At 45.7% G+C, this 230686-nt stretch carries 214 protein-coding genes, 1 riboswitch and 2 other annotated features; of the genes, 184 read left to right on the top strand and 30 right to left on the bottom strand.

Annotated features, from left to right (window positions below):
• The first annotated feature begins 37 nt into the window (after window positions 1-37).
• From MHI48_RS19715 to MHI48_RS19665, 11 genes are all read left to right on the top strand, one after another.
• On the top strand, window positions 38-1327 hold the full coding sequence (locus MHI48_RS19715; RefSeq protein WP_405141525.1) for a hypothetical protein: 1290 nt from the start codon (window positions 38-40) through the stop codon (window positions 1325-1327).
• Between the two features lie 167 nt (window positions 1328-1494).
• Window positions 1495-1663: riboswitch (FMN riboswitch) on the top strand.
• Window positions 1664-1986: 323 nt separating this feature from the next.
• Window positions 1987-3090: a bifunctional diaminohydroxyphosphoribosylaminopyrimidine deaminase/5-amino-6-(5-phosphoribosylamino)uracil reductase RibD gene (gene ribD / locus MHI48_RS19710; protein WP_036672313.1), complete on the top strand. Its 1104-nt coding sequence runs from the start codon at window positions 1987-1989 to the stop codon at window positions 3088-3090.
• Between the two features lie 61 nt (window positions 3091-3151).
• Complete coding sequence (gene ribE, locus MHI48_RS19705) at window positions 3152-3820, top strand: riboflavin synthase (RefSeq protein ID WP_036607839.1); 669 nt, start codon at window positions 3152-3154, stop codon at window positions 3818-3820.
• Between the two features lie 32 nt (window positions 3821-3852).
• Complete coding sequence (locus MHI48_RS19700) at window positions 3853-5085, top strand: bifunctional 3,4-dihydroxy-2-butanone-4-phosphate synthase/GTP cyclohydrolase II (protein WP_076318983.1); 1233 nt, start codon at window positions 3853-3855, stop codon at window positions 5083-5085.
• Window positions 5086-5187: 102 nt separating this feature from the next.
• Window positions 5188-5655, top strand: a complete 468-nt coding sequence (gene ribE, locus MHI48_RS19695; RefSeq protein ID WP_017687651.1) for a 6,7-dimethyl-8-ribityllumazine synthase — start codon at window positions 5188-5190, stop codon at window positions 5653-5655.
• Window positions 5656-5759: 104 nt separating this feature from the next.
• Window positions 5760-6560 (top strand): ScpA family protein, encoded by an 801-nt coding sequence (locus MHI48_RS19690; protein ID WP_127551006.1) that lies wholly within the window; start codon window positions 5760-5762, stop codon window positions 6558-6560.
• The gene (gene scpB / locus MHI48_RS19685; protein ID WP_036607834.1) at window positions 6529-7185 is read left to right on the top strand and encodes an SMC-Scp complex subunit ScpB; all 657 of its coding nucleotides are present in this window, start codon (window positions 6529-6531) and stop codon (window positions 7183-7185) included. The genes MHI48_RS19690 and scpB overlap by 32 nt, the downstream gene beginning before the upstream one ends.
• A gap of 188 nt (window positions 7186-7373) precedes the next feature.
• Window positions 7374-8105: a DUF2953 domain-containing protein gene (locus MHI48_RS19680; protein ID WP_036672305.1), complete on the top strand. Its 732-nt coding sequence runs from the start codon at window positions 7374-7376 to the stop codon at window positions 8103-8105.
• Between the two features lie 147 nt (window positions 8106-8252).
• Window positions 8253-8735: a GerW family sporulation protein gene (gene ytfJ / locus MHI48_RS19675; RefSeq protein ID WP_036607830.1), complete on the top strand. Its 483-nt coding sequence runs from the start codon at window positions 8253-8255 to the stop codon at window positions 8733-8735.
• A gap of 161 nt (window positions 8736-8896) precedes the next feature.
• Window positions 8897-9322, top strand: a complete 426-nt coding sequence (locus MHI48_RS19670; protein ID WP_036607828.1) for a holin family protein — start codon at window positions 8897-8899, stop codon at window positions 9320-9322.
• Window positions 9319-10086 (top strand): N-acetylmuramoyl-L-alanine amidase family protein, encoded by a 768-nt coding sequence (locus MHI48_RS19665; protein ID WP_051449831.1) that lies wholly within the window; start codon window positions 9319-9321, stop codon window positions 10084-10086. The genes MHI48_RS19670 and MHI48_RS19665 overlap by 4 nt, the downstream gene beginning before the upstream one ends.
• Before the next feature lie 24 nt (window positions 10087-10110).
• On the opposite strand, the gene MHI48_RS19660 is transcribed toward MHI48_RS19665, so the two are convergent.
• The 4 genes from MHI48_RS19660 to MHI48_RS19645 form a co-directional block, all read right to left on the bottom strand.
• A complete protein-coding gene (locus MHI48_RS19660) occupies window positions 10111-10299 on the bottom strand; it encodes a hypothetical protein (RefSeq protein ID WP_036607825.1) in 189 nt (62 codons plus the stop codon).
• A 181-nt stretch (window positions 10300-10480) separates the two neighbouring features.
• The gene (locus MHI48_RS19655) at window positions 10481-10708 is read right to left on the bottom strand and encodes a hypothetical protein (protein ID WP_036607823.1); all 228 of its coding nucleotides are present in this window, start codon (window positions 10706-10708) and stop codon (window positions 10481-10483) included.
• Between the two features lie 174 nt (window positions 10709-10882).
• A complete protein-coding gene (locus MHI48_RS19650; protein ID WP_036607821.1) occupies window positions 10883-11152 on the bottom strand; it encodes a hypothetical protein in 270 nt (89 codons plus the stop codon).
• Between the two features lie 184 nt (window positions 11153-11336).
• Complete coding sequence (locus tag MHI48_RS19645) at window positions 11337-12077, bottom strand: GT-D fold domain-containing glycosyltransferase (RefSeq protein ID WP_405141519.1); 741 nt, start codon at window positions 12075-12077, stop codon at window positions 11337-11339.
• Window positions 12078-12267: 190 nt separating this feature from the next.
• Between MHI48_RS19645 and MHI48_RS19640 the strand changes: the two genes are divergently transcribed.
• From MHI48_RS19640 to MHI48_RS19420, 45 genes are all read left to right on the top strand, one after another.
• Entirely contained in the window at window positions 12268-12927 is a 660-nt protein-coding gene (locus tag MHI48_RS19640; RefSeq protein WP_405141517.1) for a glycosyltransferase family 2 protein, read from the top strand.
• A gap of 37 nt (window positions 12928-12964) precedes the next feature.
• Window positions 12965-13996, top strand: a complete 1032-nt coding sequence (locus MHI48_RS19635; protein WP_338706470.1) for a glycosyltransferase — start codon at window positions 12965-12967, stop codon at window positions 13994-13996.
• A complete protein-coding gene (locus MHI48_RS19630) occupies window positions 13980-14618 on the top strand; it encodes a hypothetical protein (protein ID WP_036607811.1) in 639 nt (212 codons plus the stop codon). Before MHI48_RS19635 ends, MHI48_RS19630 begins: the two co-directional genes overlap by 17 nt.
• Before the next feature lie 254 nt (window positions 14619-14872).
• A complete protein-coding gene (locus tag MHI48_RS19625; RefSeq protein ID WP_076251153.1) occupies window positions 14873-15694 on the top strand; it encodes a hypothetical protein in 822 nt (273 codons plus the stop codon).
• 128 nt (window positions 15695-15822) lie between these two features.
• A complete protein-coding gene (locus MHI48_RS19620) occupies window positions 15823-16302 on the top strand; it encodes a hypothetical protein (protein ID WP_076251155.1) in 480 nt (159 codons plus the stop codon).
• A 20-nt stretch (window positions 16303-16322) separates the two neighbouring features.
• Window positions 16323-16655, top strand: coding sequence for a hypothetical protein (locus MHI48_RS19615; RefSeq protein WP_235200726.1), 333 nt, complete (start codon window positions 16323-16325; stop codon window positions 16653-16655).
• 67 nt (window positions 16656-16722) lie between these two features.
• The gene (locus MHI48_RS19610; RefSeq protein WP_405141513.1) at window positions 16723-20574 is read left to right on the top strand and encodes a hypothetical protein; all 3852 of its coding nucleotides are present in this window, start codon (window positions 16723-16725) and stop codon (window positions 20572-20574) included.
• A gap of 14 nt (window positions 20575-20588) precedes the next feature.
• Window positions 20589-21239, top strand: a complete 651-nt coding sequence (locus tag MHI48_RS19605) for an S-layer homology domain-containing protein (RefSeq protein ID WP_405141511.1) — start codon at window positions 20589-20591, stop codon at window positions 21237-21239.
• Window positions 21240-21279: 40 nt separating this feature from the next.
• Window positions 21280-22692 (top strand): hypothetical protein, encoded by a 1413-nt coding sequence (locus tag MHI48_RS19600; protein ID WP_405141509.1) that lies wholly within the window; start codon window positions 21280-21282, stop codon window positions 22690-22692.
• 15 nt (window positions 22693-22707) lie between these two features.
• The gene (locus MHI48_RS19595) at window positions 22708-25848 is read left to right on the top strand and encodes a M23 family metallopeptidase (RefSeq protein WP_076328281.1); all 3141 of its coding nucleotides are present in this window, start codon (window positions 22708-22710) and stop codon (window positions 25846-25848) included.
• On the top strand, window positions 25848-26264 hold the full coding sequence (locus MHI48_RS19590) for a hypothetical protein (protein WP_036607798.1): 417 nt from the start codon (window positions 25848-25850) through the stop codon (window positions 26262-26264). The genes MHI48_RS19595 and MHI48_RS19590 overlap by 1 nt, the downstream gene beginning before the upstream one ends.
• An 18-nt stretch (window positions 26265-26282) precedes the next feature.
• Window positions 26283-26693: a hypothetical protein gene (locus MHI48_RS19585; protein ID WP_133385376.1), complete on the top strand. Its 411-nt coding sequence runs from the start codon at window positions 26283-26285 to the stop codon at window positions 26691-26693.
• Between the two features lie 11 nt (window positions 26694-26704).
• The gene (locus MHI48_RS19580) at window positions 26705-28624 is read left to right on the top strand and encodes a hypothetical protein (RefSeq protein ID WP_340984762.1); all 1920 of its coding nucleotides are present in this window, start codon (window positions 26705-26707) and stop codon (window positions 28622-28624) included.
• 13 nt (window positions 28625-28637) lie between these two features.
• Entirely contained in the window at window positions 28638-29774 is a 1137-nt protein-coding gene (locus MHI48_RS19575) for a hypothetical protein (RefSeq protein ID WP_036607790.1), read from the top strand.
• 101 nt (window positions 29775-29875) lie between these two features.
• A complete protein-coding gene (locus tag MHI48_RS19570; protein ID WP_405141506.1) occupies window positions 29876-35674 on the top strand; it encodes a hypothetical protein in 5799 nt (1932 codons plus the stop codon).
• A 270-nt stretch (window positions 35675-35944) separates the two neighbouring features.
• Window positions 35945-40408 (top strand): hypothetical protein, encoded by a 4464-nt coding sequence (locus MHI48_RS19565; RefSeq protein WP_405141504.1) that lies wholly within the window; start codon window positions 35945-35947, stop codon window positions 40406-40408.
• A 16-nt stretch (window positions 40409-40424) separates the two neighbouring features.
• On the top strand, window positions 40425-41558 hold the full coding sequence (locus MHI48_RS19560; RefSeq protein WP_051449829.1) for a hypothetical protein: 1134 nt from the start codon (window positions 40425-40427) through the stop codon (window positions 41556-41558).
• Window positions 41559-41617: 59 nt separating this feature from the next.
• Window positions 41618-43384 (top strand): hypothetical protein, encoded by a 1767-nt coding sequence (locus MHI48_RS19555; RefSeq protein WP_036672288.1) that lies wholly within the window; start codon window positions 41618-41620, stop codon window positions 43382-43384.
• A 46-nt stretch (window positions 43385-43430) separates the two neighbouring features.
• Complete coding sequence (locus MHI48_RS19550) at window positions 43431-43736, top strand: hypothetical protein (protein ID WP_179087859.1); 306 nt, start codon at window positions 43431-43433, stop codon at window positions 43734-43736.
• Window positions 43737-43749: 13 nt separating this feature from the next.
• A complete protein-coding gene (locus tag MHI48_RS19545) occupies window positions 43750-44814 on the top strand; it encodes a hypothetical protein (protein WP_143781244.1) in 1065 nt (354 codons plus the stop codon).
• A gap of 3 nt (window positions 44815-44817) precedes the next feature.
• Entirely contained in the window at window positions 44818-45771 is a 954-nt protein-coding gene (locus MHI48_RS19540) for a hypothetical protein (protein ID WP_036672284.1), read from the top strand.
• 16 nt (window positions 45772-45787) lie between these two features.
• A complete protein-coding gene (locus MHI48_RS19535) occupies window positions 45788-46579 on the top strand; it encodes a hypothetical protein (protein ID WP_036672283.1) in 792 nt (263 codons plus the stop codon).
• Between the two features lie 13 nt (window positions 46580-46592).
• On the top strand, window positions 46593-47153 hold the full coding sequence (locus MHI48_RS19530) for a hypothetical protein (protein WP_036672281.1): 561 nt from the start codon (window positions 46593-46595) through the stop codon (window positions 47151-47153).
• Window positions 47150-47545: a hypothetical protein gene (locus tag MHI48_RS19525; protein WP_036672279.1), complete on the top strand. Its 396-nt coding sequence runs from the start codon at window positions 47150-47152 to the stop codon at window positions 47543-47545. The genes MHI48_RS19530 and MHI48_RS19525 overlap by 4 nt, the downstream gene beginning before the upstream one ends.
• A 15-nt stretch (window positions 47546-47560) precedes the next feature.
• Window positions 47561-48475, top strand: a complete 915-nt coding sequence (locus tag MHI48_RS19520) for a hypothetical protein (protein ID WP_036672277.1) — start codon at window positions 47561-47563, stop codon at window positions 48473-48475.
• A 156-nt stretch (window positions 48476-48631) separates the two neighbouring features.
• A complete protein-coding gene (locus MHI48_RS19515) occupies window positions 48632-48955 on the top strand; it encodes a hypothetical protein (protein WP_036672275.1) in 324 nt (107 codons plus the stop codon).
• On the top strand, window positions 48924-49121 hold the full coding sequence (locus tag MHI48_RS19510) for a hypothetical protein (RefSeq protein ID WP_036607761.1): 198 nt from the start codon (window positions 48924-48926) through the stop codon (window positions 49119-49121). The genes MHI48_RS19515 and MHI48_RS19510 overlap by 32 nt, the downstream gene beginning before the upstream one ends.
• 234 nt (window positions 49122-49355) lie before the next feature.
• On the top strand, window positions 49356-49772 hold the full coding sequence (locus MHI48_RS19505) for a Na-translocating system protein MpsC family protein (protein ID WP_036607758.1): 417 nt from the start codon (window positions 49356-49358) through the stop codon (window positions 49770-49772).
• A 596-nt stretch (window positions 49773-50368) separates the two neighbouring features.
• Entirely contained in the window at window positions 50369-50935 is a 567-nt protein-coding gene (locus MHI48_RS19500; protein WP_051447053.1) for a sigma-70 family RNA polymerase sigma factor, read from the top strand.
• Between the two features lie 136 nt (window positions 50936-51071).
• On the top strand, window positions 51072-51458 hold the full coding sequence (locus MHI48_RS19495) for a hypothetical protein (protein ID WP_405141499.1): 387 nt from the start codon (window positions 51072-51074) through the stop codon (window positions 51456-51458).
• Window positions 51459-51536: 78 nt separating this feature from the next.
• The gene (locus MHI48_RS19490; RefSeq protein ID WP_051449827.1) at window positions 51537-51911 is read left to right on the top strand and encodes a hypothetical protein; all 375 of its coding nucleotides are present in this window, start codon (window positions 51537-51539) and stop codon (window positions 51909-51911) included.
• Window positions 51908-52123: a hypothetical protein gene (locus MHI48_RS19485; RefSeq protein ID WP_076328297.1), complete on the top strand. Its 216-nt coding sequence runs from the start codon at window positions 51908-51910 to the stop codon at window positions 52121-52123. Before MHI48_RS19490 ends, MHI48_RS19485 begins: the two co-directional genes overlap by 4 nt.
• Before the next feature lie 62 nt (window positions 52124-52185).
• A complete protein-coding gene (locus MHI48_RS19480) occupies window positions 52186-52800 on the top strand; it encodes a lytic transglycosylase domain-containing protein (protein WP_076328298.1) in 615 nt (204 codons plus the stop codon).
• Between the two features lie 66 nt (window positions 52801-52866).
• Window positions 52867-53670, top strand: a complete 804-nt coding sequence (locus MHI48_RS19475; protein ID WP_076251194.1) for a sigma-70 family RNA polymerase sigma factor — start codon at window positions 52867-52869, stop codon at window positions 53668-53670.
• A 162-nt stretch (window positions 53671-53832) separates the two neighbouring features.
• Window positions 53833-55020 (top strand): D-alanyl-D-alanine carboxypeptidase family protein, encoded by a 1188-nt coding sequence (locus MHI48_RS19470; RefSeq protein ID WP_076328299.1) that lies wholly within the window; start codon window positions 53833-53835, stop codon window positions 55018-55020.
• Between the two features lie 31 nt (window positions 55021-55051).
• Window positions 55052-55678 (top strand): nucleoside recognition domain-containing protein, encoded by a 627-nt coding sequence (locus tag MHI48_RS19465; RefSeq protein WP_036607746.1) that lies wholly within the window; start codon window positions 55052-55054, stop codon window positions 55676-55678.
• 6 nt (window positions 55679-55684) lie between these two features.
• Window positions 55685-56218, top strand: coding sequence for a spore maturation protein (locus MHI48_RS19460; RefSeq protein WP_017687658.1), 534 nt, complete (start codon window positions 55685-55687; stop codon window positions 56216-56218).
• 63 nt (window positions 56219-56281) lie between these two features.
• Window positions 56282-57100, top strand: a complete 819-nt coding sequence (locus tag MHI48_RS19455) for a serine protease (RefSeq protein WP_036607743.1) — start codon at window positions 56282-56284, stop codon at window positions 57098-57100.
• Window positions 57101-57297: 197 nt separating this feature from the next.
• Window positions 57298-58047 carry a pseudouridine synthase gene (locus tag MHI48_RS19450; RefSeq protein WP_036607741.1) on the top strand — a complete coding sequence of 250 codons (750 nt, stop codon included), beginning with the start codon at window positions 57298-57300 and terminating at the stop codon, window positions 58045-58047.
• 134 nt (window positions 58048-58181) lie between these two features.
• Entirely contained in the window at window positions 58182-58709 is a 528-nt protein-coding gene (locus tag MHI48_RS19445; RefSeq protein ID WP_036607739.1) for a redoxin family protein, read from the top strand.
• Window positions 58710-58723: 14 nt separating this feature from the next.
• Complete coding sequence (locus MHI48_RS19440) at window positions 58724-60397, top strand: cytochrome c biogenesis protein ResB (protein ID WP_036607737.1); 1674 nt, start codon at window positions 58724-58726, stop codon at window positions 60395-60397.
• On the top strand, window positions 60394-61656 hold the full coding sequence (ccsA, locus tag MHI48_RS19435; protein WP_017687663.1) for a cytochrome c biogenesis protein CcsA: 1263 nt from the start codon (window positions 60394-60396) through the stop codon (window positions 61654-61656). The genes MHI48_RS19440 and ccsA overlap by 4 nt, the downstream gene beginning before the upstream one ends.
• A 139-nt stretch (window positions 61657-61795) precedes the next feature.
• A complete protein-coding gene (locus tag MHI48_RS19430) occupies window positions 61796-62512 on the top strand; it encodes a response regulator transcription factor (RefSeq protein ID WP_036607918.1) in 717 nt (238 codons plus the stop codon).
• Between the two features lie 55 nt (window positions 62513-62567).
• Window positions 62568-63965: a HAMP domain-containing histidine kinase gene (locus tag MHI48_RS19425; protein WP_017687665.1), complete on the top strand. Its 1398-nt coding sequence runs from the start codon at window positions 62568-62570 to the stop codon at window positions 63963-63965.
• Window positions 63966-64159: 194 nt separating this feature from the next.
• A complete protein-coding gene (locus MHI48_RS19420) occupies window positions 64160-68692 on the top strand; it encodes a BclA C-terminal domain-containing protein (protein WP_339194357.1) in 4533 nt (1510 codons plus the stop codon).
• Between the two features lie 211 nt (window positions 68693-68903).
• Here the strand turns inward: MHI48_RS19420 and serA are convergent, their stop codons facing one another.
• The gene (gene serA, locus MHI48_RS19415; protein ID WP_017687669.1) at window positions 68904-70499 is read right to left on the bottom strand and encodes a phosphoglycerate dehydrogenase; all 1596 of its coding nucleotides are present in this window, start codon (window positions 70497-70499) and stop codon (window positions 68904-68906) included.
• Between the two features lie 199 nt (window positions 70500-70698).
• Window positions 70699-70929, bottom strand: a binding site (T-box leader).
• A gap of 334 nt (window positions 70930-71263) precedes the next feature.
• Here serA and MHI48_RS19410 point away from each other — a divergent pair.
• Genes MHI48_RS19410 through MHI48_RS19400 form a run of 3 tightly spaced genes read left to right on the top strand, consistent with a single transcriptional unit; the run spans window position 71264 to window position 73121 of the window.
• A complete protein-coding gene (locus tag MHI48_RS19410; RefSeq protein WP_036607728.1) occupies window positions 71264-71857 on the top strand; it encodes a CPBP family intramembrane glutamic endopeptidase in 594 nt (197 codons plus the stop codon).
• A complete protein-coding gene (locus tag MHI48_RS19405; protein WP_076317422.1) occupies window positions 71854-72306 on the top strand; it encodes a hypothetical protein in 453 nt (150 codons plus the stop codon). Before MHI48_RS19410 ends, MHI48_RS19405 begins: the two co-directional genes overlap by 4 nt.
• A gap of 53 nt (window positions 72307-72359) precedes the next feature.
• The gene (locus MHI48_RS19400; RefSeq protein WP_405141493.1) at window positions 72360-73121 is read left to right on the top strand and encodes a metallophosphoesterase; all 762 of its coding nucleotides are present in this window, start codon (window positions 72360-72362) and stop codon (window positions 73119-73121) included.
• Window positions 73122-73177: 56 nt separating this feature from the next.
• On the opposite strand, the gene MHI48_RS19395 is transcribed toward MHI48_RS19400, so the two are convergent.
• Complete coding sequence (locus MHI48_RS19395; RefSeq protein ID WP_076317425.1) at window positions 73178-74074, bottom strand: polysaccharide deacetylase family protein; 897 nt, start codon at window positions 74072-74074, stop codon at window positions 73178-73180.
• A 94-nt stretch (window positions 74075-74168) separates the two neighbouring features.
• Between MHI48_RS19395 and MHI48_RS19390 the strand changes: the two genes are divergently transcribed.
• From MHI48_RS19390 to MHI48_RS19120, 55 genes are all read left to right on the top strand, one after another.
• Window positions 74169-74522, top strand: coding sequence for a hypothetical protein (locus MHI48_RS19390; protein ID WP_036607724.1), 354 nt, complete (start codon window positions 74169-74171; stop codon window positions 74520-74522).
• Between the two features lie 187 nt (window positions 74523-74709).
• Window positions 74710-75324: a genetic competence negative regulator gene (locus MHI48_RS19385; RefSeq protein ID WP_017687675.1), complete on the top strand. Its 615-nt coding sequence runs from the start codon at window positions 74710-74712 to the stop codon at window positions 75322-75324.
• 43 nt (window positions 75325-75367) lie between these two features.
• On the top strand, window positions 75368-76063 hold the full coding sequence (gene prsW / locus MHI48_RS19380; protein ID WP_017687676.1) for a glutamic-type intramembrane protease PrsW: 696 nt from the start codon (window positions 75368-75370) through the stop codon (window positions 76061-76063).
• A gap of 114 nt (window positions 76064-76177) precedes the next feature.
• Window positions 76178-76348 (top strand): hypothetical protein, encoded by a 171-nt coding sequence (locus tag MHI48_RS19375; RefSeq protein ID WP_164783335.1) that lies wholly within the window; start codon window positions 76178-76180, stop codon window positions 76346-76348.
• A gap of 121 nt (window positions 76349-76469) precedes the next feature.
• Window positions 76470-77816, top strand: coding sequence for a germination protein YpeB (gene ypeB, locus MHI48_RS19370; protein ID WP_036607717.1), 1347 nt, complete (start codon window positions 76470-76472; stop codon window positions 77814-77816).
• Window positions 77817-77964: 148 nt separating this feature from the next.
• Window positions 77965-78618, top strand: a complete 654-nt coding sequence (locus MHI48_RS19365; protein ID WP_405141489.1) for a flagellar brake protein — start codon at window positions 77965-77967, stop codon at window positions 78616-78618.
• 63 nt (window positions 78619-78681) lie between these two features.
• Entirely contained in the window at window positions 78682-78906 is a 225-nt protein-coding gene (locus MHI48_RS19360) for a hypothetical protein (RefSeq protein WP_076317426.1), read from the top strand.
• A gap of 103 nt (window positions 78907-79009) precedes the next feature.
• Complete coding sequence (gene cmk / locus MHI48_RS19355) at window positions 79010-79714, top strand: (d)CMP kinase (protein WP_036607714.1); 705 nt, start codon at window positions 79010-79012, stop codon at window positions 79712-79714.
• Window positions 79711-80298 (top strand): 1-acyl-sn-glycerol-3-phosphate acyltransferase, encoded by a 588-nt coding sequence (locus MHI48_RS19350; protein ID WP_036607713.1) that lies wholly within the window; start codon window positions 79711-79713, stop codon window positions 80296-80298. The genes cmk and MHI48_RS19350 overlap by 4 nt, the downstream gene beginning before the upstream one ends.
• A 142-nt stretch (window positions 80299-80440) precedes the next feature.
• Entirely contained in the window at window positions 80441-81655 is a 1215-nt protein-coding gene (rpsA, locus tag MHI48_RS19345) for a 30S ribosomal protein S1 (RefSeq protein ID WP_036607712.1), read from the top strand.
• Between the two features lie 185 nt (window positions 81656-81840).
• Window positions 81841-83163: a ribosome biogenesis GTPase Der gene (der, locus tag MHI48_RS19340; protein ID WP_017687684.1), complete on the top strand. Its 1323-nt coding sequence runs from the start codon at window positions 81841-81843 to the stop codon at window positions 83161-83163.
• Between the two features lie 11 nt (window positions 83164-83174).
• Window positions 83175-83798, top strand: a complete 624-nt coding sequence (gene plsY, locus MHI48_RS19335) for a glycerol-3-phosphate 1-O-acyltransferase PlsY (RefSeq protein WP_074095653.1) — start codon at window positions 83175-83177, stop codon at window positions 83796-83798.
• Entirely contained in the window at window positions 83791-84831 is a 1041-nt protein-coding gene (locus MHI48_RS19330) for an NAD(P)H-dependent glycerol-3-phosphate dehydrogenase (protein ID WP_036607707.1), read from the top strand. Before plsY ends, MHI48_RS19330 begins: the two co-directional genes overlap by 8 nt.
• 103 nt (window positions 84832-84934) lie before the next feature.
• Window positions 84935-85210, top strand: coding sequence for a stage VI sporulation protein F (locus MHI48_RS19325; protein WP_076317428.1), 276 nt, complete (start codon window positions 84935-84937; stop codon window positions 85208-85210).
• 173 nt (window positions 85211-85383) lie between these two features.
• Window positions 85384-85563 carry a DUF2768 family protein gene (locus MHI48_RS19320; RefSeq protein ID WP_017687688.1) on the top strand — a complete coding sequence of 60 codons (180 nt, stop codon included), beginning with the start codon at window positions 85384-85386 and terminating at the stop codon, window positions 85561-85563.
• Between the two features lie 83 nt (window positions 85564-85646).
• A complete protein-coding gene (locus tag MHI48_RS19315) occupies window positions 85647-86264 on the top strand; it encodes a hypothetical protein (RefSeq protein ID WP_076249997.1) in 618 nt (205 codons plus the stop codon).
• Window positions 86265-86281: 17 nt separating this feature from the next.
• The gene (locus MHI48_RS19310; protein ID WP_036607701.1) at window positions 86282-86632 is read left to right on the top strand and encodes a 2Fe-2S iron-sulfur cluster-binding protein; all 351 of its coding nucleotides are present in this window, start codon (window positions 86282-86284) and stop codon (window positions 86630-86632) included.
• A 46-nt stretch (window positions 86633-86678) separates the two neighbouring features.
• On the top strand, window positions 86679-87458 hold the full coding sequence (locus MHI48_RS19305; RefSeq protein WP_076317430.1) for a hypothetical protein: 780 nt from the start codon (window positions 86679-86681) through the stop codon (window positions 87456-87458).
• Window positions 87459-87912: 454 nt separating this feature from the next.
• The gene (gene spoIVA, locus MHI48_RS19300; RefSeq protein ID WP_017687692.1) at window positions 87913-89391 is read left to right on the top strand and encodes a stage IV sporulation protein A; all 1479 of its coding nucleotides are present in this window, start codon (window positions 87913-87915) and stop codon (window positions 89389-89391) included.
• A gap of 217 nt (window positions 89392-89608) precedes the next feature.
• Window positions 89609-90706, top strand: a complete 1098-nt coding sequence (locus MHI48_RS19295; protein WP_036672016.1) for a sugar ABC transporter substrate-binding protein — start codon at window positions 89609-89611, stop codon at window positions 90704-90706.
• A 112-nt stretch (window positions 90707-90818) separates the two neighbouring features.
• On the top strand, window positions 90819-92336 hold the full coding sequence (locus tag MHI48_RS19290; RefSeq protein WP_405141483.1) for a sugar ABC transporter ATP-binding protein: 1518 nt from the start codon (window positions 90819-90821) through the stop codon (window positions 92334-92336).
• The gene (locus MHI48_RS19285) at window positions 92333-93319 is read left to right on the top strand and encodes an ABC transporter permease (protein ID WP_017687695.1); all 987 of its coding nucleotides are present in this window, start codon (window positions 92333-92335) and stop codon (window positions 93317-93319) included. The genes MHI48_RS19290 and MHI48_RS19285 overlap by 4 nt, the downstream gene beginning before the upstream one ends.
• 217 nt (window positions 93320-93536) lie before the next feature.
• Window positions 93537-93809 carry an HU family DNA-binding protein gene (locus MHI48_RS19280; protein ID WP_024630670.1) on the top strand — a complete coding sequence of 91 codons (273 nt, stop codon included), beginning with the start codon at window positions 93537-93539 and terminating at the stop codon, window positions 93807-93809.
• A 169-nt stretch (window positions 93810-93978) separates the two neighbouring features.
• The gene (gene mtrB, locus MHI48_RS19275; RefSeq protein ID WP_017687697.1) at window positions 93979-94200 is read left to right on the top strand and encodes a trp RNA-binding attenuation protein MtrB; all 222 of its coding nucleotides are present in this window, start codon (window positions 93979-93981) and stop codon (window positions 94198-94200) included.
• Between the two features lie 121 nt (window positions 94201-94321).
• The gene (locus MHI48_RS19270) at window positions 94322-94873 is read left to right on the top strand and encodes a hypothetical protein (protein ID WP_076209915.1); all 552 of its coding nucleotides are present in this window, start codon (window positions 94322-94324) and stop codon (window positions 94871-94873) included.
• A gap of 101 nt (window positions 94874-94974) precedes the next feature.
• Window positions 94975-95838, top strand: coding sequence for a heptaprenyl diphosphate synthase component 1 (locus tag MHI48_RS19265; protein WP_076328305.1), 864 nt, complete (start codon window positions 94975-94977; stop codon window positions 95836-95838).
• A gap of 15 nt (window positions 95839-95853) precedes the next feature.
• Window positions 95854-96582, top strand: a complete 729-nt coding sequence (locus MHI48_RS19260) for a demethylmenaquinone methyltransferase (RefSeq protein ID WP_017687700.1) — start codon at window positions 95854-95856, stop codon at window positions 96580-96582.
• On the top strand, window positions 96575-97441 hold the full coding sequence (locus tag MHI48_RS19255; protein ID WP_047843561.1) for a UbiA-like polyprenyltransferase: 867 nt from the start codon (window positions 96575-96577) through the stop codon (window positions 97439-97441). The genes MHI48_RS19260 and MHI48_RS19255 overlap by 8 nt, the downstream gene beginning before the upstream one ends.
• On the top strand, window positions 97442-98062 hold the full coding sequence (locus MHI48_RS19250) for a UbiX family flavin prenyltransferase (RefSeq protein WP_017687702.1): 621 nt from the start codon (window positions 97442-97444) through the stop codon (window positions 98060-98062).
• A gap of 343 nt (window positions 98063-98405) precedes the next feature.
• Window positions 98406-99380: a polyprenyl synthetase family protein gene (locus MHI48_RS19245; RefSeq protein ID WP_017687703.1), complete on the top strand. Its 975-nt coding sequence runs from the start codon at window positions 98406-98408 to the stop codon at window positions 99378-99380.
• A gap of 154 nt (window positions 99381-99534) precedes the next feature.
• Window positions 99535-99978, top strand: a complete 444-nt coding sequence (gene ndk, locus MHI48_RS19240) for a nucleoside-diphosphate kinase (protein WP_017687704.1) — start codon at window positions 99535-99537, stop codon at window positions 99976-99978.
• Between the two features lie 25 nt (window positions 99979-100003).
• The gene (locus MHI48_RS19235; protein WP_047843560.1) at window positions 100004-100798 is read left to right on the top strand and encodes a protein-glutamate O-methyltransferase CheR; all 795 of its coding nucleotides are present in this window, start codon (window positions 100004-100006) and stop codon (window positions 100796-100798) included.
• A gap of 178 nt (window positions 100799-100976) precedes the next feature.
• Window positions 100977-102146, top strand: a complete 1170-nt coding sequence (gene aroC, locus MHI48_RS19230; protein ID WP_017687707.1) for a chorismate synthase — start codon at window positions 100977-100979, stop codon at window positions 102144-102146.
• A 1-nt stretch (window position 102147) separates the two neighbouring features.
• Window positions 102148-103242 carry a 3-dehydroquinate synthase gene (gene aroB, locus MHI48_RS19225; RefSeq protein WP_076317435.1) on the top strand — a complete coding sequence of 365 codons (1095 nt, stop codon included), beginning with the start codon at window positions 102148-102150 and terminating at the stop codon, window positions 103240-103242.
• A gap of 5 nt (window positions 103243-103247) precedes the next feature.
• On the top strand, window positions 103248-103625 hold the full coding sequence (gene aroH, locus MHI48_RS19220; protein ID WP_047843558.1) for a chorismate mutase: 378 nt from the start codon (window positions 103248-103250) through the stop codon (window positions 103623-103625).
• A 502-nt stretch (window positions 103626-104127) separates the two neighbouring features.
• Window positions 104128-105696, top strand: a complete 1569-nt coding sequence (gene trpE, locus MHI48_RS19215) for an anthranilate synthase component I (protein WP_036607674.1) — start codon at window positions 104128-104130, stop codon at window positions 105694-105696.
• A 68-nt stretch (window positions 105697-105764) separates the two neighbouring features.
• Window positions 105765-106805: an anthranilate phosphoribosyltransferase gene (gene trpD / locus MHI48_RS19210; RefSeq protein WP_091034830.1), complete on the top strand. Its 1041-nt coding sequence runs from the start codon at window positions 105765-105767 to the stop codon at window positions 106803-106805.
• Window positions 106795-107583, top strand: a complete 789-nt coding sequence (gene trpC, locus MHI48_RS19205; protein ID WP_340935425.1) for an indole-3-glycerol phosphate synthase TrpC — start codon at window positions 106795-106797, stop codon at window positions 107581-107583. Before trpD ends, trpC begins: the two co-directional genes overlap by 11 nt.
• A gap of 35 nt (window positions 107584-107618) precedes the next feature.
• Window positions 107619-108320 carry a phosphoribosylanthranilate isomerase gene (locus MHI48_RS19200; RefSeq protein WP_405141478.1) on the top strand — a complete coding sequence of 234 codons (702 nt, stop codon included), beginning with the start codon at window positions 107619-107621 and terminating at the stop codon, window positions 108318-108320.
• Window positions 108317-109516, top strand: a complete 1200-nt coding sequence (gene trpB, locus MHI48_RS19195) for a tryptophan synthase subunit beta (RefSeq protein ID WP_017687714.1) — start codon at window positions 108317-108319, stop codon at window positions 109514-109516. Before MHI48_RS19200 ends, trpB begins: the two co-directional genes overlap by 4 nt.
• Window positions 109513-110319, top strand: coding sequence for a tryptophan synthase subunit alpha (gene trpA / locus MHI48_RS19190; protein WP_405141476.1), 807 nt, complete (start codon window positions 109513-109515; stop codon window positions 110317-110319). The genes trpB and trpA overlap by 4 nt, the downstream gene beginning before the upstream one ends.
• An 86-nt stretch (window positions 110320-110405) precedes the next feature.
• Window positions 110406-111506, top strand: a complete 1101-nt coding sequence (gene hisC, locus MHI48_RS19185) for a histidinol-phosphate transaminase (RefSeq protein WP_405141474.1) — start codon at window positions 110406-110408, stop codon at window positions 111504-111506.
• 26 nt (window positions 111507-111532) lie between these two features.
• Window positions 111533-112627 (top strand): prephenate dehydrogenase, encoded by a 1095-nt coding sequence (locus tag MHI48_RS19180; RefSeq protein ID WP_074095636.1) that lies wholly within the window; start codon window positions 111533-111535, stop codon window positions 112625-112627.
• 726 nt (window positions 112628-113353) lie between these two features.
• Window positions 113354-113947, top strand: a complete 594-nt coding sequence (locus MHI48_RS19175) for an RNA polymerase sigma factor (RefSeq protein ID WP_036607662.1) — start codon at window positions 113354-113356, stop codon at window positions 113945-113947.
• Window positions 113944-114579, top strand: a complete 636-nt coding sequence (locus MHI48_RS19170) for an anti-sigma factor (RefSeq protein WP_036607660.1) — start codon at window positions 113944-113946, stop codon at window positions 114577-114579. Before MHI48_RS19175 ends, MHI48_RS19170 begins: the two co-directional genes overlap by 4 nt.
• Window positions 114580-114622: 43 nt before the next feature.
• On the top strand, window positions 114623-115222 hold the full coding sequence (locus tag MHI48_RS19165) for a histidine phosphatase family protein (protein ID WP_036607658.1): 600 nt from the start codon (window positions 114623-114625) through the stop codon (window positions 115220-115222).
• Window positions 115223-115456: 234 nt separating this feature from the next.
• Window positions 115457-116575, top strand: coding sequence for a hypothetical protein (locus MHI48_RS19160; protein ID WP_076328399.1), 1119 nt, complete (start codon window positions 115457-115459; stop codon window positions 116573-116575).
• Between the two features lie 44 nt (window positions 116576-116619).
• A complete protein-coding gene (locus MHI48_RS19155) occupies window positions 116620-117126 on the top strand; it encodes a gamma carbonic anhydrase family protein (protein ID WP_076328400.1) in 507 nt (168 codons plus the stop codon).
• 23 nt (window positions 117127-117149) lie between these two features.
• Window positions 117150-117329: an IDEAL domain-containing protein gene (locus MHI48_RS19150; RefSeq protein WP_017687723.1), complete on the top strand. Its 180-nt coding sequence runs from the start codon at window positions 117150-117152 to the stop codon at window positions 117327-117329.
• Between the two features lie 152 nt (window positions 117330-117481).
• The gene (locus MHI48_RS19145; RefSeq protein ID WP_076328401.1) at window positions 117482-117904 is read left to right on the top strand and encodes a DUF2487 family protein; all 423 of its coding nucleotides are present in this window, start codon (window positions 117482-117484) and stop codon (window positions 117902-117904) included.
• A gap of 192 nt (window positions 117905-118096) precedes the next feature.
• Window positions 118097-118636, top strand: coding sequence for a ubiquinol-cytochrome c reductase iron-sulfur subunit (locus tag MHI48_RS19140; RefSeq protein ID WP_036607648.1), 540 nt, complete (start codon window positions 118097-118099; stop codon window positions 118634-118636).
• 15 nt (window positions 118637-118651) lie between these two features.
• Entirely contained in the window at window positions 118652-119323 is a 672-nt protein-coding gene (qcrB, locus tag MHI48_RS19135) for a menaquinol-cytochrome c reductase cytochrome b subunit (RefSeq protein ID WP_017687726.1), read from the top strand.
• Window positions 119324-119344: 21 nt separating this feature from the next.
• A complete protein-coding gene (locus tag MHI48_RS19130; protein WP_036607643.1) occupies window positions 119345-120229 on the top strand; it encodes a menaquinol-cytochrome c reductase cytochrome b/c subunit in 885 nt (294 codons plus the stop codon).
• Between the two features lie 110 nt (window positions 120230-120339).
• Window positions 120340-120966 (top strand): DUF1405 domain-containing protein, encoded by a 627-nt coding sequence (locus tag MHI48_RS19125; protein WP_036607641.1) that lies wholly within the window; start codon window positions 120340-120342, stop codon window positions 120964-120966.
• Between the two features lie 66 nt (window positions 120967-121032).
• A complete protein-coding gene (locus MHI48_RS19120) occupies window positions 121033-121902 on the top strand; it encodes a sporulation protein YpjB (protein ID WP_076328402.1) in 870 nt (289 codons plus the stop codon).
• A gap of 121 nt (window positions 121903-122023) precedes the next feature.
• Here the strand turns inward: MHI48_RS19120 and MHI48_RS19115 are convergent, their stop codons facing one another.
• A complete protein-coding gene (locus tag MHI48_RS19115; RefSeq protein ID WP_036607636.1) occupies window positions 122024-122893 on the bottom strand; it encodes a YitT family protein in 870 nt (289 codons plus the stop codon).
• A gap of 171 nt (window positions 122894-123064) precedes the next feature.
• Between MHI48_RS19115 and MHI48_RS19110 the strand changes: the two genes are divergently transcribed.
• The 25 genes from MHI48_RS19110 to MHI48_RS18990 all read left to right on the top strand — a co-directional run bounded on the left by MHI48_RS19110 (window position 123065) and on the right by MHI48_RS18990 (window position 147734).
• Window positions 123065-123394, top strand: coding sequence for a nucleotide pyrophosphohydrolase (locus MHI48_RS19110; protein WP_017687732.1), 330 nt, complete (start codon window positions 123065-123067; stop codon window positions 123392-123394).
• A gap of 50 nt (window positions 123395-123444) precedes the next feature.
• Window positions 123445-123969, top strand: a complete 525-nt coding sequence (locus MHI48_RS19105; protein ID WP_082219127.1) for a tetratricopeptide repeat protein — start codon at window positions 123445-123447, stop codon at window positions 123967-123969.
• 80 nt (window positions 123970-124049) lie between these two features.
• Window positions 124050-124853 (top strand): 4-hydroxy-tetrahydrodipicolinate reductase, encoded by an 804-nt coding sequence (dapB, locus tag MHI48_RS19100; protein WP_076328403.1) that lies wholly within the window; start codon window positions 124050-124052, stop codon window positions 124851-124853.
• 11 nt (window positions 124854-124864) lie between these two features.
• The gene (gene mgsA, locus MHI48_RS19095; RefSeq protein WP_017687735.1) at window positions 124865-125305 is read left to right on the top strand and encodes a methylglyoxal synthase; all 441 of its coding nucleotides are present in this window, start codon (window positions 124865-124867) and stop codon (window positions 125303-125305) included.
• The gene (gene bshB1 / locus MHI48_RS19090; protein ID WP_076328404.1) at window positions 125302-126000 is read left to right on the top strand and encodes a bacillithiol biosynthesis deacetylase BshB1; all 699 of its coding nucleotides are present in this window, start codon (window positions 125302-125304) and stop codon (window positions 125998-126000) included. Before mgsA ends, bshB1 begins: the two co-directional genes overlap by 4 nt.
• Before the next feature lie 99 nt (window positions 126001-126099).
• Window positions 126100-127260 carry an N-acetyl-alpha-D-glucosaminyl L-malate synthase BshA gene (gene bshA, locus MHI48_RS19085; RefSeq protein ID WP_036672009.1) on the top strand — a complete coding sequence of 387 codons (1161 nt, stop codon included), beginning with the start codon at window positions 126100-126102 and terminating at the stop codon, window positions 127258-127260.
• Between the two features lie 61 nt (window positions 127261-127321).
• On the top strand, window positions 127322-128620 hold the full coding sequence (locus tag MHI48_RS19080; protein WP_245838207.1) for a CCA tRNA nucleotidyltransferase: 1299 nt from the start codon (window positions 127322-127324) through the stop codon (window positions 128618-128620).
• A complete protein-coding gene (locus tag MHI48_RS19075) occupies window positions 128607-129584 on the top strand; it encodes a biotin--[acetyl-CoA-carboxylase] ligase (protein WP_076328405.1) in 978 nt (325 codons plus the stop codon). Before MHI48_RS19080 ends, MHI48_RS19075 begins: the two co-directional genes overlap by 14 nt.
• A 344-nt stretch (window positions 129585-129928) precedes the next feature.
• Complete coding sequence (panB, locus tag MHI48_RS19070) at window positions 129929-130807, top strand: 3-methyl-2-oxobutanoate hydroxymethyltransferase (protein ID WP_036672039.1); 879 nt, start codon at window positions 129929-129931, stop codon at window positions 130805-130807.
• Window positions 130804-131700, top strand: coding sequence for a pantoate--beta-alanine ligase (gene panC, locus MHI48_RS19065; protein WP_076328406.1), 897 nt, complete (start codon window positions 130804-130806; stop codon window positions 131698-131700). The genes panB and panC overlap by 4 nt, the downstream gene beginning before the upstream one ends.
• A complete protein-coding gene (gene panD / locus MHI48_RS19060) occupies window positions 131693-132076 on the top strand; it encodes an aspartate 1-decarboxylase (protein ID WP_017687742.1) in 384 nt (127 codons plus the stop codon). Before panC ends, panD begins: the two co-directional genes overlap by 8 nt.
• A gap of 117 nt (window positions 132077-132193) precedes the next feature.
• The gene (locus MHI48_RS19055) at window positions 132194-132817 is read left to right on the top strand and encodes a tetratricopeptide repeat protein (RefSeq protein ID WP_306068488.1); all 624 of its coding nucleotides are present in this window, start codon (window positions 132194-132196) and stop codon (window positions 132815-132817) included.
• Window positions 132818-132959: 142 nt separating this feature from the next.
• Entirely contained in the window at window positions 132960-135821 is a 2862-nt protein-coding gene (gene dinG / locus MHI48_RS19050) for an ATP-dependent DNA helicase DinG (protein ID WP_076250015.1), read from the top strand.
• Between the two features lie 222 nt (window positions 135822-136043).
• Complete coding sequence (locus tag MHI48_RS19045; RefSeq protein WP_036671997.1) at window positions 136044-136697, top strand: redox-sensing transcriptional repressor Rex; 654 nt, start codon at window positions 136044-136046, stop codon at window positions 136695-136697.
• On the top strand, window positions 136684-137991 hold the full coding sequence (locus tag MHI48_RS19040; protein ID WP_076328407.1) for an amidohydrolase: 1308 nt from the start codon (window positions 136684-136686) through the stop codon (window positions 137989-137991). The genes MHI48_RS19045 and MHI48_RS19040 overlap by 14 nt, the downstream gene beginning before the upstream one ends.
• A gap of 37 nt (window positions 137992-138028) precedes the next feature.
• Window positions 138029-138559: a hypothetical protein gene (locus tag MHI48_RS19035; protein ID WP_076328408.1), complete on the top strand. Its 531-nt coding sequence runs from the start codon at window positions 138029-138031 to the stop codon at window positions 138557-138559.
• 302 nt (window positions 138560-138861) lie between these two features.
• Window positions 138862-139389, top strand: a complete 528-nt coding sequence (locus tag MHI48_RS19030) for a hypothetical protein (RefSeq protein ID WP_076328409.1) — start codon at window positions 138862-138864, stop codon at window positions 139387-139389.
• Window positions 139382-140884: an AAA family ATPase gene (locus MHI48_RS19025; protein ID WP_076328410.1), complete on the top strand. Its 1503-nt coding sequence runs from the start codon at window positions 139382-139384 to the stop codon at window positions 140882-140884. The genes MHI48_RS19030 and MHI48_RS19025 overlap by 8 nt, the downstream gene beginning before the upstream one ends.
• Before the next feature lie 133 nt (window positions 140885-141017).
• Window positions 141018-141890, top strand: a complete 873-nt coding sequence (locus MHI48_RS19020; RefSeq protein ID WP_017687750.1) for a 3-hydroxyacyl-CoA dehydrogenase family protein — start codon at window positions 141018-141020, stop codon at window positions 141888-141890.
• Complete coding sequence (locus tag MHI48_RS19015; RefSeq protein ID WP_076328411.1) at window positions 141887-143092, top strand: acetate/propionate family kinase; 1206 nt, start codon at window positions 141887-141889, stop codon at window positions 143090-143092. Before MHI48_RS19020 ends, MHI48_RS19015 begins: the two co-directional genes overlap by 4 nt.
• A gap of 101 nt (window positions 143093-143193) precedes the next feature.
• Complete coding sequence (gene asnS / locus MHI48_RS19010; RefSeq protein ID WP_017687752.1) at window positions 143194-144489, top strand: asparagine--tRNA ligase; 1296 nt, start codon at window positions 143194-143196, stop codon at window positions 144487-144489.
• Window positions 144490-144509: 20 nt separating this feature from the next.
• The gene (locus MHI48_RS19005; RefSeq protein ID WP_083677430.1) at window positions 144510-145214 is read left to right on the top strand and encodes a DnaD domain protein; all 705 of its coding nucleotides are present in this window, start codon (window positions 144510-144512) and stop codon (window positions 145212-145214) included.
• Between the two features lie 130 nt (window positions 145215-145344).
• Window positions 145345-145962, top strand: coding sequence for an RNA polymerase sigma factor (locus MHI48_RS19000; protein WP_245838210.1), 618 nt, complete (start codon window positions 145345-145347; stop codon window positions 145960-145962).
• A complete protein-coding gene (locus MHI48_RS18995) occupies window positions 145955-146407 on the top strand; it encodes a hypothetical protein (protein ID WP_076328413.1) in 453 nt (150 codons plus the stop codon). Before MHI48_RS19000 ends, MHI48_RS18995 begins: the two co-directional genes overlap by 8 nt.
• A gap of 28 nt (window positions 146408-146435) precedes the next feature.
• Complete coding sequence (locus MHI48_RS18990; protein WP_179086514.1) at window positions 146436-147734, top strand: multi-tm2 domain protein; 1299 nt, start codon at window positions 146436-146438, stop codon at window positions 147732-147734.
• 151 nt (window positions 147735-147885) lie between these two features.
• On the opposite strand, the gene MHI48_RS18985 is transcribed toward MHI48_RS18990, so the two are convergent.
• From MHI48_RS18985 to MHI48_RS18955, 7 genes are all read right to left on the bottom strand, one after another.
• A complete protein-coding gene (locus MHI48_RS18985; RefSeq protein ID WP_076328415.1) occupies window positions 147886-148539 on the bottom strand; it encodes a methylthioribulose 1-phosphate dehydratase in 654 nt (217 codons plus the stop codon).
• Window positions 148540-148542: 3 nt separating this feature from the next.
• Window positions 148543-149220, bottom strand: coding sequence for a 2-hydroxy-3-keto-5-methylthiopentenyl-1-phosphate phosphatase (locus MHI48_RS18980; RefSeq protein ID WP_076328416.1), 678 nt, complete (start codon window positions 149218-149220; stop codon window positions 148543-148545).
• On the bottom strand, window positions 149217-150440 hold the full coding sequence (locus MHI48_RS18975; RefSeq protein ID WP_047843536.1) for a 2,3-diketo-5-methylthiopentyl-1-phosphate enolase: 1224 nt from the start codon (window positions 150438-150440) through the stop codon (window positions 149217-149219). Before MHI48_RS18975 ends, MHI48_RS18980 begins: the two co-directional genes overlap by 4 nt.
• Window positions 150437-151297 carry a pyrroline-5-carboxylate reductase gene (proC, locus tag MHI48_RS18970; protein ID WP_036671976.1) on the bottom strand — a complete coding sequence of 287 codons (861 nt, stop codon included), beginning with the start codon at window positions 151295-151297 and terminating at the stop codon, window positions 150437-150439. Before proC ends, MHI48_RS18975 begins: the two co-directional genes overlap by 4 nt.
• Before the next feature lie 36 nt (window positions 151298-151333).
• Entirely contained in the window at window positions 151334-152581 is a 1248-nt protein-coding gene (locus MHI48_RS18965) for a glutamate-5-semialdehyde dehydrogenase (protein ID WP_076328417.1), read from the bottom strand.
• Between the two features lie 56 nt (window positions 152582-152637).
• Window positions 152638-153741, bottom strand: a complete 1104-nt coding sequence (gene proB / locus MHI48_RS18960; RefSeq protein ID WP_076317457.1) for a glutamate 5-kinase — start codon at window positions 153739-153741, stop codon at window positions 152638-152640.
• An 82-nt stretch (window positions 153742-153823) separates the two neighbouring features.
• Window positions 153824-154038: a binding site (T-box leader), on the bottom strand.
• A gap of 64 nt (window positions 154039-154102) precedes the next feature.
• Window positions 154103-155311: a pyridoxal phosphate-dependent aminotransferase gene (locus tag MHI48_RS18955; RefSeq protein ID WP_076328418.1), complete on the bottom strand. Its 1209-nt coding sequence runs from the start codon at window positions 155309-155311 to the stop codon at window positions 154103-154105.
• A 261-nt stretch (window positions 155312-155572) separates the two neighbouring features.
• Here MHI48_RS18955 and MHI48_RS18950 point away from each other — a divergent pair, with 261 nt between their 5' ends.
• From MHI48_RS18950 to MHI48_RS18940, 3 genes are all read left to right on the top strand, one after another.
• Window positions 155573-156568, top strand: a complete 996-nt coding sequence (locus tag MHI48_RS18950) for an ABC transporter substrate-binding protein (protein ID WP_076328419.1) — start codon at window positions 155573-155575, stop codon at window positions 156566-156568.
• Window positions 156569-156770: 202 nt separating this feature from the next.
• Window positions 156771-158393, top strand: coding sequence for an ABC transporter substrate-binding protein (locus tag MHI48_RS18945; protein ID WP_405141458.1), 1623 nt, complete (start codon window positions 156771-156773; stop codon window positions 158391-158393).
• Window positions 158394-158466: 73 nt separating this feature from the next.
• Entirely contained in the window at window positions 158467-159288 is an 822-nt protein-coding gene (locus tag MHI48_RS18940) for a carbon-nitrogen family hydrolase (RefSeq protein ID WP_405141456.1), read from the top strand.
• 510 nt (window positions 159289-159798) lie between these two features.
• On the opposite strand, the gene MHI48_RS18935 is transcribed toward MHI48_RS18940, so the two are convergent.
• Window positions 159799-160719: a LysR family transcriptional regulator gene (locus MHI48_RS18935; protein WP_076318119.1), complete on the bottom strand. Its 921-nt coding sequence runs from the start codon at window positions 160717-160719 to the stop codon at window positions 159799-159801.
• A gap of 361 nt (window positions 160720-161080) precedes the next feature.
• On the opposite strand from MHI48_RS18935, the gene MHI48_RS18930 reads away from it, so the two are divergent.
• The 5 genes from MHI48_RS18930 (at window position 161081) to leuD (ending at window position 167786) form a co-directional block, all read left to right on the top strand.
• Window positions 161081-162979 (top strand): beta-glucoside-specific PTS transporter subunit IIABC, encoded by a 1899-nt coding sequence (locus tag MHI48_RS18930; protein ID WP_405141454.1) that lies wholly within the window; start codon window positions 161081-161083, stop codon window positions 162977-162979.
• A 36-nt stretch (window positions 162980-163015) separates the two neighbouring features.
• Window positions 163016-163855, top strand: a complete 840-nt coding sequence (licT, locus tag MHI48_RS18925) for a BglG family transcription antiterminator LicT (protein WP_074095604.1) — start codon at window positions 163016-163018, stop codon at window positions 163853-163855.
• A gap of 45 nt (window positions 163856-163900) precedes the next feature.
• On the top strand, window positions 163901-165358 hold the full coding sequence (locus MHI48_RS18920; RefSeq protein ID WP_405141451.1) for a glycoside hydrolase family 1 protein: 1458 nt from the start codon (window positions 163901-163903) through the stop codon (window positions 165356-165358).
• Between the two features lie 372 nt (window positions 165359-165730).
• Complete coding sequence (gene leuC, locus MHI48_RS18915; RefSeq protein ID WP_076328425.1) at window positions 165731-167152, top strand: 3-isopropylmalate dehydratase large subunit; 1422 nt, start codon at window positions 165731-165733, stop codon at window positions 167150-167152.
• A gap of 31 nt (window positions 167153-167183) precedes the next feature.
• Window positions 167184-167786 carry a 3-isopropylmalate dehydratase small subunit gene (gene leuD / locus MHI48_RS18910; protein ID WP_036607574.1) on the top strand — a complete coding sequence of 201 codons (603 nt, stop codon included), beginning with the start codon at window positions 167184-167186 and terminating at the stop codon, window positions 167784-167786.
• A 197-nt stretch (window positions 167787-167983) separates the two neighbouring features.
• Here the strand turns inward: leuD and MHI48_RS18905 are convergent, their stop codons facing one another.
• From MHI48_RS18905 to MHI48_RS18895, 3 genes are read right to left on the bottom strand one after another with little or no spacing between them, the layout of a single operon-like run.
• Window positions 167984-169456, bottom strand: a complete 1473-nt coding sequence (locus MHI48_RS18905) for a serine hydrolase (protein ID WP_076328426.1) — start codon at window positions 169454-169456, stop codon at window positions 167984-167986.
• Window positions 169457-169507: 51 nt separating this feature from the next.
• A complete protein-coding gene (locus tag MHI48_RS18900; RefSeq protein WP_405141449.1) occupies window positions 169508-170593 on the bottom strand; it encodes an ATP-binding protein in 1086 nt (361 codons plus the stop codon).
• On the bottom strand, window positions 170590-171264 hold the full coding sequence (locus MHI48_RS18895; protein ID WP_036607568.1) for a response regulator transcription factor: 675 nt from the start codon (window positions 171262-171264) through the stop codon (window positions 170590-170592). Before MHI48_RS18895 ends, MHI48_RS18900 begins: the two co-directional genes overlap by 4 nt.
• A 276-nt stretch (window positions 171265-171540) precedes the next feature.
• Here MHI48_RS18895 and MHI48_RS18890 point away from each other — a divergent pair, with 276 nt between their 5' ends.
• The 24 genes from MHI48_RS18890 to MHI48_RS18775 all read left to right on the top strand — a co-directional run bounded on the left by MHI48_RS18890 (window position 171541) and on the right by MHI48_RS18775 (window position 204803).
• Window positions 171541-172947 carry an N-acetylmuramoyl-L-alanine amidase family protein gene (locus MHI48_RS18890; RefSeq protein ID WP_076328428.1) on the top strand — a complete coding sequence of 469 codons (1407 nt, stop codon included), beginning with the start codon at window positions 171541-171543 and terminating at the stop codon, window positions 172945-172947.
• 258 nt (window positions 172948-173205) lie between these two features.
• Window positions 173206-174615 carry an N-acetylmuramoyl-L-alanine amidase family protein gene (locus MHI48_RS18885; RefSeq protein ID WP_076250034.1) on the top strand — a complete coding sequence of 470 codons (1410 nt, stop codon included), beginning with the start codon at window positions 173206-173208 and terminating at the stop codon, window positions 174613-174615.
• Window positions 174616-174650: 35 nt separating this feature from the next.
• Window positions 174651-175328, top strand: coding sequence for a GerMN domain-containing protein (locus MHI48_RS18880; RefSeq protein ID WP_076250035.1), 678 nt, complete (start codon window positions 174651-174653; stop codon window positions 175326-175328).
• A 72-nt stretch (window positions 175329-175400) separates the two neighbouring features.
• The gene (locus MHI48_RS18875) at window positions 175401-178139 is read left to right on the top strand and encodes an S-layer homology domain-containing protein (protein WP_076328429.1); all 2739 of its coding nucleotides are present in this window, start codon (window positions 175401-175403) and stop codon (window positions 178137-178139) included.
• Between the two features lie 163 nt (window positions 178140-178302).
• Complete coding sequence (gene nth, locus MHI48_RS18870; RefSeq protein WP_036607558.1) at window positions 178303-178998, top strand: endonuclease III; 696 nt, start codon at window positions 178303-178305, stop codon at window positions 178996-178998.
• 23 nt (window positions 178999-179021) lie between these two features.
• Window positions 179022-179294 carry a hypothetical protein gene (locus MHI48_RS18865; RefSeq protein ID WP_017687779.1) on the top strand — a complete coding sequence of 91 codons (273 nt, stop codon included), beginning with the start codon at window positions 179022-179024 and terminating at the stop codon, window positions 179292-179294.
• A gap of 308 nt (window positions 179295-179602) precedes the next feature.
• Window positions 179603-181243 (top strand): dynamin family protein, encoded by a 1641-nt coding sequence (locus MHI48_RS18860; RefSeq protein WP_405141445.1) that lies wholly within the window; start codon window positions 179603-179605, stop codon window positions 181241-181243.
• Window positions 181244-181263: 20 nt separating this feature from the next.
• Window positions 181264-183288, top strand: coding sequence for a dynamin family protein (locus MHI48_RS18855; protein ID WP_405141443.1), 2025 nt, complete (start codon window positions 181264-181266; stop codon window positions 183286-183288).
• A 324-nt stretch (window positions 183289-183612) separates the two neighbouring features.
• Window positions 183613-185385: an ABC transporter ATP-binding protein gene (locus MHI48_RS18850; RefSeq protein WP_074095596.1), complete on the top strand. Its 1773-nt coding sequence runs from the start codon at window positions 183613-183615 to the stop codon at window positions 185383-185385.
• Window positions 185382-187232, top strand: coding sequence for an ABC transporter ATP-binding protein (locus MHI48_RS18845; RefSeq protein WP_036613270.1), 1851 nt, complete (start codon window positions 185382-185384; stop codon window positions 187230-187232). The genes MHI48_RS18850 and MHI48_RS18845 overlap by 4 nt, the downstream gene beginning before the upstream one ends.
• 348 nt (window positions 187233-187580) lie before the next feature.
• Window positions 187581-189083: an AraC family transcriptional regulator gene (locus MHI48_RS18840; protein WP_405141440.1), complete on the top strand. Its 1503-nt coding sequence runs from the start codon at window positions 187581-187583 to the stop codon at window positions 189081-189083.
• 131 nt (window positions 189084-189214) lie between these two features.
• The gene (locus MHI48_RS18835) at window positions 189215-190204 is read left to right on the top strand and encodes an ABC transporter substrate-binding protein (RefSeq protein WP_405141438.1); all 990 of its coding nucleotides are present in this window, start codon (window positions 189215-189217) and stop codon (window positions 190202-190204) included.
• Between the two features lie 62 nt (window positions 190205-190266).
• Window positions 190267-191289, top strand: coding sequence for an NAD(P)/FAD-dependent oxidoreductase (locus MHI48_RS18830; protein WP_405141436.1), 1023 nt, complete (start codon window positions 190267-190269; stop codon window positions 191287-191289).
• Window positions 191290-191541: 252 nt separating this feature from the next.
• Window positions 191542-192729 (top strand): formate-dependent phosphoribosylglycinamide formyltransferase, encoded by a 1188-nt coding sequence (gene purT, locus MHI48_RS18825; protein ID WP_036613281.1) that lies wholly within the window; start codon window positions 191542-191544, stop codon window positions 192727-192729.
• Complete coding sequence (locus MHI48_RS18820; protein ID WP_036613284.1) at window positions 192719-193177, top strand: GNAT family N-acetyltransferase; 459 nt, start codon at window positions 192719-192721, stop codon at window positions 193175-193177. Before purT ends, MHI48_RS18820 begins: the two co-directional genes overlap by 11 nt.
• A 259-nt stretch (window positions 193178-193436) precedes the next feature.
• Entirely contained in the window at window positions 193437-194252 is an 816-nt protein-coding gene (locus MHI48_RS18815; RefSeq protein ID WP_405141434.1) for a CAP domain-containing protein, read from the top strand.
• A 300-nt stretch (window positions 194253-194552) separates the two neighbouring features.
• A complete protein-coding gene (locus MHI48_RS18810) occupies window positions 194553-195425 on the top strand; it encodes a GDSL-type esterase/lipase family protein (RefSeq protein WP_405141432.1) in 873 nt (290 codons plus the stop codon).
• The gene (locus MHI48_RS18805; protein WP_036613296.1) at window positions 195426-196391 is read left to right on the top strand and encodes an ABC transporter ATP-binding protein; all 966 of its coding nucleotides are present in this window, start codon (window positions 195426-195428) and stop codon (window positions 196389-196391) included.
• Window positions 196384-197373: an ABC transporter permease gene (locus MHI48_RS18800; protein ID WP_036613298.1), complete on the top strand. Its 990-nt coding sequence runs from the start codon at window positions 196384-196386 to the stop codon at window positions 197371-197373. Before MHI48_RS18805 ends, MHI48_RS18800 begins: the two co-directional genes overlap by 8 nt.
• 76 nt (window positions 197374-197449) lie before the next feature.
• Window positions 197450-199429 (top strand): DNA topoisomerase IV subunit B, encoded by a 1980-nt coding sequence (gene parE / locus MHI48_RS18795; RefSeq protein WP_036613300.1) that lies wholly within the window; start codon window positions 197450-197452, stop codon window positions 199427-199429.
• Between the two features lie 12 nt (window positions 199430-199441).
• Window positions 199442-201904, top strand: coding sequence for a DNA gyrase subunit A (gene gyrA, locus MHI48_RS18790; protein WP_036613303.1), 2463 nt, complete (start codon window positions 199442-199444; stop codon window positions 201902-201904).
• Window positions 201905-202132: 228 nt separating this feature from the next.
• Complete coding sequence (locus MHI48_RS18785; protein WP_036613306.1) at window positions 202133-202573, top strand: MarR family winged helix-turn-helix transcriptional regulator; 441 nt, start codon at window positions 202133-202135, stop codon at window positions 202571-202573.
• A gap of 275 nt (window positions 202574-202848) precedes the next feature.
• Window positions 202849-203295 carry a MarR family winged helix-turn-helix transcriptional regulator gene (locus MHI48_RS18780; protein WP_036613308.1) on the top strand — a complete coding sequence of 149 codons (447 nt, stop codon included), beginning with the start codon at window positions 202849-202851 and terminating at the stop codon, window positions 203293-203295.
• A complete protein-coding gene (locus MHI48_RS18775; protein WP_100527271.1) occupies window positions 203292-204803 on the top strand; it encodes a DHA2 family efflux MFS transporter permease subunit in 1512 nt (503 codons plus the stop codon). Before MHI48_RS18780 ends, MHI48_RS18775 begins: the two co-directional genes overlap by 4 nt.
• Window positions 204804-204908: 105 nt before the next feature.
• On the opposite strand, the gene MHI48_RS18770 is transcribed toward MHI48_RS18775, so the two are convergent.
• The 3 genes from MHI48_RS18770 to MHI48_RS18760 form a co-directional block, all read right to left on the bottom strand.
• Window positions 204909-205253: an MGMT family protein gene (locus MHI48_RS18770; protein WP_036613313.1), complete on the bottom strand. Its 345-nt coding sequence runs from the start codon at window positions 205251-205253 to the stop codon at window positions 204909-204911.
• A gap of 193 nt (window positions 205254-205446) precedes the next feature.
• The gene (locus MHI48_RS18765) at window positions 205447-206178 is read right to left on the bottom strand and encodes an RluA family pseudouridine synthase (protein ID WP_036672914.1); all 732 of its coding nucleotides are present in this window, start codon (window positions 206176-206178) and stop codon (window positions 205447-205449) included.
• 2 nt (window positions 206179-206180) lie between these two features.
• Complete coding sequence (locus MHI48_RS18760; RefSeq protein WP_036613317.1) at window positions 206181-207044, bottom strand: class I SAM-dependent methyltransferase; 864 nt, start codon at window positions 207042-207044, stop codon at window positions 206181-206183.
• Window positions 207045-207270: 226 nt separating this feature from the next.
• Here MHI48_RS18760 and MHI48_RS18755 point away from each other — a divergent pair, with 226 nt between their 5' ends.
• From MHI48_RS18755 to MHI48_RS18745, 3 genes are read left to right on the top strand one after another with little or no spacing between them, the layout of a single operon-like run.
• Window positions 207271-207723, top strand: coding sequence for a flavodoxin (locus MHI48_RS18755; RefSeq protein ID WP_017687802.1), 453 nt, complete (start codon window positions 207271-207273; stop codon window positions 207721-207723).
• A 5-nt stretch (window positions 207724-207728) separates the two neighbouring features.
• The gene (locus tag MHI48_RS18750) at window positions 207729-208535 is read left to right on the top strand and encodes a hypothetical protein (protein ID WP_076250045.1); all 807 of its coding nucleotides are present in this window, start codon (window positions 207729-207731) and stop codon (window positions 208533-208535) included.
• Between the two features lie 52 nt (window positions 208536-208587).
• Window positions 208588-209154, top strand: a complete 567-nt coding sequence (locus MHI48_RS18745; protein ID WP_338706406.1) for a nitroreductase family protein — start codon at window positions 208588-208590, stop codon at window positions 209152-209154.
• A 20-nt stretch (window positions 209155-209174) separates the two neighbouring features.
• On the opposite strand, the gene MHI48_RS18740 is transcribed toward MHI48_RS18745, so the two are convergent.
• Both MHI48_RS18740 and MHI48_RS18735 read right to left on the bottom strand, forming a co-directional pair.
• Entirely contained in the window at window positions 209175-210632 is a 1458-nt protein-coding gene (locus MHI48_RS18740; RefSeq protein ID WP_338706404.1) for a 4-hydroxyphenylacetate 3-hydroxylase N-terminal domain-containing protein, read from the bottom strand.
• Window positions 210633-210834: 202 nt separating this feature from the next.
• Window positions 210835-210987 (bottom strand): DUF1540 domain-containing protein, encoded by a 153-nt coding sequence (locus MHI48_RS18735; RefSeq protein WP_074095586.1) that lies wholly within the window; start codon window positions 210985-210987, stop codon window positions 210835-210837.
• Window positions 210988-211330: 343 nt separating this feature from the next.
• On the opposite strand from MHI48_RS18735, the gene MHI48_RS18730 reads away from it, so the two are divergent.
• A complete protein-coding gene (locus MHI48_RS18730) occupies window positions 211331-212143 on the top strand; it encodes an AAA family ATPase (protein WP_405141426.1) in 813 nt (270 codons plus the stop codon).
• A gap of 96 nt (window positions 212144-212239) precedes the next feature.
• Here MHI48_RS18730 and MHI48_RS18725 read toward each other — a convergent pair whose 3' ends face one another.
• Both MHI48_RS18725 and MHI48_RS18720 read right to left on the bottom strand, forming a co-directional pair.
• Window positions 212240-213706 carry an ATP-binding protein gene (locus MHI48_RS18725; protein WP_405141424.1) on the bottom strand — a complete coding sequence of 489 codons (1467 nt, stop codon included), beginning with the start codon at window positions 213704-213706 and terminating at the stop codon, window positions 212240-212242.
• Window positions 213691-214377, bottom strand: coding sequence for a response regulator transcription factor (locus MHI48_RS18720; protein WP_340029093.1), 687 nt, complete (start codon window positions 214375-214377; stop codon window positions 213691-213693). Before MHI48_RS18720 ends, MHI48_RS18725 begins: the two co-directional genes overlap by 16 nt.
• A gap of 192 nt (window positions 214378-214569) precedes the next feature.
• Here MHI48_RS18720 and MHI48_RS18715 point away from each other — a divergent pair, with 192 nt between their 5' ends.
• The 9 genes from MHI48_RS18715 to MHI48_RS18675 all read left to right on the top strand — a co-directional run bounded on the left by MHI48_RS18715 (window position 214570) and on the right by MHI48_RS18675 (window position 227434).
• Window positions 214570-215286: a YceI family protein gene (locus MHI48_RS18715; RefSeq protein WP_405141422.1), complete on the top strand. Its 717-nt coding sequence runs from the start codon at window positions 214570-214572 to the stop codon at window positions 215284-215286.
• A gap of 257 nt (window positions 215287-215543) precedes the next feature.
• Window positions 215544-219902, top strand: coding sequence for a glycosyl hydrolase 53 family protein (locus MHI48_RS18710; RefSeq protein WP_405141420.1), 4359 nt, complete (start codon window positions 215544-215546; stop codon window positions 219900-219902).
• Window positions 219903-220174: 272 nt separating this feature from the next.
• Entirely contained in the window at window positions 220175-221218 is a 1044-nt protein-coding gene (locus MHI48_RS18705) for an SPFH domain-containing protein (RefSeq protein WP_036672907.1), read from the top strand.
• Window positions 221219-221289: 71 nt separating this feature from the next.
• Entirely contained in the window at window positions 221290-222264 is a 975-nt protein-coding gene (locus MHI48_RS18700) for a sugar kinase (protein WP_076250602.1), read from the top strand.
• Window positions 222265-222347: 83 nt separating this feature from the next.
• On the top strand, window positions 222348-223061 hold the full coding sequence (locus MHI48_RS18695) for a response regulator transcription factor (protein ID WP_076328437.1): 714 nt from the start codon (window positions 222348-222350) through the stop codon (window positions 223059-223061).
• Window positions 223058-224056 carry a HAMP domain-containing sensor histidine kinase gene (locus tag MHI48_RS18690; RefSeq protein ID WP_076328438.1) on the top strand — a complete coding sequence of 333 codons (999 nt, stop codon included), beginning with the start codon at window positions 223058-223060 and terminating at the stop codon, window positions 224054-224056. Before MHI48_RS18695 ends, MHI48_RS18690 begins: the two co-directional genes overlap by 4 nt.
• Before the next feature lie 189 nt (window positions 224057-224245).
• Window positions 224246-225016 (top strand): ABC transporter ATP-binding protein, encoded by a 771-nt coding sequence (locus tag MHI48_RS18685; protein WP_017687815.1) that lies wholly within the window; start codon window positions 224246-224248, stop codon window positions 225014-225016.
• Complete coding sequence (locus tag MHI48_RS18680) at window positions 224991-226949, top strand: ABC transporter permease (RefSeq protein ID WP_076328439.1); 1959 nt, start codon at window positions 224991-224993, stop codon at window positions 226947-226949. The genes MHI48_RS18685 and MHI48_RS18680 overlap by 26 nt, the downstream gene beginning before the upstream one ends.
• A 143-nt stretch (window positions 226950-227092) precedes the next feature.
• Window positions 227093-227434, top strand: coding sequence for a cupin domain-containing protein (locus tag MHI48_RS18675; protein WP_076328440.1), 342 nt, complete (start codon window positions 227093-227095; stop codon window positions 227432-227434).
• A gap of 225 nt (window positions 227435-227659) precedes the next feature.
• Here the strand turns inward: MHI48_RS18675 and MHI48_RS18670 are convergent, their stop codons facing one another.
• From MHI48_RS18670 to MHI48_RS18650, 5 genes are read right to left on the bottom strand one after another with little or no spacing between them, the layout of a single operon-like run.
• Entirely contained in the window at window positions 227660-227959 is a 300-nt protein-coding gene (locus tag MHI48_RS18670; protein WP_076250604.1) for a metal-sulfur cluster assembly factor, read from the bottom strand.
• A 31-nt stretch (window positions 227960-227990) separates the two neighbouring features.
• On the bottom strand, window positions 227991-229223 hold the full coding sequence (locus MHI48_RS18665) for a hypothetical protein (protein WP_076328441.1): 1233 nt from the start codon (window positions 229221-229223) through the stop codon (window positions 227991-227993).
• Window positions 229224-229236: 13 nt separating this feature from the next.
• The gene (locus tag MHI48_RS18660; RefSeq protein ID WP_076328442.1) at window positions 229237-229842 is read right to left on the bottom strand and encodes a DUF2249 domain-containing protein; all 606 of its coding nucleotides are present in this window, start codon (window positions 229840-229842) and stop codon (window positions 229237-229239) included.
• Window positions 229829-230203, bottom strand: a complete 375-nt coding sequence (locus tag MHI48_RS18655; RefSeq protein WP_076328443.1) for a hypothetical protein — start codon at window positions 230201-230203, stop codon at window positions 229829-229831. The genes MHI48_RS18660 and MHI48_RS18655 overlap by 14 nt, the downstream gene beginning before the upstream one ends.
• Window positions 230204-230220: 17 nt before the next feature.
• Window positions 230221-230454 carry a DUF2249 domain-containing protein gene (locus MHI48_RS18650; RefSeq protein ID WP_076328444.1) on the bottom strand — a complete coding sequence of 78 codons (234 nt, stop codon included), beginning with the start codon at window positions 230452-230454 and terminating at the stop codon, window positions 230221-230223.
• Between the last annotated feature and the right edge of the window lie 232 nt (window positions 230455-230686).

The raw sequence follows: 230686 nt of genomic DNA, 5'->3' as shown, positions 1-230686 counted from the left end.
GATGAATATAACCTTGGATATGGTTACTCAGCTAAGCTTGTTAAAACAAATTTATAGTGAGCGCACGTTGTGGGATGAAGAACTGCAGGCATCGCGCCATGTCGTTCCGGATAGTCTATCGGTAAAGGATCGAGAAGCGCTTGAGGCAGCCGGGCATGAACCGAATCGCTTTGTACGTCCGCAACATGATGAAACGATTACTGAGCTGAAAAAAGTTGCGAATCAATGGACGATCAATGATGCAGCGCAGGCCTTTGTATCCTCTTTGTGGTCAGCACCCATGATCTGGCGTTCGTTGCTTACGGGCAAGCTAATTGCGAGCAGTATGCCAAGTCATGAACATACGCCATATCCATCTTCAAACACTTGTAAGATCTGCGGATTAAGTGTAGATCAAGCAACCGACACAACGCTGCAATGGTATTGGCGGATGACCAATGGAACCCCGTTGGACGGTGATCCTTTTGGATATGTGTTGGCACTTCGAGAGCTGGCTACTGCGCAGGAGCTTCCAATACCCAATGAGTACGACCGCTGGACATTCCGTGCGGTGTTAACGGTGCTGCGCGAATTACCTCCCAAAACACGTTACAGCAAGGCAGCAGTAGCGCTCAAGAAGGAACGTCTTTTGCCTACACAGAAGGAATATGCCTACCGTGATTTACTTGAGACGTTAGCTCTGATTGGCATATTGGATACGCCGGAACATCCTGGAATGATCACGGAATTCACCTCTTACATGCAGCGTGACGCACGCCCCAATGTGCGGGTTGAAGTGCAGGCCCCTCTGGCGTGGTGGGACTCATCTGTCGGAATTAATGAGAACAACCTGAACAAGATATTTCATGATTTTGATCTGAATAACATATCACTTGCGGATAAGCCTGATGAGAGTCCAGCTGTAAAGGACACGATCTTAGGGGCATTGGAGAAGAAGAGAAGTGTTCGCGGAAAAGTACCAAAGGCATCTCCTGATGCAGGTACCGGGGAGGTACAGTCTGGCGATGTGTATGCTGTTCGGGTCCGGGAAGGTGTATGGGTGACTGTATATTGTCATGAAGTCAGAGACAAGCGCGTCATTGTCGAATATCTGGATGGAGTCTTCCCAGAGATGCCGGGAAAAGCAGATTTGCATGGGACGTTTCGACCGAGAGCGAATGGACGCTGGAAATGCTCGGCTATTGCGATTGATTCCACAAGTTGGGTCAGAAGGGTGGCAAGAGAGTTCCCGCTTCCGACTTCGCCCCTGCAAGAACCTGATCGCACTCCATTCCATAATGCCAAAGAATTAAAGCATATGGCGAGCTGGTGTTTTCCTGATATGTAGAATGATACGATGGGTGTGAAATGGGCCTCCAAGCAAAAACCGTGCCTCCTTGAGAGGAAGCGGTTTTTGTTGTTTCTTAGCTTATTAAAAGTTAGTATGTGACAAAAAGGAACAAAAAACAATTGATTTTTTGGCATTAAAGTGCTAACATCCAAGTAATAACGAAAGCAATCCTTCAGGGCAGGGTGCAATTCCCTACCGGCGGTGATGCAGGAAGTGTAAGGACCTATGTGTCCAGCACTTGATGCAAAGTCCGTGACCTGTCTGCCATTGGCAGATGGCTGATCTGGTGTAATTCCAGAACCGACAGTATAGTCTGGATGGGAGAAGGAGAGGTGCAGACCTAACAGGTTTGCATTCAGCAGGAGTATTGCTGCACAGTCACGATTTGTGATGTCTTGCACTGTGCAGGGAAGATCCGGTTACGCCGGACAGTTCCATACATATGCCGCACTATAAAAGCTCTTTACCTGTAATTAATGTTCATTAAGGTATGTGTCTATTTTCACTTGCCCGAAATGAAGTTTTGGGCAAAGTGTTGGCGTGCTGTATCCATTTCACTCCTGCTGGTGACATTTGTCTCTCATCATCCCCATCGAACTGATTGTTCGACGGGGATTTTTTAATAAACAAGACTTTAAACCGCGGGGTGAACGGATTTGGAAATGATCAATGATGAATTTTATATGGCACTGGCATTGGATATGGCGGAACGAGCACAGGGACAGACGGGGATTAATCCGGTTGTTGGATGTGTGGTTGTGAAAGAAGGCCGTATTGTAGGCCTGGGGAGCCATCTGAAACGTGGAACCGGTCATGCAGAGGTGCATGCACTTAACATGGCAGGCAGTGATGCAGAGGGAAGTACGGTATACGTTACACTTGAGCCTTGTAGTCATTATGGCAAGACGCCACCTTGTAGTGAACGCCTGATTCATGAAAAGGTGAAACGTGTTGTGGTATGTTGTGAAGATCCAAATCCGCAAGTATCCGGCAGGGGTATAAGCATGCTTCGTCAACAAGGCATTGAAGTTGAAGTTGGCGTACTGCGTGAGCGAGGAAGACGCATGAATGAAAAATTCATTAAGTTTATTACAACGGGTCTACCTTTTGTGACACTGAAAACGGCTACTACTTTGGATGGCAAAATTGCTACTCGCAGCGGAGACAGCAAGTGGATCTCTAACGAGCCCGCTCGTGAGATTGTGCATGCCCTTCGTCATCGTCACCAGGGAATTATGGTTGGCGTCGACACGGTAATCGCCGATAATCCGGAACTTACAACCCGTTTGCAAGTCGAAGGCATTAGTCCAGTGCGCATTGTAGTGGATTCCAAGTTACGTCTCCCCGTAGGTGCCAAAATGGTTAAGGATGGTCTTGCTCCAACATGGGTGCTGACAACAGACGAAGCCAGTCCTGAAGTTGCTGAACGTTTGGAAGCCTACGGCGTCGAGATTATACGCTGTGGTCCTGGACCACGTGTGGATCTGTTAAACGGTCTTAGCAAGTTGGGTGAGCGTGACATTGGTTCAATTTTGCTTGAAGGTGGAGGCACCTTGAATGGAGCCATGCTGGAGGCAAGGTTGGTCGATCGACTGCTCATGTTTATCGCTCCGAAGATTGTAGGCGGTTATGATACACCTGGAAGCTTCCGCTTCGAGGGTGTGGAACGTATGAATCAGGCGATTCAATTGAATCAGTTGGAGATCGAACAAGTTGGAGATAATATCAGCATTGGCGGTATTCCGGTGTGGCCTGAATAAATAAATGGATTTGAAAGTAGAAAGTTAGGTTCTTTATAACTTGAAAAAGGGAGGCGGCAGCATGTTTACCGGTTTGGTGGAAGAAGTCGGTCAGATCCGGCGTATTGGTCGGAAAGGCGAAGCGATGGTCCTGAATATCGGAGCTTCCGCCATCATGGACGATCTGAAGATTGGTGATAGTGTAGCAGTGAACGGCGTGTGCTTAACTGCGACAACGCTCGAAGGTGGAGGTTTTACCGCCGATGTAATGCCTGAAACCTATCGCCATACCAATCTCAGTCAGCTGCAATCTGGCAGTAAAGTTAATCTGGAGCGGGCCATGCAATCAGGCGGTCGTTTTGGCGGACATATCGTTCAGGGCCATGTTGATGGTACTGGAGTGATTGGCAGTATAACACGTGATCAGAATGCAATTGTGTTTGAGATCAAGCCTGATGATCACCAGTTGTTCAAATATCTGATCCCTAAAGGATCGGTTACACTGGATGGCATTAGCTTGACCGTTGTCCATACATCGGATACCGCATTCACGGTTTCCATTATCCCGCATACCATTGGTGAAACTGTACTAAATGTGAAAAAGACAGGGGATACCATTAATATCGAATGCGATATTTTGGGCAAATATGTGGATCATCTGCTCCAGTATGGGAGAGGACATCGGGAGACGGGTGCTGGCAAGCCGCGCAGTATCAGTGAAGATTTTCTCTCCAATCACGGATTTGCATAAATAGAGAACAGAAATTAACTGGAGGTGGACCAATGTCAGAACAATCCATTCTGGACACAATAGAAGAAGCCATATATGATCTCATGCGTGGTAAACCCGTCATTGTTGTGGATGATGAAGATCGGGAGAATGAAGGCGATTTTATCGCTTTGGCCGAAAAGGCGACGCCTGAAGTCATTAATTTCATGATTACTGAAGGTAGAGGTCTGGTCTGTGTTCCGATTACACAACAACGTGCGGACGAACTTAACCTGAAACCGATGGTTCAACAAAATACGGATTTCCATGGAACAGCCTTCACCGTCTCTGTGGATCACAAAGATACAACAACAGGTATCTCGGCACATGAACGCTCTATTACCGTGAAAGGTCTAATCGATCCTGAGGCGAAAGCCGGGGACTTCCGTAAGCCTGGTCACATGTTCCCTCTGATTGCAAAAGACGGCGGTGTACTTCGTCGTGCCGGACATACGGAAGCGGCTGTAGATCTCGCTATCATGTGTGGTTCCTACCCTGCTGGCGTTATTTGTGAAGTGATTAAGGAAGATGGCACGATGGCCAGACTTCCGGATCTGCAGGAGATTGCCCGCAAGCATGATCTGAAGCTGATCAGTATTCAGGACATGATTCGTTACCGTAACGAAAAAGAGCAGCTGGTTCAACGTGAAGTGGCTGTGCGTATGCCAACGGACTTTGGTGAGTTTCAAGCGGTGGCTTATACAAATGCTGTGGACAATAAGGAACATGTGGCTCTGGTCAAAGGAGAAATTGATGGTTCGAAACCTGTGCTTGTACGTGTGCACTCTGAATGTTTGACAGGTGATGTATTCCATTCGCATCGTTGTGACTGTGGTCCGCAGTTTGATGCGGCACTCAAACAGATCCATGAGGAAGGCAATGGCGTACTGCTTTATATGAGACAGGAAGGTCGGGGTATTGGCCTGATCAACAAACTCAAAGCCTATAAGTTGCAAGAGGAAGGTATGGATACTGTTGATGCAAACCTGAGTTTGGGTTTTGCTGCTGACTTGCGTGATTACGGAATTGGCGCTCAAATTCTGAAAGACCTTGGGGTTCGTCAGATCAGACTGTTAACTAACAACCCTCGTAAAATTAAAGGCCTTGAAGGATATGGACTTGAAGTCGTAGAGCGTGTCGCGATCCAGATGGAGGAGAACGAGGACAATACGGTGTATCTTCATACCAAGCAAGCCAAGCTGGGGCATATGCTCAAGTTTGATGATATCGAGCAGAACGAACAGTAAATATATTTTAGATGAACAACGTTCACCATGTAATTTATGGAAGAGATTACTTAGGGATTTCCGTTACTTACATTACATTATACCGTTAGGGAGATGACTTGAATGCCACAATTTTTTGAAGGACATTTAGTATCAGAAGGATCCAGATATGGAGTTGTCGTTGGACGTTTTAACGAATTCATTACCAGTAAATTGCTTAGCGCAGCACTCGATGCGTTCAAACGCCACGGCGTGCAGGATGATGAAGTGGATGTAGCCTGGGTTCCAGGTGCGTTCGAAATCCCTTTGATTGCGCAGAAAATGGCGGAGAGCGGCAAGTATGATGCGGTGATTACCCTGGGAACCGTTATTCGTGGATCAACTACGCATTACGATTATGTGTGCAACGAGATGGCTAAAGGGGTAGCAGCAATTAACCTGAAAACTGGCGTGCCTACGATCTTTGGACTGGTTACAACAGAAAATATTGAACAAGCGATTGAACGTGCCGGAACCAAGGCGGGTAACAAAGGTTGGGATGCAGCTACGGCGGCAATTGAGATGGCAAACTTGACGAAACAGCTAAAATAGTGCTTATTTAATAGTAGTGCCCTGCTTTGCGCAGACGAACACGGGAAACCGGATTCGGACGGCTTAGCAGGGTTTTGTATTTTTCTGGCGGGAGGATTCGTCTAGTGACGGTAGTTACATACAAACTGGAGACTTTTGAAGGCCCTTTGGATCTGCTGCTTCATCTGATTGATAAGGCTGAAATTCATATCCAGGATATTCCCATCAGCGATATTACCGATCAATACATGGCGTATCTGCATTCGATGCAGGAACTGGAACTGGATATTACGAGTGAATTTCTGGTCATGGCAGCAACATTGCTGGCGATCAAGAGCAAACTTTTATTGCCCAAACCACCGGTCATTGAGGACTTCGAGGATTATGATTTTATGGAAGAAGAAGATTATGATCCACGTGCAGAGCTGATTGCACGTCTGATAGAATATCGCAAATACAAGGGAATTGCGCGTCATCTTCATGAACGGGAGTGGGAACGCAGCCTTATATTTTCCAAAGAGCCCGAGGATCTGCGCCCCTATATGCCCGTAGAAGCCCAATCGAATCCGGTTGAGGGTTTACACACCTCTGACCTGATTGCAGCCTTTCAGAAGGCGCTACGTAAGGCTGAGAAGCGCACAACTGTAACTCGAATCAAACGGGATGAGATTTCGGTTAAAGACCGGATACGGGATGTCATCGGCGCTTTGGAAAGTATGGGGCCGGGAGGCAGACTGTTATTCTCCAAGTTGATGGATGAACATATCTATCGCCATGAGATTGTTGTCACTTTTCTGGCGGTGCTGGAACTGATGAAGATGAAGCAGATTGTCTGTTATCAGGAACGGATGTTTGAGGATATCGTTATGGAGTGGAGAGGGGAAACAAAGAATCATGGATTTTCCGAAATTGAAATCGATTATTGAAGGCCTGCTGTTTTTGTCCGGAGAAGAAGGTCTGAGTATCAAACAAATCGCCGAGATCGTCGACCAGCGAGTGGAGCTTGTAACGGACGCGATTGAGGAGATGATTCATGAATTTTCACAGCAGGGACGAGGTGTACAGATTCTCAAGATCGCTGGTGTAGTTCAGTTGGGCACCTTGCCTGACCACGCTGTATATTTCGAGAAACTGGCATACTCTCCCGCGCGTACGTCCTTATCCCAAGCGGCTCTGGAGACCCTGGCTATTGTAGCGTACCGGCAGCCCATTACACGGGTAGAGATTGAGGAAATCCGCGGTGTAAAATCGGAGCGGGCCATTCATACGCTTGTGAATAAGGATCTAATTATTGAAGTGGGACGAGCCGAGGCGATCGGACGACCAATTCTGTACGGAACGACCAAGTCATTCCTGGATTATTTCGGATTAGCTTCAATCAAAGACCTTCCGGAACCAGGTTTGTTCGAAGATTCGGAAAACCTGGAAGAAGAGACACAACTGTTATTCAACAAACTGGATTTGCAACAACTGGAACCGGAAAGTGCTGATCCGGCGGATGATCTAAGTCATATCGACAACGAAGACGATAATAACGATTCTTCACTCTAATTTGCAAGCTCATACTAACCGACACCCATCAGTGGAGTCGGTTTTTTTGTGCATTATTTTAGATAAACGATGTGTAAAACATTTTCCAAACAAATATGAAATGGGATTTTTAGGTCAGACGTGAATTTTTTCCTATTCAGAGTGCCATACTAGACGAGAAAAGAATTGAGGGCTTGGAGGTAAGGCCTGTGTGGATTTGGCTTGGAGGAATCGGTTTGTTGTTCGCATTGCTGATTGCCGCAGTCCTCATCTCAAATGTTCATGTACATTTTACATTCAGTAAACATAAAAGTGATGATTACGCCAATATTAATGTTCGTCTTCTCTATGGAATTGTGCGGATTAACTATGAGATCCCGAGTATTGTTTTTCGCAATATGAAGGAAGGTTTTCTGGTCAAGACCGAACAATCCATGAATCATTCGAGAGGCGAGGCCCAGGGAAGCGAGCGGGTCAACAAACGCAAAGTCAAAAAGTGGGCTAAAGATGTAAAAATTATGCTTAGGGCAACGGACGCGCTCAAGCTGTGGCTGAAGCAAACACTTACACGCGTACATATGACCCAACTGTCCTGGGCTACCCACATCGGCGTTGGTGATGCAGCATATACAGCGGTGCTGACGGGCTGGGTGTGGAGTATCAAGTCCATTATTATTGGTTTTCTCACCTATCAGATCCGCTTTGATGAAACTCCTGTGCTTCAGGTTATGCCGGTATGGTCCGATGAAATGGAATTTAGAACAGAACTTGATTTCAGAGTGAAAATTCGGATTACAGCCGTTCTGATCGCTGGAGTTACACTACTCACCCGTGTGCTTCAAGTCGAAGGCGGATGGCGGATGTGGTTCAAGCTTCTTCAGGAACAGCGCCGCAGGCATAAGGAGAAGCAAAAGAAGAAACTTAGTGGGACAACAGTATAAAAACCCATCATAGTCGGTCTGTTTTTGGGAATGTAAGGTTGGGATTTGGTGAGTGTATTTAAAATGCTTATTACATAAGTCCCTTCAAGTTTGGGGATGATATGGTTAGATCAAACCTAGCTTACATTGAAACTGGAGGGAATTTAAATGTCAGATCATCCAATTCAAGGCTTAATGGAAACCGCAATGGAAAATATCAAGGCCATGGTGGATGTCAATACAATTGTTGGCGATGCAGTCGAAACACCAGATGGTACCGTGATTCTGCCAATCAGTAAGGTGGGATTCGGTTTTGCTGCCGGTGGTAGTGATTTTCACGTTAATGGAGAAAGTAGTGGCAAAAGTGGTGCTACGGGTACCTCTGCTGAACATGCGAGTTCAGCTAAAGTTGCTTCTCCGTTTGGTGGCGGTAGTGGGGGCGGTGTATCCATACGTCCTATTGCGTTCCTGGTGGTAGGTAAACAGGGGGTACACATTGTACCACTTGATAACTCCACACATCTGTTTGAGAAACTCATTGACTCCACCCCTTATGTTCTGGACCGTATTCAAGGCATGTTCCAACGGAATACAACACCAACGAATACTACAGGTGTACCGGTTACACCAGATCCATCAACGTACAGCTGAATCATTTCGTTATGATCCCTCCCGCATCCAAGCGTGAGGGATTTTTGCTGTTTGTATAGCGAATGGTGAGTGTTTTTTCGGACGTTTCCGTATCGTATGAGACTTATATCTGTGATCCGCCTAACCTAGACATGAAATAGGTTATTGAAGGGGGAACGTTAATGCACAGAGACACCGTTTTTATGGTTTTGTTTGGCTGGCTGCTATCGGCAGTCGTGTATTTAGTAGGAGGAATTGATCACCTGTTTATTGCCGTGACCATCTTTGTGGGGCTGGATTACATCACAGGGGTGCTGTCTGCATGGTATAGGAAGGAGTTATCCAGCAGGGTTGGATGGTGGGGGCTTGCTCGTAAGTCATTGACATTTGTTTTTGTCATTATTGCACATCAACTGGATATGGTTGCAGGCAATTCCAATGATTTTATGCGAGATGCAATGTTAATGTTCATCATTGGTACCGAAGGAATCAGTATTTTGGAGAACATGGGGAAACTGGGCCTGCCTGTACCGAAGTTTATCACTTCAGCACTCTTTAAGCTTCGAGGCAATGAAGATCAAGTTGAAGATAAGGAGAAGATGTCATGATACAGATCACCAAGGATTACATACCTGTTAATAAATACAGTCGGGCCGGACTTAAATTAAAAGCGAAACGTGGAATTGTGATGCATTATACGGCATCTCCCGGAGCGCCCGCGAAGAACATTAGCAAATACTTTGCAAGTTTGGCACAGCAGGATTCCAATAAAGCAGTGAAAGGTCGTTATGCAAGCGCACACTTCTCGGTAGATCGAACTTCCATATATAACAGTCTACCGGATGATGAACTGGCCTACCACTGCGGGAGTGCAACATACACGAAGGAAGCGCTAGCCAAACTTGGGACATATCCGAACAATAGTACAGTGGGCATTGAGATGTGCATTGAAAAGGATGGCAGTATTCATGAAGATACATTTAATAACGTTGTAGACCTCGCGGTATACCTAATCAGGGAACGGGGCTTTCCACCCGTCTTCTTCACACATAAAGAAGTGGTTGGATGGAAGGAATGCCCGCTGCCATGGATTAAACAACCAGGTGAATATGAAAGATTTAAGCAAGCAGTACATATAAAATTAAACCCACTACAAGAAGTAGCAGTCACGGAGGATGATGATATGAATACGGTTCTGGATTATGCACAATGGGCCTGGAATGAACTTGATCAGTACATTGGAGATGCCTACAACGACAAGGTGATTGAAGATTGGGCATGGGTAGAGAAGGTACGCAAGAAGAAGTTAACCTATGGAGAGTTGCTGTTACTGAAGGTTTTAATTGATGAGCGTAGACGTAACAAGTCCTGACCCAAAGTACATCTCAGATAGAGGTTATGCCTGTCTGCTGGTTAACCAGGAGTTAAAGTGTGCCGGATCTTTCAAAAAATAAAAATGTTGTATAATCACGATATGATCAGGATACTCAAGTTCATATTGGGTCTGAATCGAGGATTCATCGACGACTCCAATAACAGCGAGTTGATTTGTTTCGATCACATGTGTTGGTGTGGGTGAGCTCATACAACCATCCTTTCGTTTATTAAGTCAGAGTCAACAGGGGCGATGGAGATGTCCATGGTCCCTAGATGACCTATACGAGGCAGGATGGGGAAGGTTAAACTGATCCGTTTCAAAAAAAGGTTCAAATTCAAAAAAAACCAGAACCCCACGTCGAATGTGATGTGGGGTTCTGGTTATGTAACTACTCTTTTGAGAACGTGTCCAGGGCCTCATCTGTAAGATGGAGTTCTGCGAAAGCCCTGCATATCTTTTGGAAAGATCTAATGGTATTTGTCTCATACAACATCTCAATGGGATCAAAACCTAACATGACAAGCGAATCCACAAGTTCTGTCTGATCTACTTCTGTATGGTGGAGCGCTTCAAGCATGGTTTCAATAACTGCTAAAAATAAAATGGCTTTATTCACTGTCTCGATTGGTGTCCCCTCCTTCGTAATACTACTAGAATAAGCAGAGGAGGACAGAAAATAACGAGAAATTCCAATTTCTCAGTGATGAATCTATTCAATCTAAAAGTGTGGAGAGAATAACTGGTTGTTGTAAATTAAAATCTGATGATAAGCTCTCCTTTGTATGTAAGATTAAGCTTTTTCGTTTACTTCGTGGAGAATGGAATCAATTAATTCATCATCAATCAGAGTGCTAGCTTTTTCGAGTGCCAATAGAATACCTTGCGGTTGTTCAAAAAAGACTGTAGAGAGAATAGGGGCAACTTCATCTAAATTAATCTTCTCAGCTTTGACCATACTGATCAAGGCAACAACGATCTCATGTCCCTCCACGTTACCTTCCATAAATCTTGTTCGTAAATGAGTTGCTACTATTTCGGTCTTTGACTGCGAGTACGCCATTACATTTCCCTCCAACGGTTTGAATATCTTAGCAGAGCTCCTCTTCATGCAAGTTTAAACCAGGTTAGATTAGGAGTTATCTTAACAATAATAAGGCAGATAGTTTAAATTATCAACAGCTACTAAGTCAATAAAATCGGATTTGGAATCACAGTTTTATCCAGCAAAAAAGACCCGGAGAGGGTCATTTTTTGGGTCTGCCTTCCCAATAATCAGGAAATCCGTTGTAATCCCATGCGTTCAGATTTTCGCAGTCGGCTTGAATGGTAACATCTGCTCCGGAACCAAAGTCAACACCTACGGTTTGCAGTTCTTTGGCCTTAATAACCAGTACCTTGCCGGGTGCACCTGCACACACCAAAGCAAGCTTCCACGGTGTCTGTTGGTAGATATGTTCCATTTGTTTGGATGCTGTGCTCACATGAGACCACGAGGGGCAGTCCACCGTTCCCACGATGCTTGTCCACCCGTATCTCCGCTCCAGAACTTCTCGATATTGCTCGGCCTTGGCTCCGCAGATCAGAATAGGCATGGTCTTGAATGTTTCGTAGAATAACTTGAATCGGGCGATGTAATTATTCTCAAAAGCATAGAAGGTCTCTCTGGGCTCAACTTTGTAATATGCAAGGCACATATCGAATAACGGCTTGAAATACCAGTGATCTGTCTGGATCAGATGTCCGACGTAATCCGCTTTTCGCAGGCAGTGTACGATAATTTCTCTCGCACTTGCATTGGGTAAGGTTATCCCGCAATAGGTAGGGTCGTTCAACCAGCCGTAATGAGACTTAATGAAATCCATAGTCAGAACGGTATCGTGGGCCAGAATGGTGTTGGAAGCATCCCCAAATCGTACAGAAGCATGGGCTTCTCCATCAGAGGCCATTTGGAACCAGTTGTGGATTAATTCTACACTCCCCAGCATGCAGGTCACCTTCTTTCCATGTGTGAATAATGGTTTCTTTGGTATACATATTCATCAACTCCTTCTGTACTAGAATAGGAAAAATGCTTCGTTCTCTCTCTTCTTTTGATGAATCACTCCTTTTTGGTTCAATGTGCGAAGGTTATTGAGCAACAGTCTAGACTATGTAAAAAGGGAGAGGGGATGGACTGTGAAAAACGTATTTATAGGTAGTCCTGTACGAAACCGGGCTTGGATTATGGAACGGCACTTGCAATCACTTGAGCAACAAGCAGTGCAGAAGCATTATATGTACATCCTGAATGATAGTGAAGATCAGACGGAGCATATCCTTGATTGTCATCAGATTCCTTATCTGACTCATAATCTGGGGAGAACATATGGTCATATACGTGGACAATATTCCTATCACCACCTGGCGTTGTTGAGGAATATGCTTCTGGATGAGTTTCTGAAATCGGACTGTGATTATCTGTTCTCAATTGATACGGATATCATCATTCCTGAGGGTAGCCTACGGCAGTTAATGGATAATGACAAAGATATATGCGCAATGCTTATACGGAATCACCCAAAATTGAAGGCTCATAATGCAATGAGCGGCGGAAAACATATACCTGAATTCAAAGCGGGTTTGTTCCCGGTAGAACTGACAGGTGCCGTATATTTGATTAAGCGTGAAGTGATCGAAGCTGGGGTTCGTTATGGTTCCCATCCAACAGGTGAAGATGCACCATTCTGTGAGCAAGCTAGAAGATTGGGATTTCAATTGTTTGTAGATACTCGGTTGCGTCCCGTTCATGCCTATGCGGAAGGGGTGGAGTTGATTGCTCAATTTGCTGCTTCGTAGAAAACAACGAGAAAATCCGGTTTTTGAAAGTATAGAAATGACCATTGTTTACCCGCCTGCACTTGACTGGAACCTCTTGTTCCAACGTCCGCAGCAATTGATGACCGCCTTCTCTAATATTCCAGGTATACGGGCTATATTTATCAATGAAGAAACGTACAGAAAGCAGACCCGCCCGATTGAAAAGTTAAATGAGAATCTGTTCCTTGTGCAGAAAGGTGTGAACTACGATCACCTGGTGAAAGGAAAGAAGGTACTCTGGTTCTCGAATCCAGGTCAGTACAATTATTCGGATGGACGGAAGTTTGATTTTACCGTATTTGATTACCTTGATAATTCGGCTGATGAGTTTGCTGTGTGGAAATCCTACATCCCGAAATGTTTTGACCGTGCAGATCTTATTGCGACGACTGCGAAGGTGATGTACGAGGCACATAAACATGACGGCAAACCAATCTTTATGTGCCCTAACGGGGCAGATTACCAACATTTTGAGAAAGCGCGGACAATTCTGCCCAAACCGGCCGACTTCCCCGATGTTCATGATGGGCAAAAGATTGTGGGTTTCCACGGTGCAATGGCATCGTGGGTGGATTATTCGCTGATTACCGCTATTGCAGATAAAGGTTATCGTGTTGTTTTGATTGGAAACAATGCCCTCTATCAAAAAAATATTGTGCATCCCAATGTGACTTGTCTTCCGCACAAAGATTATAAAGTGCTTCCCGCCTACATTGCTCAATTCGATGTTTGTATCGTGCCATTTAAGTTGACAGAGATGATCCGTGGCTGCGATCCGATCAAGTATTATGAATATTTGTCTGCGGGCAAACCTGTGTTGACAACGCGTATGGAGGAAATTGTTCATAAGTACAGCGATGTAACTTACTTTATGAATCAGCATAATTGTGGATTGATGTTGGAGAAAGCGATTCGTGAGAATAGTGCTTCCAAAATTGCGGCAAGAGTAAGGGTGGCTAAGTCTAATAGTTGGGATGGCAGGGCAATGGATGCCGTGAAGATGATTAATCAGGTCATAGGAGGTATGAAAAATGAAAAAGATATTTAAACGAATGTTTGGTAGCCAATCGACTACACCGACAATTGAGCTTGAAGAAATAGAGATTGACGCGACGGAGTTCAATGTTACGACATACACCCCAAACACGGATACAACGATTGTATATCTGCCTGCGATCGATTTCCATAGTGAACGATTCGGGCGTCGACCACAACGGCTGTTAAAAGCACTCGCGGAAGTAGGCTACAATGTAATATATATCAACTCCAGTGATGAGTTCTATCAGGTTGATGCCTTGGAGTATCCATATCCGGAGCTTCCAAACTTTGTCGTAGCCCGTGTGGGCCAGAATGTCCGTACGCTGTTTCAGGGTGATCGCGTGATCTACTGGGTGAACGATAGCCGGCTGGCAAGTTCTGTCGAGACAGCATATCCTGATCTAGTCGTATTTGATTCGTTGACTGATCCGGATCAGTACGAGAAGCACAAACACAAGATGGAAGCTGTTGCTGACGTTGTCTTCATTACACCCGAGAGAATCTATGAGCATGGCAAATATTGCTCGCATGTTCATCTGGTTACTGCCGATGAATTTGAGATCAAGGAACGTGCAGAACAGGTAGCGCAAATTATAGATGCTTTGCCAAACAGAATGGCCCCTCTAATGTAGGGGTCTTTTCTTTGATCGTATATAGACCTTTCCTTTTGCAAAGATGACGGGGCTAATCGTGCTTCAATATATTTCGTTTACATTATCGTTAGGGATTGAAGATAGCGTTCTACACTATAAAAAGCAGAGACGGCGAACAGCCAGACGGGTTAAACGAAATGGATCTCCCGATCATCAAGTCCTTTAACCTGATCCCGGCTTAAGCAAGTCTCCGTAGCTAAAAATACATACTATCCTAAGGAGTGGACTGTTCAATGGCTAAAAAAATGATTATCAAAGGTGTAGGTACGTTTATGGCTAAACGCCTTCCAAAAGATCCGATGGGCGAAATTGAGGTAGTTACCCTGGGCACCCTGCAAGATCTGAAAATTGACCTTAACGTGGAGCTTGAGGACATCTTTGGTGGTGACGGTCTGTTCGCCATTGATGTACTGGTGAAGTCGAAATCGATCGAAGTATCGGCAACAGATGCTAAATTCGATCTGGATGCGATCCAGCTGATGATGGGTTCAACGGTACAAGAGCAAGTGAAGTCTTATGTATGGGTGCTGAATGAGCAGTCTACAGTGGCTGCAGGCGTTTCCAATTCTGGATTTGCGGAAGCCAAACCGAAGCATGTAAGTGATATCTATGGAAGTAACGGTGACATTACGGTTCGTCTCAAAGATTCCAACACGTTGCTGAAACAACTCACTACTAAAGGAACAGCCGTGGAACCCAATGCGTTCTTCTACGACGAAGCGAACGGTGTAGTCATCCTGAATGCGTTCCATATCGGTAAAGAGATTGTGTTGAACTACAAGCGAGATCAAATTGTAGACATGGTTGATCTGTTGGTTGACGAAGTACCATTCCCAATCTCTGTCGTTCATCACGGGACGTTCCAGCAAAAAGATGGTTCGTATGCAGGTGTTGAAACCGAGCTGTACATGTGCCGTGCAAAAGGTACATTCAGCATCAATGCCCAGCGCGCTGCCGCTTCTGCATCTGCAATCTCTTTGCAGATTCTTGACCCTGAACGTGCTGATGGAAAAATCGGCAGTATCAAACGCTTCAGCGCACCAAGCAAGATCTAATATCTAAATAAAGTTGATTGCTCCTGGCAAGGTATCAAACGGCATCTGTGTCCTCCCCTTCACAGAGCCTTGCCTTGCCAGGTTTTTTATTATATGGGGGAGAATGTCCTGGGGAGGTCTTTAAATTCATGGAAACAGAACAAGAAAAAGCCGAGCGTGAGCTTGCGGAAAAGCTGAATGAGGAAGCGGCGAAACGAATCAAAGATGATCCGGAAAACAAACGGGTGACTCCGGAGGAAGTGGAAGCTGCTGAGCGTGCATTCTTTGAAGATGATGAGATTATTACGCTGAGGGATCGACGGAAATATCGTATTCCGCCATGTAACCTGAAGGATGCCCGCCGTCTGATGAAGTTGCTAAAAACGGTGAATATCGATGCCATTATTCTTAACTTCATTCCGACTGAGAATGATGAACTGGATGAAAAGCGGCAGCAGGATTTATTTGATGTATTGGCAATGGCATTCAAAAACTATCCACATATCGTGACCAAAGATGAGCATGGTGAGTATACCATCAATCGAGAGTATCTGGATGAGTACCTTGATCTGAACACAGCTCGCAAAGTCATTGATATGCTCATTGGACTCAATGGTTTAAAAAAGTAGAACGCACCGAGGGGGAGTCTTTGGAGGGAACCGAAATCCGTGATACGGAAACACAGGAACCTGTTCACTGGGGAGAAATCTTCTTCACCCTCCATAAACACTGTGGGCTGAACAAGTGGGAGATTTGGGAGTACACACTCCCTCAGGTTGCGGAGCTGTGCAAGTCAGCCGAGAAATATATTCAATTTGAGGTTGAGCTTATGACAGCACCTCTTCGCATGTTCGGTGGCGGTGGGGGCGAGGAAGTCGAAGAAGATGGGACCGTCAGACGTAAAAGAACCTTCAATGACGAGGATTACGCAGAGATATCAGAAGATGATATCGGTATGCTTGCACAAGCGCTCGGAGGATAAGAGAGAGATATCCCGTTTTGCCTAAATGAAGGTAGAACGGGATTTATGCATAAAGGCGGTGATTCTTTTGACTGAAACAGAAGGACAAGGAGATAAACATTCCTTAACACAAGAAATATTAACGGATAAGGATCAATTAACTGGACAAAACGCAGCACTGAAAGAGAGTTCCCCTTCAGGCGTTAGCACACTGATTAGACGAGTGGAGACAATCAGAAGTGATATGCAGTCGCAAATGATTGAAACACTGACGACCGATTTGGAGCACTTTTATCGTGGAGCGTTCAGTGAAATGAAGGATGTATCTGCAGCTGGCTCACAGGGGTTGATAGACTCCGTGATGAATACGATGAAATATATTTCAGCAGGTGAAACCAAGGGGTATTCAACAACATTACTCAAGAAATCCCTTGACTCGTCGCAGCAGATGGATCAACAGATAAGCCGGGCCGACCAAAATTTGGAGCTTAGATCGTCTGGGACTACAAATGGCAGTGGGCAATTCACACAAACCGGAACGGTCAAAAATCTGCAACGAATTGCACTGAAACATGGTATGGATCAGGAAGATGTAGGTCTTGCCTATCGTATTGGTTCTCGTAATTATGATCATTCATCTGAAGCTGTCGCGTTTGCTGAAGAAGTAGCCAAGCTGCATTCAGTGGGCAATATGGATGTAGAACAGACGGCAACAGGTCTGGAAGCTGTTACTCCGGCATGGGGAAGCAGTAGCTTTGATCTGTCCCAAGTCACAGACATGATGATCAGAGCTTCAACGATGTTGGATATTGGCATTCAGGACTTGATGGATATGATGCGTCAGACCCTTCCAATGGTCGGTAACCCTGATGGAACGCTTGCACAAGAGGATGCATTAGCCAACTGGATTAGTAAGGCTGGATTGTTGGTTCAGTCAAAAGGAGATCATCCTCAGCAGGGCTTTGCATCGAATCGAGTTAGATTCGATCTTCTTGCTGAACAAGTGAAGGCTACGGATGCAAACGCGTCGGTCCATCAGCGCACTGGTAGTAGAGACAACCTTCAATTCCGACAACGAGAGATCGAAATCGCATTTCAGATTGCAACACATGAGGCGATGCAAGGGTTGAAAGAGGAATTTGCCGAGCTGGGCGATTATCTTATCGCAGTCATGCGGTTAATTGGTGATCGTACGGGTGGCATTGTTGATCATATGGAATTGCTTAACCGAATTATGGATGAAGTCGGAGTTCAGGTTGCGTGGGATAAGTTCGGTGAAGTGATGAATGAAGGCGATCAGAAGCGATACAGTGCTACAAATGCGGATCCAGGGAAAGTCGAAAATACGGGGAGCGATGTTCCCGAGCCACTTCGAGTCACGGATGTGCAACGTGCTGGTGTAGCGCAAGAAATGGGCAGACAGCAGAGTCGTCTGCAGACGCTGGAACATCGCAGAACAGAAATTCAAAGTAGGGCCGCCTCCAAGCAAGATGATGTACTTCAGGCACGGACTAACCGAGATCATCAACATAAAATGTACAATCAGGCTATACAAAATGGGGATACAGCGACTTCTTCCATTCATGCAGAAAAACGTGACGAAGCTGAGAAGCGAGTCAAAACGTATAGTCGAGAACTTCTTCTGTTGCGAGAAGAAATGCATTCACTCGATATTCAGATTGCAAAGACGAAGCGAAGTCTTGAGTTTCTTGGGCGAGAGCTGGATGACACGAGTAGAGCAATGATGCAACTTGAACACCAAGCTAGAGTTTTGATGATGGCGATGGATGACATGGACCTGGATGCAGTTGAACTACGAAACAAGTTGTATTTCCTTAATGCTGAGTTTACATACGGTTCAACCGATGTTCAGCGCTACGAATCCGAGATCCAGAAGCTGCGTAAACAGTCAACTCTATTGAATGACGCTCTCTCCACATTGAGAACCGAAGTCAATGAGTTAAATGCTTCTTTTAGACAAGGCATGATCGATGCTACAGCATACATATCCAAACTGAAGGAACTTGAACAGGTTCAGCTAGCGAGTATGATGAGTGGTCCAGGAGGATTGTTAGTTGTTCCAGGTGCAGGAAGTGGTGGATCCCCTGTTAAGGATGACAAGGAAGATTCAGCAAACAAACCTTTTTTAGAGAGACATCAAGATTTTATCAATGACGTAATTAAGGATATGGCTAAGTCAAAGATTGAGGAAGTTATGGATTTTGGTTCAGACAAGAAGAAGAAGGACAAGCCCAAGCGACGAGGGATTAAACAGAGATTCGAAGATATGAAAGAAGTCGGTAGTAAAAAAGCATTTTTTAACGGTCATGCACCTATTCGTGACAAGGACGGGAACGTACTCAGAGGACCGGATAAGCCAGATGGAACCCCTGGAGATATCCTTACCCAGCGTGATATTACGAGCGAGCGTAAGAAAAACGGAGACATTCCAGGGAAATTAGCAAAGCTCGGCAAGTTCGGTAAGTCTATACTGAAACCCCTAAAAGCCGTTCCTTATCTTGGTGCTGCCATGACTGCTGTGGATGTAGTGTCCGGTCTTGTTGATCCGCTGAGTAATATGGGTAAGTCAGAAGCGGAGAAGCAAAGTATTCGTGCAACAAATAAAGAGGAACTGGCCAAGGATTTTAAAGATATGGAGCAGTCTTCAGTTGTAGGTAAAGTGTGGAAAGGTCTTAACCTTGGAATGGATGCAGTTGTTAAGGGAGGAATCAGCAGCCTATTTGGAAACAATGCTACCAATAACAAGTTCGGGGATTACTGGAAGGGATTTAAGGCGGTATGGAGTGAAGACGGCGGAGATGCAGTTGAGAAGAAACTGGGCAAGGAATACAACTACAAGCAGGAGAAAAAAGAAGCCCAGATTCAAATGGATAAAGAGTCTGGAAAACCGCCTGGGGACAACAAACAACAACCGCAGATACAATACATTCAACCTCAAATGCAGTATATTCCTGCTGTGGGCGGAATAGGTACCATTGCTAACGGCTATACGCCTCAGCCACAGAGCAATGGTATTGATGAAATGATCGCCAAGATTAATCGGCAGCTTAACAAGTCGACAAGTGATAACGAAACCAATTACCAAGTCACTCGATCCCGTCTATTGATTAGTGGTGTTCGCGAAGATTCTGGTCAGATGCGCGCGCTAATGGAGAAATATTTGCAAGAGAATATCAAGTTCTTCGATAAGGCTATTGCAAGTTTACAGAAGACGTACGACAAGATGGCTGAAGGTAAGGATAAAGATGAACTGGGCCTAGAGATCAATGAGAAGAAGCAGCAGAAGGCACAATCAGAGCTTGAACTGAATGGTGTCAAAAACAGCCAAATTGATGAGCTTAGACGCAAGATGAATGATCAGTTTGAGTTGACGCAGTTGGATTATGATAAACGAATGTATGATCTCCTGGCGGCTAATGGAGGTAAGGAAGATGCACCAGAATTAATTGCATTGAACAAATCGCGTGCATCTGAAATGAACTCACAAATAAGTTCGATCAAGCAAGATTGGAAGAATCTGTTGAATAGTGGTGTGTTTAAACCGGGCTCGGATGAATATATGCAGATTTTTAAACAAATCCAGGCATTGGGTGTAGAACAGTCCAAAAATTTGTATGAAATTAGCAAAAAAATGGATAAACCGATTTCTTCATTCAACATTCCAGCAGGTCTTAAGGTCATGGATTACTTTGACTACATGACGACGAACAATACGCATAAAAGTGTGATGGTTGGCTCGGGGGATGTTACGGTTCATGTAAACATCGATAATATGACAGGCAGCACAAAAGATGTGGAGAGACTTACATCTACGTTGGACAAGACACTACGGCAGAACAGTCCTGGTATTGCAAACCGAATGGCCAGCAATGTTGGTGCGGGAATGGGAACTAATCATATCCCTAAATATAGTAGATAAGGAGGAAATCTGATATGACTCAGCAAAATCCGTTTGGCTTAGTTAATGACCGGTATAAAAGAAAGCTGTATGTAGATACAGGCATGAAGTTCGAGCCAGTAAACGGAAGAATTATTGATCCGTACTCATCACCTTCGCCCAATCCGCAAGTGAGGGAAATTAAAATGATTAATGCTCCCTCGCATTTTCATCAGATGGGCGTGTCTTCGTACAAGGCGATCATTAACATCCTGTTTAAAGATAAGCAATCCTATCACGACTACGCGATGTACGTAGGCTGGACACACAAATTTTATGATGAGAAGGGTAATATCTATGTTGGTGTTGTAGAGTCCATCAAAGTCGACCCTATTTTCTACCATCAGGATACGATGGATAAAGATCAGAAGGGGTACAAGGTCGAATTGACCATGACCCTGATCAAAAAAGATGGATATGACCGTAAGAGTGCAATACAGTTTCAGGATTTACAGACGACAGGAGGCAAGGACCACTGGGCAAGAGATTCCATTGAACGCTTGGCTGATTTGGGACTGACGGTTGTAACACAATTGGATGGCACACCCATTCTATTTTTCAGACCGGAAAACTTTATAACCAGAGCAGAGTTTGTTACTTTCCTGATGCGAACCAAGCGTCTGCTGGAACGAACAATTCGAGAGTAGGGTGACCTACTCTCTTTTCTGTCTATTCTAAAGATAGGAGGTGTTTATCATACGAAAATGGGTTGATGTAAACGAAGGGGACTGGTTCTATAACGATGTTATGGAAGCCACGAATATGGTTTTGGAAGATGGTGAAGTCTTTGTGGCCGGGATCAACTATAACAAGTTTGAGGAAGGCAAGCCTTTTGTATATGAGGAAATCAAAGGGAAAGCGGGGCAAACCTCATTTAGTCTGCCTGTGCTGATTAAACCAACAGATGACAATCCACTGTATGTGTTTATTGATGGTGTTCAAACGATCTACCAAACGGCTGAAACCAATAGTAAAGGATTAACCGATGTAGAGTTGTATACCGGTGTGACAGCAGGACAGGTGGTGTCCTTCTGTAGTTATGGTGAACCGTTGCTGGACAGTGCTTGGAAAAGGCCACCCGTGTCCTGGACTGGCGATCTGCCGAGAGCTGTACTTAGCGCAGCGACGACCTATTTCTACGATCCATTTAGTCGTAATCATCAGGAATATTTGTATGCAGCAGGCCAACCGCTTCGCAGACTCAGTATTCCTTCCGAAGTATGGGCAGACACCATGGGAGATGCAGAGGCGGTAACCAAAATTGCAACAAAGGCTATTGGTTACCGAACGGATGTATATTGTGTCAGCCCAGGGGGATCGGTGTTTCTTCCTTTTAATCTGAACGGTGTCACTTGCAAGTTCAATTATTGGACGAAGAATAACAAATTCAAGAGTGAAGATATCAAAGCGACAACACTCAAACCGGCCTACAACAATTGTTTCTTTCCTAATGCCATTATACAGCGGGGAGAAGCATTTCATCTGATTAACAAGTTGCGCAAAGTGTTCTATGCCAGATTTACGGACATGGAAGCACCAACGACGGAGATTAATCAGCCTATTACGGCATTTCAGGGTCAACGGGTGTTTAGGCTTAATGGCAATTATCCGGCAGGTAAAAAGAAACTTAAAATTACAGTGAAATTTAAAGACGAAAAAAAAGATAACGTCCCAGAAACACCGGCTTATTCGGAAATTGACAACCACACGGTTGTATTTAATCAACCTTTTTCAGAAGGCGACGAAGTGACATTCTATTATCTCAAAGATGTGAGCGAAAGGTTTGCAGATGTCGGCAAAGCTTCAGCCATTTATTATCAAACCAAAGGTGAGCGGGTAGAACAGTCCAAGGATGCTTTCTGGAAAATAGCCGTCTCGGAAATGGAAGACGAAACATTTGCGAACAATGATCCACTAATTAATGGAATTCCTATCAAGAAAAAGATGGATGGTGCAGCAGTAGTCACGGATATGGGGAGACCTGTAAATGGCACAGACGAGGAAGAGATATGGTTCCTTGGCAATTCCGCTATGACACGGGCTGAAGCTGCTGCTTTCCTGGACCGATTCATGAAATGGACCATCGAGCGATTCAAGTAAGGGGGAGATTACAATATGATTCCAATTTCGGATGAGGTTATAAATGTGCTGTCCCAACGTCTGAAGCTGGGGGAAGGAGCACTTCCCAATATCCGTGTCGAAGTAGATCGGCTGGCCTTTATCCCGGGACGGACAGAAGAGTTCAGGCATATCGTAACCGAGCAGATACCCATCATCAGTACAGAATCCGTTTGGGTAGATGAGTCGAGTAATGGTATATATAACGGTTCTACTCAAGCGAATGCTCAGGAGATTTGTTTTCCGATCAAAGGTAAAACGCTGATTACCACTCCTGTTACAGATGAATTTGGTGCTCCTCGTAATAGCGCGTCAAAAATTCACCGAGGCATCGATTTGTCGGAGAAGATCGGAACGCCAATTTTGGCTGCATGGGCCGGAAAAGTAGTCCGAACATCCTTGAATAAAACAGAAGGTGCCGGTAATGCCGTAAATATAAGACATGATAATGGTGTTATCACCAAATATTTTCATCTGAAAGAAATTCTCTGTTCGGTGGATGATGAAGTAGCTCAAGGGGCTGTCATTGGAACGCTGGGCAATACAGGTGGCGTGTATACCGGTGGTCATAAGGTGTCTGCGGCAGAACGTGCGGCGGGCAAGGGAAAACATCTGCATTTTGAAATTTGGGAAGGAGTCAATCCAACAACGAGAACCGGAGAGGGCGGCAAGCCAGTTGATCCTAGATTATATCTGAGCGGACAGCGCAAACTGCATGGAAATGCGAAAACAACATTTACTGATGTAAAGCCGGTTCAAGTCGAGGGATATCCCGGAGAGATTAAACTGAATGAGAAGTTCGACAAGCGAAACTGGCATGAGAAAGACGTTTATACAACCGGATTGAAATTTTCGGATTATGCCAAGATTGAATCGGGCTGGACTATGTTTGATTCAGGAGGCAAGTTACTGTATACGTTTGAAGGCAAAGCCGCCGTAGCTGAATTTGAGATTAACGTGACAAAACTGAGTATGCCCACGCAAGGGCTGCTTAGTATTGGAATGGGGACTAATTTTAGTGAAGCAGAAGGGGATTCTTTCGCGGTGGTGATTGATAGTAAAACGTATGCCTATGTGAATAAGTTTAACGGGGCATATGATCTGACCAAACTGACGGAATTGAATAATATTGTGATCCCTGCAAAAGCCAAGAGTATCAAGATTAAGGTGACGTATGGGGGCAAACAAAACCCCACTGTCCCAACCGGGTCTGTTCCTGCTTCGAGTAAGAAGTATAAAAAATTCGCCATTGATTATATTCGCATACAAGAGTTGTTACCTGCTCCGTTGAAGAATCAAAAGAGTGAAGAAGGGCTCGATCCGTCTAAAGGATATTATCAAACGAACAGCTACGGAGATTTTATCAATAATAGAAGGACAGAGACGGATGTTATTCAGGTCGGGTCTTTTGTCTATATGGACACGCAGGTTCTTCCCAATATCATTAGTGCCGAAATCGATGATCAGTTTGATTCTGAAGCCAGGGAAGCACGGCTGACCATCTCCAATCCGAGAGGATTCTTCTCCCCGGATTATAATCCTGCTCATTTTCCTGAGCTTGGGGGTGTGCCGTCTCCATGGTCTTATTTCGCAAACGGATTCCATATCGGGGTGCTGAGTGAAAATACACCGATACGCATATATATGGGATATGGTCAGCACATGATGCGGGTATTTACGGGACTGATTGACAAGGTGGACATCAATGGCGAAGGCTCCACGCTGGAGATTACGGCCCGAGATATGTACAAGCGCATTATCGAGAAAGTCATTTCCGAGAAAAAAGCTTATCCAGAAGTAGATGAGATTGATAATGTGCCAGATCCGGTGCCGCCTGCAGCAGTTGGCACGGACCGGACATCATCCATAATTCAGGCCGCACAGGCCCAAGCTGCAGCGTATGGTGTACCTGATCATAAGTTTTTGCTTGCGATATGCAGGCACGAGACCGTTCTCGGAACACAAGGTAAGGGTAAAGATGAGAACGGTAGCTTTATTCTTGGATATGGCTGTCCTAGTAAAAGCGAGTGCAATCCCCTTTACAAGGGAATTCAGGAGCAAATGAAGCGCGGAGCAGAACGGATGTCCAAAGCACTAGCTTCCAGAGGTAAAAAAGTGACTTCAAAAGCCGATGTACTTTATTTCCACAATGGTGGAGACATTGCTCCCATGACCTGGAGTCAAGATCGGGAGAATTGGGTGGACAAGGTATGGACCTATTATCAGGAGATGCTCGCAGATCCGGCAAGCTGGACCATTACAGCAACCTCCACTCCGGCAGTTACACCAACACCCGCTCAGCCTGTAGAATTTGAAAAGCCGGCTTGGGTCAAATCAACCGTTGTACTAGATCTGGTTAAACATGCAGGTATGGTGGGTTGGAGGGCAACCAGTGAGGATCGCTCTTATCCTGACTACGTGATTGACGAGACCTATCTGATTGAAGTGAATCAAAAGACGGGCAGGGTCATTGTCCCCGTACCGGGTCAGGAAGGTGAGTTTGAAGTCAAGGATGCAAGTACAGTGCTGACACCGAATGGATGGCTTAATCCATTTATTGAGGAGTATGGCAGGACGTTTGAGCAATGGTCTGCCAAAGTTACGGAAGCTGTTCAGGAGGTGATCTCGGAGATTCCGTATCGAAGCTACTGTGACCGTTATGGTACATACCGACTGGAACGCCTGAATTATGACAAACCTGTCGTGGCAGAGTTTTCCGAGAATGACAATCTGATCTCCATTACCAAATCCACGGATTGGTCCAGAGGAAGAAGTCACATCGTTGTTATCGACTCGAATGATAGTCAGAGCAGTTTCGTAGACAAGGAGATTTTGCTCGAACTCAAAGGAGAAATCCGAACCATGGTGCTGGCCGTTCCTTGGGCGAAGACGGTTGAAGCCAAAAGACAGGTGGCAGAGCGAGCTTTTTTTGACATGAAACGGATGTGCCGTACGCTTCAGGTATCCATTCCTGCGAATCCTGCGCTTGATCTGCTCGACAACGTCATTGTGACGGATAAAACGACCACCACACGAGCTGTATATACGATTAAAAGTATTAAAACCAGTTATTCGGTCGACCGTGGCATGTTACAGGTCATTGATATGATGTGGGCAAGAAAGGGAGTGATGGTGTAATGGCCGGCATTGTGAATGAAAATATTGTATTTCCCGTGCTTGATCTAATCCACCGGGAGCTTCGCAAATATAGCAGTATCTCCAATTCGAATGTTTCTCCTCTTGAAGGTGAACCTTCCGTTACATTATATCGGGAGCACATGCAGGACCCGGACAGGGTGACTGGAGCAGACCTTTTGTATGAATCGGCATGGAAGGTTTCGATCTGGATGAAGTTTGGCTCAGAGGATGAGGAAGACTTTCCTTCAGGAGTGGGCTATTCCCACCCGGATTATGATTATTACAAGTATTTCAGGCTAACGCAGGTGACGGCCCGTACATATGATCCGAGTGGAGAGTCGATGTTCACTTACAATATTGGTCTAAATTATGATGACGAAGGACGCTTAACTGGAACGAGCGTAAGTCGTATATAACATGTAGGAGGTGGTTCCATGGCATTTAATGTATCTTACATCGCGGGTGGCGTCATCGACAAAGTGCGCGAGCTGCCGTACCCACACTTCAGTAAAAAGACGATCCCGTTCATTCGGGGACAGATGTTGGACATTCCGGCGGCGAAGACCACCAAGTCTGATACATTCACCTTGGCGTATGACACAGAGTTCCTGAGCATTGCGTTTGCTGCGAGCCACTACTGTGTCGGCGATTACTGGGAGCTGATGATCGGGACGGAGAAGGTATGTCATACCATCTATACGAAGGAACTTCCCGAATCAGTTTCCATGGGTAACAGTTTCGGAATTGTCTACCCGATTCCGGCGGGAACGCCCATCACGTTTGACTTCTACAACGCGGTGGCTGAAGCCAAGTCGGTCTGGTACAACATCAAATTTTTGAGATAAGGAGGGTGACGATGGCACTGCAAAAACCGCAGACGAACTTTGCCGCTTATATTGACGGAGAGTCGGAAGCACAAAAATTGATCAACACGCTGGCCGATGAAATCGTAGGTGCTGATATTCCCAGAGTAGAGGGCGGGATTGACGCCAATCGCTGGGAGAAGGTATACGAGGCAGAGCAAGATTATTGGGTAACATATACTCCTAAAACTCGGCCTAATATTCAAGGGAAGTACCTTCATACAGATGGTAACTTGTATGACGTCGTTAAAATTCCTGACTACAGTAAACTTAAGTTTAAAGATGGAACACCAGCTGTTGAAGATGATGGTTTTCTTTATGAAGTGAGTTCGGTATATTGGGATCCAATTGTCGAAGGTGGTAGTCGTCCCACAGTTAGAGAAAAGGATTACGGTAATTACAAGACAGGCAGAAAGATTCAAGTTGTTCAGTTTTCTTATACAAATAAGACAGGAGCTAATATTTTTGTAGACGTTCCTAATCAGCTAGCTACATTGGTAACAGATCTCACTAAACCTGATGGTGTTACTGCCTACATTGTAAAGCAGAAGCAAACGCTTAGTACAGGTGACGTAGTTTACTTGGACGACTGGAATGAATTTGAGTTAGTTACGGAACTACCTGATGACTGGAACTACGGTCTTAAGACGGCATATCAGTGGGAATACGTTAGGAATTTTGACTATTACGGTAATTGGACTACGTTGAAATCTAGTATTGCAGAACCCGCCAAATCAAAATACACGTTTACTGAGCGTTATTATACTGCGGATCCCGTTCATGATGTGCCTTCTAGAGTAGTGGTTAAAGGTACGCCAACTGTACCAACTGGAATTCCTGTGCGAGAGTACTCTGTAATGTTGGAGCAGCCAACGAATGATTGGAACTATATTAATATTTATTATGGTGAAGAGTTTGAAGGTACAAACACAAGTGGAGATTCAACGACCACATACAGAGGAGCTTGTGACCCATCTACGGTCAAACCGGGGTTAACACCTACGGTTACAGATCAAGCCAAGGCACAGGCCATTTATGAGATGTGGAACACAGATACGATTGTCAAAACATTCATCGCACCGTCCACGAAGTGGAAGCTGGATTATGACGGCAAGACAGAGATCGTAAGCCCGGCGGCTCGCTTTTTCCACGGACGACATTCTACAACATCATGGTTGCCTAACAAAAAACGCAGACCGGATTACCTGGTAGCTTACACTTTATCGGTAAACAATGATCGAGTTGTTCTTGTTCTGGAAGGTGATCCTTCACCGAATATTCACAGCTATTACCGCAGTTTTGGATACATAGGCAAGATCGTTCCGTTCAATGATTACGACCATGGAGGAAACTTTGGTGTCACCGTTGGCATGGGTGATCTGCGAACAGATATGACAGGTTATACGAAAAATGATATTCTCACGGATCTTAATCCGGATATCTATGCCAAATACGGTGAGTACACTTCAAATGGTATGGACTCCATGTCCATGTTGAAGACACGCAGTAATGTCTTGTTCCAGCGGTATTACCCGGCATTTATTTCGCATCTTCCGAACTATCCTTCTGTGGGTAAACTTCCCCCGGGCCTCTCGAAATTGATTGTAGATACGGATGGGTTCCAGAAATCTCTCTGGACAGGAAAGTATCACGCAAGCCCAATCTACCTTGTGCATCAGGCAGAAGGATATCGGGGTTATATGGACGGTGTAGTTGCGATATACGACCATAATTTGGTCAATCGCGATGAATTAATCGTAGATACAGAAATTCTGAAAGATCCTTCCAAACCTGCGTTGGGTACGTGGACAGAGGTTTACAAGTTTTTCAGTATCAAGAGTCCGTTGAATCTATTCAAGCATTCCCCATCACCAGATGTAATTACGATTGCATTTTTGAAAGAGATAAAATAAGGAGGATTACATAATGGCAAATTTTAAATATGTAGAAACAATCACTACTTCACAGGACGTGTTGACAAAACTGAAAGAGGAAGTTACAGGGTTTAAGAGTTTCCCATTTGAATCCACTGCAGGCGAGTCTCAGGAACAAAATCTGTGGGAAGTATTTTACGAAGAAAAGGACAGTAGTGACCGTATTCAGGAACTTATTCTTCGCGGGATCATGACCATTGGAACACAAGCAACACCGATTACTAAACATTTCTATGTTAGTTTCATTAATCATGCTCTGGTACCACGCGTCGTTGCACCAGTTCCAGCCTATGAGGAGCATAGTACGTTGACTGTTCAGCTGCTTGAAGGATTGGAAGGCAGCGAACCAACTACACTACCAGTTACCACTCGCCCTACATTCAAGCTAACAGGACATCCGGTACTCTACCAATGGGCACTGGAAAACTATACACCAACGGATCGGAATAAAGAAAAACCTGTATACATGTATGTAAATGTCATGAACAATCGTTTGGCGATGGTTCTCGTTGCGGACCCAGCAGTAAACTTCCTTGATTACAAAAAATCCTTCCTGTATGCAGGTGCATTGAAACCGTTCAAATACAACCTGAATGACGTAGACGGAAATGTAATGCTGACAGCTGGAGCAGTAATCGAAGAACCAGATATCTCTCAGATTGCAACAACAGGAACGTATTACTACGGTCAATATACTTCTGCAGGTAACAACACACTTCAGATGTTGAAAACCAAATCGGGTATTGAATTCCAGCAGCACTATCCTTCCTTTATTACTCAAGCTCCACCGAAGGGGAAAGCTTATCAAGATCCGGAATTGGGGGATACGGGGTTGGAACTGGAGCCTCAAGGCTTCCAGGCGTCCAAATGGACATCCAAATATCACTTGTCTCCGATCTACGTGGTTCACCCTTACGAGGGCTACCGCGGTCAATTCGATAACTGCATCGCGGTTACGAAGCATAATATCCTTCACCTGGATGAGTTAATTATTGATGTGGAAGGCAAGTCCTGGGACCAAGAAGTGTATCGTTACTTCGATACCGATACAGCGCAGAATTTCATGAATCTGTCTGCCAACCAACGTATGGGTGTGGCTATTCTGAAGGAAGTCCGTTATACGGCGTAAGTTAAACTGAATCAAAGCTGAGTCGTATAGATTCAGTGAGAGGGAACTTTCTGAGACTCCACTCAGGGGTTCCCTTTTTTTAGTTGGAAGGGGGCAGTGACGTGAGTCAAGTAGTCAATAAGTTTGATTTCACCGTTATAGATTACACGACAACTCAGTACGGTTACCTGTTTACAGTCGGAACTACAGGAAGCAGGCCTGAGGATTATCGATTTATATACATGCCTTACAGCCGGTATCCAAGTGTCCTGATGCTTGATTTTTACATGGCAAGATCGATCTCACATGGATTTAATCATCAACTTGTGGAAGCGATTCGCAAGGATCTGGAAGGAGAAGAACGATTTATTGTCCTAAGTGAAGCTAAACAGGATAAAGAAGGACTTCTGCACAGTTCCATGGAAGGATCGAGCTCAGGTACCAAGCAAGGCGATGTCATGGAATTTTCGTTTGAAATGCAGCGGTCTGCGTTAATTGAAGCTTTGGAGATGGATCATCAAGATGAGGGCCACAGACCCGGAGGTTTAAAGGACTCATTCATTCCTGAAGATATGTCAGAGGGCTGGCGCGTAGATAACGATAAAGAGCTAAAGATTGTCCGTAATTTGGGTTTAACTCGTAACTTTGTTAAGAATCTGGATAAGCTGGAGCCTGGAAAAATCAGTTTCAGGGTTAGTGAATTTGGGATGATTGCGGACTATGCAGATAGTGCAGAGCAAGATAACAGCTCTGAACTGGTGATTAAACAATTGATACACTCTGTTCGAAACGATAAACCGGATATGGATGTGGCAGAGGTTTTCGAGAAAGTGGAGAAGATCATTGGACGCCGGGCACAAAATGACTTTTTGTTAGAAGCCATTCAAGACCACTTCAGAAGTACAGAACTGGAGAGAAGCCTTCAATCCCGGAAGGTAAGCAAACAAGACGTGGAAATTCTATATCAGGATCTGCTAGGTTTACGTGATGTTCATAAAGAAACATTTGCTGAACAAGCTACCATGATTGGGAAAAGGGTAGATGATCATCAGCAATTATCCATTCTCTCTGATATGTCAACTGCTTATATTCGTCGATTTCAGGAAATAAAGTATATGCACCTTGATCGCACGTTGCCGTTAGCCCAAAGAGTGTATAACACTTCACAATTGACACTCATGCGGACACTGGGAACAGCTATGCGAGCAGCAACGTTTGGCGGAACGACTACAGGCAAAATTGTTCAAGCAATTAGAGACATCGATGAGAATATGTTTCTTTCACAACTGAATCAGGCTACGCGGGTAATTGAGAATGAAATGACAAATCATGAGAATGTATTTGCCAAACTGAAGGATCGTCAGTACCCCACAGTTCTGCATACCGAAATGAGAAGTACGCGAGAAGTCGACAAGCAACTATACTTTCATGATGATCTCAGTCATAGCAGCCGTGACCAACATCGAAATGCATTAGTCTTTCGTCCGAGTGATACCCTGTGGCATCCGCTCCAAGCTCACAGAATTATAGACAAACATCCGGCAACTACAGCATCCGGTATCATTTTGGCATCCAGAGATATAGGGACTATTACGGATGTGGAACGACAGTTTCCTTGGGCTGTTCGAGATCAAGCAGAAGATATGAACGTCATAGGTGATTTGACTACGGGGCAAAGAGTTTATGTGGAGAAAATGTATATTGAGCATAAGCGTCCTAAGGCACGACGAATTTATGTGGTTCATAGTGAGGTGGACCGTCATGCAGAACAGGCTTATCGTGAAAGTAAGGAGCACGGTTTTGTTTTCAGAGATTTGCAGGAGAGCAGAAGGATCAGTAAGGTTCCTGGGTATGTAGAGAAGGAGAGTAGGTTAGGCAAACGAGTGACTGCAGAGGCTCTTGAAATACTCAACAAGCAATCACTTGGTGAAAGGGAAAGCAAGTTCGATAGCTATATTGAGGACAAGTTCCATACTGCAAAAACAGAAAAAAGGAATTTGTTCATCCCGAACAGCGAGGAAGGCGCAGAAAGAAAAGCATCCTTTGAAAGTTATACGGCTGGTTCAACAACGGCAGAAAGAGCGTTGGCTCATGATTTGTGGTTACCTGAGTCTGAGGACCATTTGGCTGACAAAGAATTATTACGTTCTACCATGCTCGAAAAGCTAAATTTGTATGGAAAGAACGATGAACAGAAGTATGTACATCTGACTGACAAACCACTTGTATCACATAGAGAGTCTAAAAAGCTACACCTGGAAACAATCCTGCAATCCATCCGAGATAATAGCCGACCAACCATGATTCGGGATGAGCTTTTGGACAATTTGGTTGGTGGAGGATGGTTGGGGAATAAAGCATACCCTGGATATCTGGACGAGGAATTTATCGTAGGGGAGATCTTGGAGAACAGTCCGGCAGTCATCCTGGAAATGATGATGGAAGCTGTGAATAATGCAGACGCTTCGGTTTATTTTGATGAACCGTTTTTGGCTGGGGTTAGAGAGCGGGTAGATGCGTTAATCGATTGTGGGATCTTAACAGCTGATAAAGAAGGAAGCAGATCAGGCATCATTTCCTTTAATTTCGAAGGTGTGAAGGAATCTCAGCTTGGTGATATAGGGACGGAACTCTCAGAAGCATCCAAAGATTTGAGCATAACAGTACTTGAGGATGAATCTCCATCGGCTGAACTGAACAGACGTAATTCTACTCTAGAGACAGACGTTTTCGAGGGAGTGAAAGTAAAGGAAGATCAGCATGGCGAAATTACGGAAGTCATTTACGGCGCAGATTTTAATGCAAGACCGGCTATTATTGAGTTTGAAGATTCATTAGGTTACCTGAATCCTGGAGGGGGATTATTCCCGGATGACCCAGCGTATGAAGGAAGTCAAGTTGAACGCAGAGGACAAACCTTTGATGAGTACGGGATAGGCGCAAAATATAAACGGGACGGAATGGCTCTCGACCATCATATCGTGAGTTCCAACATGAACCGTGAGAGTGTGATTCATACCGAATTTAATATGGGCGGGGTTTCCCGGTATCGATATGGAATAATTGATGATGAATACACCATGGGTGGCACGAACTTACGCCAGATGCTTTTGAACAGCGAATATGCTATTGGAACGTCAAAGACTCGTGAGGGATACTCGTATGATCAACAACTTATGGCTACTAATCCAATAAGAGAAGGTTTAATCAGTGGTGAGTACTCCATAGGCACAGCCAAGATCAGACAGTTGTATTTGAATGAGAGCTATTCTATTGGCATGATTGAACCACGTCAGGCAGCTATTGATATAGATCACTCACTGGCGACTTTGGAATGGAGATCTGCGCTGCTCAGCGAGGATTATTCCATAAGCAGCTCGAAATATCGAGATGGAGTAGCTGAGATTGGATATACGCTTGGTTCATCGTGGGCAAGAGAAGGTGCGATGGATATTGAGTTTAACGAAGGTATGCGGCAAGCTTGGGAATCCACGTTGGTAAATATTACTCCTGAAGCGATTAGGGTAGATCGATATGGATCGGTGCAAGATGAGATATCTCTAGCCACTACTGTAATGAAATCTGCGAATCTTGACGATATGCTGACGGCTCATTCAATCATGCGCAAAGGACAATTGAACGTTGAAATCATTTCGGATAACATGAACAGATTATCCCTCATGCTTGAAGATAACCATTTTACAAGAATCGTGAAAGAGGCATCAGTTCATGAAATTGAGAGTGAAGTTGTCAAGTTACGCTTGAGTGAATTGCATGGTGAGGGTTGGTACGGTGGTAAAGGTATCAGAGATACTGACTTGGTCGAACTGATCTATGATTCGATAAAGAGTAAAAAGGATTCAGCACTGGATCATGATGTGATTCTTGCATACAAGCATACTCATGACGCTTACCTTCATGAGACAACTGATAGCACGATTGAAAAGATTGCTAATCTTGAAGAACAACTTATAGCGGATAAACCGCAAAATGGTTACCTTGACCTCACGTTACCACTAGGCGGTACAAATCTGAAATATGCAGATGTTCCAGTGGAATCTGTGGGTGGGACGGGGCTCACTTATGGAGATATACCTGTAGAGATTGTTGGCGGAACAAATCTGAAGTACGGTGATGTTCCGGTTAAGATTGTTGGTGGAACAAACTTGAAGTATGGAACAACAGAGATTGTACTCTCAGCGGACAAACCCCAGTACGGCAATATGGAAGAGAATCTGCTCGCCGACAAACCGCAATATGCATATTTGGAAGAGAACATGTACGGTCTGAAAAATGCCAAAGAATCCACTATTGATGAGCAAATTCATGCGTTTAAAAACGGTAATGAAGCTGATTTGATCCAAACGCTTGAGTTAAATAAAGAGGATAGGTCAGCATTCCTTCATGACAACCTTTTGGGGGTAAAAGCTGAAAGATGGGCGCATACCCATGAGACGATCAATGATGTAGTGAAACTGCGAAATGGATCGTTGGATCAGGACATGTTCTACGGAAACAAGGAATTTAATGAATCCATTTTGGACATGGAACTGGTTGGCTTCCAATATAAACAGCTAGACCTGATCCGAAGCGAATATGCTTACCTTAAAACGAGAGACGTTCATATTGAAGATAATTCGTTCATGAGCTCCAGAAGTTCTTATGACGCGTATAACCATCAATTGGATTCTGGAATGAACTTGTTAAGAAGCACGACTCTGGATTGGGAGCAGTTCGCAGCGGAGAAAATAGATCGATATGGTCATTCACATGAAATGGAAAGTGGCGTTGGGGGTGAGCGAGCTGGTGAGCATTTCGATGGGATATACGGGACCACGCTTCAGAGGTTTGCATTCTCAGGAGACGAGTTAAGTTACGGAAATAGTCTGCCATACACAAGTTACGTTGTTAATGACGGCCAGAGCTTTGGCAGTAAGTTAATAGACCCGGGTTATCTTAGTGAAGATGTTTTTAAAGGGATAACTGAGGAACGTGAATCCAGCATAGAAAGAGAGTGGCCGACTGGAACAGCAAACGCCAGATTGTCTGAAATTGAAGATCCTGATTCTCTCATGGCTTCATTTGAAGAACGCTGTTCTCAAGTCATCACAGGTTTTATTTTCGCTGAAAGACCTGAGAAACGAGCAGAGTATCTGGAACAGTTGCACGTGTTTCTTCCCGAGAGAACAGCTCATCTTATGGAAATGTATCACGAAGCCAAGATGGAACCACGTGAGAGCTTCACACTGAATGATCATCCGGTGGCTGAACGGGAATCCGCTGATGCTTACATTCCGATGATGGACACCATGGCACAGGGTCTCATATTCGATTACTCGGAAGATCTGCTCGATCGAGGGATGGATCCTGAAGATTGGGAAGGTGGTTTGGGTGTGCCGGAGGACTATGATCCGAATGATCCATTTAATGTGTACTATCCGTATTCCATGGATATGGATGCGCTGGAATTATCCCAGTCTGACGATTGGACTAAATTCGGTCAAGGCGATTGGGATCGGGATCAATTGCTTGGAAAGTTTTATTCTAAGGCAGATACGAAGGACATCAGTGGATGGTACCGCAATAATTTCCTGGCTGAGACGTATAAGTTCTCCATTGATTTCAAGGTGGATGCAAGTACGGATGGGAATGGCGCAGGAATTATTTTCAAATACTTCGATGAAAATAATTATTGGATGTTTATGGTTCACGGAGGAGATAGCGATAACAGTCTGGATATGAGAACGCCGATGCAGCTATATAAAATCGTTGCTGGCAATCCAACTGCAGTGGGTTCTCCGATGCAACCCTTTAAGTGGGAGAAGGAAAAATGGTATACATTGTCCGTGTCGGTCATGAAAAATAAACTCCAGATCTACACAGATTCGAAATTGCAATATGATCTGACGGGCACCGATTAACTCGGTGCTCTTTTTGTCGTATAGAGAGATTGGGAGGTGATTGGTATGGGTCATACATTTGGTTTGTTCTCCAAGTCACAGAAAGGTGTATTGTTCGCCAATATGAGAGCGAAGATTGCGGACGAAAGTTACGGCAACCCCAATAACCCTGCGTATTTACCGCAGAGTCCCAATGCACCGAGGAGTGAAACGGACCGGCATGGTGAAGAAAATAATCCTATTCTGGGTGATCCAGGTTACGGTCAGATAGGACGATGGCAGACGGTTCAATTGGATGCACTGGAAAATAGTATTGATCAAATCATTGAGCAATATCTGAAAGATAAGTCGTGGTATGCGAGTGTACGATGCCGTGAAGCACTGTGGAATATGTATCGCAGGATTGAATGGTGGGTAGAACAGCAGCAGCCTCCAGATAAAACACAATATCAGCGAGTACTGCAGATGATTAAAGATTGTATTCACAAGATTCTTGAAAATGCTCAGAAGCCTGGCGGTAGTCATCATGGTGTATCATTGCCCGTTTGTCCGGCACCCTACTACCATCATTTTAGTGGGAATTACTTTAATCATTTTGATGCAACCGTATATGAGATTCCACTCTTTTCAATGAAAAAGGACGTCCCGTTCTCGAATAAATTCCCTGATTTCTTCAGATATGTATCATCGACGGAGGATCAGGAATGGGTAGCTGTCCACTCCGTAGGCCGAAATGAACAATCTGGATCAGAGATGATCTTAAAACTGGATTTAGGGCTTCTGGAGATTGGCAACTCATCCAAAATCACATTTAACTGGCGTGTGAAGCGTTATGGACAGATCAGGTTCAAGTACCTGGCTAGTGCCAAGCGCGGTAATGGCATGCTGTTCTATATTAATGGGCAGCAAGTTGGGGGCGAATGGAGCGAGAATAGCGGATGGCAGGAAGCGGCTTTTACGTTGCAGCCAGGACAGATGTACAAGTTCGACTGGTTAATTCGCAAAATGAGACCTGAAGTATGGCAGAACAATGGCATCTATATTAAGGATGTTGAAGTCGTTGAGATTGTGGATACACGTAAGCCGCCTGCTCCGAAAGATTACGATCTGGATGGTGAGGACGTATATGAGTATGGAAACTGGGTTGTAAGATCACCGCAAAGTGTGGCACAGGCCCATTTTAAAGGACAGTTCATTACGGATGATTTGCGTAAGAAAACCATGACGATGGATCTGGATAACGAATGTGATGGAACGGTTTCATTTGCTTACAAGATGGGGGTGGATGAAGAGCCGTATCCCGATCATGATTATCAGTTGTTTTTTGATGATAAAATGCTTGAACGCACTCAGCGCGGGGATGGAGATCATGGCAGTTATGCTACATCAGTGCATGGTGTGGAGTGGAGACTGAATGGGGAATATTCAGAAACGGAGACTAACCAGGCTAAAATCGAATATGAAATTGTTGCAGGGCCGGATACGACCGTGGACTTGAGAGGTTCGCTCGAAGTAACTTGTCCTCCGCGAGAGATTGATCATTGGGAACCGTTTCACTATGGACAAGGAATTGGAAAATATCAATGGTTAATGTCGGGAAATCCGAGATGGATCCGTAAAGAAGATATTTTACGTTTGGATGAACCAACGGAAGGGAATATGATAGCACAGACAGAGGTGATATTAGATCATGAGGGGTGGTTTGTATTCAGTTACGCGCATTTGCTTAGACCTACTGAAGCTTTTGAAGTAAAAGTTAACGGAATGTTAGTACATTATACGTCCATGCAAAGTGCCAGGGAACTAGTGCGTATTCCATTAGAGGCTGGACACAACATCATAGAGTTTCATATTCAAGATAGATTGACAGAGGAGCCATTTAAGTATCAGAAGAATCATTTGTTCACCTATGGTAATAACACGGGTAATACATACCGTACAACGTCACCGCTAGGTTCATATGTTGATGTGACACGTGGATGGGATGTAACCGATGCTGGAGCATCTACACAAACAAATGGAGATACAATTACATACAGCGCAGAGCTCAATCCTGGTGCCAAATTAAAAATTAAAGAGCACATGCGAATCTATCCTGCAATGGATTCCAATTATGACCCAGATAAAGGGACTTCAAGAGACATCGAAATATTTGGAGAATTATTTAATAAAAAGGATGTGTATAAACCGTCTTTGAAATTTATTGGTGGTTGGAAATGGAAAGATATCAAACCTCCGCAATATAACCCTGACAATCCCCCTGATCCAATCCCGGTTGGAGATGGTGTAATGTGGGCGCAGGGACATAACCAAAATTTTATTTGTGAATTTACAGCTTCAATGAATAACTCTGGATATATATGCTGGCAGTATGGTGGCGACTTTGATACGGGGGAGAAGTTGGAACTACAAATAGATGGCATCAGCGTATGGACAGGAAGTCAATCCAACGGTGATAAAGGTACAGATTGTATGTATCCCCTCCCTGCTGGTAATCATATATTCCGCTGGATATACCAGGATGGGAAGGCATATACTCCTAGTGCGAGAAGTTCAGGAGGCTCCGGAGGCTCTGGAAATACCGGTGGAGATGGTACAGCAAATGAGCAAATAAGAGATGTAGTCACCGATCCTTTTGGACAAAGCTGTTTTCCAGCAGGTACTCAAACTCACAAAATTCAATATGGGCAAGTCCCATATGACGGAAACTCAGCACAGTCTAGCCAGTGGGGATGGAAGAACGATGGATTAATTTATAGTGATAATGGTATGCAGGGTATTAAAGTGCTGGATGAAGGTAAGACAGTCACACGGTATTTTAAAGCTCCACCTACTGGAAGTATCTTATACAATGAGCAAATTACCGTTTATCCGGTGAAAAATAAAAAAGTTCAAGGTCTAAGAAAAATTATTCCAACTATCATTCCAAGTTCAGGAGTAAGATATCCTAAATTTTTGGGAACATCTTATTGTTCTATAAACGTTAAAGGTACAGAGCCAGGAGATAATAATTCTGATTTTGATAGTAAATACACGAAAAAAATAGAAATTTCTTTTCATTGTGAAGGAAAATTCAGACTTAACTATAAATTTATTAGTTACCTTGTAGACAAGAACCCAAGAGCTAAACTTAGAGTATATTTCTATCCTGAAGGTCAGTCAAAACAAAAAAAGCTAATCCATGAAGAGAATAACAACAGAGGATACAATAGTACCACTGTTGATTATGACAGTTTCACCAATGAATTTTGGGAAAAATCGGCAGCATCCTATCAATCTGATGTAATTAATGTACCCCGACCAGGTAGGTATACAGTAAGTATTGGAGTTACGGATACCTATCCAGATAATGATCAAAACAAGCAAAATGTCCGCTATCATGCGACTATTGGTAATTTGCAGATACATACTGAAGACCCTTACAGTAAAAATGAAAATAGTTTGATTGGGTATCCCGATTATGATTATGAAACGAAAGTACAAGCAGTAATATGGGATTTAACACTAGATATGCAAGCGGGAAGTGCCACTTATAATTTATTAAACGGAGAGCCTAGAAAATTTACAGACAGCTTTAAAACTTTAACACCTGGTCATACCTATCGAATTGAGTACACCCTTCATAAAAAAAGGGGTGAAACTACGGCTTCTGGATTGGATGCTGGTGGATTCACTCTCAGCGGAGGTAGCTTTTTAGAGACATGGGATGCTTTCTGCGGAGACGCTCAGGGATTACTGTATGGAGAAGGAGAGTCTCCACATCCAAGTGAAGACTCATGGAATCCGCCCGGACCAGTTACGACTGCGCCAGATGGTGGAAGTCATGCCTGGCTCGATGTAATTCGTTTATATAAAAATACAAGTAGAGCTTGTTCCGGAACGAAAATTGTCATCGAAACTCTTGAAGAAGGCCAAGTAATTGATACTCGACCATTCACAAATGAAGATGACCAAATCATTTCTATTGAGGTAGAAAATACATCAGATCAGAAGAAAAGTTATGAGGTTCGCATTCGATTTGAACAGGGCTGCCCGGGAGATGGAGCGATGATCTGGGGCGGATCGATGCAACTTGACGATATTAGCAAATTAGATCCATCCTGGGCTGAGGTGACTCACTTTGAAGTTTGGAATAACAAACCAATCTGGATGGGCGGCTGCGATAACAGTAATATGCGCGTAAAAATTACCCGCGAGGATGGAAAAGTGTTATGGGATGAAAAGTATTACGGGGATGGGTATCGTGGCTTCGAACTGAATGATCTGGCTCCCAAGCCTTATAGCAAGTATAAGGTGGAGATTACAATAGATCAGAAGGGGCAAATCAGCGATTGGACAGGAAAACGATATCTAACCACCTTCCGGGTGCATGACTTCAAAGCCTACGAAAGATGGGTGTGGGTACCTGAGCCATTTGATTGTCAGCTCGATTTCTTCATTGACGATGAGCTGATCAAAACATTCACCCAAGAGGGTGGATACTATACATTTTCACATCCAGTGCCCAAAGGCAAACATGAATTCAAATGGGTGTTCACGTCACTTCAGGAAGTGGGTACGCGTAGTTACGAATATGCTAATCTGGACTGGATGGAGCTGACCAACTGGATATGTGATGACGTCTATGTCATTCCTTACTGCGAAGGTGGTGGTGGAGATAAGTGTGTTGAAGCGCTTATTAAATGTTTGCTGGAAGTTTGGAAAGCAAGGCCCAAGATGTGTGTGATCGGTAAACGTATCTGGCTATTCACGTAAAGAAAGGAGGTTCTGTATGGGTGTTGTGAGGTTGAAAGAGTCAGGCAGGATTTATGAGGATGCGTTCGTAAGCTCCAACCTGGATTCCAAATGGGAAGTACTCCCTAACGATGCTACTCGCTATGAAGCGGGTAGTGGCAGCCTGGTGCTCAAACATGGTCAAGATCCGCTGTATATGTTCTATAAACCTTTGACAGATATGAAGCAATTCGTCATGGATGTGAAGAACAGTTACAATCCCGATACAGAGGGATGTTACGGTGGAGTTATCGTGTTTGTAGATGAACATAACTACATGGAGATTGAAGAGTTTTTGGATATGTCCTTGCCAAAGCCTTTGCTTAAGACTTACCCGTGGATACGTTTGATTCGAGATTATAACTATTATACGGCGTATTGGTCGGATGATGGGGTGATTTGGAACATCATTGGTTCTGTAGAACTGGTGGGAGTCCCTAAAATTGGTCTTTATCTGAAGGGTGAAGGGGATCACCCCATGCATATTCAGTATATTCGAATCAACAAAGGAACATCTATTACCGTAGACAATCTAACCAAAGGAACTGTGGTTGATCTAATCGATCAGAATGGTGTTGTGCTTGAGTCCAGGGTATGCCGATCTGAAGAAACGGTTGTACATTTTAACATGGATCCATATTCATATCCGTTTGAGGGCAATTTTGGGATTAGGCTTCCGGATGGAAATCGGTTTCAGGCCATGGATTCTATAAAGTTATACAGGGGAGACCTAATGTATTTTGAGGTTACACCAGATTTATATTACAAAGAATCAAATCCTGAAACAGGAGAAGATTTCGATGTGCTTCTCTATCCCAACACGGATCGGTTTCTAGGCTATTTAACGGCAGGTGGTTCTGCTACACAAGAAGTTCGAATGTTTGCCAAGAACCCCATGATTTCAGGAGACTTTAAAAATGTAACCTTTGCGCTCACAAACGGGACGGATAAAGTGCAGATTGCGCCTGATGTTGAAGGCATTCCTGGGTCTTTCAGCTACTCGATCACCGCGTTTACCATTCTACCAGGAGCGTCCTATCCATTCTGGCTGCGAATGGAAAGGGAAGAATCTCAAGACAGGTATGCTTCCCAGGTCAAATTTTCGCTACAGATGTATTCGACATACATATGACTTAATCGTATTGGAGTAATTACGTATAGATCATGTAAGGCATGAATGGAGGTGGTCAAATGTCAGTAAGAATTAACCAGTCTCATCGATCATCCGCCAAGAGTCATAAGGAATTAAGTGATATTGGGGTCCGTACGCATGATGAGATTGATTCCTATCTTGCAGAGTTGGAAGAAGCCAGAGGGTCTGCGCTCAGTCTAGGTGACCGAATCACACTCGTAGAAGAATCTGCACACGATAGCCGAGATGCAGTAAAAGATCATGAGCAGAGATTAGGCGATGTCGAGACTAAGGTTACTTCAAACAGCTCACGATTGGATGATGTTCAGCAGGATATTCTGACGGCAAGAGCAGATGTCAATACCATTTCCAAGAGTCAGGATGACCATGAGAAGAGATTGAGTCTTGCGGAGACGGAGATAAAAGAAGCACGTGGAGCAGAGGCATCCATAGATCATCGATTTGACACGTTGGAGAAAGCGATTGAAGTTGTAGCGAAGCAACCCATTCAGGATCTCAGTGTTACCAACCCCACGTACCTAGATGCAAATAACAGTGTCCAAGTTACGATTAATGCAGGACGAGCCAGTATCAACAAGGTTATTGTAGATCAATTTACCCAGACATTCAGCATTCCAGACATTGTGGCAAATACGACATATTATATTTTTCTTCATGAAAATGGGCAGTACTCTTACAGTTCAGATCAAGAAGAGCCCAAGGATGCCATGATCATTGGTGGACTCGATGTTGGAGTTTCTCCAACAACTTCACTCACGGCTTTGGATTTCAGGTATTTCTTAACAAAGGGATCTGTTGAAAATGACATGTCAGCATTGGGAATTCGTGTAGATGATCTGGAAAAAACCGTTGGTGAGCAAACCACAACAATTGTTACACATCATACGGCGATCAAAGCGATGGAAGCCCAATTAGAAGCAACTGCTAAAGAAGTTGTGGTTTCAAGAGAAGACAAAAATGGAGTCGTCTATGATGCTCTCAAGGACAGACTCGACAACATGCAGAGTCGTCTTGAACTCGCTGAGAGTCGAGGCACTATGGAGCATCAATCCGTATTCCATTTCACTTCTGCTCCTAACAGCAGGTTGTCGACGACTAGAGATTTTCAAGTGCCCAGATATGTGATTGGTTCAAATTCTGCAGAGGTATTTCTGGATGGAATACGCATGGATGCAGGAGACGATTACATTGAATATAATGATACGCTTATACGGTTTACTTTTGATGTGCCCAAAGAAGCCCGAGTAACTGTCATTGGTCGTGGGTCAATTATTAACACCACTTCGGTAACCGAATATACCTATTATCCAGATGGAAAAGTGCATACGGAGAAGATTGATGGAGGGATCAACCGCACCATTGAGCACTTCTATAGCCCGGATGGAAATCTGGAACGACAGGAGGTTACTGAGAGTAACGGACAGATCAAGTCCATTGAGTATCAGCGTGACATTACGGGTAGAGTACTGCGCGAAATCAACAATGGTGCAGAGTATTATGTGCTTCAAGGAGGTGCTACCTTCGATGACACGGACATCCGGAGGAGACTTGTCTTTCTTGAAGGAAGTACACTTGAGCTGGATGTCATATATAACTACTTCTCTAATGGTGACATTGAGTCAGAAGAAGTGTTCTCATTAGAATTGACTCCACAGCTATTGAAGAAAACATCGTTTACTTACAATGCAGACGGTACCGTTAAGACTGAGACCTTGATCTATGATGGCCAAGGAGTTCAGAAGGGATTTGAATATGATGCTAGCGGTAACATCAAACAAGTAAAAATTAGAAAGGTTGTGATTTGACGTGACGAGGACCGTGCAGGATGTGAAGTTTGCACTACATACCATCATGGATAAATTAGTGGGCAATCACTTAGAGCCATTCAGTACAGAGGAAATTGAAATTCTAATCTTTGCTTTTGAAAGCAATATTCTGTTTGATAATGTGGCTCATAAGTTTCTGCCTTCACTTAAAGGGCTACCTGAAATTCATGAGGCTGCTAGTGGTGTGGAGACAGAGGATGGAGCTGGGGACAAAGAGCAGTCTTATCAAGAGAATTTCATAACAGAGAGAAGTGACATGGTGAAAACAGTCTTGTTAACCGTACTTAAAGAGAACATCTTTCACGAAATGAAAATCCGATTTGGTGCTTAAGGAGGTGGGATAGTTGGCTGAAAATATTTTGTTAGGTGCCCTGCGTCGCTATGAGTTTTATTCTTATTCTTCTAATTTGATTGCAGAGCTTTACAAAACAGTTAGTCAAGATTTATATGGGGATATACATTGGAACTGGACTTATGAACCATCTAATGAATATTCAATTCCAAGGAGTTGGACTCATCCTAGTAGGAGTGATGCAAATCTGGGCACTCTTACGGCTCAAAATATAAAAGATCCAAGTATGTTCTTCACAATTAGTATGAATGTTTCTAGGTTTTATACACCCAATTACAGCAGAGATTGCACTAGGAGTTATATGCTTAGAACAGGTTTGAGAAATAATGGTTCGATTGTGAAACCTGATCTTTATACCAATGTAGGAGCTGTAACCGAAATTCCTCTGAATACTTGTATTAACGAAGCGTATTCAAATTTATCTAATGCTCCTAATGTTTACTGGAAGTGGACTCTATTCACTAATTTTAATTACATCTATTTATTTGGTGAGGCACAAAATTACATTGGCGATGCAGCCTATCCTGTTAGATTATATCTTGGCAGAATGAAGCCTTTTGAGGAAGAAGATCCACTTGTGGCAAATGACTTTGTGGGAATTTTTGGTCATTATCCAGTTGGGATGAATATTGCTGGTGTTGAATTGAAGCATAATACAGGCAGAGGCTACGTGAGGACATCAAGAAATGGTACAAGTAATGCGTTATATCATTTCTCAACGAGTTCTCAAGTTCCTTCTCCGGGTTTAGGTGGAAGGTACTTTATCTCTCCTTTTTATGTCTGGCATGGAACGGAAGGAGTAAGGGGAGAGTTCTTCGGTATACGTACTGCCGTACTAAGAAATTCGAGTATGTACCCGGATGGTTCAATTCTTGACCTGGGGGATGAGCGCTATTATGTATTCCATGTGAATGTTCAGCAGCATCCGGCAACTCATCAGGGATTTTTTGCAACTAATGGAGCTTACTACAATGGTCAACCCTACTTCTTCGATTCAGCGTTACTTCTCGGTGGCGGACAACGGGTGTTGCTATTCGAGATCGAGAAGGAGGTGTAGTGCATGACCATGATTCGCAGACACGAGTTTACCAGTACGCTAAGCTTATTTACTTCAACGCTTGTTAACACATTGAAAGATGCACTCGATCCTTACTGGGATACCATACATACGGCCGAAACGACTTATGCCAACTGGGGAAATGCGCTGCTTACCAATAAAAAAAATACATCCATGCGATTTACCATGTGTGTGATTGCACACGCCAGGGGAGTCAACATTCGCTGGGGACTGAAGAACCTGGGAAGCAATTTGGCATCACCAGATCTATTCGTAAATTCGCCAGTGGACACGGATAAATTCATGACGGAAACGCCATTCTTGTGTCATAACGTGCAGTACAATGTGAACTATAAGTGGTCTGTAATAACGAATGAGGATATTCTGTTTATCCATGGAGAGAGTCTGAACTACCCGGAACGAGCTTACCCAGTACGAATATTCCTAGGTAAATGCGAGCCATTAGAGCAAGAAGACCCGGCGATTGCCAATAAATTTTATGGCGTTTTCCCACATATGCCTTTATCTGCTTCGGATAACAACACATCAGATCAATATGATACGCCGAGAGGTGTCGTTATGACTTCACGGAATGGAACGGAGTACGCACTGTACAATTTTGGGACAGAGTCCATCCCTTCTCCAGGTGTAGGTTCAAGATACTATGTTACGCCTTTCATGGTCTATCATCCATCTGAAGGAGCTAGGGGTGAATTCAAGGGTATGCGTTCCATTGTATTTAAAAACAGTGCGCAGCACCCGGACGGATCGATCCTCGATCTTGGCAATGATGGCAAGTATTACGTCTTTCATGTCGTAGATCAGGATTATCCGAATACAGACTATGGACGTTATTACTACAATTCGAACCTAGCTCCTGTGTATTCAAGGCCGAAGTTCTTCCATGGTGCCAGACTGCTTGGTGGTGGACAAAGAGCGTTACTTTTCCAAATATAGGAGGTGTTTATGAGGAATGGCTAATTTCACAGGCAAAGTTAAGATGAATGAATTATTCGCAAATATTGTTCAAGGCTTTAAAACGATTGCGGGATCTCCCTGGTCCATTTTTTACGAGACAGCGAGTGTAATCGTGCTGAAATCGGTGGGCACAACAGGTTCAGATAAACTGTTTTTTAGACTTGAGGTTGGAAACACGAAGGGAACTACGGGAAACAAATTGACCGTGAGTGTGGCTGAAGATGTGATGGCAACAGATGGTAGTATTCCTTTGGGCAGAGCCGAAGTGAATAAGGACTTCCTATGTCATACAAGTGCCGTTGATACGAATCTATTAATCGATTACCAAGTTTCAGTACAACCAAACCGTATTATTATTTATTTGCAGGGGGATGTGAACTCGGTTACCGGTATATCCAATCTGGGTTACTTCGGAATTCTGAACAGGTATGCCACAGAGACGGATTCCTCGAGTTTGAGTGTTGGCCTCAGCTACAACGGGGATAACGGTATCCGGACGTTGCGTGATAAAGATAAACAGATGGTGAATAACATTTATGATGCTTACTCTGCCATGCTTCCTGTTAATCCAGGGTGGGGGTCTCTTTATCATCTTGCTCCAGTTATTATGTGTAATGGTGTGGAAGGCCCTAGAGGCGAACTTATTGATATTTATGCGGTACCTTCTGCCGGAGTTTCCCATGGAGATGAGATCAAAGTGGGCACTAAAACATATAAGGTATACTCGCTGTCGATTGGTGGACAGAGCTTCTTATCAGGCGCTACGGTTGCTGTCCTGATGAATTAAGGTGGTGATGGACATGACTATACTTCAAGGGAAAGTTGTAGGGACCGCCGAGAGCGGTTCTCTCTATACCCAGAGTAAGGCGGCAGTTCTCCATGGCATTGGATACGATCTTGATGCTGTTCCGTTAACCATTGAAGGTAAGGAAATAGTCTATTTATTAGGAACGTTATCCACTACGGCTGAATTAATTGACATCTACCGTTGGGGTACATGGAGGATGCTGGACAACCATAATGATCAATTGATTGGATACGTTACGGATAAATATATTTATGGGCCACGAACCAGAGTGGGAGTTCCTGATGAAAAAAATATGATACTCAAGCATAAATTTTTGACCCAGTCCAGTGGAGTAGGTTTAATTCGTGATACCATAAGAGGCCTCAAAGTGAAACAAAATTATGCGGGGCTCGATTGGTGTATTAAGGTCAAGATTCCTGTCCAGCAGGCTGGGTTAGTGGGGAAAACGTGGGGGGATTGGTCCTACAGCGGAAGTGGCAACACATCTGATAGTCATCTTCGTCCACGACGGTATCCGGATACACATATTCCTAGAAGGAGGGAAGGCTCTTGAACAGGACATGGAAACTGATGGAGGAGATGAGAAAAGTGCTATTGCCGGTATCGTTTGCCCAAAGAGTAGAGTATGTTGGCGGTGGGGCGAAGGCAATGATTGATATTCCCATGGAACATCCTCGATTCATGATCAAAACGATTAGGGTCATTCCGTCCAGAGAGACGAATGTGGAAGTTCATGTTTTGAACAGTGCGGGTCCACATCCAGAGGTTCTCTATTTCAACAATGCCCAATACTCGACGGGAAATTTTATGGAAGGGATTTACGATATGATCGATTTGCCATATGAGGACGTAGATGGGACTTCAACACTTCACTTGTCGTTAAAAAATCTGGGTACAGATGTGGCCAACTTCGATATTGAGGTCGTTGGTTTGACTACAAGGTGAGAGGAGGACCACCACATGGATATTGTTTCATACAGCAAAGCTGCCAAAGTAGAACGTGAAGTTAAACAAGCCAGGGATTCTTATGCCTCACTTGATAGCAGATTGGACGCAGTGTCAGTAGGGAACGTGGTCTCGGTCAGACTCAAAACAGAACTTCCAACCGTAGGTGAAGCAGGAAGATTGTATTTGGTACGCCAAGACTCAAGCAATCAAAATGAATCAACGACCTATACATACATCGGTGGGAAATATGTAAAGGTGGGTGGTGATCGAGTTTCGAACCATCCTGAGAATGGAGTGATTAATCTTAATGGTGCCAAAACGGTGATCTATAGCCATCCTGATACACACAGTGCTGATATGTTAACAGATGGAAGTCATAACGTTATCATGACTCTGAACGAACGTGAAAAGTTGTCCAACATCGAGCTTGAGGCCAATCATTACACACATCCTGACACACACAGTGCCGATATGATCAGCGATGGAGAAACCCATGTGAGCATGACTTGGGGTGAACGAAAACGCCTGAATGTCATTGATCCGTGGGAATCGATCAGCGATTTGGTAGATTATACGGATGTGGTTACATATTTTGCTTTTGACAATCAGGGAAGAGTTATTCGACAAGTCGTTACAGACAACTACACCGAGCAGCTTGTTAGAGAACCTGTACTTACCATGCCGGCTTCTCCAGAAGGTTATGCACAGGATGATTCCTTCTTGGTCATTTCGATTGGTGAGATATATCGATATGATGGTCTAGACTTCGTGCAGCTTCCTACTTTGGTTGATGTCATCTATCAGTATGATGATGAGGGAAGATTGGTGGCCAAGTCCATCACCAGGTTGGGAACAACACCTGTTCAAACTAACTTCCAATATATATATGACTCATACGGCAATCGTATAGCGGTTAAGAAATACTAATACGGAAGGATAGCATATGCTGTCCTTTTTTTCTTTTAACAACGAAATAGTTTGTGTATCCCATATCTGCATTGAAGATTAGCATTAACATTTAACTGGTCAAGACGTATAGAGAAAGTAGTATGAGAACGTAATTATTCCGGGAGGTAGTATACGATGAATATTGAACTTACTGCTCATTTCTATTTCAAGGGAAGTGGGAAGAAAAAAACGGTGAACTGGATAGAAGATAATCCTAGATTACAACAGAAAGAGAAAGATTCGGATAAGGTCGTACGCGAAATCCCGTTAACTGGGGATGAGGTTAAGCAAGAATATCGCCGACTATTCACCAAACACAAGAACGAGGGGAAATCGATCACGTTGGAAGATACAGACGATGTGGTTCATATCATTGATCTTACCGATGTGCGAAATATTGAATTGACCTCTAAGGAGGGGAATACAGATGCTGTACAGGCTGACCTTTGCACTGAATGATGAGGAAATTGTCACTACGGAGATGACATCGGATAAGGAGGATCTGGTTGGAGCTACGGAAGAAGCATTTGATTTGATCGAAAAAGACTATGGTGCCAATGTCGTTTTGAATCTGGTTGCGTTTAGCCTGCTCAAAATAGAGCTTACCAATGAAATGATAAATTAAGCGTAAAAGCTAACTAATGTTAGCTTTTCAGCACCAAGTGTTAGTTTATTTGAATAATTATAAAATATAGTTAATAAAGTGATATACCCCAAGCCTAGTTCTGGGGTCTATTCCTTTTTCATGAAAAGTTGATAGTGACTTGATTTAATGCATCCATTGAAACTTGTCTTGTACAAGCAGTTTTGATTAAACTAGGTTGAATTCATATGTTCAGGGGCAGTAGAAGGGGTCAGGATGATTGGCAAGGAGGGATGGGACATTGAGATAAAAGACTTGGAAAGAGAGCTCGCAAAGTTGGCATCCAGAATAAGAAAAGATTTTACTGAGCGCGGGCCGGTAGATACCAGAGTCTCTATCATGAATCATTTTATCATCTTAAAGTTTACAGCAAAATTCACCAAGCCTGAAGCATTCATGCTGGAACATATGCAATCACACTCAAGTCAAATTTTCGCCGAATACAAGATGAAGCTAGCACATATGATGAGAGAAGATTTCAACCCCGTTTTCTCCTATATCAACATGGGTCTGAAGATCGAAGACATCGAAACAACATTTTTTGGTCATGATTTTGCAGAGCAGATTACAGTCTTCAAGATGAACAAGGATGTTGAAGTGCTGCTGAAAAATGATGAGATTAACATGCCTTAAGATCTATTAACTAACGTTTGAATACTGGACAGGTTCTTAGGAACTAATTTTGTTGTTGACAATATCCTACATATTTCCTTATACTACCCTTATGGCGATCGAATAGATTAATAATCTTGACGAAGCCTATAACCTTGTTAAAGAACTTGAAGGCCATATCTTCGGTAATTGGGACGAAATAGATGTCAGACCAAGACCGACACATTCCACCATTTTGGTATTTTCCAGTGGTGCGCTCTGTGTTGGTCTTTTTGTTTGTAAAAAATGCTGCTTTACCTTTCACCGTATACTTCGTATATAGTCAGTAAAAGGCAGATAAGCGAACGAAATAAATAAATGTTGCGAACATTAGTTCGTATTTGTTATTCTGAATGTAATAGGATGGGAATGGGGAGGCGGATCAAAGGGAGATTTCTTGATTGTTTGTGTGTAATTAGGCTCATTAGCTTCAATTGTGTGTAACAAGACTACATATGGTATATGAGATTTCGGGAGCAAAAGCGGGAATGTAGAGTAAGATCATGCTGGATAACGACTAGATTGTGAAGAAAGAATACGATTACTGATAATTAAATAGTTAATGGGGGAAATGAATAATGTCTGCTACAACTGCTATGGGTTTTGATGATTTATTTGAGATTGGGGATATAGACATGTTCCTGAATAAAGCTCAGGAGAAGTGTCGTCACAAGCTTAGAGGTAAAACATTTGCCGGGATGGAGAAAGAAGATGTGACCCAGGAGATTATGATCAAATTAGTTAACTCCCTGGACAAGTATGATGCAGAAAAGGCCAAAATGTCGACGTTTGTTGATCATCTTATCGAAAATAAAATTAAGGACATGTACCGCAAGTGTATGTCTGAGAAAAATCTCAGTGTGGTTAATGCTGTACAGATCATGTGCACGGATCAGGGTGGTGGCGATGAATCGGAAAGCTCAGACATCGCATTAGCGCTTGGTCATGCGGGGTTTGCTTATGAGAATTTTGAGTTTGTAACAGATATTATGGAAAATATGAGGCTGAACGAACGTGAGAAACAAATCTTTAAGCTTCGGACTTCGGGGTATGAATTTGTAGAGATTGCAGGAATGCTAGGTGTATCCAAGGCACGTATATCCCAGTTATGGAAAGCGATTCGTGAGAAATACGAAGCATTGTAGTCATAAGTGGCAATTAATAGCCTAAGTTAGATGAAGATAGATTCAGTAACCTACATAGAACAGAGAGAGCACCCTTAACTGGGTGCTTTTTTATGTCGTATAGAGAGATTAGTACAGAAAGAAAGGCGGAACAAGGATGCTTAGTGTGGTGGTTTTAGGATTTTCTGTGGAACGTCTAGAGGGGTATTCGGATATCGCTTGGGCAAGTCATGATTCTTCGACAGCTTCTGATTTAAGCAACAGGGAGTATGCCTTGATCATTGAGAAAGTAGTGGTACGGGCTGATGCTGTCTTGGTTAATCTGGGTATGGATCATTTGACCTCTACTGATATTGTGATCATGCATCATGCTAATATACATAAAAAACCGATCTTGGGTGTAGGTTTCAGGCCATTGGAGCCTGTCATCGAAGATTTTGTCTCCAAACGAGTGGCTGATCTGGACGTGGCTGTACATCATATGCGGACGAACTATATGGTCTTAAGCAGCGGAACCAATACTTCATCTACGGCTCCAATTTAACTGCCGCTCCGATAACACGTATAGAGAATGTAAGGGCAAGAATATTCGCTAGACTTTAACTAATGGAGGAATAATTCAATGACTCATATGATCAAAGCAAAAGATGATAAATTAACGGAAGAAATCGTAGCCAGTATGATTGGAAAGTATATCCACGCGCCGACCAATATGCATGAAATCCAGACGCCAACCGGCGCAACAACGAAAGCCAACGTATGGTTTGCTGGTCGTGTAGCTGGTTACGAAAAAGCCGTTATTGGATTCAACTACGAAGAGGGTACCTTTCATGAAGAACTACAGACATTTTATAACGTTCATTTAACGGATGGTATGGGGTACATTCTGACAAGTGCTTACGAATTGGAGATTCATGAACTGACCGAAGAGGAGTTTAATCAACTCATTGAAGAGAAAAAGGAAGAGGAACAAGACTCATCTGGTGAAGAGCAATGAAGGTGTTAAACTACGCCTCGGATTTAGCTGTAAAAACGTTTGTGTCCGCTAGCGCTACAGGTGTGGAAGAATTAATCAACGCATGGATGTTATCCAAACCACACACGTTCGTTACCGGACTGGAGTTTACCTCCACCGTTGATCCATCCAGTAACACGTTGGAATTTGCAGCAATCATTGTATATCAGCCAAGTGAACAAGACCAATCCTAACGTATGTATGAGATTATTCCTTCTATAATATAGAGCTTTCAGTAAGGAGGTGGGCGAATCTGTTGCTTACTTTAGAAAGAGTAATAGGTATTGTTGTTGCGGTGGTGGTATTAGCTTCACAATACCAAGCAACGGAAGCAGAGCAGGTAAAGCCAATGAAGCAGGGAAAACAACAGAAACAGCAGAAACAAGTTAAATCGGTTGCTCCTGAGCACATACAAATGACGGATATGCTTGAGCAGTATATAGAACTCCACCATGAGAAAACAGTGAGCCGGACAAAGCTGCTGAAGTATGTGAGGTGGGTAGTTCAATATTCGAAGGATACGGATATCGATTCCGTCTGGATTCTGGCAATGATGTGGCAAGAGAGCCGGATGTTAGAGGAAAGTGTATCATCTCATGGAGCGATTGGTTTACTTCAGATTCTTCCGAGCACAGCGAAAACGTTTGGAGTTAGCAAACAGGAGCTACATCAGCCTGAAACGAATATCAGGACAAGCATTATATACTTGGAATATCTTATGGATAAGTACGACGGAAATCTTCGTACGGCAACCATTGCGTACAATCAGGGGGAGGGCAATGTAGATAAGGGAAAGGCTCGCCCCTGGTACTACAATCAAGTGAAGGAACATCATAACAAGATGCTTGGAATAATCAAAAAAGGTCAATAAACATCATTTAACAATAGAGTTTGAATACTATAAGATCGGTTATCAATTTTACATAGGGAGATCCAAATGGGAAAATTTCCAGAACATATTAGCACGAATTTGCAGGTAGATAAGAAGCACTACACAATGGATGACGTAGAAAATATTGAACGTTGTAAGCTCGATGAGCATTTCCTCGGGGATTGTATTTTGGTCAATGAGAACTTGATTTGGCATTCTGTTCATAAGTATATTGGAAAGCCCGAAATGATTATTAAGAATCATTGTGTGGAGAAGGATGATATTCTTCAACTGGGCCGTCTGGGATTCATCAAAGCGGTTAAAGCATTTGATACGGGGCGTGGCGTAAAATTCAGTTCGTTTAGTGTTACTGCGATTGTCAGAGAAATCAGATGTTTTCTGAGAGATAGTGCAAGCATTATTCGTCCAACTCGCACAGCTACGGAATTAATTAACCGAATCAATCGACTTGAGCACGATATGGGCTACCTCCCACCAGCACATGAAATCGCATTGTTGCTTGATGAGGAAGAAGAGAAGATCAATAAAGCACTTCAAGTGGGTAAAGGTGTGAAATACCTGGATGAGCCTGTAGGTGCTGATGATCAACAAACTCAATCCGTGACGTTGATGGATACCATCTATAGCGGGGAGAATATTGAAGAAGATATTTTGGACAAGTTATACGTTGATGCGGTTATTGATTCGGTCAAGCGCAAGCTTAGTGAGAAAGAAGTGACTGTACTGAAGCATCGTGTTGAAGGGTTTAATCAAACCCAGACCGCAGATATGGAAGACATTAGCCAGATGAGAGTCTCTAGAATTATGCGAAAAGTAGCTAAAATGCTGGATAAAAAGGATCAGGCTTGATTGTCGTCTAAGCACTTCATATCTTATATAATGTCTCATACATAACGTCCCTCCCGCATCCAAGCGTGAGGGATTTTTGCTGTTTTTGCCCTATGGGACATACTCCAAGTTGTCCGGACATAAGATAGTACAAGATTCCAAGTGACCCGGAGGAATGAATTGATGCGAAAAATAACGAAAGTCATTGCATGCATGCTTATCCCTGTCTTCTTGCTGTCTTCATTAGGGGCAACTCAAGCCCAGGCAACGATTCAAGGTCCGTCTACACATGCGCAAAGCGCTGCTCTCATTGATGTCACATCAGGCAGGATCTTATACAGCAAGGATGGGGATAAAGAACTGCGAATTGCCAGCTTGACCAAAATCATGACAGCGATCGTAGCGATCGAACACAGCAAGCTGGATGATAAAGTGAAAGTGTCTCCCACGGCTTTTGCCAAAGAAGGATCTTCTCTCTATCTCAAGTTAGGTGAAGAGATGACGCTTGAAAACATGTTGTACGGGCTCATGCTCCGTTCAGGCAATGACGCGGCCTCTGCGATCGCAGAACATGTCGGTGGATCGGAAGAAGGCTTTGTCCTGTTAATGAACAAAAAGGCGGAGCAAATCGGTCTGACGCATTCTCATTTTATGAACCCTCATGGACTGGATGCAGAAGGTCACTATTCAACAGCTAACGACTTGGCACGATTAACGGCATATGCATTGCACAATCCGGTGTTCAAACGCATCGTAGCCACGGAGGACAAATCCGCACCGAACCCCAATGAAAGCTGGGAATACTCTTGGCACAATAAAAATAAAATGTTGCGGATGTATGAAGGTGCGGATGGAGTGAAAACCGGCTACACAAAAAAAGCTTTCAGATGTTTGGTCAGTTCCGCTACACGTAACGGACAGCAGCTCGCCGCAGTAACGCTGAACGATGGAAACGATTGGAACGATCATGCTCGGATGTTAGATTTCGGGTTTGAGTACTTCCCGTTGGTAGAGGTCGCGAAGCAAGAACAGCCTGTGCAAAATACAGATGTTGTTACGGGCCGGGGATTTTGGTACCCACTGGCTGAGAGTGAGAAAAGTTCATTGACCAAGAAATTGATACTACACGAAAATAGAGGACAGTCGGAAAAGGAAGACAAGAAAAAAGCGACAGATCCTTCGTTTGGATTGGCAGGTCGCATTGATATGCAGCTTGACGGCAAACTTGTTGGCTCAATTCCCGTGTATCGCAAAGGCAGTTATATTCCTCCTGAACCGAAGACAGAAGATGCAACGCTGGGTGGAATCGGTGATGTCTCTTCCTGGGCAGCTGCATGGCGCGCCGTGTTAAGCCATCTGTTGTCTCCTTAGCTAAATCGCCATTGAAGGGAGGATATAATCCATGATTAATCTAATTTGGCTGCTCATGATTTTAATCGGATTTGTTTTTGCAGCCGTCAACGGCAATATCGAAGTGGTCACGCAAGCCGCTTTTGATGGGGCGGCAACGGGAGTCACGGTCTGTTTTGGACTGATTAGTGTGCTTGTGTTCTGGATGGGCATGATGAAAATGGCTGAAGATGCGGGTCTCCTGGCTCGGATTGCCAAGCTGCTCGGTCCGGTTGTGGGCTTCCTGTTCCCCGATGTGCCCAAAAATCATCCGGCGATGGGTTATATTCTCTCCAATATGAGTGCCAATTTGCTGGGACTAGGAAATGCGGCTACACCGATGGGAATCAAAGCCATGCAACAGCTGCAGGAGCTTAATCCGGACAAACAAACCGCTTCTCCTGCGATGTGCACCTTACTGGCTCTGAATACGGCTAGCATTACCATTATTCCGACAACGCTGATCGCCATCCGCTTAAACTATCATTCCGCCAATGCAACAGAGATTGTGGGAACAACATTGATGGCTACCATTATCGCTACACTTGCTGCTATAATCGCCGATCGCTGGTATCGAAACAGGGCTTTACACAAACCGCCGCGCATACAGAAAAGTGGCAATCCCGGCATGAAAGGATGAGCACCTTTGTTAACCTTCATCAACTGGATTTCCGTCTGGGCCATCCCGGTTATTATCGCGTTTGTTCCATTATATGCGTTTACCAAAAAGGTCCCGGTTTACGAATCCTTTGTTGATGGGGCCAAGGATGGTTTCTCCACTGCAATCAGTATTATTCCACATCTCGTGGGCATGATGGTCGCAATCAGCGTATTTCGTGCCTCGGGTGCACTGGATTTTGTGATTAGTCTGTTTGCTCCGCTGGTGTCCTGGATGGGTGTTCCGGGCGAAGTGTTACCACTCGGAATACTGCGTCCTTTAACGGGGACAGGCTCTCTGGCGTTTACAACCGATCTGATCAAAACCCATGGCCCTGACTCCATGATTGGACGTATGGCATCTACGATTCAGGGGAGTACAGACACCACGTTATATGTGCTGACTGTTTATTTTGGGGCTGTAGGCATACGTAACGGTCGATATGCACTCAAAGTAGGGTTGTTTTCCGATGTCGTTGGTTTTATTGCTGCCCTCGCCATTTGTTTGCTCGTTTTTGGTTAAAAGATATCTCCTTTCCTTCCGATATATTAGATATGCTAGAATAATAGCGGAGGAGAGTGAGACATGCAGAAGAGTTGGAAACGAATGCTCCGTGTCGGAATGTCAGGCGTGCTTGCTATTGCAATGCTCGCAGGGTCAACGGGGCTGGCGGCAGCTCAAGCCGTTCAGACGATACATTTTACAGGTTACTTCGATAAACAGCTGCGTGCACAAATGGCAGTCACAGCGGATTCTTTTCCAGTCGTGAATGTACGTTTGGTCAAGCAGGATGAACCCGATATGGTATATTATGATGTTGGTACCTCAATATTGATCTCGAAGGATGAAGTGCTCACGAATTATCATGTCGTTCAGAGTTTTGCTGAACTGTCTGATGGTGATGAAGGTACACTGACTGTTGCAAGTCCGGGTTCCCTTAGCAAGCCTGTAAAGGCGAAGATTATTAAGACAGATCCGGTCACAGACATGGCACTGCTGAAGCTGGACAAGGAAATAGACGCCCAACCGGTCGCATTTGCAAATGCAAGGGATAACCAGGTTGTCTATACGATTGGATTCCCCAAAAATCCTGCTGGTGATCTTGTCATCCTGGATGAAGATTTTCCTTCAACCTTCAATACGATAGCCAAAAGCAGAGTGTTTAGTTCCCAAGCTTTGGACGTCCCAGGTAAAAAGGGAATCGGCAGTATTGTGAAATCCATGGCCCAAGGTAATTCAGGTGGCCCTGTTCTGGATCAGAACAACCGGGTAATTGGTATGATGACATTTGTGTACGGTGGACGTACCTATTATATTACTTCCAAGACATTGCAGACTTTCATTAAAGAGAGTACCACACCTGCCAAAAAACAGGTTGCAGTTGCCGGCAAAGTTTCCAATTAAATGATTTGAGGAAAAGGCTTATCTTTACGCCATCTGTGTTCAACAGGTCGTGTAAAGGTAGGCTTTTTTTTGCGGCAATCTGGGGGAGGAAGGTAGCCAGAAATGGATATTCGTGTCTCCAGTTTACAAAATCCATGGATTATCCTTGTGATTTCCTTGCGTGATGGGTATCATTAGTGTGAGGTGACATGACAAACATGGAAAGATTACAAAAAATTATCGCACAGGCAGGCATTGCATCCCGCCGCAAGAGCGAGGAACTAATCCTGTCCGGCAAAGTAGAAGTTAACGGGGAGGTCGTAACCGAACTGGGTACAAAAGCGAACCCCGAAGAGGATATGATTACGGTTAATGGAAAACCGATCCGTAGTGAGAAAAAAGTGTACTTGATGTTAAACAAGCCAAAAGGCGTAATCACAAGTGCATCTGACCCGGAAGGTCGGAAAATTGTATCCGACTACCTGAAAGGTGTCAAGGAACGCGTATATCCTGTAGGTCGTCTGGATTATGACACAGAGGGCTTATTGATCCTTACCAATGATGGTGAGTTTGCACATTTGCTGACGCATCCTAAGCATCACGTACCCAAAACGTATCATGCAACGGTTAAAGGTGTGCCACATGGTACAGCTTTGGAGAAATTAAAGACAGGCATTATGCTGGATGACGGCATGACTGCTCCTGCAGAGGTAGAGTACAAAGATGTGGATACAGCGGCTAATGAGTCGGTCATTTCCATTACGATCTATGAAGGACGTAACCGTCAGGTTAGACGTATGTTCGAGGCAATCAACCATCCGGTAACCCGCCTGAAACGGATTTCGTTTGGTGGTATTTTGCTACAAAACTTGAAACGTGGTCTGACACGTCATCTGACCAAAGAGGAAGTCAACAACCTGATTACCCTCGCACAATCAGAGCCAGCCAAAAAAATGAAAAAAAGGTAATGTGAGGACACATAATTTTCATAAAACCGCCGCAGTTTTGTGACGAAATTCGCTATAATTGTTCATAGGATGTTCACAGTTGTCTTATACCAATAAGATGCGAATGCTACAGTCACTTAAAAGGGGAGCAGCACATGGGGAAATCAAGAAGAACGGTGCAAATCGTCATTTTGTTATTGATCCTGGTGTTGGGCGGATATGCGATTACCACATCGGTATCCGGCTCGAATGGCAAGCCAAAGGAAGGGGACAAATCTCCTTCTTTTGAACTGCTGGGCCTGGATGGTCAAGTTCATACGTCTGATGAGTACAAAGGAAAAGCGATGGTGATCAATTTCTGGGGCACATGGTGTGAACCTTGTGTTAAAGAAATGCCTGCACTTCAGGCCCAAGCTGACAAATGGAAGGACCAGGGAGTACAATTTGTCGGGATTAATGTTGGAGAAGACCAGATGACCGTGGATAATTTTGTACGGCAGGTTGGCGTTACGTTTCCAATCATGCTTGACCGGGACAAAAACTCGGTTCGTGATTTTGGGATCTCTCCCATGCCAACGACATTTTTTGTATCCGACACGGGCAAAATCTCTACCATTCATATCGGGCAACTTGATTTGGACACACTTGACGCTCAAATTTCGCAACTGGCGAAGCAGCCCTGACAGGAGGTCTATTCGTGTTCCAAAATACCAAATGTGAGTGCGGACACCAGAATCCGGTAGGCACTGTACTATGTGAAGCATGTGGGAAACCGCTGCTGGAGTCTGAAGCTAAATCGGATGAAGTGCTGGAAATGCGTTATGATGGCATGGCGCGCCGTTCACAGCGTAGTAATCCTAATATCATTGACCGCATATGGAACTTTTTTTCTTCCGTTAAAATTGCCGTCTATATGATTGTTTTTACGCTTGTAGGTTCTATGCTTGGCACGATCTATCCGCAAGAAAGTACATTTCTGAATATCGATCCCTCCGTGTACTACAAAGAAACATACGGTCAGTTGGGTCATATCTATTATCTGTTGGGTTTATCCCATACATATGAATCCTGGTGGTTTATTCTACTGCTGGTGCTGATTGGGGCATCATTGGTGATATGCAGTCTGGATCGCGTCCTACCGCTCTACAAAGCACTGAATAAACAGAGAATACGTAAGCATACGCAATTTTTGACAAGACAGCGTCTCGTGTACCAAGGTACCATCGAAGAGGCACCAGAAGACTGGATTAAGAAAGCGGTTACGCCGTTGAAAAAGAAAGGATACCGCGTGCACACCCAGGGGGATGCATTACTCGCCGAGAAACAGCGATTCAGTCGATGGGGCCCATATGTCATCCATATTGGACTCATTATATTTTTGCTGGCGGTGCTCGCACGAGGTCTTCCAGGTCTGAATTTGGACGAGCACGTCGCTTTTCCTGAAGGTGAGATCAAAAAGATCCCGAATACATCGATGTATCTGCAAAATGAACAGTTTAATGTTGAATTCTACAGTGAGGACGAAGTACCCGAGCAATTCCGTAACCTGAACAAGACCGTTCCAAAACTGTTTGAAACAAAAGTTGTTTTGTATGAATGTACAGCAGATTGTTCGGATCTCTCGAAGAAACCTCAGTTAGCTGAGGTAGCCAGACATGATGTACGCGTGAATCATCCATTGAATTATAACGGTCTGAAAGCATATCAGTTTGATTATGATCTAACACCCACCATTCGGTCCGTAACGCCTGATCTGGTCAATACAAAGACGGGTGAAGTATATGGGCCAATTAAGATCGATATGGTAGATACCCAAAGAACATTTGAAGCTGGTCCTTATAAGCTCACGGTAAAAGAAAAGTTTATGGACTTTGGATTGGATGAGAATGGTCAGCCCAAATCAAAATCGCCTTCACCTAATGCACCTGCTTTTCTCTTTCTCATCAAGGGACCGGATCTGCCCGAAGAGGGGATACAATATCTGTACTTTGCGAAGCAGATTGATAAACAACGGTTTCAACAAGATGCGATTAACCAACAGTTGATTGGAGCTGAGATTCCTTTACAGCTGGAAGTAGACAGCATGGACAAGGTCGATATTATTCAGTCCGTAAGTTATCTCAATATAAGAGTGGATAAGGCAATGCCTTTTGTGTGGGTAGGAGCCGGTATTGTTATGTTGGGTCTGGTCATGGGTTTTTATTGGCATCATCGCCGCATCTGGATTCGTTTTGATGATAAACAGCTCACCTTGGGTGGACATACCAACAAAAACTGGTTTGGCTTCAGGCGTGAAGTTGCGGCCGTCTTGAAACAGATGAATTTGGAAGTGGAAGAGAAGTCGTTGGATAACGGGGGGAATCAGGCATGAGATTATTGGATTTCAGCAGCGACGCATTTATCGTATCTTTCTTTCTCTATTGTGCTGCATTCTTGTTATATGCTGTCGCGGTCATGGGCAAAAAATGGAGTAATCGTGATCCTCTGGACCATATGAATCGCTGGGGTAAAAGAGCTTTCATCGCTTCGACTGTCGCCTTGGCGGCTCATATCGTATTTTTTGTAACCCGATGGGCTGGGGCAGGTCATATCCCGGTTAGTAACATGTATGAGTTCATGTCTTTTCTGTCCATGATGATTATGGTTGCATTTATTGTTGTATATGCCATATACCGCAAGTCATTACTGGGTTTGTTTGCGTTACCACTTACCATTATTATTATGGCGTATGCCGCTGTATTTCCTCAGGAGGTACAGCCATTAATCCCGGCGCTTCAGTCCATCTGGCTGAAAATTCACGTGACGTTGGCCGCGCTTGGTGAAGCATTCTTCGCCGTGGGTTTTGCCGCAGGGTTCATGTATTTGCTCCGTACTGTTGATTTCAGTGGTAAAGACAAGTCTTCAAGACGTCAACGAGGATGGGTTGAATTCACCCTAGTTACGATCGTTGTAGTCATCGGATTCATAGGAACGGTATTTGCCTTTCGTACAGCTGGTTACGAGGCGGTTTTTGTACAGAAAACGGTCAGCATTGACACAGAGGTACAGGAAAATAGTACAATAGAGAAAGTGATTTATCGCATGCCTCCGATTTTTGCACCATATAATAGCGAAGTGGAGAGCATGACACCGTTTCTTGGCATGAAAAAACCTTTACTTGAGACGCCTTCCTGGATGAACGGGGTAAATGCCGGGCGCAAGCTGAATACGGTGGTTTGGTCACTTATTGTAGGTCTGATCCTGTATGGAATTGTACGACTTCTTGTGCGCAGACCACTTGGACAAGCGTTACAGCCAATGATGGATGGAATCGATGCTGATGATCTGGATGAGATAAGTTATCGCGCGATTGCCATTGGTTTTCCGATATTTACGCTGGGAGCATTAATTTTTGCCATGATCTGGGCTCAGATTGCCTGGAGTCGCTTTTGGGGTTGGGACCCCAAAGAGGTGTGGGCATTGATTACATGGCTATATTATAGTGTGTATCTGCATTTGCGTTTATCCAGAGGTTGGCAAGGTCAGAAGTCTGCATGGCTTGCAGTTCTTGGCTTCCTGGTGGTTATGTTTACGCTGGTTGGAGTGAATCTGATCATTGCCGGATTACATTCTTATGCTGGAGCTGACTAGGACAGACTCGTATTGCAAAGGTTGAGTTTAGAAGCGGGAAACACAAATGTACCTTTTTATTGAAGGGTATTCAAATATTGTTCGCCAGATCGAACATAATAGAAGTGATGAGGAGTTATTGCAAAGGGGCTGGAGAGGCATGGCTGAACATGAGAATCGTATACTGGTCGTGGATGACGAAGAGAGAATCCGCAGGCTTTTGAAAATGTATCTTGAAAAAGAAGGTTATGAAATCGATGAAGCTGAGGATGGGGAAACTGCACTGCGTAAAGCAACAGCAGGGGACTACGGGCTGATTTTGCTTGATGTGATGTTGCCGGGTATGGATGGAGTTGAAGTGTGTACTCGTCTTCGTCAGGTGAAATCAACGCCGGTTTTGATGCTCACTGCAAAAGGTGAAGAGATTAACCGGGTTCAGGGCTTCGAAGTTGGCGCTGATGATTATGTTGTAAAACCATTCAGCCCGCGTGAAGTGATTTATCGCGTCAAAGCGATTTTGCGTCGAGCTTCCGCGACAGCTTATCTCTCCAAGGAGAGCAATTCGAGTAACAACATCGTGTTCCCGCATCTAGTTATTGAGCATGACGCCCACCGGGTAACCGCTGGTGGCGAAGAGATTAGTCTTACACCAAAAGAATATGAATTGCTGCACTACCTGGCAACATCTCCCGACAAAGTTTTCTCCAGAGAAGAATTGCTCAAAGATGTATGGAATTACGAATTCTTTGGCGATCTTCGTACCGTGGATACGCACGTGAAGCGTCTTCGCGAGAAACTTAACAAGGTATCGCCTGAATCGGCGGCCATGATTACGACGGTGTGGGGTGTGGGCTATAAACTGGAAGTACCGAAGTAGTTTTAGTTTCTGGAGATCACTGGTCGGGAAGTTATGGATCACTATTATCTGCCTTGTGGGTTGTGTACTTATAGCGCTGGGTCTCTTTTTGCTGCCCTACATTGATACGAACTTTGCAGAATCCGAATCCAGAGATATTAAGCGGTTGTTCACCTATATCTGTATTATCGGATTCAGTTTAACCACGTTTTTTGCATTGTTTCTATTCACCAAAATAACGCAGCCTATGCAGCAATTGATTCAGGCAGCCAATGCGATTCGCAAAGGGAACTACGGAACACGTCTCTCCCTGGTAACGAGTGATGAGATTGGTGAACTTGCCAACACATTTAATCATATGGCTGCCCAACTGGAAGATAATATTCGAAACCTTAACCATGAGAAGGAACATTTGGCGAGTGTGCTTCGCAGCATGACTGATGCTGTTGTTACATTCGATGGTGAAGGCAAAGTTATTCTGACGAATCCGCCTGGAGAGAAGATCATGCAGACATGGTATGATCTCGATTGGGCGAAAATGGACGAAGGACAAGAATCCGAGCAGTCTGACAAGACTTCGCGGGATGTACCTGAGCCCCTTCTTCCTTTGTTCAGAATGGTGATGGAGCAAGGCGGGGACCAGAACTCCAATGTTCACGTACAGCAAGGTGTCTGGTCTGTTCAGATGGCACCGTTGTACGCTGACAGTGTTGTCAGAGGGGCTGTGGCTGTTTTAAGAGATGTAACAGAAGAAGTGCGTCTGGAGAAAATGCGGCGTGATTTCGTGGCTAACGTATCTCATGAGATACGAACTCCGCTATCCATGATGCAAGGCTACAGTGAAGCCCTTTTGGACGGTATGGCAACCTCACCGGAAGAGAGCGAAGAACTGATCCAAGTCATTCATGATGAGTCTCTACGGATGGGCAGATTGGTTAAAGACTTGCTTGATCTTGCGCGGATGGAAGCTGGACACACGGACATGGTGATGAAGGAAGTTGACCTCGGAGAACTACTTGAACGTGTATATCGGAAGTTCTCTGTGCGTTCAAAAGAACAGGGAATTCAACTGCAATTTAAGTTCGAACAACCAACCATTGAACTTCAACAGGCAGATGAGGATCGACTTGAGCAAGTATTTACGAATTTGCTGGATAATGCGTTTAGACATACACCTACTGGCAAAAATGTAATGATCTCAGCCGAGCGGGTCACTTATCTTCGTGCTCCATTTGTCAGAGTTTCTGTGAAGGATCAGGGAGTAGGTATCCCTTCATCCGACTTGCCATTTATTTTCGAACGATTCTACAAAGCAGACAAGGCTCGTGTTCGGGGAGAAAGTGTAGGTACGGGGCTTGGTTTAGCGATTGTGAAAAATATTGTTGATGCGCATCAAGGCATGATTACCGTCAATAGTGTGCTTGGCGAAGGAACAGAGTTTATTTTGCAATTTCCTTTGGATTCATCGAAATAGCCTGAATTTCATACAAAAAGTGCGGAAACACCCTCTTATGGAGGGTGTTTTTTTGTTGAAGACTACCGTTTAATCTTGTTCAACGTGGAACAAGAATGGTCTTTTTTTGACTAAAAAGAGTGTCCAAGATAATTTTCCTTCCTATGTGACATAAGCTTGAAAAGCAAGCAAGATAGAGGAGGATTGAGTTAAGCATGTCCGATGATCGAAAAAGGGTCAATATTAAAGCTTTCCTGGAAGGCAGATCTTTTAGAGCAGGCTCTCCGTTTATTCCAATAACCACAAGCGAACTGGAGCAGTTTGAATCCATACTGCGTTCTTTGGCTGTGGCTATTCCTGCTGCAATTAGTCAGCCGACTTCAGCCAATATACTGTCATTACAGAATGGATTACGCCAGTTACTTACTTTTGTAAATCAATCCGGATTTCGTGCCGGAGTAAAGGCTGAATTACAAGCCGTATTGGAATTAACGATTGCAGGTTCAGAGGTTGTCCCTGTTCCTCTTATTAATCTCGCAGGTAACTTGCAAAACTTACTGGATGACTTGTTAAGTGTGACGCTGCTTCTGGAAGTACCTCCTGCAGAAAAAGATAAACTTGTGGGATTAATTCGATCGATCTCCATATCGCTAAGCCGTGCGACGACAACTCTTGGAACTGGAGGGATTACCGGACCAGCCGGCCCACAGGGAGTGCCAGGAGTCCCGGGGGTACCAGGTGTCCCAGGAGTCCCTGGGGTGAAAGGGGCTACTGGCACACCGGGAGGACTTGGACCAGTAGGACCGGTTGGCCCAGTTGGTCCACAGGGAGCACAGGGTCCGGCAGGAGCACCAGGTGTGGGTTTGAACAATATTACTGCATTTGATCCTGCACTGGGACCAACTTATGCTCAGGGCCAAGTAGTAAGCTACGAGGGTAGTCTTTATGTTGCCAATGTAAATGGTCCTTTGGGTACACCCGGAAGTTCTCCAGACTACACTCTTTTGCTGTCGGGAGGAACGACTGGAGTAACGGGAGCAACCGGAGCTGGTTTGACAGGAGCCGTGGCATTTAATCCAGCGCTCGCCCCGGGTTATCCAGCAGGTCAAGTCATTACGTATAACGGTAGTACTTACATTACGAGTGTAGCTGGTCCTCTAGGAACACCAGGATCTTCATCGGATTACACATTAATCGCTGCTGCGGGGGCGACTGGTGCAACTGGAGCCACAGGTGCAGGATTAAGTGGCATCGTGCCATTCGATCCCGCATTAGCACCAACATATCCAGCTGGACAGATCGTCACGTTTGGTGGCAGTACTTATATTACAAATGTCGCTTCGCCAACGGGTACGCCAGGAAGTTCTCCAGATTATACGCTGTTAGCAGGATCAGGAGTTACAGGTGTGACCGGAGCTACGGGCATCGGTCTCAATGGTGCGGTTCCGTTTGACCCTGCAGTAGCTCCAACATACCCAGCCGGCCAGGTCGTTACCTTTAATGGCAGCACGTATATAACGACTGTGGCTTCTCCTATGGGTACGCCAGGTACTTCGCCAGACTATACATTGCTTTCAGGTGCAGGACCTACAGGAGCCACAGGTGCATCAGGTGTAACGGGAGCAACAGGCGTAGGTTTAAGTGGTATCGTGCCATTCGATCCAGCGGTAGCCCCGACGTATCCAGCCGGTCAAGTCGTAACGTTTAACGGCAGTACGTATATTGCAAATGTGGCATCACCGACCGGAACGCCGGGGACTTCACCGGATTACACATTGCTTGCGGGCGCAGGAGCAACGGGAGTTACAGGAGCAACCGGCATTGGTGGAACGGGAAGTACCGGAGCTACAGGAGCATCGGGCGTAACAGGAGCGACTGGTGTGACCGGTGCAACTGGAGTTGGAGTAACAGGAAGTACCGGAGTCACAGGGGCATCAGGTGTAACGGGAGCGACAGGCGTAGGTTTAAGTGGTATCGTGCCATTCGATCCAGCGGTAGCCCCAACGTATCCAGTGGGTCAGGTTGTAACGTTTAACGGCAGTACGTATATAACTAATGTCGCGTCACCAACCGGAACGCCGGGGACTTCACCGGATTACACATTGCTTGCGGGCGCAGGAGCAACGGGAGTTACAGGAGCAACCGGCATTGGTGGAACGGGAAGTACCGGAGCTACAGGAGCATCGGGCGTAACAGGAGCGACTGGTGTGACCGGTGCAACTGGCGTTGGAGTAACTGGAAGTACCGGAGTCACAGGGGCATCAGGAGTAACGGGAGCGACAGGTGTAGGTTTAAGTGGTATCGTGCCATTCGATCCAGCCGTAGCCCCGACGTATCCAGCGGGTCAAGTCGTAACGTTTAACGGCAGTACGTATATTGCAAATGTGGCATCACCAACCGGAACGCCGGGGACTTCACCAGATTACACGTTGATTGCTGGCGCAGGAGCAACGGGAGTGACAGGAGCAACCGGCATTGGTGGAACGGGAAGTACCGGAGCTACAGGAGCATCGGGCGTAACAGGAGCGACTGGTGTAGGTTTAAGTGGTATTGTACCATTCGATCCAGCCGTAGCCCCAACGTATCCAGCGGGTCAGGTTGTAACGTTCAACGGCAGTACGTATATTGCGAATGTGGCATCACCAACCGGAACGCCGGGGACTTCACCAGATTACACATTGCTTGCGGGCGCGGGAGCAACGGGAGTTACAGGAGCAACCGGCATTGGCGGAACGGGAAGTACCGGAGTCACAGGAGCATCAGGGGTAACGGGAGCAACAGGCGTAGGTTTAAGTGGTATCGTGCCATTCGATCCAGCCGTAGCCCCGACGTATCCAGCGGGTCAGGTTGTAACGTTCAACGGCAGTACGTATATTGCAAATGTGGCATCGCCAACGGGAACGCCGGGGACTTCGCCAGACTACACGTTGATCGCTGGAGCAGGAGCGACAGGTGTGACGGGTGCAACTGGAGTTGGAGTAACGGGAAGTACTGGTGAAACAGGAGCGACTGGTCTTGTAGGGTTGACTGGGGCGACGGGGATCACAGGAGCCACGGGACTAAGCGTAACGGGATCTACAGGAATAACTGGAGGAACCGGGGCAACTGGTGAAACAGGAGCGACTGGTCTCACAGGGTTGACTGGGGCGACGGGAATTACAGGAGCCACGGGATTAAGCGTAACAGGAGAAACTGGAGGAACTGGGGCAACTGGTGAAACAGGAGCGACCGGTGTTGCAGGGTTGACTGGGGCGACGGGAATTACAGGAGCCACGGGATTAAGCATAACAGGAGTAACTGGAGGAACTGGGGCAACTGGTGAAACAGGAGCGACTGGTGTTGCAGGGTTGACTGGGGCGACGGGAATTACAGGAGCCACGGGATTAAGCGTAACAGGAGTAACTGGGGCAACTGGTGAAACAGGAGCGACTGGTCTTGTAGGGTTGACTGGGGCGACGGGAATTACAGGAGCCACAGGAGTAAGTGTAACAGGTAGTACTGGTGCTACAGGGGAAACAGGATCAACAGGCGTAACGGGATTGACTGGCGCAACGGGAGTAAGCGTAACAGGTGTGACAGGAGCAACGGGAGTCGGCATAACCGGAAGTACCGGAGCAACTGGTGTCACGGGGGAGACCGGAGTCACAGGTATAACCGGTGCAACGGGAGTCGGCGTAACGGGAAGTACCGGAGCAACTGGTGTTACGGGGGAAACCGGAGCTACAGGTATAACGGGAGCCACGGGAATCAGCGTAACGGGGAGCACCGGGGCAACTGGTGCGACGGGGGAAACCGGAGCCACAGGTATAACAGGAGCAACTGGAGCCGGCGTAACGGGAAGTACCGGGGCAACTGGTGTTACGGGGGAAACCGGAGCGACAGGTATAACGGGAGCCACGGGAATCGGCGTAACGGGGAGCACCGGGGCAACTGGTGCGACGGGGGAAACAGGAGCCACAGGTATAACAGGAGCAACGGGAGTCGGCGTAACGGGAAGTACTGGAGTAACTGGTGTCACTGGTGAAACCGGAGCGACAGGTATAACAGGAGCAACGGGAGTCGGCGTAACGGGAAGTACCGGGGCAACTGGTGCGACTGGGGGAACAGGAACCACAGGTATAACAGGAGCAACGGGAGTCGGCGTAACGGGAAGTACAGGAGTTACTGGTGCGACGGGGGAAACCGGAGTCACAGGTATAACGGGAGCAACAGGAGTCGGCATAACGGGAAGTACCGGAGCAACAGGCGCGACTGGGGGAACAGGAGCCACAGGTATAACGGGAGCAACGGGAGTGGGCGTAACCGGAAGTACAGGAGTTACCGGAGCAACAGGTGCAACCGGAACATCTGTAACATCTAACTCGGCTTTTGCTGAGAACACTAATGGTACGATTGTTGTAATATTGGGTGGTACACTCGTTCCATTACCGAATAACCAAAATATTGGCACAGGTATAACCGTCAATGGGACAAATGACACCTTCACACTGACCAACGCAGGTCGCTACTATATCTCATACAAAATAAATCTGACAGCTGCACTTGCTATCCAATCTAGGGTTTTACTTAACGGTGCAGCAATTCCAGCGAGTGTAGTATCTCCAGTACTTTCTCTCAGTCAGCTGCAGTCTGACTTTATGGTTACCGTTACCGCTGGTTCAACAATACAGTTACAATTATTCGGGCTTGTTGGCGCAGCCGTTCTGTCTCCTCCGGGGTCTACACTAAACATTATTCAGTTAAGTTAATAGTTCGATTCGTATTAGACTATTTCCATTGACCAAAAGAAGCGGAGTTCATATGGGGGTGATGGGCACCCCTTTTCCAATTCCACAAATATTTTGTTTGCAAACTTCATCACCGATATTTCAGCGGGTACAGTCATACAATTCCTTACGACAAAAAAGACGGGAACCACTAGGGTCCCGTCTTTCCTTTTACATTTAGAAATATATTTGATTATTCCAGAACAATTTCAACAGCAGTATTGATTTCAGGCAGTGCAGCAAGCTGCACAAGCACATCTTTTGGAACAGCTTTATCTACGGTCAGAATCATGATTGCTGCACCACCAATAATTTTACGTCCAACCTGCATGGATGCGATGTTGACATCGTTTTGTCCAAGCAGAGTTCCTACACGTCCGATAATACCTGGTTTATCGTTGTGGGAGATCAAAATTTGATGACTTTCCGGTGCGATATCTACCGGGAATTTGTCCAGACGAACAATACGTTCTCCATAACCTGCAAGCAATGTACCTGCTACACGACGTTCCTCAGCATCCTGAGTTGTAACCAATGTTACGGTAATCAGGTTAGTAAATCCTTTAGTTGTTGAGGTTTGGCTTACAACCACATTTAGATCACGGATTTTGGCCAGATGCATGGAGTTAACGATGTTGGCTTCCCCACCCAAATGTCTGGCGAGAATCCCTTTCACAATGTAACGTGTGAGAGGAGAAGTATCTACTTCAGAAAGTTCACCAGCATAGTCGATCCGAATCTCCTGCACTGCATTTTGTGTAATCTGTGCTGCAAAACTACCCAACGTTTCACCCAGTTTGAAATACGGCTGCAATTTGTTCATCACGGTTGGTGCAACAGCCGGCATGTTAACTGCGTTTTTAAACGGTTCGTTACGCAAAATGTGAAGCACCTGTTCCGACACATCGATAGCCACGTTCTCTTGCGCTTCTACTGTGGACGCACCAAGGTGAGGCGTAACGATAATGCTTGGGTGATTCAGGAACGGGTGATCAGCGGCTGGCGGCTCGCTTTCGAATACGTCAAATGCTGCACCAGCAACAATACCTTGATCAATGGCTTCGACAAGTGCCATCTCGTCAACTACACCACCACGAGCACAGTTGATGATACGCATGCCTTTTTTCATCACTTCGAATTGTGGACGTGAAATCATATGCCGTGTTTCCGGTGTTAATGGTGTGTGAACGGTCATGAAGTCCGCATTGCGAATGATATCATCTACACTAGCCAGCTTCACTTGCAGCTTCTCGGCACGCTCCTCCGTGAGGAACGGGTCGTAAGCAAGAATGTCCATTCCAAATGCTTTGGCGCGCTTGGCAACTTCACTACCGATCCGTCCCATACCCAGTACACCGAGCGTTTTATTTCTTAATTCCACACCCAGGAAGGTTTTACGATCCCACGTACCCTGAATAGTCTTGGCATATGCCTGAGGAATGTGTCGTGCCAATGCCATCATCATGGCAAACGTGTGCTCACAGGTTGTGATGGTATTGCCATCAGGTGCATTAATAACGATGATACCGCGCTGTGTAGCAGCTTCCAGATCAATGTTATCTACACCAACACCTGCACGTCCGATTACCTTAAGGTTGGTACCAGCCGTCATAATACGATCTGTAACACGAGTCTGGCTGCGAACCAAGAGGGCATCATATTCACCAATAATGGCAACAAGTTCATCTTCACTAAGACCGGTTTTCTTCTCAACAACAACATCATTTGCATCCACCAGTTGCTGGATCCCCAGATCACTGATTGGGTCCGACACTAACACTTTGTACATGGTTTCTTCCTCCTTAGGTATGTGTATCTATATCGTCAAGGTCTGACCTCAGCGAAGAGGTATTCCTTAAAACCAGATTGATTCTTCCGCCCAACAACGCGGTGTCGCAGCAGAGGGGGAAGGTGAAGCAAATAGAGTGATCCCACAGATATCCTTTAAAATAAATCAAAAAACTCTCAATCCACATACTGCTTGCGCAATAAGGGACGAGAGTTGTCGTGGTACCACCCTAATTCACCGCCGTTTCGCAACGACAGTCTTAGCGGTCAATGAAGACCGAAGAGGATAACGGGTCTAAACCGATTGCACCTACTCCAATTTCAATGCAATAACTCAGGAGCGCTCAAGACCATTTGCCTGCCACCGATTCACACCTACCATCGGCTCTCTGTAAGACGAAGCAACGTCTTTTTTCCATCATCGTGTTTAACGTGACTAATTTTTCATAATGTATCATGGCTGACATGAGCATGTCAATAGGCTTAAATGTTTTAAAATGTTTTGCAGATGTCTTTAGATTCACACATAAACAGAGTCACCATAAGTAATACAATAGTTAATATACCTATCACAAGAAGATGGAAAGTAAGCTGTTTGGTGAACTGAATTTTACTGCTTTAATGAAGTAATGGCACGGACATATAACCAGGACTTGGGGCAGGCCTTGAACCTAATTGGTTTTTTGGCTATCATTTAGTATACTATCCGATTGGACAACGTAATTGTTATCCATCAAATTTAACTCAAGAGGACAGACGCATCCGATGAAAAAATTCAAGTTTCCCAAGTTCAAGATTCAGAAGGCTGAGCCACAGCAGCTTACCGAGCGTTTGCTTTTAATCAATCTATACTTTACACAAGGTCTGACACTGATTATCGGAGTTGTGTGGATCTTATTGCAGAAACGAAACTTGTTAGATGTACTCGCATGGCCTGACAATTACCAATTTATATGGTGGGGTCTGGGTCTTGCAGGAATAATGCTTGTTATGGACTTGGTACTGTCGTATGTTATACCTCAGGAAAGCATGGATGACGGTGGAATTAACGAGATGTTGTTCCGTGGGCGTCCGATCTGGCACATTGTATGTATAGCAGCCATTGTTGCTGTGTGTGAGGAATTATTATTCCGTGGAGCCATCCAACATGCCATCGGTCCTTACTGGACAAGTATTTTATTTGCAGTTATCCATATTCGTTATTTGCGCCACTGGATTCCAACAGGCTGGGTGTTTGTCTCAAGTTATGGATTGGGTTGGATTTACTTGCAGTCCGGCACATTATGGGCGCCTATATTATGTCACTTTATTATTGATTTGGTGTCCGGATTAGCGATACGTTTTCGGAGGGGATCATGAATCAGCCATTAAGTAGAATGAAGACATATGGCAGTCAGCGCCATCGTCAATCGGATAAAAAAGAGAAATCCGAGCATCAGGTGGCTTCTCAAGTAAGCATCGTTGCTGAAACGGCAGCAGCTGCTGAGGTTGGCGGAATCACACCAATTACTTCCGTTTCTTTACCTAGATCACAGCGCAAGCCCTATACAGAAAAACTGGAAAGTCCAGTACTTCCTCAAAGGGCACCATCACGCTCCAAAAAAACGCCAAATTCAACGGAAGAATCGATCCCCGAAGCGGGTTCGCTTCCTACACGGACAGAATTACATCCTTCACGTCGGTTAAAATTGAGCAAGAGGTTTGTCAATTCACTCATTTTTATTTTTGTCATGTTAACGATTAGTCTGGTTTGGTGGGGGGTTGAAGGGGCACCCGCTCTGAATACGTTCCTTCCCTTGCCGTGGTAATACTTTTACTCGCAGGTTTAATCATTTTGATGGGAGTTTTACTACTTTTTCATATGTGGCGTGAAGCCCATATTCATCAAATGATTGAAGAAGAGGTTGAAGTGCCTCATCTGCCAACATCCTTTGACGGGGCTATGATTTTGTATGTATCCGACACGCACAAGCGCAAGTTGAAGCAGAATGATCTGGCAAACGTTAAAAACAAGGTGGACTGGGTTCTCATCGGCGGGGATGTTGCGGAAAAAGGAATCTCATGGTCTTTAGTTAGACATAACATGAAAATTTTATCGAACATTGCTCCTTCATTTACGGTGTATGGCAACCATGACAAGAGGGCTGGTACCGCTCAACTTGCGCGAATCCTTCGAGAATCGGACGTTAAGCTCCTGCAGGATAATGTGGAATATCTGCAAAGGGGCAACGACAGATTGAGCCTGATCGGCATAGACTATCGTTCCAAACAGGGCGATGTATTACTACAACAGATTGGTAACCGTTTATGCAAAATTGCTATCGTTCATGATCCTTTGCAGGCTCTTCGCTTGGAAGAAAATGCAGATCTTATTTTAAGCGGTCATACACATGGCGGACAATTGGTTTTGCCATTTTTCGGACCTGTGTTCCTGAGCAAAGCGTATCGTCCCGTATCGAACGGGTGGTACTCCCTGAAGCGAAGTCCGGAGGACATTCACCAAGAAGGCAAAATGCTTGTTAGCAGAGGATACGGTACAAATCATCTTCCTCTCCGACTAAGTTGTCCTGCGGAGATGCATATCATCACGTTAAGAGTGCCCGCGGAAAAAGCACTCACATAAAACAGCCTTGATCCAATGGATCAGGGCTGTTTTATTTTAATGCGCAAAATTACAATTTAACGAGCTTCCAATTCAATTGCACGCGGATCAACAAAGGAATAACCTTTCTTTTCGAGCTTGGTCAGCAACTCATCCAATGCTTCAACCGTCCATGGCAACTCATGCATCAAAATATTGCTTCCGGGATTTAACTGGTCCAGTACATTTTGAATGACTTTTTCCGGTTTGTCTTTGGTGCTTTTATCCCAATCGAGAGAACCATTAGACCAAGTCATATATAACATGCCATTTTTCTTCACAGCAGCCTTCAGTGCATCATTTCCCGAACCAAAAGGTGGACGGAAGAATTGCGGTTCCTCACCAATGGTATCCTTCACTATTTTTTGGACATCTGTAACCTGTTTTGCCGCCTCAGCGTTGGACATTTTTTTGAGATCCTCATGATCCCAGGCATGATTGCCTACAATCTGACCCCGATCATGTATGAGTTTGAGTAATTCCGGATGGCTTTTCACCCGATATCCATTGACGAAAAATATCGCTTTAGCGTTATGTTTATCTAAAGTGTCGATCAGTGAAGTAATCATTTTTTCTTCTTTGGGTCCATCATCAAAAGTTAACAAGACCACTTTGCTTGGGCTCGCTTCATCGTTTGGTTTAATATAATAATTTTCATTCATATGATACGTCTTTTCCACTTTCTCTTCTGTAGAAACCTTCTCCGAAGATTCAGGTTCTTCTTCTGTCACAGTTGAATCTTCCGTTGAAGACTCGGGCACACCAGTTCCGGGTTCTCCTGTTTCAGTTGGGTTAGAGTTACCTTGCTCTTCTTGAACTGTGGTAGTTGATTCGCCCGCTGGTGTGGAATTATCAGATGTTTTTTCTTCCGCTGTCCCACAAGCTGACAACAGCAAACTTGCAGCAATGATCAATGCGGCGGTATGTCTAAACATGATTTCAACTCGCTTTCCTGTAATTATACGGAATGAGATCGCTCACTACCGCAAACACTAAATATGATTTTAACACTTGAAGGAGGTTGGTGTAATGAAGGCTTCATCCTTTTTTTGGGGCATTGTCATTGGTGTTGCAGCCAGTTCATGGCTGTCCAAAGGCAAATTGCCCATGATGTCATCGGGTTCATCAAGAAATATGATGGATCAGGCAAAACATAAGATGATGGAAATGACTTTCCCGGGTATGGACGGGTTCACAAGCAAGCAAAATCAACATGGTGAATCCCACAAAAATCCGGCAGCAAAGACCGCAAGAGCGATCACACCGCAGGAAAAAGAAGCGAATATGAGCATGCTCAAAGATTTTATTCGCACCAATCCCGATGTGAAGCATGAAGTTGAGCAAATTTTAAGCCAAACAAACACAACAGTACCGGGTTTATAAACCAAAACCTCCAATTAGAATCATCCACAGTCTTGATTTGCTGTGGAATGATTCTTTTTTTGTCGATTTTACTTCGTGCATTTAGAGGTATAAAATGATAACATAACTACATAGATTTATTTTCAGCACATATTGTTTTGTGCTTCATAATCTGTTATAAGACTTGCTTATAAAGGGGAGATCCTGTATGAAAATAGAACGACTAAGTCACGATAAGATACGGATTTTCCTGACCTTTGACGATCTGAGCGAGCGCGGAATACAAAAAGAAGATATGTGGCAGGAAATACCTAAGGTTCATGAACTGTTCACTGAAATGATGGATCAGGCCTATTCCGAACTTGGATTTGATGCCACAGGTCCACTCGCTGTCGAAGTATTCGCACTTCCCGCTCAAGGGATGGTTGTCATTGTCACACGTGGAAAATATGATCCGCAACAATATGGTTTAGGTCATGAAGATGATCTTCCTGAAGAAGTATATGAAATGGAAGTTACACTCGAGCAAAGCGATTCCATTGTTTATGCATTCAAGGACTTTGAAGTGCTCATTGAAGCTGCACATATGTTGCGTCAGCATGTTACGGATGCTGGGAGACTTTATTCCTATAAAGACAAGTGGTTCTTGCATTTGGAGCCAGATGAGGTAGATTCCACCAAACATGCGGCATTGATTGCCTTGCTTGCTGAATTTGGCGAAGGCTCCTCAGTTACTCCAGCAGTCATGGAAGAGTATGGTAAGGTTGTTATTCCTGCACAAGCGATTGATGTTATCTGCACCCACTTCAAACGCCAGGATTAATCTCTAGTTGTAATCGCGTCTTTAGTCAGAGGAGGGAATTTCGGTGCTTTTGTTTTCGGTCTTAGCGGCAGCAGTTGCTCCGGGTCTCGCCTTGTTAACATACTTTTACCTGAAAGACCGTTATGATTATGAGCCACTTCATATGGTATTGCGTGTTTTCCTCATGGGGATTCTGATGGTACTGCCTGTGATGATTATTCAGCGTGGCATGATGATGTGGCTCGGGGATAATCCTTATCTTGAGGCCATTATGATCTCAGGTGGTGTGGAGGAATTCGTTAAATGGTTCGTACTTTATCATATCATCTATAATCACACCGAATTTGATGAGCCGTATGACGGGATATTATATGCAGTCGCTGTTTCACTTGGATTTGCCACTGTTGAGAATGTGTTGTATGCCTTTGCGGGGAATGCATCCGTCTCAGCCATGTTCCTTCGGGCACTGCTCCCTGTTTCAGGGCACGCTATGTTTGCGGTAATCATGGGTTATTATATGGGTAAAGCCAAGTTTATCGGTGGTAAGAAAAAGCGGTGGTATCTGGTTCTTTCTCTGGTGTTACCTTTTTTCTGGCATGCATTGTACGATGTCATCATGAACACCATGGTGAATCATTGGTTGTGGTTTATAGCGCCGCTAATGGCGGGCCTGTGGTATGGGGCAATGGGTAAAATCACACGAGCTAATAACCGTTCTCCTTTTCGTTTTGTGAAGCGGGAGGAAGAGGTTAAATTATAAAAATACGGACACACTGGTGGACATAAAGCGCATATTGCGCCTATGACTCCGGTGTGTTTTTATTTTTACATATAAACTCCCGGGGAATGACCGACAGAAACGGAGATCGTTGTGATGAGAATTAAAATTAAAATCAGATGCAAACAATGCGGTGAACGATTTACATTACGAGGCAAGAAAGATCGGGGCCGGATTGAGACGGGATTCAAGCAGTGCCTATGTGATAACAGAGACCAGTTCGAAATTGAAGAAGAGGGCATGGCAACTGGGATTCAGCTGAATTAAAAGGAGGACCCAAACGCTACTTTAGCAGCCTGCTTGTGTAAGGACTGGAAATCGCATGCATAAGAGATCTTTCTTCGATCCACAATAGAGGTAGTGGTTTAGAAGAAAGGAGACTCTACCGATGTATAAACGATTAAGTTCAGTTATGTTTCCGATATTTGCGGTTCTGCTGGTCGGTGCGCTCGTGTGGGGCTATCAGGAGAATCAGGAGAAGAATGCAATTCTGATCAAGGCAGAGAATCAATATCAGCGTGCATTTCACGATTTATCTTTTCATATGGACAAATTGCATTCGGAGATTGGCAACACCTTGGCGGTTCACTCTACATCACAGGGGATGCATCGCAAAGGTCTGATGAATGTATGGCGACTCACCAGTGAAGCGCAGAATGAGATCAACCAACTGCCACTCACCATGCTACCATTTAACGAGACAGAGGAGTTTCTCTCGCGTATTTCCAACTTTGCCTATCGGGCGTCGATGCGTGACTTGACGAACGAACCGCTAAGTGAGAAGGAAATGGGCAACCTGAAAAAGCTGTATCAGAATTCATCCGAGATTACCAAGAATCTGCAGGATGTGCAGCAGAAAGTCCTGACGGACCGATTGCGCTGGATGGATGCAGAGACTGCCATGGCAACACAAGAGCAAACCATGGACAACACGATCGTTGATGGTTTTCGTACTGTAAACAAAAAGGTACAGGAATACCCGGAGCTTGATTGGGGTCCTTCCGTATCCAACATCTATGCCAAACGATCAGTCAAGAAACTGGACGGCTTGCCGGTGACCAAAGAACAGATTCAGAGCAAGGCTGCAAAATTCTCTGATGCGGATCGTAGCAAAATCCAAGTGCAGGAGAACGGCAAAGGAACAGACTGGGAGTCCTACACTGCCACGATTGATCATGCCAACAATGGCAAACTGATGATGGATTTCACCCGTAATGGCGGAATGCTGATCTCTTACAGTGATACGCGTCCAATCGGAACCAAAAAAGTGTCTCGTCAGAATGCCATGGCTAAAGCAGATCAATTTCTAATGAACAAAGGCTATAAGGATATGAAGGCTGTAAACTACGATGAATATGGTAATCTGGGTAACCTTACTTATGTGCGTAAGCAAGGGGACACCTTGATTTATCCCGAGAAAATGTCAGTTCGTGTAGGTTTGGATACAGGCGAAGTAACCGGATTCCAGGCGAGTGACTTTGTTTACGAACATAATGACATGCGCAAAATTCCGAAAGCAACTCTTACGGAGCAACAGGCGCGGAAAAAGCTTAATTCGGAGTTCGAAGAAAATTATGTTCGCAAATCCCTGATTGAGAATGATTACAGCAAAGAAGTATTGTGTTATGAATTCGGAGGGAAAATTAACGGTTCTCGTTACCGGATATACATTAATGCGAATACAGGAATAGAAGAAGCGGTTGAAGAGATCAAACCGGTCAATGCAACCTCATAAAAAGATGGATAATTTGAATTTGAAGTTGAGCGAATAACTGCGGCAGACCACGATGTGGTCTGTTTTTTTCTTGTTCAATGTGAGAAAGGTCATGGTATAATAGTCCTTGTACATACGAAGATAAATACATAAAGTGGCGGTGAACAGCTTGTTTCCGAAAATAAATGAAATTTTATACATCCAGATTGCTTCTGCAGATGAAAAAGAGGAACACAAAGAGTACAAATCACGCATTGCAGATATGGATGACAGCAGTTTTCTGATTGAGGTCCCAATGCAACAAGGAAGCAGCCGTCTGAAAAGGCTCTTTTTCGGAGATGAATTGTCCATTTCATATATTACGGAGGATGGGATCCGGCATTATTTTAATACCTATATCACGGGATTTGAGGAAGATGTGGTCCGTCTTGTCCGTATCCGCAAACCGCTTCCGAGCGATATATCCAAAATACAACGGCGTAGCTTTCTTCGTGTTCATGCAAACCTCGAATTGGCCATCCAGAGTGAAGATCTGACCCGTGCTGTCGGATTGACTGAAGATATTGGCGGTGGTGGATTGTCCATCTACGGCGAAACAGGTTTCTCAATAGCTGAAGGTCAAAAATTGAAATGCTGGTTGCTGGTTCCCTACCGGAATTCAACCATTGAACATGTGAATTTTGAAGCTGAAGTTGTGCGGATCAAAACCCTGGAAACCGGCAGACAGCTATGCATGCTCAAATTTATGCAGATTTCAGATTCGGAGCGCCAGAAAATTATCAAGTTTTGTTTTGAGCGGCAACTTGACTATCGCACGAAATAGGAATGTTGTGGCATAAAGAGAGGGAACTGCGGGTACCGTAATGAAAAAAACGGAGGTATTGCCTTGAATCGTCGTCATGCAACCCGCAGATATGAACGACTTTATTATGTTTTCTCCAGGCGAATGGAACGAAAGGTTACGATTCTGATTACAGTCCTTCTAATCCTGCTTGTGGTATATCAATTGCTGCTGTTGGTACCAGGCTTCAAAAAGAATTTGACCACCATTGACCGCCTGGAAGGAACGCCAATTGAAGTGCAAACGATGAATGATTACAAACGTCGTTGATTTGTCTGTTTTTGCATCCATGTGTAGAGTGTGGTATAATTTTCACGATGCAGGCAATGCCTGTTTTTTTATTGAGGTTTATCGTTTGAGGAGGAATGCCCCGTTGGCAAGCCAGAACACATCAGAGAACGGGAAAATGAACGTTGCAATTGACGGACCTGCCGGTGCCGGGAAAAGCACGGTGGCCCGATTGGTTGCAGAGGCGCTCGCGTATGTATACGTCGACACAGGCGCAATGTACCGTGCGGTAACCTTGCATATGCTTCGGAAAGGTATTACACCGGAAGATGTGACACAGGTACTTCAGGAAGCCCAAAAGCTGGTCATTGATTTACAACCGGATCCCGACGGACAGAAAGTGTTCTGTAATGGGGAAGAAGTAACCTCGGAAATCCGCTCCCGTGAAGTGACGGGAATCGTGTCCCGATATGCGCAAATCGAGGGGCTGCGTACGCAATTAGTGGATACTCAGCGGCAAATGGCTTTGCGCAAGGGCGTCGTCATGGATGGACGCGATATCGGAACGACAGTACTGCCCGATGCGGAAGTGAAAATCTTCATGACTGCCAGTGTGGAAGAGCGTGCGCTTCGCCGCTTCAAAGAACTGGACCCCTCTGAAGGACTGACGTTGCAACAGCTGGAGCGAGACATTGCCACCCGTGACAGATTGGATGAGAATCGGGAAATTTCCCCATTGCGTTGTGCTGAGGATGCTATTGTCCTTGATACAACGGAGATGAACATTCATGAAGTGGTTGACAAAATCGTATCTTATTGCACAATGGTCAGAGGAGAGATCGGTCTATGATTTACACATTTTGCAGCACATTACTGCGGATCATTTATACCATTCTTTTCCGCTTGGAGGCCGTTGGACGGGAGAATATTCCGAAAGAAGGCGGCGTACTTTTATGTTCCAATCATATTAGTAACTTCGATCCTCCAACCGTTGGTATCAAACTTCGCCGTCAGGTACGTTTCATGGCCAAAAGCGAATTGTTTGAAATTCCGGTACTCGGCCGAATTATTAAAGCCGTGGGCGCTTTCCCCGTTAAACGTGGAGGTGTCAGCAAGGAATCCATCAAAACCTCACTCAATATTTTGCGTGATGGTCAAGTGCTTGGAATCTTCCCCTCGGGAAGCCGTCACAATGATGGAGGTATCGGCAAAAAAGGGGCAGCGAGTTTTGCTCTCCGCAGTGGCGCTACAGTTATTCCTACTGCTATTATCGGTAACTACAAAGTTTTTCGTAAGATGAAAGTTGTATATGGAGCACCAGTAAGTTTGGACGAGTTCAAGGAAGACCCATCTGGAGAAGCTCTGGAGAAGGCGACTGAAAAGATTATGTCCAAGATTAACGAGATGGTGCAAACGGGCGTGCCAAGCAAGTAATGGCTTCGTCGGTAGCTGAGTGCATGTTTCCATATTTTTGAGGGAGACTAAAGTTTGAGCACTCAGTGATGAAAGTGTTTTGAACTCTGCTACAGGCAGGTTTGAATATAATGGGGTTTTTGAATTGAGGAGGGTATTTGACATGTCGGAAGAAATGAAAAATCAAGAAGCAACCCAAGATGAGTTGGATCAATTCGTTTCCTTGAAAAAAGGAGATACCGTAAAAGGAACCATCGTCAAATTGGAAGATAACCAAGCCTATGTGAGCATTGGATATAAATATGACGGTGTCATTCCAATTCGTGAACTGTCTTCATTACATGTTGACAGCGCGTCTGACGCAGTAGAAGTTGGACAAGAAGTTGAAGCTAAAGTTCTTAGCATCGACGACGAGAAAGAAAAACTCGTTCTGTCCAAACGTGCAATCGACAGCGAAAACGCGTGGGATCAATTGCAAAAGCATTTTGAAGACCAAGACGTATTCGAAGTTGTTGTAGGTGATGTTGTTAAAGGCGGTCTGGTAGCTGACGTGGGCGTACGTGGATTTATCCCGGCTTCCATGGTTGAACGCCATTTCGTTGAAGACTTCAGCGACTACAAAGGACGCACACTGCGTGTTAAAGTGAAAGAGATCGACCGTGAGAACAACAAAGTGATCCTTTCCCAAAAAGACGTACTGGAGCAAGAATTCGAAGCAAACAAAGCTACAGTAATGGCTGGTTTGCAAGAAGGTCAAGTGATCGAAGGTACAGTACAACGTTTGACTCAATTCGGTGCATTTGTTGATGTGGGCGGAGTTGATGGTTTGGTTCACGTATCCGAGCTGGCTTGGACACACGTTGAAAAACCATCCGACGTACTGTCTGAAGGTGATAAAGTTAGTGTGAAAGTGCTGAAAGTTGACCCTGAAAAAGGCAAAATCAGCCTGAGCATGAAAGCTGTTCAACCAGGTCCTTGGGAAACAGCAAGCGAAAAATTCAATTCCAGCGATATCGTAACAGGTGTTGTAAAACGTCTGGTAGACTTCGGTGCATTTGTTGAAATCGCTCCTGGTGTTGAGGGACTTGTGCATATCTCGCAAATCTCCCACAAGCACATCGGCACTCCTCATGAAGTGCTGAAAGAAGGACAAGAAGTTCAAGTTAAAATCTTGGACATGAACCCTTCTGAGCAACGTGTAAGCTTGAGCATCAAAGAAACAGAAGAAGCTCCAGCTCAACCACAAAAATCAGAAAGACCTTCAAGAAACAACGCTCCGCGTGAAGAAATCAACAATCCAAACGTTTCCTTGAACAATCAAGGTATGAGCACTACGCTTGGCGAACTGTTTGGAGACAAACTCAGCAAATTCAAATAAGTTAACAATGCATGGTTCTAAGTTATATACTGCATATTTTGCTGAATAACAAAAGCAAGATCGGCGAGCCCAAGGCGGGTTCGCCGATTGTTTTTATTGCGAGTAATTTGGCATGAAACGTTAGCCAAGATATATCTTTTTTGCTATGATGAGTATCGTAAGTATGGACAGGAGGAGTGGAATGTATGGCAAGACCCGTTGTGGCAATTGTCGGACGACCGAACGTGGGTAAATCCACCATTTTTAATCGGATCATCGGCGACAGACTGGCCATTGTGGAAGACAAGCCGGGCATTACCCGTGACCGTATATATGGAATCGGTGAATGGAACGGTAAACCATTTAGTATCATTGATACAGGTGGTATCGAAATTGATGGTGAAGATGTAATCTTAAAATCGATTCGGATGCAAGCAGAGCTCGCTATTGAAGAAGCGGATGTTATTGTATTCATGTGTGATGCAAAAGCAGGTATTACGCAATCGGATGAAGAGGTAGCAGAGATGCTCTACCGCTCAGGCAAGCCTATTGTTGTAGCCGTTAACAAAGTGGATAATATCGGACGAAGTGAGCTCATTTATGAGTTTTATGGATTTGGTTTCGGTGATCCTATTGGCGTATCCGGAAGTCACGGTACAGGTGTAGGTGATTTGCTTGATGCAATAGTGGAGAAGTTGCCAGAACTTGAGGAAGAGACTTACGATGAAGATGTCATTCGTGTAGCTCTGATCGGACGTCCTAATGTGGGTAAATCTTCACTGGTGAACGCTATTCTGGGTGAAGAGCGTGTCATTGTAAGTGACGTTGCTGGAACGACCCGGGATGCGATTGATACACCTTTTGAAAAAGACGGCCAACGTTACGTGCTGATTGATACAGCAGGTATGCGTAAGCGTGGTAAAGTATATGAAACAACTGAGAAATACAGTGTAATGCGTGCGATGCGTGCGATTGAGCGTGCAGATGTTGTTCTGATTGTCATTAATGGTGAAGAAGGCATTATTGAACAGGACAAGCATATTGCAGGATATGCATTCGAAGCTGGTAAAGCGTCATTGTTTGTTGTGAACAAATGGGACGTGGTAGAGAAGCATGACAAAACGATGAAAGAGTTTGAGAGAAAAATTCGGGATCACTTCCTGTTTATGACTTATGCTCCAGTCGTATTCTTGTCAGCCCTCACAAAACAACGCTTACAAAAATTGTTACCGGTTGTGAAAAGGGTAGCAGATCAACACTCGTTACGTGTACAAACACATCTACTTAACGATGTGGTGTCTGATGCGGTTGCAATTAACCCTCCGCCAACGGATAAAGGACGGAGAATGAGAATTAACTATGTGACTCAGGTTGCCGTTAAGCCACCGACCATGGTTGTTTTTGTGAACGATCCGGAATTGATGCACTTCTCATATGAGCGCTACCTGGAGAATAAAATCCGTGCAGCGTTTGACTTCGAAGGAACACCAATTCGCATATTTACTCGGAAGAAGTCCGACGAAAGTTAGGGGAGAAGTGTGTGATTTTACAAATCGCAGCGATTGTACTGAGTTATCTGCTCGGTTCGATCAGCTTTAGTGTCCTCCTTGCCAAAGCGATACGGGGGATCGATATTCGTCAGCACGGAAGTGGAAACGCGGGAGCTACCAATACATTGCGTATTTTGGGTAAAGGACCGGCAATTGCTGTTCTGTTACTTGATGTACTTAAGGGTGTTGCAGCTGTATGGATTGGAATCTGGCTGAGCGACGGTTCTGCCTGGATTCCTGCACTCAGTGGTATAGCAGCCATTGCAGGACATAACTGGCCGCTTTACTTCCATTTTCGTGGAGGAAAAGGCGTTGCCACAGCCATTGGTGTTCTGGTGAGTCTTGCTTTCCTGCCTGCGTTATGTGCTGGGGTGATCGCCATTCTGTCTATTGTATTGACACGCTATGTTTCATTGGGGTCTCTGATTTTTGTAGCATTTACACCCATCTTTATCATGGTATTACCCGGATATTCAATGAATATCTTCTGGGGGAGTCTGATTATTTGTCTGTTTGCGTTCTGGAGACATCGTACCAATATTGCGAAGCTCGCCAAAGGACAGGAAAATAAATTGGGATCGAAAAACCCTGGAGGGGGTAAACGAGTTGTCTAAAAAAGTTGCTGTTCTAGTCGCTGGGAGCTGGGGAACAGCTCTGGCCAGTGTACTCGCCGCCAATCAGTTGGATGTGATGATGTGGACACGTGGTGAAGACCAGGCTAACGAAATCAATAACAAGCACACTAATACTCGCTATCTTCCGGATGCGGAGCTTTCACCACGGATTCAAGCAACAACTGATATGGAAGCTGCGGTGGAAGGTGCTATAGCTGTGTTAATTGTTGCGCCTTCATCAGCCATGCGTGCAGTTACGAACCAGCTTAAGGCTTATTACAAGCCTGAGATGTTAGTTATTCATGCAACCAAAGGTTTTGAGACAGAAAGCCTCAAACGGATGTCCACAGTCATTTCAGAAGAGCTTGAATGTGAAGAAGGACGTGTGGTTGTTCTTTCTGGCCCAAGCCATGCGGAAGAAGTGGTGAAGCGTTGTCCAACGACAGTGGTTGTAGCTTCACTGGATAAGGCATCTGCCGAGTCTGCCCAAGCTTTGTTTATGAATGCTTATTTCCGGGTTTACACGAATCGGGATATGATCGGTGTTGAGTTGGCGGGTGCATTCAAAAATATCATTGCTCTTGGTGCAGGTATGTCGGATGGTCTTCAATTTGGTGATAATGCCAAAGCCGCTTTGCTAACACGTGGTCTGGCAGAGATCACACGTATTGGTGTTGAGATGGGAGCAAATCCGCTAACGTTTTCGGGACTTGCCGGAATCGGGGATCTGGTTGTAACGGCTACAAGTCAGCACAGTCGGAACTGGAGAGCAGGTTCCATGTTGGGCCAGGGACAGAAGCTGGATGATGTTCTGAAGTCCATGGGCATGGTGGTAGAAGGCATTCGAACTACGCAAGCTGCCTATTTCATCTCACAAAAATACGGAGTGCAAATGCCAATTGCGGATCAGTTATATCACGTTTTATTCCAGGAGAGACAGCCGCGTGATGCGGTTGAAGCCTTGATGGGACGTGACCCGAAGACTGAAATGGAAGTCATGAAACTTGAAACCTGGGAGCAATGGCATTCCTGATTGTAATCAGCCTAAACGTACCTTGTGAAATAAGAAGCTTATTCACCTTTTCTGTAGCAGACTCATACTATACACATGAGTATTGCCGGAGGAGGGGAGACGAATGGGTAACAACATTTCCAAAGATGCACTGAATGCAATCAACAAGAAAACGGGTAAAACGATAACGGAAGGTGCCGTTAAGAAATTGGCAAGCACGGTGAAACCAACGACGATTCAGAATGAAGTTCAGTTGCGCCAATTGATCAAACAAGTATCCGCCATGGCGAAAGTTCCGGTATCTGAGGATACGGTTAAGGATATTGTGAGTGCGGTCAAGAAAAGCGGATTGAATCCGAGCAGTATGGAATCGTTAATGAAAATGATGATGAAAAAATAATAGATCACACCTGCTTGTGCAGGTGATCCAGTAAGACAAAAAGACGAGTCGGCTTCTGCCGGCTTGCTTTTTTGTCTTTTTTTTGGAAAGTTGAGCTGAATTTCGTGTTATAATGGTTGCAATTGTCACAGTGTCAGTGATGAATAATGGACTGAAGGGGAGACTGCTGGATTATGAGCGCAATGGACAAGATGTGGCTGTCATTGGTGGCCATCCTCATTATGGGACTATCTGTATTCCTGATTACGTTTGCTCGTGCCAAAACAAAAGGTATTGTACGGGGGATTCTTTCTCTGATTGCATTTTTGATTATGCTGATTGGCTTTTTCGGTGGAATCGCTTCTCTGACCTGATTTCCCATGCCTGAAAGATAACATCCGCATAAGCACATCATAAGAACTGACACAATGAACACGGATGAGGGGAGTGTGAGCCTATGGGGCCGCATGATACGGAGGGTCGGACAGAGCGTTATCCGGAATTACACGCGGCTTTGCTGGAAACGGCCAAAGCCTGGAACACACAGCCACAGACATGGTTACTTGGAGGAAGTTGTGGGTTGCTGCTTCAAGGGGTGGAGTTGCAACAGGCTCCGAGAGATATTGATATCTATGCGGATGTTGCTGCTGCTAAAGAACTTCACCGTAGCGCTCCGGGGGGAATGCTTGACGAGCCTACAGTGGATAAGACAGGACCGTATGCTTCTCTGCTGAGCCACTATCAGGTGGGTGAATGTGCGCTGGAACTGGTTGGTGGTTTCGAAATATGGGCTCGCAAAAGTTGGTACCGTATTGAGATTGAACATGTACTTGCTCCGCATGCACCAGTAGCACAAGTGGGTTCATATAGCCTGCGACTGATGCCGCTTGCGCATGAGCTTTTGTTTAATCTGCTACGAGGTCGTGAAGATCGTTATGTCCCCATTGCGAAACAGATGCGCGAGCAGCCAGATGCACATCAACCTATAATGATGCTGTTAAGTCAACAGAATGTCTGGACAAGCCGCTTCAGAGCCGAAGTGGAAGAGCTTGTTGGCTTTACATGGCCCCAGTAGGTTGAGGGAGGAAAATGATGGACTATAAAGTTACTTTTTTACCTATGAACAAATCGATAGCGCTCAAACCAGGGGCAACACTTCTGCATGCAGCACGACGTGCTGGAGTCAAGATTACGACCCGATGTGATGGCAAAGCGGCTTGCCTGATGTGCAAAGTGAACGTGGATGAAGAACATCGGACGGAACTGTATCCACCAACAGATGCAGAAAAGCGCAAGCTGGGTTCACTGTTGGAAGCAGGTACACGACTGTCCTGTCAGGCCAAGGTGTGTGGATCTCTATCGGTTCATGTTCCAGAGGACCCGCTGAAGGCAGCCATTCGGAAACAACTGGAACGTCAACAACAGGAAGACGACTGGTTCTGAGTGTTATAACATTGATTCTCTAATGAGTTATTCAAGGAGGACACGAATGATTAGGAACAAGCCAAAATGTGTGGAAGGAAGCGGATGGCAGCGTCTGAAACATCAGACGGGCGGTCTGCTGTTATTCCTGTTGTTTGCTTTTACAGCAAGTGGTTGTATGTATCCATCCCAGAGCAATTCAGACCCTAAGATAGCCTATCGGGAAAGCGTGAGCCGCATCCAGAGTGCGGTCGAGGCATTTCAGCAAGATGAGGGGATTTTGCCAATCATTAATGCAGATATGGAAACGCCAAAATATGAAAAGTTCAGAGTGGATCTGCCCAAGTTGAAACAACTGGGGTATCTGGATGAAATACCGGGGACTGCTTTTGAAAGTGGTGGGAGCGCTTACTTCCTTATTCAGGACGAAGAAGTGAATCCGACCATTAAAGTGATGGATCTTCTGACCGTACAGAAAGTAAACGATGTGCAACGAATGGTTAATCAATATAAGTCCGTACATAACAATAAGCTGCCAAGCGGGGAAGAACTGTATCCGGGGTTATATGTTGTGAATATGGAGCAGGCTGCTCAGGCAGGTACTCCTTCCATTACGCTGAATAGTGTATATTCAGGTCAGGCGTTACCGTTTATGATGGATGACGAAGGCAAGGTCTATGTAGATTATGCTTTTGATATTATGCAGGCAGTGGAAAAGTCTGACGTGTCTCCAGCAGAGACTGAAGATGTTCGGGATTTGCTGGTGGAACACTCCTACTTCGTACCTGTAAAATCGGTTTTCTACGCTTGGAAAAATAATGCGCCGGTTGCCCAGCCCATAAAATAAGCATGGTTGCAATTCAAATGATTTAGCTGTATGACCACCATGGCTCTAATGGTTCAAAAAGAGATATTCCAAATAAGGGATATCTCTTTTTTCTTTTGTCAATATGAGCAATAACCGTCATAAAAGCTTCGCGGATCACATAAAGTAGATTGAAATAAAGACGCGCAGTCCGAGATCGGGGGATTCTCCTAATGTCATCACCTTAAGATAAAAAAACAAAAATACGCGTCATATTGCCGCATACGGATACATAAGATGATACTAGTCCAATTGCATGTACGAGTTAACGCCGCTCTCGCCGGTTTCATCAGAATGCAACGTTCGGCGGCGGACGACTTCCGGGCACTCACAAAGGCGGCTCTACCGTTGCAGGGATTTCAGTCTTCTGATTGAAAAAACGAAGCGGATGCTCTTTAGCATTTTTCCTTCGGAGTAATTTAGGGAGGGGATTTCATTGGAGAAAGTGGACATTTTTAAGGACATAGCTGAGCGGACCGGAGGGGATATTTATCTCGGGGTTGTCGGCGCAGTCCGGACGGGAAAATCAACATTTATTAAACGATTCATGGAAACGATCGTATTGCCTAACATCGCAAGCGAGGCTGATCGTGCCCGTGCAGTGGATGAACTTCCACAGAGTGCAGCAGGTAAAACCATCATGACTACCGAACCAAAATTCGTACCAAATAACGCAGTCCAGATTAAGGTGGCAGAAGGACTCGATGTCAATGTGCGCCTTGTGGATTGTGTAGGTTACGCGGTGGAAGGAGCCAAGGGATACGAGGATGAGAATGGTCCACGCATGATCTCCACGCCTTGGTTCGAGGAACCAATTCCGTTCCAGGAAGCTGCCGAGATTGGTACTCGCAAAGTCATTCAGGAGCATTCCACACTGGGTGTTGTGGTAACAACAGACGGCACAATCGCCGAAATTGCCCGCAGTTCCTATGTGGAATCCGAAGAACGGGTCATTGCAGAATTAAAAGAAGTGGGTAAACCGTTTGTCCTGGTCATCAACTCTACTCGTCCTCGCAGTGAAGAAGCCCTGCAATTGCGCAGTGAGCTTGCTGCCAAATACGACATTCCGGTGATGACACTCAGTGCAGCGACGATGACGGAAGATGATGTGACGGGTGTACTTCGTGAAGTGCTCTATGAGTTCCCTGTGCATGAAGTGAATGTAAACTTGCCGAGCTGGGTTATGGTACTCAATGAGACTCACTGGCTGCGTAGCAACTACGAAAATTCCGTACGGGATACCGTTAAGGACATTCGCAGACTTCGTGACGTGGATCGGGTTGTCGCTCAGTTCATGGAATATGAATTCATTGATCGCGCAGGCCTGAGTGGCATGAATATGGGGCAGGGTGTAGCCGAGATTGACCTGTACGCGCCGGATGAACTGTATGATCAAATTCTCGTGGAAGTGGTTGGAATCGAGATTCGCGGTAAGGATCATCTGCTGCAATTAATGCAGGAATTCTCGCATGCGAAGAGAGAATACGACCGCTTCGCAGAAGCGCTGGAGATGGTCAAAACGACCGGATACGGCATTGCTGCTCCATCTCTTGCCGAGATGGCTCTGGATGAACCTGAGCTCATTCGTCAGGGCACCAAATTTGGCGTACGTCTGAAAGCAACGGCACCGTCCATTCATATGATCCGGGTTGATGTGGAATCAGAGTTCGCTCCAATCATCGGTACGGAGAAACAAAGTGAGGAACTGGTGAGATACCTGATGCAGGACTTCGAGAACGATCCGATCAAGGTATGGGATTCAGACATGTTTGGTCGTTCGCTGCATTCCATCGTGCGAGAAGGGATCCAGGGCAAGATTGCCATGATGCCGGATAATGCAAGATACAAATTGCAAGAGACGCTGGGAAGAATCATTAACGAAGGTTCGGGCGGCTTGATCGCTATCATTCTGTAAGACATCAAAAGACCGTAAGGGGGCATCCCCTCGCGGTCTTTTTTACGTGGTTTCTTTATTTTGGATGAAATGGATAGGAAGAATAGTACTTTCGAAAAAACTTAGCGAGTTTTAGCTTTAAATTGCTAAAACCCATTTACATACTAGGGATTAGCCGTTATATTAATATTCAACTATTGTGATCGAGATCACAGAGAGTGGACAGGGGGATACAGAGATGAAAAGAAAAGAGACTAAATGGGTATGGTTGAGTGTGTTATTAGTATTTACATTGGCGCTGTCCGCTTGCGGAATCAAAAAAGAACCGGCAGCCACTCCGGCTTCGGGCGCATCAGATGATACACCAAAAACGGAAGCAGTTACAGGCCCTCTAAGCGGCAAACGGATCGCACTTATTATGGAGTTTAATACAGGTACTTTCTCGCAGCAATATGTACAGGGTGTAAAAGAAGAAATCGAAAAATTCGGTGGAGAACTGACAACGTTTGTTGCCGATAATGACAAAGCAAAAATGGTATCCTTGCTTGATAGCGCTATTAACCAGAAATTTGATGCCATTCTCACGGATCATGGGGATTCCCTATTAGAGCCAGGCGTGAAGAAGGCAGTAGAACAGAATATTCCAGTGGTCGTGTTTGACGCAGCTATCAGTGTTCCAGGAGCCACAGTCCTGTCGCAGGATGACCAGAAGATGGCTGAACTGACGCTGGAGCAAATGAAAAAAGATATCAATGGACAAGGTAATATTGTCAAAGTATGGGTAGCTGGTTTTGCACCTATGGAACGCCGTCAGATTGCATACGGTGAATTCATGAAAGCAAATCCGGACATCAAGGAAATAGCTACATTTGGTTCTGCACAGAATCCTGCGCTGGATACTCAAGCCAAAATGGAAGCTATTCTCAAGCAGTATCCAAAAGGTGAGATTACAGCTGTATGGACTGCATGGGATGAGTTCGCCAAAGGTGCAGCGCGCGCGATTCAACAAGCTGGACGTGATGAGATCAAAGTGTATGGTATTGATATGAGTGACGAGGACCTGCAAATGATTCAGGACCCGAAAAATCCTTGGGTTGCTTCTGCGGCTGTGGATCCAACGGATATTGGTCGCGTCCAAGTACGTTATGCTTATCAAAAACTGAACGGGGACGAGACGGAAGATGCAGTTGTTCTTAACCCGGTCTATGTTCAACGTGAAGCTCTGCCAGATAAACAAATCTCCACTTCGGAGCTGTCTGAGTTCGTTGAAGGTTGGGGTGGCAGCACACAAGGAATCAAGGACTGGATGAGTGAATACGGAATTACTGCTAAATAAGCAGCGTAAGGGAAGCGCGCCGCAAGGCGCGCTTTTTCCACCATAATGAAGATGTGCAAGTCTGGATGAGAAATGGGATACTCCCGTATGGGAACGATTGGAGGTTAACATCATGAGCACTGCACCGATTCTGCTTCAAATGGAACATATCCACAAGCAGTTTTCAGGTATTCCTGCACTGAAGGATGTGGATTTCTCTGTAAAAGGTGGGGAGATTCATGCGCTGCTGGGTGCCAATGGTGCCGGTAAAAGCACGTTAATGAAAATTCTGTCCGGTGCCTATCCATTGGATCAGGGTACGATTCAGTTGAGTGGACAAGCGCTACATTTAAGTTCTCCGGGAGACGCAAAGGCAAGTGGGATTCACTGTGTCTATCAGGAAGTGGATGCGGCACTGGTGCCACAGCTGACGGCTGCGGAGAACATTATGTTGGATCAGTTGGCTTCATCTGCTGGAGGTTGGTGGAAAAGTCCACGGAAGCTGCAACAGCGCGCGGTTGAGGCATTGAAGCAATTAGGGGCGGACATATCCGTTCACCAAAAAGTGGCCGATCTGACACTTGCAGAAAAACAGATGATTTTGCTGGCACGGATTTTGATTCAGGATGCCAAGGTCATCATTTTTGACGAGCCTACTGCACCGCTGAGTCAGGAAGAAACGGATGCATTTTTCCGTATTGTTCATCTCCTGAAGGATCGGGGCGTAGCCTGTATTTTCATTACCCATCGTCTTGCTGAAGTGACGGGTCACTGTGATCGCGTTACGGTCATGAGAGATGGACAACATGTATTTACCGGTGAAGCAAAAGGACTGACGATCAACGATTTGGTTACACAGATGCTGGGCAAACCATTCGAAGAAGAGTTTCCGAAGACAGAAGCGCCCGTGGGGGAACTGCTGTTGGAGGCGCGTGGGCTTCGTCGTGGAGTGAAAGTTAGAGGTGTTAACCTTTCTGTAAGCCGAGGTGAAGTCCTCGCTGTGGTGGGTCTGGTAGGCGCGGGTAAAACGGAAAGCTCTCGTTTGCTGATTGGTGCAGATCGGCTGGAGGGAGGCGAGATCCGGCTTAACAACCGAAATCTCCGCCTGTCTCAGCCTGCGGATGCGGCGGCTCTGGGGATTGTTTCTGTACCGGAGGAGCGACGTAAACAAGGAATCCTGATTCGGGAGAACGTGGAACGGAATTTAAGTCTGCCTTTGCTAAGCCGTCTTAGTACATTAGGTTTCGTAAGCCGCAAGCGGGAACTTCTGAATGCAGAGTCATTGGTGAAACAGCTTGGAATTAAAACATCGTCCGTGAAACAGGAAGTGAAATATCTAAGCGGTGGTAACCAGCAGAAGGTAGCCATTGGTAAATGGCTTAATGCGGATGCGGATGTATTTATATTTGATGAGCCAACCAAAGGCGTAGATATTGGGGCAAAAAGTGACATTTTCCGCATCATTAATGAACTGGCTTTGGCGGGCAAGGGTGTAATCTATTTCACTTGTGAACTGGATGAAGGCATGGGAATTGGTGACCGAATCGCTGTCATGTGCGAGGGTGTTATCGTAAAAGAGTTCAAACGAGGCGAGACTAACCAAGAACAGCTGCTATACTATGCAAGCGGTGGACAAGAGGTGCAATCATGAAGGATAAATCACTGGATTTTGCGTTCCGTTACGGGGCGATTATAGTCATAATAGGTGTTATCGCATTTTTCGGCATTAAATTGCCTTATTTCTTTACGTACAGTAACTTGACCGATATTTTGGGCTCGATCTCTATCGTTACTTTTGTAGCGATCGGTGTTACGTTATCTCTCATTGTTGATGGATTTGATCTCTCGGTTGGGGCGACTGTCTCATTAACTACCGTCGTTACTGCTTCGTTAATGATTTGGTATCAACAACCACTTGCGATCGTCATTATCGTGCCATTGATTATCGGCGCTGTTATTGGTTTACTTAACGCTTTGCTCATTGTAAAATTGCGTATTCCAGATTTGCTCGCAACCCTTGCCACGATGTACATTATCGGAGGTATTCACAAAACGTATGCACAGGGCTATACCATTTACAATCACATGCAGTTCCCTGATGGGAGCAAAGCTGCGGGAGAGATGGACCCGACATTCCTGCTAATAGGGCAGGGTAAATGGCTTGGTATGCCGATATCGGTTATCATGCTACTTATTGCGGTAATAGGTGTGCATATCTTTTTGACGTATACGAAATATGGGCGCCAGATGTACATTACAGGTGGTAATGAGGAAGCTGCACGGTTGTCTGGAATCAAGGTGAAAAAGGTGCGTACACTCGCCTATGTAGCCGCTGGAGTGTTTGCAGCAATCGGGGGTATCATCTATGCTTCCAAAGTAGGATCCGGGCAAATTGATGCGGGATCACCGTTGTTAATGGAATCCGTAGCTGCAGTATTTGTCGGTTTCTCTGTGTTTGGTGCGGGTAAACCAAATGTCATCGGAACCTTCATTGGTTCGGTTCTGATTGGTGTACTTGTGAACGGTTTAACGATGATGAACGTACAGTATTTCACACATGATATTGTAAAAGGTGGGGTTCTCGTGCTTGCCCTGGCGGTTACATTTTACGTCTTAAACCGCAACCGGACTTGAAATTGTGGGCTGTCTGTATTAGTATGAAATTTGTTCGGCGTCTGAAATGCCAGTGGTTTCAGACGACATTCTGCCGAAAATGACTGTTGACCGTAGGCGGAGATTTGTGTTCAGCGCTCAAGATGTACGTAGATTTTTTGCGTATGAACGTATATTTCGCTATAAAACGGAAACACAGTATAACATTCAGGACATTGATACAGGAGGTGAAAAACAAATGAACAAATCAGACTTGATTACACACGTATCTGAAGCGACTGAATTGTCCAAGAAAGATGTAACGAAAGCGGTTGATGCCGTATTCGAAGCAATCTCTGAGGCTCTTCAAAGCGGAGATAAAGTACAATTGGTTGGTTTTGGGAACTTCGAAGTTCGCGAGCGCTCTGCACGTAAAGGACGCAACCCGCAAACAGGTGAAGAAATCGAAATTCCTGCGAGCAAAATTCCTGCATTCAAACCAGGTAAAGCGCTCAAAGACGGAATTAAATAAGATTTCTACATATTCCATATGTCGACAAAAAGACCGTGACTTGTTCACGGCCTTTTCTTTTGCCCTTTAACGATGATTCTTGCGGTTCATTCGTATAAGGCGCAGGTTGACAAATGAAACAATCTTAATCATCATTAACGCTATCGAACTAAAGAAGGGGACATGCGTGATGGATCATCCAACCGGCAATGATTATATTGTAATTAAGGCAGAGGAAAATGGTGTCCAGGTGATCGGATTAACCCGAGGTCAGGATACACGTTTTCACCACACCGAGAAATTGGACAAAGGTGAAGTGATGTTTGCCCAATTTACCACCCATACTTCAGCTATTAAAATCCGGGGCAAAGCCACGCTGATTACCAAGCATGGACAGATTGAATCGGAGTAATGGACAGATTGAATACATTCAAATGAAGATTGCAGGCATAGCCTGCTTTTTTTCATTGTACAATGAGGTATGAGCCTTTACCGGACAGACTACACTAACAGGTAAAGGCAGGGAGGCGTATATGAAACCGCGGATGATTGTTACTGCTTCAATGCTGGCAACGGTTGCGGCGGTCTTTCTGCTTGTTGCGATACAAACCTTACATATGCGTACATGGGGCGGGGACAACGTACAGCCTGCCTCTGCATCACATCATCCAGTTCAGCTAACGAATGATAATCTGGTTGATGTGCTAAGCTCCATGCAACTATCAACTCCCATTGCAAGAGTGGAATGGAAACAGTCCATTTTGACACTGGACCTCAAAGTTAAAGGAACGGGTACAAGTTACACTGAAATCTATGAGAACATGGCAGCTGTGGCGGATCTGGGCTTTCGGAGTCTGGATAACGTGGATCAGGTGCTGCTACGCGTGATGGCAGAAGATGAATGGATGCATAAACGACATCTGTTACTTGCTGCTGATATTCGGCGTGGAGAGTGGCCTCTGTATGCGATTGAAACATTAAGGAACTGGAAAAGTGCGGCCTTTTCAGATGAATTGAAGGACTGGTTTCATTTGATGGAGACCGAACTCTGGAAGAAGCAATTCGAAATGACAAGTCAGGGGTAATAGAATAGCAGGATTCAGTGCGTGCCCGTTCAACATATGCTATAATATATAAGATTGTAGTGCAGAAATGGTTTAACAATGTTAAGGCTCGGAGGCTGAGAATGAATTCATATCGCGTACCCCAACTAGCAAAGAAATATACGGATTACGACATGATTCGACAACATACGGAAATCCCATCATTTCCGGATAGCCGAGCACGTCTGTTGCAGGTATTTGTGGGCCGCACAGACGAAAAGGTGCATCAAGAGTTATATGCTCTTGCAACTTCGCTCGTTCAGTTGGCCATGGATACGCATGATCGTATCGATACCATTTCCGGTGAGCGGAAAGAGCAGGAGATGCGTTCACGTCAGTTGAATGTACTCGCCGGGGATTATTTAAGTAGCCGTTTTTATCAATTGCTTGCCCAAGCGGGCAGAATTGAAATGATTGGCAAACTCAGTGGTGCTGTATCCGGAGTGAACGCACGCAAGATGACGCTGTATGAACGGATGAAGAAGCTTCTCGTTTCGGCTGACGAATACTTGCGTGAAACGGTACAGCTGAGAATGCAGCTGTTTCTTTCATTTACAGGCATGATTCAACATAACGAAGAGTTTTTATGGAACAGCCTGTTGACCGAATTCAGCTCCTGCGAAACGATCGTGGAAGAACTGAAACGGATGAATGACGCAAAACAATATCTTCACAGCTATGCATACTGGCACATATACGAGCATGGTAATGACGATGAGCGCAATGTGTTGCGTCAGTCTGAACCGGATGCACGTGCATGGAACACTATGGTGCTGAAGCATAGGGTTGGCGAGGTTTTGCTGGACAAGCTTCGCGAGTGTACACACCGCATTCAACTGTTGTTGCAAGACGAGGAAGGGCGGATGGGCTTGCAGGAGATACATGCAATTCTAGAGCCTTACTTGGCATATTTGCAGCCTTCACATGCGGCAGTAAGGGAAGATTGAGGGGGAGACAGACGAATGGGGAGCGGAGAGACCAAACCGAAAGAAGAATATGTCCATTCGGTTTTTCAGAGTATAGCCGGAAAATATGATGTCATGAATGATATTTTAAGTTTCCGCAGGCATAAGGCTTGGCGTAAATTCACCATGAAAAAGATGAATATGTCCAAAGGCGATACCGGTCTTGATTTGTGCTGCGGCACATGTGACTGGACGCTTGCTATGGCAGAGGCAAGTGAAACGGGGCACATGCATGGACTTGATTTCAGTAGCAACATGCTGGAGGTCGGCCAGACAAAGATCAATGCGGTGCAACGTCAAAAGCAGATTACCCTGACACAGGGAAATGCCATGTCACTTCCTTATGAAGACAATTCGTTTGATTATGTGACGATCGGGTTCGGGCTGCGTAATGTACCTGATCTCAGACAAGTGTTGTCTGAGATGAAACGTGTAGTCAAACCCGGTGGTATGGTTGTGTGTCTGGAATTGTCCAAGCCAACATGGCAGCCGTTCAAAGGCATTTATTATTTTTATTTTGAGAAGGTTTTACCGAATCTTGCCAAAGTGTTTGCTAAAAGTTTTGAGCAGTACAAATGGCTGCCGGACTCACTGGCCATTTTCCCGGGAAGGCAGGAACTGGCAGACATTTTTGCAGAAACTGGATTACAACAAGTGCAGGCCTACCCTCTGACCGGAGGTATCGCGGCACTGCATATTGGAACCAAGGAGAATCAGCATGTTTAGGAAAATTCGCATCTTTTTAGAAATGATCAAGATTGAACACACGCTTTTTGCTTTACCTTTTGCATTTATGGGGGCGATCCTCGGCTCCATGGTAGTGAATGATACCTTCCCAAGCTGGATGCAGATCATGTGGGTATTGCTTGCGATGGTCGGCGCACGTAGTGCGGCTTTTGGTTTGAACCGAATTATCGACCAAGCGATTGATAGCAAAAACCCGCGTACCGCGATGAGAGCCATCCCGGCAGGACTGTTGAAAAATGGGGAAGTTGTTATATTTGTCATTATCTCATTTATATTGTTATTCTGGGCCTCATCCAATCTTAATGTATTATCGATGCAGCTGTTACCTATTGCTGTGTTTATGTTGGTACTGTATTCGTACACCAAACGATTCACATGGTTATGCCACATTGTTCTCGGAATGACGATTGGTTTGGCACCACTTGGTGGCTGGGTAGCTGTAACAGGAACGATGGATTGGACAGCGATTGTGCTGTACGTTACGATTGTGTTCTGGACAGCGGGCTTTGATATTATCTATGCATGTCAGGATCTGGAATTCGATCAGGGAGAGGGTCTTCACTCCATACCTTCCCGTTTTGGCCTGGTTAAATCCTTGCAGATCGCTAAGTTCTTCCATGTGATTACTGCAATTGGTTTTCTTGCGTTATTGTTGATGACAGATCTGAGCTGGTGGTATGGCGCAGGCATGTTGGTGACGTATGGAATTCTATTCTATCAACACTATATTGTATCGCCTAATGATATGAGCCGTGTTCAAACGGCGTTTTTTACCATGAACAGTTTGCTTAGTTTAATTGTATTTACGTTCACTCTGATTGATCTGGCGGTGAAATAAATGGTGCAGCAGCCGGACAATAAACGACTGGTTGTCGGAATTACCGGAGCGAGTGGCAGCATATATGGCATTCGATTAATTGAAACGCTGCTTGATTTGGAATATAACGTTCATCTGGTCATATCCAATGCAGGGTGGCGTGTACTGAAAGAAGAATTGGACTGGGATGTGACGAATCGGGACGCGGTGCTGGAAGAAAAATTCGGCAACCGTGCCGGTTCTCTGATCTATCATCCTGTGAGTGATATAGGGGCCTCCATTGCAAGTGGTTCTTATCTGGCCGACGGCATGATTATCATGCCATGTTCGATGGGAACTCTTTCGTCCATCGCGCAGGGATCGTCGGATAATCTGATGTCTCGCGCAGCGGATGTTATGATGAAAGAGGGAAGAACATTGATTCTCGTACCACGTGAGACGCCTCTTCATGCAATCCATCTGGAGAACATGCTGAAGCTTTCTCGTCTTGGTGTACGAATGATACCGGCTATGCCTGCTTTTTATTACAAACCTCAGACTATGGATGAGTTGATTCTGTTTTTAGTGGGTAAAGTGCTGGATAGCTTGCGCATCCCACATCAACTGTTTACAAGATGGGGAGAACCGGATGAACGGGGATAACGACTGAGTTCGATACAAGGCTGTTTTTTGCCAAAGTGTTGCTCGGTTTATTTGTCCCCCGAATCCCGGGGTATTGGTGAGCACTGATGGTGAGTCTTCATGAACCACAGTCTTGACCCATGCTCCGGCAACTTCTGTATTTTGTTTCAGAACAAGTCGCAGAGTTTAATTTTCGGGTGTTGGCTATGACATTCGGAGAAGAAAAACACGTTAGATTACCTTATAGAACAACACAAGCAAGAACGGTAAGCCGGGTTTCTCGTAATGCCTGCAGGCCCGACTTGCTGGAGGGGAAGGTAAGCATGAATTTATGGACTGACAATACGCTGATACGGGTGAACGAATGAAACTATTGGATATTTTCGGGTTGTTAAAAAAGGACATGGATTACATTGAGAAAGAGTTGTATCGCAGTGTTCGAGGAGAACAGAAGCTGCTGAGTGAAACGTCACTTCATTTGCTCAAAGCAGGAGGAAAACGGTTGCGGCCCGTTTTTGTGTTACTTGGTGGGAAATTTGGTACATACGACATTGAACGTCTGAAGCTGGTTGCGGTTCCGCTGGAACTCATCCATTCGGCATCCCTCGTTCATGATGATGTCATTGATAATGCGGAGACACGCCGAGGCAAACCCACGGTGAAGTCAAAATGGGATAACCGGATTGCCATGTACACTGGAGACTATATCTACGGTAAGGCACTTGAAATGACTGCCGGATTATCCGATCCAGCGATTCATCGTATTCTTGCCAAAGCTATGGTACAAATGTCCATTGGTGAGATGGAGCAAATTCGCGACTTTTTCAATACGGGACAAAGTGTTCGTAACTATCTGCTGCGGATTCGCCGCAAAACAGCACTTCTGATTGCAGTTAGCTGTCAGTTAGGGGCATTGGCTACACGTGCGCCTGAGCATGTATCTTCCCTGCTGTATACGTACGGATACAATGTGGGGATGGCCTTCCAGATTCAAGATGATGTACTTGATCTGGTAGGTACCGAGAAACAACTTGGGAAGCCACCTGGCAGTGACATGAAGCAAGGAAATATTACTCTTCCTGTACTTTATGCCCTGGAAGAATCCGATCTGCGGGAACCTTTGCTTAAGGAGATTTCCCGTGTCCAGCATGAAGAAGGACGGGCAAGTGCATCGGATGCAATTGGAATGATTCGACAAAGTCAAGGAATTGCTAAAGCAGAAGCCCTTGCTGACCGATATATGAAGAAAGCGCTCGATGCTCTCGATCAGCTACCTAACATCAAGACGACCAAAAACCTGCGTGATATCGCTCATTTTGTGGTTAAACGTACGCATTAAACAATGTATGACCTTCGACTCTCAGATTACTCATACCCAAAGTTGAACAGAACTGTGAGATTCCTCATTGGGAGGATTTGGACATGTATGTTACAATCAGAGGGATTGCGTTTACATAGTGATTAACTTTGAACCGTGAGTGAGGAGTGAGCTGATGGATCGTACATTTTTGATGGTGAAGCCGGATGGTGTGCAGCGTGGATTGATCGGTCGAATTATTAGCCGTCTGGAAGACAAAGGATTTAAGTTGGTGGCAGGCAAATTGGTGCAGATGTCTGAGGATCAGGCAAAACGCCATTATGCTGAACATGAGGGTAAACCATTTTTCGATGATCTGGTTCGTTTTATCACATCGGGGCCTGTATTTGCCATGGTGTGGGAAGGCGACGATATTGTGGCGCTTGCGCGCATCGTCATCGGAAAAACCAATGTGAAGGAAGCAGCTCCGGGTACCATTCGCGGAGACTTCGCCAGCCACACACCACATAATCTGATTCATGGGGCAGATTCACCGGAAAGTGCTTCCCGTGAAGCAGCAAATTTCTTTGCTTCAGATGAACTGGTGGTATACGACAAGAGCATCGCAGCCTGGTTGTAATTATTAGCCAAAAGGGTGATACACGATGCTGGAGCAAGAACAACTACTAGACCCGGATTACACCGGATTCATTCGTAAAATCAAAGAGAGCACAGGCATTGATCTTGCTCAATACAAGGAAGGCCAGATGAAAAGAAGGCTGACCACACTTCGCAACAAAAACGGGTTTCATACATTTTCTAACTTTTTTGAAGCTATGCAGAAAGATAAATCATTGTTTTACGAATTCCTTGATCGTATGACGATTAACGTGTCGGAATTCTGGCGTAATCCCAATCGTTGGGAAGTGCTGCGGGACGAGATCCTGCCTGAGCTGCTGGGGTCCAAGCGTCGTGCTAAAGTTTGGAGTGCGGCCTGTTCAACAGGTGAAGAACCTTATACACTTGCCATGATTCTGGACACGATGGGCATTTTGAAGGACAGCTCCATTACGGCAAGTGATCTGGATGAAGGTGCATTGGCCAAAGCCAAGGAAGGGCGTTATATGGAACGCTCGCTTAAGGATGTGCCAAAGGAAACGGCGAACCGTTACTTCAAGCAGGATGGCTTGGTATACCGTATTGATGAGCAACTCAAAAATTCGATCAAGTTCATGAAACAAAATTTGCTGGTGGACCGTTTTGACGATGGGTACGATCTGATTGTGTGCCGAAATGTCATGATCTATTTTACCGAGGAAGCCAAAAACCTGTTGTATCACAAATTTGCAGCAAGTTTGCGTCCAGGCGGTATTTTGTTTGTGGGTAGTACGGAGCAGATCTTCTCCCCGGGACAATATGGTCTGGAGACAGCAGAGACATTCTTCTATCGGAAAAAATAATGATAATGGTTGTTGAGCCGTCTGAAGCACATGTACATGTGTTCAGGCGGTTATTTGTATACCAAGTACAAGAAAGAGCCGACTTTCTTGTCAAAGCCGGTCAGCTATACTATAATAAGCAAAGAAATTATGGGATTTTAGCAATGTGAAGTTTAACAGTTTAAAGGGGGAACGTATTATGAGTTTACGCTATTTAACCGCAGGGGAGACGCACGGACCCCAATTGACCGCTATTATTGAAGGATTGCCAAGTAATTTGACGATTGATTTTGAAGAACTGAATTTCCAGCTTCACCGCCGCCAAAAGGGATATGGCCGTGGACGCCGGATGCAGATCGAGAAGGATCAGGCGAATTTTGTTGGTGGTATCCGTCACGGATATACAACAGGTGCTCCGGTAGCGCTGGTTGTTCAAAATAACGACTGGAAACATTGGCAGAATATTATGAATATTGAGCCGATTGAAGGCAGTGACGAAGAGAAACGTCGCGTTCATCGTCCTCGTCCCGGACACGCTGATCTGAACGGTGGACTCAAGTATAATCTTAAAGACTTGCGTAACGTACTGGAGCGCTCCAGTGCACGTGAGACAACGGTACGTGTGGCATGTGGTGCCATTGCACGTCAATTCCTGGCTGAATTCGGAATCAAGGTAGCTGGACGTGTACTTCGCATTGGAGAGATCGAAGCTCCGTATCAGGACCTTCCGATTGATGAACTGATCGCAGTAACAGAAGCTTCCTCTGTACGTGTTACGGATGCTGAGACAGAGAAGAAGATGGAAGCCTACATCGACCAGATTAAACAAGAAGGCGATTCCATCGGAGGAATAGTGGAATGTATCGTTGAAGGTGTACCTATTGGTCTTGGTAGTTATGTTCAATACGATCGCAAACTGGATGCACGAATCGCTCAAGGCGTAATGTCCATTAATGCATTCAAAGGTGTAGAGATTGGTATCGGTTTCGAAGCCGGAGTTATTCGGGGATCACAGGTGCATGATGAAATCATGCATACGGATGAACGCGGCTACCACCGGGCAACCAACCGTCTGGGTGGATTCGAAGGTGGTATGACAAACGGTATGCCAGTCGTTGTACGTGGTGTGATGAAGCCGATCCCAACGTTGTATAAGCCATTGCAAAGTGTTGATATTGATACAAAAGAAGCATTTACGGCTCAGGTTGAGCGCTCGGACGCTTGTGCTGTACCAGCAGCGAGTGTGGTTATGGAGCATGTTGTAGCGTGGGAAATCGCCAAAGCATTCCTGGAGAAATTCGGCGGGGATTCCATGGAAGAGATCCGTGCCAATGTTGCTAGTTATAACGCTCAACTGGAGAATTACTAATATGCGTCAGCTGACGGTACAGTTGGAGGAACGCTCATATCCGATTCTGATTGGCAGCGGTCTATTGGCACAAGCCCCTCAATATTTTGAGCAATATGGGTTGACCAAAAAAAGTCCGTTACTCATCATTACAGATGAAAATGTAGCTCCCAAATACTTGTCAGGTTTGGAGCAAACGCTGCGTACGGCTGGTTATACAGTCGTATCGGCGGTTGTACCCTCTGGTGAAACATCGAAATCCCTTTCGGTGTACCAGGATATGATGACCGTTGCGATCGAAGGCAAACTGGATCGGAGTTCTGCGATTCTGGCCTTAGGTGGTGGTGTCGTAGGTGATCTGGCTGGTTTTGTTGCCGCTACATATATGCGTGGAATCAAGTTTGTTCAAGTACCTACAACGATTTTGGCGCATGACAGCAGTGTAGGCGGCAAGGTGGCTGTCAATCATCCGCTGGCCAAAAATATGATTGGTGCATTCCACCAGCCCGAGCTAGTGCTCTATGATGTGGACACACTTCAATCCTTGCCGCCACGAGATGTATCGGCAGGGTTGTCAGAGATGCTGAAGCACGGGCTAATCCGTGATGAGGCTTTTGCACATTGGTGTGAGGAACATGCGGAAGAACTGCTTGCGCTTAATCCGGAAGCACTTGGATACGGCTTGGAACGTGGATGTGGCATTAAGGCGGAGATTGTATCCAGAGACGAACGTGAAAATGGAGAACGTGCGTTGTTGAACCTGGGACATACGATTGGTCATGCCATTGAAGCGATTGCCGGTTATCGAGAATTTCTGCACGGAGAAGCGATCTCGATCGGTATGGCTGGTTCAGCATTGCTTGGCGAGAAGCTTGGTGCGCCAGCAGGGCTCTATGAAGATACGGTCCGCATGTTGCGTTCACTTCGCCTTCCAACAACGATGCCTGCGCATCTCGACACGGATGCATTAATGGAAGCGATGATGCATGACAAAAAGTTCCGTGAAGGTCATATGGTGTTTATCATTCCTTATCGGATCGGGGCTGCAAGAATCGTGAAGGACGTACCTGTGTCGACAGTTCGGGACGTCATTGAAATGCTCAGGAAGGGAGAATAACAGCGATGGTCACACGGGGAATTCGCGGGGCTACAACAGTCACGCAGAACAACGAAGAACAGATTTTGAAGGAAACGGCAGTATTGTTGCAGGAGATCGTGGATCGCAATGAGATCCAACCGGAAGATATCTGCAGTGTGTGGATTACGTTAACTGGGGATCTGGATGCTGCTTTCCCGGCAAAAGCTATTCGCCAACTGGATGGCTGGGAACTCGTACCACTAATGTGTGCACTGGAGGTTCCTGTTAAAGGTGCCTTGGCGCAGTGCATTCGTTTCATGGTGCATGTCAATACAAACAAAGCTCAGAATGAAATCAACCATGTGTATCTGAACGGTGCACAGGCATTACGTCCCGATTTGGCAGCACCTTCCGGCTCTTAAGTAGTGGGTTGTCAAACCGATCATAATGATGTATAGTGAGAACCAGTTGAGTAGAGTTGAGATTGAGCTGAGAGCAGCTGAGCTAGTGGAGTATATAGCAGAGTCCAGTGGGTGGTAACCGGGGCAACAGAAACCGGTCAACTGATTCACGGTACGTCGTGCTACGGAATAGGTAACAGGAACAGGGAAAACAAACGTGTCATAGGACATCTTTGTTTTGATATATTTTGGTACAAACACAATCAAGGCACTCTCCTATATTTTACGAAATATTGGAATGAGTAGTTGAAGTGTTATAACTGATATATTTTCCCGAATTGGATGATGTGAGATGCATCAATTCAGCGACCTGTGAATAATCCGACAGCGAAGTATAGGGACTTGTTATTTATGAAGCATCACCCTGTTAAATACAGCTTATAACCAAACCTCTACCTGATGGTAGAGGTTTTTTTGTACATATAACCTTTTCTTCTACCTAAATCTGAAAGGACGTGATCTGATGATAACGCCAAACGTTAATCAAGTACTGAAAATGTCGAATGAGTATAATCTGATTCCGGTAGTCAAACGGATTCTGGCAGATATGGAGACTCCGATTCGAATATTCCGCCGTTATGCTGACAACGACCGGGCATTCCTGTTGGAAAGTGTAGAGGGCGGTATCCAATGGGCGAGATACTCGTTCATCGGTACAGATCCGTTCCTGATGATTTCGGCCAAGAAGGGCCGTATTGTTGTAGAAGAAGCAGGGAAGACTCGTGAATTGCCAGGTAAACCGATCGAAGAACTGAAAGCACTGCTGCGTAAGTACCGCAGTCCAAAAGATGATGAACTGCCACCATTCACAGGTGGGGCAATTGGTTTCTTCGGATATGACCTGCTGTCCTATTATGAGAAACTTCCAGCTCACGCGCTGGATGACCTGAATATGGATGACATTCGCTTTATGTTCTGTGACCAGATTATCGTGTTTGACCATGTGAAGCAGCAGATGCTGCTCGTTGGTAATGTACACGTCAAGGACGGTGCAACGGATGACGAGATACGTCAAGCGTATGCAGTGACTTCGGAGAAGCTGGAGCAGGCGGCAGAACGTTTGCAACAGCAAGGACCAGGGGAGAACCTGAATCCGCGTTCCATTCCGGGAGACGTGGAACTGGGGGATATTCGCTCCAACCTCACGAAGGAGCAATTTATCGGTAATGTAGAGCAAGCCAAAGATTACATTCGCGCAGGTGATATTTTTCAAGTGGTATTATCCCAGCGTTTCCACATTGATACGGAAGTTTCTCCGCTTCACGTGTATCGTGTGCTTCGGACCCTGAATCCATCACCTTATATGTACTACCTCAAAATGGATGATGAGATTATCGTGGGTACTTCGCCAGAAGCGCTGGTCAAGGTGGACGGGAATCGTGTGGAGACACGACCGATTGCAGGTACACGTCCAAGGGGGGCAACAGAAGCGGAAGATCGTGCACTCGCTGCTGATCTGCTCCAAGATGAGAAGGAACGCGCGGAGCATCTGATGCTGGTTGATCTGGGTCGTAACGATCTGGGCCGGGTATCCAGCTTCGGCAGTGTGAAGTGTGACATGTTCATGGAGATTGAACGGTATTCTCACGTTATGCACATGGTATCCAACGTTACGGGCGAGCTTAGAGAAGACAAGGATTTCTTCGATGCGTTTCTCTCATGCTTGCCAGCGGGTACCGTATCCGGAGCACCGAAACTGCGTGCAATGGAGATTATCGCGGAACTGGAGAAAGAGGCACGTGGTGCTTATGCAGGAGCAATCGGATACCTCGGTTTCTCAGGTAACATGGACTCCTGTATTACAATTCGTACGATTATTTTCAAAAAAGGAAAAGCATATGTACAGGCCGGAGCGGGAATCGTATGGGATTCTGTGCCTGAGAATGAGTATGAGGAAACGGTTAACAAAGCTAAAGCATTGCTCAAGGCGATTCGAACAGCAGAAGCAATGTTTCCTGCCAAAGAAAAGGACAGCACGTTGAGACTGGCGAATGCAGACTACTTTGTCACACCAGCGGCCGCTAAGAACTGAGAGAGGAGAGACCGGAGATGAACATAAACCCAATAATGAATGAGAACCCTGTAACCCCTATTGCTGAGATTACTCGTGAGGAAGGCATGAAAAATGGCCTGGCGAAGATTCTAGAGGGCAGCCATCTGGAGCAAGCCGAAGCAAGAGATTTGATGTACTCGATCATGAGAGGTGAGGCAACGCCGGCTCAAATCGGAGGTTTGCTGATGGCGCTACGGATGAAGGGTGAAACGGTAGATGAGATCACCGGTTTTGCTGAAGCCATGCGTGGTCAGGGCGGACGAATTCTAACGGATGGCAGCGGCTTGCTGGACACTTGTGGAACAGGTGGATCGGGTATTCACAAATTCAACATTTCCACAGCATCCGCGATCATTGCTTCGGCCGTCTCGGTTCGGGTCGCCAAACATGGCAACCGTTCAGCTTCAGGCAAAGCGGGTAGTGCAGATGTATTAGAGGCACTCGGTGTAAATATCCATCTCAACGGTGAGCAGGCCAGACAATGTCTGGATGATATCGGAATCTGCTTCTGTTTTGCCCAGGTATATCACCCTTCCATGCGACATGCAGCAGGACCAAGAAAAGAGCTGGGGGTTCGTACCATTTTCAATATGCTCGGACCGTTAACGAATCCTGCGGGAGCAGATCGCCAACTGCTTGGCCTGTATGATCGTTCCCGGACGCCGATGATTGCTGAAGTACTGAATCGTCTTGGTCTCAAAAGAGCGTTGGTTGTGGCCAGCCATGATGGTCTGGATGAAATCAGTATCTCGGCACCAACTCAGGTATCTGAACTTCGCAATGGTGAAGTGCACACCTATGATATTGATCCACGTGATATGGGTTTGTCTCTACATCCGCTTGAAGCGGTACTTGGAGGAGATGCGGCACAGAATGCCGAAATTATTAAGAGGATCTTCCAAGGTGAGCAGAGTGCCTATCGTGATGTCGTTCTGTTGAATGCCGGAGCGTGCATCTATGTATCCGGTCTTGCAGATAGCATTGCTGAAGGGGTGACACTTGCCGCAGAAGCGGTAGATTCGGGCAAAGCTGCCGGGAAGCTTGAACAGTTAATTCATACAACGGAGGCGTACAGTCATGTATCTTGATCGAATCGTTGCAACCAAACATAAAGAAGTTGAAGTTCTTGCACAGACATTTCGCATGGATGAAGCTATCCAAAAAATCGAACAACTACCCGCAACTCGGGGGTTTGAAAAAGCATTATCAAGCGGACGCAATCGCAAACTCGGCCTTATTGCTGAAGTGAAGAAGGCTTCGCCATCCAAAGGGTTAATTCGTCCGGATTTTCATCCGGTAGAGATTGCTACTGCTTATGAGCGAGCGGGTGCAGACTGCATCTCCGTATTAACAGATGTGTCATATTTTCAAGGCAGCAACGAGTACTTGCAGGCTATCCATCAAGCAGTGAACATTCCGCTATTGCGCAAGGATTTTATTATAGATGAACGACAGATTGCCGAGGCAAGATTACTGGGTGCGGATGCGATACTGCTGATTGCCAGCATTCTGACACCTGAACAGATTCGTCAATATCTGGAATTCGCCAAAGGTTTGGGGCTGGATGCCTTGATTGAAGTCCATGATCGAACAGAACTGGAGCAGGTATTGGAGATTCCGCAGGCAACACTTGTGGGCATCAACAATCGTAATTTGAAAACATTCGAAACCAGCCTGAACACGACACTGGATTTGATGGAATTGATTCCAAGTAGCGTTACCTTGATTAGCGAAAGTGGTATTGACGGACCAGAATCAACAGTACCTCTGATCCAGGCCGGTGTTCATGGTATTCTCGTAGGTGAGCATCTCATGCGCAAGGATGATGTCGAGGCGGCTGTATATGATCTGATGGGACCCAAATGATGAATACTTCCATACACGATGGCACAGGCGACAGTATGTCAGAACTGAGAAACCCGCTGCCAGCGGCCGTAAAAATATGTGGACTTCAGGACGTTGAAGTGCTAAAATCGATGATAAACTTGCCTGTGGATTACATTGGTGTTGTTTTTGCCAAATCACGCCGCCGAATCGAACCCGAGCAGGCTGCTGCATTAAGAACGGTGTTGTTCGAATGGTCTACCTATGATCGGCCGAAGCTTGCGGGTGTATTTGTGAATCCTACGCTCGAAGAACTGGAACACATTATGGACATTGCTCAGCTGGATGTTATTCAACTGCATGGACAGGAGACTGCGGAATTTTGCCAGCAGGTGAAGCAGCGGTGGAATGCCGCAGTGTTCAAAGTTTTTTCTTTTCCCAAAGATGAAACGGGACCGGAAGCTGATGATGCAGCCATAAGGGCTCTTGATACTTATGATAAATACGTGGATGCGATATTGCTTGATACCCATGATCCTCTATATGGAGGGGGCTCCGGGAAAACGTTTGCCTGGGAGCGAATCCCTGCCTATGCTGAATGGGCAAAAAGTCGCGGAATTGCTCTGTTCGTTGCAGGAGGTTTGCAGCCGGACAATGTACAACAACTAATACAGACATATACACCTTTCGGCGTCGATGTATCCAGCGGCGTGGAGACTGAAGGTGTGAAGGATATTGCCAAAATTACAGCATTCGTAGAAAGGGTGAAGCAGGCATGACACATCAATTGCCGGATCAACACGGGCGTTTCGGTCACTTCGGAGGCCGCTTTGTACCTGAGACACTAATGAACGCACTCATAGAGTTGGAGGAGGCATATAGCCACTTCTCTGAAGATGAGGAATTCAACAAGGAACTGAACTATCTGCTAAGCGAGTATTCTGGACGTGAAACGCCATTGTACCATGCAGAGCAATTGTCACGCCGATTGGGCGGGCCGAAAATTTATCTGAAACGTGAAGATCTCAATCATACAGGCGCGCACAAAATTAATAACGCCATTGGACAAGGTTTGCTTGCCAAACGGATGGGCAAAAAGAAAGTTATTGCCGAAACGGGTGCAGGTCAACATGGCGTTGCAACGGCAACCGTAGCCGCATTGCTTGGATTGGAATGCAAAGTATTTATGGGCGAAGAAGATACAGAGCGTCAACAGTTAAACGTATTTCGGATGAAGCTGCTCGGAGCAGAAGTGATTCCGGTGACGTCGGGAACACGGACACTGAAGGATGCTGGTAATGAAGCGCTTCGCTACTGGGTCAGCAATGTGGAGGATACATTCTATGTGCTCGGATCAGTGGTTGGTCCTCATCCATATCCGATGATGGTGCGGAATTTCCAACGTGTGATTGGTGATGAGACCCGTCGTCAGATTCAGGAGATCGAAGGGCGTTTGCCGGATGTAATTGTAGCCGCTGTTGGTGGAGGAAGTAATGCGATTGGTATGTTCTATCCATTTATCGGTGATCAGGATGTGAAACTTGTTGGTGTTGAAGCCGCAGGCAAAGGGGTCGAAACCGAGTATCATGCTGCAACGATGACCAAAGGTACGCATGGTGTATTCCAAGGATCTATGAGTTACCTGTTGCAGGATGAGTATGGACAGGTTCAGCCAGCGCATTCCATCTCGGCCGGACTTGATTATCCGGGTGTTGGTCCGGAACATTCCTATCTCAAGGATATTGAACGGGCAAAATATGTACCGATCACGGATCAGGAAGCACTGGATGCCCTGCAACTCCTATGTCGGACGGAAGGAATCATTCCTGCTCTGGAGTCTGCACATGCGGTAGCTCAAGTTGTCAAACTGGCGCCTGAACTTACAGCAGATGATATTGTAGTCATTTGTCTGTCGGGACGTGGAGACAAGGATGTTGAATCGATCATGAAATACACGGGAGGTGACTTGGGATGAATCTGATGGACGAGACCTTCCAGCAATTGAAGGAACAGAATCGTACGGCACTTATTCCATTTTTAACCGTGGGAGACCCGGATGTGGACACAACGATTGATATCATCAAGGAGCTTGAACAGGCTGGAGCGGATATTTTGGAACTGGGTGTTCCCTATTCCGATCCGCTTGCAGATGGCCCAGTCATTCAGCGCGCTTCCGAACGTGCGCTGAAAAGCCAGATTACTATTCGTACTGTGATGGAAACCGCTGCAAAAGCTCGTAAGGCAGGTGTGAAACTGCCGTTTGTACTGTTCACCTATTATAATCCGGTATTGCAGACAGGCCTGGATGTATTCTTTGATGAATTGGTCAAACACGATATTAGTGGCATGATCATTCCGGACCTGCCGATTGAGGAAGCGGAAGAGATGCGAGAACGCGCAAATCGTGCTGGTGTGCATCTGGTGCCGCTTGTTGCACCTACATCTAATGCCCGGATTGAGCGGATTGTAACGGGCGCGAGTGGCTTTATCTATTGTGTATCATCCCTTGGGGTAACCGGAGAGAGAGCTTCTTTCTTTGATGGCGTAGAGAGCTTTATTGAGACGGTGAAAAGTCTGACAGACCTCCCAGTAGCGGTAGGTTTTGGTATCTCCAGTCATGAGCAGGTGGCACATTTCTCCCGTATATGCGATGGCGTTGTAGTAGGTAGTGCCATCGTTCGTCAGGTGGAAGATGCGATTCCTCTGCTTGAAAATCCGGATACGCGTGCAGCGGGACTGTTGCAAATTCGCAACTTTGTGGCACAATTAAAGGGATAGAGATGTCCTGAAAGGACATCTTTTGGACACATGAGGTGCACGCTGATTCGTGTCTAACATTATTTCAATAACAGGAGGCGGTCGGGTTGAAACCGAAATCCCAGATTGTCAATCTGCCTGTGTACCAGCCGGGCAAACCGATTGAAGAAGTGAAACGTGAACTGGGGCTTGAACAAGTCATCAAGCTGGCCTCCAACGAAAACCCTTACGGCAGTTCTCCTGCCGCCCTGGAAGCCATTACGAAAGAAATGACGAATATAAGCATATACCCAGACGGTAGCTCGGTTGAGCTGACGGGAGTTCTTGCCAAGCATCTTGGCGTTGAACGGAACAACTTAATATTTGGTTGTGGTTCCGATGAGATTATTGCTTTGATCACGAGAGCTTTCTTCTTGCCGGGTGACGAGACCATCATGGCAGATCAGACATTTTCTGTATATAAAAGCAATGCAGATATTGAGGGTGCCGTGTCCATCGAAGTGCCTCTGAAAGATGGCACGCATGATCTGAGCGCGATGCTCGCGCAAATTAACGACAAAACCAAAGCAGTATGGGTGTGTAATCCAAATAATCCGACAGGTACGATTATCTCCGAGCAGGAACTTACAGCCTTTATGGACCGTGTGCCTGCTCATGTGATGGTCATACTGGACGAAGCTTATTATGAATTCGTAACCGATGAAGCATACCCGCAAAGTATACCATTGATCGAACGGTATCCGAACTTGGTCATCCTGCGGACATTCTCCAAAATTTACGGTTTGGCTTCGCTTCGGATCGGATATGGTATTGCACGTCCCGAAATTATTGATTTGATTAACCGTGTACGTGAACCGTTTAACACCTCCCGTTTTGGACAGGTTGCGGCAAAAGCTGCACTACTGGATCAGGATTTTGTTCAAGAGTGCTCGAAGCGGAATGCAACGGATCGGGATTACCTGCAAAATGAATTTACACGGCTCGGGTTGTCGTATTTCCCTTCACAGGGTAATTTCATTATGGTTGACCTGAATATGCCTTCGGCAATTGCGTTCCAATCCTTGCTCAAAAAAGGCATTATCGTTCGCTCAGGATTCCACGTATACCCAACTTACATTCGTGTGTCCGTCGGAACATCAGAACAGAACCGTGCATTTGTCACGGCACTGGAGAACACGCTGGCTGAGAAGGCGGTAGCACGCCCTTAATACTGGCGATGAAAGAGTGAGGACCCATGAAACTAAAAATTGCAATGATTGGTGTAGGACTCATCGGCGGTTCACTGGCACTCTGCTTCAAAGGCAAGCCAGGTGTAACCGTGATGGGCTACGCCCACTTGGATGAACTGAAGGACAAGTACATAGCGAGCGGTGTAGTGGATGATGCTACGCTCTCTCTGGAAGAAGCGGTAGAGGATGCCGACTTTATTTTTTTGTGCGTTCCCGTAGGTTTGCTTGAATCCTATTTCGAAAAGCTCTCCAAGCTGCCATTGAAAAAAGGATGTATCATCACGGACGTAGGAAGCACTAAAGCTTCCATTGCCGCTTGTGCCGAGCATGTGCGGTTGACTGACGCTTACTTCATTGGTGGTCATCCTATGGCAGGGTCGGAGCGTGCAGGCGTAGATGCGGCCTCAGCTGTATTGTTTGAGAATGCATACTATGTCTTAACCCCTTCAGAACATGTACCTGAGGAAGCCTACAGCAGGCTGTCTGAGCTGCTTGCGTATACGCGGGCACAGATCGTGCGTGTGGAGCCTCTGCTCCATGATGACATCGTGGGGGCGATTAGTCATCTGCCACATGTTATTGCTGTTGCGCTGGTGAATCAGGTGCGTGAATATAATGAGTCGAATCCACTGTATAAAATGCTGGCTGCAGGTGGTTTCCGGGATATTACCCGGATTGCGTCTAGTGACGCGATTGTGTGGAGAGATATCTTGCTTAGCAACCGTGATGTACTGCTGGGCTTGCTTAAGGACTGGAATAGCCAGATGACGGCCTTTACGGATATGCTGGAACATAAGAACGGTGAAGGTATAGAGGAGGCATTCCGTCAGGCCCGCGAGTTTCGCAGTATATTACCAGAACGACGCAAAGGCATGATTTCGCCGTTATTTGATCTGTATACTGATGTTCAGGATGCACCGGGTATGATCGGTAAGATCGCAACTGAGCTTGGGGCGAATGACATCAACTTGAGCAACTTGGAGATTATCGAAAACCGGGTGGATGTGCCGGGCATTATGCGTCTGTCTTTCCGTCAGGAAGAAGACATGGAACGAGCCAAGACGTTATTGGATTCCTTAGGCTATCAAGTGTGGATATAAGACGAGAAAGAGGGCGAAAGCCCTCTTTTTTGTGAGGTTATATTGGAGTTGTTATTTGATTTTCAGTCACACAAAAAAAGGATTTATTATCCTGATTTACCGAAAGATATAATTAATTCAAACAATTTTACTGAAAGTGTTGACAAAATGAAAACGTATACATATAATAAGGGTACAGTATGGTTTCTCTCCACTCCTATCCAATAACTGTATTGCTCCACGTGAGCAATGGCCGCTTATGTAAGCGGTCTTTTTTTTGTCTAAAAAAGTTATGGGAAAGGCATTGATATGTAAATAGTTACAATTGAACTTGCATCCTCTATTTACATCTCCCTCCTTAATCTGTTAGGATACCTTAGATCCAATAAATATCACATTTTTGTAACCTTTTCGGTGTATCGTCCGTCTATATAAGCAAGGGTTACCAAAAAGGCTCAAAATGAAGTCATGAACGTGAAAATGACCGCATATGAATGACAGGTCGGGTTTTGTGGATGCCAATGGATTTGCCAGGATGATGCAGACCGTTGTACAATAAATACTGTTAATGTAGAAACGTTGGGGAAATTGCCATTACATAGGGGAATTTGGCGGGAAGGCCAGTTATGGCGCTGAACGCTTTTTATATGCGGTGAGAACCGCAACTTTTTTGTGCCTGTTCGGTAATACATGGATAGAGTCGAACGGGGAGAAGCACATGGATGGGCGAGGAGGGGTCGCACTCAAATGACGGATTCCCAGTTGATTCGAGAGATCAAGGAAGGTAACCTGGAGTTATATTCCGAGCTGATGAGTCGTTATCAGCGTAAAATACTGGCTTTCGTATATCATATGTTGAAAAGTTCCAATATGGAGCTGCTTGCGGAAGATCTCTGTTCTGAGACTTTCTATAAGGCGTTCCGCAGTCTGCACTCTTTCCGTGAGGTGGATGCCTCATTCTCAACCTGGTTATATACCATTGCGAGAAATACGGTACTGAGTGAGCTTCGCAAACAGCGCAGCGGAAATGTCCCACTTGAAGAGAGCGGGATTGTTCCCGTTGCTCCTTCGGAGAATACACCGGAGTATGCTGTACTACGCAGCGAGCGGGTGATGCTGGTTAGGGATGCGATTAACAATTTGCCGGAGAAGCAGCGTTCTGCGATTATACTCCGTGAGTATGATCAACTAGACTACCAAGAGATTGCGAATATTCTTGGGCAGAGCGTCAGTTCTGTGAAATCGCTATTATTCAGAGCAAGATCAAGCGTAAAAACTCAATTGGAACCTTATTTCTTCGAACCGGTGTACGAGCCATATGAAGGGATGAAGAACCGATGAATTGCAATGAAGCCCAGGAACTGTTTGCACTGGTCTGGGACTTGCCGGAAACTCATCCTCAGCGGATTGCATTTCATGCTCATCTCGCTGGTTGTGAAGAGTGCTCCGAGCAGTTTGAGGTCTGGGAAGAAGCTCAGATATTGCTGCACAGCATTCCGGTTCCAGTGACAGAACAACAAGCAGAGAGAGTGAACCGTAACGTTATGGACCGGATCTACGCGGAGTCTCCATGGTTACTGCCGGAAGAGGTAAAGGTTAATCGTTTCTCTGCTGTGATCCGCAAGCATATGTCTTTGTGGATTGCCGCGTTCCTGGCTATTTTTTTATGCAGCTTTCTGTATATGGCAATGTTTAAGCCAGACGTATCAGAAGCTGAGCAAACCAAAGTTGTTACTACGGGTATCCTGGAGACAGGGGTTGCCGGAAGCGGACCATCGTCCTCTGGCATGTATCAGTACAACATGACTGGAGCGGACAGAGGAAGTATCATAGAACCTTTTGTTGTGAGCATGGGACCTGCTTATCCGCAGTATTGGATGGCCCTCTCTTTACTTGCAATAGGAATGGCGTTATTTTCTCTTGGACGTATGCATCGAACAACGAATAAACGCAAACAAGGTGCGAGTGCATAGGTAATAACCTTTCGTTCGCCGTGTGGAGAAATGAGGGATGTAAGTGCGAATCGGACTTATTCGTCACGGTCTTACAGACTGGAATGCGGCGGGCCGTATACAGGGTCAGACGGATATTCCTCTGAATGGAGAAGGTCGTGAACAGGCAGAGCGCCTGGGAAGACGTCTGCTGACGGAAGAATACCAATGGGACTATATCATCACAAGTGGATTATCGCGGGCACAGGAAACAGGGGAGATTATCTCCAAGCTGTTGAATGTACCTTTGCTTGAGCCGGACGCACGGTTGAAAGAAAGGGCTTTTGGTCAGATTGAAGGTCTGACTTCAGAAGAACGGGTTGCCCGTTGGGGCCAAGCCTGGGAGACATTGGACTTGGGACAGGAGCAGATAGCGGATATCCAGATTCGTGCACTGGCGTTTCTGGAAGATCTATGGTCTGCCTATTCGGACCAAAACGTACTCATTGTCACTCACGGAGCTTTCTTAGCCAACTTGTTAACAGCTTTGTTTAAAGATCGGTATACAGAACGCATTGGAAACCTGTCACTGACGATCCTGGAAAAGGAACGTGATGACTGGAGTCCGCTGTTGTATAATTGCACACGACATCTGTCTTTGGACACAGCGAAACAACCTGAGTAATCCAACTTGGGTTGTTTTTTTTGCGTTTTATGGGGAAATAAAGACTTTATATGATTTCAAACCTCTCATTTTTCTTCTGATTGACCAACTCGGGGCATAGTATGGTTTAAAACATAAAAGATTTCCAAAAAGAGGTTTAGATTATGGGAATTCCGTCAACGATGTTTACAAAACCAAACTATTTCAGGCTCTGAATCAGTAGTCGAAGTAGTTAACGGGCGAGGCGATGGACCCATGAATCTAGCGGATATGCTTACTTTTGCCGATATTGGCCAGCTTAATCGAATAGCAGACTATTACCAATGTGAATGCAAGCCCAATTCCAAACATGAACTCATCCAGAGTATTCTCACTACATTGGGCAGCAGACCCTTTTTTGAGCAGCAGGTACGTCAACTGAATCAAGCAGATCAGCGCTTTTTGAACAACTTGTTGTTTGATCCTCGCCAGTATTATGGTATGGAAGAACTCATTGCCATAGCCCGTCAATCGATGGACAAAAAGGAGAGTGAGGCTGGCGCGAGTCCACGTGATCTCATCGTTCGCTTCAATAAGAGTGGATGGTTGTTCAATGGGACAACGCAGCAGACCAGGTATTTGTATCAAGTACCCCAGGATCTGAAATTAAGATTCAGGGATGTGTTATCCACACATCTGCGAGCAGGGATTACCAAAACAACGGAGCCACCCATGTATCGGGATGAGTATCATCTCTTAGCGGATGATCTCAAGTTGTTCCTGCAGTTTGTCCAGCAACACGAAATTGCCCTTAACGCTGAAGGCATGATGTACCGTCGCTCTCAACAGCAGATTATGGAGCATCTGCACATTAGTGAGGAATTGGTGGGCAAAGGTGGATGGAGATTCGGATATGGCCGTTCCTTCAAGGATTACCCGGATCGTTTCGCACTTCTGTACGACTATGCATTTCACCATCGGCTGGTTCGTGAGGAGCAAGGCACGCTGAAGTTATCACCAGCTGGAGAAGACAAGCTGGGAGCTGAGAAAACAGCCGAAATGATACAGCTATTTAGGTTTTGGTTAAGATTGTATAAAGGTGCTATTCCCAATCTGTCCTCTATTGTGTATTGGACAGGCGAATGTGCCCAAGAATGGTCAACCGCCGAGTCGCTGTTTCGTCAGATCGGTCCGTTCATTCAGCCGTTTTACTATGATACGGCCGAGGCCATTTATGATAACAGAATTGTTAAAATGATGTTGCATCTTGGCATGGTCCGTATTGGGGAACATGAGGAAGGCAGGACTATACAAATGACAGCCTGGGGCACACGTCTTGCTGCATCCTGTCGCTCCATCTCCGGAGACATTACACCTATTTTGTTTGACAAGTGAAGGACAAGTTGCTAAAATCACTCCCAAATTAAGGAGTGATAATAATGATAATTCCATACAAAGGTCTACAACCTCAGTTACACCCTTCGGTATATATGGCTGAAGGTGCGAAACTGATCGGTGATTTGAGAATGGGAGAAGAGTCTTCCGTCTGGTTCAATGCAGTCCTTCGGGCTGATTTGGCTCCTATTATCATTGGAAAGCGCTGTAATATTCAAGATAACGTTGTCGGGCATGTCAATACTGATCAACCTTTGATTGTGGGAGATGATGTCTCAGTAGGACATACAGCGATCATTCATGGTTGTTGTATTGGAACAGGATCATTAATCGGCATGGGAGCCATTCTGCTGAATGGAGCCGATATTGGCGAATATACGCTGATTGGAGCCGGTTCTGTTGTTACTGAGAATAGTAAAATTCCGCCCTATACTCTTGCTTTGGGGACACCTGCCAAAGTGATACGTGAGCTGACTGATGCCGATCTGGAGCGGATGTCCAGAACTTCACTGGGTTATGTTACCAAAGGAGAAGAATATAGGAGCTCTTAAATCCGTTTTGGAGGTGCATCCTATTGGATAAAATGAAAGTTACGTATGAAGTCATGTTGGGGCTGGCAGCTGAGATGGTTTGGGACGAAGCGCTTCGCAAACAGCGCAGCGAGAAGCTCTATTTGGAAATCGATAAAGCGTTAGCTACCGGAGACGAAGTAGCTTTCCGGAGTCTGACGGATGAACTGAGGACCATAAACTGATTAGCAAAATAGTTCCTTTCTGAGATAAAAGGGAATGCGCAGATGCGTGTTTCCTTTTTTGATATGTGTAATTCCGAAATGAATGTCTGGATTTATAAGATATAGTCATATATAATATGGGAATAAAATGGATAGAGAGGGGATATAGGGAATTGAAATTCAGTGAGATGACTCAAGACAGCTGGGCTGAACTGCAACTCTATCTGGATACATGCCTTATTCCATACACAGCTCTTAGCGGTGAGCAGTCGCCAGTTGAAGCTACCGAGGCGTTGGAGCGGCTGAGAGATTTTCTGGATCTGGTCGAAATTCCTTTCAAAGGGAGAATCATGACTTATCCAGCCTTTCATTATGCTAATTCGGAATTGTCAATGACATTAAATTCCTTGTCCGAACAGCTTAAATCCTCAGGATTCAAATATGTGGTTATTATGTCATCGGATGGTCATTTGGATGGCGTGGAAATTCCAGCTGCTGATCTGGTTTTGAGTCGGACCTTCTTAACTCATGAGGTCGGAGAAGAAGGGATTGCGAGATTTGTAGGGGAAAAGATACGAGAGTTGTGGAAAAAATAGTTTTTAGCGACAAATGTGACAATTTTACAACATTTTTTTAATAACGCTTACAATTGAACCTTAAAAATGTGTGACAAATTCTTGACGGTGTTCTAGGGCTACTATATGATTATGTATGTTCTAGTAAGTCGTGGAATTTATGAAAATGAAAACGTTTGAGAGAGTTGGCTGAAAAAGGGGGTTGGAGACAGTATGAGCAGTGAGCATGACCACGAAGCTTCATTGAAATTGCCAAGCCGCATGGAGATGTCACGCAGGCAGTTTTTGACGTACACGCTTGGTGGAGCTACAGCCTACATGGCCGCCGGTGCAATCCTTCCTATGGTCCGTTTTGCGGTGGACCCGATTTTGCAACATAAGGGAGAAGGCACCTCTGTCAAAGTAGCTGAAATCAGCAAAATTACGAATGAGCCTCAAGAATTCACCTTTGAACTTAAACAACAAGATGGTTGGTATCTGAGTAATGCATCGTTAGTGGCGTGGATTCGCAAAGACGAGCAGGGTAAAATTTATGCACTCTCACCTATCTGTAAACATCTGGGATGTACGGTAGGCTGGAATAGTGACAAGCAATACCCTGACGAGTATCATTGCCCCTGCCATGGCGCGCACTATGACAAGGAAGGAAAGAATCTTGCCGTAGCCCCCAAACCGCTGGATGAGTACGTAGTCAAGGAAGAGCAGGGTTGGGTATATCTGGGCGACATTGTTCCGAACACCCGAGTGAATTAGGAGGCGTGAACGCAGATGTTTAAAAATGTCTATGACTGGATTGACGAGCGTCTTGACATCACGCCAATCTGGCGGGACGTTGCGGATCATGAAGTTCCAGAGCATGTAAATCCGGCTCATCACTTTTCCGCATTCGTGTACTGCTTTGGTGGCTTGACGTTCTTTATTACTGTTATTCAGATTCTGTCAGGCATGTTCCTGACCATGTATTATGTACCTGATATTATCAATGCCTACGCTAGTGTGGAGTACCTGCAGACCAAAGTAGCCTTCGGCCAAATTGTTCGCGGCATGCACCACTGGGGAGCCAGTCTGGTTATCGTAATGATGTTCTTACATACGATGCGTGTGTTCTTTACAGGCTCTTACAAGGCACCGCGTGAAATGAACTGGGTTGTTGGCATGCTGATCTTTTTCGTCATGTTGGGCCTGGGGCTGACAGGGTACTTGTTGCCATGGGATAACAAAGCCTATTTTGCAACAAAAGTAACACTGGAGATTGCCAATACGGTTCCTTGGCTGGGACCGATTATTAAAGAATTCCTGCAAGGCGGTACGATTGTTGGTGCACAGACACTAACCCGATTCTTTGCCCTGCACGTATTCTTCCTCCCCGCTGTGCTTCTGGTGCTTCTGGTCGGACACTTTATCATGATCCGCAGACAGGGCATTTCGGGACCACTATAAACTGAGAAGGGAGGAATCGCAATGGCTCACGGACATAAGAAGGATGATGAGGAAAAGGTTATCTTTGTCGGTGATTCACGGGTCCGTAAAGGGGCGGGATTTATTACCCCTCCTGATTACACTGCGTATCCCGGCAAATCAGAAGCCTTTATCCCCAACTTCCTGCTGAAAGAATGGATGGTTGGTGTCGTTGTATTGGTGGGGATTCTGGTTCTCACGATCTCAGAACCTGCACCTTTAGGCTATCCGGCCAATCCGAGCGCATCCGTAATTCCTATGCCGGACTGGTACTTCCTTTTTCTGTATCAGTACTTGAAGTATCCATACGCATCGGGCGATTACGTTCTGCTCGGGGTACTGGGGGTCAGCGGAGTTGCTTTTGGAGCTTTGCTACTGGCACCATTCCTGGATACAGGCAAGGAGCGGCGTTTCTATAAACGCCCAATTGCTTCATCACTGATGATTTTGTCGGTCATTTCTGTATTCTACCTGACAAATGTAGCATGGACGCACTACGAGCATGAGTTGGAAGCAAGTGGACAGAAACCTGAACATATTCAACGTGAAGAAGAAGCGCTGGAGAGGCGTGAACAGGGGCTCCCACCCGTTTCCAATGCACCTGGACAGCAAGAAGAAGTTGCGATCGTGGAACAGGATGATCCTGCAATGGAAACGTACAAGAAGGCTGGATGTATTGGTTGCCATGCGGCTGATATGAAGGGCGCAACTGGACCTTCGCTTCGAGGCATAGGTGACAAGCACAGCCAGGAAGAGATTCTGACCATTATCAAAGAAGGTTACAATGCAATGCAACCTCAGTACAATAATGCTATTGCTCAAGGTGTCACGGATGAAGAGATCACTCATCTGACCGAATGGCTTGCGAAACAGAAAGCAGAACAGTAAAATCGAAATAACCAATGAAACCTGATCGTTTATGCGGTCAGGTTTTTTGAAGTGTTTTTTTGGACAGCACTGTATCGTGCACAATATTGATGAAGGAAGGGGCAGGGAATGTGGCTTTATCGTATTTCTGGAGTAGGGAATTTCTAACCAATCGTTATTTCCTGTGGCTATTATTTTGGTGTAATGCGGTAGGAACGGTATACGGATACATCTGGTACGGAGAGCAAATGAAATTGACGCTGGCTGAGCAACCGGTGTGGCAGATCGTATTTGTGCCGGATAGCCCAACAGCGAGTTTGTTTTTTACTTTAGCGTTGTTATGGGTGTTGTACCCACCGCGGTCCATCATTATCAAACGGATCGGACATGTGATTCAGGCGCTTGCCGTGGTTACATCTGTGAAATATGGCGTGTGGGCCGTATCCATTATTTTCGCTGGCTGGATGCAAGGTGGTACACAGCACTGGCAAGACTGGATGTTGATTGCTTCGCATAGTGCGATGGCCATAGAAGCTCTGATTTTTGTACGCTTTTTCGGCTTCCGCTGGACTTCCCTTGTCGTTGCAGGTCTCTGGACGCTGTTGAACGATACGATGGATTATACATATGATATTTACCCTTGGTTACCCGCATCCCTCTATGATCATGTAGATGGTGTGCGTAATTTCACATTCGGACTGACACTGGTAAGCATTCTGTGCGCGTGGCTGGCCTTAAGACAGGCGAAACGAACCTGATATCCGATCTTGAGCTTGTTCTAATGAACTGTCCCCCGCCATACATTGGTGGTGGGAGGGATGTCCATGAAGAGAACGTTTGGGATCAAAACTGGCTTACTGGTGGTATCGTTCATGGCTCTAATGCTGTGGACGAACTTAGCATATCGTGTATCCGCGCAAAGTGAAGCATTGAATTCGAATTCAGATCAGCAAGTGTCCACAAGCAGTTCAATTGCACAACTGAATGAGGAAGCAGCCATATTGTATCGTCAGGCGCTCGAGAATAATATTGAAGAAGTGCGCGGAAGCATTCTGCGTATCAGTAAAAGTCTGGAGCATATCTCCTTTGAGGGACAAACAACAGTCGAGGGCATTCACGCCTTGTCCGAAACCATAGTTGAAGTGAAACAAGCCGTTGTGAAGGTGAAAAATGACGATGCTTCTCTTCAGCAGTCCTCAGCCAAGCTTAGACTTGCAGCAGATAGTCTCGCGAATCCAACCAAGCCTTTATGGCTTCAATATTATAAAATCGTGAAAAACGATCTGGACGCTTTATCCGCTGCTACAAATCAAGGGCAAACTGCGGCCGTACTGGCAAACCGCTACACCGTTCTGGAGGAGCATTATGAGACGATTCGTCCTGCCGCACTGATTCGCCGTGAACCGTATGAAATTGCTCAGATAGACGCCTGGTTATCTCATACCAAAGGGCTTACCGCTGCCAAGCAACCTGATCTGGCTCAATTAAAGAGCATGGTTGGCCATGGGGAGGAACTGGTGAACAAGTTGTTTGGTCGCGAGAAGGACGAGAGTGCCTTTGTACCGTTTGTACAGGGTCCCGATCGCAGGGCAGCCGGGCTGCTCATTAGTTCAGTCATTGTGGCGACGTTAAGTTACGCCGGATATCGTAAATATCGTGCGCAGCAGCAGGGGATTTTTCCTTTTCGGCGCTAATCGGATATGAACTTGATCCTGATCTATAAGTGGTATATAAAAAAAAGACCTCTTTCCGCATGAATAGCCACGCTAACGGCTCTTCATGTAAAAGAGGTTTTCTTGTAGTTTCTGTGTTATATCAGCTTTCTTTGAAACCTTCGCCATGTACATCGTGAACATCGCTGATGATGACAAAAGCTCTCGGGTCAATGGAACGTACAATGGTCTGCAATCGCCTGAACTCTTGCCTGGAGATCACGCAGTAGGCCATGTGTTTGGCCTGTTTAGAGTACGCGCCAATGGCTGGAATGAGAGTAACGCCACGATCCATATCCCGTGTGATCTGATCCGCAATCTCGGGTGCATGGTCACTAATGATCATAAATGCCCGGGCAGAATATGCACCTTCCTGAATAAAGTCGATGACTTTGGAGGCGATGAATACAGCTACAAGCGTATACAGAATTTTTTCTTTGGGGATGTAGATGAGAGAGAGCCCGATAATGACAAAGTCGATGCCCAGTAATACTCGGCCCATGCTCCATCCATACTTGCGGTTGAGAATACGGGCAATGATGTCTGAACCGCCCGTCGTTCCGCCCCAACGGAATACAATGCCAAGGCCGGCTCCAAGGGTGACACCTGCATATAGGGCTGCGAGCAGGAGGTCATTCTCGGTATGTAATGGTTCAATCCAGCCCAGATGAATCAACTTCTCAAACAACCATAGAAAAACGGTCAGTGCCCCGATTCCGATACCCGTATAGATCATCTGTCTGCCGCCCAAAATTTTGAGCCCAATCAGAAAGAGGGGAACATTCAGAATCAAGGTTGTAAGTGAAGGTGAGATGCCAAAAGCGTAATTGATCAGCACCGTAACCCCGGTGAGGCCACCTTCCATAAGCTGGTTGGGGATAATGAAATAGAGGAGCCCAAAGGCATATAAGGCTGTACCCAGTACGATGGGAAGAACCAGTTTAACTTGTATCCAGGTTTTGGCAGTGCTCATAAGATCCCTCGCTGTAGATAAATTAGAATGAAGAAGCAATCATTCCCATCTAGTATACCTGTTTATTGATTCTTTAAAAATGATTTGTCGCTGATGATGGTGGAAGTGAATCTAAATAACTGATATTATTAGGAACAAATACGACATCATTTCAAAGGAGAATCCGTTCTCATGGAGAAAAGCATCGCAGAAATGCAGCGTGAGGTTGATCAGTATATCTCCCAGTTCAAGGAGGGGTATTTCAGTCCTCTGGCCATGTTGGCCCGGATGTCTGAAGAGGTTGGGGAGCTCGCCAGGGAAGTGAATCATGAATTCGGCGAGAAGCCGAAGAAATCTTCCGAAGCAGCCAATTCCATTGAACTTGAGCTTGGAGATATTTTATTTATCACGATTTGTTTTGCGAACTCACTGGGAATTGATCTGGCTGAGGCGCACGATAAAGTCATGCATAAATTTAACACCCGCGATGCCAATCGGTGGACTCCCAAAAACACCGATTAGGCGTAGATTACATATGCTGTACCATCACCCGATCGGGGAGGGTCAGCTTAATGATGAAACCGGAAGAATATATGCAGCAGGCTTACCGCTGTATATTGCAAAATGATTTTGAGCAGGCGATTCGTTGGTTCGAGTCAGCCATTCACGCTCATCCAAAACATGCGGAGTTATATTATCGCTGTTCCATTACACACGCCCGCAGCAAACATCTGGTTCCAGCGCTTGAATATGCACGCAAGTCGGTTGAATTGTCGCCAGGAACAGAAGAGTATATTTTACATCTGCAGACGTTGGAAGCAAAACAATTGACCTCCAGAGCGAAGTTGCTGTTGGAGCAGGCCGGTATTGCAACACAGGAGCGCTATGTGGAAGCGTCTACGCTTCTGGAAGAAGCGGTCAAACTTGATCCGCTCTCAGTGGAAGCTCATGTTATGCTTGCGCTGGCTTACAGTGATTTGAATGAATTTGACTATGCAATTCAGGCGCTGCGTGAGGCAATTTTGCTGGATCCGCAGAATGGGCAACTGCATCAGATGTTACAGGAAATCAAGCAACGTATGAAATCCATTCAATAAGAATTCATTTTGCAAAGATTTCTTTCGAGTTGAAATGGATTCTACGATATGATCCAACATAGTGAGGAGATGCAGTCAATATGAGTGAAGTAATCAGAGTTGCCGTGATCGGAGCGGCTGGCCGTATGGGCCGTGAAGTTGTGAAATTGGTACTTCAGGACCCGGAATTGGAGCTTGCAGCGGCTGTCAACCGCTCCGGAGCAGGCACGGATGTAGGAACCCTTGTTGGTTTGCCAGAGTGTGGGGTGCTGGTGACTGATGATATCGAAATGGCTTTTGCCGAAACAAAACCTCAGGTTATGGTTGATTTTACAGTACCACAATTTGCGTTTGCACATACTGAGATCGCGATCCGTCATGGAGTCAGACCTGTCATGGGTGTTACCGGCTTCACGCCGGAGCAGATCGAACAGTTGGACAAGCAGTGCCAGGATAAAGGAATTGGAGGGCTTATTGCCCCTAACTTCTCGATTGGTGCCATTTTGATGATGCGATTCGCAGCACAAGCTGCCAAACATATGCCAAATGTGGAGATCATCGAATATCACGGAGATCAGAAGCTGGATGCTCCTTCAGGAACTGCGATCAAAACAGCGGAACTGATTGCTGCCAATCGGGAAGAACTTCGTCAAGGTAATCCAAATGAGGAAGAAACGATTGAAGGATCACGAGGCGGGTATTACAATGGTTTCCGAATTCACAGTGTACGATTGCCTGGTGTATTCGCGCAGCAGGAAGTTGTTTTCGGAGACTATGGACAGTCACTCAAAATTCGGCATGACTCCTATGAGCGCGCAGGTTATATGCCTGGTGTTAAGATTGGTGTGCAAAAGGTTATGGAGTATACAGGAATGATCTACGGATTTGACCACTTTATCGACTAAAGGAGATTGTCATGTTGAAAATAGCATTTATCGCCCATGATCGTAAAAAAGAAGAGATGGTTAACTTCGTGACGGCATATGAGCCTGTTTTTACGGACCATCAATTATATTCTACAGGAACAACAGGCCTTCGTATTATGGAAGGAACGTCTCTGAAGATTCATCGATTCGAATCAGGCCCATTGGGCGGAGATCAGCAGATCGGAGCATTGGTTGCGCAAAATGAGATGGATCTGATTATTTTCTTGCGCGATCCATTGATGGCACAACCTCACGAGCCGGATATTAATGCGTTGCTACGTCTTTGTGATGTGCAGGGAATTCCACTTGCCACCAATATCGCAACTGCTGAGATTCTGGTTAAGGCTCTGGATCGTGGCGATTTTGCCTGGAGAGAGCTGGTACATAAGTACAAGCCGGAGGCTGGATTGAATTCAGGTGATTCCGAATGAGTCTGGATATTCTCATCTTTGGAGCACATGCAGACGACGCGGAGATTGGTATGGGTGGAACGATTGCCAAACATACCGCTGCCGGCTTGAAAGTAGGCGTGTGTGATCTGACTCGTGCTGAGATGTCTTCCAACGGAACAGTAGAGCGCAGAACCGAGGAAGCGGAGCAAGCCTCCCGCGTCCTCGGTCTTTCGTGTCGAACGAATCTGGGGCTTCCTGATCGTGGCTTATATCTTACATCTGAACATGTACAGGCGGTGACGGCTGAGATACGGCGTCATGCCCCTCGGATGGTGTTTGCTCCGTATTGGGAAGATCGTCATCCGGATCATGTCAATTGCAGTAAGCTTGTGCAGGAGGCTGTATTTAACGCCAAGCTTCGCAACTACTTGCCGGACATGCCTGCCGTGCAGGTGAAGGAACTTTATTTTTACTTTATTAATGACATCGGGCCTACGGATTTGATTGTTGATATTACGGAACACTATGAGCAAAAAGAAGCATCATTGCTCTCTTATCGTTCCCAATTCGAACTGGGAGACGGAGCGGTCTCAACGCCATTGAATCAAGGGTATATTGAACGTGTAAGAGCCCGCGATTCCTTGCTCGGACAACGCAGTCTCATCCCGTTTGCAGAAGGTTTTGCTACAATTACACCTTACGTGGTTCATCAATTTGGCCCGGGTGCCCAATAAGCGATTTCACATTTTACGTTTAATGAAACGAAGGGTTTCATTATTCCATTGCATTATATCAACCTGCATGAAGCGGGAGATCAAAGGAGCGTCCACAGGATGGATAAAAAGCTAAAAATCGGCATCACCTGTTATCCGTCCCTCGGCGGGTCTGGCGTTGTCGCAACGGAACTGGGCAAATTACTTGCCGAACAGGGGCATCAGGTTCATTTTATTGCCAACAGTATCCCGTTCAGACTGGGTACGTTCCAGAAAAATATTTTTTATCACGAAGTTGAAGTAAATGATTATTATGTTTTCCGTTACCCTCCGTATGACCTGTCACTGGCAACAAAGATGGCTCAGGTGGCTAAGTCACAGCAGCTGGATCTGCTGCATGTTCATTATGCCGTGCCACACGCAGTATGTGCCTTTCTGGCGAAACAAATGGTAGGGGACGGCCTTAAAGTGGTTACCACGTTACATGGAACGGATATTACGGTTCTGGCTCAGGATGAATCTCTGAAGGATCTGATCCGTCTAGCCATTAATGAAAGTGACGCGGTTACTGCCGTATCACAAGATTTGATTCGAGAAACGGTCGAATTGCTGGATATTCAGCGTCCAATCGATCTAACCTATAATTTTATTGACAAACGGATATATTATCCGCGGGATGCTGCCAGTCTGCGAAGAGACTTTGCTACGCCTGACGAAAAAATATTAATGCACATCTCCAATTTCCGACCGGTGAAGAGAACTCAGGATGTGGTAGAGGTCTTCCGTCAGGTACAGGAGCAGGTTCCTGCCAAACTGTTATTTGTTGGTGAAGGACCTGATTTGCCGAAGATGCAATGGAAGATTAATGATCTCGGCTTGAATGATAAAGTTCATTTCCTTGGCAAACAGGATGACATTGCTCAGGTCATCTCCATGGCGGACGTGTTGATGCTTCCATCGGAGAAGGAAAGTTTCGGACTTGTGGCGCTCGAAGCAATGGCTTGTGGCGTACCCACGATCGGTTCACAGGCCGGAGGAATTCCGGAACTGGTCTTACATGGTAAGACGGGTTATTTATCCGCGATCGGGGATACACAATCCATGGCCGAGAACACCATCCGTTTGTTGACGGACGATCGTTTGGCTGCTGAGTTCAGGGAAGCATGTCTTCAGCGCGCGCATCACGACTTTTGCAATGATGCTATTCGGCATGAATATGAACAGATATATTACCGGGTGTTGGGAAGGGAAGTTCCGAATCTGAAGCCGGTTTGCGGTTAATCATTCTTTGACGAAATCATACTGTGCATACCACAACAGGCAAGAGAAGAGGTGATATGTGGTGGTTCAATGGACACAGGTAGATCGTGAAATGGCAATGCAAAGTGAGAATGTACTCACAACATTAAACAAACATGGCTACAAGGCATATTGGGTAGGTGGTTGCGTTCGTGACGAATTGCTGGAACGTGTTGTGGACGATATGGATATCACGACATCTGCTTCTCCTGAGCAAGTCATGGAACTGTTTGACGATTGTATTCCTACAGGTTTGCAACACGGTACGGTTACCGTTCGTTCAGGCGGTTATTACTTTGAAGTGACCACATTTCGAACAGAATCCGAATATCAGGATAACCGCAGACCTGCTGCGGTTCAATTTGTTCAGGATATCAAGGAAGACTTACAGCGGCGCGACTTCACGATGAACGCTCTTGCTATGGACGTCACTGGGACAATCGTTGACCCGTTCGGTGGACAGGCAGATATCAAGGAAGAGCGAGTCAGATGTGTGGGTTCTGCGATGGAACGATTTGGTGAAGATGCACTGCGGATGCTCCGCTGTGTCCGGTTTGCTTCCGTATTTGATTTCAAAATTGCCCATAACACGTGGGAGGGTCTTGTAAGGCAGAAAGACCTGCTTCAACATATAGCAATGGAACGGGTACGTACCGAGATGGTAAAAATGATGTCTGGACCGCATCCTTTAAGAGGGTTGGAGCTGTTATACAGAAGTGATTCCCTTGCGCATATCAAAGCGCCGGTAAGCTCGACCCGATTTAACAAGATGTTGTTATCCAATCTGGAACAATTGTCAGGTCAGCATGTGTTGCTTCGTTGGTCACTCATCCTGATTGCTGGCGGTTATAGCAAGGATGAAGCAGATGTATTATTACGTCAGTGGACATTTTCCAATGAACATCGTTCTCGTATAACAGGGGTCCTTCAGGTGGAACAGTTGATTCATACTTCCGTGCAGGAGCCGAAGGATACGGTCAGTCTCCGTTCCGATTGGATCGTTACTGTTCTGGCTTGTGGCGTTCAGGCGGCGGATGATTGGCTTCGAATACAGTCTACACTGCCAGCAGGATGGCGGAATCAGTCCGAACCGGCAGAAATGCAGGTTGTATTAGTACAAGAGCTTGCAGCCGAATGGAGTCAATCGATTCCTGTGCATGACTTGAAAGAGTTGGATATTACAGGGGAACAAGTGTTACAAATGGTGCAGCGCAAAGGCGGGCCTTGGCTGGGGCAACTAATGAAACATTTGTTACGAGAAACGGCGATTGGAACGATAGCGAATCAGCATGAAGCACTAAGTGCAGAAGTGAAGCGGGTGGTTCAAGATGACCAAACATGAAGATCTGTTACATATGTTATTAAATGCAGAAGGACGATTCGTATCGGGTGAAGAGATCAGCCGTAATCTGTCCATCAGTCGGACCGCTGTGTGGAAACATGTGAACAAGTTGCGAGACATGGGTTATGAGTTTGAAGCGGTATCCCGCAAAGGATACCGTCTGTTAACGAAGCCGGATAGCATTGACGCTACTGGGCTCCAATTGGCCCTGGATACAACCATATTTGGCCGTAAGGCTGTTTTGTTGGCTTCGACCCTGTCTACGCAAGGGGATGTTCTCAAGCTAGCTGAGCAAGGGCAGGCAGAAGGCGCTGTGGTCATTGCGGAAGAACAAACAGGAGGAAGAGGACGTTTCGGTCGACAGTGGTTCTCTCCTCCGGGTAAAGGAATCTGGATGAGTGTCCTGTTACGCCCTGATCTACCACTTCAGCATACGCCCCAGCTAACTTTATTAACAGGAGTGGCTGTATGTCGTGCCGTTCGAGCTTGTTCAGGAGCTGATGCGGGCATCAAATGGCCAAATGATGTGTTGATTGACGGACGCAAGGTATGTGGCATATTGCTTGAATCTACGGTAGAAGATCATGAAGTCAGATACTGTATCGCAGGTATAGGCGTTGACGTGAACTTTGATCCCGAGGATTATCCGGAAGATCTGACCACAATCGCTACTTCGCTCAAGATGGAGACGGGTCAATCCGTTGATCGCACCAAACTAACGGCTGCCATTTTGACGGAGCTTGAACAGTTGTATTTTTTGTATCAAAAAGAAGGATTTGGCGTGATCTCAGCTCTATGGGAGGCCCTGTCCGTATCGATGAATCGAGAGATTACAGTGACGAATCCTCATGGTGTCATTGAAGGGAAGGCAATTGGTCTTGACCCTTCTGGTGCACTTATCGTGGAGAAGCACGATGGAGAACATACACTAATCATCTCTGGTGAGATTTCCTGGAAATCATAAACAATTTGTCGAATTTTCACTGGTAAAATGAACATAAGACGTGAAGTTTGAGCAGAACTTTGGTATACTGTGTTCGTGAGGCGATATCGGCTAATGCAGACCGAATTGCACTCCCGTAACAGTAACCTTTGTTCTGCTTTGATGTGTTTTATATAAGCAGACCGCAGTGCAAGAATGAAATACGTTTAAGTGAGTTGTTGGATTCTGCTCTGAGCCGAAGAGGACCGAGACAGAAGGGACGATCGCAAGTGACTCTTTTTTGACTTTTCGGGACTTTTTAGTGGAAAACTAAAAGGTTTTTTTGTTGCGTTTATTTGAAAAGAAGAAAGGAGCCATGAAAAAAAATGGCGAACAAACAAGCGTTGAATATTGTGAAAATGAAAAAATATAAGCAGGATGGCGTGCCGCTTACCATGATCACGGCTTACGATTATCCAACAGCGCTCCTAGCAGAGGAAGCAGGTATTGATCTGATCCTGGTTGGTGATTCACTCGGCAATGTAGTACTGGGTTATAATTCGACGCTTCCGGTGACCATCGACGACATGGTATACCACACACGTTCCGTAGTGCGCGGTGCTGAGAAGACATTTATTGTGGCTGATATGCCTTTTATGACCTATCATGGCAGCGTGGATGAGACGCTTAAGGGTGTCCGTCGACTGATGCAAGAGGGGCATGCCCATGCGGTTAAAATGGAAGGCGGAGTCGAGATAGCGGACACCGTCAGAGCAGTCGTGCAAGCAGGCGTGCCTGTTCTTGGACATATCGGACTGACACCTCAATCGGTTAATCAGATTGGTGGTTACCGCATTCAGGGCAAGGATGCAGCGGATGCGAAACGTCTGATGGACGAAGCCAAAGCCTTGGAAGCTGCAGGTGCGTTTGGCATTGTGCTTGAACTGGTTACGGAAGAAGTTGCACGGGCGATCTCGGAGGAACTGTCCATCCCTACCATCGGAATTGGAGCAGGACGAGGCTGTGATGGTCAGGTACTGGTATTCCACGATGTGGTTCAATATGCCTCTCCGTATACGCCCAAACGATTTGTCAAAACCTATGGAGATGTGGGTACATTAATCAGAACCAGCATCGAAGCTTACGTGAAAGAAGTGAAAGATCGTTCGTTCCCGGCCGAAGAGCATGTATTCAATGCGGCGGATGGTGTTCTGGATCAACTGTACGGCGGACAACGCAAGGAAAAGGTGGGGAGTAACTCATGAAAGTATTACGGACAATCGCAGAGTTAAGACAGGAACTAAGCTTGAAACGTCAAGCGATTCGGTCCAGTGCGTCTGTTGTAGGTCTTGTACCAACAATGGGTTATCTTCATCAAGGTCATGCAAGCTTGATGAAGATAGCCAGACAACAGAGCGATATCGTGGTATTAAGCATATTTGTTAATCCAATTCAATTTGGCCCTAATGAAGATTTTGACAGCTATCCGCGGGATGAAGCCAGAGATGTGGAAACAGCAGGCTCACAAGGAGTGGATATCGTATTTATTCCCTCTGTTGAAGAGATGTATCCACAGGCAACGCAAACGACCGTATCTGTCTCAAAACTGACGGAGCGCTTATGTGGCGCTTCACGTCCAGGACATTTTGACGGAGTAACAACTGTAGTCTCCAAGCTCTTCAACATCGTACAGCCACAGCGTGCATTTTTTGGAATGAAAGACGCTCAGCAGGTTGCGGTCATTCAACAGATGGTGAATGATTTGAATATGCCTGTAGAAATTGTACCCTGTCCGATTGTTCGCGAAGAGGATGGTCTTGCTCTCAGTTCACGTAATGTCTATCTTAGCGCAGAACAGCGTACACAGGCCTTGGTTCTGTCGAAGGCACTGCGTGCAGCTCAGGAAGCCGCAGATACAGGTGTAGCTACTACAGCCGCAGATATCCGTCATATTCTGCGCGAGCACATTGCAACCTCACCGCTTGCCGTTATCGACTACGCCGAGATTCAGGCTTTTCCAAGTCTGGAGCCGCTCACAGATCAGGAAGAAGTTCAAGGCCGTGACGATCTGCTCATTGCACTTGCGGTGAAATTCGGAAAAACAAGATTGATTGACAATATAAGGTTGCAAAAATCGGAGGTACTGTCCCATGTTTAGAACACTGATGAAATCCAAAATTCACCGGGCTACGGTAACGGAAGCCAACTTGAACTATGTGGGTAGCATTACCATAGATGAAGACTTGATGGAAACATCCGACTTGATGGAAAACGAGAAAGTGCAAATTGTGAACAACAACAATGGTGCACGTCTGGAAACATATGTGATTCCAGGACCACGCGGAAGCGGGGTCATATGTCTTAACGGCGCAGCTGCACGTCTGGTACAGCCTGGAGATAACGTCATTATCATTTCTTACGCCATGATGTCGCAAGAAGAGGCAAATACTCACAAACCAACCGTTGTATTTGTAGATGGGCAGAATAAACCTGTACAAACGATGAAACAGGAAGTCCACGCAACAATTATGTAATCGACTGGTAAGGAGAATGAAATCGGCCCTTGAAGCAAAAAATGAGTACAGGTCACTGCACTAATCCATTTTTTCAAGGGTGGGGATGCATCGATGTTCCAGCATGTTTTCGCAGAAATGAACGACATGTTAGATGAAATTATCAAGAGCTATCCTTCCGCTGAAGGCCTGAACAAACAAGAATTGCTGCAAAAGTGGAACTTGCTTAAGCGGATGAGTGACGGAATGCTGGATGAATGGCTGATGTTTGAAGAAAAGATGAGCCAGGTGAGGGAGCGGGAGATGGATAAGCCTGCTTCCCTTGAACCGGAACAGGAAGCTGTTACCGCTTTGCCTGAACTCCATCTGGAATGTTTCAGTCGAGGTCAGGGTTATTTCAAATTACAGATGTATCCGCAGGCGATCATGCAATTCTCCCGGGTTGTGACCGACCATCCGGAGAGTGCATTAACTCGTTTTTACCTGGCGCTGGCGTATCTGAATCTGGAACAAATGGCGGAAGCCGGAACACATTTACAGCAGATCATGTACCTTAAAGGTTCACCTCGCTTGAAAGGGCTTGTGTGTAACGCCCTAGGCTGTATTCAAGTCAAGCTTGCGAATCCCGAAGCTGCATGTTCACTCTTTGCACAGGCCCTTCAGTATGACCCGACATTGACCGAACCACTGTACAACATGGAAGCATGCAGGTTGAACAGGGGAAAATTGCAATATGCTAATCAGCTGACGACCCTTCATTAAGCGGGAATTCGGCGACAAAAAAACGGTGTTCCCTCCTTTGGCATAGCGGCGGGGACACCGCTTTTTTGTCAGTTAATTTTCAAATCCCCTTTTTTTTGCTATGCTGTAACATAGACTGGAATGGAAGGGACCGTACATTGCAATGAAATTTGCCGTATTGGATTTCGAAACAACCGGCACGCAGTCCGACGGTGAGATTATACAGGCCGGACTTGCCATCATAGACCATGACTACAGCATAACTCAAATATATAGTTCTTATGTGAACCCTGGTGTACCGATTCCCCCGTTTATTTCGGGGTTGACGGGTATTACCGATGCAGATGTGGCGGACGCTCCTTCACTCGAAGAGATGATGATGGAGATGGTTCCGCTGCTTAATGATGTGGTGCTTGTTGGACACAACGTCGCTTTTGATTTTCACTTTTTGCAGAATGCTCTTGACCGTTGCGGTTATTTGCCGTTCACTGGCCGCATTCTGGACACGATTGATTTTCTGAAGATCACATTCCCATCACTGGGTTCTTATCAACTCGGTTATGTGTCTTCCGAATTTGGATTTCAACATGATCGCCCTCACCAGGCAGACAGTGATGCACTGGCGACAGCCTATGTGCTACTCAAGTGTCTGGATGAGTTAAAGGAATTACCGCTCATAACGATTCAGCGCCTCAGTGACCTGTTTGCACCAGAAGACAGTGACTTGGGTTGGTTTTTGGACGGAATGCGCAGTGAGAAGGAAGCAGAGCCGATTCAGGACCTGGACGGACATACCTATTATCGTCAGCTTGCTCTTAATGTAAGTGATTGGACCGATATTGGTGCACCACGCGATGAGCGGGAGGCTAACCCCCTCGATGGTGTAAGCTTCGAACAGTTTATGGACCAGGTTCGGGAGAATCTGAAGGATACACTGGATCATTACGAAGAGCGTGAAGCGCAGACTCAGATGTTCAGCAGTGTAAGGCAAGCCTTGGATGAAGAGAAACATCTCTTGATCGAAGCTGGAACGGGTACCGGTAAATCTCTAGGGTATCTGTTGCCTGCTATTTATGAAAGTGTGAAGCAAGAACAGAAAGTTATGGTTAGCACGCATACGATCAATCTGCAGGAGCAATTGAGAGAGCGGGACATTCCGATGCTGACTCAAGTGGTTCCGTTCCCGTTTAAGGCTGCTGTATTCAAAGGACGTGGACATTACCTGTGCCTGCGCAAATTTGAACACAAAATCAATAAACGTGAATTCGCCACACCGAAAGAGGATTATTTCACAGCTGCTCAGATGATCGTCTGGCTTACGCAGACCGAAACCGGAGATGATGAGGAACTTAACCTTAGCGGACGCGGAGGGGACTTCTGGGAGACCGTACAGAGTGAATCCGAATCATGTCTGGGAAGATCCTGTCCATGGTTCCGTAAATGCTTCTACCATCGTGCCAAACATGAAGCAGGGTTGTCTGATATCGTAATCACCAATCACTCCAAATTATTTACGGATGTGAAAGCCGCGCATCAGCTGCTGCCAGCCTATGAGAGTCTTGTGATCGATGAGGCACATCATCTGGAGGATGTCGCTGGTAAACATCTTGGAATGCATATGAAATATTTCACCTTGGTTCATACACTGACCCGCCTATTTAAAGACAGTCGTAATGGTCAGCTACCTATGCTTCGTTCGCAGTTTTCCGGGCATGAAAATTCGGTGCAATGGGGCTCCATGGTGGATCAGATGTTCCCGCTCGCTCTTGAAGTTAAGGAGCTGTGGGATCGTATGAGCGATGCCTTGTTTGGTCTCTTGCCTGAACGAAGTGATGCTTCACCGGGAGAGACGGGGCAATTTTCACTGCGTCTGAAAGCATCTCAGAAACCTGCAAAATGGCAGGAGTTGCAGGATCTGGAGAACCAGATCTATGTGACTCTGGGCGATTTGGTTCGCAAAGGGGACAAATTGCTGCTTGAAGTGAAAGAGGATCAGGATGATTATCAATCGGATAGTCTGATCACGGACATTACAGGATTGCTGAAAGATCTGACCACATTGAAGGAGAATCTACGTTTCTTCATGCGTATGGATGACGCCAAAACGGTGTACTGGATGGAAGCCAGCGGTCAGTTCCGCAGTAAATCTCTTCAGCTGTATGCCGTACCTGTAGATGTCAGTGCCCAACTTAAGGATTTATTTTTTGACAAAAAGAAAAGTGTTGTTCTTACATCGGCAACGCTCTCGGTAGATAAGTCATTCCAGTTCATGATTGAGCAGCTTGGCTTACAAGAAGCCTCTGAGAATAATCGGCTGTTAACGTCGATGCTGCCATCACCTTTCAACTATCGCGATCAGGCACTTCTGGTGATTCCGCGTGATTTCCCGAGTGTGAAGGGAAGTGTGGGTGATGCGCACTTTGTTAATATGCTGGTGCAATCACTTGCAGAGACGGCAATTGCTACGCGTGGACGCATGATGGTTCTGTTTACTTCATACAAGATGTTGCGACAGGTCTATGATCCGCTGAAGGAGGCACTGTCTGGCAACGACATCTCGTTGCTTGGGCAAGGCGTTGACAGTGGAAGTCGTTCCAAATTGACTCGCAGGTTTCAAGATGCCAAAGCAACGGTACTTCTGGGCACAAGTAGCTTCTGGGAGGGTGTAGATATCCCGGGAGAGGCGCTAACCTGTCTCGCTATTGTGCGACTGCCGTTCCAGCCACCGAATCATCCGTTGGTGGAAGCCAAGAGTGAGTTGCTTCAGGAACAGAAGAAAAATCCGTTCATGAAACTGTCCGTGCCACAAGCGGTCATTCGTTTCAAGCAGGGATTTGGCCGATTGGTGCGTACAGCAAAGGACAGAGGAATTGTCATTGTTTATGATACACGGGTAATTGAAGCGTATTATGGTAAATTCTTTTTGTATTCATTACCTGGTCCCAAAATGGAGCATATGCTCACGGAGCAGATGGTTCCACGAATTACCGAGTGGTTGGAAAAACCTGCTAATGAACAAAAATAATGGTTGTTTTGTTCGTTATATCATTGCATGACACTATCGTTTGGCGTTAAACTTTATTAGATATTTCCGTATCCAATTAAAGCAGTTGCACGTAAGAACTTATAACCTAAATTACAAGGAGCATTCTGTATAAAATGTCACGTTTATCTTTGAGTTTTATACAGAATGCTCATCTTTTCATCTATTATTTTTTTATCGTGGCCTTGGTAAGGGGGAGCAAGAATGAAATCGGATAAAATTTCGGAAGCAGTGGTAAGACGTCTGCCTGTTTACTTGCGTTATTTGAACGAGTTGCATCAGCGTGAGGTGGCTACTGTTTCTTCTCAAGAGCTTGGACAGAGGCTGGATCTGAATCCGGCACAAATTCGTAAAGACCTGGCTTACTTCGGTGATTTTGGTCGTAAAGGGATCGGGTATGATGTATCCTATTTGATCGAGAAAATTCGTCACATTCTCAAAATTGATCAGCAAATTAATGTAGCTCTGGTAGGCGCGGGTAACCTCGGACAGGCCTTGTCCAACTACAACGCATATCTGAAAGACAACATGAAGATTGTTGCTGTATTTGATGCATATGGACCGAAGATTGGTAGTCAAATCAACAGTTTGACGGTAAAACCAATGGATGAATTGACGGAAGCGGTTAAAACGGAAAATATCCGCATCGGCATTATCACGGTTCCGGATACGGAAGCCCAAAATGTAGCCGATCAGCTTATTGAATCAGGAATTGAAGCGATCCTTAATTTTGCACCAACCATTCTAAAAACACCGCCGCATATCCGGATTCACCATGCTGACTTTACAACGGATCTGCTTAGTTTGGCCTATTACTTGGAGACTGGAAAGGACGACGAGGAAGATGACAACAAATAGATGGGTAATTCACAACGGCAAATTTGCCGTTAATGAAGGCGGCACAACATGGAACGTGGTCCACGGATACATGGTTGTTGAGGATGACAAGATTGTGCATATTGGTGAGACATTGCCGGATGGAGACAAAAATAGTACCAAAGTGGATGGAAAAGGACTGTTCTTCCTGCCGGGTCTGATCAATACGCATGGTCATGCAGCGATGTCGTTGCTCAGAGGGCACGGAGACGATCTTGCGTTGCAAGTATGGTTGCAGGAAAAAATGTGGCCGATGGAAGCGAAAATGACTTCAGAAGATGTATATTGGGGAACTTCGCTATCGGTGCTTGAAATGTTAAAAGGAGGAACTACAGCTTTCTTGGACATGTACGATCACATGGATCAAGTTGCCAAAGTTGTGGAGCAATCCGGCGTTAGAGCAGCACTGGCACGTGGTGTAATCGGGCTGTGCTCGGAAGAAGAACAATTGCGGAAGCTGGAGGAGTCGGCTGCGTTTGCACGTGAGTGGAATGGACAGGCAGATGGTCGCATTACAACCGTAATCTCGCCACATGCACCATATACATGCCCTCCTGACTACATAGAGAAGCTTGTGCAGGTCGCGAACGACCTAAACCTTCCCCTTCATACACATATGTCGGAAACGCTTCGTGAAGTCGAGCAGAACGTGGCTGATTATGGACTGCGTCCTGTGGCACATCTGGAGAAACTGGGCTTTTTCTCCCGTCCATCCCTGGTTGCACATGCGGTGCATCTGAATGACGAAGAGATTGAAATTTTGGCCCGACATGATGTGGCTGTATCCCATAACCCGGGAAGTAACCTGAAACTCGCTTCCGGTGTTGCGCGGGTACCTGCGTTGCTGAAAGCAGGAGTTACCGTGTCACTCGGAACAGACGGACCGGCAAGCAACAACAACCTGGATATGTTCGAGGAAATGAGACTGGCTGCATTGATCCACAAAGGTGTATCTGGTGACCCAACGGCAGTGCCAGCAGGCGAAGCGTTATTACTTGGAACGTCATACGGTGCCAAATCCATCTTCTTGAACAATACCGGAGCACTCCAGGTCGGCATGAAGGCTGACTTTATCGCCTTGGACATTGAACAGGCACATTTCTATCCACATACAGACCTGATCTCACATACCATCTATTCGGCTTCTGCCAAGGATGTTGAGCACGTATGGGTGGATGGGAAACAAGTGGTGAAACATGGCGAATGTCTGACGCTGGATGAAGAACGCATTTTGCGTGAGTCTCAATTGGCATTTGATGGTCTGCTTGCTCGTTAATTGCAGGACAGCATCATAGGGAAAGGAAGTTCGGCTTTTGAAGAAAAAAAAGAAGTGGATATGGATTTCGCTGCTTGCACTGGTTCTGATTCTGTTTGGACTTCAACGTTATTACGTCCATGTCACGCAGGACCAACGCAAGGAAGAAGCGCTCGCCATACAAGCAGCACAGGAGCAACTGGGCATTACATCCTATGATGAATTGCGCAAGTACATCTGGGGAGACAAAGAAGGCTCTGACAACATCTACTGGACCCTGATCGGCAAAATCAAGGATAACCAGGATGTTATGGTCTGGGTTAAATTCGATGCAAACAATCAACCGGTTAAGGGTGCAAACGCTGTACACAGTGAGCTGCTGCAGAATGGCATGTCCGAAGCGCAGATACGCAATCGCTTCAGTTCTGAAGTTCCTGCCGGTGAGATTAAACGAATCATGCCCGGAGTTGTGAATGGAATATATGTGTGGCAAGTGTATTATAAAGACGGTACGCATAACCACTATCGTTTTTATCGTTTTAGCAACGGAGAACAGGTGGACCTGGTCTACACACTCCCGAACAGCTAGAACAAGATAGAGTGAGATAACTAGAGAATTAAAGAAATGAAAGAACCGGCAGACGGATATCCGACTGAACCGGTTCTTTGTGTTGTCTGTAAACATATTTGATTTAAATAGTTAAAATTAATAATTTATTCATATTTTCGCCTTCGAAATTGTATATACGATGTGATATACTCAGATATGTACTCAAAGTTACATTCAAAAACAAATAATCCTGTCGAAATTCTCGCAGGAGTCAATGTGCACATATTCGTATATACCAATAAGCCAGTAGGTTGGGCCAAATTCTGGGAGGGGTAATTCACTTGAAGCTAAAAGTATTGCCTATTGCTATAACTGCCGTCATTTCAACCGTTGTGTTGTTTGGAGGTTGGTTTGTATATCGTCAGGTGGCTGTGCAGAATCCGATTGAAAAAATGGTAACCCAGTACGATGGAGTCAATGACGTTCAATTAACTATTAACCGCAATGACGTACAATTGAAACTGGATCTGCAACCTGATGTTGATTTGGGCAGACTGGTACAATATATTCACAAAGAAGGACAGACCCTGATTGGAACACGCTCACTAAAGTTGGATGTTGTGGATCATTCCAGTGAAGCACTGGAAAGTTGGTGGGGGGATGCGATGTTCACCGTAGCTCAGGCGATGGAGAACAAGCAATACACCGAGATTACACCAACGTTGTCAAAGATGGCGACGAATGGAATTAAGGTAAATACAGCGATGGATGACAACAATGTATATGTCAGTCTCAGAGACGGAGATGCCAGCAAGTTTATTATTCTGCCGCGTGTGCCCGGTCAGATAGGAGTGTGGCCTAATGCCTAAGTGGACAAAAGAAGTTGCCATCGGATTTTTTCCCGTATTGATTATTTTCCTTGCTTTTACTGGTGTTAATATTGTTCCAATTCTGATTGCAGCGGTGCTTGTCGGAGCTTTGCTGTTCATGATGCAAATGCGTGGCGGGATTACAGTAGGCGCTGCACAGGAACGCAAACGGAAGAAAAAAGGACCTTCCAAGCTTACTTTTGAAGAAATTGGCGGACAAGACAGTGCGAAGCAGGAACTGCGTGAAGCGCTTGACTTTCTCATCAAACATGAAGAAATCCGGAAGTTCGGGATTCGCCCGTTAAAAGGGATCTTGCTGACGGGCCCTCCAGGGACAGGGAAAACGTTGATGGCCAAGGCTGCTGCCCATTACACCGATTCTATTTTTGTAGCAGCATCGGGTAGTGAGTTCGTGGAAATGTATGTTGGTGTGGGTGCCAGCAGAATTCGGGATTTGTTCAAGGACGCGAGAACCCGTGCCACCAAGGAAAATAAGGAAAACGCTATTATCTTTATCGATGAAATCGATGTCATCGGGGGGAAACGTGAGGGTGGTCAACAGCGTGAATATGATCAGACCCTGAATCAGCTCCTGACGGAAATGGATGGAATCTATTCTTCCGATACGCCAAGAATTCTGGTTATCGCTGCAACGAACCGCAAAGAGATGCTGGATAGCGCTCTGACTCGACCGGGACGTTTTGACCGCCACATTCAAGTGGACTTGCCTGACAAAAAGGGCAGAAAGCATATTCTGGAACTGCATGCGGTGAACAAACCTTTGTTGAAGGAAGTTAATCTGGGGAAAACAGCGGAAGAATCATATGGTTTCTCCGGTGCACAGCTCGAAAGTGTGATGAACGAAGCAGCAATATACGCCATGAGAGACGGGCTGTTAAACATCGAACAGCGGCATTTGTCCCTGGCTATTGATAAAGTCATGATGGGTGAGAAGACAGACCGTGAGTCGAGCGTGGAAGAGAAGAAAAGGGTCGCCATTCACGAGTTGGGACATGCCATTATGGCTGAACTCGTTCGTCCAGGCAGTGTTAGTCAGGTGGCACTTAGTCCGCGTGGTCAGGCGCTGGGATATGTACGTCATAACCCGCAACAGGAACAGTTCCTCTATACGAAGCGCTTCCTGGAAGAGCAGATTATGATTGCACTCGGAGGAGCAGCTGCGGAGGAAATGTACTACGGTGGTCGTTCCACAGGGTCACGCAATGACTTTGATCAGGCAACCAATGTTGTACAGACGATGATGGCTTCGGGGTTGACTTCACTTGGGATTGTGAACATGGATATGGTCACAACCGAGGAACTGATGCGAGAGAATAAATTGATTCTGCAAGAACTGATGGAACAGACAAAGCAGTTGCTTGAAGAACAACGGACAATTTTCGACAATTCACTCGACATCTTGATTCGTGAGGAAGTTTTGTCTGGCGAACAATTTCGTTGTCAATTTCGTGACAGTGCCCTTCTACCAGCATAATTTATTTATGCTGGTTATTTTTTTTTACATTTCACTCGTGCTAAGATATTATTATATGTTGGGTCGAAATTTGTAATTTTCGGCGAACAGGGTACAATAGAGAAATAGAGAACCGAAAGGATGGAGCAGAACCATGTTTTTCAAAAAAATAGGAGTTGTCGGCGGCGGAACGATGGGACAAGGTATTTCCCAGATGCTCGCAGCCAAAGGACTTGATGTGCTTCTCGTGGAGCATACAACACAAAAGCTGGATCATGCATATGACATGATCGAAACCAATCTGGATAAACAACTGGAGAAATGGGCGATTACAAAAGCGGAGAAGAAATTGATTCTTTCCCGTATTACCAAGGTAGCTCATTTAGCTGAACTTGGAACTTGCGACATGGTCATTGAGACAATTTCAGAGGATCTGGATGCGAAAAAAGCAGTATTCAGCCAACTGGACCAAGTTTGTCCAAGCAATGTCATTCTGGCAAGTAATACATCCACGCTGAGTTTGACCGAGCTTGCAAGCTCGACCAAATACCCAGAGCGTGTTATTGGTATGCACTTTATTCACCCGGTATCCCGGGTTGATCTTGTAGAGATTATTCGTGGACTGAAAACTTCGGATACAACATTCGAAGAGACCAGACGTTTTGTTGAAGAAGTAGCGGACAAAAAAGGAGTCATGATTTATGAATCCCCTGGATTCGTAACTTCCCGTCTGATCTGCCTGCTGATTAACGAAGCGTTGCATGTATTGCAAGAAGGTGTTGCATCTGCTGAAGATATCGATGATGCAATGCGTATCGGATACAACTTCCAACATGGACCACTCGAAATGGCTGACCGTTTCGGATTGGATTCTGTTGAAGCTGCACTCGAAAGAATGTTCCGTGAATTCGGAGAATTGAAATATCGTCCTTCGACAGTCCTGAAGAAAATGGTGCGTGCAGGACACCTGGGTGCCAAAACAGGCGAAGGATTCTTCAAGTACGACAAGGATGGTGACCGACTGTGAAAGTACTCGTAATTAATGCGGGGAGTTCCTCGCTCAAATATCAACTGTATAATATGACTGACGAATCTGTACTGGCTAAAGGTTTGGTAGAACGGATCGGAATGGATTCCTCCATCCTGACACACAAACCGACAGGCCGTGAGGATGTTACAGAAGTTAGTGAGATTCTGGAGCATACAACAGCGATCCGTAAAGTCATTGATATTTTGACTCACAAAGAAAATGGTGTACTGGATTCTGTAAGTGAAATTCAAGCTGTTGGACACCGTGTTGTTCACGGTGGTGAAGCATTTAAAGAATCTGCATTGGTAGATGATGCTGCCAAAGCTGAAATTCGTCGTTTGTTCGACTTGGCTCCACTTCATAACCCTGCAGCAATGATGGGTATTCGTGCGGCTGAATTAAATATGCCTGGTGTGCCACAGGTAATGGTCTTCGATACGGCGTTCCATCAAACGATGCCGGAAAAAGCTTACCTGTATGCTATTCCGCGTGTACTTTACAAAAAATATAAAGTACGTCGCTACGGCGCACATGGTACTTCCCATGATTTCGTAAGCAAGGCAGCTGCTGAATATCTGGATCGTCCAGTGGAAGATCTGAAAATTATCACTTGTCACGTCGGTAACGGTGGTAGTGTAACAGCAGTTCAAGGTGGCGTATCCGTTGATACTTCGATGGGTATGACTCCGCTTGAGGGACTGATGATGGGAACGCGTTCTGGTGACCTTGACCCAGCCATCGTACCTTATGTAATGAACAAGGAAGAACTGAGCGTAAGCGAAGTGAACTCCATGTTGAACAAACACAGTGGATTGCTTGCGATCTCCGGAATCAGCAGTGACATGCGTGAGATTACGGAAGGTATGGAGAATGGCGATGCCAACTCCACGCTTGCTTTTGAAATGTACGAATACCGTCTGCGTAAATACATCGGCTCATATGCAGCTGCAATGAACGGTGTAGACGTGATTGTCTTTACGGCTGGTGTAGGTGAGAACTCCGTTGTACTTCGCCAAAAAGTATGTGAGCAACTCACTTATCTGGGTGTTGAACTGGATGAAGCGTTGAATGCCATTCGTTCTGGCGAACCACGCCGGATCACAACAGCGAACTCCAAAGTGGAAGTTCTCGTTGTGCCAACAAACGAAGAATTGGTAATTGCACGTGATACACACCGAATCGTATTGAATTCTCAGTAATCTAACTGTAAAGTAAATATAGAATGACAAGGAAGTGCAGAGGACAGGCATAAGCCTGCCCGCTGCATTTTCAAATTCAGGAACCAAGGGGAGATATGGGCATGAATACGAATTGTGTAATTCGTAATGTGAACGAGCATGTGGGCGAAACCGTAACAATCGGTGCCTGGATTAACAACAAACGTTCCAGCGGTAAAATTCAGTTTTTGCAGCTGCGTGATGGAACCGGATATATCCAAGGGGTTGTTGTGAAAAGTGAAGTTAGTGAAGAGATCTGGAACAATGCCAAGAGCCTGACTCAAGAAAGCTCTTTGTATGTTACAGGTATTATTCGTGAAGAACCTCGCAGTGCGTCCGGTTACGAGATGACTGTTACAGGGGTTGAAATCATTCACCTGACTGAAAACTATCCAATCACGCCTAAAGAGCATGGTGTTGATTTCTTGATGGACCATCGTCATCTGTGGCTTCGTTCTACGAAGCAACGTGCTGTTATGGTGATTCGGGCAGAGATTATTCGAGCTGTTCAGCAGTTCTTTGATGGTAACGGATTCACACAAGTTGATCCTCCAATTTTGACACCATCGTCTGCGGAAGGAACAACGAACCTGTTCCACATCAAATACTTTGATGAAGATGCTTATCTGACACAAAGTGGTCAATTGTATATGGAAGCCGCAGCCATGGCGCTGGGTAAGGTATATTCATTTGGTCCAACATTCCGCGCAGAGAAGTCCAAAACACGTCGTCACTTGATTGAGTTCTGGATGATTGAGCCGGAAATGGCATTTGTAGATCACGAGGAAAGTTTGCGCGTACAAGAGAAATTTATCGCTCATGTCGTTCAATCCGTGGTTAAAAACTGCCGTGCAGAACTGGAATCTATCGGTCGTGACGTATCCAAACTCGAAGGCATCGTAGCTCCATTCCCGCGTATTACGTATGATGAAGCGATTGAATTCCTGCATGGACAAGGCTTTGATATTCCTTGGGGAGAAGACTTTGGTGCACCACACGAAACAGCTATTGCTGAGAAGTACAATACACCTGTCTTTATCACGCATTACCCTGCTGGAATCAAGGCTTTCTATATGAAACCAGATCCAAATCGTCCTGAAGTTGTTCTCTGTGCGGATATGATTGCACCAGAAGGCTACGGAGAGATTATTGGCGGTTCGCAGCGTATCGATGATCCGGAATTGATGCAACAACGTTTTGAGGAGCACAATCTCTCGGATGAAGCTTACCAATGGTATCTGGATTTGCGTAAATATGGATCGGTTCCTCACTCCGGTTTCGGTCTGGGATTGGAGCGGACGGTAGCATGGATCTGTGGATTGGATCATGTACGTGAAACAATCGCATTCCCACGTATGCTCTATCGTCTGTACCCTTAATGCTTAACCGAGGAGCGTCTATGGAAGACACCACATCCAAAGCTTGGTTGGATGGAGCAGCTTATGGCATGACTTCGGGTACAGCCCATCTGCCGTATGCCTTGTTACGTTTTTATCACCAGCTTGGCCTATCAGATGTAGAAGTGCTTCTTCTGATTCAACTGCTAGGGTTCCGTCAGGCAGAGTTCAATGAGTTTCCCACGCTTGAAGAGCTTGCGGCGCGCATGGGACTTGCACCTGAAGGCATTGCCAGAATGTTGCAACGTCTGATGAGGGATGGGTATATTGCTATTGACGAGCACCGTGACGAAGAACGGGACATCCAGTACGAGCGATATGATTTACATGGATTATATGCCAAGCTTGCAAAGTGCACTGCTGAAGAAGTAGCCGCATTCCGTGCGGAGCAGCAGAGTAACAATACAGCACGTCAAGATTCGAACAGTGTTCAAAAAGAAGAGGAAGAACGGAACATGTTCTCCATCTTTGAAAAAGAATTTGGACGTCCGCTCTCTCCAATGGAGTGCGAGACGATATCCGGCTGGTTGGATCAGGACCGTTATCAAGAGGAATTGATTCTAATGGCTCTGAAGGAAGCGGTTTTTGCAGGCAAAGTACATTTCCGGTATATCGATCGAATACTGCTTGAGTGGAGTCGCAATCGTGTTAAGACCGTTCAAGACGCGAAGGCGTACACGCAGCGGTTTCGTAATGGTGGACGTTAATTCCAGCGTAGGCAGGGACAAGAAACAGGCCAGAAGTCATTCTGTGCCTGTTTTTTTTGGATTAAAGATTGGATGAGTGATCAGCAACATCAACCTTTCAGGCAATGATTTCATTTTGTTTTACAAAAATTTGATAGATCACGCAGGGGTTAACGCACAAGCTGTCGTCTATTGTATTGGAGAGGAGGGGAGAGTTATTGATGAAGCGCGCGTAATCGAACAAATCCGTCAAGGAGATACATCCCAGATGCGTACTCTGATTGATAAGTATAGCCAGCATGTATACCATGTGGCCTATTCCGTACTCAGGAACGATCAGGAAGCACAGGATGCAGCTCAGGAGGCGTTCATACAGATGTATAAGTCTCTCCCCGACTACCGTTCTGAAGGTTTCAAAACGTGGTTAACCCGAATTGCCTTTCACAAAGCGATTGATGCCAAACGCAAGCTGGGCAGACGAACTGCTGAGGATCTGGGTGGAGAAGAAAAAATAATCAATATGCCCGGACGGGATGAAGACGTTCTTACCCGTCTCGTTCGTGAAGAGCGTCAGGATAAACTTCGCGAACGAATTAATCAGTTGCCTGCTCAGCATCGTGACATTATCACTGCGTATTATCTAAGCGAAAAAAATTATGAGCAGATTGCCAGTGATGCACAGGTGGCTGTGAAGACTGTGGAATCCCGCTTGTATCGTGCCCGGCAGTGGATTCGAAAACATTGGAAGGAGGATGAATGGCGTGAGTAAACAGGAGAAATATACCACTGCGCAATGGACCGATTATATTGAAGGCCATATGAGTGAAACTCAAGCAAACCAAATGGAACAGCTTCTGATGGAAGATCCGGATGCGATGGACATCTATCTGGAAGCGCTTGGTATCCACGGAGAACTGCCTCCGTTACATGACCCAACAGGGTTTGCGGATTCAGTCATGCATCGGATTGAGGGCATTCAATCACCCAAGGTACAACGCAAATCCCGTGCTGGACGAAACCGGCGCTGGCTTGATCATAAAGTGTTCCATTACGCGGTAGCAGCCTGTTTGACATTGATCTTCCTCTCGTCTGGACTTTTTGACAAGGTAGCACCATATCACAAGTTCCAGGATGGCGACCACAGAGGGTCTTTTACCGAGAAATGGACGGAGGCAGCCACTTCATGGCTGGATAACTTCAAGCCTAAACCATAAATAGTTTCGCATTGCCTGAAAAGAAAGGATGACGACTGTGCACTCAGATCGTAACAAATTACTCGCATTTCTATTAAACTTGATACCCGGTCTTGGTTTTATGTATTGGGGACGGCCTACCAGAGCTGTGGTCTATCCATTACTCTTTTTTGGAACAGGCATTGGCTTCATCATGTTGGCGTTGTTGACTGATGAAAAGGAATTGATGATTGTCGGGTTCCTGGGAGCCATATTCTTCTGGTGTATCAGCATGCTGGATATGATTATCGTTCTACTCCGTGCCCCTTCATTGCACGAAGTTCATTACCAAGGTTATGGGGCACATTACGGTGGTCTCCATCAAGGCGCCGCTTACCAGAAAGCATATGCTGGCCAGGAAGAGCCTCTTGGACAGATGGATCAGGAGGAGCCACATCAGGATCATGGTGGAGTGTATGGTATGCCCGAGGGGCCCTATGGTCAACCCATGTACCGAAAAGGCAGTGAGGGTGAACGGTTCTTCACCATTTTGCTCTCATTTGTTCCGGGATTGGGCCACCTTCATCTGGGATTGTTGCATCGCGGTTTGTCGTTCTTGATGGCGTTCTTTGGTTCATTTGCCATGATGGTTTTTGTAGCTTCGATCACGAATGAATCGGTATTTTTGATGTTCCTACTCATACTGCCTGTAATATGGGTATACTGCATGTTTGACGCGGTGCAGCATGTCCACCGTAAGCAGGCTGGTGAGATATTGCAGGATCGGACATTATTCGAAGAATTGGAGATGGGCAGAGTAGCCGGACGACGTAGCAAAGTGCTTGCAACGCTGCTATCCGCTTTTCCAGGTGCAGGTCATCTCTATCTGGGATTGCAGAAAAGAGGCATGCAATTGATGTTCCTGTTCCTGGGCAGCATCTATGTTCTGGACCTGCTTCACTTATCGGTGTTTCTGTTCATGATTCCGTTGATCTGGTTCTACAGCTTCTTTGACGGGCTCCAGTGCTCCAGTCGTTATGGACGCGAGCCTTTGGTTGATCAACCGATCTTCAAGGACTGGGCCCGCCATCAGCGTCTGATTGGATTCGGGATCGCCGCGCTGGGTCTATATTACCTGACGATCCGTCTTGTCATTCCACAGCTGAATGAGCTCTTCCCTAATGCATTTATGACGTATGAGATACGTTCCTATTTAAACACCGTCATCGTATCCTTGCTGCTCATTTTTGGCGGTTTGAAACTGCTGTTTGGCAAGCAGAGGGGGACGGGTATCCATAGTGCTGCTCAAGGAAATGATGAGGGAGCAGACAGCCTCTTTTTATTCAAGGATCGGGATGATCGACTGTAGAGTGACCTAAAGATTATTTACACTGACACTACGATGACAGAGCAACCTTCTAATCGCTGTTATCCAACAACATAAAAACACGCCAAGGGCTATGTATATCAGCCTCTGGCGTGTTTTTGGTTGTGCAGCTTTGATTTTGAACAAATGATTGCTATCTCGTGGCGCCCTTCAACAGAAGTTGACGGTACATCACTTCGAACAAGAACTCAAACGCTTCCAGATGACGTTTCGCTTCAAAAGCATCCTTGCCCCACGCATATATGCCGTGGTTACGCAGCAAAATTCCTGGTACGTTGGCATCAAGTACACCTGGCACCAATTCAGCGATAGATGGAATATCTGCAAAGTTAGGCAGGACGGGTACACGAATCTCCGCATTTTCTTCCCAAATGTTGAAAGCCTTGATCAATTCGATTCCTTGAATCGGCACGTGTCCATCTGCTCCAAAGAATTCACTGATCAGGTTGTTAAACACAGTATGCACGTGGAATACAGCACCACAACCCGTCAAACGATAGATTTCACAGTGAATCAACGTTTCGGCACTTGGTTTCAACGTTGTTGTTTCAATTGCTTTGCCGTGTTTGTCCACAAAAAGAAAGTCTTCCGGAGTGCGAAGAGATTTGTCTTTGCCTGAGGCGGTAACCGCAAAATAAAATTGCTCCGGGTCAAAGTCTCCTACACGCATAGACAGATTGCCACTTGTTCCGGGGAACCAGTTACGACCGGCAAACAACGCTTTAATATCAGCCAGTTCTTCAAGGACCTGACGTTTGTGTTCCAATGTAATCTTTTCAAAGCCCATCGTTTACAGCACTCCTTGTGTTTGCTTCTGTTTCATATCTTCGATGATATCGTAAAAGGTAACGAATGGCACATGGTCCACACCAAGTTCAATACATTTATTCGTCAAAATGGAGCGGGAGTAGACGAGATCGGCAATTTTGGCACCCTCAAAATCTGTGAGACTGTCTCCAATAAGGATTCGATTGTATTGTTCTTCCGGGAAGGTACGAATGACTGTTGTTTTGCACATGCCGCAGCCATTCTCACAAGGAGGCTGGCAGGGATTCGGCCATTCAATCTTAATGGTTTCACCCGAGAAGTCAGCTCCGTTGCAATAGACATGATCCTGCGGGATATGAAATGGTGCGAGTAACGGTTCAATGAAAAAGTCCATACCACCGCTGGTCACATTGAATTCGATATCTTCGCTGCGAACGTAGTCAAGAAACTCGCTGAATCCTTCACGGATCCCCGCTTGTCCAAGCACAAATTCCACAATTTCATCTTTCTGCGATGCAGGCAACAGAGCAAACATGGCTCCAACACCTTCACGCAGCGAGATTTTTTGCTCAATTGTATCTTTCATAATCGCTTCAATGCCCTCAGGCTTGAAATGTTTCATGATTGCGACAATATTGTCCGAGAGCGTAATCGTACCGTCAAAGTCACAGAAAATGACTGTTTTTTTATCACTTCTCATCGTTCGCCACCCCACAGATCCAATGCACTTTTTAGCTCCGGATGCTCGGTTGCATACTGCGCGAGTGGAATGGAACGTTGAGCTGCCTCAATGGCTTGCAGGAATGCACGTCCGCCTGCCTCAGTGCCCATAGGATGTCCATGAATACCGCCACCAGCATTAACGATGACATCCGTGCCAAAGTCGCGCAAAATGAGCGGTACAAGGCCTGGATGGATACCGGCTGAAGGCACTGGCATACTGGTTCGTACTGGCAGATCGGCTGTCAGTAATTGCTCCGTGATCGCCATATTTTCTTCCTTCGGCATCGTAACCGAACCATAAGGAGAAGGGAAGAGCACCAGATCGGCACCTGCAAGACGCATCAACTGACCAAGTACAACCGAAGCCGACATGCCGTAATGTGGTGAAGGATACAGTGCTCCCGCAAGAGCAGGATGAGCCATAATTGGCACATTGATGTCAGGATCACTGCTGAGTTCATGCAGCACATCATATCCGTAAGACAATACGTTGAATAACAGGGCATTGGCTCCTGCACCAATAGCGCGTTCAGCTTGTTGCTTCAGACGAGATGTAGGTCCTGTAAGATTGGTTGCATACAGAAGTTTCTTGCCGGTCTCCTGGCGTGCCTGTTCGGCAGCTTTCATGCAGACCTCGACTCTTTTTTCGATAGGTGTCAATTTATTTTCGAACAGAATCTCATCGTCCTTGATCAGATCAACGCCCCCAAGGGCCTGACGAATAAATTGTTCACGCAGTTCATCTGCATCCAGTCCGATAACTGACTTAAAGATACTCATTAACAGTGGACGATCATGCACACCAAGCAGATCACGAACACCATTCAGTCCAAACTTGGGTCCCGGGAATGCACTCAGGAAGCCATCCGAGAAACCAAGCTTTGTTAATTTGATCCGGCCATCCATTGAGATTTTGCCAAAGACCGTCACGAGCAGGGCAGGGATATCACGGCTGAAGTTAACATCAGGATATCCGATGGTAATATCGGCGTAACGCTCACCCGCAGCCATTCCTTCAGCTTCATTTACTTCTACGTTGATTACTTCACCCAGATGTTTCTGCATCGCTTCACGCTGGGCTTGCGGCAACTCAGTCCAGCTACCCACGGTCATGCCAATCGCGATAGACTGAGCCTTCTTGCGAAAGTCTGCATGATCATCATGCAGACGATATGTGGCTGTGCACATGTTATTCATTTTAAATCCCCTTCCAAAGCAGCTCCCATCTCCCGTGAGCGCTCTGCACAGCGGTTGACGGCTGCGATTACATTTTCAAAGAAATCTCCTTCGTCCAGCGTCTTCAGTGCTGCTTGTGTCGCCCCTCCCGGGGAAGTCACATCACTACGAAGTTTCATCGGTTCCAAACCGGTTTGTTGTACCATACGTGACGCGCCCAGCACCGTCTGAACAGTGAGATCACGAGATTGCTGGCTGGATAAGCCACCACGAATACCTGCGGCAATCATGGCCTCCATTAGATAGTATACATAAGCAGGGCCGCTTCCGGAAATCCCAGTGAGTACTTCAAGTTTATCTTCAGGTACGATGGTCACGATACCAACCGCTTCAAACATGGTCATCACCGTACTGCGCTGTTCATCCGTAATCTCCGCAGAGAAGGCAAGCCCGGTAGCGCCAAGTCCAATGGTACTGGATGTATTTGGCATGGTTCTCGCGATCGGTTGTTTACGACCAAGCAAGGACTGCATCGTGCGGATTGATAATCCGGCAATGACAGATACGATCAGTTGATCAGGTGATAACAGCGGACCAAGCTCGCGCAGCGCTGCGGCAGCATCTTTGGGTTTCATACAGAGTACAATGACCGGAGTGGAGGCAAGGTGATCCAAGGATTGCGAGGCAGTTCCGGTATGTACAGCATAACGGGTGCTGAGCTCCTCCTGACGTTTCTGGTTGCTGCGGTTCAGCATCGTAATATCCTGAGGACGAACGACTAGGCGGGAGATCAGTCCGCGCACGATGGCTTCAGCCATCGCGCCTGCTCCGTGGAAAGTAATCTTCTGTTGTAGTAACGTCTGTTGCTCTTGACTCATATTTATCGTTCCTCCTATATAACTGGTGCTGGGATATTATTGACGAATCTGTCCATTGCCTGTAATCCGATATTTGGTTGATGTCAGTGCTGGTAGTCCCATCGGTCCACGTGCATGCAGTTTCTGGGTACTGATTCCGATTTCGGCTCCATAGCCAAATTCAAATCCATCGGTGAAACGTGTGGACGCATTGTGATAGACGGCTGCTGCATCCACATCATGCATAAAGCGCTCTGCATGGGCTGTATCCCGGGTTACGATACACTCGGAATGTTTGGTTCCGTAATGTGCGATGTGCTGCATCGCTTCATCCAGGTTCTCGACCACCCGGATATTTAAAATATAGTCGTTGTACTCGGTCGCATAGTCTTCCTCGGTTGCCTCAAGGGCAGAAGGAACAAGACGGCGCACCGTGTCGCAACCTTTTAAGACCACATTGGCCTCACGGAATTGCTCGGCAAGAGCAGGCAGATGCTCTTCCGCGTATGCGGTATGCAGAAGCAACGTTTCCATGGAGTTACATACGGATGGACGTTGTGCCTTGGCATTGATGGCAATTTCGGCTGCCATAACTGGATCGGCTGATTCATCCACATAGGTATGGCAAATGCCCGCTCCAGTTTCGATGACAGGTACCGTTGCGTTGGCAACCACATTACGAATGAGGGAAGCTCCTCCGCGTGGAATGATGACGTCCAGCAGTCCGTTCAACTTGAGCATCTCATCTACGGAAGCACGATCTGCATCTTCAACCAATTGCAAAGCATCAGCAGGCATGTCTGTCGTTGTGAGTGCCTGATGCAGCACCTCCACAATTTTACGATTGGAGGACAGGGCAGAGGAGCCGCCGCGCAGAAGCACTGCATTACCTGTTTTAAGACATAATCCGGCTGCGTCTACAGTTACATTAGGACGAGCTTCGTAGATGATGCCAATCAGGCCAATCGGCACTCTTAATTTTTCAACATGTAATCCGTTTGGACGGGTAAATGTCTCTAACACTTCGCCGACTGGATCAGGCAGATCTGCAATCTGACGTAACCCTTCAGCTATGCCTGCGATCCGCTCCTTATTAAGGGCGAGTCGATCCAGCATGGATTCCGGCGTGCCTTGTTCTCTGCCGCGTTCCAGATCTTCGGCGTTTGCCGTAATGATGGAATCCGTCTCCTTAATCAAAGCATCTGCCATGACACGCAGGGCCGTATTTTTCTGTTCTGTATTCAATCGGTTCAGCTGTGGAACCGCGGCTTGGGCTTTGCTGGCTTTTTCTCTGACTTCACTCATCGTAATTCCTCCTCATATATATAGTTGAGTATTCCAACCACTATATTGCTTCAAGTTTATTTTAACGTAATCCATTCGTCTCTATGAATAACTTCAAGTCTGTGGATGCTAGCGAGTTGTTTCATCACTTCGCCACTGGGAAGTCCGGCAATGAGTCGAAGCTGGTCATCATCATAATTGACAATACCGCGACCGAGCAAGGTTTCATCCATACCAATGACCTCTACGACGTCTCCGGCATGGAAAGTTCCCAGTACCCGCTTGACCCCTACAGGTAGAAGACTGTGCCCCCCATGGACAAGGGCTTCTTCAGCACCATCATCCACAACGACTGTTCCCAGCGGAGTAGACATGAAGCCAAGCCACTGCTTTTTACGGGATAACGAAGCGAGTCGTGTCTCAAAGTAAGTTCCTTTGCCCGTGCCATCAACCGCCTTCTGCATATCTCCGGGTTCTTTCACACTTCCCACGAATACAGGTACGCCTCCACGTGTAGCAACCTTGGCTGCATCAACTTTGGATCGCATTCCGCCTGTGCCAACCGCCGAACCTGAACCGCCGGCAAAAGCATAGATCTCAGCCGTGATTTCGGGAATACGGTCGTAACGCACGGCAGAAGGATCTTTGCGCGGATCTGCGGTGTACAAGCCGTTGGTATCGGTAAGAATGATCAGATGCTGAGCCTTCACCAGGTTTGCAACCAATGCGGACAACAGATCGTTATCACCAAACTTCAATTCGTCTACCGACACCGTATCATTCTCATTAAAAATCGGAATCACTCGCTGTTTAAGCAACTCTTCTACGGTCATACCTGCGTTACCCATGCGTTTACGACTGTGAAAGTCTGTACGAGTTAACAGAATTTGCGCCGTAGTAACGCGGTGCGCTGCAAAAGCCTGTTGATATGCCTGCATCAGTAATGCCTGCCCAACGGCCGCTGCGGCTTGTTTCTCATGTAGCAGTTTGGGGCGCTGAGGATAACCGATCTCCCGGAATCCGGCCGCTACCGCTCCTGAGGTGACCAAAAGCACTTCATGACCCTGATCAGCCAATGCTGCAATTTCTCCGGCAAAAAAAGTGATCGAACTGCGATCCAGACCGCCTTCTTCCGTTGTAAGCGAGCTGCTTCCAATCTTAACTACAATACGTGAAGTCATGGTTTCACTTCCTTAAACATGATTAATAAGTGCTTCTGGAGCAGTCTTTAGCGGGTACAAAAAAAACTCCCGCCCTTTAGTTAAAAAGGACGAAAGTTTGTTACTTCCGCGGTACCACCTTTATTGATGATTAGATCATCCGGCTTCATGCCCTGTAACAGAAGGCACTGTCCTGCACGTAACAGGCCGCTCAGGGGTAGGTTTCAGAGAAGAGCCGCGGTAAATTCTTTCAGCAGGGTGGAATTTACTCTCTGGGCGCGACTGATATTCTCTTACTGGTCCCGTCATCACGTTTCGTTCAATATTTCTTATAACATACCATGGAAACTTGGCATATGCAAAGGGGTTATGGTCCTGTAAATTACTTAAATAAATTCAGCTTGCCAATCCGCTGGGCAGCTTCGCGTAATCGGTTTTCATCACTTAACAGTCCCGCGCGCACATAGCCTTCACCATGCGAACCAAAACCAATACCTGGGGCTACGGCTACCTTGGCTTCTCGCAGTAACAAGTCTGCAAATGAAGCGGAGGTATAACCGGCAGGTACAGGTAACCAGCTGAAGAATGAACCCGCTGGTTTCGAAGCTTGCCAGCCAATTGAGGAAAGAGCGTCATAAAATGCATTGCGACGCGATTCGTAGCGTGAAACCAGTGAGGCAACACATTCCTGTGAGCCAGTAAGTGCTTCCGTTGCCGCAGCCTGAATTCCACCGAAGAGACTGACATAGATATGATCCTGAAGCAGATTGATCTTAGAGACAATCTCTGCATTGCCGAGTGCGAATCCAACACGCCATCCAGCCATATTGTACGTTTTGGATAACGTATAGAACTCAATGCCCACTTCTTTGGCACCAGGGGCTTGCAGGAAACTTACGGGACGATGTCCGTCGAATCCAATTGCACCGTAAGCAAAGTCGCTGGCAATGACGATTTGATTTTGAATGGCAAATTCAACCGTATCTTCGTAGAACGAAAGGGGTGCCGTTGCTGACGTTGGGTTGTTGGGATAGTTCAGGAACATCAGCTTGGCCTTCTCCCGATCTTCGGCTGTAACAGCTTCATAATCTGGCAGGAATGTGTTGGACTCCATTAAAGGCATAAATGACATGTTTGCTTTGGCGAGTGCAACACCAGACCAGTAATCCGGGTAGCCGGGATCTGGAACGAGAACGGTGTCCCCGGGGTTAAGCAGGACCTGAGGTAACTGAACCAATCCGGTTTTTCCTCCGAACAGAATGGCGACTTCAGTCTCGGGGTTCAGATCAACGTTGTAATCTTCCTTATAACGTTTGGCGACGGCTTCCTTCAGGAAAGAGTACCCTCTAAAAGGGGAGTATTTGTGGTAGAGGGGATTCTCAGCCGACTCTTGCAGTGTTTTCACAATATGAGGTGGTGTAGGTGTATCCGGGTTCCCCTGACCCAGATTGATCACGTCATGTCCACTTGCGATTTCACGATTTACATTTTGAACAAGGGTAGCAAAAAATTGCGTTGGCAGCTGTGTCATCACATCAGAAGTCGGTATCTTAAAAGCTGAACGAGCAGTTATATGGTCTGATTGGGTCATTATATTCATCACTCCGGTTTATTAAAAATGGCAAATAGTTCTCATTAATTTATCACGCCAATCCCGAGCTGTATAGAGGGAAATGCACTTGAATATACAGTACATAGGGGCAAAGAGCGGAGTATTGTACAAAACTGAAAGTGCTCATTTAGTTTTGTCCATTGAGCTGAGAGAAGCCATGTTTTATGATAATATCCGATAATGATAATCAATATCATTAATTTCTAGCACAACGCACATGATATAGGGGGAGAAATAGAAATGAAAAAGGGCATACGAAATACGGGAGTGTTATTAACGATCACATGGTTATCCATCCTGCTACTGGCTTGTGGAAATCAGGCTGCAACACCTGCTGCTGGCGCAGATGATTCCAAAGCAGCCACAGAAACCACAGAGACCCAAACTGCAACGGAAGAGACGAATGAGGGCGAGACCCGGATATTCAAAGACTGGACTGGCCACGAAGTTGAGATTCCTGTAAATCCGAAGCGAGTTATCTATCATGGAGAAGTTACAGGGGATCTGCTCGCGCTTGGTGTTGTTCCTGTCGGCATACTTCGTCAAGAGGGAACCGTATTTGATGATCAGGTTGCTCAGGCAGAAGATGTAGGATTTCCGATCAGTGTGGAAAAGGCGTTAGACCTGAATCCCGATCTGATTATTTTTTCCAACAGTGACGAGGCTCAATATGATCAGATCGCAAAGGTCGCACCCACGGTTACATTTGATTCATTTGGTTTAATAGAAGATCGCATGCGTATCCTTGGCGATTTGTTGAATAAGAAGCAAGAAGCGGAGGATTGGATTACGGCTCATCAAAAAGCGACGGAAGAGATGTGGACGCAACTTCATGAGAACGGATTAAAAGAAGAGGAGACCGCTTCGGTATTCACCATGTATCCCGGGAATCGTCTGTTTGTCATGGCAGGTGCAGGATTGCCACAGTTGTTATACGGAAAAGACGGGCTGAAGCCAACCGCGGAAATTCAGAAAGTATTGGATGAAGACATGGGATTTGTAGAGATTTCGACTGAAAAATTATCTGAATTTGCCGGTGATCGGATATTTATTCTGGATCCTGTGACCGACGATGCGAAACAATCCACCAAGGAATTGCTGGATAGTACAATCTGGAAGAACCTGCCTGCGGTGAAAGAAGGAAAAGTATATCGTTTTAATATCGTAAAAGCTTCTAGTGATGCTCTTTCGAGGGAGTGGCTGTTACAAGAGCTGCCAAAACAGATGATCCAATAATGGTGACGAGCTAGTGAGGCAGCAGTAACACCTTTGAGTAATGCAGTTATAAAAAAAGTAAAAGGGGCCTTCAACATTTCGTTGAACGCTCTTTTTTTCTGATTAAACTCATATCTGGATTATTGACCATCGCTCGCTTATAATCAGACCATACAGAATGATTGATAATTATTCTCATTTTAGAAAAACGAGGTGAACCGACATGCAGGCTTTGGATGCCGATGGGGGAGCGTTGTTCTTTTCAGCATTCATGTTTCGGCTGGATCATCTGGTACGTCGAATTGAACTACCTGAACAGGTGATGCTGGAAGTTGCTTGCGAGAAACATGCCTTCCTGATCTGTGAAGAAGGGGATGGGCGTTTATATATTGGGCATGAACAGTTTCCGTTTACTACGGGATGTATTTATCCGCTTTCTCCGGGAGAGGGGTACCAGATTGAACATCGTAATAACTCGGAATTGAAATATATCATAATGGCTTTTGATGTTATTCATGTGTTGACGGGTGATCCCGAACTCTTTACCCGCGCTGTATTTGAGCACAGAAACCAATTGAATGGTTATCCCTATGCTCCGTTAAGTGGGCTGCTGGAGCAAATGTATGTCATTCGGAATTATAAAACAGATGCTGAATACAGTCATCTGAATGCACAGTTCCAAAAATGGATGGAGATGATCATTACCCGGTACACCTCTCCAAAGACGGAACAGAGTATGGAGGCAAGACTACACAGTACGATTCAGTATGTGGACGACCATTATGCTGAAGAAATCACTGTACAGAAACTGGCACGACTTGCGGAGATCAGACCTGTACAATATACGACCCTTTTCAGACAACTCACGGGTCACAAGCCGCTCGATTATGTGAATCATGTACGCATCAAACATGCCAAGGACTGGCTTCGCAAATCAGATGAACCACTTCGGGATATTGCGAGTCGCGTGGGGTTTAAGGATGAGTATTATTTCAGCAGGCGTTTTCGCCAAATGACCGGATTATCTCCTCGTCAATATGAGAGATCGATTCAGCAGCAGACATTAGTACAAGATTGGTTGGGTCATGATGTGAATATTCCAGTAAACCCGGAGCGAATTATGTATTACGGAGATTCCGCTGGGGATATGCTGATGTTGGGCATTCAGTTGCTGGAAGATCGGACATATGACGCGGTCGCTCCGGTTAATGTGGAAGCCGCTGTTATCATGAAGCCGGATTTGATTATTTTTGATAGCAGCAATGAACAGCAGTATGAACAACTTTACCGGATTGCACCGACGCTTGCTTACAATTCACATGCCACGTTGGAAGAACGAATGCGCAGATTGGGCAGCTGGTTTGGCAGACAACCGCAGGCTGAACAATGGCTAACATCCTATGCGGAGCGTACTGAGCAGATGTGGGAGAAGATCCATACTGTGATTGAAGAGGGGGAAACGGCATCCGTATTTACATACCATCGGGGTGCACGATTATTTGTTATGGGCAATATCGGTCTGGCGCCTATGTTATATCATCCAATGGGATTCAGTCCAGTTACCAAAGTGAAGGAAGCACTTGCGGCAGGTAGAGCCTATAAGGAAATTTCGGCTGAAGCGGTACGTCAGTACGCGGGAGATCATGTGTTTGTTATGCTGCCTGAGGAAGTTGTGGCAAGACAGGCTACAGAGTGGCTGATGAAAAGTCCCAGTTGGCAGGCCCTTCCGGCTGTGCAGAATGGACGGGTATATCCTGTGGAGGAGTCAACATGGAATGTGGGTGATGCGCTCACGAGTGATCGATTGTTGACCCTGCTCCCTGAGTTGTTGTGTGCAGGTTCATAACAAAAACAGGCTTGCAGTCCTCAGGAGGATCAAGCTATGATAGCAGGTATTACGGTTCAGAGGAGTGCTTGTCATGACAGAAAAACAACAGGGAGAAATGCGTGTAGCCCTGATTCAGGGCGATATTCAGCTCGGAGACCCTGAGGCCAATCATAAACATATGCAGATGTTGCTTAAGCGTGCGGTAGAACAATATCCGGATCTGGGGCTGGCTGTGTTACCTGAGATGTGGAATACCGGATACGCTTTGACTCAAATTCATGAACTCGCTGACCCGGAAGGCCAGAAATCTCGGGAATGGCTGTCTGCTTTTGCTCAAAAACATCAAATTTCCATCGTTGGCGGTTCGATTGCCGAGAAACGGGATGGTCAAATATACAATACAATGTACGCTTATGATCGTGAAGGAAAACAGGTAACACGATACGATAAATTACATTTGTTCCGTCTGATGGACGAGGAGAAATATTTACAGCCTGGTGCGGAACCTGAAATTTTTGAATTGCAGAACGGTCTTACAGCGGGTGCTTCGATCTGTTATGACATCCGGTTCCCGGAGCTTGCCCGCACCCTTGCTTTGAATGGTGCCAAGGCATTGATTGTACCGGCCGAATGGCCGAACCCTCGTTTGCACCACTGGCGTACGTTGCTTACCGCACGAGCGATTGAGAATCAGATGTATGTGATCGCATGTAACCGTGTAGGTAAAGGGGGAGAGACCGAATTTTTCGGACATTCCCTCATCATTGATCCTTGGGGTGAGATTGTGGCTGAAGGTGGCGAAGGGGAAGAGATCGTGACCGGAATTATTCGTCCATCTCTGGTAGATGAGGTTCGCGGACGTATTCCCGTATTTGAAGACCGTCGACCTGGCGTTTATTTTGGCGGAAAATAAAAACTGAAATAAAATTCTTCAGAAAAAGTGTTTATTCTTCCAGGACGCGGGTAATGATAACTATCCCGTTACCAAGGAGATGATCAATCAATGGACAACCATGTGAAAGATACGCTCAGGAGACTGGAACAGGATAACACAAGGGAAGATCACTTAAGGGCATTCTTAGAGAATGGAGCAGGAGGGCTATCACCCCCTGATTCAACTGTTCAGGACGAAGGCCGTGTAATGAATCAGCAAAACAGGCTGACAAGCGATCGTAATTTGCGTAAATAAACCGCCAGACATGAAGTTTTCTTATGTACGTTTCTACGTTAACATTATAAATTAGCATTGTAGCTAAACAACTTAACAAGCAACATTGTACTGTAACCAGTTACTGTGATTGCAATGTAAGAACTCTATCCTGCGGATGCGGGAAACGAGTATATAACAAAGGCTTGGCCCATAAGGGTCAAGCCTTTGTTTTGTTTCAGTATGAAATGTACCCATACCCATAGGAGAAATTTTTTAGTCTCCCTTTGACAGTTCGGTCACGGTTTGTTGAAACGTATGGATGAATGCTTCGGCTGCCTTCGACAGCACTCTTCCTTGACGATAAGCCACAACAAGTGTTCTGCTAGGAGTAGGCTCAGCAAGTGGCACATACACAGGCACGAACTCACTGCGCGGCGCACGGGCGATAAAGCGTGGAACCAGTGTAATGCCCATACCAGTGGCGACCAGCGACTGAACGGTTTCAATATTTGTGCTCTCAAACACAACTTGGGGATCAAAACCAGCCTGCTCACAGAGATCAAATGTAAGTTTGCGGAAGCCCTGCCCTTTTTTCAACACAACAAAGGGTTCATCCCGAAGCTCTTCAATTCGCACAGGAAGCGGATGTTCCGGATCTGCCCTGCGTGCCAAAGGGTGATTCGGGGGAACTGCCAGATCAATCTTTTCCTCTCCAATGGCAACATAGGCGAGACTTGGCTCTTGTAAAGGAAGAGATAACAGACTGAGATCTGCTTTGCCACTTGCTGTCAATTTCTCAAGCGTAAGCCCGGAGTCTTCCAATAAGGTAACCTCAATCTCGGGATAAGCTTGTTGGAACGCAGGAAGCACGTGTGGGAGCAGGTGTGATCCCGTGATCGGCATGCTGCCTACAACGACTTTACCTTTGCGAAGCTGGGAGATATCGGACATTTCCTGACGCAATAGCTCCACAGCATCTACGATCTTCTGGGCTTGCTCGACAAACGTAACACCCGCATGGGTTAACTCCACGGTACTTGTATTACGCTGAAACAGTAGCACACCCAATTCTTTTTCCAATTTGGATAATTGCTGGCTTAATGAAGGCTGGGCAATATGTAGCTTCTCTGCTGCCCGGGAGAAATTGCGTTCGGCCGCAATTTGCAGCGTATATTGAAGTTGTCTGAATTCCATCGTCATCGGTCATTCCTTTCGTTATGCCACCATTATATCATTACAGATGAAGAAATCATTAATTTCGCTTAACCGCTTGCACTCCGTCAGAAGAGTTGCTATACTGATTTTGAAAACGCTTAATAAGAACCACTTACCCGGGTAAAACAAAATCAACGTTTTCATGTGTACCAGTTTCAAGTGTTAGCACAGAACCATTTCAAATGTTCATATTCTTTTTCGTTCATATAATTGAATAACATTCATCCAACGATGGCGTGTTACTGTTCGGCAGGCAAGACCTAGATTGGGTGGGAAGAGTTTCTCTTTTCCTACCCTTTTTAGGTCTTTTTTTGTTCCCATCAAGAAACGGAGGTGCACCATGAATTACAAACAATTAGCCCAATCGATTATGGAGCTGGTCGGTGGCAATGATAATATCAACACGTTAATTCATTGCTCTACCAGGCTCAGACTTACCCTGAAGAATCCGGATATGGCGAAGACCCAAGAAATTAAGAGCCTTGATGGTGTTATTGGCGCAGTGAATAGCGGCGGACAATATCAGGTTATTATCGGTAATGACGTCGCGTACGTCTACAATGAACTTGCCAAGATGATGGATACTCGGCAATCAAACGAAATTCAGGAGAAACAAAAAGCGGATTATAGCCCCAAAGGACTGTTTAATACTTTTGCCAGTGTCATTGCAGGCATTTTCCAACCTATTATCCCAGCCATTGCTGCCTCGGGCATGCTTAAGGCACTTTTGCTACTGGCGACCGTGACCGGCCTGATGTCTAAAGAGAGCCAGACATATACCGTTTTGAGTGTCATGTCTGATGCTGCCTTTTACTTTCTTCCGATTCTACTGGCCTATTCCAGTGCAAATAGATTTAAAACGAACCCCTTTGTTGCCGTTCTGTTTGGTGGAATCATGTTACACCCGAATATGATTGGTCTGCTTGGCGGTGAAGATCCGGTGTCCTTTATTGGCATACCTGTTGCATCCGTTCAATATGCGACATCCGTGGTACCGATTATTTTAACGGTCTGGTTCATGTCTTACATTGAAAAGTTCGCGGACAAGATCTCACCAGGACCGGTCAAAATTTTCCTTAAACCTTTGATTGTTATTCTCATTGTTGCTCCAGTTGCCCTGATTGTACTTGGACCTCTGGGGATGTATCTCGGAACGGGAATGTCCAACCTGATCTATTGGATTCAGGATAAGATTGGATGGTTGACCGTTGTCATTATGGCTATACTGATGCCTCTGATTGTCATGTTTGGTATGCATAAAGTATTTTATCCCATTATTTTCGCAGCCTTGGCTTCACCTGGATATGAAACACTGGTGCTGGTCGCGATGCTGGCATCCAATATGGCGCAGGGAGCAGGCGCACTGGCGGTGTCATTCAAAACCAAAGACATCAAGCTGAAACAAGTCGCTTTGTCTGCAGGAATTTCAGGTGTATTCGGTATCACGGAACCTGCTCTCTACGGTGTACATTTAAGGCTCAAGAAAACGCTGTTTGCCTGCATGATCGGCGCCGGAGTCGCTGGGTTGTTCGCAGGTATTGTGAATCTCAAGGCATATGCTGCCGTGGGTCCGGGGATTGCATCTATGCCTATGTTTATCAGTGAAGATCATATGAATATTATCTATGCGATCATTACCATGCTGATCTCTGCCATTGTCGCGTTTGTCGCTGTATATGTCATTGGATTTCAGGATGTTGTTCCAACAGCAGTGTCGATAGCAGGCAGTCCTACAAACAAAGCGAGAGGCGAATCTGAAATCCAGCCATCCAAAGGGATCAAATCGAAAAAGATCGTTTTTGCTCCACTGGAAGGTAAAGTACTGCCATTAAGAGAGGTGAAGGACGAGGCCTTCTCGCAAGAAGCTATGGGACAAGGTATGGCCATTCAGCCAAATGTTGGCAAGGTGTTTGCCCCGTTTGATGGTACCGTTGAGACGGTGTTCCGTACCAAACATTCCATCGGTCTGAGATCGGTAGAGGGGGTAGAAATTCTGATTCATGTCGGATTGGATACGGTGAAACTGAAAGGCCAGCATTTTGATGTAAAAGTGAACGAAGGAGAACAGGTCTCTCATGGTCAGCTCCTGATTGAATTTGATCTTGAAGCTATACAAGCCGCAGGTTATGACACCACGACCCCTGTAATTGTGACCAATTCCTCGGATTATCTGGAGGTGCTGGGCAATGAATCTGCGGCGACAACAGGACCGGGGAAACCATTAATTACGGTGTTATAACTCGCTGAAATATGAATGAAAGGCAGGCAGCCTGATATGGAAGTCATAAAAATACTGAATTCGAGCATTGTTCTTGCCAGACGTGTTGAGGATGACAAGGAAATTATTGTGATGGGAAAGGGCATCGGCTACAGGAGCAAACCGGGAGATGTCGTGGGCGAGGATGAGATCGAGAAGATCTATGTCCTTGAAAATGAAACGATCTCTTCGGATCTCACCGCCCTGATGAAGGAAACGCCAAAAGAATATTTGATTCTGGCTGATGAAATCATCTCTCACGCCAAACATACATTGTCCCGCCATCTGAGTGATCATCTCTATGTCGCCTTAACAGATCACCTGTATATGGCCATGAAGCGATTCAAGGACAATATGACGATCCAGAACCGAATGTTGTGGGAAGTGAAAAAGTTCTATCCGCAGGAGTTCAGTATCGGGTTGCATGGTCTGTCTCTCATTCAAAAACAGCTTGGACTCTCCCTGCCTGAAGAGGAAGCGGCGAATATTGCCTTTCATCTCGTTAATGCGCAGCAGAATGATGACAATATGAATCAGGTCATGATGATGACCAATACCGTCAAGGATGTACTCAATATTATCAAAATTCACTATCACGTGGAGCTGGATACACACAGCATCAACTATTCACGCTTTTTGACCCATTTGCAGTTTTTCATTCAACGGCTTTTTGAACATAAAACGTTAAACACGCAGGATCATGAGCTCTTTGAGCAGATCGCGAATAAATATCCGCAGGAGGAAGCCTGCGTACTGCTAATCAAGGATTATATTGAAGCTCGGTTTGAACATACGATCTCCAATGAAGAGATGATGTATTTGATTATTCATATCAATCGGGTCATGAGTCGCAATTGAGCAAGAATCAAAGAGTTACAGAGATAATCCAAGGAGGAATACACAATGACCAATACAACAAGAACGTTTCCAGAAGATTTTCTATGGGGAGGAGCGATTGCTGCCAATCAGGCAGAAGGAGCGTGGAATGTGGATGGCAAAGGTCTGTCTACAGCCGACATTGCTATCTATCGAAAAGGTGTAGCCAAGAGTGAGTATAAAAAGCATAATGCGATCAATGAAGAACAGATCAAAACTGCGATGGAGTCTACCTCGGACAGAGAATATCCGAAACGCAGAGGCATTGATTTTTACCACCGCTATGAGGAGGATCTGGCCCTGTTTGGGGAGATGGGTCTCAAAACGTTGCGCTTATCTATTGCTTGGACCCGAATTTTCCCGAATGGCAACGAAACAGAGCCGAATGAAGCCGGTTTGCAGTTCTATGACCGCGTTATTGATGGCATGCTGAAACAAGGGATTGAACCATTAATTACGTTGTCGCATTATGAGATGCCGATGTATCTGGTGAATCACCATGGTGGATGGACGGATCGGAAAGTTGTCGAGTATTTTGTTCACTTTTGCAAAACCGTGTTTACCCGTTATAAGGACAAAGTGAAGTATTGGATTACATTTAATGAAATTGACAGCATTGTTCGTCATCCGTTTACGAGTGGTGGTATTGTTCCGGAGCGTTTCGAAAATGTGGAGCAGGCCGTATATCAGGGGTTGCACCATCAATTTGTAGCGAGTGCGCTCGCAGTGAAATACTGTCATGAGATCATTCCCGGTTCCCAGATTGGATGTATGCTTACCAAACTGACAACGTACGCTCATACATGTAATCCCGAAGACGTACTTGTTGCTTCCCGGGATAATCAATTCAATCTTATGTTTACGGATGTACAGGTGCGTGGAGCGTATCCGTACTTTACGAAGAGGTTTTTTGCCGAAAAAGGGATTAACCTGGATATGCTTGAGGGGGATGAAGAGATTCTGAAAGTACACACTGTGGACTTTATCTCATTCAGTTATTATATGTCCCTGGTATCAAGTGTGGATGGCGACCGATTGGAGCAGGTGAGTGGCAATACAACTGGAGGGGTGAAGAACCCGTATCTGCAAACGAATGATTGGGGCTGGCAGATTGACCCGGTAGGTCTGCGCATCTCACTGAATGAACTGTATAGTCGTTACGAGGTGCCTTTGTTTATCGTTGAAAATGGAATTGGGGCGGTAGACACGATTGAAGCTGATGGTAGCATTCAGGATGATTATCGTATTGATTACTTCCGCTCTCACATGGAACAGATGCATGAAGCGATTCTGGACGGTGTTGAACTTCTGGGCTATACCAGTTGGGGAGTAATTGATCTGATTAGTTATTCTTCTTCAGAGATGGAGAAACGATATGGCTTTATTTATGTAGATCAGGATAATGACGGCAATGGAACACTGGAGAGAAAACGCAAGAAGAGTTTCTATTGGTACAAAGATGTGATTGCAAAAAACGGTTTGTAATACAGTAGTCGGACAAGCACTCTCTATAGAAGGCGTTGATATGATAATTTTCATTTTATAACAGAAACTAGCAAAGCAGCTCTGGATTCAGGGCTGTTTTTTTATGTTCTAGATAAAAAGCATTGACAGCGAAGCAGCGGAAACGTAGTATAAGACTTATCTGATAATGATAATTGTTATCAATTGAAACCTCTGCGACGAGCAGTGGTTTATTTGTCTTTCTCTCATTATAGGTTAAACCTATTACATCTATAGATATTATATCTTGGAACAATGAAGGACAGGGTGATATATTTATGTCATTCAAGAGCTTCACTTTTTAAAGAAAACAGAGGCTCTTCCAAGGACCGAACTTATAATGAGGTGAAAATGATGAGTAAAAAAACGATGTTTGAGAAAATTTGGGAAAATCACGTAATTCATCAAGAAGAAGGCAAACCAAGCATTCTGTATATCGATCTGCATCTGGTGCACGAAGTAACTTCTCCACAGGCATTTGAAGGTCTTCGTCTCAGCGGACGTAAAGTTCGTCGCCCTGAACTGACATTTGCAACAATGGACCACAACGTTCCAACGAAAGACCGTTTCAACATTACAGATCCTATCTCCAAACAACAAATTGATACACTTTCGCAAAACTGCCGTGATTTCGGCGTGAAATTGTATGATCTGGACACGATTGATCAAGGCGTTGTACACGTTATGGGACCTGAACTGGGTCTGACTCACCCGGGTAAAACGATTGTATGTGGTGACAGTCACACGTCCACACACGGTGCGTTTGGCGCACTGGCATTCGGAATCGGAACAAGTGAAGTTGAGCATGTTATGGCAACTCAATGTTTGCAACAAGCAAAAGCCAAAACGATGGAAGTTCGTTTTGTCGGCAAACGTAACCCGGGTGTAACCGCGAAAGATATGATCCTCGCAGTCATCGCCAAATACGGTACAGACTTTGCAACAGGTTATGTTATTGAGTACACAGGCGAATCCATCCGTGAGTTGAGCATGGAAGAGCGTATGACGGTCTGCAACATGTCCATCGAAGGTGGAGCAAGAGCAGGATTGATCGCTCCGGATGAAACAACATTTGAATATCTGCGTGGACGTGAATACGTACCAGTGGATGCCAAATTCGACGAAGCTGTAGCAGGTTGGAAACAGCTTGTAACCGATGAAGGTGCCGAGTTCGACCATATGGTTGAAATCGATGTGGAGACATTGATTCCGCAAGTAACTTGGGGAACAAGCCCTGGCATGGGAACCGACATTTCTTCGAAAGTTCCTGTTCCGGCTGAACTGCCTACAGAAAACGAACGTAAAGCGGCTGAAAAAGCGCTTGAATATATGGGACTTGAACCGGGAACACCAATCGCCGAGATTCCAATTGATTATGTATTTATCGGTTCTTGCACCAATGGACGGATCGAAGATCTGCGTGCAGCAGCACAAGTGGCTAAAGGTCACACGGTATCCAGTCAGGTTACAGCAATTGTTGTACCAGGCTCAGGACGTGTTAAAATTCAGGCTGAACAAGAAGGTTTGGATAAAATCTTTACGGAAGCTGGATTTGAATGGCGTGATGCGGGATGCAGTATGTGTCTGGCAATGAACCCGGATGTATTGAAGCCAGGTCAACGTTGTGCTTCGACGTCCAACCGTAACTTTGAAGGACGCCAAGGACGCGGAGGACGTACGCATCTGGTATCTCCGGCAATGGCAGCAGCAGCAGCGGTTAAGGGCCACTTTGTGGACGTACGGGACTGGAATTTCAAAACAGAAGCAGCGATCTAATCTATAACAGACAGAAGGGAGAACGTTTAATATGGAAGAATTCAAAACATTACAAGGCATCGTTGCACCGGTAGACCGGGTCAATGTAGATACAGACGCAATCATTCCGAAACAGTTCCTGAAACGGATTGAACGTACCGGATTTGGACAATTTTTGTTCTATGAATGGCGTTTTGATGAAGAGGGCAACAATAATGCTTCCTTCGAAATGAACAAACCTCGTTATGAAGGGGCATCCATCCTGATCTCACGCGCCAATTTTGGCTGTGGATCATCCCGTGAGCATGCGCCATGGGCGATTTTGGACTATGGATTCCGTTGTGTCATCGCTCCATCTTATGCAGACATCTTCTATAATAACTGCTTTAAGAACGGAATCTTGCCAATCAAGTTGTCAGAAGAGCAAGTTGAAGACTTGTTCCAACGTACAGCGACACATGAAGGCTATGAGATGAATGTAAATCTGGAAAACAAAACGATTACTGATGCATACGGACTGCATATCGATTTTGATCTGGATGAGCACCGTCGTCAATTCCTGTTGCAAGGATTGGATGATATCGGTCTGACTCTTCAACATGATGATGAAATCGCTGCTTATGAACAACGCCACGCGGCAAAACTGTTCGGTTAATCGTTAAAGTATCGCATAGCAAAAAGCTTCTGCCTCGCCCAAGGGACCTTGTTCCCATCGGTGAGACAGAAGCTTTTTGTAGTTTCAGAAGTAAATTAGCTTAATAAGTCAGCTATACATAGAACTCCTGATTTTTCTTGACCGAATACTTCAACAGATACAATAACAGCTGACTAAATAGAGAACCTAAAAATCGATTATTGAGGTAACTCCAAAGGGTCGTTTTTTGTATTTTGAAAATAGACATAGATATAACAAGCCAAATGCACGAAATTCACAAGTGACCATACCATAAGCCATATGATTGGAGTTGATAGGGTAGTCCAGATGCCAAACCAAGGCAGCACACGTCCTCCGCCGATAAACGTAACCAGGTGGGACAGAGATAAGAGAATTAGAACTGGGATCAGTCTTCCGACCGTGATCAGAATCAATTTTCTGATCGTTAGGCGTTGGTTGCTCCGACGTATGCGAGAATAGCCGTGGATGCCCCATGCAAGCGTAGCGATGATCAGCGCAATCATGATCATTTCCATATTCCGACCGTTTACAAAAGAGGTTTGGGGTTCCTGCCCCCTCATAATATCCGCTATTCCATCAATAAATGCCGAGTAATTCACATAAGCGTTTATACCAGAATTAAACATTACGGCAATGCCCATTTGCTCGTTCAAATAAACCTGTTCTTCGGACTTGTAGGTCCAGAAAATGCCGCTGTGGGAGATCGTTTGGCCGTTAGACGCATCTTGGTTTGCAAGCCAGCCCATGCCGTACGGACCGATCGCTCCTGAGGCATGATATTGTTTCATCAGCACAGGGGAAACGAGGCGGCCATTATATTGGGAAAGCATCCATAGGGACATGTCCTCTGCGGTTGAAACGATGCCGGCGGGGCCCTCAATGAACCAAAGCGTTTCGGATTGACTTATAGCGCGTCCCAAGCTCAGGTAATGTCCTAGCGGGATAGTATTATTCTCATAGAATTGCTGCGTTGTATTGACACTGAAGGTATGATTCATTCCTAACGGTTCAAAAATATGTTTTTTCAGATAATCCGAAAAGCGCTCTCCGCTAACACTTTCCACGAGGTTCGCCAGCAGCACGTAATTGGGATTATGATAGCTGTAGGCTGTTCCGGGGATATGGGCAAGTTGAACCATGTTTAATAATTGGTTCGCTTCAGCCAGTGATTGGAATTGCGGAGTCTTTGTCATATCGGGATTAATCTTGTCATTGAGACCACTCGTCTGATTCAGTAAATGACGGACCGTGATATCAAGAACGTGGGGGTCCTGTGGAGAAAGCTCTGGAAAATAGGAAGCGTAAGTCGCATCCAAGTCGATCTGACCCTTGTCCACCAGCTGCAGAACGGCTAATGCAGTAAAGGACTTGCTTAGTGAAGCAATGGGAAAAGGGGTGTTGCCCGTAACCTTCTGGCCGTCCGCCAATGTCCCGTAGCCTTTTGCGTAAAAGACCTCATCGTTATTGGCAATCGCCAGTGAAGCAGCCTTAATGTAATTGGCCTTCATGCTCCGATTCATATATTCGTCGATCTCCTGCAGCACTTCTGTCCTGTTTCTGGCTTCATCGGCGGATAAGGGGGACGCCCACGCGGTACATAACAACAAACAGCTAATTGTGATATACATTCTTTTTTTCAGTTTTAGCATGATAACACTCCTTGAATTCAAGATAAGGAGATGTTATCAGATCATTTTCAACTATTTATCAACTTGGGTCCGAATACTTGCCGTGACGCTTCCACCTCCGTTAGGACCGTTTGCAATCTGAAGACTACCTTCATGTTTTTCGCAAAACACCTTGCAAACGTAAAGGCCCAGCCCGCGATGTTCGCTCGCATCCCATACTTCGCCTCGGTAAAAAGGGAGTATAGCCTTACTCAGGGCTTCGTCAGAGAAACCAGTACCGTCCTCTGAGACGGTAATCTTCATAATGCCTCCCTGAACGTCATAATGGACGTTCACTTGACTGGCTGCGTATCTCGCCCCATTAGCCACTATATTCTCGAAAATCTGCATGACGAGATAGGGATCTACATGTACTGAGGGATTATCATATTCCACGGATGAGACGAAACGTATACCGAACTGTTTCGCGATTTGTTCAGCGCTGCCATCCAGCAAAGCCGTCAATGAAATCGTATCCATCGATTGGATGTTCAACGGCACATCCTCCAGCCTCTGAATGGAGTTCATGGCCTCTGCATAACTCTCCAGACGCAAGATGTGAAGGTTCATAGTATGGATCAAGTCCAGCACCTTTTCTTCTGACAACTTCTTCTCAGGAAGATAGGTGGAGAGAAGCTCGGCGTTTCCTTTTAACACGGACAGGGGTGTTCTCAGATCATGGGCAAAAATAGCATTGATCTGCTTGCGCTCTTCAACCGAACGCCAAAGTGTCTTAAGGTTTTTTTCCAATTGTGAGCGCATGTTTTCAAATAGCGCGATCAGCTCGCCCATCTCATCCTGGCTGTCATAGGAAATGCGGAAGTCTAGATCGTTGGCCGAAATGTTCTTGGATGCTCGTTTTAATAGCTCCAGCGGACGTTTTAGCTTCCATCTGTAAAATAGAACGGCCATGGTGACAATACCAGTCGCTACGGTGAGCAGAACCGCCGTGACGAGGGAGGGCATCACCCAATCCGTTTCTCCGAAACGCAGCCGCAGGTTCTCCGCCCAAGCAAACTCCAAAGTTATAACGGCAAGCACGGCAATGAGTGTGACCACACACAACAGCATAAAAGATTGTAGCAAGGACAATCGCTTTAAAAACAGGAGTCTAGTCATGAACTTGGCCATTTGTACCCTACTCCCCAAACGGTCTCGATTTGATTATCACAGCCGTATTCCTTTAATTTGTAGCGAATTCGCCGGATATGCTCTGCGATGACATTACTGTCACCTTGCTCGTCCATGCCCCAAATCTTTTCGTATATGCGTTCCTTTCCAAACACCATATCAGGATGCGTGGACAGCAATTCGACAATATCAAACTCTTTTTTGGGCAGTGAAATTCGTTTATCCAGGTAGTAGAGCTCTCTGGCCGTATAATCAATGACCAATTCATTGTTAAACCTTACCGAAGATTTAGTTTGGATTCGTTGTTCCCTGCGTATATGTGCTTCGACCCTGGCGCCCAACTCGCGAATGCTGAAAGGTTTCAGGATATAGTCATCGCCTCCGGCACGAAATCCCGCTATTTTATCAGCATCTTCGATTCGAGCCGTTAAGAATAAGATCGGGCAAGAGACAAAGTCGCGAATTTTTTCACATAATTGAAGGCCGTTCTGTTCAGGCATGTTGATATCTAACAAAACGAGATCGGGTTGTTTTTCCACTTTCCGCAGCGCTTCACGGCTGTCCTTGGCCGTCATCACGGAATAACCGTTAATTTCAAAATAATCAGTCAGTAGCTTTCGAAGATCTGCTTCATCGTCCACGATCAGTATTTTAGGCATCAAGGCTCAGTCTCCTGTATTCAAGTATTTGAACTCAGCATAGCAAAAATGGATGAGAAATGTAATTTTCATATAATTTCGGGTACTGGACGAATGGAGGAAGTAACCTTTTTGCTACTCAGTTTCCGACTAAATATGACAACGTTGTAACCGGATGATCAGACAATATCTGATAAACTGATTAGTAGATTATGGAAGGTTACATATTGTCATTGATGTTACGCTGCAGAGAATCAGGTCGGATGTTCAAAAGACAAAAAGAATGGTGGATGAGGTATGAAAAAATGGTCGGCAGCAGTCGTTTTTCTTCTGTTCCTATGTTTATTCCCAATCATGGCCCATGCAGACACCACGCCCTCGATTGTACTCGACGGTGTAACCATTAACCAGCAGACGGGTGCACCTGCAGAGAATATTGGGAAAACGGTCATGGTTCCAATTCGAATTGTATCCGAGAACCTGGGTTATAAGGTGAAGTGGGAGAAGGAAACTCAGTCAGTCCAGGTTCAAAAAGGAAACAGCATGATTCAAATGACAGCTGGCAAAGATGCAGCTACAGTGAATGGAAACGTGGTGAACTTGGATTCGCCCCCACTGATCAAACAGGGAACTACGCTTGTTCCGTTACGCTTTGTTGGGGAAGGCATGGGTCTGCGTGTTGGCTGGGACAATGGAACCAAGACAGTAAGCCTATTTAGTATTCCTCCCGTAGTTGAAACGGAAGGTGACAGTGACCCCGTCGAGGCACCTGTCCCGGATGGTTTGACAGAGCTTCAAGGCATCAGCTTCAGCGGAGATCGCTTGATTGTAGCAACAAACGGTAATATTAGCCCCAAAGTATCCAGTATTGGTGGGCCAGACCGAATTATTGTTGATCTGCCTTCAGCGACATTTTCTGAGGAATTCATTCAGGGACAAGCCTCTAACCCGGATGGGAGTGGACAGATTCTCGTTACGGATTCATCCATAGTTTCCAAAGTTCGGTATGCCATGTTCAGTAAATCGCCTTCTACCGTGCGTGTCGTTCTGGATATGAATCAGACGGCTACAGCCAAATGGTCTGTTGGAGATAACGATGTCTTGCTCGTTGACCTGACAGCCACGAGTGGAGAACCGACAAGCCAACCGGCAGTACCTACCAATGATGGCAAAACGATTGTGGTCATTGATCCGGGACATGGTGGTCGTCAATCGGGTGCAGTGAGTTTGTCAGGAGCTTATGAGAAGGATTTCAATCTGGCTGTAGGACTGAAGGTACAGGCAACCCTTCAAAAATACCCAAATATTCAAACGGTCATTACACGCCAGGATGATACAGAACTTTCGCTCAAACAGCGTGTGGATATTGCTGAATTGAATCAGGCAGATGTTTTTGTATCCATTCATGGAAACAAATTCACTACACCGGTACCAAACGGCATTGAAACGCTCTACAGTCGTAAAGAAAGCAAAACTTTGGCTGACACTCTTCACAAATATGTGTTACCGGTAACAGGACTCAAGGATCGTGGGGTTAAAACGGCTAGTCTGCATGTGACGCGTGAAACAACCATGCCTGCTGTGTTACTTGAACTTGGTTTTTTAAGTAACCCTACAGATGAAGCAGTCATGCTCACGGAAGAATACCAAGACAAATGTGCACAGGCGATTGTGGACGGAATTGTTGAATTTTTGGGACTGTAAATTGAATTGTGCGCAAATATGAAGGTTAGGGTATTACGTTGTTTAGAGATGTATATTTAATAAATAAGGAAAAAACAAGACATTAAAATGTAAAAAAAGCTTGATCTGACAACGTTTTTTTTCTGTTATGTTGGAATATATTCGCAACTTTTGAGAGCGAGGGGCGTCTAATAGGTGTCTGGTAATGCCCAAACGGTCAGTCGGAGTTGGAAAATGACAACATGCGGCAAAAAAATATGAGAATGGTAGGGGTGAAGGATGAAGAAGTTCGGTTTTTTGGTACTGTTATTTGTCTTTGGGCTCGTATTCCCGGGCTATAGTCACGCAGCAACAGACACGAAAATTATCCTAGACGGAAAAGAAATCGTACAGCCATCGGATACAAAAGCGGAAATTATCAACAGCAAGGTGATGGTTCCGATCCGGGTTGTGTCCGAAAATCTTGGATATAGCGTGGAGTGGAAGCAGCAAACTCAAACAGTGACTATTAGCAAAGACAACACTGCCATGCAGATGATTGTTGGACAGAAGACGGCAACGGTGAACGGCAGTAACGTAAACTTGGATGCCCCGCCACTCGTGAAAAATGGTACTACGCTCGTACCTCTCCGATTTATTGGTGAGGAAATGGGTCTTAAGGTGGGTTGGAACAATACCACGAAGACGGTAACATTAGTTACCCAGAATTCAGGTTCCGGAAACGGGACAACCACACCTCCGAACTCTGGCAATGAAGGCGGAGGATCGGATCAAGAAGGTCTTGTACTGGTGAACGGCATCAGCTTCAGCGACAACCGCTTCATGATTGCAACAAGCGGAAGTACGAAGCCGAACGTCTTCACGATGACAGGACCAGATCGAATCGTTATAGACTTGCCGAATACCGCATTTGCTGATTCGTTCAGTGAAGGACAGGCTCTAGACAGCAACCAGAATGGACAACTCGTCGTTAGCGGCTATCCGGATGTGTCGAAGATTCGTTACTCGTTATACAGCAACAGTCCATCTACAATTCGTTTTGTAATCGATTTGTCCAGTTCAAAAGGGTACAGTGTGCAAAATGATTCCGGACTGGTTATGATTAACCTCGACAATCAAAGTGGTACACCTGCCCCTCCAGTTGGTAATAATGGAAAAAAAGTTGTCGTTATCGATGCAGGTCACGGAGATCAGGATCCTGGGGCAATCGGTGTAACTGGTAAACGTGAAAAAGACTTCAATCTGGCAATGGCTCTGAAAGTGGAAGCCTTGTTGAAAAAAGAATCCAAAATTGACGTTGTGTTAACGCGCAGCGATGATACATTTTTGGCATTGAAAGAACGTGTGAAGATTGCACAAGACATAAAAGCGGATATTTTCATCTCCATTCATGCTAACAGTGGCCCTACTGCTGCGAACGGTGTAGAGACATTCTATACACGCTCCAACAGCAAAGCACTTGCTACAGTGATGCACAAGTATCTTTTACAGTCTTCCGGACTAAAAGATCGTGGAGTGAAAACGGCAAGTCTCCATGTGACCCGTGAAACGACAATGCCAGCAGTTTTGCTGGAAGGTGGATTCCTTAGCAATAAGAGCGACGAAGCAGCCCTGTTCACTGAGAGTTTCCAGAACAGTGTTGCCAAAGGGATTGTTGCAGGAATCAAGGAGTATCTGGGAATTAAATAAGGGACAAGCCCTTATGTTGAGGAGGCGGAGTTAGAATGAACAAGAAAATATGGATTGCAGCCTTGCTGGTAACGGTTATGGCAGTTGCTGCTGGATGTGGAAGCAAGCCAACAGCTGCTCCGAATCAGACGCAAGGCGCAGGAACTGAAAACAATGTAACCGAGGTTGAAGGCGAAACAATTACTGAACCGGTAACTGCTGAGCCTGAAGAGAATACAACACCTACAGAATCGACGGAAGGCAGTTCGGAGGAAGAGACTACAACTACTCCGCCAAGCGAAACGTCTACGGAGAAGCCGGCAACTTCCGAAAGTAATGAAAAGAAAACGATCACTGTATTCTATACGGATGAAGAAGAACTGGAGTTGCACAAAGCTTCGGCAGAGATTTCATACGCATCGGATGATGCCAAATATAAAGCGGCCTTTGAATCACTGCAACAGAGCAAAGACGCTAAACTGGTTCCGCTGTGGTCTAAAGAAATTGAATTGAAGTCTGTTCAGTTCAAGGATGGAGCTCTTACGCTGGATATTCATATGCCAGATACGGCACGTCTTGGAGCAGGTGGAGAGTCTTATGCACTGGATGCTCTAAAACAAACGTTCTTCCAGTTTGATGAAGTAAAATCACTTGATTTACTGGTGGATGGTCAGCAGACGGAGAGTCTGATGGGCCATGTGGATCTTGAACATCCAATGACAAGATCCGAATAGGCTGTACAGCATGCTGTTGTACCGGGAATCCACGGAATATGGGTCGTTTTACATGAGAGAGGGGAATCATAGGTGACTTTTAAATATAACCATACATCACACTCTAAAAAAGTAGTATCAGCCGTGCTTGCAGGCATGATGGCCCTTAGCGCCGGCGGAGCTGCCATGGCAGCAGAATCAACAGAAACGGGGCAGGGTCAGACTGCTGCAATAACAAATACGGCTGCACCAACTGGTTTGTTCAGTGACATCAAGGTCGGATACTGGGCTGAGAAACATGTGTACAAACTGGCATATCAAGGTATTCTTCTCGGTAACAACGGCCTGTTCCGTCCAGGAGACGCGGTAACACAGCAAGAAGCTGTAACAATGGCAATCCGTTTTATGAATCAAGAGGGCCAGTTGAATACCGACACGGCTGCGGCATTACCGACAAACATGGAAGTGGGAAATTATTTCAAGCCATATGTCGCGCTGGCACTTCAACTGGGACTGATTGACAAAACGGAAGAATCAACGGTGGATGTATCCAAGACCTCCTGGGGTCAAAAGCCGGCTTCACGGGAATGGATTACAAAATTGTTAATCCGTTCATTGGATAAGGATGCTGAAGCGAAGGCACAAAACAATCAATCTACCGGATTTGCTGATAATGCAAGTATTTCCGAAAGTGGTAAAGGTTATGTCAATCTGGCTGTTAGCTTGGATCTGGCCAAAGGTGTGGAAGGCAACAAATTCAATCCAACTGGTTCCGTAACCCGTGCTCAACTGGCTACCTTCTTCAGTCGTGGTGAATCATTAACGGATACAACGTACCCGAACACAACCACGGGTTATGTGACAGGATTGAAAGATGGGCAGATCACGCTGGTTGTGGACGGCAAAGCCGTTAACTTCACAGTGAACAGCAGTACGCCTTACTTTACGAAAGACAGTGAGACTCGTGCTTCCGCCACAGATGTGAAGCTGTATACAAAAGTTATGGTTGTAGGTTCTGCAGGTGGGGCTTCCTATGTGGAAGTTGTTGATGCTACACCGCAGGTGGAAAGTGTTGAAGGTACATTTGCACGTTCATTGTCTGGTAATAAAATTGGTATCTTTGTGGGCGAGAATTACGAAACGTACAGTTATGATGAGGCAACTGCATTCATCGATCAGAATGGTAATGCAATCAAACTGTCCGATATTACGGCAGATAGCATCATCGAAGTACAGCGTGAGACGTTCTCGACTGACAAAAAAACAGTTGCTATTCGTGTGAAATCCGGCATTGTTAACAAGAGTGACAATGGCGTAATTGCTGAAGTATCCACTTCTGGCAAAACGATCAAACTTGTCAATGCAGCGGGTGCTACAGAACAGTTTGCGTACAATGACAATCTGCTTATCACATATCAAAACCGTATCATGTCAGTGGCTGATCTCAAAGCCGGCAGTGCCGTGAAATACACCGTAAAGGACAGTGTTTTGCAAACTATCACATTGTCTCAAGGTGTGGAGCAATCTGTGCGCGGAACATTGGTTGAGATCGGTGGCAACCAGTCCACGTTAACGTTCAAACGTGAAGGGGGTTCCCTTGAGGCGAAACTGCTGACTGAAAAGCCGGAAGTTATTATTAATGGTATTCAGGATGCGACGCTAAATGATCTCATCACGGATGCAACGAACGGGGATCAGGTGGAGTTGTCATTGAACTCTGACGATCAGGTAACACGTATTCAGGTGATTGGACGTCAAATGGAACCTATGAACGGAGTAACGGTTGTATCTTACAACAGCAAAACAAAGGTACTTACCGTACTGGACAACAACAAAAAACCGTTTGTATTTACATTGGACGAAAAAACCAAACTGGACTACAATACGACCAAACCTACACTCGCTGGTCTGGAGTCGATTTTGAATGATGGTCGCAAATTGGATCTGACCTATGTGGGAACACGTGCGTTGTCCGTTAAAGTGATTTACAAGTATGAAGGTACGATCAACAACATTGATACTTCTGGCAAGAAAATCAGTTTGTTGTCTGGTAATCAGACGATTACAGTGCCTTATACTACCGCACCTACGGTTGAGATCTATAACAAATCGGGCGCAAGTCTGGGAGATTTGAAGATTGGTGACAAAGTGACCGTAACGCTTGGAGCAAATCAGGATGTAGTGCAGAAGGTTGCACTGAACACTGTGGCTCAATTCGAAGTGGTTGCCTTGGAAGCAAATAGTCGTATTCGAGTAAAATCCGATCTGTTGACAAGTCAGTTCTACGTGGATCAAGCCGTACTGACAGGAGAGAGTGGTCAGACGATCACGCCTTCACAACTGACAGCAGGCAACCTGATTAATGTAACGTTTGAAGGAGCTACGCCAAAAGCGGTTCAAGTCGTGAAGCGTACGCTGGCTGAAGTTACAGCGGTGGATGCTTCATCTGTAACGCTCAAACAGTTTAACGGCCAGACTGAAACCGTGCCTGTTAGCGGTTCGGTTAAAGTCGTAAAATCTGGCTCCACATTAACTTCACTGACGAGTCTTACGGTCGGAGATCGTGTGGAAATGACAAAAGATACGGATAATTCCACACGTTTCAGAGTACTAACTGTCATGAGCAAACAATTCTGGTCTTATGATGGCGTTGGTAACCAGATTTTGGTTAAACGGGAAACGACAGCAGACACAAACTATCGTTTTGCACTCGGATCAAGTGTATTTGTTCACCAGGGTGACAATACTTTAAGCGTGCAATCTCTCAGAGATAATGATAATATTGTATTGTATCTTCTGAACAATGTTATTCTGGAGATTCAAAAACAGTAATCGTTTCTTTTCGAGGATCAAAAGAATGACCGTCTTGATACGGGATCTTTCCCGCATCAAGACGTTTTTTTTGCAAGCTTTTTGAGGTCCCCGCAAAGTACTCGGATGAAGCTTCGAAGTAAGGCTCCGCAGAGTGGAGTCATTTTGTGGGAGGTAGCTCTTCATGAATGCAGCGACGGTTAGACATATACTCGAAACTATGGAAGCAATGTTTCCTGATGCACATTGCGAATTAAATCACAGCAATGCATTTGAATTGACGGTAGCTGTCCTTTTGTCTGCCCAGTGCACCGATGAAACGGTGAACAAGGTAACCGCAGATCTGTTCCAGAAGTACAGAAGCCCAGCAGATTATCTGGCAGTTCCTCTCGAAGAGTTGGAACAGGATATTCGGCGAATCGGTTTGTACCGGAACAAGGCCAAGCATATTCAGAACATGTGCCGAATTTTAATAGAGCAGTATGGCGGTGATGTACCGCAGGAACATGATCAGCTTGTGACGCTACCAGGTGTCGGGCGGAAAACCGCGAATGTAGTTGTTTCCAATGCGTTTGGAGTACCGGCAATTGCGGTAGATACTCATGTTGAACGTGTATCCAAGCGGCTGGCGCTTGCAGGTTGGGATGACTCCGTACTTGAAGTCGAAAAGAAACTAATGAAGCGCGTACCCCGGGACGAGTGGACTTTAACTCACCACCGGTTTATATTTTTTGGACGCTACCATTGCAAGGCACAGAACCCTGCGTGTCATATCTGTCCATTGCTGGACATATGCAGGGAAGGGAAAAAACGTATGAAAACGTCCCAAATCAGGAAAGATAAGGAACGTGTCACCACCCGAAAACGAAAAATAAATTAATGAGCAGAAAAGGATGAATAATCATGAAATGCATTTCCGTGTACACTGACAATTTTGAGGCCTTCTCCGATATCTTTGAACAAATCGTTGAACAGGAAATGGCTGAAAATGAAGAAAAAGAAGTAGAAGGCATCACAGTAAGCCACTCTGGCGACGTGCCTGAACATTATCTGGAGCGTATGTCCGTTAAACCCGAAGTTGTTGTTATGAGAGACAAAGGCAGAGACATTACAATTCTGCAACATGGACAAGTATTTGAAATCTTGCTGCCTTCCATGGAGAACGCAGTTTCATAAGAAGTGATTACACTATTGTTTCTGTTGTATTAATGTCATGAGGATCGTTGTGGTTAAGGTGATCACATCGCATTCATGCAACAGACACTTGGCGTAAGCATTTGCTAAATACCGTGTATAAAACGTATTACAGATAAAACCGACTTGTTCGGTTTTATTTTTTTTAGATTATAGAACTTATACGTCCATTTATGTATATTCAATTCCAACCGTTCAAATTCAAACTTGATAATGTTAAAATAAATGTTGTAAAAGAGATAGACGTCGAAACGGATGTCAAATTAGAGGAGCCAGGGGGAAGGCCAGTCATGTCCAGAACAGATTACCCAAAAGAAATGGCCAAACCTCTGCTTCCGCTGCGTGAAGCGATGGAGCAGACAGGGGACCATACAGCTGTACAGGCTATAACGGATTTAATCAGCAAGGCGGAAATGAAACATCTGACGATTGCGTTCTGTGGTCATTTCTCTGCAGGCAAATCGAGTCTCATCAACAGTTTATGCGGTAAGCGGGTGCTGCCTTCAAGTCCCGTGCCAACAAGTGCAAATGTGGTATCCATACGTAATGGTAAGCCAAGAGCGCTTATTTATACTACTCCAAACGTAAGCGCTGACAATGGAACAGGAACACTTGAAGTTTCTCCAGAGGAATTGGAGGCGTATTGCAAAAATGGTGGAGCTTATAGCTCAATTGAGGTATGGGATGATATTCCTCTGCTGAAAGATGATGCTGTCCTGCTGGATACACCAGGTGTGGATTCAACAGATCGCGGACATAGTCTCGCAACCCATTCAGCGCTCCATCTGGCGGATGTGGTGTTCTATGTCATGGACTATAACCATGTCCAGTCCGAGACCAACCTTTCATTTGCCAAGAGTCTGTCGGATTGGGGCAAACCGTTGTTTTTGATCGTGAACCAGATCGACAAGCATCGGGAGCGTGAGCTCTCTTTTGACCAATATACCGAAGGTGTCGAAGCTATATTTGCGGCCTGGGAAGTCAGATATGACGGACTGTTGTTTACTTCCCTCCGCGACAAGCAGCATCGCTACAACCAGTGGGATGTGCTTCCGGAACTCATTGGACACATGATGCAAGAGAAGGAAGCGTTAATTACGCACAGTTTGGCAAGTTCGGCCAGTCATGTAACGGAGCAACACTTGACGAGAGAAGCCGAGAAACGTGAAGACGAAGAGAATTCCCTGCTGGATGAGATTGGTGGCAAGGAAGGAATTGAACGCTTGGAACGAGAGCTGGAGCTTCTTGATCAACAAGCAGCAGACATTCGTACCGGGCCTGCGCGAGTGCGTGAGAAATTCCGGGCAGAGCTTGAACCTCTTCTGGCAAATGCAAATCTTACTCCTGCGGATATTCGTACGTCGGCTGCTGCCTATTTGGAGAGCCGCAAACCAGGTTTCAGGGTAGGTTTATTGTTCTCAGGTGGCAAAACCGAGCAGGAGAAACAACGCCGTGCTTCTGAGCTGGTCAGACTGTTACAGGATCAGGCTTCCGGACAAGTTGAGGTACATATTCGTACAATGCTTAGACAGCTGGGTGAATCCCATCAGCTATGGGGAGCGGAGTGGGAGCAGTCGCTCAATACGGAACTGCCTGCTGTAGATGAGGCACTGCTGGAGATGAAACGCAGTGCGAGTGCAGAGGTATCTCCAGAGTATGTGATTCAGTTCAGTAAAGATGTGCGGGGCGAGATTGAGGCCCGCTATCGCAGGTCGGCCATGATGCTGGCCGACCGCATGCTGGAGGCGTTGGGCGCGCGAGGCGAAGCCGCGCTCCAGGCTCTGGACGCCAGCCGCGCAGCGCTGCTGGCGCAATCCGCGGCGGCGGCGCGCTACACGGCGCTCCAGCGCAGCGCCGCCGCAGAGGCTGCAGGGCTGCGCAGCCTGCTGCCCGATGCGGCCCCCTCCCCTCCGGGCTATTGCCGGAGGTGAAGGGCCCGCACGTGCCCGCGGTGCCTGAACCGGGCGAAGCTCCCGGTTCGCATGCGGGCACGTCAACGTCTGTGGCTGCGCAGCCACAGACGCCAGAGGCACCGCCAGCGCAGCGCGCAGTCGCGGCGGCGGTGCCTGGGCCATCGTCGGCGGCTGGCGCTGAACGCCGCCGACGCCTGGACGCAGCAGCGGCACGGCTCGAAGCCGCTGCTGCGCTGGTAGAGCCGTACCCCGCCATGGGGTCGGCGGTACGGGATCTGCGTGCACGCGCGGCTTCGCTTGCGGGCGGCACGTTCACTTTGGCGCTGTTCGGAGCATTCAGCGCCGGCAAATCCTCCTTCGCCAACGCGTTGCTGGGCGAAGCTGTACTACCCGTCTCGCCGCATCCAACAACAGCGGCGATTAACCGAATCATGGCTCCTGCCGGGGGCGCGGAGCATGGAACAGCCCGGGTCCGGATGAAGACCCGGGACGCCTTCCAGGAAGACCTCGGCTATTCCTTCCGATTGCTCGGACTGGGTGAGCCTGGAGCGGAGTGGCAGAAGCGAGTACGTTCCCTCTCGCCACAGGATGTGCATCCGGCGGGGCGCCCGCATTACAGCTTTTTGCAGGCAGCTGCAGCCGGTTGGGAAGAAACAGCGGACCAGTTAGGTCAGGATGTGCTGGTGGATCTGGACGGTTATCGTAACTTTGTCGCAAACGAGAAGAAGTCCTGTTTTGTAGACAGTATCGATCTCTATTACAGTTGCGATGTGACTGAACAAGGCATTGTACTGGTAGACACACCAGGAGCGGACTCCGTGAATGCTCGTCATACGGGTGTAACCTTCAATTATATGAAGAATGCGGATGCACTCATTTTTGTAACGTATTACAACCATGCTTTCTCACAAGGAGATCGACAGTTCCTGAATCAGTTGGGACGTGTTAAAGATAGTTCTGCCATGGATCAGATGTTCTTTGTTGTGAATGCCAGTGACTTGTCTTCCTCTGAGGAAGAACTGGAGCAGGTTCTCGATCATGTGAGTACCCAACTGCGCAGTAATGGAATTCGGGCACCACGACTCTTCCCGGTATCCAGCATACTGGCGATGGAAGGCAAGATGGAAGGGGATTCGAAGCTGCTTGAGCAATCTGGTTTTAACTGTTTTGAGGAAGAGTTCAACCAATTTGCAGGCAGAGAATTAGCCGATCTTGCTGTAGGTGGAGCTTCCGAAGAGATGGCACGTGTGATTCAGCGGCTGAAGAATCGTGCAGAGGATGCGGCTCAGGGTGAAGAAGTATTGCAGCAGCGGCGGGATGAACTAGGGACTATTCAGGGACAGTCACGTCAGCGCATACAGCAACTTGCAGCAAGATCCATGAAGGAAGAACTGTCACAGGAAACAGCAGAATTACTCTTCCATGTGCGGCAGCGGCTTGCCTATCGCCTTGGTCTATTCATGGCAGAAGCATTCCATCCATCCGTACTTCGGGAGGATCGGGGCAATCTGAAGATGGCTTTTGCAGCCTGTGGACGTGAACTGTTACGTATGATTGCCATTGAACTGGAGCAGGAACTGCTTGCTACCACCCTCAGACTTGAACAGGCGGGTCAGACCTGGCTGATGAAGCAAGTTACGGAATGTATAGATGAGGTGAGGCAGTTATCAGGGGGCGTGGATGTGTCACTGCCACTGAACGAACGCTGGAGTACACCTGTGCTTGAAGAAGTTCGTCTGGAAGAACCGTCTGGATGGAAAAGCTATTTGAATTATTTCCGCAATCCGAAACAGTTTTTCGAAGGAGATGGACGTCAGCGATTACAGGAGGCACTTGATCCTGTCCTCAAACAGATGATCATTGAAGTTCTTCCTGCTGCGCAAGACAAACTGATTCAGTTTTATGACAACCAGATTTGTCAATCCTTGCAACACCAATCCCGTCAGTTGGAAGAACGTCTGGACGAGGCGGTAAGTGGAATTCAAGATACACTGGAGAGCGGAATTCCGGCGGAGCAATGGACCAGCTTGTCTAACCAACTGGAACAGATTGAACGCAGTTAAAATCACGGCATAACGCGTATTCTCTGGAAGTCTTTGTAAAACAAAATGAATGATACAGCAACACATTGAAAATGTTGCGAAAATCAACCCAAAAGGGCCCCTGCCGAAAAGGCATATAGGGAGCCTTTTTTTGGTACGAACAACCTGAAATAAAGAGAATATTCAAACATTTGATTGAAAGGTGGGTATTTACCTTCGTTAATGCGTCAATAAGCTGAAAGCAGGCAGAATATGGTCTGTTATTCGCTTTGCCGCGAATGGGGTACGGTGATAAACTTCATAAATGTTCATAGTATTTTTGAACGACATAAGAGGAGGAGAAACATGGATGTTCTTAGGCAACTGCAAACCTTTTTTTGGGAAAAGCGAACGTATTTATTTGTATCAATCTTGTTCCTCGCCTTAGCGACCGCACTTGGGTTGGTGTATCCGTACATGCTGAGGATACTGATTGATGACATCATTGTTCCGCGAACTTTTGAAGACGTTCCCATAATTGCCTTGACTGTGTTAGGTGTAGTTATTTTGAAAGCGGGAATGCAGTTTTTACACGGTTTTTATGGAGGACGCTTGGGTAACTTCCTGGCGTACAGACTTCGTAATGCATGTTACGAAAAGCTTCAATTTTTATCCTTCCGTTATTATGATACGGCCAAGACAGGTGATCTGATGTCCCGCCTCACGGGAGATTTGGAAGCCATCCGTAACTTTATCGGATTTGGTTTCGCCCAGATTCTTAACATGGTTTTCATGGTCGTATTTGGCGCAATCATGATGATGACCATGAGTTGGCAGCTTACGTTGTTCACGCTCATATGCATCCCATTACTTGCCTTCGTTGCGCTGAGATTCGAATCCAAAATTCACCCTGCGTTTCAGGAGATGCGGCTGGCGCTCAGTTCACTGACAACAGCGGTACAGGAGAATATTACTGGCGTACGTACGGTAAAATCCTTTGCACGTGAGCCTTATGAAGTGGAGAAATTCTCCATACGTAATGAGCGTTACAAAACAAATCAGATTCATGCCGCAACATTGTGGAGTCGCTATTTTCCGATCATGGAGATTCTTGCTTCGGTGAGTATCGTGCTGTTGCTGGTGATCGGTGGAAGAATGGTTATACAGAAGACGCTGACACTCGGTGAACTCGTTGCCTTTTTCAGTTTGATCTGGTACATAATCGGTCCAATGTGGAACCTTGGGTTCCATATCAACAACTATACGCAATCCAAAGCTTCAGGTGAACGGGTGCTCGAACTGCTCAATACGCCAGTGGACGTGGAAGAAACGCAAGATCCGGTCATTGTGGAGGCAGACCAAGTGAACGGCCATGTGACATTTGAATCCGTTACCTTTGCCTACGGCAACAAAATGCCAGCAGTAACCGATATTAATTTTGACGCTGCACCCGGTTCTGTAATCGGTTTCCTCGGGGGAACAGGGTCAGGTAAATCGACCATCATTCAGCTTCTGATGCGTGCCTATAACGTCAACTCGGGAACGATCAAGCTAGATGGCAAAAACATTAAAGACATAGGTATTCGCAGTTTGCGGAGTCAGATCGCTTCTGTTTTCCAGGAAACATTCCTGTTCTCATCCAGCATTCGCAATAATATTTCCTACGGGCTTAAGAACGTCACCATGGATGAGATCATCCGTGCAGCGAAGCTGGCCAAGGCTCATGACTTCATTATGGAGTTCCCGGACGGATATGACACGGTGGTTGGTGAGCGCGGCATGGGATTATCGGGTGGACAGAAACAGCGGATTGCGATTGCAAGGGCTTTGCTGAAAAATCCAAAAATTCTGGTACTTGATGATGCAACCAGCGCCGTGGACATGGAGACAGAACACGAGATTCAGTCCGGTTTCCAGGAAGTTATGCGCGGCAGAACGACATTTATTATTGCACACCGGATATCTTCACTACGACATGCAGATGAGATTCTGGTGCTCGATGAAGGCCGCGTGGTACAACGTGGCAAACATACCGAACTCATTGAAGTGCCTGGACCATATCAGGATGTTTATAAAATTCAATATGCAGATTATATTGCCCGCGGTAAGCGGGAGGCTGGGGAGCAGGTGAATTCATGAGTGCCGAAACGATAGCAGACAGGCGCGAGGCAAAAGTGGCCTCTGAGAAGAAACTGAATGAACGATTTGTGTATCAGGATGATGAAATTATTGAAAAACCGTTTAACTGGAAAGAATTTGGACGTTTATTTGCATACATGAAACCTTATGCGAAACAACTGTTACCACTCGTTATTCTAATGATGATCTTGGGTACCATTACAAAATTGTCCGTACCTTTTCTGATCAGTCTGGCGATTGACCGTGCCATCGCACCGGCAACGGGGTTGCCAAGCATGACTATGCTTTATCTTATTGCAGGCTCCATATTTGTGTTGTATCTCATCCAGTGGGCTGCCAATACGTACCGGATCAAATTGACAAACATTATCGGACAGCGTGTTATTTATGACCTTCGCTCGGATCTGTTCAAGCATATCCAGAAGCTGTCCTTTAACTTCTTTGACAAAAGACCGGCAGGTTCCGTACTGGTACGTGTTACGAATGATATTAACTCCCTTCAGGATCTATTCACTAACGGTGCAGTTAACGTCATGATCGACTGCGTACAGTTGCTCGGGATCATTGTGATCTTGCTGTTGATTAACTGGAAACTGGGTCTTGCCGTGATCATTACGGTGCCAATCATGTTTATCATCTCGACCAAACTGCGGGTGCTGATCCGTCGGGCTTGGCAGGATGTGCGCATGAAGAACTCTCGGATAAACTCCCACTTGAATGAATCCATTCAGGGGATTCGAGTGACTCAGGCTTACACACAGGAAAAAGAGAACATGAAATATTTTGACAACATGAACCTGTCCAGCAAAAAGTCATGGGATAGAGCATCAGCGATGAACCAGGGCTTTGGACCGCTGATTGAGATTACCGGCGGATTCGGTACGTTAATCCTTTTCTGGTTTGGTGCTTACCTGATTCAGGAAGGTCAGTTGACCGTGGGATTACTTGTCGCTTTTGCCAACTATGTCGGCAACTTCTGGGACCCAATCAACCGTCTGGGACAGATGTACAATCAGTTGCTGGTTGCAATGGCATCATCGGAGCGTATCTTCGAATTCATGGATGAAAAACCAAGTATTGCGGATAAACCAGGTGCCAAGCCACTTCCTTCTATTAAAGGAGATATCGCATTCGAAAATGTGGTGTTCGAATACGAGAAGGGCAGACAGGCGCTAAAAGGGATCAGCTTCTCAGCGGCTGCGGGACAATCGATTGCACTTGTTGGTCATACGGGCTCAGGTAAAAGTACGATCATCAATCTGATCAGTCGTTTCTATGATATATCCGGCGGACGTCTCACCATTGACGGACAGGATGTGCGGGATGTAACGGTAGAGAGTTTACGCAGCCAGATCAGCATTGTATTACAGGATACCTTCATCTTCTCGGGTACGATTCGTGACAATATTCGATTTGGACGACTGGACGCAACGAATGAAGAGGTGGAGGACGCAGCCAAAGCAGTCAATGCACATGAGTTCATCATGAAGCTGCCTGGCGGATATGATACTGAAGTAGAGGAACGCGGGAACGTATTATCCATGGGACAGCGACAACTGTTATCCTTTGCCCGTGCGCTGCTTGCTGATCCACGCATACTGATCCTGGATGAAGCTACAGCCAGTATTGACACGGAGACAGAGCTTAAAATCCAGGAAGCGTTGAAGGTGCTGTTGCAGGGAAGAACGTCCTTTATGGTCGCTCACCGTCTCTCAACCATCCGGAATGCAGATAACATTATCGTCCTGGATCATGGTGAAATTAAAGAAGAGGGTAACCATGAGCAGCTTATCCAAAAACAAGGCGTGTATAATGGATTAATTGAAGCTCAATACAGATTTTTGTGATGAAACCTTCGGACGCCTGTGAAGCGTCTGAACACATATGAACTTATAACACTCTGGCGTTCTATAGCCTGATCTTTCAATAATAAGCGCATCTTATTCATTGAAGACAGGTTGGAGGATAGCCGGAGTGTTTTTTTTATTCGTTAGTGTGGTATGTTATATTTTTGAAGAATGAAATCAATACAATCGTTCATGGCTGGAGGGAGATCAATGCAGATGGACAACAACGAAATAAATTCAAAGCATTTGGATCACCTGGATCATATGAATTTTAGGCTCCTTCACGTGAATTATACAAGTGATCCTGCGACGGAGTGGCTTCTGAGGAAACACTTCATTGAAACATACATGTTATTATTTGTAGCCAGTGGGCAAGGGTGGTTAAAGATAGATGGCAGTTTCATCGAATTGAAGGCGGGCGGACTGTATGTAGGCTTCCCGGGGCAACTGGTTGAGGCAAATGTGCATTCGTTGGATGAAAGAGGCGTGTATCACATGAGTTTTGATGTCATGTACGCACTGGAGCAGGAGGGTGGAACAGCCCTTGAAATGATGAAGCAACTTTTACGTAATGAAGTAAATGGCGAGGTCAGCTCATCTTCACCCGTTGCTGTTGGCGTGATCTGTCAGATGATTTACCACCACACGTTGAAGAAGGATGGTTTGCAAAGGTACTATGGTCAGATTCGTTTTCAGGAACTGTTGTATACCATGTTTTACGACGTGGCCTTTACCGAAAAGACGGACCTGGCTTCACCAATTGAACATGTCAAAGGCTACATGGAGCAGAATTATTCGAAGAGATTAACCATTGAGGAATTAGCAAATGTGGCACGAATGAGCCCTCGACATTTCATGCGTTTATTCAAGAAAAGGTATGGTTACAGTCCAGTGGACTATCTAACGCTATACCGAATTAAACAAGCCCAGATCTTAATGAGAAATGATCACAGTTATCGACTCAAGGATGTGGCATCGTACGTGGGTTATCAGGATGAGACGTATTTCCGGCGTAAATTCAAGCAAATCTCTGGCATTCCACCAGCAGCGTTTATACGTAATAGCAAACAAAAAATTGCTGCAGTTCATTCTGTGAGCATTGGTATACTGCTTGCATTGCAGATCATTCCCTGTGCCGCGCCGGCAAGTCATCCATGGACATACTATTACCGACGTAAATATGAAACGGACAAAGTTATGCCACTCGCAGAGAGTGAGACCACTTGGCTGGAACAGCTTCGATTAGTTAAACCTGATTATATTATTACGATTGGGACGGAGTCTGAGGATTTGCAAAGTCAGCTTCAATCCATTGCTCCTGTGTGTGACCTCCCTTGGGGAAAAGGCGATTGGAGAGAACATTTGAGATATGTTGCAAGCTTTTTGGACAGGTCTGATATTGCAGAGGTGTGGCTTCAAAGATATGAAGAGAAGGCAACGACCATAAAGGATCAGCTTGAGGATTTCATACGAAAAGACAGATTAGTTGTACTCAAAGTTTATGGTGAAGCGTTGCAGATGTTAGGCCCAAGGAGCATTGCTTCCGTTTTTTACGTTGATATGCAAATGGAGGGTCCCGAAGGAGTTGAGACTTATTGGGAACGGGGCACAGTAACCATTAAGGAGTTATCTGTTCTCAACGTGGAAAGAATATTATTGATTGTGGGTGATGATGAGACATCCAGGCAGACATGGTCTGCTGTACGTAAGTCTGAAGAATGGCTTGAGTTGTTAGCGGTACAGAATGGCAGAATGGATATGCTTTTGTCGAGCGTCCTGCTGGACTACACTGCGTTTACTCATGAGCTTATGTTGGATGAAATATTAAAGTTATGGCAAGATCGTCCATAGCAAAAAGTCTGAATAGTCAATATCATACCTGAACATATTTTAATATACTTACTCCTATATCAAATGATAATGATAATTATTATTAATTAGACGTTGTCATAACTAAATGCCATATAGGGGGTACATAAAGAATGAGATTCAGATGGTTAACGGTACTATGCACCATTATGTTGGTGCTCATTATTGCGGCTTGCGGTACAGCGGGGAAAGATGAGGCCACGAGCGAAGGTCAGAAGACTGGTTCTGCCAATACATCCACAACAGAAACAAGTCAGGTAAAAAAAGTGACGACAAAGATGGGAGAAATTGAAATCCCGGTAGAACCACAAAGAGTAGTGGGTCTGTCCCTTGTATATCCGGAGTTTTTGTATGCACTTGGCATCGTACCTGTTGCTGTGCAGAACTATCACGAGGATCATCCTTCTTATTTGGAAGAGCCATTCGCGAATACCATGAAAATGGGCATCGCACGAACGCCGAATTTTGAAGCGGTTATGGAGACAATGCCTGATTTGATTATAGCTCCTGACTGGTGGTCCGAAAAGGATTATGATCAGCTTTCTCTGATTGCACCGACTGTACTTCTTCCACAACGTGATGATTGGCGGGACGAATTGCGTGATATTGCCAAAATTCTGGACAAAGAAGAACAGGCAGAAAAGGTTATTGAAGATTTGGTAGCGAAGGAAAAAGTTGCAGCCGACAAATTAAACGAGATGATCGGAGAAGAAACAGTTCTCTATATTCGAGTCATGGAAAAAGAAATCGTCCTTCACGGGGAGAACCTTGACCGTGGAAACTTCGTGCACAAGCGTCTGGGTATGAATCCGCTCCCGAATTTCCCGAAAGATCAAGTTGCCATGTCCGTATCCATGGAAGTGTTGCCTGAATACGATGCAGATCACTTGATCGTTCAACTGGATGACGATAAGAATCCTGAAATTAAGAAGAAATTTGAAGAGATGTTGGCAACTTCACTATGGAAAAATCTGAAAGCAGTCAAAAATGATCATGTGTACATGGTTGGTGGTAAAGAATGGCTCAATCTGGGGATGTCTCCACTGGCTGATCAGTATGTTATTGATGACATTGTAGCTGTTTTTGAAGAGAAAAATAAATAAGGCAAACGGTTCATGTTACACATATCTCTAAATTCACTACTAAATAACAGGATGTGTCCAAAATGAATGAAGAAGATATCTATGATGTAACCATCATTGGAGGCGGACCGGCAGGATTATATGCGGCCTTTTATGCCGGGATGCGTGATATGAGAGTTAAGATCATTGACGGCAAAGACCAACTTGGTGGTTTTCTGCATACCTATTCCGAAAAAACTATTTGGGATGTGGGTGGCCTGCCACCAATGAAGTGTTCAAAGTTGATTGAGTATCTGGTTCAGCAGGCGAATACCTTTAATCCAACGGTTGAATTGAATTGCATAGTAGATCGGTTCGCTCGACTGGACAACGATATTTTGGCTCTGTATACTGCTGAAGGCGACATACACTATACGCGTACAATCATTGTCGCAGTAGGCCGCGGTATCGCAGAAATTCAGAAATTGGAGCTTCAGGAGCCGATTCAATATGAGCATGAGAATCTTCATTACACCGTGCAAAATCCAGAACATTTTTCCGGGAAGCGTGTGCTCATTTCAGGAGGAGGCAACAGTGCAGTAGATTGGGCAATTGAACTTGCTCAACTTGCACGGAGCGTAGTGGTCGTCCACCGAAAAAATGAGTTTCGTGCAATGGAACGCAATGTTAGCGAGATGAACAATGTAACGGATGTCAGAACACCATATAGCATCACACGGCTTCATAATCATGGTGAACGTATCCATCAGGTTGTAATTACGCATATGGAGAGTCAGGAAAATGTATTGTTAGATGTGGATGAAGTCGTAGTTAGTCATGGATATAAAAGCAATTTAAGTGATCTTGCCAGTTGTGGCTTAGAAATGGACGATGGAATGGTTCTAATGAGCCAACATGCGAATACGAACCTCCCGGGTATTTTTGCTGCAGGGGATTGTGCAACTCACGATAGCAAAGTCAGACTTATTGCCGGAGCCTTCAACGATGCGATTTTAGCTGTAAATAGTGCGAAACAATATATGACGCCAGACGCACCCAAAATGGCCTATGTTTCTTCCCATAATGAAATCTTCAGAGAAAAAAATCGACAAATCCCAAGTCTTTAAACTTGGGATTTGTTTGCGTATTTCGATTCGTTGGAGTATTAAAATCTGCTCTTTTAACATTTCCTTAATTTTGGGAGGAATGGAAGGAGTATCGAATCTGTGAGCAGTAATTGTAAAATTTGATCGAAAAAACACAAAAAATCTTGTAGAATTCACAAGAAAAATAGGGAGCACTCTTGCAATCTTTAACCAAAACCCCGAAAATAGAGAGACAGATATAGAAGATTTCTCTTTGGGAGGATTGGAAAGAACATGTGGGGTGCTCCTTTTACGGCTCAAGCCAAAAAAATGCTGCTACTAGGCAGTGGAGAATTGGGAAAAGAGGTCGTTATTGAGGCCCAACGACTGGGAGTAGAGACGATCGCTGTTGATCGTTATGAGAACGCACCTGCAATGCAGGTCGCGCACCGGTCTTACTGCATCGACATGCTGGATGCCGAAGCTTTGAAACAATTGATCCGTAAAGAAAAACCTCATTACATCGTACCTGAGATTGAAGCTATTGCAACAGAAGCTTTACTGGAGCTTGAGGAAGAGGGATTTTGTGTAGTACCTACTGCCCGAGCTGCACGTCTAACGATGGATCGCGAAGGCATCCGTCGGCTTGCAGCCGAACAATTGAAACTTCCGACAGCTGATTACCTTTTTGCGGACAACCTGAAACAACTTCAGGAAGCCGTACGTGAGCTTGGCACACCTTGTGTCATTAAACCATTGATGAGTTCTTCCGGCAAAGGGCAGAGTGTATGCCGAACACCGGGCGACGTGGAGGATTGCTGGAACATTGCTCTCTCGGGGGCTCGTGGCAAATCCGTTCGTGTTATCGTGGAGAGCTTTGTGCAATTTGACAGTGAGATTACATTACTCACCGTTAGGTCTGTATCAGGCACCGTATTTTGTCCTCCGATTGGCCATATTCAGAAGGATGGGGATTATGTCGAATCCTGGCAGCCTCATGCAATGACTCCTGAGCAATGGCAGCAAGCTTGTCATATTGCCAAATCCGTCACAGATGAACTTGGCGGGTATGGACTGTTTGGAGTGGAATTGTTCCTCACATCGGATGGTGTTGTGTTCAGCGAGGTATCTCCTCGTCCACATGACACAGGTATGGTTACAATGGTGACGCAAGACAGTTCCGAGTTTGCGCTGCATGTGCGTGCAATTCTTGGTTTTCCGGTCACAGGTGTACATCTGTTGACACCGGGAGCTTCAGCAACGCTGAAGGCTAATGATGAAGCATCTGACTTTACTGTAGGCGGGATTGAAGAAGCACTGGCTCTTCCTCGTACTCAGATTCGTGTATTTGGCAAACCTGAGACCAAAGTAGGACGCCGAATGGCTGTAGCCTTAAGTGCTGGTCAAGATGTGGAAGAAGCTCGTAAAACAGCGGTGCAAGCCGCTAATATGCTGAAAGTGGAGGTAAATCATGTCCAATAATGTTGAGGCCCCTGTACTGATGATCCGAGAGTGTGAGCTACGAGATGCTGAAGCGGTAACGGGACTGATGCGAGAGGTCAGCTATCCGACAACAACCAATGTCATGAAAGAACGTATTGAATGTTTGGAAACCAATCCAAACGCATGCATGCTTGTTGCCGAAGTGGATGAACAAATTATTGGTGTGATTGGCTTGCAATGTGTGCAAAGTCATGCCTATCCAGAACCTGCCGCACAAATTACTTCCCTGATTGTAGGTCAAGAACATCGTGGTGGTGGGATTGCCCGTCGTCTGATGGCTCGTGCCGAAGATTGGGGCAGACAGCAAGGTGGTAAACAACTGTTTGTCACGGGTGCAAACCGTGAAGTGACTTCAACAACGTACTCTTTTTATGAGCACATTGGTTTTCAGAAGAGAGGGTATCGGTTCAGTAAAGTTCTTCTATAGTACAAATAAAGTTTCTTCTATTGCATGGAAATTCTCATGATATCCTGATCTGCACATTCTTGTGTGGTGAATGATAAATAGATGGTGAAGCGACATTCGACTAGCATTTGTAGTCCGAATGTCTTTTTTTTTTGGCTAAAAAATGACAAAAAAGTTACTTTTCCATATTTTATAGGTTCACAATCTCCTGTTGAATTGATATACTGCTAGAGTATTAATTACAAAGTTGTAATAACTAATCTTAAGGAGATGAATGAATTTGAAAAAGAAATGGATGAAAACTGTCGTAACGAGTAGTCTGACAGCCGTACTGGCCGTAGGGGTAATGCTTCCTGCTTCCGCGTCTGCTGCAGATTCAACATATAAGACTATCACAACGTACAAAATTACAAGCACAGACAGCTTGAAAGCTTACATTGAGAAATGGCTCAAACAAAATGGATACACCGTATCCGAGGGGCAAATTGTAGAGAAACCTGCTACGCAGCCTGATCAAACGACGAAACCTGCTGAGCCGACAACAAAACCAACTCAACCAACAACAAAACCTGCTGAGCCTACAACTAAGCCTGAGCAACCGACTAAACCAACACAACCAGCTCAAGAAGAAAAACCGGAAACTACACCGGCTAAAGATCCTTCAAACACGGGTAACACAGGTAATACAGGTAACAATACAAGTAATAATGGTAGCGAAAGCACACAATCCGACTTTGCTACTCAAGTTGTAAAACTTGTGAACGCTGAGCGTGCTAAATCAGGTCTGAACGCTCTGACTTCAGATGCACTTCTGGACAAAGTAGCTGTTGCTAAAGTAAAAGATATGAGTAACAATAACTATTTTGATCACCAGTCACCTACGTATGGTTCTCCGTTTGATATGATGAAACAATTCGGAGTAACTTACAGCTATGCAGGTGAGAACATTGCCCAAGGACAAAAAACACCACAGGAAGTGGTTACAGCTTGGATGAATAGTGAAGGTCACCGTGCCAATATTCTGAGCAAAAACTTTACGCATATCGGTGTAGGTTTCTACAACGGATACTGGGCACAAGAGTTTATCGGTAAGTAATCGATTTATAATGAAGAAAGTATGATTTTCTTTTCCACAAGGTTATGCCAGTACACAGTTCATATCTGTGTATGGCATAACCTTTTTTCCGTAAAATGACATATAAAAAATGAATTCTGCGAATGCAGCGCCAAAGTTTGCAAATTAACGACAGAACATTTATGTTATTTAGGAATAGCATCATCAGGGCGTGTCTGAAAACTCCGAAGTAATCGGATTTTCAGACACGCCTTAATGTAAAGTCATTATAAATTATAAAATTATAAAGCACCCGAACTGGTGTACATGAGTGGAGATGTGATGATGAAAAAGAAAAAAAGCCTGGATTCAGCACCCTGGATCTGGAGAACTGTCAGTACAGTATCCATCTTGGCAACTTTGTTGTTGTTATTTGGATTTGGTTACGCCATAAAAGACGTGATTTTCCCCGAGGGAGATTCGGCATTAACTACAGGCCAGGAGGCAACTGCTCCATCTAAGGAGATTGAGGGGGAACCGGCTGTCGTGGAAGATGGCAAGATTCGGATGGCCGTCATCGGTGATTCTCTGGCAAGAGGCACGGGCGATGATGAAGGACTCGGTTTTGTGAGACGTGCAGGGAATCTGCTTAAAGATAAAGGATATGACGTTCAGGTTCTTAATAATCTGGGTGTAAACGGTTTGAGAACAGATGCTTTATTGGGAAAACTCGATGAGCAAGGCGTACGTTACGTCTTACAACAATCCAATTTTATCTTGCTCTCGATCGGCGCAAATGATTTGTTCCAGGGAGGACAAGTTCTACAGGGGGAAGATCCGCCAACAGCAGAGCAGCTGGCAGCGGCTTTGCCGGAAACGTCGAAGCGCCTTCAAGAGATATTGAAGAAAGTAAAAGAAATTAATCCCGATGCGCAGATTGCGTACATAGGGTTGTACAATCCATTTGGCGATGTGAAGGAACTGGAGAAGCCAGGTAATGCAGTGGTGGCTGCATGGAACGATGCTGCACTGGCTATTTTGAACAATGAGGACAAGATGACACTGGTCCCTACATTCGATTTGTTTGAAAATCATCTGGGGGAGTATCTCTCGTCAGATCATTTCCATCCCAACGGACAAGGTTATGAGCAAATTGCAGTTCGGATTGCACAGGAATTCCAGGCAGATACACCGGCAGAAGGGAGCGGAAATTAAATGGCAGAGCAGCAGTATGATTCCGTCCTATCCGTACAGAATCTGAAAAAGCGGATCGGACGCAAATGGATCATTAAGGACGTTACATTTGACGTAAAACCTGGTGAAATCTTCGGATTTCTCGGTCCCAACGGTGCCGGCAAAACAACTACGATACGGATGCTGGTCGATCTGATTAAACCAACAGAAGGAAAAATTAAAGTCTGTGGTTATGATGTGAATCGGGACCCTGAGCGTGCTTTGAAGTATGTAGGCTCCATTGTTGAAAATCCGGAGGTATATACATATCTGACAGGGTGGGAGAACCTGGAGCATTTCGCTCGCATGCAACCAGGTGTGGACAATGAACGAATTCAGGAAGTTGTAGATATTGTGCGTCTGGATCAGCGGATTCACGATAAAGTCAGAACGTACTCATTGGGTATGCGTCAACGGCTCGGTATTGCACAAGCGCTGCTTGGGCGACCGCGTCTGCTTATTCTGGATGAACCGACAAATGGTCTTGATCCAAAAGGGATTAAGGAACTTCGTGTCTTTATTAAGCAACTTGCCAGCGAAGGTATGGCTGTATTTGTCAGCAGTCACTTGTTAAGTGAGATCCAGCTTCTCTGTGACAGAGTAGCCATTATCAGTGCTGGGCGTGTGCTTGCTGTTGGAGGTGTAAGCGAACTGATTGAAGATCATTCGAAGTTGGCTATATGGCATGTTTCACCACTGGAGCAAGGCAAAAAAATGTTGCAGGATGCAGGCATTGCTCTGGTAGGTCGACCTGCGGATGTGATGGATGATACCATTGTTGCGGGCCTTGGTCCCAACGCTGTGGTTGCCGAGATGCACGAAGATCGAATTCCTGATATGGTGCAACAGATGGTTCAAGCTGGTATACAGGTTGAAGGGGTACAGCGGATTCAGCCTACGCTTGAGCAACTATTCTTAAAAATGACAGAAGGTGAATCCATTGAGTAATATCATGCCGCTGATCCGCAATGAAACGATTAAGATGGTGAAGAAAAAACGGCTTTATATTATATTTATTGTACTTGCGGTCCTCGTACCGATGTTTACGTATGCCCAGATGAAATCTGCGGAGAATAATCGCGACAAGTTTGGCGGCGATTGGCGTCTTGAACTGCAACAGGCCATCACAGACAATCAAAATTCGCTCGGTAGCGATCGGGTACCTGAAGAGTACAAAAAATATAGAACCGTATATATCCAGCAGATGCAGTATTATCTTGAGAATGACATCAATCCCAAAGAACCGGGCGGTGTCACCTTTACGCGGGAGTTCATGAACAACGCGGTTGGATTGTTTATTCCACTGTTAATCATGGCTATTGCTTCAGATCTTGTTTCTGGTGAACGTACGACAGGTACGATTAAAATGCTTTTAACGCGTCCGGTTAGACGCTGGAAAGTGCTTTTGAGTAAATTAATTACGCTGATTATGTTTGTTTCGATCATAGTGGTATCAGCCTACATTATATGTTATGTCATATCGGGTGCGGTCTTTGGTTATAAAGGCTTCAACATGCCAATCTTCACAGGATTCAAAGTTGTGGGAACAGATGTCGATATGTCGGCAGTGCATGCTGTAGACCAGTGGCTGTATATGCTTATGCAGGCAGGACTAATCTGGTTTGTGAGTGTAATTGTGGCTATGCTTGCATTTATGGTATCCGTGCTTGTGCGCAGTACTGCTGCAAGTATTGTTATCATGATGGCCGCTTTGATTGCAGGAACAATCTTGACCAGTATGGCAGCGTCCTGGCAGACCGCGAAGTATTTGTTCATGGTTAACCTCGAACTTCCGAATTATTTGTCTGGCGGGTTACCTCCAATCGAGGGTATGAATTTAGGTTTTTCCCTTATTGTGCTTAGTGTTTGGGGCATTGCTTCACTCATTGTGTCATTCCTTGTCTTTACGAAACGGGATATCTTGAATTAAAATGGACAAGGATAAGAAAACATCTGTTTGCATTTTAGGCATTTTTTTAGTTGCAAGTTAAGAAGGGGGAGCATGAATGGTCGAGCAAATCGATATGTCGGCAGGTTCGACAGGCGGAGGACAGGGGTCTTCAGGCTACGACGCGGACGACATTCAAGTACTTGAAGGGTTGGTAGCGGTACGGAAACGGCCGGGGATGTACATCGGCAGCACCAGCACTTCAGGTTTACATCATTTGGTATGGGAAATTGTCGACAACGCTGTCGACGAACATCTCGCCAAATTCTGCTCCAAAATCGATATCACGCTGCATAAGGACGGTTCTATTACGGTTCAGGATAACGGAAGGGGAATTCCGACAGGTATACATAAAACAGGGATTCCTACTCCCCAGGTCGTGTTTACGATTTTGCACGCAGGCGGAAAGTTCGGTGGATCAGGATACAAAAAATCAGGCGGTTTGCACGGTGTAGGTGCGTCAGTTACTAACGCATTGTCCGAGTGGCTTGAAGTCGAGATTTTCCGTGATGGCAAGATTCATCGTCAGCGATTCGAGTATTGGAAGGACAAAAAAGGGATTGAACATGTCGGTGAACCGGTCTCCGGTCTCGAAGTGTTAGGCAATACCAATCGGACAGGTACAAAAGTTACATTTAAACCGGATATTCGGGTGTTCCAGAGCGGTATTCAATTTAATTATGATACATTGGCAGAACGTCTTCAGGAGATTGCTTTTCTGAATTCGGGTCTGAGAATTGTGCTCAAGGATGAACGTTCGGGCAATCAGGATGAATACATGTATGAAGGTGGAGCAAGCCAGTTTGTTGCTTTTCTTAACGAAAATAAAGATGTGCTGCATGATGTTATTCACTTCTATGCGGAGAAGGATGACATTGAAGTCGAAGTGGCAATCCAGTATAACGCGGGTTATACCGAAACGCTGGCTTCGTTCGTGAACTCGATCTCTACTCGGGGTGGCGGTACACATGAGACCGGATTCAGGGCTGCGTATACTCGTGTAATGAATGACTACGCGCGCCGTACCAGCATGATCAAGGAAAAAGATAAAAACCTTGAAGGCAATGATTTGCGTGAAGGTATGATGGCCGTCATCAGTGTCAAGATGTCAGAGGTTGAGTTCGTAGGTCAGACCAAGGATCAGCTCGGCAGCGCTTCCGCTCGAAGTGCAGTGGATTCGGTCGTGTCCGAGAATATTCAACGGTTCCTGGAAGAAAACCCGCAGGTAGCGCAAACGTTAATTCGCAAAGCGGTCCAAGCCTCCAGAGCCAGAGAAGCAGCACGCAAAGCACGTGATGATATGCGCACAGGCAAGAAACGTAGCGAAAGTTCCAACCTGAACGGCAAACTAACGCCGGCGCAATCAAAGGATTTTACCCGAAATGAGTTATTTATTGTCGAAGGGGATTCCGCAGGTGGTTCTGCCAAACAGGGACGTGACTCGAAGATTCAGGCTATTCTGCCGCTCAAGGGAAAACCGCTCAATCCGGAAAAATCAAAGCTGGCCGACATTCTCAAAAATGAAGAATACCGCGCCATTACAGCGGCGATCGGGGCGGGCATAGGAACCGAATTTGCAGTTGAAGACAGCAATTATTCCAAAATTATCATTATGACCGATGCGGATACGGACGGCGCACATATTCAGGTGTTGCTGTTGACCTTCTTTTATCGTTATATGAAGCCTTTAATTGATGCAGGCAAAGTATATATTGCTCAGCCGCCATTGTACAAACTTACTCGTAAGTCTGGTAAGCTTGCGAGTGTTCGATATGCATGGACGGATGAAGAACTGGCTAATTATATGAAGGAATTCGGTAATAATGTTGAGCTTCAACGTTATAAAGGTCTTGGTGAGATGAATCCGGATCAACTGTGGGAGACAACAATGAATCCGGAAACTCGTGCGATGCTGAAGGTACAGATTGTTGATGCAGCAAAAGCAGAACGTCGTGTATCTACGCTCATGGGTGATAAGGTTGATCCGCGGAAACGCTGGATTGTAGAGAACGTCGACTTTACAGAGTACGAAGAATAGAAGGTGCTTGGAATGAGTCCATCAGAACAATTTATGCCGGCCTTTCTCGAAGAGGTCGTTGGGGACCGTTTCGGTCGCTACTCCAAATATATTATTCAGGATCGAGCCATTCCGGATGTCCGGGATGGGTTGAAGCCAGTACAACGGCGTATTTTATACGCCATGTACGATTCAGGTAATACGCCTGACAAGACTTACCGCAAGTCTGCCAAAACCGTTGGGGACGTAATGGGTAATTATCATCCACATGGTGACTCCTCCATCTATGAGGGCATGGTGCGGATGGCTCAGCCATGGAAAATGGGCCATATGCTCGTGGACGGTCATGGTAACTGGGGATCACAGGATGATGACCCGGCAGCGGCGATGCGGTATACGGAGGCCCGTTTGTCGCCCATCGCGATGGAGATGCTTCGCGATATCGAGAAACGGACGGTTCTGTTTAAGGATAATTTTGATAATACGGCCAAAGAACCGGTTGTATTGCCATCCCGTTATCCGAACTTGCTGGTTAATGGTGTCAGCGGTATTTCCTCCGGATTTGCAACGGAGATTCCTCCACACAATTTGCGTGAAGTCATTGATGCTTCGATCGCTGTGATGGAGAAACCGTCGATTGAGCTGGACGAAATCATGATGTTTATGAAGGGTCCTGACTTTCCAACAGGCGGATTGATTATGGGCGGTGACGGCATTCTGGATGCTTATCGCACAGGTAAAGGACGGATCTATATCCGGTCCAAAACCGAGATTGAAAACATGCGCGGTGGCAAACAGCAGATCGTCATTACCGAAATTCCTTATCAGGTCGTGAAATCTCGTCTGGTTACAGCGATGGAGAACATCCGACTTGAGAAGAAGGTTGAAGGTATTGCCGAAGTGCGTGATGAGAGCGGACGTGAAGGTCTGCGAATCGTGGTTGAGTTGAAAAAAGAAGCGGACGCACAAGGTATTTTGGCTTATTTGCTGAAGAAAACCGACCTGCAGGTCACCTATAATTTCAATATGGTTGCGATTGTGAATAAAGCACCTCATCAATTAGGATTGAAATCGATCCTCGAGGCTTACATTGCCCATCAGCGGGAGGTTGTAACCTTCCGTACCCGGTTTGAGCTGGAGAAGGCGCAAGACCGTGCGCATGTGCTCGAGGGCTTGGTAAAAGCACTTAACATCCTTGATGAGGTCATTGCGGCCATCAAAGCGTCGAAGAACCGTCAGGATGCCCAAAACAACCTGATGTGGATGTTTGGATTCACGGAACGCCAAGCAGATTCCATCCTTACGTTGCAATTGTACCGTTTGACGAATCTGGAGATCAATTCTCTGGAGAAGGAACTCGGTGAACTGATGAAAAAGATTGCACAATTACAATCCATTCTGGATAGTGACCGCAAACTCATCGGAGTCATCCGCAAGGAATTGATGGAGATTCGTGAGAAATATGGCATAGACCGTCGTTCTGCGATCCAGGGTGAAGTGGAAGAACTTAAGGTTAATCTCGAAGTACTTGTGAATGCGGAAGATGTATTTGTTACGTTATCCAAAGAGGGATATGTGAAACGTACAGGCATGCAGTCCTTTACACGTTCTGGTGGTGAACGGAGCGGAAGTGGTGTGAAAGACGGCGATTATATCGCTCAGGTTCTGGAAGTAAATACGCTTGAGAACTTGCTTGTCTTTACGAGGAAAGGTCAGTACTTCCTGTTACCTGTTCACCAGGTACCTGAATTCAAGTGGAAAGATCCAGGCACAGCCATTGTGAATGTCATTCCTCTTGCGAAAGATGACCGTATTGCAAGTGTGCTTGCTGTAAAATCCTTTGAAGAGCCAAATCACAGTCTGGTCTTCGTTACGCGAAGAGGACAGGTGAAACGAACGGAGCTGAAGGATTACGTTACCAAACGTTCCGGTGCAGTTGCGGCTTGTAAAGTGGGCAAGGACGATGAAGTGTTATCTGTACATTTAAGTACAGGTGGTCAAGATATTATGTTGATTACAAAAGAAGCCATGGCGATTCGTTTCCGAGAGGATGAGGTTAATCCAATGGGACGTGTATCCGGTGGTGTTCGTGGTATTCAGTTAAGAGATACAGATGAAGTTGTACTGGCTTTATGGGTAGAAGGAGATGAAGGTGAAGTTGCCGTGTTGTCCGATCTGGGATATGGTAAACGATCATTACTTCTGGATTACGCTATACAGAGCCGTGGAGGCAAAGGGCTTGCCACATTTGAGTTCAAAGAAGGCAAACGTGTGAAACCGAATGGTAGCCGTATTGTCGGAGCGTTTTATTGCAAAGAGCAACGTAAGATCACTGTAATGACCAAAGAAGGCCAAGTGTTCCCGATCTCTTCGGAAGGTGTTCCGATTACAGAGCGCAAACATATTGGCAAGCTAATCGTTCATGTGGACAAACAAGACGAGATCGTTGAACTTCTAAGGGATTTCAATGAGAATCAACCAGCATCATCTTCATAAAAACAAACAAACGAGACTTTTCGCAGAACAGCTAATCCTGTCATGCGAGGAGTCTTTTTTTGTTGTTCGAAGGCGGATTAGAAGAGGGCATTCATGCGAAGTTTAACAACCTTCGTCGATTACGGTCGATCGCTAGGAAATTGAAAAAAGGCAGCAGGAATGCGGCTTTGGAGCGCGAAAACTTAAGCAGGTGAAGTGATAACCGGTTGCAGAGAGGAGCGATGGAAGATGTATAATTCCGATTTTGCCAAGTGCTGGTCCAGGTTGACCAAAGATTATAAATTGCATATGGATCAAGAGCTGGCACCCTCATTAACGGAGGCTCAGCTGGCTGTTTTGGAGGTACTTGAAGACCATCAGAAGATGAAACCTTCGGATCTGATTCCTTATCTGTCAACTACGCCAGCTGCTGTAACCATGCTGCTCGATCGAATGGAGAAGAATGATCTGATTCGCAGGAATCGGGATAATCAGGATCGACGCATTGTGTGGGTATCTCTATCAGAGAAAGGAAGAATGGAGACAGAGCGGGGAATTACCATCCGTAATGAATTCATGAACTCTGTTCTCAGTAACATTTCGATGCACAATCAACAATTGCTGGTATATCTGTTAGGCAAAATGACAACACCCAAGACCAAAGAGCCTGCCTTATCTACTTCGGTATGATACCATGCTGATTCTTCTGAATAACCATAGGAATGCCTGCTCGTTTCATGCAGGAGCCCTATGGTTATTTTATTTACAAATTACATATGCTACACACTGTGTCCAGGTTAGTTGGGTAAAGGCATGGATGTAACACAGTTAGTATGTCCTAATATTATTTTTGTGAATTCATATGTAAAGAGTTGACTATGTAAATATTTTTGTTATAATAAATAATTGTTCCCCTGATATTTCGTGTACGAAATATTATATTCCAAAAGTAAAAGGGTGAAACAATGACTGATACGTATGAAGTATTCTATATTATTAATTCGTTCCGCCAAGTGAATCAAATGCTTTTTCGAGCATTTTGGAATGAAAACAAGGAGATCGAGCTGACTTCGATCCAGTTTATGGTGTTATCCATCCTGAGGGAGCGTCCTTCCATTGGCATCAATGAAGTGGCTGAGCTATGCCATATGGGCAGTAGTTCCATGAGCGCTGTTGTGGAGCGGCTCGTCAAAGGCGAGTATATCGTTCGGACACGTTCGGATGCTGACCGCCGATCCGTTAAGCTTCAGATTACGGATAAAGGGGAACAGGCCCAACAGGAAACGCACCATTTGTGGATGGAAAGAGTGTCACCCATTCTGGATATATCGAAGGAAGACCTTGAGCACCTACTTAGAATTCATAGTCAAATGATTGAAAAGTTAGAAGGAAGAGAGATGAACAACATATGAGTACGACTACTGCTGCAGCTCCATCCTCAGCGATGGACAACATCAAGAAAGGCCCGATTGTAGCGGCATTGTTAATTGGTGCCTTTGTGGCATTCCTGAACCAAACCCTGATGAACGTAGCGCTTCCTAAAATCATGGAAGACCTCGCGATCAATGCAAACAAAGCCCAATGGTTAACTACGGGTTATATGCTTGTGAACGGTGTACTGATTCCGATTACGGCATATCTGATTGCCAAATTTTCAACACGTCAAATTTTTATTACAGCCATGACTCTCTTTACCATAGGTACATTAGTCTGTGGTCTTAGTCCAACCTTCACCATTCTGATGGTAGGTCGTGTCATTCAAGCGGCAGGTGCAGGTATCCTGATGCCTCTGATGACCGTTGTATTCCTGACCATCTTCCCAATCGAGAAACGCGGTCAGGCCATGGGAACCATGGGGATTGCGATGATTCTGGCTCCTGCGATTGGTCCTACACTTTCAGGTTATGTGGTTGAGCATTATTCCTGGAGATTGTTGTTCTACATCATCTTGCCATTCTCTATTATTGCAACGGCAATTGGTATTGCTTTTGTCAAAAACGTAACACGTCAGTCCAGACCTAAACTGGATTATCCAGGCGTAATTTTATCTACACTTGGTTTTGGTAGTTTGCTCTACGGATTCAGTGATGCGGGTACCGATGGATGGGGCAGTGCAATTGTCATTGGATGTCTCGTCGTAGGTGCGATATCCCTGATTCTGTTCGTTATTCGTCAACTGACAACAGATCATCCGCTCCTTGAGTTCCGTATTTTCAAGTACAACATGTATACATTAACAACGATTATCAATATGCTCGTGACCATGGCGATGTTTGCAGGTATGATCCTGCTCCCTATTTTCCTGCAAAACATTCGTGGATTCTCACCAATTGAATCAGGACTTCTGATGATGCCTGGTGCGATATTGATGGGGATTATGTCCCCAATTACAGGTCGCATATTTGATAAAGTGGGCGCACGCTGGCTTTCGGTTGCAGGTCTTGCCATTACGGCAATTACAACTTTTGGACTGAGTCGTCTGGCAATCGATACTACCTACGGCTACATGATGTTTATCTACACGGCTCGTATGTTCGGTATGTCGATGCTGATGATGCCAATCCAGACAGCAGGTCTGAATCAACTGCCTCAACGTCTGAACGCGCATGGTACAGCGATGTCCAATACATTGCGTACAGTTGCCGGTGCGATTGGTACAGCCATTCTGGTTACTATCATGAGTAGTAAGCTCAAAACACATCTGGCGGATGCAGTGGCTGCTGGCCAAGTTGACCCTAATAATAAGACAGCGATGTTAGCAGCTACAGCAGATGCAACGATTTACGGCGTTAACTATGCATTCATCGTGGCTACCGGAATGACCGTGGTTGCTTTGATCATGGCGTTCTTTATTCGGAAAACAAAACCAGCTGTTGAGCCTGTTACTGTAGAACAGGAAAAAGCGACGGCTACAGCATAACGAATATCAGATAAAACCAAAAAGAGAACTCTAACAGTCGAAGGGGTAACCCTAACTGCCTGAGTTCTCTTTTTTTGGTGTGCGCGATAGGAGGAGAGTACTTTATTATTCGGGCTGGATCGTTGGATCGATAAGAAATACAGGATCGGGCTCATGACCGAACTGTTTGAGATTAATGGTTCCGTTCAGTTGAAACTCCACACCTTCGCTAATCAGTTCTGTTTCCTGCATCATGCGCGAGTGTTCGTCCGGTATGGAGATTTCTCCTTTTGCATTGACGACACGGTGCCAGGGCAGACGTTCCTTGCGGCTCATCGAGTGCAGAATACGTACGACTTGTCTCGCGGCTCTTGGACTCCCGGCATGGGCTGCAATCTGACCGTAAGTCATCACTTTACCTTCGGGAATCGCCGCGATGATCGCAACGACTTGTTTGGTAAACGGGGTCATCATGATGTCTCCTCTCTGTATTTTAGTTATACAGCTGAAAATATAAGAAAACGTGTCGTTCAGATACAGAATCTGAACGACACGTTGTATGGACAGATGTAACCTGATCCTGTGCACTTATAGAGGTTGTTCGATAAAACCGCTTTTGATCCCATCTTATCGGTATTGAAAACCAGTCTTTTTGAACACGTATTTATTGAGATTGTCCAAAAGCTTTTTGGTACACAGCGTCTGGCCATTCTGCCCAGGGGAATTCTCTTGCAGGCAAAGATTGCAGAATAACTTCTTCCTTAGTAACTGGATGAGGAAAAGCAGCAATCGCAGACCATAGAGCAATCTGTTGCCCGGGTTTATTCACGCTTGCGCCGTACTTCTGATCCCCGTACAGAGGGCAGCCGATTTCTTTCATTTGCACTCGAATCTGATGAGATCTGCCGGTGTGCAGTTCGATATGGACGAGGCTGTAACGGTCTGTCTCGCCGATAACACGGTAATCCAGAACGGCATCCTTACCGCCAGCCGTACCTTTAGGTACCACAGTAACGGTATTTGTACGTGCATCTTTCAGGAGCGTGTGTTTTAACGTTCCCTGCTGTGCAGGCAACTTGCCGTGTACAACAGCCGCATATATTTTACGGAAATGACGTCCCCGCACAGTCTCGGACAATCTCGAAGCTGCTTTAGAAGTCTTGGCAAAAATCATTGCCCCTCCAACAGGACGATCAAGTCGGTGTACTAACCCGAGATAAACATTGCCAGGTTTGTTGTATCGTTCTTTCAGATCCTGCTTAAGCAATGTAAGCAAATCCGGATCACCTGATGAATCTTCCTGTGTAGGTACATTGACCGGCTTCGTAATGCCTAACAGATGGTTGTCTTCGAACAGAATCGGAATTGCATCGTGATCATGCCGATGTTCTGACATGATTAAGACTCCCAACGGCCCAGAATACCACAAGGCAGATCAAGACCACTACGTGTGATCGGCAGACCAATTTCACCTGCAGTAATTTCACCACCGTACTGAGCAGACATCGTCATGGTCAACATGTTGCGCAGAACCGTAGAGGAAATGCCCGTAGTGTAGGAGTTAACCAGCATGAATAATGGATTATCCGACAAGATCGTCATACATGACTTCAGGAAAGGATATAGGTTCTCTTCCAGTTTCCATGTCTCTCCATTAGGGCCACGGCCATATGAAGGAGGGTCCATAATAATGGCGTCGTAACGATTTCCGCGACGTTGTTCCCGTTGTACAAATTTGAATACATCATCTGTAATAAAACGAACAGGGCGATCAGCCAGTCCGGATAATTGAACATTTTCCTTGGCCCATTGAACCATGCCTTTAGCTGCATCCACATGCACAACAGATGCGCCTGCATAAGCAGCAGCTACCGTTGCTCCGCCTGTATAGGCAAACAGGTTCAAGACAGAAATAGGGCGTCCTGCATTGGAGATTTTATCCATCATCCAGCTCCAGTTGGCGGCTTGTTCAGGGAACAGACCAGTGTGCTTAAAGCTGGTAGGTTTAATGTGGAATTTCAGGTTTTCGTATCCGATCGTCCAACGCTCGGGAATGGGCTTTTTCATATCCCAGTTACCGCCACCGGAAGAGCTGCGATGATAGTGACCATGCACCTGACGCCATTCATTGGTTTCTTGCTCAAGGGGCCAGATAATCTGTGGATCGGGTCTGCGTAAAATCACATCTCCCCAACGCTCCAGTTTCTCGCCGCCTCCTGTATCGATTACTTCATAGTCCTTCCAATTCTTAGCTACGTACATAATGATTTATCCATCCTTCAAAAGTCATTTGGATACTATTGTACAACAAAAAAGGGCTTGTACGCCAGTTGGGGGACGGGAGTGCGCCATATACTGAAAAACAAAGATAACCAAAAATTTAATTTGACAATGATAATCATTATCACATATGATTTTGTTAATCAAAAATTCATTCTTTCTTCATAGAGAGAATATAACATGATCAAATAAAGTGAGGGAAAAATAGATGGCTAAATTGTTAGTGGCTTATGCGAGCATGACAGGAAATACAGAAGAAATTGCAGAACTGATTGTGGAAGGAATTACACAGGGAGGCCACGAGGCAGACCTGAAATCCGTAACGGATTGTAATGCATCTGATGTATTGGACTATGACGGATTCATGATCGGTGTGTACACCTGGGGAGACGGGGAGTTGCCAGATGAATTCCTTGATTTCTATGAGGAGCTGGATGAGCTTGACCTGAGTGGTAAGAGAGCTGCGGTGTTTGGTAGTGGTGACACCTCGTATGAGCAGTTCTGCGGTGCAGTTGATCTGGCGGCTGCCAAGCTGCAGGAGCGTGGGGCGGAGGTATCTCCAGAGATGTTGAAAATTGAATATAGTCCGCTTGAGCAGGAGAAAGAAACATGCCGTGACTTTGGCAAACGCTTCGCTGCTGCCGGATTACAGGTGTCCTAAAGATCATGTTAAGACATAATGTTCAGGCAGCGATGCCAGTCGGAAGGAATGATCTTCCTGGACGTCTGCTTGAAGATTACAGATTGGAAGAAATGCTGCGCAGCCCACATCGATTCATCCGCCCTGAACCAGTGTCTGAGCAGCGTCTTCCACTTCAATGGAGGCACCGTGTACAATATGCGGTGAGCCATGCGGTCAATGCTTTTTACAGTCTCGACCCCGATGTTCGCAAAGAGGTACCCGTACAGTATTTACTTGAGAAGTGGTGGCCCAGAAAGACGGATGGTTTCGAATCTGTTCTCCATTACTGGGATGTGAAGAACAAGATTACGGATGAATTGTCACTCGCCATTGCAATGAACGATGATTTGAAGCATCCAGCCATTCTTTTTGAACAGTGGAGAACGGAGTTACCTTCATTATCCATGCATTTATCGATGATATTTCAGGCGGCCTGGCAACCCGAAGGCTGGGATTCGCTGCTTATTCAGAAATATATGGTTGTCCATGATCCAAACGTAGTTGAGGCGTTTCAGCATATGGTCAGTGCATTCTGCTGGGAAGCCTTCGGAAAATTACCGGGTATGATCGAGATATACTGTTTGTTGGAAGGACGCAAAATAAGGTACATCCCTGGACGCCAGTCTCTGATACGTTCCATGGACTACATTCGCTTGATACGTGACAGCATGCCGCAAGCAGAAGTGGTGGAGTCAGAACAGTTTACGACGCGTGATAAAGCGCGCATACACGAAGAGGTAGATCGCTGGAGAACGGAAGCTATTGAACCGAAGAAAACATGGTTGATGTGAAGACAGTTGAAGGATAACAATATATCATGCAGATAGAGGAGGGAAAGTTGCCATGTCTACCGGTCTAGGTCAAGATATAAGCAGCGGCAAGAGACGTGCAGGAACTTGCGAATTCAGTCCGTTGCCAGTACCCCAGTCGGTTATACGAAAGTTGCTTGATGAAGCAGATCCTTCATTATATGTAATGAGTTCAGAACCTTGGAGGTTTATGTTGTTTGCAGGCGAAGGACGACAGCTTTATCTGGAAGCGGTCAGACAGAGCTATCCACCCCATCTGGCTGATCGCTACGGCGATTGGGCTACATATCAATACACGGAAGCAATTCCAACCCATCTGGTTGTCGTGGCGCCTAGAAATGCCCGTGAGGATGATCTTCTGCCGGCCAAAGCCTGGAGCAAACGCTTTAGTATTCTGGCTGCGGAACAGGGGTTGAATGCGGTCTGGAAGATCAATGATTATCAACAACATCCTGTGTTTATGAATTTAATGGGTTTGACAAGTGAAGAGAAGGTGCTGGGGGTATTCCATATCGGTTACGGAGACCAGCCTGCATTGCGGGATATGGATGCAAGCAGACCAGCCTCTGAACTGATGACGGTATATGACCATCTGGTCTAAAAAATGATTCATTAGTTCTCTTATTTGCTGGTGTTGAATAGAAAATCACGAACGAGCTGACGATTCGTCTGATCTTTGTTGTAGACGGAGAACAACCGATTGGATACGGTAAGGACATTGCCAAAAAAGAATCGTTCGAATTGGGTCTGTCTGCCCCCGAATGAACCAGATCCAAGCTCCCAGATTAGGCGGAACAGAGCGTTGCGTTCGTGAGAAGCCATATCGTTCCCTTTCAGATATATATTCAGTGAAGGAGCGATATCGGATTGAAACTCTTCTTCCTGAGGGATCATAATCATCCCGCTCGAACCCAAGAGTTGCAGAATTTCAATCATCTCAGGATAAAGTTTCGGAAAGAGGAGATTGGCTGCCATCAATGGTTTGGGTGCAGGTAATACAAATCCTCTTCCGTCTGGTATTGCACCTGCCTCCGCGGCCAAGGCCAATGCTTTTAACGATTCAAGACCTGCGAACACACGTGCAGATTTCTCTATAACATGTGCTTCCGTATTCAGCTCCAGCGTATCCGTGAGAAGCTGGATTGTACCGAGAACAAATTCCGTCTTGGCAATATAACGACACAATACCTGATGACCTGCGTGAATATGAAAGTTACTACCACTGAAGAGACGCGAGGACATTTCCTCACTTCCTGCAAAAAATATTCGTTCATGCGGAACGAGCACCCTGTCAAAGATGACGATATTGTCCATTTCTTCATATCTGGAACTCAGGGGATAATTAGTGTGGGATTCGGCTGCGTAGGTATCCCTGCATACCAGACTGATTCCTGGAAGATCATTGGGGACAGCAAAAGAGAATGCAAATGGATTTTCGTCATCAAATGGGGCGGGTGAAGGTGACGGATAGACAAATATCTCATCCGAAGTGGCAGCTTGTGTAGCCATCATGAATGCACCGCTAATAATGAGACCTTCCTCGGTGCGATCCACGACCTTTGCGGCAATAGCATCTTCAGTAGCATCCAATTGCCCTGAGATTTTGCTGGCATATGGCTGAATGAAGGCATGGGATAACGTGATATCATGATCACGGCAGTACGCATAATAATTTTTGAGATTTTCTGCATATTGGGGAGATAGTTCGTTCAGGAGATCGGCACCTGTGTAAAAGGACATTATGGCTGTATTCATGTAATCGGGTGAGCGACCAAGAAAGCCATGATGCACATTTGCCCAGATATTCATCCCTTCCCGTCGTTTACGGAGGTCGTCGGCACTGGTTGGAGGCAGGAAGGATATGCCCACAGGTTTGCCGTCTGCCGGGGAGGCATACGTCATCGTTTCTGCAAATTTAGGATCAGATTGTAGATCATACATGTACATCTGAGTCTCCATTAAACCAGCAAATGCTACATGTTCAGAGCGTTTTCCAGTAATAAGGTTACCTTTGTACCAGCAAGGGACGGACTGTGCATCAATTCGTTCGCGATACTGTGTGCCACTTTTAACAGGCATTGTTATTCACCTCTTGGTTCTAATCGTTCATGGGCATACTGACTTCTTACGTAGTGTACGTAGGTCATCTGTCCAATGTGCATTGAAGAGGTGAGAAGGATTTTTACAGAATAGGGCTTGATAATAATTATCATTCTTGTTACAATAGACAAAGAAAAAAGGAACCGGTAAGGGCTCCTTTAAGTGGATCAATTGAAATTACTTATTTTACTTCAAAAGTCTTGCAGTCTGTTTCAGCAGACTGACTTGCTTCTTTGGAACTGTGACTCACAATGTAGATCGAAGAAGCGTTACATTTGTTCTCTTGAGCCCAGTGACGACAGGAATTAACTTCACACAATACGTCTTTTGCCATGATTGTTAACCTCACTTTAATTGGATTACAGTCGTTGGTATAAAGAATCCGGATATAACAAGTTGCCGCTTGTTAATCTGGAAAATTTTTGCTCTCGTGAAATTCGGAGGGCTTTTTTGCATTATACACAACGATGCACACTTAGAATAGCAAATTTAATTGAAGCTTGCAACCAAATGCCCCCATCTGTGGCAAAATAGTGGACGTGCTGTGGTTATATTTGCAAAAAGGCAGTAGTATGTTATTATTTAATAGTAATAATTACGATTAAATGCCTAATTGATTCTATATAAATTGAACTAAACATTTACACGAAACCATAAATGAAGGAGCATGTGAATACATGAGCAAAATAAACCATATGAACCGGATTCCCCGCGCGAAAGGGATCGATATGGCTGCTTTTTACACGCCAAAAGAGTGTAGACGCAAAGCCCAGCATATTGTATTTTCCGCTGAAAATGAACGCATCATTAATGAATTTGTCACCATTCTGGGCATGAAAGAGAAGTTCAGAGAGCATGATGTATCAATCCCCAACAAAATGGTCATGTTCGGGCCTCCCGGTACGGGAAAAACATTAACGGCATCACATCTGGCGGAGCGCCTTGATCTGCCATTGGTTCTTGTGAGATTAGATGCGATCATTCATAGCCATCTTGGTGAGACGGGGAGTAACGTACGTAAGTTATTCGAATATGCACGAATGAATCCCTGTGTGTTATTTCTGGATGAATTTGATGCCATAGGCCGGACACGTGAGAGCAACGATGAAGTGAAAGAGATGGCTCGTGTCGTCAATACGTTGTTGCAATGTCTGGACGAATTCAATGGGGACAGTATTCTGGTGGCTGCGACGAATCTGGAAACCCAGCTGGATCACGCCATCTGGCGGCGGTTTGATACGAAGATGACCTACGGTATGCCTGATGATTCGAGTCGCAAATTGTATATCAGCAAATTGGTAGGGGCATTTGAACAGGAGACTCGGCTGGAAGATTACATATGTGAACGCTTGACTGGGTGCAGTTATGCGGATATAGAGCAGATCGTTCTGAAAGCAAAGCGGAAAGCAATCATTGCCAGTAGTGCACTTCATAAGCAACTGATCTCGGATGCTTACGATGAATACAGACCACGTGTATTAGAGTGTTGATTGCTTCCGTTCTGGATAAAGCAACAAAGAACAACGTTGAACTAGCCCAGTCTCCTGAATGGAGTTCTGGGCTAATTGTCATGTTAGCGAGGTGCATTATACTTTAACGGCTGCTCCGTATGCTTTTTCTGTATTCATGGCTTCTTGTGTTGCGGTCCAGCGTGGCAGGCTTAATCTGAACATGCTGCCTTCCGGGCTGCTGGAGACAAGTGTCAGTTCACCGCCCTGTTCCTGAGCGAGTAGGCGGCTATATGTTAATCCTAGACCCAGACCGCGGTTACGACGTTTTTTGAGTTCTCCACGATAGAACCGTTCGAAGATTTTGGGTTGTTCTTCGGCTGCGATGCCTGTGCCGTGGTCTTTAACATCAACGTACAGCATCTGTTCTTCTGTACTTAGATAAATGTTGAAGACAGCCTTCTGTTCAGGAGCTGTGGCATGAAGTGCGTTATTGAGTAAATTGACAATGATCTGCTGAATGCGAAGAGCATCCCCCATGGTAAAAAAGTTAATCGGAGGTGCATGCAGCTGAACCTCTGGCATTTTGTCCTCGTACGCAATCTTCCACTGATAGATGATCTCACCGACCAACAGTTTCAGATCCGTCCGTTCCTTGCGAACGGCAACACTTCCTGCAGCCATGGCGTTATAGTCAAGCAAATCTGCGACCATTCGCTCCATGCGTTCAGATTCCTTCAAAGCGATATCCAAAAATTCTTTACCTTCCTGTGGACTCACAACATCGTCACGTACTGCCATAACGAGCCCCTTGATGGAAGTTACCGGTGTCTTGAGTTCATGACTTACCCCTGCCAGCGAAAGTGTACGCCATTCTTCAAGTTGCTGGAGACGAGTGGCCATATCGCGAAATGAATTTACAAGTTCATTGATCTCACGTTCTCGTGTATTCAAGTCAAGACTCACATCATAATTGCCACCTCGAATCTGTTCAGCGGCATAGGCGACCTGACGAATCGGTCTGGATAACTTTTTGGACAGGAGATAGATTGTAAACCATCCACAGAGGATTAGTCCTCCGAGGATTAGAGCCACGAGCCATATCGTCTCTGGACCAAATGTAATGGATTGTTTGGATTGCATGACCCACACTTTGCCCAAGGTTTGATCGCCCTCGGATATGTTGACCGTTACACCTGCATATTTATTGTTTCGCGGTTCAAGATAGTCGTCTGACAGTCGATAATGCACATCTTTTTGCTCCATTTTAGGCTGGGAAAAGATCAATTGATTGTTATTGTCCAAGATCATGACACAAAAATAATTATCTGTGTTGAATAGTTTCTCTCGCTTGGTTACCAGTCTGTCCAGATCGGGTGGAACTCGAAGCATATTATTCTCACTGGTCACTCGATCGGCAATCTCCAGACCAAGCAGTTCTGCGGTTTTGAGGCTTTTCTCAATGGAAGTTGTTCGAATCCAGTAGAGTGCCCCTGCCGCAATAATCGTGAAACCAATGCATAAAATGAGAAAATATCGCAGTGTCCAGTGTGACAGAATGGATATCGTGCGTTTGGGTTTCTTCTGTTTCAGTTGGCGATCCAAAATTGATACCCCATTCCTCGCAACGTCCGAATTTCTCCCGTCTCTGGCGACCAGTGGGAGAGGGCTTGACGTAGTCGTTTAATCGATAGATCCACAGCACGATCACTGCCATCATAGTCCATCCCCCATACCTGTTCAATAAGATGATCTCTGGTAAATGTACGATTCGGATAATCGGACAGGAAGAACAGTAACGACAGGTCACGAGGTGTGAGTGCAACCTCTGCCCCGTTCAGCAGCACCTGCTTGGCAGCAAGATCAATGACGAGATTTCCAAAAGAACGCTTCTCTTCGCCACCTGAGGTCCAATGTGGATTACGGCGCAACACCGCATTAACTCTGGCAACCACTTCTTCCGGTACAAAAGGTTTGCTCATATAATCGTCAGCACCGGCATTTAGTCCGTTGAGACGGTCTGAAATGTCATCCAGTGCAGTTAGCATGATCACGGGACAAGCACTTTTTTTACGAATAATTCGCAGCAGATCCCATCCGTCCATTCCTGGCAGCATCACATCAAGTAATACAAGGGAAGGCGTTACGGTATCAAAAAGGGTAAGTGCAGTCGGTCCATCTGCTGCATGATGAACTTCAAATTCTGCTTTTCTCAGATAAGCGGCCAATACTCGTGCAATAGCTTGCTCATCCTCGACGATAAGTATGGATTTCAAAAAAAGCGTTCTCCTTTCGCTTTGTAAACTTGTACTGATTTTACATGAGCAAGAGCGTAAAGCCAATCCTGTATTACGAATTTCAAAAAAATATGTGACTTGTCTTATCTTGACTTCTTCCTGACACATTCAATTGATATGATTCACTCCAAGAAGCAACCTAAACAATCATGTACTGGAGGAAACATAGAGATGAACAAGAAAGCAAAAGCATGGCTTATTACAGGTGTAGCGGCGGTTGCCGTAATCGGTGGCGGTGGTTACTATATCACAAACAGTTACTTGGGGAACAACGTGGAGATTGAGCAGGTGCTTCCTGCGAGCACAGCGACTTCCACCACAGCTGTAGATAGCACAGGAACGGTTGTAGCCAATGAAACTGCTGGAGCAGAGCAACTGAACGGAGACTGGAGCATCAGCGAAGGTTCCAAAGTATACTTCTCCGTAACCACATCACAGGAGACCGTTAACTTTGTGGACGATAAGGTAACAGGCAATTGGACCATCAATGTTGACGATGCTGCTCAGATGAAGGCAGAAGGACAGATCGAGATGGACGGAATTGATTCCGGGAATGGACAACGTGATGGTCACGTGAAGCAAGCCGATTTCTTCGACGTTGCTACATATCCACAAGCTACATTTACAGCGACTTCATTTGAAGGGGTACCTGCGGAATGGCCTGTCGGTCAAACGGTTGATATCAAAATGAATGGTACCATTACGGTTAAAGGTATTGAAAAAGAAGTAACTTTTGATGGCAAAGCTGCTTATGAGAATAATGCAGTCTTGTTGTCGGCAACATCCATGGTAACGTTCGAAGATTTCGGAATGGAAAATCCGCACTCCGTTGTGCTCTCGACTGAAAATGATATCCAGGTACAACTTGAGTTGAAACTTTCTAAATAAGTGTAACAATGATCATATACCTGAAAATCTGTTCTGTTCTGCCTTACGGTAGACGGACAGATTTTTTTGTTTTTCTTACAAAATAGTGTGATTAATATAACTCAAATGTAACTGTCACAGGATCATATTGTTAAAATAACTGCTGTTTCCTTTGGAAAATGCCGTGTTACCCATCACTATTAAGCGCTTACAATGAGGAGGAATCATAACATTCATTGATCCATGCACAATCAAACACAAAAAGGGGGAGATCAAGAGTGAACAAAAGGTACATAAGCGGGTGTCTGGTATTACTAATGCTGTTCTGTGATCTGGGGTTGATGGTTCGTCCAGCGGCTGCAGAAGATGCAAAAGTGAACGTGGCACTTAACAAGGTGGTTACGGTAAGAGAGGAAGATCTAGTGAATGAGGGGCAAAAAGAAAAGGCGGTAGATGGTGATGTGAATACTCACTGGAGTGCGAGCTCACCTACTTCTGAGAGTAATCCTCATTGGTTGACTATAGACCTAGGTGCGCCATATGATCTATCTGGAGCGGAATTGACTTGGAAGGACAAAGACCAAGTTGTAAAATATTTGATTGAAGTATCTGATGATGGTAACAACTGGTCAACTGTTGTGGACCAAACGACTAACGAAATAAAACAGACTGTTGCCAGTGAAGAGTTCCAGACCAATACACCTGTCCAGTATTTGAAGGTTACAATTCCGTACTATGCGGGAGCAAATTGGTGGCCCGGGATATCCGAGCTTAAAGTCTGGGGAAAAGAGGAAAAAATTGATCCAGCAACCATTACAAGTTACGATCCCGTTAAGGTCAATACAGTAGCTGGGGTTGCACCTGTTCTGCCAACAAAAGTGACAGCGAAGTATCCGAACGACAAATCTGGTTCGGTTCCAGTGGAATGGGAAAGTATCGACCCTTCAGAGTACGCACATGCGGGTAGCTTTACCGTGACGGGTGCAGTATATGGAGCCCCTGTTCAACCGGAGGCCACTGTAACAGTTGGAGGATATCGGACGGATTACGTTAGAGGAGTGGATATTTCCACGTTAACCGCCATTGAGGCTAATGGAGGGAAGTATCTGGATAGTAATGGCACTGAAAGGGACTTGCTTGATATCCTGAAGGATCGCGGTGTCAATTATGTGCGTCTTCGTCTGTGGAATGATCCACAGAAATCAGGGGGCTACAACGATAAGGACGATGTCATTCGTTTGGCCGAGCGCGTGAAGAAAAAAGGTATGAAAATCCTGCTGGATTTCCACTACTCGGATGAGTGGGCGCACCCGGGTCAGCAGCTTCGTCCCAAAGCTTGGGAAGGCCTTTCGCATGAAGAGCTGAAGCAGGCCGTATACAACTATACGTATGAAGTTGTAAGTGAGATGAAAGCCGCAGACGCTATGCCTGATATGGTACAGATTGGTAATGAGATCAACAGTGGTGTTCTGAACGGCTTGAGCAGCGACGTGGATTTTAAGCAAAATGTTGCCTTGCTGAAAAGCGGAATTGATGCTGTACGTGCAGTAGAAGGAGAGATCACCAATAACGCTGATAAGGTTCAAATCATGATTCATCTCGCAGAAGGCGGCAAGGCGGATACGTTCGACTGGTATTTCAGTGAGCTGGAGAAAGGCGAACTGAAGTACGATATCATCGGACTTTCCTATTATCCGTTCTGGCATGGAACATTTGCCGATGTGCAGAACACCATGAATAAAGTATCTGACAAGTTCAAAAAAGACGTGATTATTGCCGAGACATCGTATCCATTCTCATATAAAAACGGGGATGCACACGGCAATATCATTGGATCGGATGAAGCGCTTCATGTTGGGGGAGCAACATTCCCTGCAACGGTACAGGGGCAATATGATGCTATTGCTGGCATTATGGATATGATTGCTGACGTGCCGGAAAACCGCGGAGCAGGCTTCTTCTATTGGGAGCCCGCATGGATTGCCGCCAATGTAGGCTGGATTGATTCCGAGGGAGATGCATGGGAAAATCATGCCATGTTCGACTATGATGAATTTCCGGGGAATGGTGGATACTCCTACGAAGGACGTGCCTTGCCATCACTGGATGTGTACAAACGCGGATTGGAGCTTCTGCCCGCAGACCGCCAGCAACTGGATGCGGTACTTACACGAGCCAAATCATTGGTACAGACTGATTTTACTCTGGATAGCTGGGTGACTCTGGCTCCGGCAATCTCGGCAGCGAATGATGTATACCAACAGGCATACACGCCGGGTGGGGTAACTCAATTAGATACAGATGCAGCGACAACAGCATTGGAACGTGTGATGCAGCAGATGCAGGTTATCACCCCGCAGCTTGACGAGCTCAGAGCTAAAATAGCGGAAGCGCGTACGTATCAGCAGGCTGACTGGTCTGCGGCCACTTGGGCGGTATTGACCAAAGCGCTGGAAGGCGCTGATCAGATCTTGAATGATCCAAGAGCAACACAGACGGATGCGAATACAGCGGTTAAACGTTTGCATGATGCCATTCAAGGTCTATCCAATGTGGACAAAACACAACTGCACCAGTACATTCAACAAATGCAGCAACAGACTAAATCTTCCTATACACGCCGGAGCTGGTCTGTATTGGAACAGTCTTTGCAGGCAGCGATTCAGGTCCGAGATAACAATGCTGTTGTCCAGTCTGAGGTGAATTCAGCACTAAGTACGTTGAAACAAGCCTTTACTAATCTAGTCTCTCTGGAGGCTTTAACAACGGGCAAAACGGCAACGGCTTCAAGTAGTGCAGGGACAGGAGGCAATCAAGCCAACTCTCCTGAAGGTGCAATTGACAACAATCCGAACACTTCATGGGGAACAGACCAGAGTAAGGATAGCTGGTGGCAAGTGGATTTGGGTCAGGTTGCTAACCTCCGTAAAATCGAAATGTCGATGTGGAGTGGTGGTATCAAATATACGATTGAAGTGTCCAACGATAACAAAAATTTTGTGAAAGTAGTGGACACCACAAGTGATGTTGTTGTATCGACCGCACCTAGCCATGTACTTCCAGAAGGCACGGAGGGCCGTTACATTCGGGTAACGATTAAAACAGGTCCCACATGGGTAGGATTCATGGAATTTGAAGCATACGGTACGTTCCCAGCGGACAAATCTGCACTGCAAACTACTGTAGATACCGCTGAGAAATTAAAACAAACCGAATACACGACATCAAGCTGGAATGTATTCAGTAAGGCACTTTCTGAAGCGAAGGCATTCATTCTGGATGTTGAATCTTCAACGCAAGATGTAAGCAATGCGGATCGTGCGTTACAAGATGCTGTGAGTAAGCTTGTACGTCAAGATGTAACACCTGGCCCTGGCCAGCCATCACAACCTTCCAACCCGGGAACAGCTCCTTCAACGGGGAATCCGGCTGTAACACTACCGGTTGAACCTGGTAATCCGCCAGTTAAGGGTCTAATAACGGTAAAAGGAACAGCAACCGGGAATGACAAGTATTCGATTCGTCCAGATGTATCTCAATTAACCCAGGTACTGCAATCCATGGATGCAGGAAATCGTACGTTGAAACTGCTTGCAGATGTACCCGACACAGCCAAGACAGTCACATTCCAGTTGGCTGCAAGTCAACTGGCGGAATGGATTCGTTCCGAGGAAGTGAAATCCCTGGATGTAGTTGTAGGACAGACTACCGTTCGTGTTCCTCTGAGATCACTCCCGCTAACTATTGCGGAGACTGAGGGAACGTTCGACATCGTAGTAGCAAAAGGATCGACAGATACATTGTCCACATCGCAAAAAGCAGCGATAGGTAATCATGCAATTGTTGATGTGAATCTGTTAATGAACAATAAGCCATTGCAATGGACAAACAGAGCAGTTGAAGTTGCTCTATCCAATGTGGAGCAACCTGAGAAGAATGATGTAGTGATGGTTGTACATTCCATATCTCCAAGTGGAGAAATGAAACCTGTTACGTATTCCAAGTACGATGATAAGACCAAAACGCTGGCGTTCAAACCGCTGGAATCCGGCAGTTATGTCATTGAAGAAGTTGAAGTGCCATTACATGATTTGCAAAATCACAATTGGGCAATCCAAGAGGTACAGAACCTCTACGGTAAAGGGATTATTTCGGGGATGAGCGCAACTCGTTTTGCCCCGCAAGGTGAACTGACCAGAGCACAATTTTTGCAAATGATTGTTAAAGGTATTGGTGATGCACGGCAGCCGGATCCATCTATTTCAGTCCCAACGGATGTGAAGGAAGGGCAGTGGTATGCCGATTCAGTACGACTTGGAATGGAAATGGAAATAATTCAAGGCCGGGCAGATGGAAGCTTTGGAGCGAATGAACGTATTTCACGAGAAGAAATGGCCGTTATGCTGAACAGAGCACTGAAGGTTGTGCAGCGTGAGGGTGCGACCAATTCTGTACAAGGAAATATGGTGTTTGTAGACAACGCCGAGATCGCAGCATACGCCAAAGAAGCTGTAGCCTCAATGCAACAACTTGAGCTACTAAATGGCATGCCTGATGGTACGTTTGCTCCGAAAGAAACAGCAAACCGTGCACAAGGGGCTGTTGCAGTCGCCAGACTGATGGAACAACTGTATTAGAGGTAGTTCAAAACGTCCGTTTTTTATTATGAAGGATGATGCTTGGTGGCATTATCAACACTCATGAATAGAAAATAACAAAGCAGGTAAAGAGATCGGATCATATGATTCGGTCTCTTTATTTTTTGCGGAAAAAATGAGGTTCAGACTTCATCCCTTTCTCTAAATAGGCATATAAACAATTTGTTAATGTCGTATTGACAATATCGAATTCATTTGTTATCATTTCGATAATATCAAAACGACAATATTGAAGAAATGGGGAATGAGCTATGTTTGGATTCCGATTTGCGAAATTTCAACCCAGTGAATATGTCATGAAGGTGAAAAATGGTGAGGTACAGCGTCAAGGTGTAGGATTGTCTTTCTATTATTATGAGCCGACCACATCGGTAGTGGTTCTACCCGTATCCTCGGTGGATGTACCGTTTATGTTCGAAGAGATTACGGCGGATTATCAGACGGTTACTGTGCAGGGGCAATTAAGTTATCGCATTGTGGATTATTTGAAAATAACCCAGAGCCTGAATTACACGTACAATTTGCGCAAAAATCGGTATATCTCCGACGACCCCGGCAAGCTGGATCAACGGGTGATCACCACAGCGAAAGTACTAACCAAGAAACATCTTGAGCAAATGCCGCTGAAAGAAGCTATTCAATCCAGTGAACGGCTGGCAAGCAGCATGAAACGCGAGGTTGTGCAAAGTGAAGAGTTGGAGAAATTGGGCGTTGAGTTGATGAGTCTATCGATTCTGGCCATTCTGCCTAATAAAGAGACGATGCGTGCATTGGAAGCACAGGCGCGGGAAGAGATTTTGCGTCAGGCAGATGAAGCGCTCTATGTACGTCGGAATGCATCGATTGAACAGGAAAGACGAGTGAAAGAGAACGAACTGAACACCGAAATTGCCGTAGAGACGAAGAAACAGCAAATTCGTGAGACCCAATTGCAGACAGAACGCTCGGTGAAACAGAAACAAAACGAGATGGAGCAGGAGCAGCTTCAGTTCAATACAGCGATGGAGGAACGTAAGCAGCAACTGATTGAGTTAACTATTGCTAATCACAATGCCGAGGCAGATGCCAAAGCGTATGAGATTGCTGCCGTGATGAACTCATTGCAAAATGTACAGCCCAATGTACTGCAAGCAATGGCGAATATGGGCATGAATTCTGATAAGCTGATCGCACTCGCGTTCCAGGAACTGGCTGAGAATGCAGGCAAGATTGGGCAGCTTAATATCTCGCCGGATCTGTTGCAAGGATTAATGTCTCCTGTGCCGGGCAGAGATCAAGGAGGACGAGCGAGATGAGGCTAGGAAGAAGAGAGCAAGCAGAGCAAGCAGGGAAATCAGTACGTCAGCAGGCCACCGCGGATGATCGAATGAGCGAACACAAGCTGATTCTGGTGAAGCGCCGGACCAGACTGGAAGAGCTGGTGGTTCGATATAACACGGTGCAGCAAGCTCAGTTCTATATTGAACGTCTGGGTGCAGACTTCAGTGATTATATGGAGGAAGACCGTCGTTATCGGCTATCTGTGCAGCAGGCACAGCAGCAACTGGGTCAATTGGGCCGCGTTCAGACGATTGATCGGGAACATGTACCCAACTTTATCTTTGGAGAGCAAGATATCGTGGTCGTGGTTGGACAGGATGGGCTTGTAGCCAACACCCTCAAATACGTAACCGAGCAGCCGCTCATCGGTGTGAATCCGGACCCGATGCGTTGGGATGGCGTGTTATTACCTTTTACCGTGGAAGATCTAAGCTTCATTGTTCCTGATGTCATTCGAAAGCAACGAACCTTGAAAGAAGTCACTCTCGCCAAAGTGGAACTCAATGATGGACAGTATCTATATGGTGTGAATGATCTGTTCATTGGTCGGAAGACGCATGTATCGGCTCGTTATGAAGTGCGTTTGGGTTCATCCACAGAACAACAATCTTCTAGTGGCATCATTGTATCCACAGGCATGGGATCGACAGGCTGGTTCAAAAGTGTGCTGGCCGGAGCCACCGGAATTGTAGGGTCCGCTGCATGGCAGAACATGAATTCCGAAGCGGAGGTCGCTACAGCATCGGCATCCATTCATGGGAGCAGGCAAGAGCTGAATCATTTTAACTGGGATGCGCCGTACTTATATTTTTCAGTACGTGAACCTTTTCCGAGCCGGACGACTGCGGCCAATCTCGTGTTTGGACAGATCCATTCAAAGCAACCACTGCACATTGTATCCCAGATGCCGGAGGACGGTGTTATTTTCAGCGATGGGGTCGAGCAGGATTTTCTTGAGTTTAATTCAGGGGTAGAAGCCATCATTGGTTTGGCAGAGAAGAGGGGACGTCTCGTGGTCTAAACCTTTATTTTCAAGCCGTTTCCGACTAGAATGGGTAACTAGATGTGATACACTGACGTCAGGAAACGGAAAGAGGGTTAACGATGCAGTCGATATTGTTGGTTGAAGATGATGCCAAGTTAGCAGGATTACTGGCGGCTTATCTGACCCGAAATGGATTCCAGGTACAGGTCACAGATGATTTTCGTCATGTACTGGATGAATTTGTGGAAGTGAAGCCGGACCTTGTGCTGATGGATGTGAATTTGCCTCAATATGATGGATACTACTGGTGCAGGCAGATACGCACACATTCCATATGTCCCATTTTATTCATATCGGCTCGTGATAGTGGTATGGATCAGATTATGGCGTTGGAACATGGAGCGGATGATTATATTACAAAACCTTTTCAATATGAAGTTGTTCTTGCCAAAGTCCGTAGTCAGCTGCGCAGAGCCTATGGTTCTTACGCTGCTGTTCAACAGGAAGTGAAGGTGAAGAACGGTCCCATGATCCTTTATCCTGAGCGATTTGTATTGGAATATGATGAGCGTTCTACCGAGCTGACACAGAAGGAAGCGATACTGGTGGAAGCGCTGATGGCGAAGGCAGGGCGAGTTGTCAGCCGAGAAAAATTGTTAGAACAAATGTGGGAAGATCAGCATTTTATCGATGATAATACGTTGAATGTCTATATTACACGTGTTCGCCGGAAGTTGAAGGAGCTGGGTGCAGAAGAGATTTTGGAGACGGTTCGCGGAGCGGGTTATCGTGTGTTGGATCTGGATTCGTCCGCACAGGGAAAAGGGAAATGAGACTTTTCCTAAAAGACCACCAGATGTTAGTTGGATTTTATGTGTTACAGATGCTGCTGGTTCCGTGTGTCTACTGGCTCTCTGGTGAGGGCCGTCCGATGAAGATTGTTCTCTATGGCATGCTGATCAGTACTGTTGTGCTGTTGGTCTATCTGATCATACGTTACTTCCAGCTGCGAGCGTATTATCGTCTGCTTGAACAACCACGAAAACTGGTAAACGAACCTTTCCAAACGCTTGGAAATTCGGTCGTGGCGGAAGCCATCCAGCAATTGTTACATGAACTGGAGCGTAATCGGCAGAACGAGATGGGGCAGTTACGTACTAGCAAGGAACAGCAGGTGGTATTCATGAATCGCTGGGTTCATCAGATGAAGACCCCGTTGTCCATTATCCAACTGACCTTGGAAGATGTGGACGATGAGACGGCTGGTAGTATTCAGGATGAGCTGGATAAGCTGCGCAAAGGACTTGAAATGGTCTTGCATTCATCAAGGCTTGAACAGTTCGAAGGGGATTTTCGTGTGGAGCTGTTGTCTCTGCATGAGGTGCTTCGGAGTAGCATTGCAGAGAACCGACGTTTGTTTATTCGCAGAGGCATTACGCCGGATATCCGTATGGAGGGTGAACTTCAGATCTACAGTGACTCCAAGTGGCTGCGGTTCATGTTCACCCAGATTTTGACCAATGCCGTGAACTATTCCGATAGCAAATCAGACAAAAAAGTGATCATTACCGGCTATAAACAGGAAGAGCGTACGATCTTGGACATTCAGGATGAGGGAATCGGCATCTCTTCCGAGGATATTCATCGCGTGTTCAATCCCTATTTTACAGGTGAACGGGGCAGGCAATACCACGAATCTACGGGAATGGGATTATATCTGGTCCGTGAGATCAGTGCCCGCCTGGATAACCGTGTCGAGTTGTTTTCGGAGCCGAATGAGGGAACGTTGGTCAGATTCAGCTGGATTCATTCGAAATATCCCAACTAAAAAGTGCTTTGCCCATGGGCGAGGTGCTTTTTTTAATGCACAGAAGTGTGATAGAGAAGGCAGGGGAACAGAACCTTAAACGCATTGTAAGGGAAGTTTAAGGTAATTCGATAGCACCGTTACGGGAGGTCAGTTAGGATAAGAATAGAATTAACGTATAAAGAATGACGGATTAGGAGGGAATTACGCATGGAAATGTTACAGGTATCAGGACTGAACAAAGTATATCAGGGCAAAGTGCAGACTCAAGCCCTTAGTGATATTCATCTGACAATCAAGCAAGGTGAGTTTGTGGGTATTATGGGCCCGTCGGGCAGTGGCAAAACCACATTGTTAAACATGGTCTCCACCATTGATGAACCCAGCTCGGGCAAGGTGCTGATTAATGGCATGAACCCGTTTGATATGAAAAAGAAAGAACTTGCCATGTTCCGGCGTCGGGAACTCGGATTTGTCTTTCAGGATTTCAATCTGTTGGACACGCTGACTGTTGCTGAGAATATTGTACTTCCATTGACACTGGACAAGGTCAAGCTGAAGGAGATGGAGAGCAGACTACATCGCATTACAGCCAAGCTCGGGATTGATCACATTCTGGATAAACGAGTTTACGAAATCTCGGGCGGACAGCGACAGCGCACAGCCATTGCGAGATCCATGATTAATATGCCTTCGATTGTTTTGGCGGATGAACCCACTGGCGCATTGGATTCTACGTCATCCCAAGCGGTCATGGAGTCACTTGAACAGATTAACCAGCAGGAGAAAACGACCATTATGTTGGTCACACATGACCCGCTTGCGGCAAGTTATTGTAACCGCATCGTGTTCATCAAGGACGGAAAACTGGCAGCCGAGGTACACCGCGGAGATAATCGACAGACGTTCTTCCAGCGGATTATTGATACTTTATCCTTCTGGGGAGGGAATTCACATGAGCTTTCCTCAGTTCGCGTTTAACAACATCCGCCGGAATGGGCGAGCGTATATTGCTTTTTTTCTTAGCAGTGTGTTTATGGTCATGATATTCTTCGCTTATGCGGTATTTATCTATCATCCATATGTGACAGAGTTGCCAATGGGTGACACAACCGCTACGGGGATGCAGATCGCTTCAATTATCGTGTATGTGTTTGCATTTTTCTTTGTTATGTATTCCATCAGTGCTTTTCTCAAATCACGGAACAAAGAGTTTGGCATTCTGACCATACTTGGTGCAGAACCCGCACAGATTCGGAGATTGGTCATTTTGGAAAACATGTTGATCGGCTGCCTGTCCATTATTGCCGGTATTGGCGGAGGTATGTTGTTGTCCAAGTTGTTCCTGATGTTAACCACTCGTTTTATCGGGATGGATGATCTGCCCTTTTATTTTCCCGTGAAAGCGATTCTGATTACGATCGGGGCCTTTCTGTTATTATTTTTCTGCATTTCACTTTTCACATTGGTTTTTATCGGAAACAAACGGACGTTAGAACTTTTGACGGGAACCAACAAACCTAAAAAAGAGCCCAAAGCTTCATGGTTCTTCTCACTTCTGGGTTTTGCATTACTTACAGTAGGTTTTGTGGTACTCCGTAACGGGTTAAATGGCGGAACAATCATGCTTGCAGCAGTAACAGGGATAGCCGGGACGTATTTTTTCTATTCACAACTTTCCGTGCTCATCATCCGTTTATTGAAGCGTAATCGTAAAACCGTATGGCATGGTACACGTCTGTTGTGGATCTCAGAGATGAGTTATAAAATGAAGGATAATGCCCGCATGCTCTTTATGGTGACCGTGGTGATTGCGATTGCTTCAATGAGTGCAGTTGTAATTTTGTCACTAGATCAAGAGAACCGGGAGCAGTTTACAAACAACGATTTTGCAATCAAATACAATGTGTACACTCCTTCGGATCAAATGGATATGAGCTATATTGATTCGACACTTGAAGCAGCAGGCTTGAGTTATCAGCAAGTGTATCTGGAGTACTTCTGGTCTGATGCGGATCAGAGTGCTGTCTCGGTTATGCCGCTCAGTCATTACAACCGATTCAATGCGATCCAAGGAAAAAAGACGTTCCAATTGGATTCAGCATCAGCATTGTTCGTAGATTCACGTAATGAGAAGGATCAGGATCAGATCGATCGAAACAGGTTTCGCAATTATGCGGAAGGAGAAACCTTGACTCTGAATCTGGAGGATGGCTCATTGCAAGCAAGAGTTACAGCTACGGATGTAGAGCCACGTTTCGCAACCTTGATCTATTCTACAGGTGTAGTCGTTCTCCCAGATGAGAAGTTTGAAGAGATCACACAACAGTTCAATGCAAATAGGTTATCAGGCAAAGTTCTGTACCAGATTCCGGCATGGGGTCATGCTGTACCTGACCGGCACTCCTCGGAAGCCATGGTTAGCGATCAGCTACTGTCGTCCGCAGATACCATTCGAAGCGATAATGCTTCGGATGAGAATTACTCCGGATTTCTGACCACTCGATATGGAGATTTTGAGAGATACAGACAGGGTACAGCACTCTTTACCTTTCTGGGCATATTTATCGGATTAATCTTCTCGATCTCTTCTGCAAGCTTTCTGTATTTCAGACTGCATACCGATCTTGAAGCGGATGGAAAGATGGTGCATTCTCTTTCGAAAATGGGTCTCAGTTTCCAAGAGATGAAACGATCATCCACCGTTCAGATTGCTATTCTGTTCTTTTTACCGATCGGGGTAGCTATCATTGAAACTTTGGTCGTAGTTAAGCCATTTCTTACTGAATTCGGTATTACCAATTATACGATGCCGGTGTTGACTGTATTTGGTGCCTTTGTACTTGCACAGACGTTTTATTTCATCATTATACGTTCGAGATATATCGCTTCTCTGCGCAAAATGATGGTGTAACCATCTTAGAAACAAACGGTCATGAGGACCGACCCATGATTTGTTCATTGCCCGCATTTCTTGATTCAGATCAAGGAAACGCGGGCTTTCTTGCGATAAGATGAATGTATTCACAGATTATATTATCGAGGAGGACGATTATCATGAGTATCACGTCATTGCAAGAAGTCAAAACATTCAGTGAGGACCGTTTCACGAAACGAGTTTTATTCCAACAGGGTGGTGGAGTGACCTTTGTCCTTCATTTTCTGCCAGGTCAGCAGCTTCCCGTTCATAAACATCCGGGCACAGACGTTATTTTGCTGGTAGTCGAAGGCACAGGCACACTTATTCTGGATGGAAAAGAACAAGAGGTGAAACAAGAGGATGTAATTCATTGCGGCGGTGAAGTGGAGTTTGCATTCCATAATACAGGAGATCAGGAGGTCCGTTTGTTCGTGGTGTTAAACAAAGTGCCAGCAGCATCCTATGCAAAGAACATCTAACATCTAATATCAAGGAATCGATATAATGATTCACTGATCGGCACTAATATAAGGGAAACTCTATTCTGGAGTTTCCTTATTTGTTTTTTTCAAGAATACCTTGACCAAGTGTGGCTTCCATCGCAAAATAAAAAGCATACTTGGGTCTGAGAACATCAGATCTTAGTACGCTTCTTCGTATTCCACCAGCAATTTGTTCATTCATTCGGTCTGTAGTCATTCTGCCTAGAAGTATCCCAGCATTTCCTTGGCTTCATTTGACATCAGCTGTGGAGACCATTGTGGCTCCCACACGACTTGAACATCAATATCATTCTTATTTGTATTTTCCTGCAAAACCCATTTCACCGCTCCGACAATTGTATCATGCAGCGGGCAACCTGGTGTAGTCAGCGTCATTCGTACATGAACCCGTTCAGGCTCTTCCCTTACTTCATAGACCAGACCTAGGTCAACGATATTGACACCTAATTCAGGGTCATACACTTCCTTGAGACATTCTAGCAAATGCGTGGTTTGTTCCATCATGTTCACTCTCCAGTCCACCTTATTTATGTTAACGTCTGAATACCAAAGCAATATTTGTTATATAAATGATGGAGACAAGAGACAGTATCGTTCCTCCAACCATCATGACCTCAGCCAGATTAATCAGAATTCCACTGACAAGCAAAAGGCTTCCAGCGACCATGGCGAGCATACCCCAATTGACATACCGTTCATTCAACATACCTGCCATCAGCGGTGTTCCGGGTCTGCCGGCCTGCTTGCCATATTTGTGGGTCCACCATAGAAAAGGCACGATTTTGGAGGCATAACCAAGTATGGTGAGAGACACCCAGCCCCCGAGATATACCCATCCAGACAGCAGAACAACACGTGGATGGAGCAGCAACTCAGTCCCTTGCGAGGAATAGATCAGTAGTGCAACAGCATATACAGCAAACGCACGGCTTACATACACAGACCAGCGAATGCCCGGACCTGGGTTACTTTTGTGCCGTTTCTCCTGAATTTGCTCCAAGTGATACACATAGAAGAGAAGGGCGGCGGTTAGAAGTAAGAGCGCAAGCCAGAGCAATCCTCCCTTGATACCTGTCAGAAATGCGACAACACCTGTAACTACAGCTGCATTCCACAGAACCAAGACCACTTTTTGCAGTCGAATGGAATAATCGTGGGACAGGTAGAACATCGGAAGCATTTTGTAACTGAAGCCGGTAATTAACATGCCAAACCAGCCTAGTGTTCCCATCCAGATATGTGCACCGAATAATCGTTCATGCAGACTATTCCAATCACCAAAGGCAAAATTCAGACCCATCAGCATACCGGAAAGCCCGGTTAGAACCAGATAAAGACAGGAACAAGCTGCACTGATCGTTACCGGATTCCACTGTGAGGCACGGAAGAGGGTAACGGCCATATTCCATCCGAACAACAGAATGCCCGAGAGCGCGAGTGTAGCAGAACCCGCAATCCAGATGACATCTGCACGGATGAAGCCGTATAACATGCCCACGATTCCGATACTGAACAAGAAATAATGACAATAACCAAGAAACAGACTGTAGATATTGGATTGCAAAATAACATGTATCAACTGATAAACGGCACCCATAGCCAGCATGGTTGCCCACCCGAGCACAAACAGATGGGCATGAAACCAGCCTTCGGGTCCTCTGAGTTCATCACCAAGCCAGCCTGTCAGCGAGAGCAGGGAGAATGCGTGATACATTACAAATCCAAAGATGCCCGTGATGATAAAAAGAAACGGCAACCTGGACATGGCCTTTGCCTCCTTACCCTTTTTCAATTCTCACTTTGGCCGTACCATCGGCTTGATCCTCAACCGTGAAGGGGCAACCGAGATTGTTTAACTCTTCAATCAAGAAGACTGGCACACGGTCATTATGAATCAGTACGACTTCCCCAGGATTGCAACGTTCCAGTGCGGCAAGTGTTCGCATCATGGGTTGTGGCGGTTCCAATCCGCGATTGTCCAGTATAACGGTGGGCGTCTGTAGAGATTCAAAGTTTTCAATCGCAACAGCTTGCTCCTCCGGATGGCCTTTGCATGAAGCTGATTCTTCGTCTGAACCGGGCTCAGAATCGACTTCCGATCCAGATAAAACCATTGCAGATAATGCTTTGGCACCGGTTTTATTTTTTTTGTGCACAAACGTGGTAACCCAGTGATCTGAACCTTTTCGTTCCGATGTGCTGGAGTATCCTTTCATCTTGAGAATACCGAGCAGGGGCGTTGGTTTGAATGGAGCATGGAGTACAAAGACATCTTCATGTCGAAGGCCTTTGACCGTGTCCATGATCAGTTGAAACGGCTCTAACTTTTTACTTAGATGAGGACGCACATCCAATTCAACAATATGGACATCAGATGGAGACATGTGCGTTCACATCCGATCCTGCACTAGCTACATCCGCCTGCTGTACCAACTGCAGAGATGATTCATACAGGGCGGCCATTCCACCGTACAGCGCATAGAAGAATGACTCCGGCGCATCGAGGGAGAAGGACAGATAGGCTTTGGGGTCCATGCCGAGCAAACGCTCAAAAAGTCTTGCACTGTCATAGGCGTAAAAACAGAAATGAGTATATTCGAACACAGGCATTTTTTCGTAAATGGTGATAATCTCTTGCGCATATTCCGCTTGCTCACGCTGTGCCAATTGAACCATGGTTGTGGCGTCTTCCAGCCGTAGCGTGATGCGAAGTGTAGTATCGTCAATGATTTCAACGTGCGCCATAGCCGTTCAGCTCCAATCTATAATTTACTGATTTTGACTTGGAAGGTTGTAGGACCCTGCTCAATATACTCCCAGTTGAAGCCATCGGGATGTGTGGATTGAAACTGGAATCGAAGAGGCTTTGGATCGTGATCGTTAATAAGCAACATGGATTCCTGTGGTCGCAAATGATCAAACGTTTCGAAAATAACTTTATGTTTCAAATGCGGTGGATACTCCGTGGCATTAATGGTTGCTGCGTATGTGTTCATGTGTCATTCCTCCAAATAGGGATAGTGTGGTGTTGCAATTTGATTATAGAAAACGTGAAGAGGGGGCTGTGTGAGCCTGCTCACACATTTTTTAATGTCATAGTCTCGCCTTATTTGAGTCAGAATCCTGTATGGAAATATTGCCATGGGCAAGCCAAAGCTAACAATATCCTGATAAGCATATTGCTAATTGTGAATGCGAAAGAGACCTTAACATTGATTACGGTCGTTA

The sequence above is a fragment of the Paenibacillus sp. FSL H7-0942 genome, assembly GCF_045040715.1.
GTDB classification, from domain to species: Bacteria; Bacillota; Bacilli; order Paenibacillales; family Paenibacillaceae; genus Paenibacillus; species Paenibacillus amylolyticus.
This window is presented reverse-complemented; position numbering and strand designations above follow the sequence as displayed.

What these genes read in the sequence shown, in the direction of transcription:
- ribE (WP_036607839.1), top strand. Translation starts at nt 3,152, where the DNA reads ATGTTTACCGGTTTGGTGGAAGAAGTCGGTCAGATCCGGCGTATTGGT.
- MHI48_RS19700 (WP_076318983.1), top strand. Translation starts at nt 3,853, where the DNA reads ATGTCAGAACAATCCATTCTGGACACAATAGAAGAAGCCATATATGAT.
- ribE (WP_017687651.1), top strand. Translation starts at nt 5,188, where the DNA reads ATGCCACAATTTTTTGAAGGACATTTAGTATCAGAAGGATCCAGATAT.
- scpB (WP_036607834.1), top strand. Translation starts at nt 6,529, where the DNA reads ATGGATTTTCCGAAATTGAAATCGATTATTGAAGGCCTGCTGTTTTTG.
- ytfJ (WP_036607830.1), top strand. Translation starts at nt 8,253, where the DNA reads ATGTCAGATCATCCAATTCAAGGCTTAATGGAAACCGCAATGGAAAAT.
- MHI48_RS19670 (WP_036607828.1), top strand. Translation starts at nt 8,897, where the DNA reads ATGCACAGAGACACCGTTTTTATGGTTTTGTTTGGCTGGCTGCTATCG.
- MHI48_RS19665 (WP_051449831.1), top strand. Translation starts at nt 9,319, where the DNA reads ATGATACAGATCACCAAGGATTACATACCTGTTAATAAATACAGTCGG.
- MHI48_RS19660 (WP_036607825.1), bottom strand. Translation starts at nt 10,299, where the DNA reads ATGAGCTCACCCACACCAACACATGTGATCGAAACAAATCAACTCGCT.
- MHI48_RS19650 (WP_036607821.1), bottom strand. Translation starts at nt 11,152, where the DNA reads ATGGCGTACTCGCAGTCAAAGACCGAAATAGTAGCAACTCATTTACGA.
- MHI48_RS19645 (WP_405141519.1), bottom strand. Translation starts at nt 12,077, where the DNA reads ATGCTGGGGAGTGTAGAATTAATCCACAACTGGTTCCAAATGGCCTCT.
- MHI48_RS19635 (WP_338706470.1), top strand. Translation starts at nt 12,965, where the DNA reads ATGACCATTGTTTACCCGCCTGCACTTGACTGGAACCTCTTGTTCCAA.
- MHI48_RS19630 (WP_036607811.1), top strand. Translation starts at nt 13,980, where the DNA reads ATGAAAAAGATATTTAAACGAATGTTTGGTAGCCAATCGACTACACCG.
- MHI48_RS19625 (WP_076251153.1), top strand. Translation starts at nt 14,873, where the DNA reads ATGGCTAAAAAAATGATTATCAAAGGTGTAGGTACGTTTATGGCTAAA.
- MHI48_RS19620 (WP_076251155.1), top strand. Translation starts at nt 15,823, where the DNA reads ATGGAAACAGAACAAGAAAAAGCCGAGCGTGAGCTTGCGGAAAAGCTG.
- MHI48_RS19605 (WP_405141511.1), top strand. Translation starts at nt 20,589, where the DNA reads ATGACTCAGCAAAATCCGTTTGGCTTAGTTAATGACCGGTATAAAAGA.
- MHI48_RS19595 (WP_076328281.1), top strand. Translation starts at nt 22,708, where the DNA reads ATGATTCCAATTTCGGATGAGGTTATAAATGTGCTGTCCCAACGTCTG.
- MHI48_RS19590 (WP_036607798.1), top strand. Translation starts at nt 25,848, where the DNA reads ATGGCCGGCATTGTGAATGAAAATATTGTATTTCCCGTGCTTGATCTA.
- MHI48_RS19585 (WP_133385376.1), top strand. Translation starts at nt 26,283, where the DNA reads ATGGCATTTAATGTATCTTACATCGCGGGTGGCGTCATCGACAAAGTG.
- MHI48_RS19580 (WP_340984762.1), top strand. Translation starts at nt 26,705, where the DNA reads ATGGCACTGCAAAAACCGCAGACGAACTTTGCCGCTTATATTGACGGA.
- MHI48_RS19575 (WP_036607790.1), top strand. Translation starts at nt 28,638, where the DNA reads ATGGCAAATTTTAAATATGTAGAAACAATCACTACTTCACAGGACGTG.
- MHI48_RS19560 (WP_051449829.1), top strand. Translation starts at nt 40,425, where the DNA reads ATGGGTGTTGTGAGGTTGAAAGAGTCAGGCAGGATTTATGAGGATGCG.
- MHI48_RS19555 (WP_036672288.1), top strand. Translation starts at nt 41,618, where the DNA reads ATGTCAGTAAGAATTAACCAGTCTCATCGATCATCCGCCAAGAGTCAT.
- MHI48_RS19550 (WP_179087859.1), top strand. Translation starts at nt 43,431, where the DNA reads ATGGATAAATTAGTGGGCAATCACTTAGAGCCATTCAGTACAGAGGAA.
- MHI48_RS19540 (WP_036672284.1), top strand. Translation starts at nt 44,818, where the DNA reads ATGACCATGATTCGCAGACACGAGTTTACCAGTACGCTAAGCTTATTT.
- MHI48_RS19535 (WP_036672283.1), top strand. Translation starts at nt 45,788, where the DNA reads ATGGCTAATTTCACAGGCAAAGTTAAGATGAATGAATTATTCGCAAAT.
- MHI48_RS19530 (WP_036672281.1), top strand. Translation starts at nt 46,593, where the DNA reads ATGACTATACTTCAAGGGAAAGTTGTAGGGACCGCCGAGAGCGGTTCT.
- MHI48_RS19520 (WP_036672277.1), top strand. Translation starts at nt 47,561, where the DNA reads ATGGATATTGTTTCATACAGCAAAGCTGCCAAAGTAGAACGTGAAGTT.
- MHI48_RS19515 (WP_036672275.1), top strand. Translation starts at nt 48,632, where the DNA reads ATGAATATTGAACTTACTGCTCATTTCTATTTCAAGGGAAGTGGGAAG.
- MHI48_RS19510 (WP_036607761.1), top strand. Translation starts at nt 48,924, where the DNA reads ATGCTGTACAGGCTGACCTTTGCACTGAATGATGAGGAAATTGTCACT.
- MHI48_RS19505 (WP_036607758.1), top strand. Translation starts at nt 49,356, where the DNA reads ATGATTGGCAAGGAGGGATGGGACATTGAGATAAAAGACTTGGAAAGA.
- MHI48_RS19500 (WP_051447053.1), top strand. Translation starts at nt 50,369, where the DNA reads ATGTCTGCTACAACTGCTATGGGTTTTGATGATTTATTTGAGATTGGG.
- MHI48_RS19495 (WP_405141499.1), top strand. Translation starts at nt 51,072, where the DNA reads ATGCTTAGTGTGGTGGTTTTAGGATTTTCTGTGGAACGTCTAGAGGGG.
- MHI48_RS19490 (WP_051449827.1), top strand. Translation starts at nt 51,537, where the DNA reads ATGACTCATATGATCAAAGCAAAAGATGATAAATTAACGGAAGAAATC.
- MHI48_RS19485 (WP_076328297.1), top strand. Translation starts at nt 51,908, where the DNA reads ATGAAGGTGTTAAACTACGCCTCGGATTTAGCTGTAAAAACGTTTGTG.
- MHI48_RS19475 (WP_076251194.1), top strand. Translation starts at nt 52,867, where the DNA reads ATGGGAAAATTTCCAGAACATATTAGCACGAATTTGCAGGTAGATAAG.
- MHI48_RS19470 (WP_076328299.1), top strand. Translation starts at nt 53,833, where the DNA reads ATGCGAAAAATAACGAAAGTCATTGCATGCATGCTTATCCCTGTCTTC.
- MHI48_RS19465 (WP_036607746.1), top strand. Translation starts at nt 55,052, where the DNA reads ATGATTAATCTAATTTGGCTGCTCATGATTTTAATCGGATTTGTTTTT.
- MHI48_RS19455 (WP_036607743.1), top strand. Translation starts at nt 56,282, where the DNA reads ATGCAGAAGAGTTGGAAACGAATGCTCCGTGTCGGAATGTCAGGCGTG.
- MHI48_RS19450 (WP_036607741.1), top strand. Translation starts at nt 57,298, where the DNA reads ATGGAAAGATTACAAAAAATTATCGCACAGGCAGGCATTGCATCCCGC.
- MHI48_RS19445 (WP_036607739.1), top strand. Translation starts at nt 58,182, where the DNA reads ATGGGGAAATCAAGAAGAACGGTGCAAATCGTCATTTTGTTATTGATC.
- ccsA (WP_017687663.1), top strand. Translation starts at nt 60,394, where the DNA reads ATGAGATTATTGGATTTCAGCAGCGACGCATTTATCGTATCTTTCTTT.
- MHI48_RS19430 (WP_036607918.1), top strand. Translation starts at nt 61,796, where the DNA reads ATGGCTGAACATGAGAATCGTATACTGGTCGTGGATGACGAAGAGAGA.
- MHI48_RS19420 (WP_339194357.1), top strand. Translation starts at nt 64,160, where the DNA reads ATGTCCGATGATCGAAAAAGGGTCAATATTAAAGCTTTCCTGGAAGGC.
- serA (WP_017687669.1), bottom strand. Translation starts at nt 70,499, where the DNA reads ATGTACAAAGTGTTAGTGTCGGACCCAATCAGTGATCTGGGGATCCAG.
- MHI48_RS19410 (WP_036607728.1), top strand. Translation starts at nt 71,264, where the DNA reads ATGAAAAAATTCAAGTTTCCCAAGTTCAAGATTCAGAAGGCTGAGCCA.
- MHI48_RS19405 (WP_076317422.1), top strand. Translation starts at nt 71,854, where the DNA reads ATGAATCAGCCATTAAGTAGAATGAAGACATATGGCAGTCAGCGCCAT.
- MHI48_RS19400 (WP_405141493.1), top strand. Translation starts at nt 72,360, where the DNA reads ATGTGGCGTGAAGCCCATATTCATCAAATGATTGAAGAAGAGGTTGAA.
- MHI48_RS19395 (WP_076317425.1), bottom strand. Translation starts at nt 74,074, where the DNA reads ATGTTTAGACATACCGCCGCATTGATCATTGCTGCAAGTTTGCTGTTG.
- MHI48_RS19390 (WP_036607724.1), top strand. Translation starts at nt 74,169, where the DNA reads ATGAAGGCTTCATCCTTTTTTTGGGGCATTGTCATTGGTGTTGCAGCC.
- MHI48_RS19385 (WP_017687675.1), top strand. Translation starts at nt 74,710, where the DNA reads ATGAAAATAGAACGACTAAGTCACGATAAGATACGGATTTTCCTGACC.
- MHI48_RS19375 (WP_164783335.1), top strand. Translation starts at nt 76,178, where the DNA reads ATGAGAATTAAAATTAAAATCAGATGCAAACAATGCGGTGAACGATTT.
- ypeB (WP_036607717.1), top strand. Translation starts at nt 76,470, where the DNA reads ATGTATAAACGATTAAGTTCAGTTATGTTTCCGATATTTGCGGTTCTG.
- MHI48_RS19350 (WP_036607713.1), top strand. Translation starts at nt 79,711, where the DNA reads ATGATTTACACATTTTGCAGCACATTACTGCGGATCATTTATACCATT.
- rpsA (WP_036607712.1), top strand. Translation starts at nt 80,441, where the DNA reads ATGTCGGAAGAAATGAAAAATCAAGAAGCAACCCAAGATGAGTTGGAT.
- der (WP_017687684.1), top strand. Translation starts at nt 81,841, where the DNA reads ATGGCAAGACCCGTTGTGGCAATTGTCGGACGACCGAACGTGGGTAAA.
- MHI48_RS19325 (WP_076317428.1), top strand. Translation starts at nt 84,935, where the DNA reads ATGGGTAACAACATTTCCAAAGATGCACTGAATGCAATCAACAAGAAA.
- MHI48_RS19320 (WP_017687688.1), top strand. Translation starts at nt 85,384, where the DNA reads ATGAGCGCAATGGACAAGATGTGGCTGTCATTGGTGGCCATCCTCATT.
- MHI48_RS19315 (WP_076249997.1), top strand. Translation starts at nt 85,647, where the DNA reads ATGGGGCCGCATGATACGGAGGGTCGGACAGAGCGTTATCCGGAATTA.
- MHI48_RS19310 (WP_036607701.1), top strand. Translation starts at nt 86,282, where the DNA reads ATGGACTATAAAGTTACTTTTTTACCTATGAACAAATCGATAGCGCTC.
- MHI48_RS19305 (WP_076317430.1), top strand. Translation starts at nt 86,679, where the DNA reads ATGATTAGGAACAAGCCAAAATGTGTGGAAGGAAGCGGATGGCAGCGT.
- MHI48_RS19295 (WP_036672016.1), top strand. Translation starts at nt 89,609, where the DNA reads ATGAAAAGAAAAGAGACTAAATGGGTATGGTTGAGTGTGTTATTAGTA.
- MHI48_RS19290 (WP_405141483.1), top strand. Translation starts at nt 90,819, where the DNA reads ATGAGCACTGCACCGATTCTGCTTCAAATGGAACATATCCACAAGCAG.
- MHI48_RS19285 (WP_017687695.1), top strand. Translation starts at nt 92,333, where the DNA reads ATGAAGGATAAATCACTGGATTTTGCGTTCCGTTACGGGGCGATTATA.
- MHI48_RS19280 (WP_024630670.1), top strand. Translation starts at nt 93,537, where the DNA reads ATGAACAAATCAGACTTGATTACACACGTATCTGAAGCGACTGAATTG.
- mtrB (WP_017687697.1), top strand. Translation starts at nt 93,979, where the DNA reads ATGGATCATCCAACCGGCAATGATTATATTGTAATTAAGGCAGAGGAA.
- MHI48_RS19270 (WP_076209915.1), top strand. Translation starts at nt 94,322, where the DNA reads ATGAAACCGCGGATGATTGTTACTGCTTCAATGCTGGCAACGGTTGCG.
- MHI48_RS19265 (WP_076328305.1), top strand. Translation starts at nt 94,975, where the DNA reads ATGAATTCATATCGCGTACCCCAACTAGCAAAGAAATATACGGATTAC.
- MHI48_RS19260 (WP_017687700.1), top strand. Translation starts at nt 95,854, where the DNA reads ATGGGGAGCGGAGAGACCAAACCGAAAGAAGAATATGTCCATTCGGTT.
- MHI48_RS19255 (WP_047843561.1), top strand. Translation starts at nt 96,575, where the DNA reads ATGTTTAGGAAAATTCGCATCTTTTTAGAAATGATCAAGATTGAACAC.
- MHI48_RS19250 (WP_017687702.1), top strand. Translation starts at nt 97,442, where the DNA reads ATGGTGCAGCAGCCGGACAATAAACGACTGGTTGTCGGAATTACCGGA.
- MHI48_RS19245 (WP_017687703.1), top strand. Translation starts at nt 98,406, where the DNA reads ATGAAACTATTGGATATTTTCGGGTTGTTAAAAAAGGACATGGATTAC.
- ndk (WP_017687704.1), top strand. Translation starts at nt 99,535, where the DNA reads ATGGATCGTACATTTTTGATGGTGAAGCCGGATGGTGTGCAGCGTGGA.
- MHI48_RS19235 (WP_047843560.1), top strand. Translation starts at nt 100,004, where the DNA reads ATGCTGGAGCAAGAACAACTACTAGACCCGGATTACACCGGATTCATT.
- aroC (WP_017687707.1), top strand. Translation starts at nt 100,977, where the DNA reads ATGAGTTTACGCTATTTAACCGCAGGGGAGACGCACGGACCCCAATTG.
- aroB (WP_076317435.1), top strand. Translation starts at nt 102,148, where the DNA reads ATGCGTCAGCTGACGGTACAGTTGGAGGAACGCTCATATCCGATTCTG.
- aroH (WP_047843558.1), top strand. Translation starts at nt 103,248, where the DNA reads ATGGTCACACGGGGAATTCGCGGGGCTACAACAGTCACGCAGAACAAC.
- trpE (WP_036607674.1), top strand. Translation starts at nt 104,128, where the DNA reads ATGATAACGCCAAACGTTAATCAAGTACTGAAAATGTCGAATGAGTAT.
- trpC (WP_340935425.1), top strand. Translation starts at nt 106,795, where the DNA reads ATGTATCTTGATCGAATCGTTGCAACCAAACATAAAGAAGTTGAAGTT.
- MHI48_RS19200 (WP_405141478.1), top strand. Translation starts at nt 107,619, where the DNA reads ATGTCAGAACTGAGAAACCCGCTGCCAGCGGCCGTAAAAATATGTGGA.
- trpB (WP_017687714.1), top strand. Translation starts at nt 108,317, where the DNA reads ATGACACATCAATTGCCGGATCAACACGGGCGTTTCGGTCACTTCGGA.
- trpA (WP_405141476.1), top strand. Translation starts at nt 109,513, where the DNA reads ATGAATCTGATGGACGAGACCTTCCAGCAATTGAAGGAACAGAATCGT.
- MHI48_RS19180 (WP_074095636.1), top strand. Translation starts at nt 111,533, where the DNA reads ATGAAACTAAAAATTGCAATGATTGGTGTAGGACTCATCGGCGGTTCA.
- MHI48_RS19175 (WP_036607662.1), top strand. Translation starts at nt 113,354, where the DNA reads ATGACGGATTCCCAGTTGATTCGAGAGATCAAGGAAGGTAACCTGGAG.
- MHI48_RS19170 (WP_036607660.1), top strand. Translation starts at nt 113,944, where the DNA reads ATGAATTGCAATGAAGCCCAGGAACTGTTTGCACTGGTCTGGGACTTG.
- MHI48_RS19160 (WP_076328399.1), top strand. Translation starts at nt 115,457, where the DNA reads ATGAATCTAGCGGATATGCTTACTTTTGCCGATATTGGCCAGCTTAAT.
- MHI48_RS19155 (WP_076328400.1), top strand. Translation starts at nt 116,620, where the DNA reads ATGATAATTCCATACAAAGGTCTACAACCTCAGTTACACCCTTCGGTA.
- MHI48_RS19140 (WP_036607648.1), top strand. Translation starts at nt 118,097, where the DNA reads ATGAGCAGTGAGCATGACCACGAAGCTTCATTGAAATTGCCAAGCCGC.
- qcrB (WP_017687726.1), top strand. Translation starts at nt 118,652, where the DNA reads ATGTTTAAAAATGTCTATGACTGGATTGACGAGCGTCTTGACATCACG.
- MHI48_RS19130 (WP_036607643.1), top strand. Translation starts at nt 119,345, where the DNA reads ATGGCTCACGGACATAAGAAGGATGATGAGGAAAAGGTTATCTTTGTC.
- MHI48_RS19120 (WP_076328402.1), top strand. Translation starts at nt 121,033, where the DNA reads ATGAAGAGAACGTTTGGGATCAAAACTGGCTTACTGGTGGTATCGTTC.
- MHI48_RS19115 (WP_036607636.1), bottom strand. Translation starts at nt 122,893, where the DNA reads ATGAGCACTGCCAAAACCTGGATACAAGTTAAACTGGTTCTTCCCATC.
- MHI48_RS19110 (WP_017687732.1), top strand. Translation starts at nt 123,065, where the DNA reads ATGGAGAAAAGCATCGCAGAAATGCAGCGTGAGGTTGATCAGTATATC.
- MHI48_RS19105 (WP_082219127.1), top strand. Translation starts at nt 123,445, where the DNA reads ATGATGAAACCGGAAGAATATATGCAGCAGGCTTACCGCTGTATATTG.
- dapB (WP_076328403.1), top strand. Translation starts at nt 124,050, where the DNA reads ATGAGTGAAGTAATCAGAGTTGCCGTGATCGGAGCGGCTGGCCGTATG.
- mgsA (WP_017687735.1), top strand. Translation starts at nt 124,865, where the DNA reads ATGTTGAAAATAGCATTTATCGCCCATGATCGTAAAAAAGAAGAGATG.
- bshB1 (WP_076328404.1), top strand. Translation starts at nt 125,302, where the DNA reads ATGAGTCTGGATATTCTCATCTTTGGAGCACATGCAGACGACGCGGAG.
- bshA (WP_036672009.1), top strand. Translation starts at nt 126,100, where the DNA reads ATGGATAAAAAGCTAAAAATCGGCATCACCTGTTATCCGTCCCTCGGC.
- MHI48_RS19075 (WP_076328405.1), top strand. Translation starts at nt 128,607, where the DNA reads ATGACCAAACATGAAGATCTGTTACATATGTTATTAAATGCAGAAGGA.
- panB (WP_036672039.1), top strand. Translation starts at nt 129,929, where the DNA reads ATGGCGAACAAACAAGCGTTGAATATTGTGAAAATGAAAAAATATAAG.
- panC (WP_076328406.1), top strand. Translation starts at nt 130,804, where the DNA reads ATGAAAGTATTACGGACAATCGCAGAGTTAAGACAGGAACTAAGCTTG.
- panD (WP_017687742.1), top strand. Translation starts at nt 131,693, where the DNA reads ATGTTTAGAACACTGATGAAATCCAAAATTCACCGGGCTACGGTAACG.
- MHI48_RS19055 (WP_306068488.1), top strand. Translation starts at nt 132,194, where the DNA reads ATGAACGACATGTTAGATGAAATTATCAAGAGCTATCCTTCCGCTGAA.
- dinG (WP_076250015.1), top strand. Translation starts at nt 132,960, where the DNA reads ATGAAATTTGCCGTATTGGATTTCGAAACAACCGGCACGCAGTCCGAC.
- MHI48_RS19045 (WP_036671997.1), top strand. Translation starts at nt 136,044, where the DNA reads ATGAAATCGGATAAAATTTCGGAAGCAGTGGTAAGACGTCTGCCTGTT.
- MHI48_RS19040 (WP_076328407.1), top strand. Translation starts at nt 136,684, where the DNA reads ATGACAACAAATAGATGGGTAATTCACAACGGCAAATTTGCCGTTAAT.
- MHI48_RS19025 (WP_076328410.1), top strand. Translation starts at nt 139,382, where the DNA reads ATGCCTAAGTGGACAAAAGAAGTTGCCATCGGATTTTTTCCCGTATTG.
- MHI48_RS19020 (WP_017687750.1), top strand. Translation starts at nt 141,018, where the DNA reads ATGTTTTTCAAAAAAATAGGAGTTGTCGGCGGCGGAACGATGGGACAA.
- asnS (WP_017687752.1), top strand. Translation starts at nt 143,194, where the DNA reads ATGAATACGAATTGTGTAATTCGTAATGTGAACGAGCATGTGGGCGAA.
- MHI48_RS19005 (WP_083677430.1), top strand. Translation starts at nt 144,510, where the DNA reads ATGGAAGACACCACATCCAAAGCTTGGTTGGATGGAGCAGCTTATGGC.
- MHI48_RS18990 (WP_179086514.1), top strand. Translation starts at nt 146,436, where the DNA reads ATGACGACTGTGCACTCAGATCGTAACAAATTACTCGCATTTCTATTA.
- MHI48_RS18985 (WP_076328415.1), bottom strand. Translation starts at nt 148,539, where the DNA reads ATGGGCTTTGAAAAGATTACATTGGAACACAAACGTCAGGTCCTTGAA.
- MHI48_RS18980 (WP_076328416.1), bottom strand. Translation starts at nt 149,220, where the DNA reads ATGAGAAGTGATAAAAAAACAGTCATTTTCTGTGACTTTGACGGTACG.
- MHI48_RS18975 (WP_047843536.1), bottom strand. Translation starts at nt 150,440, where the DNA reads ATGAATAACATGTGCACAGCCACATATCGTCTGCATGATGATCATGCA.
- proC (WP_036671976.1), bottom strand. Translation starts at nt 151,297, where the DNA reads ATGAGTCAAGAGCAACAGACGTTACTACAACAGAAGATTACTTTCCAC.
- MHI48_RS18965 (WP_076328417.1), bottom strand. Translation starts at nt 152,581, where the DNA reads ATGAGTGAAGTCAGAGAAAAAGCCAGCAAAGCCCAAGCCGCGGTTCCA.
- proB (WP_076317457.1), bottom strand. Translation starts at nt 153,741, where the DNA reads ATGACTTCACGTATTGTAGTTAAGATTGGAAGCAGCTCGCTTACAACG.
- MHI48_RS18955 (WP_076328418.1), bottom strand. Translation starts at nt 155,311, where the DNA reads ATGACCCAATCAGACCATATAACTGCTCGTTCAGCTTTTAAGATACCG.
- MHI48_RS18950 (WP_076328419.1), top strand. Translation starts at nt 155,573, where the DNA reads ATGAAAAAGGGCATACGAAATACGGGAGTGTTATTAACGATCACATGG.
- MHI48_RS18945 (WP_405141458.1), top strand. Translation starts at nt 156,771, where the DNA reads ATGCAGGCTTTGGATGCCGATGGGGGAGCGTTGTTCTTTTCAGCATTC.
- MHI48_RS18940 (WP_405141456.1), top strand. Translation starts at nt 158,467, where the DNA reads ATGACAGAAAAACAACAGGGAGAAATGCGTGTAGCCCTGATTCAGGGC.
- MHI48_RS18935 (WP_076318119.1), bottom strand. Translation starts at nt 160,719, where the DNA reads ATGGAATTCAGACAACTTCAATATACGCTGCAAATTGCGGCCGAACGC.
- MHI48_RS18930 (WP_405141454.1), top strand. Translation starts at nt 161,081, where the DNA reads ATGAATTACAAACAATTAGCCCAATCGATTATGGAGCTGGTCGGTGGC.
- licT (WP_074095604.1), top strand. Translation starts at nt 163,016, where the DNA reads ATGGAAGTCATAAAAATACTGAATTCGAGCATTGTTCTTGCCAGACGT.
- MHI48_RS18920 (WP_405141451.1), top strand. Translation starts at nt 163,901, where the DNA reads ATGACCAATACAACAAGAACGTTTCCAGAAGATTTTCTATGGGGAGGA.
- leuC (WP_076328425.1), top strand. Translation starts at nt 165,731, where the DNA reads ATGAGTAAAAAAACGATGTTTGAGAAAATTTGGGAAAATCACGTAATT.
- leuD (WP_036607574.1), top strand. Translation starts at nt 167,184, where the DNA reads ATGGAAGAATTCAAAACATTACAAGGCATCGTTGCACCGGTAGACCGG.
- MHI48_RS18905 (WP_076328426.1), bottom strand. Translation starts at nt 169,456, where the DNA reads ATGCTAAAACTGAAAAAAAGAATGTATATCACAATTAGCTGTTTGTTG.
- MHI48_RS18900 (WP_405141449.1), bottom strand. Translation starts at nt 170,593, where the DNA reads ATGACTAGACTCCTGTTTTTAAAGCGATTGTCCTTGCTACAATCTTTT.
- MHI48_RS18895 (WP_036607568.1), bottom strand. Translation starts at nt 171,264, where the DNA reads ATGCCTAAAATACTGATCGTGGACGATGAAGCAGATCTTCGAAAGCTA.
- MHI48_RS18890 (WP_076328428.1), top strand. Translation starts at nt 171,541, where the DNA reads ATGAAAAAATGGTCGGCAGCAGTCGTTTTTCTTCTGTTCCTATGTTTA.
- MHI48_RS18885 (WP_076250034.1), top strand. Translation starts at nt 173,206, where the DNA reads ATGAAGAAGTTCGGTTTTTTGGTACTGTTATTTGTCTTTGGGCTCGTA.
- MHI48_RS18880 (WP_076250035.1), top strand. Translation starts at nt 174,651, where the DNA reads ATGAACAAGAAAATATGGATTGCAGCCTTGCTGGTAACGGTTATGGCA.
- nth (WP_036607558.1), top strand. Translation starts at nt 178,303, where the DNA reads ATGAATGCAGCGACGGTTAGACATATACTCGAAACTATGGAAGCAATG.
- MHI48_RS18865 (WP_017687779.1), top strand. Translation starts at nt 179,022, where the DNA reads ATGAAATGCATTTCCGTGTACACTGACAATTTTGAGGCCTTCTCCGAT.
- MHI48_RS18860 (WP_405141445.1), top strand. Translation starts at nt 179,603, where the DNA reads ATGTCCAGAACAGATTACCCAAAAGAAATGGCCAAACCTCTGCTTCCG.
- MHI48_RS18850 (WP_074095596.1), top strand. Translation starts at nt 183,613, where the DNA reads ATGGATGTTCTTAGGCAACTGCAAACCTTTTTTTGGGAAAAGCGAACG.
- MHI48_RS18845 (WP_036613270.1), top strand. Translation starts at nt 185,382, where the DNA reads ATGAGTGCCGAAACGATAGCAGACAGGCGCGAGGCAAAAGTGGCCTCT.
- MHI48_RS18840 (WP_405141440.1), top strand. Translation starts at nt 187,581, where the DNA reads ATGTTATTATTTGTAGCCAGTGGGCAAGGGTGGTTAAAGATAGATGGC.
- MHI48_RS18835 (WP_405141438.1), top strand. Translation starts at nt 189,215, where the DNA reads ATGAGATTCAGATGGTTAACGGTACTATGCACCATTATGTTGGTGCTC.
- MHI48_RS18830 (WP_405141436.1), top strand. Translation starts at nt 190,267, where the DNA reads ATGAATGAAGAAGATATCTATGATGTAACCATCATTGGAGGCGGACCG.
- purT (WP_036613281.1), top strand. Translation starts at nt 191,542, where the DNA reads ATGTGGGGTGCTCCTTTTACGGCTCAAGCCAAAAAAATGCTGCTACTA.
- MHI48_RS18820 (WP_036613284.1), top strand. Translation starts at nt 192,719, where the DNA reads ATGTCCAATAATGTTGAGGCCCCTGTACTGATGATCCGAGAGTGTGAG.
- MHI48_RS18810 (WP_405141432.1), top strand. Translation starts at nt 194,553, where the DNA reads ATGATGAAAAAGAAAAAAAGCCTGGATTCAGCACCCTGGATCTGGAGA.
- MHI48_RS18805 (WP_036613296.1), top strand. Translation starts at nt 195,426, where the DNA reads ATGGCAGAGCAGCAGTATGATTCCGTCCTATCCGTACAGAATCTGAAA.
- parE (WP_036613300.1), top strand. Translation starts at nt 197,450, where the DNA reads ATGGTCGAGCAAATCGATATGTCGGCAGGTTCGACAGGCGGAGGACAG.
- gyrA (WP_036613303.1), top strand. Translation starts at nt 199,442, where the DNA reads ATGAGTCCATCAGAACAATTTATGCCGGCCTTTCTCGAAGAGGTCGTT.
- MHI48_RS18785 (WP_036613306.1), top strand. Translation starts at nt 202,133, where the DNA reads ATGTATAATTCCGATTTTGCCAAGTGCTGGTCCAGGTTGACCAAAGAT.
- MHI48_RS18780 (WP_036613308.1), top strand. Translation starts at nt 202,849, where the DNA reads ATGACTGATACGTATGAAGTATTCTATATTATTAATTCGTTCCGCCAA.
- MHI48_RS18775 (WP_100527271.1), top strand. Translation starts at nt 203,292, where the DNA reads ATGAGTACGACTACTGCTGCAGCTCCATCCTCAGCGATGGACAACATC.
- MHI48_RS18770 (WP_036613313.1), bottom strand. Translation starts at nt 205,253, where the DNA reads ATGACCCCGTTTACCAAACAAGTCGTTGCGATCATCGCGGCGATTCCC.
- MHI48_RS18765 (WP_036672914.1), bottom strand. Translation starts at nt 206,178, where the DNA reads ATGTCAGAACATCGGCATGATCACGATGCAATTCCGATTCTGTTCGAA.
- MHI48_RS18760 (WP_036613317.1), bottom strand. Translation starts at nt 207,044, where the DNA reads ATGTACGTAGCTAAGAATTGGAAGGACTATGAAGTAATCGATACAGGA.
- MHI48_RS18755 (WP_017687802.1), top strand. Translation starts at nt 207,271, where the DNA reads ATGGCTAAATTGTTAGTGGCTTATGCGAGCATGACAGGAAATACAGAA.
- MHI48_RS18750 (WP_076250045.1), top strand. Translation starts at nt 207,729, where the DNA reads ATGTTAAGACATAATGTTCAGGCAGCGATGCCAGTCGGAAGGAATGAT.
- MHI48_RS18745 (WP_338706406.1), top strand. Translation starts at nt 208,588, where the DNA reads ATGTCTACCGGTCTAGGTCAAGATATAAGCAGCGGCAAGAGACGTGCA.
- MHI48_RS18740 (WP_338706404.1), bottom strand. Translation starts at nt 210,632, where the DNA reads ATGCCTGTTAAAAGTGGCACACAGTATCGCGAACGAATTGATGCACAG.
- MHI48_RS18735 (WP_074095586.1), bottom strand. Translation starts at nt 210,987, where the DNA reads ATGGCAAAAGACGTATTGTGTGAAGTTAATTCCTGTCGTCACTGGGCT.
- MHI48_RS18730 (WP_405141426.1), top strand. Translation starts at nt 211,331, where the DNA reads ATGAGCAAAATAAACCATATGAACCGGATTCCCCGCGCGAAAGGGATC.
- MHI48_RS18715 (WP_405141422.1), top strand. Translation starts at nt 214,570, where the DNA reads ATGAACAAGAAAGCAAAAGCATGGCTTATTACAGGTGTAGCGGCGGTT.
- MHI48_RS18705 (WP_036672907.1), top strand. Translation starts at nt 220,175, where the DNA reads ATGTTTGGATTCCGATTTGCGAAATTTCAACCCAGTGAATATGTCATG.
- MHI48_RS18700 (WP_076250602.1), top strand. Translation starts at nt 221,290, where the DNA reads ATGAGCGAACACAAGCTGATTCTGGTGAAGCGCCGGACCAGACTGGAA.
- MHI48_RS18695 (WP_076328437.1), top strand. Translation starts at nt 222,348, where the DNA reads ATGCAGTCGATATTGTTGGTTGAAGATGATGCCAAGTTAGCAGGATTA.
- MHI48_RS18690 (WP_076328438.1), top strand. Translation starts at nt 223,058, where the DNA reads ATGAGACTTTTCCTAAAAGACCACCAGATGTTAGTTGGATTTTATGTG.
- MHI48_RS18685 (WP_017687815.1), top strand. Translation starts at nt 224,246, where the DNA reads ATGGAAATGTTACAGGTATCAGGACTGAACAAAGTATATCAGGGCAAA.
- MHI48_RS18680 (WP_076328439.1), top strand. Translation starts at nt 224,991, where the DNA reads ATGAGCTTTCCTCAGTTCGCGTTTAACAACATCCGCCGGAATGGGCGA.
- MHI48_RS18675 (WP_076328440.1), top strand. Translation starts at nt 227,093, where the DNA reads ATGAGTATCACGTCATTGCAAGAAGTCAAAACATTCAGTGAGGACCGT.
- MHI48_RS18670 (WP_076250604.1), bottom strand. Translation starts at nt 227,959, where the DNA reads ATGGAACAAACCACGCATTTGCTAGAATGTCTCAAGGAAGTGTATGAC.
- MHI48_RS18665 (WP_076328441.1), bottom strand. Translation starts at nt 229,223, where the DNA reads ATGTCCAGGTTGCCGTTTCTTTTTATCATCACGGGCATCTTTGGATTT.
- MHI48_RS18660 (WP_076328442.1), bottom strand. Translation starts at nt 229,842, where the DNA reads ATGTCTCCATCTGATGTCCATATTGTTGAATTGGATGTGCGTCCTCAT.
- MHI48_RS18655 (WP_076328443.1), bottom strand. Translation starts at nt 230,203, where the DNA reads ATGGCGCACGTTGAAATCATTGACGATACTACACTTCGCATCACGCTA.
- MHI48_RS18650 (WP_076328444.1), bottom strand. Translation starts at nt 230,454, where the DNA reads ATGAACACATACGCAGCAACCATTAATGCCACGGAGTATCCACCGCAT.